Source organism: Roseibium aquae, from assembly GCF_008711285.1.
GTDB lineage: Bacteria > Pseudomonadota > Alphaproteobacteria > Rhizobiales > Stappiaceae > Roseibium > Roseibium aquae.
The window spans coordinates 169,461-397,333 of the sequence record NZ_VXDC01000002.1 but is presented as its reverse complement, the minus strand read 5'-3'; the positions used below and the strand labels follow the sequence as shown (position 1 = coordinate 397,333).

At 60.9% G+C, this 227,873-nt stretch carries 216 protein-coding genes, 3 tRNA genes and 1 pseudogene (2 of these 220 cut by a window edge); 104 read left to right on the top strand and 116 right to left on the bottom strand.

The genetic code is table 11. The features are described from left to right. Nucleotides 1-961: the 3' portion of an aspartate-semialdehyde dehydrogenase gene (locus F0184_RS05570; RefSeq protein ID WP_150495156.1), read on the top strand. It extends 74 nt beyond the left edge of the window; only the last 961 of its 1,035 coding nucleotides appear in the window; the start codon falls outside the window, past its left edge; it ends in the stop codon at nt 959-961. Nucleotides 962-1,136: 175 nt separating this feature from the next. Beyond that, entirely contained in the window at nt 1,137-2,030 is an 894-nt protein-coding gene (locus F0184_RS05565; protein ID WP_150495155.1) for a DMT family transporter, read from the top strand. 177 nt (nt 2,031-2,207) lie between these two features. On the opposite strand, the gene F0184_RS05560 is transcribed toward F0184_RS05565, so the two are convergent. The 7 genes from F0184_RS05560 to F0184_RS05530 form a co-directional block, all read right to left on the bottom strand. Then, the gene (locus tag F0184_RS05560; RefSeq protein WP_150495154.1) at nt 2,208-2,519 is read right to left on the bottom strand and encodes a DUF190 domain-containing protein; all 312 of its coding nucleotides are present in this window, start codon (nt 2,517-2,519) and stop codon (nt 2,208-2,210) included. A 4-nt stretch (nt 2,520-2,523) separates the two neighbouring features. Beyond that, nucleotides 2,524-3,510 (bottom strand): sodium-dependent bicarbonate transport family permease, encoded by a 987-nt coding sequence (locus F0184_RS05555; protein ID WP_244298973.1) that lies wholly within the window; start codon nt 3,508-3,510, stop codon nt 2,524-2,526. Nucleotides 3,511-3,638: 128 nt separating this feature from the next. Continuing rightward, on the bottom strand, nt 3,639-4,067 hold the full coding sequence (locus tag F0184_RS05550; protein WP_150495152.1) for a hypothetical protein: 429 nt from the start codon (nt 4,065-4,067) through the stop codon (nt 3,639-3,641). Nucleotides 4,068-4,342: 275 nt separating this feature from the next. Beyond that, nucleotides 4,343-5,695 carry a signal recognition particle-docking protein FtsY gene (ftsY, locus tag F0184_RS05545; protein ID WP_150495151.1) on the bottom strand — a complete coding sequence of 451 codons (1,353 nt, stop codon included), beginning with the start codon at nt 5,693-5,695 and terminating at the stop codon, nt 4,343-4,345. A 38-nt stretch (nt 5,696-5,733) separates the two neighbouring features. After that, nucleotides 5,734-7,002: a tRNA (N(6)-L-threonylcarbamoyladenosine(37)-C(2))-methylthiotransferase MtaB gene (mtaB, locus tag F0184_RS05540; RefSeq protein ID WP_150495150.1), complete on the bottom strand. Its 1,269-nt coding sequence runs from the start codon at nt 7,000-7,002 to the stop codon at nt 5,734-5,736. Continuing rightward, nucleotides 6,999-7,907, bottom strand: a complete 909-nt coding sequence (gene dapF, locus F0184_RS05535; protein WP_150495149.1) for a diaminopimelate epimerase — start codon at nt 7,905-7,907, stop codon at nt 6,999-7,001. Before dapF ends, mtaB begins: the two co-directional genes overlap by 4 nt. A gap of 179 nt (nt 7,908-8,086) precedes the next feature. Beyond that, on the bottom strand, nt 8,087-8,611 hold the full coding sequence (locus tag F0184_RS05530) for a L,D-transpeptidase family protein (protein ID WP_150495148.1): 525 nt from the start codon (nt 8,609-8,611) through the stop codon (nt 8,087-8,089). A gap of 210 nt (nt 8,612-8,821) precedes the next feature. Between F0184_RS05530 and F0184_RS05525 the strand changes: the two genes are divergently transcribed. Together F0184_RS05525 and F0184_RS05520 are read left to right on the top strand one after the other, a co-directional pair. Then, a complete protein-coding gene (locus F0184_RS05525) occupies nt 8,822-9,505 on the top strand; it encodes a response regulator transcription factor (RefSeq protein WP_150495147.1) in 684 nt (227 codons plus the stop codon). A 24-nt stretch (nt 9,506-9,529) separates the two neighbouring features. Further along, nucleotides 9,530-10,033, top strand: coding sequence for a Crp/Fnr family transcriptional regulator (locus F0184_RS05520; protein ID WP_150495146.1), 504 nt, complete (start codon nt 9,530-9,532; stop codon nt 10,031-10,033). Nucleotides 10,034-10,042: 9 nt separating this feature from the next. Here the strand turns inward: F0184_RS05520 and leuD are convergent, their stop codons facing one another. From leuD to F0184_RS05505, 3 genes are all read right to left on the bottom strand, one after another. Next, complete coding sequence (gene leuD, locus F0184_RS05515) at nt 10,043-10,648, bottom strand: 3-isopropylmalate dehydratase small subunit (RefSeq protein ID WP_150495145.1); 606 nt, start codon at nt 10,646-10,648, stop codon at nt 10,043-10,045. Between the two features lie 36 nt (nt 10,649-10,684). Further along, nucleotides 10,685-11,635: an N-acetyl-gamma-glutamyl-phosphate reductase gene (gene argC, locus F0184_RS05510; protein ID WP_150495144.1), complete on the bottom strand. Its 951-nt coding sequence runs from the start codon at nt 11,633-11,635 to the stop codon at nt 10,685-10,687. Nucleotides 11,636-11,733: 98 nt separating this feature from the next. Further along, entirely contained in the window at nt 11,734-12,300 is a 567-nt protein-coding gene (locus F0184_RS05505) for a peroxidase-related enzyme (protein WP_150495143.1), read from the bottom strand. Between the two features lie 125 nt (nt 12,301-12,425). Between F0184_RS05505 and F0184_RS05500 the strand changes: the two genes are divergently transcribed. Both F0184_RS05500 and F0184_RS05495 read left to right on the top strand, forming a co-directional pair. Continuing rightward, nucleotides 12,426-17,231 (top strand): NAD-glutamate dehydrogenase, encoded by a 4,806-nt coding sequence (locus F0184_RS05500; RefSeq protein ID WP_150495142.1) that lies wholly within the window; start codon nt 12,426-12,428, stop codon nt 17,229-17,231. Between the two features lie 177 nt (nt 17,232-17,408). Beyond that, complete coding sequence (locus tag F0184_RS05495) at nt 17,409-18,782, top strand: MFS transporter (protein ID WP_206668302.1); 1,374 nt, start codon at nt 17,409-17,411, stop codon at nt 18,780-18,782. A gap of 54 nt (nt 18,783-18,836) precedes the next feature. On the opposite strand, the gene F0184_RS05490 is transcribed toward F0184_RS05495, so the two are convergent. Further along, the gene (locus F0184_RS05490) at nt 18,837-20,942 is read right to left on the bottom strand and encodes a methyl-accepting chemotaxis protein (RefSeq protein WP_150495140.1); all 2,106 of its coding nucleotides are present in this window, start codon (nt 20,940-20,942) and stop codon (nt 18,837-18,839) included. A gap of 503 nt (nt 20,943-21,445) precedes the next feature. Between F0184_RS05490 and F0184_RS05485 the strand changes: the two genes are divergently transcribed. The 6 genes from F0184_RS05485 (at nt 21,446) to F0184_RS05460 (ending at nt 29,888) form a co-directional block, all read left to right on the top strand. Further along, complete coding sequence (locus tag F0184_RS05485; protein ID WP_150495139.1) at nt 21,446-22,402, top strand: metal ABC transporter solute-binding protein, Zn/Mn family; 957 nt, start codon at nt 21,446-21,448, stop codon at nt 22,400-22,402. Nucleotides 22,403-22,413: 11 nt separating this feature from the next. Continuing rightward, nucleotides 22,414-23,238, top strand: coding sequence for a metal ABC transporter ATP-binding protein (locus F0184_RS05480; protein ID WP_280176928.1), 825 nt, complete (start codon nt 22,414-22,416; stop codon nt 23,236-23,238). Further along, nucleotides 23,238-24,452: a metal ABC transporter permease gene (locus F0184_RS05475; RefSeq protein WP_150495138.1), complete on the top strand. Its 1,215-nt coding sequence runs from the start codon at nt 23,238-23,240 to the stop codon at nt 24,450-24,452. Before F0184_RS05480 ends, F0184_RS05475 begins: the two co-directional genes overlap by 1 nt. Further along, nucleotides 24,452-25,384 (top strand): metal ABC transporter permease, encoded by a 933-nt coding sequence (locus F0184_RS05470; RefSeq protein ID WP_150495137.1) that lies wholly within the window; start codon nt 24,452-24,454, stop codon nt 25,382-25,384. The genes F0184_RS05475 and F0184_RS05470 overlap by 1 nt, the downstream gene beginning before the upstream one ends. A gap of 387 nt (nt 25,385-25,771) precedes the next feature. Then, nucleotides 25,772-28,747 carry a cation-translocating P-type ATPase gene (locus tag F0184_RS05465; RefSeq protein WP_172971995.1) on the top strand — a complete coding sequence of 992 codons (2,976 nt, stop codon included), beginning with the start codon at nt 25,772-25,774 and terminating at the stop codon, nt 28,745-28,747. Beyond that, nucleotides 28,740-29,888, top strand: a complete 1,149-nt coding sequence (locus tag F0184_RS05460) for a methionine adenosyltransferase domain-containing protein (protein ID WP_150495135.1) — start codon at nt 28,740-28,742, stop codon at nt 29,886-29,888. Before F0184_RS05465 ends, F0184_RS05460 begins: the two co-directional genes overlap by 8 nt. Here F0184_RS05460 and F0184_RS05455 read toward each other — a convergent pair. Both F0184_RS05455 and F0184_RS05450 read right to left on the bottom strand, forming a co-directional pair. Further along, nucleotides 29,885-30,379, bottom strand: a complete 495-nt coding sequence (locus F0184_RS05455) for a hypothetical protein (protein WP_150495134.1) — start codon at nt 30,377-30,379, stop codon at nt 29,885-29,887. The two genes, F0184_RS05460 and F0184_RS05455, sit on opposite strands and share 4 nt — an antisense overlap. Further along, nucleotides 30,372-30,659, bottom strand: a complete 288-nt coding sequence (locus F0184_RS05450) for a DUF5132 domain-containing protein (protein ID WP_150495133.1) — start codon at nt 30,657-30,659, stop codon at nt 30,372-30,374. Before F0184_RS05450 ends, F0184_RS05455 begins: the two co-directional genes overlap by 8 nt. 240 nt (nt 30,660-30,899) lie before the next feature. On the opposite strand from F0184_RS05450, the gene nagA reads away from it, so the two are divergent. Continuing rightward, nucleotides 30,900-32,045 carry an N-acetylglucosamine-6-phosphate deacetylase gene (nagA, locus tag F0184_RS05445; RefSeq protein ID WP_150495132.1) on the top strand — a complete coding sequence of 382 codons (1,146 nt, stop codon included), beginning with the start codon at nt 30,900-30,902 and terminating at the stop codon, nt 32,043-32,045. Between the two features lie 24 nt (nt 32,046-32,069). On the opposite strand, the gene F0184_RS05440 is transcribed toward nagA, so the two are convergent. Together F0184_RS05440 and F0184_RS05435 are read right to left on the bottom strand one after the other, a co-directional pair. Then, nucleotides 32,070-33,632, bottom strand: coding sequence for a CYTH and CHAD domain-containing protein (locus tag F0184_RS05440; protein WP_150495131.1), 1,563 nt, complete (start codon nt 33,630-33,632; stop codon nt 32,070-32,072). 82 nt (nt 33,633-33,714) lie between these two features. Next, on the bottom strand, nt 33,715-34,227 hold the full coding sequence (locus tag F0184_RS05435) for a cupin domain-containing protein (RefSeq protein WP_150495130.1): 513 nt from the start codon (nt 34,225-34,227) through the stop codon (nt 33,715-33,717). A 214-nt stretch (nt 34,228-34,441) separates the two neighbouring features. Between F0184_RS05435 and F0184_RS05430 the strand changes: the two genes are divergently transcribed. From F0184_RS05430 to F0184_RS05405, 6 genes are all read left to right on the top strand, one after another. After that, nucleotides 34,442-34,526 (top strand) — tRNA-Leu (locus F0184_RS05430). 363 nt (nt 34,527-34,889) lie between these two features. Continuing rightward, a complete protein-coding gene (locus tag F0184_RS05425) occupies nt 34,890-35,933 on the top strand; it encodes a nucleotidyltransferase family protein (protein WP_150495129.1) in 1,044 nt (347 codons plus the stop codon). Between the two features lie 251 nt (nt 35,934-36,184). Then, entirely contained in the window at nt 36,185-36,763 is a 579-nt protein-coding gene (locus tag F0184_RS05420; RefSeq protein WP_150495128.1) for a YqaA family protein, read from the top strand. 31 nt (nt 36,764-36,794) lie between these two features. Then, complete coding sequence (locus F0184_RS05415; protein WP_150495127.1) at nt 36,795-37,325, top strand: disulfide bond formation protein B; 531 nt, start codon at nt 36,795-36,797, stop codon at nt 37,323-37,325. Then, on the top strand, nt 37,322-37,579 hold the full coding sequence (locus F0184_RS05410; protein WP_150495126.1) for a hypothetical protein: 258 nt from the start codon (nt 37,322-37,324) through the stop codon (nt 37,577-37,579). The genes F0184_RS05415 and F0184_RS05410 overlap by 4 nt, the downstream gene beginning before the upstream one ends. Nucleotides 37,580-37,603: 24 nt before the next feature. After that, the gene (locus F0184_RS05405; protein ID WP_150495125.1) at nt 37,604-38,038 is read left to right on the top strand and encodes a metallopeptidase family protein; all 435 of its coding nucleotides are present in this window, start codon (nt 37,604-37,606) and stop codon (nt 38,036-38,038) included. 67 nt (nt 38,039-38,105) lie between these two features. Here the strand turns inward: F0184_RS05405 and ppa are convergent, their stop codons facing one another. Further along, entirely contained in the window at nt 38,106-38,642 is a 537-nt protein-coding gene (ppa, locus tag F0184_RS05400; RefSeq protein WP_150495124.1) for an inorganic diphosphatase, read from the bottom strand. 156 nt (nt 38,643-38,798) lie between these two features. On the opposite strand from ppa, the gene F0184_RS05395 reads away from it, so the two are divergent. Further along, complete coding sequence (locus F0184_RS05395) at nt 38,799-39,362, top strand: hypothetical protein (protein ID WP_150495123.1); 564 nt, start codon at nt 38,799-38,801, stop codon at nt 39,360-39,362. Nucleotides 39,363-39,428: 66 nt separating this feature from the next. On the opposite strand, the gene F0184_RS05390 is transcribed toward F0184_RS05395, so the two are convergent. The 3 genes from F0184_RS05390 to typA form a co-directional block, all read right to left on the bottom strand. After that, nucleotides 39,429-39,971: a GNAT family N-acetyltransferase gene (locus F0184_RS05390; protein WP_150495122.1), complete on the bottom strand. Its 543-nt coding sequence runs from the start codon at nt 39,969-39,971 to the stop codon at nt 39,429-39,431. A gap of 489 nt (nt 39,972-40,460) precedes the next feature. After that, nucleotides 40,461-40,805: a hypothetical protein gene (locus F0184_RS05385; RefSeq protein WP_150495121.1), complete on the bottom strand. Its 345-nt coding sequence runs from the start codon at nt 40,803-40,805 to the stop codon at nt 40,461-40,463. A 231-nt stretch (nt 40,806-41,036) separates the two neighbouring features. After that, entirely contained in the window at nt 41,037-42,860 is a 1,824-nt protein-coding gene (typA, locus tag F0184_RS05380) for a translational GTPase TypA (RefSeq protein ID WP_150495120.1), read from the bottom strand. 217 nt (nt 42,861-43,077) lie between these two features. Between typA and F0184_RS05375 the strand changes: the two genes are divergently transcribed. The 4 genes from F0184_RS05375 (at nt 43,078) to folK (ending at nt 46,190) form a co-directional block, all read left to right on the top strand. Next, on the top strand, nt 43,078-43,545 hold the full coding sequence (locus F0184_RS05375) for a MarR family winged helix-turn-helix transcriptional regulator (RefSeq protein WP_150495119.1): 468 nt from the start codon (nt 43,078-43,080) through the stop codon (nt 43,543-43,545). Then, complete coding sequence (locus F0184_RS05370) at nt 43,542-44,759, top strand: multidrug effflux MFS transporter (protein WP_150495118.1); 1,218 nt, start codon at nt 43,542-43,544, stop codon at nt 44,757-44,759. The genes F0184_RS05375 and F0184_RS05370 overlap by 4 nt, the downstream gene beginning before the upstream one ends. A 76-nt stretch (nt 44,760-44,835) precedes the next feature. Next, entirely contained in the window at nt 44,836-45,684 is an 849-nt protein-coding gene (gene folP, locus F0184_RS05365; protein WP_172971994.1) for a dihydropteroate synthase, read from the top strand. Next, nucleotides 45,684-46,190 (top strand): 2-amino-4-hydroxy-6-hydroxymethyldihydropteridine diphosphokinase, encoded by a 507-nt coding sequence (folK, locus tag F0184_RS05360; protein WP_150495117.1) that lies wholly within the window; start codon nt 45,684-45,686, stop codon nt 46,188-46,190. The genes folP and folK overlap by 1 nt, the downstream gene beginning before the upstream one ends. A gap of 47 nt (nt 46,191-46,237) precedes the next feature. Here folK and F0184_RS05355 read toward each other — a convergent pair whose 3' ends face one another. From F0184_RS05355 to F0184_RS05340, 4 genes are all read right to left on the bottom strand, one after another. Continuing rightward, nucleotides 46,238-46,690 (bottom strand): TspO/MBR family protein, encoded by a 453-nt coding sequence (locus tag F0184_RS05355; protein WP_150495116.1) that lies wholly within the window; start codon nt 46,688-46,690, stop codon nt 46,238-46,240. A gap of 30 nt (nt 46,691-46,720) precedes the next feature. After that, nucleotides 46,721-47,407, bottom strand: coding sequence for a hypothetical protein (locus F0184_RS05350; RefSeq protein WP_150495115.1), 687 nt, complete (start codon nt 47,405-47,407; stop codon nt 46,721-46,723). Next, nucleotides 47,404-48,630 carry an argininosuccinate synthase gene (locus tag F0184_RS05345; RefSeq protein ID WP_150495114.1) on the bottom strand — a complete coding sequence of 409 codons (1,227 nt, stop codon included), beginning with the start codon at nt 48,628-48,630 and terminating at the stop codon, nt 47,404-47,406. Before F0184_RS05345 ends, F0184_RS05350 begins: the two co-directional genes overlap by 4 nt. Nucleotides 48,631-48,782: 152 nt before the next feature. After that, nucleotides 48,783-49,391 (bottom strand): TetR/AcrR family transcriptional regulator, encoded by a 609-nt coding sequence (locus F0184_RS05340; protein WP_150495113.1) that lies wholly within the window; start codon nt 49,389-49,391, stop codon nt 48,783-48,785. A 153-nt stretch (nt 49,392-49,544) separates the two neighbouring features. Between F0184_RS05340 and F0184_RS05335 the strand changes: the two genes are divergently transcribed. Both F0184_RS05335 and F0184_RS05330 read left to right on the top strand, forming a co-directional pair. Beyond that, nucleotides 49,545-50,006 carry a (2Fe-2S)-binding protein gene (locus F0184_RS05335; RefSeq protein ID WP_150495112.1) on the top strand — a complete coding sequence of 154 codons (462 nt, stop codon included), beginning with the start codon at nt 49,545-49,547 and terminating at the stop codon, nt 50,004-50,006. A 3-nt stretch (nt 50,007-50,009) separates the two neighbouring features. After that, nucleotides 50,010-52,199, top strand: a complete 2,190-nt coding sequence (locus tag F0184_RS05330; protein ID WP_150495111.1) for a xanthine dehydrogenase family protein molybdopterin-binding subunit — start codon at nt 50,010-50,012, stop codon at nt 52,197-52,199. A 354-nt stretch (nt 52,200-52,553) separates the two neighbouring features. Here the strand turns inward: F0184_RS05330 and rlmN are convergent, their stop codons facing one another. Next, nucleotides 52,554-53,807 carry a dual-specificity RNA methyltransferase RlmN gene (gene rlmN / locus F0184_RS05325; RefSeq protein WP_150495110.1) on the bottom strand — a complete coding sequence of 418 codons (1,254 nt, stop codon included), beginning with the start codon at nt 53,805-53,807 and terminating at the stop codon, nt 52,554-52,556. A 194-nt stretch (nt 53,808-54,001) separates the two neighbouring features. After that, complete coding sequence (locus F0184_RS05320) at nt 54,002-54,511, bottom strand: invasion associated locus B family protein (RefSeq protein WP_208998331.1); 510 nt, start codon at nt 54,509-54,511, stop codon at nt 54,002-54,004. A 274-nt stretch (nt 54,512-54,785) separates the two neighbouring features. Between F0184_RS05320 and F0184_RS05315 the strand changes: the two genes are divergently transcribed. Continuing rightward, nucleotides 54,786-55,352: a sigma-70 family RNA polymerase sigma factor gene (locus F0184_RS05315; protein WP_150495109.1), complete on the top strand. Its 567-nt coding sequence runs from the start codon at nt 54,786-54,788 to the stop codon at nt 55,350-55,352. 100 nt (nt 55,353-55,452) lie between these two features. Here the strand turns inward: F0184_RS05315 and F0184_RS05310 are convergent, their stop codons facing one another. Further along, entirely contained in the window at nt 55,453-56,013 is a 561-nt protein-coding gene (locus F0184_RS05310) for an RNA methyltransferase (protein WP_150495108.1), read from the bottom strand. Between the two features lie 168 nt (nt 56,014-56,181). Between F0184_RS05310 and F0184_RS05305 the strand changes: the two genes are divergently transcribed. Beyond that, nucleotides 56,182-57,156 carry an NADPH:quinone oxidoreductase family protein gene (locus F0184_RS05305; RefSeq protein ID WP_150495107.1) on the top strand — a complete coding sequence of 325 codons (975 nt, stop codon included), beginning with the start codon at nt 56,182-56,184 and terminating at the stop codon, nt 57,154-57,156. Nucleotides 57,157-57,174: 18 nt separating this feature from the next. Here F0184_RS05305 and xth read toward each other — a convergent pair whose 3' ends face one another. Together xth and F0184_RS05295 are read right to left on the bottom strand one after the other, a co-directional pair. Beyond that, the gene (xth, locus tag F0184_RS05300; protein WP_150495106.1) at nt 57,175-57,984 is read right to left on the bottom strand and encodes an exodeoxyribonuclease III; all 810 of its coding nucleotides are present in this window, start codon (nt 57,982-57,984) and stop codon (nt 57,175-57,177) included. Nucleotides 57,985-58,067: 83 nt separating this feature from the next. Beyond that, nucleotides 58,068-59,234, bottom strand: coding sequence for a cation:proton antiporter (locus F0184_RS05295; RefSeq protein ID WP_150495105.1), 1,167 nt, complete (start codon nt 59,232-59,234; stop codon nt 58,068-58,070). Between the two features lie 171 nt (nt 59,235-59,405). On the opposite strand from F0184_RS05295, the gene F0184_RS05290 reads away from it, so the two are divergent. Both F0184_RS05290 and F0184_RS05285 read left to right on the top strand, forming a co-directional pair. Continuing rightward, on the top strand, nt 59,406-60,128 hold the full coding sequence (locus tag F0184_RS05290) for a glycoside hydrolase family 25 protein (protein WP_150495104.1): 723 nt from the start codon (nt 59,406-59,408) through the stop codon (nt 60,126-60,128). A 129-nt stretch (nt 60,129-60,257) separates the two neighbouring features. Continuing rightward, nucleotides 60,258-60,665 carry an SH3 domain-containing protein gene (locus F0184_RS05285; protein ID WP_150495103.1) on the top strand — a complete coding sequence of 136 codons (408 nt, stop codon included), beginning with the start codon at nt 60,258-60,260 and terminating at the stop codon, nt 60,663-60,665. Between the two features lie 25 nt (nt 60,666-60,690). Here F0184_RS05285 and F0184_RS05280 read toward each other — a convergent pair whose 3' ends face one another. Further along, nucleotides 60,691-61,275, bottom strand: coding sequence for a CAP domain-containing protein (locus F0184_RS05280; protein WP_308809949.1), 585 nt, complete (start codon nt 61,273-61,275; stop codon nt 60,691-60,693). Nucleotides 61,276-61,458: 183 nt separating this feature from the next. Here F0184_RS05280 and F0184_RS05275 point away from each other — a divergent pair, with 183 nt between their 5' ends. Further along, complete coding sequence (locus tag F0184_RS05275) at nt 61,459-62,259, top strand: response regulator (RefSeq protein ID WP_150495102.1); 801 nt, start codon at nt 61,459-61,461, stop codon at nt 62,257-62,259. Between the two features lie 77 nt (nt 62,260-62,336). On the opposite strand, the gene ccrA is transcribed toward F0184_RS05275, so the two are convergent. Then, the gene (gene ccrA, locus F0184_RS05270; RefSeq protein ID WP_150495101.1) at nt 62,337-63,632 is read right to left on the bottom strand and encodes a crotonyl-CoA carboxylase/reductase; all 1,296 of its coding nucleotides are present in this window, start codon (nt 63,630-63,632) and stop codon (nt 62,337-62,339) included. A 300-nt stretch (nt 63,633-63,932) separates the two neighbouring features. On the opposite strand from ccrA, the gene F0184_RS05265 reads away from it, so the two are divergent. Then, the gene (locus F0184_RS05265) at nt 63,933-65,924 is read left to right on the top strand and encodes a protein meaA (protein ID WP_150495100.1); all 1,992 of its coding nucleotides are present in this window, start codon (nt 63,933-63,935) and stop codon (nt 65,922-65,924) included. A 90-nt stretch (nt 65,925-66,014) separates the two neighbouring features. Beyond that, nucleotides 66,015-67,067 (top strand): MaoC family dehydratase, encoded by a 1,053-nt coding sequence (locus F0184_RS05260; protein WP_150495099.1) that lies wholly within the window; start codon nt 66,015-66,017, stop codon nt 67,065-67,067. A gap of 266 nt (nt 67,068-67,333) precedes the next feature. On the opposite strand, the gene F0184_RS05255 is transcribed toward F0184_RS05260, so the two are convergent. The 3 genes from F0184_RS05255 to F0184_RS05245 form a co-directional block, all read right to left on the bottom strand. Further along, nucleotides 67,334-68,602, bottom strand: coding sequence for a L,D-transpeptidase family protein (locus tag F0184_RS05255; protein WP_188656266.1), 1,269 nt, complete (start codon nt 68,600-68,602; stop codon nt 67,334-67,336). Between the two features lie 290 nt (nt 68,603-68,892). Continuing rightward, nucleotides 68,893-69,849, bottom strand: a complete 957-nt coding sequence (locus F0184_RS05250; RefSeq protein WP_150495198.1) for an acetyl-CoA carboxylase carboxyltransferase subunit alpha — start codon at nt 69,847-69,849, stop codon at nt 68,893-68,895. 176 nt (nt 69,850-70,025) lie between these two features. Continuing rightward, a complete protein-coding gene (locus tag F0184_RS05245; RefSeq protein ID WP_150495098.1) occupies nt 70,026-70,856 on the bottom strand; it encodes a DUF3108 domain-containing protein in 831 nt (276 codons plus the stop codon). A gap of 360 nt (nt 70,857-71,216) precedes the next feature. Between F0184_RS05245 and rpmB the strand changes: the two genes are divergently transcribed. Both rpmB and F0184_RS05235 read left to right on the top strand, forming a co-directional pair. Beyond that, on the top strand, nt 71,217-71,513 hold the full coding sequence (gene rpmB / locus F0184_RS05240) for a 50S ribosomal protein L28 (protein ID WP_150495097.1): 297 nt from the start codon (nt 71,217-71,219) through the stop codon (nt 71,511-71,513). A 19-nt stretch (nt 71,514-71,532) separates the two neighbouring features. Next, a complete protein-coding gene (locus F0184_RS05235; protein WP_150495096.1) occupies nt 71,533-72,192 on the top strand; it encodes a VUT family protein in 660 nt (219 codons plus the stop codon). A 165-nt stretch (nt 72,193-72,357) separates the two neighbouring features. Here the strand turns inward: F0184_RS05235 and F0184_RS05230 are convergent, their stop codons facing one another. From F0184_RS05230 to F0184_RS05210, 5 genes are all read right to left on the bottom strand, one after another. Next, a complete protein-coding gene (locus tag F0184_RS05230; RefSeq protein WP_150495095.1) occupies nt 72,358-72,987 on the bottom strand; it encodes a LysE family translocator in 630 nt (209 codons plus the stop codon). Nucleotides 72,988-73,161: 174 nt separating this feature from the next. After that, on the bottom strand, nt 73,162-74,220 hold the full coding sequence (locus F0184_RS05225; RefSeq protein ID WP_208998330.1) for an esterase-like activity of phytase family protein: 1,059 nt from the start codon (nt 74,218-74,220) through the stop codon (nt 73,162-73,164). Beyond that, a complete protein-coding gene (cobT, locus tag F0184_RS05220) occupies nt 74,217-76,130 on the bottom strand; it encodes a cobaltochelatase subunit CobT (RefSeq protein ID WP_150495094.1) in 1,914 nt (637 codons plus the stop codon). Before cobT ends, F0184_RS05225 begins: the two co-directional genes overlap by 4 nt. Before the next feature lie 7 nt (nt 76,131-76,137). Continuing rightward, nucleotides 76,138-77,124 carry a cobaltochelatase subunit CobS gene (cobS, locus tag F0184_RS05215; RefSeq protein ID WP_150495093.1) on the bottom strand — a complete coding sequence of 329 codons (987 nt, stop codon included), beginning with the start codon at nt 77,122-77,124 and terminating at the stop codon, nt 76,138-76,140. Between the two features lie 70 nt (nt 77,125-77,194). After that, on the bottom strand, nt 77,195-77,785 hold the full coding sequence (locus F0184_RS05210) for a J domain-containing protein (protein WP_150495092.1): 591 nt from the start codon (nt 77,783-77,785) through the stop codon (nt 77,195-77,197). 228 nt (nt 77,786-78,013) lie between these two features. Between F0184_RS05210 and F0184_RS05205 the strand changes: the two genes are divergently transcribed. Next, complete coding sequence (locus F0184_RS05205) at nt 78,014-78,310, top strand: BolA family protein (RefSeq protein ID WP_150495091.1); 297 nt, start codon at nt 78,014-78,016, stop codon at nt 78,308-78,310. A gap of 16 nt (nt 78,311-78,326) precedes the next feature. Here the strand turns inward: F0184_RS05205 and F0184_RS05200 are convergent, their stop codons facing one another. The 3 genes from F0184_RS05200 to F0184_RS05190 are packed head-to-tail and all read right to left on the bottom strand — an operon-like array spanning nt 78,327 to nt 81,449. Continuing rightward, a complete protein-coding gene (locus F0184_RS05200; RefSeq protein ID WP_150495090.1) occupies nt 78,327-79,661 on the bottom strand; it encodes an HlyC/CorC family transporter in 1,335 nt (444 codons plus the stop codon). Continuing rightward, nucleotides 79,658-80,803 (bottom strand): 3-dehydroquinate synthase, encoded by a 1,146-nt coding sequence (gene aroB, locus F0184_RS05195; protein ID WP_150495089.1) that lies wholly within the window; start codon nt 80,801-80,803, stop codon nt 79,658-79,660. Before aroB ends, F0184_RS05200 begins: the two co-directional genes overlap by 4 nt. A gap of 31 nt (nt 80,804-80,834) precedes the next feature. Further along, the gene (locus F0184_RS05190; protein ID WP_150495088.1) at nt 80,835-81,449 is read right to left on the bottom strand and encodes a shikimate kinase; all 615 of its coding nucleotides are present in this window, start codon (nt 81,447-81,449) and stop codon (nt 80,835-80,837) included. 144 nt (nt 81,450-81,593) lie between these two features. On the opposite strand from F0184_RS05190, the gene F0184_RS20485 reads away from it, so the two are divergent. Together F0184_RS20485 and F0184_RS05185 are read left to right on the top strand one after the other, a co-directional pair. After that, nucleotides 81,594-81,737 (top strand): hypothetical protein, encoded by a 144-nt coding sequence (locus F0184_RS20485; RefSeq protein ID WP_172971993.1) that lies wholly within the window; start codon nt 81,594-81,596, stop codon nt 81,735-81,737. Between the two features lie 16 nt (nt 81,738-81,753). Continuing rightward, nucleotides 81,754-82,680 carry a site-specific tyrosine recombinase XerD gene (locus F0184_RS05185; protein WP_150495087.1) on the top strand — a complete coding sequence of 309 codons (927 nt, stop codon included), beginning with the start codon at nt 81,754-81,756 and terminating at the stop codon, nt 82,678-82,680. A 1-nt stretch (nt 82,681) separates the two neighbouring features. Here the strand turns inward: F0184_RS05185 and F0184_RS05180 are convergent, their stop codons facing one another. The 3 genes from F0184_RS05180 to ispG are packed head-to-tail and all read right to left on the bottom strand — an operon-like array spanning nt 82,682 to nt 85,576. Then, nucleotides 82,682-83,419 (bottom strand): DUF429 domain-containing protein, encoded by a 738-nt coding sequence (locus tag F0184_RS05180; RefSeq protein WP_150495086.1) that lies wholly within the window; start codon nt 83,417-83,419, stop codon nt 82,682-82,684. Next, a complete protein-coding gene (pdxY, locus tag F0184_RS05175; RefSeq protein ID WP_150495085.1) occupies nt 83,412-84,299 on the bottom strand; it encodes a pyridoxal kinase in 888 nt (295 codons plus the stop codon). The genes F0184_RS05180 and pdxY overlap by 8 nt, the downstream gene beginning before the upstream one ends. A 17-nt stretch (nt 84,300-84,316) precedes the next feature. Continuing rightward, the gene (gene ispG / locus F0184_RS05170) at nt 84,317-85,576 is read right to left on the bottom strand and encodes a flavodoxin-dependent (E)-4-hydroxy-3-methylbut-2-enyl-diphosphate synthase (protein ID WP_150495084.1); all 1,260 of its coding nucleotides are present in this window, start codon (nt 85,574-85,576) and stop codon (nt 84,317-84,319) included. 409 nt (nt 85,577-85,985) lie between these two features. Here ispG and F0184_RS05165 point away from each other — a divergent pair, with 409 nt between their 5' ends. The 4 genes from F0184_RS05165 to F0184_RS05150 all read left to right on the top strand — a co-directional run bounded on the left by F0184_RS05165 (nt 85,986) and on the right by F0184_RS05150 (nt 90,017). Then, entirely contained in the window at nt 85,986-86,870 is an 885-nt protein-coding gene (locus F0184_RS05165; RefSeq protein WP_150495083.1) for a 4-hydroxy-3-methylbut-2-en-1-yl diphosphate synthase, read from the top strand. 104 nt (nt 86,871-86,974) lie between these two features. Further along, on the top strand, nt 86,975-87,757 hold the full coding sequence (locus F0184_RS05160) for a 3-hydroxybutyrate dehydrogenase (protein WP_150495082.1): 783 nt from the start codon (nt 86,975-86,977) through the stop codon (nt 87,755-87,757). A 29-nt stretch (nt 87,758-87,786) separates the two neighbouring features. Then, nucleotides 87,787-88,800, top strand: a complete 1,014-nt coding sequence (locus F0184_RS05155) for a patatin-like phospholipase family protein (RefSeq protein ID WP_150495081.1) — start codon at nt 87,787-87,789, stop codon at nt 88,798-88,800. A gap of 392 nt (nt 88,801-89,192) precedes the next feature. Beyond that, complete coding sequence (locus F0184_RS05150) at nt 89,193-90,017, top strand: pentapeptide repeat-containing protein (protein ID WP_150495080.1); 825 nt, start codon at nt 89,193-89,195, stop codon at nt 90,015-90,017. Between the two features lie 93 nt (nt 90,018-90,110). On the opposite strand, the gene F0184_RS05145 is transcribed toward F0184_RS05150, so the two are convergent. Then, a complete protein-coding gene (locus F0184_RS05145) occupies nt 90,111-90,917 on the bottom strand; it encodes a MipA/OmpV family protein (protein ID WP_150495079.1) in 807 nt (268 codons plus the stop codon). Between the two features lie 213 nt (nt 90,918-91,130). On the opposite strand from F0184_RS05145, the gene F0184_RS05140 reads away from it, so the two are divergent. Together F0184_RS05140 and F0184_RS05135 are read left to right on the top strand one after the other, a co-directional pair. Then, the gene (locus F0184_RS05140) at nt 91,131-91,421 is read left to right on the top strand and encodes a YggT family protein (RefSeq protein WP_150495078.1); all 291 of its coding nucleotides are present in this window, start codon (nt 91,131-91,133) and stop codon (nt 91,419-91,421) included. Nucleotides 91,422-91,580: 159 nt separating this feature from the next. Continuing rightward, the gene (locus tag F0184_RS05135) at nt 91,581-92,243 is read left to right on the top strand and encodes a L,D-transpeptidase (RefSeq protein ID WP_150495077.1); all 663 of its coding nucleotides are present in this window, start codon (nt 91,581-91,583) and stop codon (nt 92,241-92,243) included. A 141-nt stretch (nt 92,244-92,384) separates the two neighbouring features. Here F0184_RS05135 and queF read toward each other — a convergent pair whose 3' ends face one another. Genes queF through queC form a run of 4 tightly spaced genes read right to left on the bottom strand, consistent with a single transcriptional unit; the run spans nt 92,385 to nt 94,648 of the window. Continuing rightward, nucleotides 92,385-92,852: a preQ(1) synthase gene (queF, locus tag F0184_RS05130; protein ID WP_150495076.1), complete on the bottom strand. Its 468-nt coding sequence runs from the start codon at nt 92,850-92,852 to the stop codon at nt 92,385-92,387. 5 nt (nt 92,853-92,857) lie between these two features. Then, nucleotides 92,858-93,586, bottom strand: coding sequence for a 7-carboxy-7-deazaguanine synthase QueE (gene queE / locus F0184_RS05125; RefSeq protein WP_150495075.1), 729 nt, complete (start codon nt 93,584-93,586; stop codon nt 92,858-92,860). Further along, complete coding sequence (gene queD / locus F0184_RS05120; RefSeq protein ID WP_150495074.1) at nt 93,583-93,966, bottom strand: 6-carboxytetrahydropterin synthase QueD; 384 nt, start codon at nt 93,964-93,966, stop codon at nt 93,583-93,585. The genes queE and queD overlap by 4 nt, the downstream gene beginning before the upstream one ends. Beyond that, complete coding sequence (gene queC / locus F0184_RS05115; protein ID WP_150495073.1) at nt 93,959-94,648, bottom strand: 7-cyano-7-deazaguanine synthase QueC; 690 nt, start codon at nt 94,646-94,648, stop codon at nt 93,959-93,961. Before queC ends, queD begins: the two co-directional genes overlap by 8 nt. Nucleotides 94,649-94,827: 179 nt before the next feature. On the opposite strand from queC, the gene F0184_RS05110 reads away from it, so the two are divergent. Next, the gene (locus F0184_RS05110; protein ID WP_150495072.1) at nt 94,828-96,474 is read left to right on the top strand and encodes an AMP-binding protein; all 1,647 of its coding nucleotides are present in this window, start codon (nt 94,828-94,830) and stop codon (nt 96,472-96,474) included. Here F0184_RS05110 and F0184_RS05105 read toward each other — a convergent pair. Beyond that, complete coding sequence (locus F0184_RS05105; RefSeq protein WP_150495071.1) at nt 96,458-97,597, bottom strand: GNAT family N-acetyltransferase; 1,140 nt, start codon at nt 97,595-97,597, stop codon at nt 96,458-96,460. The two genes, F0184_RS05110 and F0184_RS05105, sit on opposite strands and share 17 nt — an antisense overlap. Then, nucleotides 97,594-99,009, bottom strand: a complete 1,416-nt coding sequence (locus F0184_RS05100; RefSeq protein ID WP_150495070.1) for a lipopolysaccharide biosynthesis protein — start codon at nt 99,007-99,009, stop codon at nt 97,594-97,596. The genes F0184_RS05105 and F0184_RS05100 overlap by 4 nt, the downstream gene beginning before the upstream one ends. 517 nt (nt 99,010-99,526) lie before the next feature. Here F0184_RS05100 and F0184_RS05095 point away from each other — a divergent pair. From F0184_RS05095 to F0184_RS05085, 3 genes are read left to right on the top strand one after another with little or no spacing between them, the layout of a single operon-like run. Continuing rightward, nucleotides 99,527-100,264, top strand: coding sequence for an ImuA family protein (locus tag F0184_RS05095; protein ID WP_150495069.1), 738 nt, complete (start codon nt 99,527-99,529; stop codon nt 100,262-100,264). Then, the gene (locus tag F0184_RS05090; protein ID WP_150495196.1) at nt 100,236-101,870 is read left to right on the top strand and encodes a DUF6504 family protein; all 1,635 of its coding nucleotides are present in this window, start codon (nt 100,236-100,238) and stop codon (nt 101,868-101,870) included. The genes F0184_RS05095 and F0184_RS05090 overlap by 29 nt, the downstream gene beginning before the upstream one ends. Continuing rightward, nucleotides 101,867-105,244 (top strand): error-prone DNA polymerase, encoded by a 3,378-nt coding sequence (locus F0184_RS05085; RefSeq protein ID WP_150495068.1) that lies wholly within the window; start codon nt 101,867-101,869, stop codon nt 105,242-105,244. The genes F0184_RS05090 and F0184_RS05085 overlap by 4 nt, the downstream gene beginning before the upstream one ends. 129 nt (nt 105,245-105,373) lie before the next feature. On the opposite strand, the gene F0184_RS05080 is transcribed toward F0184_RS05085, so the two are convergent. Then, on the bottom strand, nt 105,374-105,775 hold the full coding sequence (locus F0184_RS05080; protein WP_208998329.1) for a YchJ family protein: 402 nt from the start codon (nt 105,773-105,775) through the stop codon (nt 105,374-105,376). A gap of 220 nt (nt 105,776-105,995) precedes the next feature. On the opposite strand from F0184_RS05080, the gene F0184_RS05075 reads away from it, so the two are divergent. Further along, a complete protein-coding gene (locus tag F0184_RS05075) occupies nt 105,996-106,994 on the top strand; it encodes an endonuclease/exonuclease/phosphatase family protein (protein WP_150495066.1) in 999 nt (332 codons plus the stop codon). A gap of 37 nt (nt 106,995-107,031) precedes the next feature. Here the strand turns inward: F0184_RS05075 and F0184_RS05070 are convergent, their stop codons facing one another. After that, nucleotides 107,032-107,361 carry a c-type cytochrome gene (locus tag F0184_RS05070; protein ID WP_208998328.1) on the bottom strand — a complete coding sequence of 110 codons (330 nt, stop codon included), beginning with the start codon at nt 107,359-107,361 and terminating at the stop codon, nt 107,032-107,034. Nucleotides 107,362-107,536: 175 nt separating this feature from the next. Here F0184_RS05070 and ggt (F0184_RS05065) point away from each other — a divergent pair, with 175 nt between their 5' ends. Next, entirely contained in the window at nt 107,537-109,285 is a 1,749-nt protein-coding gene (gene ggt / locus F0184_RS05065; protein WP_150495065.1) for a gamma-glutamyltransferase, read from the top strand. Nucleotides 109,286-109,401: 116 nt separating this feature from the next. Here the strand turns inward: ggt (F0184_RS05065) and F0184_RS05060 are convergent. Then, nucleotides 109,402-109,476, bottom strand: a tRNA-Gly gene (locus F0184_RS05060). Between the two features lie 246 nt (nt 109,477-109,722). Here F0184_RS05060 and F0184_RS05055 point away from each other — a divergent pair. From F0184_RS05055 to F0184_RS05030, 6 genes are all read left to right on the top strand, one after another. After that, nucleotides 109,723-110,250 (top strand): prolyl-tRNA synthetase associated domain-containing protein, encoded by a 528-nt coding sequence (locus tag F0184_RS05055; RefSeq protein WP_150495194.1) that lies wholly within the window; start codon nt 109,723-109,725, stop codon nt 110,248-110,250. 99 nt (nt 110,251-110,349) lie between these two features. Beyond that, a complete protein-coding gene (gene trxA, locus F0184_RS05050; protein ID WP_150495064.1) occupies nt 110,350-111,321 on the top strand; it encodes a thioredoxin in 972 nt (323 codons plus the stop codon). 70 nt (nt 111,322-111,391) lie between these two features. Continuing rightward, complete coding sequence (locus tag F0184_RS05045) at nt 111,392-112,072, top strand: LON peptidase substrate-binding domain-containing protein (RefSeq protein WP_150495063.1); 681 nt, start codon at nt 111,392-111,394, stop codon at nt 112,070-112,072. Then, nucleotides 112,069-112,302, top strand: a complete 234-nt coding sequence (locus F0184_RS05040; RefSeq protein ID WP_150495062.1) for a Trm112 family protein — start codon at nt 112,069-112,071, stop codon at nt 112,300-112,302. The genes F0184_RS05045 and F0184_RS05040 overlap by 4 nt, the downstream gene beginning before the upstream one ends. Before the next feature lie 164 nt (nt 112,303-112,466). After that, entirely contained in the window at nt 112,467-112,898 is a 432-nt protein-coding gene (locus F0184_RS05035) for a VOC family protein (RefSeq protein ID WP_150495061.1), read from the top strand. Nucleotides 112,899-113,185: 287 nt separating this feature from the next. Next, nucleotides 113,186-113,578, top strand: a complete 393-nt coding sequence (locus tag F0184_RS05030) for a DUF2794 domain-containing protein (protein WP_150495060.1) — start codon at nt 113,186-113,188, stop codon at nt 113,576-113,578. Between the two features lie 86 nt (nt 113,579-113,664). Here the strand turns inward: F0184_RS05030 and F0184_RS05025 are convergent, their stop codons facing one another. The 4 genes from F0184_RS05025 to F0184_RS05010 all read right to left on the bottom strand — a co-directional run bounded on the left by F0184_RS05025 (nt 113,665) and on the right by F0184_RS05010 (nt 118,741). After that, nucleotides 113,665-114,447: a Bax inhibitor-1/YccA family protein gene (locus F0184_RS05025; RefSeq protein ID WP_150495059.1), complete on the bottom strand. Its 783-nt coding sequence runs from the start codon at nt 114,445-114,447 to the stop codon at nt 113,665-113,667. A 166-nt stretch (nt 114,448-114,613) separates the two neighbouring features. Beyond that, nucleotides 114,614-115,372 carry a hypothetical protein gene (locus F0184_RS05020; RefSeq protein ID WP_208998327.1) on the bottom strand — a complete coding sequence of 253 codons (759 nt, stop codon included), beginning with the start codon at nt 115,370-115,372 and terminating at the stop codon, nt 114,614-114,616. Nucleotides 115,373-115,457: 85 nt separating this feature from the next. Then, nucleotides 115,458-118,028, bottom strand: coding sequence for an ABC transporter permease (locus F0184_RS05015; protein ID WP_150495058.1), 2,571 nt, complete (start codon nt 118,026-118,028; stop codon nt 115,458-115,460). Beyond that, the gene (locus F0184_RS05010; protein WP_150495057.1) at nt 118,025-118,741 is read right to left on the bottom strand and encodes an ABC transporter ATP-binding protein; all 717 of its coding nucleotides are present in this window, start codon (nt 118,739-118,741) and stop codon (nt 118,025-118,027) included. The genes F0184_RS05015 and F0184_RS05010 overlap by 4 nt, the downstream gene beginning before the upstream one ends. 123 nt (nt 118,742-118,864) lie before the next feature. On the opposite strand from F0184_RS05010, the gene F0184_RS05005 reads away from it, so the two are divergent. The 4 genes from F0184_RS05005 to F0184_RS04990 all read left to right on the top strand — a co-directional run bounded on the left by F0184_RS05005 (nt 118,865) and on the right by F0184_RS04990 (nt 123,638). Continuing rightward, nucleotides 118,865-119,506 (top strand): arylesterase, encoded by a 642-nt coding sequence (locus F0184_RS05005; RefSeq protein ID WP_150495193.1) that lies wholly within the window; start codon nt 118,865-118,867, stop codon nt 119,504-119,506. Nucleotides 119,507-119,553: 47 nt separating this feature from the next. Then, nucleotides 119,554-120,606, top strand: coding sequence for an aldo/keto reductase (locus tag F0184_RS05000; protein ID WP_150495056.1), 1,053 nt, complete (start codon nt 119,554-119,556; stop codon nt 120,604-120,606). A gap of 293 nt (nt 120,607-120,899) precedes the next feature. Further along, entirely contained in the window at nt 120,900-121,436 is a 537-nt protein-coding gene (gene thpR / locus F0184_RS04995) for an RNA 2',3'-cyclic phosphodiesterase (protein ID WP_150495055.1), read from the top strand. A 237-nt stretch (nt 121,437-121,673) separates the two neighbouring features. Further along, nucleotides 121,674-123,638 (top strand): methyl-accepting chemotaxis protein, encoded by a 1,965-nt coding sequence (locus tag F0184_RS04990; protein ID WP_150495192.1) that lies wholly within the window; start codon nt 121,674-121,676, stop codon nt 123,636-123,638. Between the two features lie 3 nt (nt 123,639-123,641). Here the strand turns inward: F0184_RS04990 and F0184_RS04985 are convergent, their stop codons facing one another. Continuing rightward, nucleotides 123,642-124,841, bottom strand: coding sequence for a glycosyltransferase family 4 protein (locus F0184_RS04985; RefSeq protein WP_208998325.1), 1,200 nt, complete (start codon nt 124,839-124,841; stop codon nt 123,642-123,644). A gap of 70 nt (nt 124,842-124,911) precedes the next feature. Between F0184_RS04985 and F0184_RS04980 the strand changes: the two genes are divergently transcribed. After that, nucleotides 124,912-125,685, top strand: coding sequence for an alpha/beta hydrolase (locus F0184_RS04980; protein ID WP_150495054.1), 774 nt, complete (start codon nt 124,912-124,914; stop codon nt 125,683-125,685). On the opposite strand, the gene F0184_RS04975 is transcribed toward F0184_RS04980, so the two are convergent. Then, nucleotides 125,682-126,323 (bottom strand): DNA-3-methyladenine glycosylase family protein, encoded by a 642-nt coding sequence (locus tag F0184_RS04975; protein WP_150495190.1) that lies wholly within the window; start codon nt 126,321-126,323, stop codon nt 125,682-125,684. The genes F0184_RS04980 and F0184_RS04975 overlap by 4 nt on opposite strands. A gap of 91 nt (nt 126,324-126,414) precedes the next feature. On the opposite strand from F0184_RS04975, the gene gluQRS reads away from it, so the two are divergent. Next, the gene (gluQRS, locus tag F0184_RS04970) at nt 126,415-127,308 is read left to right on the top strand and encodes a tRNA glutamyl-Q(34) synthetase GluQRS (protein WP_150495053.1); all 894 of its coding nucleotides are present in this window, start codon (nt 126,415-126,417) and stop codon (nt 127,306-127,308) included. Nucleotides 127,309-127,318: 10 nt separating this feature from the next. Here gluQRS and F0184_RS04965 read toward each other — a convergent pair whose 3' ends face one another. After that, on the bottom strand, nt 127,319-128,287 hold the full coding sequence (locus tag F0184_RS04965) for an AEC family transporter (protein WP_150495052.1): 969 nt from the start codon (nt 128,285-128,287) through the stop codon (nt 127,319-127,321). Nucleotides 128,288-128,506: 219 nt separating this feature from the next. Here F0184_RS04965 and F0184_RS04960 point away from each other — a divergent pair, with 219 nt between their 5' ends. Together F0184_RS04960 and F0184_RS04955 are read left to right on the top strand one after the other, a co-directional pair. Then, nucleotides 128,507-129,658 (top strand): hybrid sensor histidine kinase/response regulator, encoded by a 1,152-nt coding sequence (locus tag F0184_RS04960; RefSeq protein ID WP_172971992.1) that lies wholly within the window; start codon nt 128,507-128,509, stop codon nt 129,656-129,658. 59 nt (nt 129,659-129,717) lie between these two features. After that, nucleotides 129,718-130,575 carry a phosphatase PAP2 family protein gene (locus tag F0184_RS04955; RefSeq protein WP_150495050.1) on the top strand — a complete coding sequence of 286 codons (858 nt, stop codon included), beginning with the start codon at nt 129,718-129,720 and terminating at the stop codon, nt 130,573-130,575. Between the two features lie 22 nt (nt 130,576-130,597). Here F0184_RS04955 and F0184_RS04950 read toward each other — a convergent pair whose 3' ends face one another. Continuing rightward, nucleotides 130,598-130,906: a hypothetical protein gene (locus F0184_RS04950; protein ID WP_150495049.1), complete on the bottom strand. Its 309-nt coding sequence runs from the start codon at nt 130,904-130,906 to the stop codon at nt 130,598-130,600. A 70-nt stretch (nt 130,907-130,976) separates the two neighbouring features. After that, nucleotides 130,977-131,438, bottom strand: coding sequence for a low molecular weight protein-tyrosine-phosphatase (locus F0184_RS04945; RefSeq protein WP_150495048.1), 462 nt, complete (start codon nt 131,436-131,438; stop codon nt 130,977-130,979). Between the two features lie 74 nt (nt 131,439-131,512). Here F0184_RS04945 and F0184_RS04940 point away from each other — a divergent pair, with 74 nt between their 5' ends. Then, nucleotides 131,513-131,827 carry a 4a-hydroxytetrahydrobiopterin dehydratase gene (locus F0184_RS04940; RefSeq protein WP_280176927.1) on the top strand — a complete coding sequence of 105 codons (315 nt, stop codon included), beginning with the start codon at nt 131,513-131,515 and terminating at the stop codon, nt 131,825-131,827. 23 nt (nt 131,828-131,850) lie between these two features. Here F0184_RS04940 and F0184_RS04935 read toward each other — a convergent pair whose 3' ends face one another. Next, nucleotides 131,851-132,081 carry a sulfurtransferase TusA family protein gene (locus F0184_RS04935; RefSeq protein WP_150495046.1) on the bottom strand — a complete coding sequence of 77 codons (231 nt, stop codon included), beginning with the start codon at nt 132,079-132,081 and terminating at the stop codon, nt 131,851-131,853. Nucleotides 132,082-132,270: 189 nt separating this feature from the next. On the opposite strand from F0184_RS04935, the gene F0184_RS04930 reads away from it, so the two are divergent. The 3 genes from F0184_RS04930 to F0184_RS04920 all read left to right on the top strand — a co-directional run bounded on the left by F0184_RS04930 (nt 132,271) and on the right by F0184_RS04920 (nt 134,959). Continuing rightward, on the top strand, nt 132,271-132,819 hold the full coding sequence (locus F0184_RS04930; RefSeq protein WP_150495045.1) for a DUF924 family protein: 549 nt from the start codon (nt 132,271-132,273) through the stop codon (nt 132,817-132,819). Nucleotides 132,820-133,270: 451 nt separating this feature from the next. Continuing rightward, nucleotides 133,271-133,609, top strand: a complete 339-nt coding sequence (locus F0184_RS04925) for a P-II family nitrogen regulator (RefSeq protein ID WP_172971991.1) — start codon at nt 133,271-133,273, stop codon at nt 133,607-133,609. A 21-nt stretch (nt 133,610-133,630) separates the two neighbouring features. Then, on the top strand, nt 133,631-134,959 hold the full coding sequence (locus tag F0184_RS04920) for an ammonium transporter (RefSeq protein WP_150495043.1): 1,329 nt from the start codon (nt 133,631-133,633) through the stop codon (nt 134,957-134,959). 193 nt (nt 134,960-135,152) lie between these two features. On the opposite strand, the gene F0184_RS04915 is transcribed toward F0184_RS04920, so the two are convergent. The 11 genes from F0184_RS04915 to F0184_RS04865 all read right to left on the bottom strand — a co-directional run bounded on the left by F0184_RS04915 (nt 135,153) and on the right by F0184_RS04865 (nt 146,471). Next, on the bottom strand, nt 135,153-135,824 hold the full coding sequence (locus F0184_RS04915) for an HAD family hydrolase (protein ID WP_150495042.1): 672 nt from the start codon (nt 135,822-135,824) through the stop codon (nt 135,153-135,155). 13 nt (nt 135,825-135,837) lie between these two features. Beyond that, nucleotides 135,838-136,665: an ABC transporter permease subunit gene (locus F0184_RS04910; protein WP_150495041.1), complete on the bottom strand. Its 828-nt coding sequence runs from the start codon at nt 136,663-136,665 to the stop codon at nt 135,838-135,840. A 4-nt stretch (nt 136,666-136,669) separates the two neighbouring features. Beyond that, nucleotides 136,670-137,557 (bottom strand): cation diffusion facilitator family transporter, encoded by an 888-nt coding sequence (locus F0184_RS04905; protein WP_150495040.1) that lies wholly within the window; start codon nt 137,555-137,557, stop codon nt 136,670-136,672. A 165-nt stretch (nt 137,558-137,722) separates the two neighbouring features. Further along, nucleotides 137,723-138,478 (bottom strand): DUF1223 domain-containing protein, encoded by a 756-nt coding sequence (locus tag F0184_RS04900; RefSeq protein ID WP_150495039.1) that lies wholly within the window; start codon nt 138,476-138,478, stop codon nt 137,723-137,725. A 112-nt stretch (nt 138,479-138,590) separates the two neighbouring features. After that, a complete protein-coding gene (locus F0184_RS04895) occupies nt 138,591-139,226 on the bottom strand; it encodes a DsbE family thiol:disulfide interchange protein (protein WP_150495038.1) in 636 nt (211 codons plus the stop codon). Continuing rightward, nucleotides 139,223-139,405: a heme exporter protein CcmD gene (gene ccmD / locus F0184_RS04890; RefSeq protein ID WP_150495037.1), complete on the bottom strand. Its 183-nt coding sequence runs from the start codon at nt 139,403-139,405 to the stop codon at nt 139,223-139,225. Before ccmD ends, F0184_RS04895 begins: the two co-directional genes overlap by 4 nt. Nucleotides 139,406-139,408: 3 nt before the next feature. Continuing rightward, nucleotides 139,409-140,176, bottom strand: a complete 768-nt coding sequence (locus tag F0184_RS04885) for a heme ABC transporter permease (protein ID WP_150495036.1) — start codon at nt 140,174-140,176, stop codon at nt 139,409-139,411. Nucleotides 140,177-140,270: 94 nt separating this feature from the next. Then, nucleotides 140,271-140,930 (bottom strand): heme exporter protein CcmB, encoded by a 660-nt coding sequence (gene ccmB, locus F0184_RS04880; RefSeq protein WP_172972000.1) that lies wholly within the window; start codon nt 140,928-140,930, stop codon nt 140,271-140,273. An 8-nt stretch (nt 140,931-140,938) separates the two neighbouring features. Then, a complete protein-coding gene (gene ccmA, locus F0184_RS04875) occupies nt 140,939-141,607 on the bottom strand; it encodes a heme ABC exporter ATP-binding protein CcmA (protein ID WP_150495189.1) in 669 nt (222 codons plus the stop codon). A 135-nt stretch (nt 141,608-141,742) separates the two neighbouring features. Beyond that, the gene (locus F0184_RS04870; protein ID WP_208998322.1) at nt 141,743-143,422 is read right to left on the bottom strand and encodes a methyl-accepting chemotaxis protein; all 1,680 of its coding nucleotides are present in this window, start codon (nt 143,420-143,422) and stop codon (nt 141,743-141,745) included. A gap of 256 nt (nt 143,423-143,678) precedes the next feature. After that, nucleotides 143,679-146,471, bottom strand: a complete 2,793-nt coding sequence (locus tag F0184_RS04865; RefSeq protein ID WP_150495033.1) for a bifunctional aconitate hydratase 2/2-methylisocitrate dehydratase — start codon at nt 146,469-146,471, stop codon at nt 143,679-143,681. A 464-nt stretch (nt 146,472-146,935) separates the two neighbouring features. Between F0184_RS04865 and acnA the strand changes: the two genes are divergently transcribed. Further along, on the top strand, nt 146,936-149,680 hold the full coding sequence (gene acnA / locus F0184_RS04860) for an aconitate hydratase AcnA (RefSeq protein WP_150495032.1): 2,745 nt from the start codon (nt 146,936-146,938) through the stop codon (nt 149,678-149,680). A gap of 411 nt (nt 149,681-150,091) precedes the next feature. On the opposite strand, the gene F0184_RS04855 is transcribed toward acnA, so the two are convergent. Next, a tRNA-Arg gene (locus tag F0184_RS04855) sits at nt 150,092-150,168 on the bottom strand. A 419-nt stretch (nt 150,169-150,587) separates the two neighbouring features. Here F0184_RS04855 and F0184_RS04850 point away from each other — a divergent pair. Together F0184_RS04850 and F0184_RS04845 are read left to right on the top strand one after the other, a co-directional pair. Next, nucleotides 150,588-151,355: a hypothetical protein gene (locus F0184_RS04850; protein WP_150495031.1), complete on the top strand. Its 768-nt coding sequence runs from the start codon at nt 150,588-150,590 to the stop codon at nt 151,353-151,355. 89 nt (nt 151,356-151,444) lie between these two features. After that, nucleotides 151,445-152,860 (top strand): M48 family metalloprotease, encoded by a 1,416-nt coding sequence (locus F0184_RS04845; protein ID WP_150495188.1) that lies wholly within the window; start codon nt 151,445-151,447, stop codon nt 152,858-152,860. A gap of 353 nt (nt 152,861-153,213) precedes the next feature. Here F0184_RS04845 and F0184_RS04840 read toward each other — a convergent pair whose 3' ends face one another. The 6 genes and pseudogenes from F0184_RS04840 to F0184_RS04820 all read right to left on the bottom strand — a co-directional run bounded on the left by F0184_RS04840 (nt 153,214) and on the right by F0184_RS04820 (nt 159,472). After that, complete coding sequence (locus tag F0184_RS04840; protein WP_150495030.1) at nt 153,214-154,083, bottom strand: RNA polymerase factor sigma-32; 870 nt, start codon at nt 154,081-154,083, stop codon at nt 153,214-153,216. 281 nt (nt 154,084-154,364) lie between these two features. Next, nucleotides 154,365-154,949: a CarD family transcriptional regulator gene (locus F0184_RS04835; RefSeq protein WP_150495029.1), complete on the bottom strand. Its 585-nt coding sequence runs from the start codon at nt 154,947-154,949 to the stop codon at nt 154,365-154,367. 439 nt (nt 154,950-155,388) lie between these two features. After that, nucleotides 155,389-155,721, bottom strand: a complete 333-nt coding sequence (gene fdxA / locus F0184_RS04830; protein WP_150495028.1) for a ferredoxin FdxA — start codon at nt 155,719-155,721, stop codon at nt 155,389-155,391. Between the two features lie 197 nt (nt 155,722-155,918). Beyond that, complete coding sequence (locus F0184_RS21115) at nt 155,919-156,143, bottom strand: RNA-binding protein (protein WP_371871052.1); 225 nt, start codon at nt 156,141-156,143, stop codon at nt 155,919-155,921. 9 nt (nt 156,144-156,152) lie between these two features. After that, a pseudogene (locus F0184_RS21110) lies at nt 156,153-156,293 on the bottom strand (S4 domain-containing protein); the annotation flags it as partial. Between the two features lie 35 nt (nt 156,294-156,328). Further along, entirely contained in the window at nt 156,329-159,472 is a 3,144-nt protein-coding gene (locus tag F0184_RS04820) for a helicase-related protein (RefSeq protein ID WP_150495026.1), read from the bottom strand. A 618-nt stretch (nt 159,473-160,090) separates the two neighbouring features. Here F0184_RS04820 and F0184_RS04815 point away from each other — a divergent pair. The 3 genes from F0184_RS04815 to F0184_RS04805 all read left to right on the top strand — a co-directional run bounded on the left by F0184_RS04815 (nt 160,091) and on the right by F0184_RS04805 (nt 164,945). Beyond that, on the top strand, nt 160,091-160,789 hold the full coding sequence (locus F0184_RS04815) for a LuxR family transcriptional regulator (protein WP_172971989.1): 699 nt from the start codon (nt 160,091-160,093) through the stop codon (nt 160,787-160,789). Between the two features lie 136 nt (nt 160,790-160,925). Then, a complete protein-coding gene (pyc, locus tag F0184_RS04810) occupies nt 160,926-164,366 on the top strand; it encodes a pyruvate carboxylase (RefSeq protein ID WP_172971988.1) in 3,441 nt (1,146 codons plus the stop codon). 9 nt (nt 164,367-164,375) lie between these two features. Further along, nucleotides 164,376-164,945: an HXXEE domain-containing protein gene (locus F0184_RS04805; protein WP_150495023.1), complete on the top strand. Its 570-nt coding sequence runs from the start codon at nt 164,376-164,378 to the stop codon at nt 164,943-164,945. A gap of 137 nt (nt 164,946-165,082) precedes the next feature. Here F0184_RS04805 and F0184_RS04800 read toward each other — a convergent pair whose 3' ends face one another. The 3 genes from F0184_RS04800 to F0184_RS04790 form a co-directional block, all read right to left on the bottom strand. Then, nucleotides 165,083-165,571, bottom strand: coding sequence for a hypothetical protein (locus tag F0184_RS04800; protein WP_150495022.1), 489 nt, complete (start codon nt 165,569-165,571; stop codon nt 165,083-165,085). A gap of 128 nt (nt 165,572-165,699) precedes the next feature. Continuing rightward, nucleotides 165,700-166,458, bottom strand: coding sequence for a glutamine amidotransferase (locus F0184_RS04795; protein ID WP_150495021.1), 759 nt, complete (start codon nt 166,456-166,458; stop codon nt 165,700-165,702). A 62-nt stretch (nt 166,459-166,520) separates the two neighbouring features. Continuing rightward, nucleotides 166,521-166,997 (bottom strand): tellurite resistance TerB family protein, encoded by a 477-nt coding sequence (locus tag F0184_RS04790; RefSeq protein ID WP_150495020.1) that lies wholly within the window; start codon nt 166,995-166,997, stop codon nt 166,521-166,523. Between the two features lie 271 nt (nt 166,998-167,268). Here F0184_RS04790 and F0184_RS04785 point away from each other — a divergent pair, with 271 nt between their 5' ends. From F0184_RS04785 to F0184_RS04760, 6 genes are all read left to right on the top strand, one after another. Continuing rightward, nucleotides 167,269-167,766 carry a hypothetical protein gene (locus tag F0184_RS04785; protein ID WP_150495019.1) on the top strand — a complete coding sequence of 166 codons (498 nt, stop codon included), beginning with the start codon at nt 167,269-167,271 and terminating at the stop codon, nt 167,764-167,766. A 51-nt stretch (nt 167,767-167,817) separates the two neighbouring features. Beyond that, a complete protein-coding gene (locus F0184_RS04780) occupies nt 167,818-169,077 on the top strand; it encodes an imelysin family protein (RefSeq protein ID WP_150495018.1) in 1,260 nt (419 codons plus the stop codon). Between the two features lie 98 nt (nt 169,078-169,175). Then, on the top strand, nt 169,176-170,696 hold the full coding sequence (locus tag F0184_RS04775; RefSeq protein WP_150495017.1) for a di-heme oxidoreductase family protein: 1,521 nt from the start codon (nt 169,176-169,178) through the stop codon (nt 170,694-170,696). Continuing rightward, the gene (locus F0184_RS04770) at nt 170,696-171,781 is read left to right on the top strand and encodes an imelysin family protein (RefSeq protein WP_150495016.1); all 1,086 of its coding nucleotides are present in this window, start codon (nt 170,696-170,698) and stop codon (nt 171,779-171,781) included. Before F0184_RS04775 ends, F0184_RS04770 begins: the two co-directional genes overlap by 1 nt. Then, entirely contained in the window at nt 171,762-172,916 is a 1,155-nt protein-coding gene (locus F0184_RS04765) for a DUF1513 domain-containing protein (protein WP_150495015.1), read from the top strand. The genes F0184_RS04770 and F0184_RS04765 overlap by 20 nt, the downstream gene beginning before the upstream one ends. Nucleotides 172,917-173,027: 111 nt before the next feature. Beyond that, complete coding sequence (locus F0184_RS04760; RefSeq protein WP_150495014.1) at nt 173,028-175,919, top strand: AsmA family protein; 2,892 nt, start codon at nt 173,028-173,030, stop codon at nt 175,917-175,919. A 13-nt stretch (nt 175,920-175,932) separates the two neighbouring features. On the opposite strand, the gene phnN is transcribed toward F0184_RS04760, so the two are convergent. The 9 genes from phnN to phnG all read right to left on the bottom strand — a co-directional run bounded on the left by phnN (nt 175,933) and on the right by phnG (nt 183,195). Next, nucleotides 175,933-176,553: a phosphonate metabolism protein/1,5-bisphosphokinase (PRPP-forming) PhnN gene (gene phnN, locus F0184_RS04755; RefSeq protein WP_150495013.1), complete on the bottom strand. Its 621-nt coding sequence runs from the start codon at nt 176,551-176,553 to the stop codon at nt 175,933-175,935. Then, complete coding sequence (locus tag F0184_RS04750) at nt 176,553-177,698, bottom strand: alpha-D-ribose 1-methylphosphonate 5-triphosphate diphosphatase (protein WP_150495012.1); 1,146 nt, start codon at nt 177,696-177,698, stop codon at nt 176,553-176,555. The genes phnN and F0184_RS04750 overlap by 1 nt, the downstream gene beginning before the upstream one ends. Continuing rightward, nucleotides 177,695-178,429: a DUF1045 domain-containing protein gene (locus F0184_RS04745; RefSeq protein ID WP_150495011.1), complete on the bottom strand. Its 735-nt coding sequence runs from the start codon at nt 178,427-178,429 to the stop codon at nt 177,695-177,697. Before F0184_RS04745 ends, F0184_RS04750 begins: the two co-directional genes overlap by 4 nt. 114 nt (nt 178,430-178,543) lie before the next feature. After that, on the bottom strand, nt 178,544-179,245 hold the full coding sequence (phnL, locus tag F0184_RS04740; protein ID WP_150495010.1) for a phosphonate C-P lyase system protein PhnL: 702 nt from the start codon (nt 179,243-179,245) through the stop codon (nt 178,544-178,546). 11 nt (nt 179,246-179,256) lie between these two features. After that, nucleotides 179,257-180,045 (bottom strand): phosphonate C-P lyase system protein PhnK, encoded by a 789-nt coding sequence (phnK, locus tag F0184_RS04735; protein WP_150495009.1) that lies wholly within the window; start codon nt 180,043-180,045, stop codon nt 179,257-179,259. Next, the gene (locus F0184_RS04730) at nt 180,042-180,977 is read right to left on the bottom strand and encodes an alpha-D-ribose 1-methylphosphonate 5-phosphate C-P-lyase PhnJ (protein WP_150495008.1); all 936 of its coding nucleotides are present in this window, start codon (nt 180,975-180,977) and stop codon (nt 180,042-180,044) included. Before F0184_RS04730 ends, phnK begins: the two co-directional genes overlap by 4 nt. Beyond that, nucleotides 180,974-182,089: a carbon-phosphorus lyase complex subunit gene (locus F0184_RS04725; protein ID WP_150495007.1), complete on the bottom strand. Its 1,116-nt coding sequence runs from the start codon at nt 182,087-182,089 to the stop codon at nt 180,974-180,976. The genes F0184_RS04730 and F0184_RS04725 overlap by 4 nt, the downstream gene beginning before the upstream one ends. Before the next feature lie 3 nt (nt 182,090-182,092). Further along, on the bottom strand, nt 182,093-182,719 hold the full coding sequence (gene phnH, locus F0184_RS04720) for a phosphonate C-P lyase system protein PhnH (RefSeq protein ID WP_150495006.1): 627 nt from the start codon (nt 182,717-182,719) through the stop codon (nt 182,093-182,095). Then, the gene (gene phnG / locus F0184_RS04715; protein WP_150495005.1) at nt 182,719-183,195 is read right to left on the bottom strand and encodes a phosphonate C-P lyase system protein PhnG; all 477 of its coding nucleotides are present in this window, start codon (nt 183,193-183,195) and stop codon (nt 182,719-182,721) included. Before phnG ends, phnH begins: the two co-directional genes overlap by 1 nt. A gap of 138 nt (nt 183,196-183,333) precedes the next feature. Between phnG and phnF the strand changes: the two genes are divergently transcribed. Next, a complete protein-coding gene (gene phnF / locus F0184_RS04710) occupies nt 183,334-184,068 on the top strand; it encodes a phosphonate metabolism transcriptional regulator PhnF (protein WP_150495004.1) in 735 nt (244 codons plus the stop codon). A gap of 89 nt (nt 184,069-184,157) precedes the next feature. Continuing rightward, nucleotides 184,158-184,844: an HAD family hydrolase gene (locus tag F0184_RS04705; RefSeq protein ID WP_150495003.1), complete on the top strand. Its 687-nt coding sequence runs from the start codon at nt 184,158-184,160 to the stop codon at nt 184,842-184,844. Here the strand turns inward: F0184_RS04705 and F0184_RS04700 are convergent. After that, nucleotides 184,790-185,260, bottom strand: coding sequence for a thiol-disulfide oxidoreductase DCC family protein (locus F0184_RS04700; RefSeq protein ID WP_208998321.1), 471 nt, complete (start codon nt 185,258-185,260; stop codon nt 184,790-184,792). The two genes, F0184_RS04705 and F0184_RS04700, sit on opposite strands and share 55 nt — an antisense overlap. A gap of 244 nt (nt 185,261-185,504) precedes the next feature. Between F0184_RS04700 and F0184_RS04695 the strand changes: the two genes are divergently transcribed. The 5 genes from F0184_RS04695 to F0184_RS04675 all read left to right on the top strand — a co-directional run bounded on the left by F0184_RS04695 (nt 185,505) and on the right by F0184_RS04675 (nt 190,032). After that, on the top strand, nt 185,505-186,497 hold the full coding sequence (locus tag F0184_RS04695; protein ID WP_150495001.1) for an MDR family oxidoreductase: 993 nt from the start codon (nt 185,505-185,507) through the stop codon (nt 186,495-186,497). A 214-nt stretch (nt 186,498-186,711) separates the two neighbouring features. After that, nucleotides 186,712-186,909 (top strand): 50S ribosomal protein L35, encoded by a 198-nt coding sequence (rpmI, locus tag F0184_RS04690; protein ID WP_150495000.1) that lies wholly within the window; start codon nt 186,712-186,714, stop codon nt 186,907-186,909. 26 nt (nt 186,910-186,935) lie between these two features. Then, the gene (gene rplT / locus F0184_RS04685) at nt 186,936-187,292 is read left to right on the top strand and encodes a 50S ribosomal protein L20 (RefSeq protein WP_150494999.1); all 357 of its coding nucleotides are present in this window, start codon (nt 186,936-186,938) and stop codon (nt 187,290-187,292) included. Between the two features lie 147 nt (nt 187,293-187,439). Continuing rightward, the gene (locus tag F0184_RS04680; protein ID WP_172971987.1) at nt 187,440-187,904 is read left to right on the top strand and encodes a PAS domain-containing protein; all 465 of its coding nucleotides are present in this window, start codon (nt 187,440-187,442) and stop codon (nt 187,902-187,904) included. Between the two features lie 136 nt (nt 187,905-188,040). Beyond that, on the top strand, nt 188,041-190,032 hold the full coding sequence (locus tag F0184_RS04675; RefSeq protein ID WP_150494997.1) for a putative bifunctional diguanylate cyclase/phosphodiesterase: 1,992 nt from the start codon (nt 188,041-188,043) through the stop codon (nt 190,030-190,032). A gap of 80 nt (nt 190,033-190,112) precedes the next feature. On the opposite strand, the gene F0184_RS04670 is transcribed toward F0184_RS04675, so the two are convergent. After that, nucleotides 190,113-190,862 (bottom strand): FkbM family methyltransferase, encoded by a 750-nt coding sequence (locus F0184_RS04670; protein ID WP_150494996.1) that lies wholly within the window; start codon nt 190,860-190,862, stop codon nt 190,113-190,115. A gap of 307 nt (nt 190,863-191,169) precedes the next feature. Here F0184_RS04670 and F0184_RS04665 point away from each other — a divergent pair, with 307 nt between their 5' ends. Continuing rightward, nucleotides 191,170-191,466, top strand: coding sequence for a hypothetical protein (locus F0184_RS04665; RefSeq protein ID WP_150494995.1), 297 nt, complete (start codon nt 191,170-191,172; stop codon nt 191,464-191,466). 34 nt (nt 191,467-191,500) lie between these two features. On the opposite strand, the gene ggt (F0184_RS04660) is transcribed toward F0184_RS04665, so the two are convergent. Next, entirely contained in the window at nt 191,501-193,096 is a 1,596-nt protein-coding gene (ggt, locus tag F0184_RS04660) for a gamma-glutamyltransferase (protein WP_150494994.1), read from the bottom strand. 155 nt (nt 193,097-193,251) lie between these two features. On the opposite strand from ggt (F0184_RS04660), the gene F0184_RS04655 reads away from it, so the two are divergent. Next, on the top strand, nt 193,252-193,683 hold the full coding sequence (locus tag F0184_RS04655; RefSeq protein ID WP_150494993.1) for a GlcG/HbpS family heme-binding protein: 432 nt from the start codon (nt 193,252-193,254) through the stop codon (nt 193,681-193,683). A gap of 106 nt (nt 193,684-193,789) precedes the next feature. Here F0184_RS04655 and phaR read toward each other — a convergent pair whose 3' ends face one another. Next, the gene (gene phaR, locus F0184_RS04650) at nt 193,790-194,365 is read right to left on the bottom strand and encodes a polyhydroxyalkanoate synthesis repressor PhaR (RefSeq protein ID WP_150494992.1); all 576 of its coding nucleotides are present in this window, start codon (nt 194,363-194,365) and stop codon (nt 193,790-193,792) included. 307 nt (nt 194,366-194,672) lie between these two features. Here phaR and F0184_RS04645 point away from each other — a divergent pair, with 307 nt between their 5' ends. The 3 genes from F0184_RS04645 to F0184_RS04635 all read left to right on the top strand — a co-directional run bounded on the left by F0184_RS04645 (nt 194,673) and on the right by F0184_RS04635 (nt 197,595). Further along, nucleotides 194,673-195,854, top strand: a complete 1,182-nt coding sequence (locus F0184_RS04645) for an acetyl-CoA C-acetyltransferase (protein WP_150494991.1) — start codon at nt 194,673-194,675, stop codon at nt 195,852-195,854. A gap of 136 nt (nt 195,855-195,990) precedes the next feature. After that, complete coding sequence (phbB, locus tag F0184_RS04640; RefSeq protein ID WP_150494990.1) at nt 195,991-196,719, top strand: acetoacetyl-CoA reductase; 729 nt, start codon at nt 195,991-195,993, stop codon at nt 196,717-196,719. Nucleotides 196,720-196,953: 234 nt separating this feature from the next. After that, nucleotides 196,954-197,595, top strand: a complete 642-nt coding sequence (locus tag F0184_RS04635) for a septation protein A (protein ID WP_150494989.1) — start codon at nt 196,954-196,956, stop codon at nt 197,593-197,595. On the opposite strand, the gene F0184_RS04630 is transcribed toward F0184_RS04635, so the two are convergent. The 5 genes from F0184_RS04630 to F0184_RS04610 form a co-directional block, all read right to left on the bottom strand. Further along, a complete protein-coding gene (locus tag F0184_RS04630) occupies nt 197,589-198,476 on the bottom strand; it encodes an alpha/beta hydrolase family protein (protein WP_150494988.1) in 888 nt (295 codons plus the stop codon). The genes F0184_RS04635 and F0184_RS04630 overlap by 7 nt on opposite strands. 30 nt (nt 198,477-198,506) lie before the next feature. Further along, nucleotides 198,507-198,926, bottom strand: a complete 420-nt coding sequence (locus tag F0184_RS04625; RefSeq protein ID WP_150494987.1) for a hypothetical protein — start codon at nt 198,924-198,926, stop codon at nt 198,507-198,509. 173 nt (nt 198,927-199,099) lie between these two features. Then, entirely contained in the window at nt 199,100-199,285 is a 186-nt protein-coding gene (gene rpmF, locus F0184_RS04620) for a 50S ribosomal protein L32 (RefSeq protein WP_150495187.1), read from the bottom strand. 165 nt (nt 199,286-199,450) lie between these two features. Beyond that, entirely contained in the window at nt 199,451-200,134 is a 684-nt protein-coding gene (gene mtgA / locus F0184_RS04615) for a monofunctional biosynthetic peptidoglycan transglycosylase (RefSeq protein ID WP_208998340.1), read from the bottom strand. 46 nt (nt 200,135-200,180) lie between these two features. Beyond that, nucleotides 200,181-201,401 carry an SAM-dependent methyltransferase gene (locus F0184_RS04610; protein WP_150494985.1) on the bottom strand — a complete coding sequence of 407 codons (1,221 nt, stop codon included), beginning with the start codon at nt 201,399-201,401 and terminating at the stop codon, nt 200,181-200,183. A 162-nt stretch (nt 201,402-201,563) separates the two neighbouring features. Here F0184_RS04610 and F0184_RS04605 point away from each other — a divergent pair, with 162 nt between their 5' ends. Continuing rightward, nucleotides 201,564-202,469 carry a polyprenyl synthetase family protein gene (locus F0184_RS04605; RefSeq protein WP_150494984.1) on the top strand — a complete coding sequence of 302 codons (906 nt, stop codon included), beginning with the start codon at nt 201,564-201,566 and terminating at the stop codon, nt 202,467-202,469. Nucleotides 202,470-202,505: 36 nt separating this feature from the next. On the opposite strand, the gene F0184_RS04600 is transcribed toward F0184_RS04605, so the two are convergent. From F0184_RS04600 to F0184_RS04590, 3 genes are read right to left on the bottom strand one after another with little or no spacing between them, the layout of a single operon-like run. Next, complete coding sequence (locus F0184_RS04600) at nt 202,506-203,441, bottom strand: prephenate/arogenate dehydrogenase family protein (RefSeq protein WP_150494983.1); 936 nt, start codon at nt 203,439-203,441, stop codon at nt 202,506-202,508. 27 nt (nt 203,442-203,468) lie between these two features. Next, nucleotides 203,469-204,593 carry a pyridoxal phosphate-dependent aminotransferase gene (locus F0184_RS04595; protein ID WP_371871047.1) on the bottom strand — a complete coding sequence of 375 codons (1,125 nt, stop codon included), beginning with the start codon at nt 204,591-204,593 and terminating at the stop codon, nt 203,469-203,471. Nucleotides 204,594-204,595: 2 nt separating this feature from the next. Next, nucleotides 204,596-205,474: a chorismate mutase gene (locus F0184_RS04590; protein WP_150494982.1), complete on the bottom strand. Its 879-nt coding sequence runs from the start codon at nt 205,472-205,474 to the stop codon at nt 204,596-204,598. A gap of 192 nt (nt 205,475-205,666) precedes the next feature. On the opposite strand from F0184_RS04590, the gene metX reads away from it, so the two are divergent. Together metX and metW are read left to right on the top strand one after the other, a co-directional pair. Next, nucleotides 205,667-206,866 carry a homoserine O-acetyltransferase MetX gene (gene metX / locus F0184_RS04585; protein ID WP_150494981.1) on the top strand — a complete coding sequence of 400 codons (1,200 nt, stop codon included), beginning with the start codon at nt 205,667-205,669 and terminating at the stop codon, nt 206,864-206,866. Nucleotides 206,867-206,868: 2 nt separating this feature from the next. Beyond that, nucleotides 206,869-207,504, top strand: coding sequence for a methionine biosynthesis protein MetW (metW, locus tag F0184_RS04580; protein WP_150494980.1), 636 nt, complete (start codon nt 206,869-206,871; stop codon nt 207,502-207,504). Nucleotides 207,505-207,521: 17 nt separating this feature from the next. Here the strand turns inward: metW and F0184_RS04575 are convergent, their stop codons facing one another. Further along, on the bottom strand, nt 207,522-208,325 hold the full coding sequence (locus F0184_RS04575; protein ID WP_150494979.1) for a class I SAM-dependent methyltransferase: 804 nt from the start codon (nt 208,323-208,325) through the stop codon (nt 207,522-207,524). Nucleotides 208,326-208,455: 130 nt separating this feature from the next. Here F0184_RS04575 and gloB point away from each other — a divergent pair, with 130 nt between their 5' ends. The 4 genes from gloB (at nt 208,456) to F0184_RS04555 (ending at nt 212,012) form a co-directional block, all read left to right on the top strand. Next, nucleotides 208,456-209,238 (top strand): hydroxyacylglutathione hydrolase, encoded by a 783-nt coding sequence (gene gloB, locus F0184_RS04570; protein ID WP_150494978.1) that lies wholly within the window; start codon nt 208,456-208,458, stop codon nt 209,236-209,238. 38 nt (nt 209,239-209,276) lie between these two features. Next, complete coding sequence (locus F0184_RS04565) at nt 209,277-209,678, top strand: cupin domain-containing protein (RefSeq protein ID WP_150495185.1); 402 nt, start codon at nt 209,277-209,279, stop codon at nt 209,676-209,678. Nucleotides 209,679-210,116: 438 nt separating this feature from the next. Further along, nucleotides 210,117-211,430 (top strand): sulfite oxidase, encoded by a 1,314-nt coding sequence (locus tag F0184_RS04560; RefSeq protein WP_150494977.1) that lies wholly within the window; start codon nt 210,117-210,119, stop codon nt 211,428-211,430. A gap of 129 nt (nt 211,431-211,559) precedes the next feature. Further along, nucleotides 211,560-212,012, top strand: coding sequence for a hypothetical protein (locus F0184_RS04555; protein ID WP_150494976.1), 453 nt, complete (start codon nt 211,560-211,562; stop codon nt 212,010-212,012). 178 nt (nt 212,013-212,190) lie between these two features. On the opposite strand, the gene purH is transcribed toward F0184_RS04555, so the two are convergent. From purH to F0184_RS04525, 6 genes are all read right to left on the bottom strand, one after another. After that, a complete protein-coding gene (purH, locus tag F0184_RS04550; RefSeq protein WP_150494975.1) occupies nt 212,191-213,807 on the bottom strand; it encodes a bifunctional phosphoribosylaminoimidazolecarboxamide formyltransferase/IMP cyclohydrolase in 1,617 nt (538 codons plus the stop codon). Between the two features lie 97 nt (nt 213,808-213,904). After that, complete coding sequence (locus F0184_RS04545) at nt 213,905-214,870, bottom strand: hypothetical protein (RefSeq protein ID WP_172971986.1); 966 nt, start codon at nt 214,868-214,870, stop codon at nt 213,905-213,907. A 16-nt stretch (nt 214,871-214,886) separates the two neighbouring features. Further along, the gene (locus tag F0184_RS04540) at nt 214,887-215,528 is read right to left on the bottom strand and encodes an outer-membrane lipoprotein carrier protein LolA (protein ID WP_150494973.1); all 642 of its coding nucleotides are present in this window, start codon (nt 215,526-215,528) and stop codon (nt 214,887-214,889) included. A 92-nt stretch (nt 215,529-215,620) separates the two neighbouring features. Further along, on the bottom strand, nt 215,621-218,425 hold the full coding sequence (locus tag F0184_RS04535; protein WP_150494972.1) for a DNA translocase FtsK: 2,805 nt from the start codon (nt 218,423-218,425) through the stop codon (nt 215,621-215,623). Next, on the bottom strand, nt 218,422-219,645 hold the full coding sequence (locus F0184_RS04530) for an aminotransferase class I/II-fold pyridoxal phosphate-dependent enzyme (protein WP_150494971.1): 1,224 nt from the start codon (nt 219,643-219,645) through the stop codon (nt 218,422-218,424). The genes F0184_RS04535 and F0184_RS04530 overlap by 4 nt, the downstream gene beginning before the upstream one ends. Nucleotides 219,646-219,862: 217 nt before the next feature. Then, nucleotides 219,863-220,087: a DUF1674 domain-containing protein gene (locus F0184_RS04525; protein WP_150495184.1), complete on the bottom strand. Its 225-nt coding sequence runs from the start codon at nt 220,085-220,087 to the stop codon at nt 219,863-219,865. Between the two features lie 170 nt (nt 220,088-220,257). Here F0184_RS04525 and htpX point away from each other — a divergent pair, with 170 nt between their 5' ends. From htpX to F0184_RS04510, 3 genes are all read left to right on the top strand, one after another. Then, entirely contained in the window at nt 220,258-221,262 is a 1,005-nt protein-coding gene (gene htpX / locus F0184_RS04520; protein WP_150494970.1) for a zinc metalloprotease HtpX, read from the top strand. Between the two features lie 172 nt (nt 221,263-221,434). Continuing rightward, nucleotides 221,435-222,769: a 16S rRNA (cytosine(967)-C(5))-methyltransferase RsmB gene (rsmB, locus tag F0184_RS04515; protein ID WP_208998320.1), complete on the top strand. Its 1,335-nt coding sequence runs from the start codon at nt 221,435-221,437 to the stop codon at nt 222,767-222,769. Between the two features lie 129 nt (nt 222,770-222,898). Further along, nucleotides 222,899-224,647 (top strand): heparinase II/III family protein, encoded by a 1,749-nt coding sequence (locus F0184_RS04510; RefSeq protein ID WP_208998319.1) that lies wholly within the window; start codon nt 222,899-222,901, stop codon nt 224,645-224,647. A gap of 11 nt (nt 224,648-224,658) precedes the next feature. On the opposite strand, the gene F0184_RS04505 is transcribed toward F0184_RS04510, so the two are convergent. Together F0184_RS04505 and F0184_RS04500 are read right to left on the bottom strand one after the other, a co-directional pair. Then, entirely contained in the window at nt 224,659-224,862 is a 204-nt protein-coding gene (locus tag F0184_RS04505) for a DUF1737 domain-containing protein (protein WP_150494968.1), read from the bottom strand. A 23-nt stretch (nt 224,863-224,885) separates the two neighbouring features. Continuing rightward, entirely contained in the window at nt 224,886-225,770 is an 885-nt protein-coding gene (locus F0184_RS04500; protein ID WP_150494967.1) for an HpcH/HpaI aldolase/citrate lyase family protein, read from the bottom strand. 206 nt (nt 225,771-225,976) lie between these two features. On the opposite strand from F0184_RS04500, the gene F0184_RS04495 reads away from it, so the two are divergent. Then, nucleotides 225,977-226,438 carry a GNAT family N-acetyltransferase gene (locus tag F0184_RS04495; RefSeq protein ID WP_150494966.1) on the top strand — a complete coding sequence of 154 codons (462 nt, stop codon included), beginning with the start codon at nt 225,977-225,979 and terminating at the stop codon, nt 226,436-226,438. 4 nt (nt 226,439-226,442) lie between these two features. Here the strand turns inward: F0184_RS04495 and F0184_RS04490 are convergent, their stop codons facing one another. After that, entirely contained in the window at nt 226,443-227,495 is a 1,053-nt protein-coding gene (locus tag F0184_RS04490) for a DUF2125 domain-containing protein (protein WP_150494965.1), read from the bottom strand. A gap of 116 nt (nt 227,496-227,611) precedes the next feature. Between F0184_RS04490 and F0184_RS04485 the strand changes: the two genes are divergently transcribed. Further along, nucleotides 227,612-227,873: the beginning of a gamma-glutamylcyclotransferase gene (locus tag F0184_RS04485; protein WP_150495182.1), read on the top strand. 269 nt of this gene lie beyond the right edge of the window; 262 of the gene's 531 nt are visible here — the first part of the coding sequence; its start codon is at nt 227,612-227,614; the stop codon falls past the right edge of the window.

Below are 227,873 nucleotides of genomic sequence, written 5' to 3'. Positions count from 1 at the left end.
CGGTTTTCCCGCTGACGAAGTCGTGGCACTTGCCTCGCGCCGCTCGCAGGGCACCGACGTCTCTTTTGGAGACAAGACCCTGAAAGTGCAGGCGATGGAAAACTATGATTTTTCCGATACCGATATTTGCCTGATGTCCGCAGGCGGCACCGTGTCGAAGGATTGGTCTCCAAGGATCGCCGCAAAAGGCTGTGTCGTGATCGACAATTCGTCCGCCTGGCGTTACGACGCGGACGTCCCGCTGATAGTGCCGGAAGTGAACGCCGACGCCATCAAGGGCTTTTCAAAGAAGAACATCATTGCCAACCCGAACTGCTCCACAGCCCAACTGGTTGTTGCCCTGAAGCCTCTGCATGATGTGGCCAGGATCAAGCGTGTGGTCGTTTCGACCTATCAGTCCGTGTCCGGCGGCGGCAAGGAAGCCATGGAAGAGCTGTTCAACCAGACCCGTGCCGTATTCGTGAACGACCCCATCGAACCGAGCAAATTCACCAAGCGGATCGCTTTCAACCTGATCCCGCACATCGACAGTTTTATGGAAGACGGCTACACCAAGGAAGAGTGGAAAGTCCTAGCCGAAACCAAGAAGATACTCGATCCCAAGATCAAGGTCACCTGCACGGCTGTCCGCGTCCCCGTGTTCATCGGCCATTCGGAGAGCGTGAACATCGAGTTCGAAAAGCCGATCACGGCGGACCAGGCCCGGGACATTCTGCGCGAAGCACCGGGGTGCCTGGTGATCGACAAGCATGAAGATGGCGGCTACATCACACCCTATGAAAGCGCCGGTGAGGATGCGACCTACATCTCCCGCATCCGCGAAGACGCAACCGTTGAAAACGGTCTTAACATGTGGGTGGTCTCCGACAACTTGCGCAAGGGCGCGGCGCTCAACACGGTTCAGATCGCCGAGGTTTTGGTGAACCGGGGCCTGATCCAGCCGAAGAAACAGGCTGCCTGACGGTCGGGATCAGCGGGCGGCAAGCCGGCAACGGCTTGCGCCGTAAGCCCATGGCCGTTGGAACACATTTGCCGGCTCCAAGTGGTCGGAAGCGCCCGAAAAAGCTTGCCAGGAGATGCGCGCCGACACGCGCGTCCCCCCTTCTCCTCCTGTCCGGTGACCGCCGGGATGCACCATGATGCTTTATGAAGCCGCAGCGCTGGGCGCCGCAACATGCTGGGCACTCACCGGACTGATTTCGGCCGGACCCTCCGCCGCGCTCGGCGCGCTGGCCTTCAACCGCCTGCGCATGAGCCTCGTGTTCATTGTGCTTGCGCTCTACGTCGCAACGGTCACCGGTTTGGATGCGCTTCCACGGGACATCGCCCTGCCCCTTGCCCTGTCCGGGCTGATTGGAATTTTCCTGGGCGATACGGCGTTGTTTCTGACGCTGAACCGGCTCGGCCCCCGCCGAACAGCTATGGTGTTTTCACTGAACGCACCGATATCCGCCATTCTCGGTTTCGTGTTTCTGCGGGAAACCCTAACCCCCCTCCAGATCGCGGGTATTCTTGTCACCTTTGCGGGAGTGATCCTCGCCATCCGGTTCGGCAAGCGCAAATCCCAGTTGCACCAGTGGGAGAACGTCAAAGGACCGCTATGGATCGGAATTGCCATCGGTCTGATCGCGGCCCTGTCCCAGTCGGCCGGTTCGCTGATTGCCCGCCCGGTCATGGAAACGGGAACCGACCCGATCGCCGCCTCCGCAATTCGGGTTGGTACAGCCGCCCTCTGCCTCTGGCTCTTGTTTCTGGTGCCGCACAGGCAGTTCAAACCTGCGGGTCCCGTAACGCTCAAGCTTGCCGGTATCGTGGGCCTGTCCGGTTTTTTGGGCATGGGCGTGGGCATGACGCTCTTGTTGTTCGCCTTGTCCGGAGGCGAAGTTGGTGTTGTCGCCACGCTTTCAGCGACTACGCCCGCCATTTTGCTGCCACTCATCTGGTGGCGCACGAAGGAGATGCCGGCCCCTGGCGCCTGGGTCGGTGCCGGGCTTGTTCTTGTTGGCAGTGCCTTGCTGTTCGCCGTCTGAGAATTCTCGACACGATTCATTGCAGCGCCAGAACCGCGGCGAAACAGAACCGGCCCTGACGCGCGCACGACAGGGGTTCGGAAACCTCGCGGAACGAGCGTCCAGAGCAAGTTCCGGTCAGGTTGAAACGGTAGCCTCCAGCCTCACCGGCAAAAACAGCTCCAAGCCTGCGCCGGATTAAAACCGCTCAGCTCTGAGAACTTGACAGTCGGTGACGCTGACGACCCCGATATGGTTTTTCACCACCTTGAACGCCGCTTCCAACAAGTCGTGAAGCCGTTCCTCGCGAATGATGCAGATAACGGCGACCATGCCTCCCGCCCGCGAGACCTGCCCTTCCCGGCTCCAACGGCCCGAGCGCCCGGTTCCTCCCAGGACCGGCAGGACTGTGAAACCCTTGACACCGGCCCTTTCCAGCGCGCTGGTCAGGCGCTCTTCCATCGGCGCCTCGATGATAATTTCAACCCGTTTGGCCGTGTTGGTTTCCATGGCATCAATTCCCAAAAAACGAGGCCAGGCTCAAATAGAGCGGTATGCCGAGCGTGAGGTTGAAGGGAAAGGTCACGCCCAGCGACATGGTGAGATAAACGGAAGGGTTGGCCTGCGGCAAGGCGACCCGCATGGCCGCGGGAACGGCAATGTAGGAGGCGGAGGCCGAAAGGGTCATCAATAGCATGACACCGCCGGTGGAAAGCCCGACCAGCAGGCCGGCAGCAAGGCCAAGCAAGCTGCTGAGGACAGGCATCACGATGCCGAACGAGATGAGACCCGCCGTCAACGTGCCCCGGCTATTCCGCAACCCCCGACCGGCCACCAGTCCCATATCCAGCAGGAACAGGCAAAGAACACCCTTGAAGGGCGCGACAATGAAGCTCTCGATTTCGGCGAGCCCCTCCTTGCCGGTCACCAGACCGATCAGAAAGGAACCGACCAAAAGAACAATGGAACCGTTGAGCAGGATTTCACGCAACAGCCCCTCCCGCTCGGAGCTGTCGGCGACATTTCCCCCGCCGCGGGAGGCGAGCCAGAGCGCGGACAAGATCGCCGGCGCTTCCATTGCGGCGGCAACGGCCACCATGTACCCCTCGCTCAAGATCCCCTGACTCTTCAGGATTGAGGTCGCGGCGACAAAGGTAACGATGGAAATCGACCCGTAGTGGCCCGCAACCGCGGCGGCATCCGTCCTGTTCAAGCGGGTCATCACGCCCAAAAGCGCGAAGGCAATGAGGGGAAGGACGAAGGACAGCACGATCCCGGCGGTCAAGGTCATGAGCAAGGTTGCGTCGATCCCGTGATCGCTCACGGCGACACCACCCTTGTAGCCGATTGCAAACAACAGATAGATCGACAGGCCCTTGGCGATGGCTTCCGGCACACTCAGGTCCGACCGCAACATGGCCGCGGCAAGGCCGAGCACGAAAAACAGGATGATCGGCGACAGCAAATTGTCGGCCGCAAGGCCAAGAATGGTCTCGAGCACGGAACAGACCCCTTCCCCTGGCCGGGGCAACATTGCAAGGGCCAGAGCCCAACCGGCATTCAGTTCCGTTCGTGTTTCGGCCCATATTCGCCGCCCGTCAAGTGCCAAGCCGGTTCATGGCTGAGGCGTCAGGTGGCCATATTCACTTGGTGCGGCGGCTCCGGCTCGTGATCTTCATAAGCATGGCGGATCGTTTCTGGCACAATGCGCCCGCGGCCTTGGGGCCCCGGGTCCAACAGACCCGGACCATAGACTGCCCGGTGTACCGGGACAGGATGGGCGTCAGCGCTCGCATGGGCTGCCTTGTCCAATGCATGATGCGCGGCTGCCTGGTAGGCGCTTACCCCATCCAGAACGTGAGATTCGTAATGATGGGTGTCGACGACGACCGCGGGATCCTGTTCCTGCGGATCGCCGGCCTCCGGCCGCGATGATGTCTCGGATTCGCTGTTTTGCCGCCGATGATCGTCCCGTTCACGGTTTTCGCGATCCGCCGGATACTCTGTCGCGTGCGCCACCAAACTGGCCGCGGGTGGCCGTTCAATAGTGGATGACATTTGGCCCTCCTGGCCTTGGTGTCCAAAGCCGCCTTCTGGCAGCCTATCGAAACAGGTTTGCGAGGAAAAGTTAACAAAGCTTTACGTAAGGTTAATTCCCGTCCCGCTATGACATGACAATGGTCACGGGGGCGCAGTGATCGAGATTGATCGCGCATCATTCGATTGACGGGTGTTTGACGGCGGCATGGCGGTTAAGACATACGCTCATGCGGCAATCCCGCAGTCACGTGCCGGATAGTGTCGCCAAGTGGCCCGGCTCAGAGGTGGAACCGTCAAGCCAGGCCGGCGATTGCATTGGCAAAATCCTTGGCGGAGAAAGGTTCCAGGTCGCCGACCCCCTCGCCGACGCCAATGAAATGCACGGGAAGTCCGTATTTCGCGGCAATGGCCACCAGAATACCGCCGCGAGCCGTACCATCGAGCTTGGTCATCACAAGGCCTGTCACCCCCGCCACATTGCCGAAGATCTCGACCTGATTCAGCGCATTCTGGCCTGTGGTGGCGTCGAGCGTGAGGAGCACGTCATGGGGTGCGTCCGGATCATGCTTTTTGATGACGCGAATGACCTTTTTCAGCTCCTCCATCAACTCCGCCTTGTTCTGAAGACGGCCCGCTGTGTCGATCAACAGGACATCGACGCCCTTCTCTGTGGCTTCCTTCATGGCATCGAAGGCAAGGCCGGCGGCATCGGCCCCAGTGTCCCGGGCAATCACCTCCGCGCCTGTGCGCTCGCCCCAGATCCTCAGCTGCTCCACCGCGGCCGCGCGGAACGTGTCGCCCGCCGCCAGCATGACGGTCTTGCCCTCCGCGCTCAGTTTCTGGCTGAGCTTGCCGATGGTCGTCGTCTTGCCCGTGCCATTCACGCCGACCATCAGAACCACGTGGGGCTTCTTGCCCCGATCCAGATTGAGCGGCTCCGCGACGGGCGTTAGAACCTTCTCGACTTCCTCGGACAAAACGGCCCGGACTTCTTCCGGCGAAATTTCCTTGTTGTAGCGCCCGTCGGACAGGCGGTCCGTGATCGCCATGGCCGTGTCGACGCCCAGGTCGGCCTGGATCAGTATATCCTCCAGCTCTTCGAGCATTGAGGCGTCCAACTTTCGCTTGGTGAAGATCGACGTAATGCCGTCGGTCAGCGCGGAGGACGAGCGAGACAGGCCCCGCTTCAGCTTCTGGAACCAGGAGACCTTTTCACCCACCGGATCTTCGGCAGCGGCAGCGGCTGGAGATGGAGATAGAGATGGGGATGGGATTGAGGCAGGCGCCAGGTCCGCCGGTGCGGGGTCTTCCGGTTCTGCAACCGGTTCAAAGGTCTCGGCTCCGGCCGAATCCTGAAGCACGGGCGCAGGCGCTGCGTCTGCGTCGGCAGGCTCGTTGTCAAAGCGCCGGTTTTCGGGCTCGGTTACTTCGGCTCCAACGGCTTCAGCGGCGGCAACATCATCAGCAACACGGGCAGGATCAGCCTCACCGTTAGGGCGTGGTTCAAGCGTATCAGCTTTGTCTTCCCGCTGAAGCTCTTCATCCGGCCGGGTGAGCGTTTCGTCCGCGCGCGCGTCCTCTTCCTCCGGTCCGCTCTCCTTTCCGCCGAAGAGACGCCCGAAAAACCCGCGCTTTTTTTCGCTCATGAACCTGCCCTGATTCTGCCGGTGGTCTTGGGGCGACCTTACGCCGCCTTGGAAAGAATGTCGCCCATCAGATGGCGCCCGGTATGCCCGGAAATACGCGTTTCCGCAATCTGGCCGGCCACCCCGCCGGACACTTCAACCTGCGTGAACTGCTCGGTCCGGCCGAGGCCTTCCTTCTCGATGAGGACCGCGCGCGTATGACCGATCTCGCCCTGAAGGTGTTTGACGAGCACTTCCTCGCCCTTGGCCCGAAGCCTCGCACCCCGTTCCTTGACAAGGGCCCGGTCGAGCAGGGGCATGCGCGCCGCCGGAGTGCCCGGGCGCGGTGAGAAGGGAAACACATGAAGATGCGTCAGGCCGCACTCATCGACGATGTTCAATGAGTTCAGGAACATCTCCTCCGTTTCGGTCGGAAACCCGGCGATAATGTCGGCGCCGAACACCACATCGGGCCGCAAGCGGCGGACATCCTCGCAAAACTGAATGGTGTCCGCGCGCAGGTGACGGCGTTTCATCCGCTTGAGGATCATGTCGTCCCCAGCCTGCAGCGACAGGTGGAAATGCGGCATCAACCGCTCGTCCTCGGCGATGACCCGCATCAGATCCCCGTCCGCTTCGATGGAATCGATGGAGGACAGACGCAGGCGCTTGAGATCGGGCACGAGCTTAAGGATCTTTGCGGTCAGCGTGCCAAGCCGGGGCGTACCGGGCAGATCGGCACCATACGAGGTGATATCGACGCCGGTCAGCACGATTTCATTGTAGCCGTTTGCGACCAGCCGGGTGATCTGGTCGATCACGACGCCCATGGGCACGGACCTGGAGTTTCCCCGGCCATAAGGAATGATGCAGAAGGTGCAGCGGTGATCGCAGCCGTTTTGCACCTGAACGAAAGCCCGTGCCCGGCCCTCAAGGCCATCGATCAGATGGCCGGCGGTCTCGGTCACACTCATGATGTCGTTGACGCGGACCTTTTCGGTCTCGTCTATGCCGAAGGCCGCCACCTCCTGATAAGCCTTGCGCTGAAGCTTTTCCGTGTTGCCAAGAACCAGATCCACTTCGTCCATGGTGGAAAAGGTCTCGGCCTCCGTCTGGGCTGCGCAGCCAGTCACGATCACCTTGGCGTTCGGGTTGTCACGCTTGGCCTTGCGCACGGCCTGGCGCGCCTGACGGACGGCCTCATTGGTGACAGCGCAGGTGTTGATCAGGATCGCATCCTTCAGGCCACCGGCCTCCGCTTCCCGCTTCATGACTTCCGACTCATAGGCATTGAGCCGGCAGCCGAAAGTGATAACTTCAATGCTCATTCGGCAGCTCCCGCGATTGACGCGTCGCCTGCCTGCGTCTTTTCCCAGGTCAACGTGTCCAGATCGACCTCGCCTTCGAACTCGATTTCCGTAAGGCCCGTCATCAGAACGTGATCGTCCTTTTCCCGCCATTCGATGGTCAACGCCCCGCCCGGAAGATGGATGGTGGACGTCCGCCCGGCCTTTCTGTCACGGGCCGCCGCGACCGCGACGGCGCAGGCTGCGGTGCCGCAGGCCCGCGTCACACCGGCGCCGCGCTCCCAGACCTTCACCCGGATTTCGTTCGGCGCGAAGACATGAGCCAGAGAAATGTTGGCGCCTTCGGGAAACACGGGATGATGCTCCAGAAGCGGCCCGATCGTGCCCAGATCATAGGCCTCGACATCCTTCACCCAGAAGATCGCATGCGGATTGCCCATGGAGACGGCCGCCGGCGTATGCAGGCAAGGCGCGTCAATCGGGCCGATCTGCAACTCGATGGCGCGGGTGTCATGAAATTCTTCCGCCAACGGGATCTGGTCCCAGGCAAGCCGAGGCTTGCCCATGTCCACGGTGATCGTCTGGGGCGCGCCGGTCCGGAAGGCATGCAAGAGGCCGGCCCGCGTCTCGATGGTTGCCGCTTCGAGGCCGTTTTCTTCCATGAGCAAACGGCCGACGCAGCGCGTGGCATTGCCGCACGCATCCACCTGGCTGCCGTCGCGATTGTGAATGCGCATGAAGGCATCTGCGCCAACACCGGAGCGTTCGACGGTGATCATCTGATCGAAACCGATACCGGTATTCCGGTCGCCCAAAGACGCGATCTGCTCGACAGGCAAGGTCAGCGGCACGTCCCGCGCATCCCACACGACGAAATCGTTGCCAAGGCCATTCATCTTCAAAAAGGGTCTGCGCGCGGTGCTCATGTCGTTATATCAATAGGTTTTGAGGTTCTGAGGCGCACGCCGACAGCGATGTGCGATCGTGGTCTTCGTCACCGCTCCACGGCGGGAAGGGCGCCCGACCGGCCCTATATGGCGGAAACCTCGCCAAAATACCAGAGTACGGTGCCAGAGCGCTCCTTCAGAACAGCCATGCGCCCACGTCAAGACGCGCCTATTCGCATGACCGCGCCCGGCCGGACAGCTTCCAGGACAAGCCGCATGTGGGCGGGCGCAACGGCCACGCAGCCCTCCGTCGGCTGATAACCTTCGCGCGCGATGTGAAAGAAGATGGCGCTGCCGCGTCCTTTGACAGCGGGCGCATAATTGCAGCCGAGCACCACCACGATGTCGTAGAGACGATCTTCCCGCCACATGACCTCGTGACTCGCCGGGAAGGGAAGTCGGACCAGACGATTGTAACGCGGATGGCCAGGATCGTCGCACCAGCCGTCGTCGGACTGGATCGGATCGATGGGCAGGCGGGTCCGAGGATGAGGCCCGCGGTCGGCGCGGTAAAAAACGGACAGGAGCGGAAAACTCCCGGCCGGCGTCGCGCCGTCGCCCTCGCGCTTGAACCGGGTGATACCGGACCGGCCCAGCGCACACGGGAACGTGATCGGCCCCACGCCTACGACCCCCCGGGTTCGGCGCCCGGAAAGAGCGCGAACCTCTATCAAATCAGTCATCTTTGCTTTACCTGCGTTTGCCGTGAGCCACCTATATGACGGGCCACGGAACCCATTGATAAACCGCCGCTAACTCCCGCGTGAAGCAGAATTGACGTTGTGCCGCTTGTATGGCGAAAATTTCCCTCGCACACAGACGTGATAGGCCCCATGTGTATTCAGTCCGCTCCGGCGGCTGTTGCAAGAAGTGATTTGGCGAGGACACCTGGCATGACCGCCCGCACCATCCTGATTGTTGATGATGACAATGAACTGCGCGAAGCGCTGGTTGAACAGCTTTCGCTCTACGATGAATTCGAGACCATGCAGGCGGATTCGGCGGCCAATGGCATCAGCATGGCCAAGGACGAACATGTCGATGTGCTGCTCATGGATGTCGGCCTTCCAGACATTGACGGGCGCGAGGCCGTGAAACTGTTGCGCAAGAACGGTTTCAAGGCCCCGATCATCATGCTGACCGGCCATGACGGCGACAGCGACACCATTCTTGGCCTTGAAGCGGGCGCGAACGACTATGTGACAAAGCCGTTCAAATTCGCCGTGCTGCTGGCCCGGATCCGGGCACATCTGCGACAGCACGAGCAAAGCGAAGACGCGACCTTTGCCATTGGCCGCTACTCATTCCGCCCGGCCGCCAAGGTGATGCAGGACGACAAGGGCGGCAAGATCCGCTTGACGGAAAAGGAAACGTCAATTCTGAAGTTCCTGTATCGCGCAGGCGAGAGGCCCGTCACACGGGATATCCTCCTGCACGAGGTTTGGGGTTACAACTCCGGAGTGACGACCCACACGCTGGAAACCCACATCTATCGCCTCCGGCAAAAAATCGAACGCGATCCCTCGAACGCGGAGCTTCTTGTCACAGAAGCCGGTGGATACAAGCTTGTGCCGTAAGCCCAAATAGGCGACATCTTGGACATGAGCCTTGTCCAGGATATCGCGATTCTCAAGAACATCCCCATGCTGGCCGACTTCCAGGACGACCAGCTTCGCCTTCTTGCGTTCAGCGCGGAAAGCCTGGACTACACCGGTGGGCAGACGCTGTTTGACGAAGGCGAGCGTGCCGACGGCGGCTTGGTCGTCGCCGAAGGCACCGTATCCTTGCAAAAGCGCACCGGCGGCGGCTTCGAAGAAGTCGATATCGCGGCGCCAGGGACACTGCTCGGCGAAACCGCGATGCTCGTGGACACCCGGCGCCCCTGCCGCGCTATCGCGCAAACGGATGTGCGGATCATTCGGATCCGGCGCGCGCTCTTCAAGCGAATGATCCAGGAATATCCCGATCTGGCCCGACGCCTGTTCGATGTTCAGGCCCAGCGCTATCAGACGACCGTTCGCGCGCTGGAACCCATTGGCCGGAAAATGGCCGAACTGGAAAAGATCGCGACCCTGAAGGGGCTCCGAGGATCGCAGGACAACTGAGGCGGAGCCTCAGGACCAGGGGCGCTCGTTCGCAAGCTTGGCCTCAAACCCGTCGATCTGGTCTGCTTTGTGCAAGGTCAGGCCGATGTCGTCGAGACCGTTCAGCAGGCAATGCTTGCGGAACGGATCGATGTCGAACCTGATCTCGCCGCCATCCGGTCCCTTGATCACCTGGCTCTCGAGGTCAACCGTCAACGTGGCGTTCGAGCCGCGCTCGGCGTCCTCCATCAGTTTCTCAAGTTCCTCCTCGCTGACCTTGATCGGCAAAATCCCGTTCTTGAAACAGTTATTGTAGAAAATATCGGCGAAACTCGTGGAGATGACGCACCGGATCCCATAGTCCAGCAAGGCCCAAGGTGCATGTTCGCGCGAGGATCCACAGCCGAAATTGTCACCGGCCACCAGGATGTTGGCGTTCCGGTAGGCGGGTTTGTTCAAAACGAACTCGGAATTCTCGGACCCGTCGTCATTGAAGCGCATCTCGAAAAACAGCGAAGCCCCAAGCCCAGTCCGCTTGATGGTTTTCAAAAACTGCTTGGGGATGATCATGTCCGTGTCGATGTTGATGATCGGCATCGGAGCTGCGACCCCGGTGAGCGTCGTGAATTTTTCCATGGCGATTGGTGATCCTCGTTCTTGTTGTTGTGTGCGTCAGGCGGCCAGGCTTTTGGTCTGATCGACGCCCAGCATCAGATTGAGATTTTGAACGGCCGCTCCGGAGGCGCCCTTTCCCAGATTGTCGTAAATGGCGATCAACAGGGCCTGAGCGCGGGCGTCATTGGCAAACACATGCAACCGCAAGCGGTTGGTGCCGTTCAAGGCCTGCGGGTTCAAGTCGTCGCTGCGCTCGATTGCACCAAGCGGCGCGACCTCGACAAACCCGTTGCGCTGTCCGGCGAAGTGGTCCGCGATCGCGGCATGCAATTGGGCGCCGGTGGGAACCTCCGTCAGGCGGTCGAGGCGGAGCGGCACGGCCGTCAGCATGCCCTTGTAGTAATTTCCGACCGCCGGCGCGAACAAGGGCGCTGCAGCGAGCCCGGTATAGGCCGTCATCTCCGGCAAGTGCTTGTGATTGAACCCGAGCGCGTAGGGCGCGAACATATTCGCGGCAGGCCCTTGGCTTTCATAGTCCGCGATCATTCCCTTGCCGCCGCCGGAATAGCCGGAAACGCCGTTCACCGTCACGGGAAAGTCCGCCGGCAGCAGGCCACCGGAAATCAGCGGGCGCAAGCACGCAATCACCCCTTGCGGCCAGCAGCCCGGATTGGACACGCGCTTGGCTTCGGCAATTGTCGCGGCCTGAGAACCGTCCATTTCGGCAAATCCGTAGGCCCAGCCCTCGGCGACCCGATAGGCCGATGACGCGTCGATCACCCGCGTGGTCGCGTTTTCGATGAGCGAGACGCTCTCCCGGGCCGCCTCATCCGGCAAGCAAAGGATCGCGACATCAGCCGCATTCAATAGATCCGCGCGCGCCTTCAGATCCTTTCGCCTGTCTTCCGCAATGGAGAGAAGCTCAATATCGGAACGGCTGGCAAGGCGGTCACGGATCTGCAAACCCGTCGTTCCAGCTTCGCCGTCGATAAATACGCGCGCGACCATGGCCCGCTCCCTCTCCGCTTGTCGGCCTCAGACATGTTCAGGCGCTGGATTTACACCCAAACGGGCGGACTGTCATCGTTTCCTGCCGCGCCTTAAGCTCAACGGGCCATTGAGTGATACTCATCATTGGGGCGCATGTCGACGGCACTGGCCACCCGGTTGGTCATGTTGAAAAAGGCCGCAACCGACGCGATGTCCCAAATATCCCGGTCCGTAAAGCCTTGAACGCGCAGTGCCGCGCGGTCGGCTTCTTCCATGGCTTGCGGGTCCTCGGTGAGCTTGACCGCAAAGTCCAGCATCGCGCGCTGGCGGGGCGGCAGGTCCGCGACCCGATAGTTCATGACCAGCATTTCGCCCAGTTGCGGATCGCCGGACAGCTCACGCACGGCGGCGCCGTGGGCCGTCAAGCAATAAAAGCAACGATTCACGGCAGAAACGGCAACGGCGATCATTTCGCGTTCAAGTTTACTCAGACCAGTTTCCGAAAGCATCAGGTCATTGTACATGTCAGTGAAAGCGCGCAGTTTCGTTTCATCGAAGGCGTAGGCCATGAGCACATTTGGCACCAAACCGAGTTTTTCCTCACACAGCGCGAAATAGGCCTCGGCCTTGTCGCTGAGCGGTTGGCGCCGCTCAAGGTTCAGTGCTGTTGGTTGTTTGCTCATCCCCGGTCCTTCCGTCATGAAAAATCGTGTTTTTCAGGTGATATTATCAGTCTCGCGCGTACTCTCACACCGCATACAGACTTCAGCCGCATTCAAAGGCCAAACAAGGCAAAAAGGGGACGGAAATGCCGGACAAGCACGCACCACAAAAGCACAAGCTGATTGCGGATGTGATTTCGATGTTCGACACCAGCAAGACTGCGGTCCGGGATTTTGCCGAAACGCTCTATGAACGCGGCGCGGCCGAAGACCTCGTCACCTACAGCGCGGAAGAGCTGGCCGAACTTGCGGACCTTGCCTTCGAGGATTTTCAGTCCCGCACGCCCGGCATCCACCGCATTCGTGTTTTCAATCCGCAGCTGAAAGCCAAGGGCGGCAAAGGCGGCAATCTCACGGTTATCGAAATCGTGAACGACAACATGCCGTTCCTGGTTGATTCGGTCATGGATGAACTCCAAGTGCGGAAACTGGACGTCCACCTTGTGCTCCACCCCATTTTTGTCGTCGAGCGCGACGCGAACGGAACGCTGCTGTCCGCCGTAAAGCGTAAAAAAACCGTCAAGCGCACCGACCAGCAGGAAAGTCTCATTCATATCCACGTCGGATGCTTGGACGCGGAAAAGGATCGGGCCGCGTTGCGCGACAGTCTCGATACGGTCTTGAAGGATGTGCGGGCAGCCGTCGAGGACTTCAAACCGATGCGCGAACGCATGGCAGAAGCGATCGATGCCTACAAGACCGCGGAAATCGACCACGGCAATGATGAGCTTTGGGAAGCCATTCATTTTCTGGAGTGGATGGAAAATGACAATTTCATCTTCCTCGGCATGCGCGAGTACAAGTTCGAGGGGGATGTTGAGGACGGTGAGTTGGAGCCGCATGAAGGCACCGGGCTGGGTCTGTTGAGCGACCCGAGCGTCCGGGTCCTGCGCCGGGGCAACGAGTTCGTGCAGATCACACCGGAAGTCCGTGAATTCCTGAAAAAGCCGGAACCCTTGATCATTGCCAAAGCCAATGTGAAAAGCCGCGTTCACCGCCGTGTTCACATGGATTACATCGGCGCCAAGATTTTCGACGACGACGGGCGCATGGTCGGTGAATTGCGGATCGTCGGCCTGTTCGCCTCGACCGCCTACACCGAGCCAACCAGCAAGATCCCGTTCCTGCGCCGCAAGGTCGCCAGTGTCATGGCCCGTTCCGGCTACGATACGGAAAGCCATTCGGGGCGGGCGCTTGCGAACGTCATGGAAGCCTTTCCCCGCGATGAGCTGTTCCAGATCGACCGTGACACCTTGTATTCCTTCGCGATCACCATCCTTCAACTGGACGAGCGCCCGCGGATCCGGGTCCTGCACCGGGCCGACAAGTTCGATCGCTATGTCTCGATCCTGTGTTTCGTGCCCCGCGACCGCTACACCACCGAGGTACGCCTGAACATCGGAACCTATCTGGCAAATGTGTTCGATGGACGGCTTTCGGCCTGGTATGTCACCTATCTCGAGGGGCCGCTGGCCCGAGTGCACTACATCGTCGGCCGGGACAAGGGCAAGACGCCGGTCGCGGATCAGGACGAACTCGAGCGCGCGGTTTCGGATATGGTTCGGACCTGGCCGGACAGCTTGCGCGATGCGTTGAAGGACCGGTTCGATCCGGTCGCCGCACGGGAACTGGCCGACAGGTATGCACTGTCCTTTCATGGCGGCTACAAGGAGGTGTACACGGCCGAGACGGCGCTTTCGGACGTCATGAAGATCGAGACCCTGTCGGAACAGCGGCAAACGGCGATCACGTTCTTCCGCGCGCCGGGCGCCAAGGATACGCGCCTGTCACTCAAGGTGTACAACCGCGGCGCGCCGATTCCCTTGTCTGCGCGGGTGCCGCTCCTGGAAAACATGGGATTCCGGGTCATAAACGAACGGACCTACCGCATCACGCCCACCGACTTTCCGTTGAGCTACCTCCACGAAATGACGTTGGAAGACCGGAACGGGAACGTGATCGATTTCGATGACGCGGTGAAGGAGCGTCTGGAGGGCTTGTTCATGGCCGTTTGGCTCGGCCATGCGGAAAATGACGGCTACAACGGCCTGGTGATGACGGCAGGCCTGGCGTGGCGCGACATCGCAGCGATCCGCGCGCTCTCCAAATATCTGCGTCAGGCCGGGATCCGCTTTTCCGAGGATTACATGTGGTCGACGCTCGGCAACTACCCGCAGATCACCGCAAAACTGGCGGAGCTGTTCCATTTGCGGTTCGATCCGTCCATGTCCCAAGCTGATCGGGACCTCGGGACCGCGCGTCTGGAAAATGAGTTGCAGAGCGCGCTGGAAGAGGTGGCAAGCCTCGACGATGACCGGATCCTGCGCCGGTTTCAGAACACCATCGATTGCATACTAAGGACCAACTTCTTCCAACTCGACGGGACGGGTCACCCCAAACCGACATTCGCCTTCAAGATCGAATCCCGCAAAATCGAGGATCTCCCGGACCCCAAACCTTTCCGGGAAATCTTTGTCTACAGCCCGCGCGTGGAAGGCGTTCACTTGCGCTTCGGCATGGTCGCGCGGGGCGGGTTGCGGTGGTCAGACAGGCCCCAGGACTTCCGGACGGAGGTTCTGGGACTGGTCAAAGCCCAGCAAGTGAAAAACGCGGTGATCGTTCCGGTCGGGGCGAAGGGTGGTTTCGTGCCCAAACGCCTGCCGGATATCAGCAATCGCGAAGCCTGGTTCCAGGAAGGCACGGAAAGCTACAAGGTGTTCATCAACGCTCTGCTGGATGTGACCGACAACCTGGAAGAAGACACTGTCGTCCCGCCACCTGCCGTTCAGCGCTACGACGGCGACGATCCGTATCTTGTGGTCGCCGCCGACAAGGGAACGGCCACCTTTTCCGACACGGCGAACGGCATTTCCGAGGGTCGCGGCTTCTGGCTGGGCGATGCCTTCGCCTCGGGCGGATCAGCCGGGTACGACCACAAGAAGATGGGGATCACCGCGCGCGGTGGCTGGGAGGCGGTAAAACGCCATTTCAGGGAAATGAACCGGGACATTCAAACGCAACCGTTCACGGCAGCCGGTGTCGGCGATATGTCCGGCGATGTCTTCGGCAACGGCATGCTTTTGTCCAAGGCCACAAAACTCGTTGCCGCGTTCGATCACCGGGACATTTTCATTGATCCGGATCCCGATCCGGCGAAATCCTGGGTGGAACGCAAGCGCCTGTTCGAGATGGGCCGCTCGTCCTGGAAGGACTACGACGCCAGCCTGATTTCAGAAGGCGGCGGGGTTTTCTCCAGGGCCGCGAAGTCCATCCCCGTATCGCCGCAAATGCAGGCGCTGCTCGGGCTCACCAGGAAAAGCGCGACCCCGCAGGAACTGATGATGGCGATCCTTCGCATGAAGGTGGACCTGCTCTGGTTCGGCGGAATCGGCACCTATATCCGGGCCACCAGTGAAACGGATGCGGAAGCGGGCGACCGCGCCAACGACCCGATCCGCATCACGGCTCCGGAAGTCGGCGCCAAGGTGATCGGCGAAGGCGCCAACCTGGGGCTCACGCAACTTGCCCGGATCGAGTTCCACAGGCACGGCGGGCGCTGCAATTCCGATGCGATCGACAATTCCGCGGGCGTGAACTCCTCCGACATGGAAGTGAACATCAAGATCGCGCTCGGCGCGGCGACCAAGTCCGGTAAGCTGGATCTTGACGCCCGCAATGCCTTGCTGGCCGAAATGACCGACGAGGTCGCCGATCTCGTGCTGCGCAACAACTACCTGCAAACCTTGGCTCTTTCGATGACAGAACGCTGCGGGATGGAGGATTTTGGCTTCCAGGTCCGAATGATGCGCCAGCTGGAGGCAGCCGGTCTCCTGGACCGCAAGGTCGAGCAGCTTCCCTCCGAAGCGGCCCTGACGGACATGCGCAAGGCGGGACAGTTGCTGAGCCGTGCGGAACTCGGCGTTCTGCTTGCCTATGCCAAGATCACGCTCTACGACGCCCTCCTGGCGAGCACGGTTCCGGATGATACCTATCTCGGCCGCGAACTGTTCCGGTATTTCCCGGACCAGATGGCGGAAACCTATCGCGACGAAATCGAAGGGCACCGTCTGCGCAGGGAAATCATCGCGACGATGCTGGCCAATTCCATGATTAACCGCGGCGGACCAACCTTCCTCACGCGTCTGTTGGATCAGACCGGAGCAACGACAACGGACATCGCCCAGTGTTTCGTCGCCGTGCGCAACAGCTTCGACCTGACCGACCTGAATGGCGAGATCGACCTTCTGGATACGAAGATCGACGGAGCACTTCAGCTCGAGCTCTATTGCCGGGTTCAGGACCTGTTGTTGCAGCGCGTGGTCTGGTTCAAGCGAAATGTCTCTTTCGAACAGGGGATTGCGTCCGTCGTCGATCGATTCCGGGGCGGGATCATCAATTTGCGGGATCACCTGTCCGATGCCATGAACCCTGACCAAACCGGAGAACTTGTTCAGGTGCGCGACCGGTATGTCGAGGCCGGTGTCCCAGAAGCCTTGGCGCACCGGCTGGCGTGGCTGCCGGCGGAGACCGCGATCCCGGACATCATCATGGTTGCCGAGGAAACCCAAGCCGACCTTCTGAAGACCGCGCAGGCCTTTTTCGAAGTCGCGGCGTTTTTCAGCATTGATTCCATGCATCAACTCGCCGAGCGCTTCGAGATCCGGGACTACTATGACGGATTGGCGCTTGACCGGGCCAAGGCAACCCTTGTCGCGGCTCACCGGGATGTCTGTTCGCAGGCGATCAAAGCGGGCGGTTTCGAGCGCTGGCTGGCGGCCCATGAGCGGACAGTTGAGCGCACCACCCGAACCGTGAAGGAAATCCTCGACGGAGATCTCAGCGTCTCGAAATTTTCGGTTGCCGCAAGCCTGCTGGCCGAAGCGACCCGCTGAAACGGACAGGACGCCGGGCCCGAGCACCGGGCCCGGAACACCCGGCTCCACACACCGGGTCATGGCACTGCGGGGCGGGCACCGTCCTGACACGGACCTGCCCATGCTGCTTGGCCCGGCTCAGCAAGCGGTCTAGAGTTTTGGGCGACCTCGCTCAATCCTATGTCCGGGACCTTCATGACCACTTCATCAACCACTGACTCTCGTGCCGCCGGGCGGCCCGCGCTCGCGGCCTGGGCACTTTTCGATTGGGCCGCGCAACCCTTTTTCACACTGGTCACTACCTTTGTGTTCGCGCCCTATTTCGCGTCGGCGCTTGCGGCAACACCGGCAGAAGGGCAGGCCCTATGGGGATATGCAACCGCAGCGGCCGGCCTGACCATCGCCTTTCTGGCCCCGGTACTGGGCTCCATTGCGGATGCGACAGGTCACCGCAAACCCTGGATTTTCGGCTTCTCCATTCCATTCGTGCTCGCCTGTTGGGGTCTTTGGTATGCCGCACCGGACGCACCGAATGGCATCCTGATCGCCCTGGTCGCCTTTGCGGTCGGCACGCTTGCCATCGAGTTCGCGACCGTTTTCAACAACGCCATGATGCCGGATCTCGTGCCACCGGCGCGGATTGGCCGGTTGTCCGGCGCGGGTTGGGCGGTTGGCTATGCGGGCGGTCTGGTGAGCCTGGTCCTCGCGTTGGGGTTCATGGCCGCCGACCCGGAGACCGGGCGCACCCTTCTTGGGTTCGAACCGCTTTTCGGCCTTGATCCGAGCATGCGGGAAGGCGACAGGGCCGCTGGCCCGTTTTCCGCGCTTTGGTACCTGCTATTCGTTTTGCCACTGTTTCTATTGGTGCCAGATGCGCCGAAAAAGGCGCGTCTTGGCCCAGCCACCCGCCAAGGCATTCGGAGCCTGGCGGATAACCTCCGGCACGCCCGAAGGAACCGGCAGGTGTTTGTCTTTCTGCTGGCGAACATGGCCTATAAAGACGGTTTGGTAGCGCTGTTCGCGTTCGGCGGGATTTATGCGGCCGGCCAACTGGGCTGGGGTTCCGTCCAGATCGGGACCTTCGGCATACTTCTTACCATCACAGGCACGGCGGGCGCCATCCTTGGCGGCTGGATGGATGACCGGTTCGGGCCGAAGCTCGTCCTGCTTGCCGCTCTCAGTCTCTTGATCATCTGCGGGATCGGACTGGTGTCCGTCGACCGGGATACAATCCTTTTCGTTCTGGCCGTGCCCCCCTCCGAAGGAGGGATGTTTTCTTCCCTGCCCGAGCAAATGTTTCTGGTTTTGGGCGGTTTGATCGGGGTCGCAGCCGGACCGCTTCAATCCGCCTCCCGGAGTCTACTTGTGCGCCTCGCGCCAAAGGAGCGAATGACGCAGTTTTTCGGCCTTCTGGCTCTTTCGGGCAAGGTTACAAGCTTTCTCGCTCCGCTGACCGTGGGTTTGGTCACCGCACTGACAAACAGCCAGGCGGCGGGCATGTCCGCCATCCTGGCTTTTTTCATTGTTGGCGCTGTGCTGCTGACCCGCGTCCGGCAACCCCAGATCTAGCGAAATACTAGCTTGCCAAGCATCTTCGGGCGTTTCTGACAAAGGCCACGAAGGCTATGCGACTTCACGGACATTCGTGAGGAAGTTGTCGACCTCCCCTTTCAGTCGATCGGCTTCACTCTGGAGAACCTCCGCCGAGCTGTTTACCTGACGCGCGGTCCGACCTGTTTCATCTGCTGAGGATGCCACCTTGACAATGTTTTGGGCAACTTCCTGCGTGCCGTTGGACGCTTCTTGAATGTTTCGAGCGATCTCTTCAGTCGCCAGACCTTGCTGCTCGACTGAATTTTGGATGCTGGATGCAATGTCGTTCATCTTTTCGATGGTCGCCGAAATACCCCTGATGGCGTCGACCGCACCAGCGGTTTCATGCTGAACCGACTGGATCTGCGTGGCGATTTCCTCTGTCGCCTTGGCGGTCTGGTTGGCCAGTTCCTTGACCTCGGCTGCGACCACGGCAAAGCCTTTTCCGGCTTCACCAGCGCGGGCGGCCTCAATCGTCGCATTCAGCGCCAACAAGTTGGTCTGTTCGGCAACAGCGGTGATGAGTTTAACAACTTCGCTGATACGGTTTGTCGCATCCGCAAGGCCTTCGATCTTCACGTTGGTTGACTGTGCCTGCTCGACAGCGTGGCTTGCGATTTCGGCCGACAAAGACATTTGTCGGCGGATTTCTTCCACGGACGCCATCAGTTCCTCCGCCGCGGATGCCACCGTTTCGACGTTGGACGAAGCTTCCTCCGATGCAGCAGCCACGGCTGTACTCTTGTCGCTCGTATCGTCGGCACCGGCGGTCAGAACGGATGCAGCCCGGTTCAAATCCTCTGCTTGGGACATGACCGTATTTGTGAGGGCAGAAATCTTTGCATCGAAGTCTTGTGATAGCTCGCGAAGCCGCTCTGCCCGGGCAAGCTGCAGACGCTGCTGCTCAAGCTGATCGTCCGACAGTTTGTCGGCTTCCGCCGCCTTATCGCGGAATACCACCAATGCCTTGTTGATTTCTCCGATTTCATCGGACCGCTGGGTATCGGGAATGGTGATGTCATACCTGCGGTCGATCAGGGCTTGGATCACCGAAACGGACCGCTCTAGCGGACGGCGTACCAGGGAGGTGCCGAAGAAATAAAGTGTTCCAGCCATGACCATAAGCAGCGCGGCGCCAACTCCAATCACAAGGATCAGGATTTGGCGGGATGCGGCAGTCAAGGTGCTGCTGGGAACATTGACGATCACCGACATGCTCGCATCGGTGTCAGCGATCTTCACCGGCACGACGATCCGTTTCACGTCCGTGCCAAGAGTGTGCGAATATCCATCATAGGAGTACGGTTGGCCGGTCCGTACAGCCGCAAGCAAAGCGTCCTGATGCGCCAAATCCGCTTCGGACCGGCCTTCGGCCCACTCCTTGCCAAGCAACGCGCTATCCGGGTGCGCGACCCACTTGCCTTCTCGAGACAGGAGGTGAACGGACCCCGTGCCGAGCGGCTGTTGTTGTGCCAAGGCATTGGAAAGCGGAGTGAGCATGATGTCGGCGCCCACAACACCGATCGTTTCCGCGCCATCTTTGATCGGCACGCCAAACGACACGCCCGACACGGTTTGTCCATCAACATCCCAACTGTAGGGCTCTGTAACATGGGGTTTACCGGATGCGAAGGGGATATTGAACCACAGGCTCTCGCCCGGTTCACCAACGGCTAAATCGCCAAGCGTGCGGTAGCCCAATTTTCCATCAGGCAGCCGGAAGTAATATGGTCGCCAGATGCCACTCTCATCATGCTGGTCGGCTCCCGCAAACTCCGTGTCCCGCCCGTCAAGCTGGTCGTCGACCACCGCGCCCCATGTTCCGGAAAGCTCGGAGTTTTCCTGTGTCACCGTTTCAACCACGTTGAACCACTGCGCTCGATCCCGAGTGTCGCTTTTGTGTAGCCCGTTCAGCGCAAAGGCGAGTGTTTCGGCGGCTGTCAGGCCATTTTCCATCGTACGGCGGACAAATTCGGCTTGTTCGCGCGCTTCTGCCTCTGCTTCGGCGATAGCCCGCTTTTGCGTTGTGGTTGAAGCCTGCCAGCCAATGAACCCGATACCGACAGCCAACGCGAGTGCAAGCGTCGAGACGCTTACTCCGATCAGTTTCGTCGTAACCTTCGCGCTATTGAACACTGATAAGCCCCCGCCATTGTGTTTCCGGGTATGTTACAAGCCGTCTACCGCAAGAAAACTAACTTTGATGCTTTAACAACCCGTTGCCGGTTGCCCCATTTCCGGCCCGATTGTGCTTTGAATTTGCAAACTGTTTCGGCTCCGACAGAATGCTTGGGTGCGGCTTGTGATCCTTTCGATGGGCGGAGGGTGTTTATCGCCAGAATTCTGTCTACTTCCGGAAAGAGAAGCCCGCCATCGCTAGGACAACCGAACAATGGTTTTCGTCCAAGCAAAGACCGCCTTGGGGGACTTGGCAAGGTCTGGGAAGCGCGAACAACCGCTTCGGCAACCGGTTCCTTTGGCACCGCGGCATGGCGCCATAATCCGGTGTCAGACCTCATCTGAAGTGGCCCGGCAATCCCCTCTTGCAAATCGCTCGCAATTGCATTGACTTTGCGATTGCTTCGCAATATGAATTGAGCCGCCGCTCCAGCGCGGCAAAAGTTTTCGGGAGCCAAAGCATGAACCTGACGAAAAGAACCTTCCTCGCAGCCGCAACCGCGATCGCCCTGGCGTTGCCCGCGGGCTGGGCCACGGCGCAGGACCGGCTTAGTGTGGTTGCAACGACCGGCATGATCGCAGACGCGGTGACGAATGTGGGCGGTGACATTGTTGAGGTGAAAGCGCTGATGGGTGCCGGTGTGGATCCCCATGCCTACCGCCAAACCCGCAGCGACATCGTTGCCATGGCGAATGCCGATCTGGTCCTATGGAACGGTCTCTACCTCGAGGCGCAGATGGAAGAGTTCCTGCTCAGCCTGGCCGAAAGCGGCAATGTGGTCGCCGTGGCCGAAGCCGTGCCGGGGAACCTGCTGCTCGGCTCCGAAGACTACGAAGGCCGGTTCGACCCGCACCTTTGGATGAACCCGAACCTGTGGGCGCGGGTTGTCGTCAATATCCGCGACGCGCTCATTGGGGTGCACCCGGAGGGAGAGGAAACCTTCAGGGCCAATGCGGAGACTTACCTTACCCAGTTGAACGATCTGGCCCGGTATACAAACGAAGTCCTGTCGACGGTCCCGGTTGAAAGCCGCGTCGTTTTGTCCTCTCATGACGCCTTCAATTATTTCGGGAACGCTTACGGGTTCGAGGTGGTCGGCATTCAAGGTATTTCGACCGAGTCGGAAGCCGGTCTTCAGCGGATCGGCGAGCTGGTGGACATGCTCGTTGCACGCAATATCGGTGCGGTTTTCGTCGAGACCTCCGTGTCGGACCGTAATATCCAGGCGCTGATCGAGGGCGCCGCGGCGCGGGGCCACGACGTTATCATCGGCGGTGAGCTTTTTTCGGACGCGATGGGAGATCCAGGCACCTATGAAGGCACCTATATCGGTATGATTGATCACAATGCCACGACCATCACCTCCGCGCTTGGCGGACAGGCACCCGAAAGCGGAATGCAAGGTATGCTCAATTGAGACCTCCCCGAATGACGAAGCTCCAGCAGCCGGCAATGGCTGCGGAAGACGGCCGGGCCACGCGCCCGGCCGCCGTTCCCGCGGAAGCGCCTCTTGCCGTGCGCGGCCTCACCGTTTCGTATGGCGAGAAGCCCGCCGTATTTTCGGTCGATGCGACCTTCCCAGCCAGGGCTATGTCGGCCATCATCGGGCCGAACGGCGCTGGCAAATCGACGTTGCTCAAGGCGTCGCTTGGCGTGATCCCGCGTCTTTCGGGCGAGGTCTTCATTTTCGGTCAACCCATCACCAAAGCGCGCAACCGGATCGCCTACGTGCCTCAGCGCGCCAGCGTCGACTGGGACTTCCCGACCACTGTGATCGACGTCGTGCAAATGGGGCTTTATCGCAAGGTCGGATTGCTCGGACGCCTTTCCGGCCAAATGACAATCCGGGCGCTGGACTGTCTCGGCCGTGTCGGGATGGCCGACTTTGCGCATCGCCAGATCGGGCAATTGTCCGGCGGCCAGCAACAACGGGTGTTCCTCGCGCGGGCCCTGGCCCAGGATGCGGATCTTTACCTGTTGGATGAACCCTTCGCGGGCGTGGACGCTGCGACCGAGCGGGCCATCATCGATGTTCTGAAGCTATTGAAATCGGAAGGCAAGGCCGTAGTCGCCGTGCATCACGACCTTTCCACCGTGCGGGACTATTTCGACCATGTGTTCCTGATTAATGTCCGGCCCATCGCTGAGGGGCCGGTTTCGAGCGCCTTCACGACCGCGAACCTGCAGGCGGCATATGGCGGACGTTTGGCAGCGACCCATCTCGACGAACTGGCGATGGTCGAAGGCCGATAATGCAGCAATTCCTGGAAGCGCTGTTTCTGCAGGCAGGCTACAACGCGGCGCTGGTCGCGATTGGCGCGGCGCTCCTGGGATTCGCGGCGGGGTCGTCCGGAACATTCCTGTTTCTGCGCAAACGCGCCCTCGTCTCGGATGCGGTGGCGCATGCGACCCTTCCGGGCATCGCCATCGCTTTCATGGTGATGGTGGCGTTCGGCGGGGATGGACGAAACTTGGCCGGCCTGCTCGCGGGCTCGGCACTCACTGCCTGGGCAGGCCTCTTGATTATAGAGTGGATCCCGCGCCGAACCCGGCTGGCCGAGGACGCGGCCATCGGAGCGGTACTGGGTGTTTCTTTCGGCATTGGCGTCGTGCTGTTGACCGTCGTCCAAACCATGAGCGCGGGACGGCAGGCCGGTCTGGAAAGCTTTCTTCTCGGCTCCACTGCGGGCATGCTGTTTCAAGATGCGGTAATCATCAGCATTGGCGGATCTCTTGCGGTGTTCTGCACATGGCTGATGCGCCGGCCGATGACCCTGGTCGCCTTCGACAGCACGTACGCGGCGGCCATGGGCTACAATGTCCGGCGGATCGATCTCTTGATGATGGGCCTGGTTCTGGCTGTGACGGTGATCGGGCTGAAGCTGGTGGGCCTCATCCTGATCGTTGCCATGTTGATCATTCCCGCGGTCACCGCGCGTTTCTGGACCGAGCGGGCGCAACATGTCATTTGGATCGCCGGCGGGATCGGCGCCGCCTCTGGCTATCTGGGGGCCGTCCTGTCGGCCTCAGCCCCCGGCCTGCCCACGGGCCCGATCATTGTCCTGATGGCAGCTGGATTTTTCGTTTTTTCACTCTTCTTCGCCCCGGTGCGCGGCGTGCTGTCGTCCGTGATCCGCCACCGCCGCTTCCAGGTGCGCGTCCACCGCCGGCAGGGTCTGCTGGCCCTTGCCGCACAGCATCCCATCCGCGAGCCCTACACCCTCCGCCTTCTGGCACAGGAAGGGCTGGTGCGTCCCGACGGCGTTCCGACGGATGCCGGGCGGGCGCAGGCAGCCAAGATCGCCCGGGACGAACGCCGCTGGGACATCGCCCGCGAAATCCATCAGGATGCCGGTCTCACCGGCCGCTACGACGGGCTCACCCCCATTGAGGACGTTTTCACTGCCGACGAAATCGCGGAATTCGACCTCCGGCTTGGTTCACCCGTCAGTGTGAGAGGTGCGTGATGGGAGCCGAATTCGTCCAGTTCTCGCTTACGCCGATCCTGATCGGCATCTTTTCCGCCATCGCCTGCGCGCTTCCTGGAAACTTTCTCATCCTCCGGCGCCAGGCTCTGATTGGAGACGCGATCAGCCATGTGGTTTTGCCCGGAATAATCGTGGCCTTTCTGATCACCGGGGTGACCGCCGCGATCCCGATGTTGCTTGGTGCGGCCGGAGCCGCGATTGTTGCTGTCATCCTGATCGAGGCAATCAAACGCCTCGGCAACATCGAGCCCGGGGCCGCGATGGGCGTGGTTTTCACCGCCATGTTCGCCCTCGGTGTTCTGATCCTGGAACAAACCGACACGAGCCGGGTCCATCTGGATGTTGAACACGCCCTGATGGGCAATCTCGAGAGCCTAATCTGGTTCCAAGCCGAAGGTTGGCACTCGCTCGTCGATCCTGTTGCGCTCGCGAAACTGCCGGATGAACTGATCCGCATCGCGGTTGTCTGCGCGTTCATCGCAGGTCTGACGCTGGTTTTCTGGCGCTGGCTCAAGATCGCGACCTTCGACGAAGGCTTTGCCCAGGCGCTTGGCATTCCCGCAGCAGCACTCGGCTTCGGGCTTGTCGTGACCGCGGCCGTGGCCGCTGTCGCAGCCTTCGACGCGGTCGGTTCGATCATTGTCATAGCGATGTTCGTTTGCCCACCGGCAGCCGCCCGCCTGATGACCAACCGGCTAGAACACCAGATCTGGTGGTCGGTGTTTCTCGCCACGCTTTCCGCAGTTCTTGGCTACGTCCTGGCCGGCTATGGCCCTTTGTGGTTCGGCGGCCAGAACGCGGTTAGTGCCGCCGGAATGATCGCGGCCGTCTCTGGCGTCATCCTGGGTCTGGCCTGCCTCTACGGACCGCACCGCAGCCGGGAGGGTGTTGGAAGGCAGGACATCGCGTGAACCGCATCCCAAGGCCGGACCTGCGCGGTTGCACCTTGCAAGGAGGACCGGCAGCTTCATGGAATTGATCGCGCCTGCATCATGTTGCCGATCCGAATAAAAGACCAAATGCCAGCGTCTTGATCCCAGGTCGACCATGGAATGGTGCACGGCCAGATTGATCGCGACACGATCCATTCTTGTCAGGAGAGGCTCTCTGACACGGGTCCGTGGCAACCGCTGCGGTCTACGCGTTTTTTCCGACTTGGGTTGCTTTCGCATTGGCGTTTATCGTTCTGCTTCGTCTGACGGATGGCGCCCGGACAGGCAACGAGGCGTGGCCATGAACCGCTCCGTCTCATCGGTTGGTCCAGCCGCGCGGTTTCCCAGTTGTGGAGTCCTGTAAGCATGACGAGCGGTGCCATCTCCCTTCCCCAGATTCGGCATAGTGCCGTGCCTGGACGCTTGAGGCTGATGGTCCCGGAAATCATCGACCGGCCGGAGCATGCAGCGGCGCTGGAACACGTACTGTCCGCTGCTCCGGGAATCCGCCGGATAAAGGCGCGCAGCGTGACCGGCAGCATCATTCTAGATGCCGACCCGGTGATGGACATCGACACGTTGCGATCAGCGGTGGCCAGGGCGGTTTCAGACCAGAAAAGCCACAACTCCGGCGCTGCCGGGAAACCCCGATATGCCCAAGCCCGGCGATCGGATCCGCGGGACAACAACGGCCGGCTGGCTCCAGACGGTCCGGTCTGGCACGCACTGAGTGTGGACGAAGCCATCGCAGGGACAGAAACACAGGCAGCTCATGGCCTGACGCGCGAAGAGGCAGACCGCAGGCTGCGGTCGCATGGGCCCAATGTACTGCCGCACGAATCCAGTCCGACAAACCTGGAATTGCTGCTCAAGCAATTCCAGGGTCTGCCGGTGATGATGCTGGTGGGTTCGTCCGTTGTCTCCTTGGCGACCGGCGGGATCGCGGATGCGGTGGCCACCCTCTCGGTCGTGGCTGCGAACGGCGTCCTGGGTTTTGTGACGGAAGGACAGGCCGAACGGACCATCCATGCATTGACGGACCAGAGCGACCAGCAGGTTCATGTCCTGCGCGGCGGGCGGACGGTCAGCATTCCCGCAAGCCAACTGGTGTTCGGCGACATTCTGACCCTCAAGGCCGGTGTCCGAGTTCCGGCCGACGGGCGCCTTCTTGCGGCCGAAGATTTGATGGTCGATGAATCCGCCCTGACGGGCGAAAGCATGCCGGTTGCCAAATCCGATGCGGTGAAACTCTCGGCGGAAACACCCATCGTCGAACGCAAGACCATGGTCTATGCCGGAACCATCATTGCCGAAGGCACGGGGCAGGCTGTCGTGGTGGCCACGGGCAGACGGACGGAAGCGGCGAAACTTCAATATTTATCGGATACCGCCGAGCGTCCCAAGGCTCCGGTTGAGGCGGAACTCGACCGGCTCGGCTCGCGACTGGCAATGGCCAGCCTTGCCGCCTGCGGTGTTTTCGCCGGCGTCGGCATTCTGCGGGGCTATTCGCTGGCGGTGATGTTGAAGGACGCGCTGGCGCTGGCCGTCGCAGCCGTTCCCGAGGGACTGCCGATGGTCGCCACCTCCACCTTGTCGGTCGGCCTGCGCAAGATGGAGCGAAAAGGCATTTTGATCCGCCAGCTCAGCGCGGTGGAAAGCATGGGTGCCCTGCAGGTGCTGTGCCTCGACAAGACCGGGACATTGACCCAGAACCGAATGGCGGTGGTTGAGGCCGTCGCCGGCCTGTCTCATGTGCCGCTGGAGCGCACCGCAGCCTTCACGGTACTGGCCGAGGTGGCCGCCCTGAACAATGACAGCCAACTGGAGAATGGCCGGCCGGCCGGGTCTTCTCAAACCGAGCAGGCTCTGCTCGATTTCGTCTTGTCGCAGGGGATAGATCCCGAGGATCTGCGGGCGCGCCACAGCCGGCTCAAAACGCTGGACCGAAAAGCCGGCCAACCCTTCATGGGGACCTGTCACCAGAGCAAAACCGGCTCATTTTGGACACTCAAGGGGTCGCCGGAGGCCGTACTTCGCCGCTGTAGCCATGTTCTCGACGACGGGCAGACACGCCCGCTCACCGAAGAGGACCGGAACCGGGTCATGGCATTGAACGACGACCTGGCCGGCCGGCCCTCCCGGGTGCTGGCATTCGCGCGGGCCGAGACCGGAGACCTCAGCGGCGACCCAGGCAATATGACCTTCACCGGTCTTTTGGCCATGGTCGATCCGGTTCGCCCCAGCGCCGCCACGCTGATCGCCCGGATCAGGCAAGCGGGCATTCAACCGGTTCTGATCACCGGCGATCAGGCGCCAACGGCGGCTGCGGTGGCGCGGGAGGTCGGCTTGACCGGCGGCGGGCCTGTCCGGGTGATCGATTCGACCGAATTTGCGCATCTGCCGCCCGAACTTCTCGCCGGGCTTGCGCGCGAAACGCATGTCTTCGCGCGGGTCGCAAGCCATCAGAAATTGGCCATCGTCAAGGCGCTCCAGGCATCCGGGCGGGTTGTTGCCATGACCGGAGACGGTGTCAACGACGCACCGGCCCTGGCGGCGGCCGATGTGGGGATTGCGATGGGCGAAAGCGGAACGGAGCTGGCGCGCGATGTCGCCAACGTCGTGATCCGCGACGACAATCTGGCAACGCTTGTCGAGGCGATTGCCGAGGGGCGGGCCATCCACCGCAATATCCGCCGGTCGCTGGAGTATCTTGTCACCACCAACATGTCGGAGATTGCCGTCTCGATCCTGGAGGCCCTGCACGGTCCGGGCGAGTTGGAAACGCCGATGGAGCTGCTGTGGATCAATCTGGTGACGGATGTGTTGCCCGGGCTGGGACTGGCGCTTGCCGAACCGGATCCCGACATCATGGAACAACCGCCGCGGGAGGCGGGCGAAAACATCATACCGGCCCGGGACTTCAAGCGCATGGCCACCGACAGCGGCGTCATAGCGGCGTCCGCCATGGCGGCCCATCTCGTGGGCCTCGCCCGCTACGGCCCGGGCCCCGAAACGCGCGGCATGACCTTTCTGGCCCTGTCCCAGGCACAACTTCTCTACACACTGGTCTGCCAGCGCACGGATCCACGCAAGCTGAAACCCGGTGCCCTTTTGGAAAACCGGACGCTTGATCTGGCGCTTCTGGTGTCGTCCGCGCTTGGAGCGTTGCCGTTCTTCTCACCGGGTTTGCGCCGTCTTCTGGGCATTGCCCCGCTCGCGAAAGGCGATGTCGCCGTTGCATTGTCGGCAGCCGCGGTGCCGCTTGCCAGCGTGCTTGTGCGGCGAAGCCTCAAGATCGAACTGTTTCCAGGCGTTATCGTGAAAGAGGTCGGAAATGCGTGATTTCGTATTGAGTTCGCAGGCGGTCACCTCGGCGCATCCCGACAAGATGTCGGACCAGGTCTGCGACGCGATGGTCGACGCCTTTTTAACCGCCCCGGCGCCGGCGGCCTGTGTCGCAGAATGCGCGCTGGCAAGCGGCATTGTGTTTTTGTCGCTGCGCTACGGCGGGCCTTTAAGTTTCGATCCCGCAGCGCTCGCCCGCCAAGTGATCGCCAAGGAAGGTTATGGCGGGGAAACCGGGGGCAGCCAACCGACGGTGATGCTGGATCTCACCGAAATGCCGGAACTGGTTGGCCTGCCGGAGCGGGTGATCAGCCTGGCCGATCGCATGACCACGGCGTTTGGTTATGCCTGCGACCATACGCCGGAACGCATGCCGCTTCCCATTCGGGACGCGCACCGTGTCTGCATGGCGATTGAAGACGCTATCCGGGACCGCAGGCTCATGGGAATAGCGCGGGACGCCCAGGCCCAGATCGCCGTTCGGTTTGCAGGACGCAGACCAGTGGACGTCACCGGGATTGCAGTGGGCGTGTTCGCACCCGGACACTCAAAGCCGGATGCTCTGGAAGAGATGATCCGGGCCGAGGCGATCAAGCCGGCCCTTGCCGGATCTGAATGCCCGATCACGACCGCCACCCGGATCAGCGTGACCAGTGTCGATTCTCCCGGCGGCCCCTCGGTTCATGCCGGTTTGACCGGCCGCAAGAGTTCCGCAGACGGCTATGGCGGCTTTTGCAGGGAAACAAGCTCCGCCTTTAGCGGGAAACATCCGGCCCGCATCGACCGGGTGGCCGCCTATGCCGCCCGTCAGGCCGCCGTGAGCGTTGTCGCAGCCGGTTTGGCACGGGAATGCGAAGTGCAGTTGTCCTATGTTCCCGGGGATAGTGAGGCGGCCAGTCTGGAGGTCGACTGCTTCGAAACCGCGCTCCTTCCCGAAAGCGAGATATCGGAAACGCTCCGGCAGCGCATCGACTTCAGCATTGGCGGGATCATCGAGCGGCTGAACCTTTGGGCCTTGCCGCGAGCCCGTGGCGGCCAGTTTTATGCGCCCCTGGCGCGCCGCAGCCACTTCGGCCGGACCGATATGGATCTGCCCTGGGATCAACCGATCCCGCTTAGTGGAAGCGTAGGATACTAGCGCCGGTTCGGGCCGCCGTTCTCCAGCAGTGACAGGGCATTGACCAGAAGCGTTGCCGCGGGGCCGACGATGCGTCCGCGGGCGAGCTGGACAATCGACAAGACCAAAAGAAGGGCACCAAGCGCCGTGTGCAGATTGAGCTGCCCGCCGCTTCGCTGGGTGATGGCTTGATCGGCGCGGAGCAGGCCGAACTGGAGGGACGCCCCAAGCGGCGGGGACGGCATCTTGGGCACGATCTTGATCGCGGAACATGCCGCCAGCAAATCGGCCAGCGCGTTTTTCTTCAGATCGGCTTCAACGATCAAACTGCCCGTGTTGGGCCTGGCCAGGCTGCGGGTCACGCCGGGCATGCGCGCCAGGGCTTCACACACATCTTCGAGCCGGGCGCGCGTGACGGGACGCACAAGTCTCAGGCGGGCGCGGCCATCGGTCGAATGGACCAGATGGACCTTTATCGGCTTGGAAGCTGGATCGCCCTCGGTCTCAGTCATCCCGCCTTTCTCCGGTTTCACTGTCATGGGACGGTTCATCGTCATGAGGCGGCGGGGCACCGGGGGTCATTTCCGCCCGGACTTCCGCGGCCATGTCCTCGAAATGCTCATAAGCCTCCGCACCGGCCCGGCGGACCTCATGGTAGGCGGAAGCGCCGGATTTCATGGCGGAGCGCATCGCCGGACGTCCCGCTCTGGCCACCGCGGCGGCAACGCCCGGCACCAGCATCAATCCGGCCGTGGCAACCGAAGCTCCCAGCAGAAACAATCGCACGGACATTCGACCTCACCTCCGTCAGATTTTTAAAATCCATCAGTCTCGACCGCATGTTTTGTCGACATGGATCCACTTGGCAACCACTTGTTCTCACCTTTTCATGCGGGTATGCCGTTGGAAAGACAAGGCGGCCCCTTTTGTCGGTCATTTTCCTCGCGGCGGCTCTCACCGGGGTTTGCCTCTGGCGGTCAGGATGGATATCCGGACAGGGTCCGTCACTCGCCGCAGCATCGGAACCATCTCATGACAGCCTGCACGATCCTGACAGCTGACCGCATCTTCGACGGCGACATGTTTCACGAAGAGACGGCCCTGGTCTTGGCGGAAGGCCGCATTGTTGCGCTCACGGCACTTGGTGACCTGCCAAGCGGTGCGTCCGTCACGCATACGGGAGCAGCCGTTCTGTGTCCCGGGTTCGTGGACTGGCAAGTCAACGGCGGCGGGGGCGTTTTGTTCAACGAAACGCCGACGGCAGATGGTGCGGCGGCAATGGCGCGCGCGCATCTGGCTTTCGGCACAACAGCGCTGCTGCCGACGATCATTACCGACCACGAGGCGGTGACCGAGGCAGCGGCCGAGGCGATTTCAAACGCGCTTCGAACGGGCCATCCCGGGATCGTTGGGATCCATTTCGAGGGACCGCATCTGTCGGTGGAAAAATGCGGGGTTCACGATCCCGGTCTTTTCCGGCCGCTGTGCCCCGCCGATATGCGCCGCTACACGCGCCGGGATCTGGGTAAAGTGGTGGTCACGCTGGCCCCGGAAAACGCCTCCCACGCGGATATCGAAACGCTCGCGGCTCACGATGTGATTGTGAGCCTCGGGCATACGAATGCGGATTACGAAACGGCACACGCCGCTTTCAGGGCCGGAGCCAGCGCTGTCACCCATGTGTTCAACGCGATGGCGTCACTGCACCACCGGAAACCCGGACTGATCGGTGCGGCGATGGAACGGGCCGACATCTGGTGCGGCCTGATCGCGGACGGCCACCATGTGCATGCCGCCGTCTTGAAAATGCTGATGGCCGCAGGGCCGGTTGACCGGATGACCCTCGTGACGGACGCCATGTCCACGGTCGGGGTATCCGCCGATACGTTCAGTCTGAATGGCCGGACCGTGACACGGGCGAACGGCCGGTTGACGGTCGCCGGCGGCACACTGGCCGGCTCGGATCTGGACATGATGTCGGCGGTACGTTTCACTGTCCACCATTGTGGCCAGCCGCTCGAGCGCGCATTGCAAATGGCATCGCGAAACCCGGCCAGGATGCTCGGGCTGACCGACAGGGGCCGATTCGCCCCCGGCGCGCGGGCCGACATTCTGGCTTTGGACAGTGCCCTCAACCTGACAGGCATCTGGCTCGGCGGCGAACCGGTCGCGCCTTAGGCGGCGGCGGATCGCGCGAAAGCCCTAATTCCAGAACTTCGGCGACTTCTTGGTCTCGCGCCAATAGCCCTTCGCATGCGGCCAAGTGGCCGCCGATTGCGCCTCATGCCAGCCGATGGCGAACCCGACAGCCTGAGCGCGGTCGACGGCGCCTTCGCCTTCCCTATCGTTGATCAGCGCCAGCTTCTCGGCCATGGCAACATCGTTGAGATAACCGAAAATGTCCTGCAGACGTTTCATGCGCTTCAGGAAGGGTTTGACGGTATCGCCTGGATAAAGACTGTCGAAAAACTCGATGCCATAACGCAGCTTTTTCAAAGCCTTGCGCATGTCATGCCGTTCCTCGATCGAGAGATCGTCGATCCGCGCGCCAAACTTTGAGACCTTTCGCCACTGCCGGTCGAGCGCGGCCCGCGCAAAGTCACTGATTGTGCCGGCCAGTTTCGTCGTCTGATCGAAATTGTCCGGATCCAGCCACCCCCGTCCTTCCGTGTAGGTCGCAAGGTCGAGAATGAAGTGATTGATGTCTTCCTGGCCCAAATGGGTCTTGAGCTTCACGCGGGCGGCTTCCCGCCGCGCTTCCAGATAGGTAACGAGTGTTTCCACATTCACGCCCGCGGGCGCATTTTCCTTCAACGGCCGGACGATCTCATCGGTCAGGACATCCAGATCGCGGACCTCTCCGGCCTCTCCGGCCAGCGTTCTCGCTGCCACGTCGAGCGGCACGAAACTCGCTGGGTGGATGACCGGCTTGAACAGCCGGAATGCGCTGCGCAGCCGCCGCAGGCCGACCCGCAATTGATGCGGACCTTCGGGCGCATCGCTTTGAAGCACAACAAGCCGGTTATGCGTGATCTGATCGAGGCAGGAGCGCAGGATCTCGCGAAAGGCGCGCTCGGCGGTTTCTTCCGGGTCGAGGACAACGCGTTCGGCGAGTTTTGGCGCCGCAAGGCCGTTGTCCCGCCCCTCCGCCAGCCGGTAACCCCGCTCCGCCTTTGAGCAGGGCGAGAACCGGAACGGCGTCGCCCCGATCACGCCCCGGGCGGCCTTGAACAGGGCCTCGGCGCTTCCCGACTTGAGTTCGAATTCCACCTCGGACAAAGGCTCGGTCCGTCCGCCTGACGTGACTTGGCCGGTGTCGAACGCCACTTCAATCTCGCTGCCGTCCTGGTCGGCGGTCAGGATGCGGGTGGTTCGCTTCATCACGGTCTCGAAGCACGGCGCGAGCGCCTGGCCCGCGATTGTTTCGTGCAGGATGGCGACAATCTTGTCGTCGCCGATTGCAGCGAGATCAACCGAACCGCCGCTGACGCGGGTCTCGACTTCGATGGCCGACGAAACGCCGGCGGCCACACCCGTTCCGATCTTGACCGTTTGCACCCAGCTCCGGCCCACTTTTCGCACCCGCAAGGAGATCTTCGCCTTGCGCAAGGCCTGGTCGGGTGTGTCGACATAGACCGAATGCAGGGTCCGGGTGGTCGTGCGGCTGGAACTGAAACCTTCCACGGCCCCGGTCCGCCTCAGATGCGCCTGGGCCTCTTCGGGCACTTCGAGCTTCAGCTCGATTTCTCTTGCAGTTTTTGACATGGCCTACATCTAGCCATTTCGCGGATTTGTGTCCAGAAAAAGTGCACTCGTTGCACCCTACTGGTTCGTCACTCGGGACACGTCAGGACAAGCCCCCCTTGGCGGAGCGCCGTTGGAACACGGCAAGCGCCTTGTCGACAAGCCGGACCGCATAATGGGCCGGTTTGGGGATCGGCCGGTCGTTGAAGGCAAGTTTGCGGATATAGTGCGGGACATGCCAGGTTGCGCTTGTGCCCGCCGGAAAGAACAGCGCCACACCGGGCACCCCGTGATAGGTCTCGCCCCGTTCATCCGTGATGAACACCTCGCCCTCCAGGAACAGGACGCTTTCATCCCAGCCATAGTGCCAGCGGAACCTGCCGGCCGTGCAGGACCAATGATCGGTGGTTGCCCAGCCCCGGGTACCGACCGACAGGTTCTTGCAACGGGCCTCCGGCGCCCCCTCCAGGATCCAGTGCGGCCGGATGGGAGCGGGTTCGAGCTGGCTCGGGTCGAGCATGTGGGCAGGAAAAACGCCCGATGCCGGCAAGCCCGTCGCCTTTTCCGTGTCCGCGACTGCCGGTTCTGCTGGAAATCTACCCTGTGCCCCGGTCATGCATCCCCCTGCTGTCTTGATGCGGAAACATCACGTCGCTCCTCATGACTGCTGCCGATACACGCGAAAGATTGCGATTGTGCAAAGACAGGCAAGACGACAGGAGACAACCCGTTGACGGCGCGGGCTCCCGCGATCTTTTTTGGGTTTGGGGCGCTCTTCCGGCTTGCGCCTTTCAAGAAGACCATGATAAGCACCCGATCCGGTGTCAGTTGCCCCTCTGGCGGAACTGGTAGACGCGCGGGATTCAAAATCCCGTTCCTTCGGGAGTGCCGGTTCGATTCCGGCGGGGGGCACCATTTTTATTTTTTAGTTAATTAATTTCAATAACTTACCTGTCTTCACAGTCCTGCCTCGGAGGACGTTTCAAGAAGGTAGGGTGATCGATCATTATTAAGCTAGCACCTCAATAGTTTGAGTTCCGAGAAAGCAAGGTAGCCGCAGCGGTCTTGCGAAGCCCATGGACCGAAAGGCCAGTCAGCCCGGCTTCATCCCACATTTGGTGCAAGTTATTAGCTTTTGCATGTGTGCCGCGAAGTTGTTGATTTGTTTTGGATAACTCATGATTCCCACGTGAAAATAGAAAGCGCTTCTCGGGCTAAGATTTTGACTAAAAATACTTTTGCCAATAAAATGCAAAAAATTCTATTGAGTTGGCAAAAATGTTTGAAATCAGTCAGTTGGATGGAGATAGCATCCGTGATGCTATCGATGCTCGGGATCGCTATGATTTGCTGCGCTCAGCACAGGCTGACGGACGGCATAGCTATGGCGGATCAATGAAATTCGAATCCAGAGGTGACGCAGAATACCTCATTCGAAGGCCGCATGGTAGTTCAACCCGGAAGTCCTACGGTCGGCGCAGCCCTGAGACAGAGCAAACACTTGAGCATTTCGTGGCAGGCAAGGCACGTGTTGAGGAGCGGGTTGCCGGGCTGAGGAAACAGCTCGAGGACCGTGCTCCGGTTCTCAGAGCCAGGGGATTGGGCCGGGTGCCTTTGCTGACAGCGAGGGTTATACGAAAGCTGGATGACTTGGGTTGGCTCGGAACGTCGCTGATCGTTTTAGGGACGAATGCTCTTTATGCGTTTGAGGCACAGGCAGCGGTCCGGATCGACGCAAGCATGGTCGCCACAGGAGATGTAGATATCCTGTTTGATGCCAGACGGCGGTTGGTCATGACTGGTGAGGTGAGTGAGAAGGGCTTGATCGGCGCTCTCCAAACGGTTGACCGGTCGTTTGAGCGTGCGAAGAGCAAGACATACACAGCCGCCAACAAAGAAGGCTACATGGTCGATCTCCTGGAACCTCAGGACCATGACAGGATCATGAGGGAGGGGCATAGACGCCTATCCGATCATCCAGAAGACCTGATTGCCACAACAACACACAGCAGCAAATGGCTCCTGAATGCGCCCAAGTTCACGGCGACGGCTTTTGACGAGCGTGGGCTGCCTGTAAGGATCGTGACCATTGATCCAAGGGCCTATGCTCTGCAAAAGCAGTGGATCGTAGAAAATGATGCCACCCGGGATCCGGCGAAACGCGTCCGTGATGAGCAACAGGCTCGCATAGTCGCCGAGATCGCAACCAAATATCTTCGCCTGAGTTTCGACGACCCAGTCTTGTCCGGATTGCCAAAGTCATTCCGCGATCTGGCCGATAAACTTGTGCGAACCGCTGCCACGCGATCTCATGAGTGGTAGCCATATCGTAGTCGAATAACGCCTCTATGGCCGGGTAAAATCGCCGGGACAGTGATCCGGGAAAATTGCAGAGACGGTGGGACGATTTCCTGTCTCGCTCTTGGCGAAGCTCCAGTTCTTACTCAATGCGCTTAGTCCGGGCCGCGGATCGCGTTCCCGTTCGCTCTGGCGACAGGACAGGACATGCGCAACATGCTCCCCGCAGGCCGATTTCTGATGACTTTTACCGGTCCGCGGGCTAAGCAGCGCGCATGATCAGACGCCTTTATGACTGGACCCTCTCCCTTGCCGCCGGGCCGCGCGCCCCGGCCGCTCTCGGCACAGTGTCCTTTGTGGAAAGCTCCGTTTTTCCGATTCCGCCCGACTTGTTGTTGATCCCCATGGTGATCGCAAAACGGGAGAAAGCCTGGTGGTTTGCGACCCTCTGTACGCTCACCTCGGTCGCCGGGGGCGTTCTGGGGTATTTTCTTGGCATGTTCTTGTTCGAGCAGGTCGCCCAACCGGTTCTTAGCTTCTACGGAAAGATGCACTGGCTGAGTGAGTTCAGCGTGGTCTTCAACGAATGGGGCTGGTGGTTCGTTTTCATCGCCGGTCTGACGCCGTTTCCCTACAAGGTGATCACGATTGCATCCGGGGTGGCCGGACTGAGCCTGCCGATCTTCATTGCCGCCAGCCTCGTGTCGCGCGGGCTGCGCTTCTTCGTGGTCGCGGCGCTTCTTTATTTTTTCGGCCCTCCGATCCGCGACTTTATCGAAAAGCGCCTCGGCCTTATGTTCACTTTGTTCGTGATCTTGCTGGTGGGCGGCTTTGCCGCTTTACGGTTCATATGATTACTGCCGCGAAAGCGAAGAAGGATATTCCATGCCTGCCGATGTGCGCCTTGCCCAAATCGCCCTTGGTCTGCTGCTGATCAGTGGGACCGCCGTTTTGGCCACCGCCTGGGGTTTTGAGCTGATCGGCGGATATGTGCCCTGCGCCTTGTGCCTGGAACAACGCGTACCGTACTACATCGGCCTTCCCCTGACTTTGGCGGCCCTGGCGTTGCTCTGGAAAGGCAGGGCGGTGTTGAGCCTTGTCATCCTGTCAGGTGTTGCCCTGACCTTCGCCTACGGGGCAGGATTGGGGATCTATCAGGCTGGCGCGGAATGGGCCTTCTGGCCGGGACCGACCGATTGCGGGGGTGGCGCCGCTGGGCCAAACAGCGCGGCGGATATGCTGAGCGTCTTGCAATCGACACGGATCGTGAGTTGCACCGAAGCAAGCTGGCGCATGCTTGGCCTGTCCTTTGCCGGATGGAACGCGGTCGCCTCGGCAGCGCTGTGCATTTTGGCGGTCATTGCCGCAATCTGCGTGTTCCGGATCAGGAACTCCAAAACAGCGGAGGCTTCATGAGCGGGAAACCCATTGATCCGCACAAGGAAAAAACCCGGCAGGCGCTGGACGACATCAAACGGGTCCAGGCTGAGAGCGAAACGGTGCTTGGGTCGACTTTCACGCGGATGGCCGACCGGGCGCAGAAACACATGTCGGCTGCCGACAAGGACGCCAACGACCCCATCGAAGTCCTGGGGACGCGCATCGGCCGTTCGGCGGCCCTCGTTTTCTTCATCGGCCTCATCATCTATCTGGCGGCGACCTATCTGTAAGGACAATGGCTTAGGACGAACGATTTGGCCTCCCAATACCCCCCGAAACGCAGCGATTGGACGGAACGGAAAGCGCCCGGTCTGGACGCATTCGAGGCCATCGCGACAGAAGCGCTTGCCAGCTTGCCAGCTGACTTCCTCGCGCTTTGCGGCAATCTTCAGATCAGCGTGTCAGACCTGCCGACCGACGACATGTTGCGGGCGCTTGAGATTGACGATCCCTACGAACTGCTGGGCCTGTTCGAAGGCAATGGCCTGGCCGAAGGCGGCGGAGAGGCGTTCACCGGCCAGATGCCCAACCGGATCTGGCTGTTCCGCCGACCGATACTGGATTACTGGGCCTGCTACGACGAGACATTGGGCGATGTCGTGGCGCATGTCCTGATCCACGAAATCGGCCATCATTTCGGCCTCTCCGATGCGGACATGGAAGCCGTGGAGGCGGCGGCCGACGCATGAACCTGGCGCCGGCTGGCTCATCCAGCGTGTATAGAGAAAAACGGCGGCCAAGGCCGCCGTCATCGGTTTACTTGGCTGCCGCCTTTGCGCGCTCAATCGACTCCACGATGAGTTTCTTCGCGGTTTCAACACCCTCCACACCGGTCACTTTCACCCATTTCCCGGGTTCCAGGTCCTTATAGTGCTCGAAGAAGTGCTTGACCTGAGCCACGGTGATTTCCGGCAGATCCGAAACATCGTTCACGTTGTCATACCGCTTGGTCAGCTTGCGAGTCGGAACGGCCAGGATTTTCTCGTCGACACCCGATTCATCTTCCATGATCAGCACACCGATGGGCCGGCAGCTCATGATCGCACCCGGAACGATGGGGCGCTGGTTGACGACCACCACATCGATCGGATCGCCATCGCCGCAAAGCGTGTGCGGCACGAAACCGTAGTTCCCCGGATAGCGCATCGGTGTGTAGAGGAAGCGGTCGACATACATCGCACCGGCTTCTTTATCCATCTCGTATTTGATGGGCTCCCCGCCCACCGAAACCTCGATAATGACATTGATGTCTTCCGGCGGGTTCTTGCCGATCGGCACAGCGTCGATACGCATGGGTATGATTTCTCCTTGGTGGATGTTGACGCGTCTATTGCAGTCCAGCGGTTCAAGTGCAAGCCCTAAGGGGTGTCTTGCAACGAAAGACCGAGCGACCTATCGTCCAATCCGTTTTGCACGTGATCGGCGCCAGCGCGCCGGGGAGACGTTCGCATGATCCGGTTCGGCATCACTACGGGATTTTTGGCAGTCCTCAGCTTGGCAGCGTTGCTCCGGCCCGCGGTGGCGGAGCCAGTCAGCCAGTACACAAAAATCGATCTTTCCAAGTGCACGATCGTAGAGCCTGCCTCCTCTGAGGGCGTGTTTGGCGGGTCATGGTCCTGCCAAGGATATCGCGGCATACCCGTCTTTGTCGCCGAGGGCGATTTACGCATGTTCGTGTCGTTCGGGGAGAACGCGGCGCGGGAATCCGCAGCTTCGCAAACACTTGGCGGTTTCAATACGATCAACGACACCCTCGAATGGCGCATCCGGAACGACCGGCCTTTCGCAACGATCCTGCGGTGGTCCATGGACACGCCCGACGGGACAGGAAAGGTCCAGGTGCTCGTCGTGACACAACTGAAAGCCGGATCGGTCTGTCACGTGGCCTACGTCAATGCGACTGCAAACCCGAATGCAAACATCCTCGCGCGGCAGGCAGCCGACGAGTTGGCAGGTGCCCACATGTGCGAACGCGGTGCCAGGGTCATTGGGAAGGCTGGTCGCTTGGGGTGACCAAACTTCGGTTGCCGAAGAATCGCCCCAGACTCTGGCATCCCAAAAGCGATTGACTTTGGACGTTCAACCGGGCTGGCTTCGATGCCCGTTGCTCTCGAGCACGGACCACACGTAGATGACGAGCTCGAGGCGTTTTTCGGCGCTCTGATAGAAAGTCTTGGCTGCGAGCTGGCCGCCCAGCGCCCGGTAAAAGGCTCTCGCCGGCGCATTGTCGCTCAACACTTGCACAGCGAGACCCTCAAGCCCGCGCCCGTCCAGTTCGGCCCGCACATCCTCAAAGAGCCTCCGGCCAAAACCGAGTCCCTGATACTCGGGCCTGAGATACAGCTCGTAGATTTCACCCTGTGCCCGAACGGATTTCAAACGACAACTGCCGAAGGTCGCGTAACCGACAGGCTCATCAGCAACGTTCAAAAGCCGGATATCGACGCCGCGGGCCAGCGCCCCACGCCACCAGCCTGCATTCCGCCGGGTGACCATTCTTTGCAGCTCGACCCCGTCCAGCAAACCACGGTAGGCCCCAAGCCAGGCTTCGCTATGTATGCTGGCCAACGCTTCGCAGTCCGTCCGCTGGGCGACGCGCAGATCGATGAGGTTCGCAGTCATGAGCCGGAGGATACAATAGCTTTGCCGCGAAAGAAGCGGAAAAACAAAGCAGGCCGCCCCAAGGGCAGCCGGCTTTATAATTGGGTCGTTGGGTACGAAACCGAAAAGGGCCGGCTTTGCGCCGGCCCTTCAGTTGCCCTGATGTCTGACATATACGCGTCGGTCTTCCAAAACGCTACAGCGGGGGGCTGGGGGGCTAATGCGTTCCGCTGCAATCGTTAAGTCGACCCATCAGGGTATGAATTGAATATGAGATGCGTTTTTGACCTGCGAAGGGCTGGATTGCGGCGAAATAGTGATTTTTTTTCTCGGATCATGAGCCTCGCGCCAAGCCGGCCGACTGCCCATTGGCCTTGCGGCCGCTGGCCAAAATCGAGCAAAAACACCGTCCGGCGCGCTCGTGTTGCCGCCCGGAGGGATTTTATCTGGGAAAAGGGGCTTGCGCCCGTTTGCCGGATGGACGGCCTCTGTTGTCTTCCCGCGCATCAATCAATCGACGACGCGGAAACGAACCCCTTCGGAGCTGATAAAGCGATCATCGCCCAGACGTTTGAAACTGACGCAACTTGTCCCCTTGGCCGGGCCACTGGGAAAGGTTGAGCAGATCTCGTTCCCTCGGGCCCGCCAAGTGCCGTCCATCGACCCGATCAAAGCCCGGGCGGTAACGACACCACCGGGCAGATAGCGCATGGTCACCCGCATCCCAAACCGGTGTGTGACGATGGTTTTGTTCAGCATCTCGGCCTGGATTTCCCGCGCCGTTAGGGTGTTGGCCTGTGCGGGCATTGGCACCGACACAACAGCCATCAACAGGACGAAAAAGAAGCCCTTCATTCTCCGCACTCCGTTCCGTTTCAAACACGCGGCCGCGCCGGAATTGATCCTAACCCTTTTTTGATCGGGCGGCAGGGCAGGCCTGAAATCTGAAATAGCGCGCGGTTTCGGGCCTTCAACATCGAAATAGGACCCAGTTCTGGGCAACAGCGGCATGGATGGGGCGGACACAAGAAACCCGGATCCTTCGACCCGGGTTTGTCTCACTCTCCGGCGAAAACACCCTCTGCGTCAGGCGCTTTCTTTCTTGAGGGCGCGCTCCTTGCGCTTGCGCTCATGCGGATCCAGTTCCGCTTTGCGCAGGCGGATCGATTTCGGAGTGACTTCCACCAGCTCGTCGTCGGCGATGTAGGAAAGAGCGGCTTCCAGCGTCAGGCGGATCGGGGTCGTCAGCTTGACGGCATCGTCCTTGCCGGAGGCCCGAACGTTGGTCAGTTGCTTGCCCTTCAGAACGTTCACCTCCAGGTCGTTGCCACGGGTGTGTTCACCGATGATCATCCCGGGATACACCTTCGTACCCGGATCGATCATCATCGGGCCCCGGTCTTCCAGGTTGAACAAGGCGTAGGCCACAGCCTCGCCCATGCCATTCGACAAAAGCACGCCCGTATGACGTCCCTGGATCGGCCCCTTGTAGGGTTGGTAGCTATGGAACAAGCGGTTAAAGATTGCCGAACCGCGTGTGTCGGACATCAGCTCAGCTTGATAACCGATCAGGCCCCGGGTCGGCGCATTGAAGACCAGCCTTGTCCGGCCACCGCCCGATGGTTTCATTTCCAGAAGATCGGCCTTGCGCTCCTGCAGCTTTTGCACAACCGCGCCGGAATACTCCTCGTCAACGTCGATGATGACTTCTTCAATGGGTTCGAGGCGCCCGCCCTTTTCGTCCTGCTGATAGACAACGCGCGGACGCCCCACGCCCAGCTCGAAGCCTTCGCGGCGCATGTTTTCGATCAGAATCGCCAGAAGCAATTCGCCCCGTCCGGACACGATAAAGGCATCGGGCTCGTCCGTGTCTTCCACCTTCAGCGCGACATTTCCCTCGGCCTCTTTCATCAACCGCTCACGGATGACCCGCGACTGGACCTTGGAGCCCTCGGTCCCGGCCAGCGGGCTGTCATTGACACGGAAGGTCATGGACAGCGTCGGCGGATCGATCGGCTGGGCCTGCAACGGCTCGGCGATATCGGGCGCGCAAAGCGTGTCGGCGACGGTTGCCTTGGTCAGACCGGCTATCGCAACGATATCCCCGGCTTCCCCCTGGTCGATGGGCTGGCGTTCGAGACCGCGGAAAGCGAGGATCTTGGAAATCCGGCCTGTCTCGACCACCGACCCATCCCGGGCCAATGCCTTGATCGGCATGTTGGGGAGCGCGGTTCCCGAGACAATCCGCCCGGTCAAGATCCGGCCCAGGAACGGATCGGATTCGATCGTTGTCGCCAGCATCTTGAACGATCCGGCCTCCGATGCGGGAGGGGCGACTTTTTCGAGCACCATGTCGAACAAGGGCCCCATGCCTTCCTGCGGACCAGAGGGCTCCAGAGCCATCCATTCCTGCTTGGCGGACCCGTAGAGCACCGGAAAATCGAGCTGCTCCTCGTTTGCGTCGAGGGAGGCAAACAGATCGAACACTTCGTCCAGCACTTCCTCGGCGCGCTGCTCCGGCTTGTCGATCTTGTTGATCGCAACGATCGGCTTGAGGCCGAGTTTCAAGGCTTTGCCGAGCACGAACTTGGTCTGCGGCATGGGACCTTCTGCGGCGTCCACCAGCAGGATGACGCCGTCAACCATATGCAGGATACGCTCGACCTCGCCGCCGAAATCGGCGTGACCCGGGGTATCGACGATATTGATCCGCGCGTCCTTCCACACCAGCGAGGTGACCTTGGCCAGGATCGTGATCCCGCGCTCACGCTCGATATCGTTGGAATCCATCATCCGCTCTTCGGTGCGCTGGTTGTCCCGGAACACCCCGGACTGTTTCAGCAACACATCGATGAGCGTGGTCTTGCCATGATCGACGTGCGCGATGATGGCGATATTGCGCATATTCATAAGGGTAGAGCTCCGCAAAACGGGCCGGCCCTGGTCCGCATTGCCGCAACAGCCGCCGGTCTTGCCTGTAAATGTCAGGATTTCCGCCGCTTCCGGCGAATTCGGGCCTTGTATAGCTGCAAGCGCCTCCTTGTGCAACGCGGCAAAGCTCACAGGCTTGACTCAGCATCGCATGCGCCTCATTACTAAGGTAACCTTATCAATAGAGTCTGCAGCAATGAGCCCCTCAGCCCCGAGCGGCGGGGCAAACTGGATGATCGTGGATATCGCACGGTTGCTCCGCCGCCGCTTTGAGACAGCCCTGGCCGACGTTGAAACCGGCCTCACCGTTGCCGAAGCGCGGGCCCTCGCCTTTGTTTGGCGCAACCCGGGATTGAGACAGGCCACACTTGCCGAGAGAATGGGCGTCGAACCCATGACACTGGTCGGCTATCTCGACGCGCTGGAAAAAGCGGCACTGGTCCGCCGGGAAAGCGACCCGACGGACCGCAGAGCCAAGCTGGTACGCTTGACCCGCAAGGCGGATCCGATCCTCGAACGGATCGAAACCGTCATGGACAGGGTGCGTTCGGACGCCCTTGGAAACTTGAGCGAGTGCGAACACGCGACCTTGGAAAGACTGCTCGCCACCATCAAAACCTCCCTGTGCGAGAAAGACAAAAAAGAACCGGAGACCCGGGTATGAACGCCGATCATCCAGTCATGAGCGCCCGGCGCACGTCGCTTCTCGGCGCAGGATTGGTTGCCATCGGGCCAGTGTCCATGGCTCTCTACACCCCGGCCATGCCTGCCTTAGCGGAAGCCTTCGGCACCACCGACTCGGTTATCAAGCTGACGCTCACAGCCTATTTTGTCGGCTTCGCCGTGACGCAGCTGATCTGCGGACCGCTGACCGATGCCTTTGGCCGCAAACCGGTGACACTGGCCTTCCTGTCGCTGTACCTTCTCTCCTCGGTCATGGCGACCTTCGCGCCGGATATCACCTGGATGCTGATTGCCCGGACACTTCAGGGCGTTGGCGCCGCAGTTGGCATCGCGGTTTCGCGCGCGATCGTGCGGGATCAGTTCACCGGCCAGAACTCCGCCCGGATCATGAACACCATCGCCATGATGCTTGCCCTGGGACCGGCCATTTCGCCGACCATTGGCGGCTTCGTACTGGAGTTCTTCGGATGGCGGGAAGTGTTCTGGTGCATGATCGTCTACGGCGTGGTGCTGATGGCCGCTGTTGCGCTGTACCAGCGCGAATCCAACGCCTTCAAGGGCCGGCACCATCTCAATCCCCGCCAGCTTGGCATCAATTACGCCACGCTTTTGAGGGATAGGCGGTTTCTCGCGCCCAGCCTGCTCGTCGGCTTCAGCCTCGGCAACCTGTATGCGCTCACCACGGTTTTGCCCTTCATCCTGATTTACGAGGTCGGCCTCAGTCCATCACAATTCGGCCTGACCATGATGCTTCAGTCCGGGTCGTTCATCTGCGGTACGATCGTCACTGGCAGAGTGCTGAAACGCACCGATGCGATCCACCTTCTGCCCTATGGCATGGCGGGCCTGGTCGCGGCTTCGTCCGCGATGGTCGGGTCCATGGTGCTCCTGTCCCCGACCCTGCTGAGCGTAATGGTGCCGGTGATGATGTTCGCCTTCTCACTGGCTTTCGTCCTGCCCGCCAGCTTCACGCAGGCCATGCAAGGCTTTCCCCAGATTGCCGGCGCAGCCTCTTCGGTCATGGGGTTCCTGCAGTTTGGCGGCGGCATTGTCGGCAGTTTGATCGTCGCAGCGCTCGGCGATCCGCTTCTGGGCATGGCCACCGTGATTGCCGGCATGCCGGTTGCCGGTGTTGCCGCCTATCTGCTCCTGACCCGTGGTGCCAAAAAAACCGAAGCGCAACCGGCCGAATAGCGACATTGCCCTAAGCACCCCTTGACCCCGCCTTGAGGAGGGGCCAAACACGCGCCGGACGAACCCGGGACACAGCATGCGCGACGCGCCATCCTACACTTTGCCGGACCTTGGGGCAGGTTGCCTCCCCCATGTCATGGGCATTTTGAACATTACGCCCGACTCCTTTTCTGACGGCGGCAGGTTCAATGCGGCCGGCGCCGCGCTCGAACACGCCCAAGCCATGATCGCCCAAGGGGCCGATATTCTGGATATCGGGGCGGAAAGCACGCGTCCGGGGGCGGCGGCGATAAGCGCGGAGGACGAATGGGGCCGGCTTGAACCGGTGCTTTCCGCCGTTTGCGATCTTGGCGCGCCCGTGTCCATCGATACCTACAAGGCGAGCATCGCGGCAAAGGCGTGTGACGCCGGCGCCGTGATCATCAATGATGTGTGGGGTTTGCAGAAAGATCCGGCGATGCCGGAAACAGCCGCGGCGGCCAAGGCCCATGTGATCATGATGCATAACCGGCCCAAGGCGGATCCTGCGATCGACATACTGGACGATATAGACCGCTGGTTCGAACGATCGATGGAACTGGCCGACAGGGCCGGAATTCCAAGGAACAAGCAAATCCTCGATCCCGGCTTTGGATTCGGCAAGACCGTCGACCAGAACTTCCAGATCCTGAACCGTTTCGAGAGCCTGCTGAAACACGGGCTGCCGGTGCTGGCCGGCGCGTCGCGCAAACGGATGATCGGCGCGGTTTTGAACGTGGAATCGGACGACCGTCTGTTCGGCTCGCTGGCGGTCCACATGATTGCCCTGCAAAAAGGGGCGTCGATCATCCGTGTTCATGATGTCCACCCTCACGCCGACGCCGTGCGGCTTTTTGCCGCCACGCGGCGGGAGCGAGCAGCCCCTCATCTCCCGGGAGCGACCTGATGGTCACGAACGCCCGTGTGCGCGCGGCACTCGGTCTCGGCTCGAATGTCGGAGACACGCGCGAAAACCTGGATCGGGCGGTGGCGCTTTTGTCGGCGGTCGACGGCATCACGCTGGTTGCCCGCTCCTCCGACTACCGCACGCCGCCTTGGGGACCCGTCCCGCAGGATGACTACCGCAATATCTGCCTGACCGTAGACACCACGCTCGGTGCCCGCGCGCTTCTTGACACCTGCCTGGGTATCGAGGCGAGAATGGGCCGGACCCGCGACATACGCTGGGGACCGCGTCTGATCGACATCGACATCCTTATCTTTGGTCCAGACCAAATCCAGGAGGACGGACTCCAGGTCCCCCATCCCCGCATGGCCGAACGGGCCTTTGTGCTGGTGCCTTTGGCGGAAATCTGGCCCGCCGCCCCCGTTTCCCCCACTCAAACGGCCACGGAGGCACTCAAGACCTGCCCCGATGTCAGCCAGGTGGTGAAACTAAAGCCCCGCGCTTAGAGAGCAGCTTTGGATTTTGCCGCGTTTTCGATCAAGCACCCGCTGGTCTAGTTCAGCAGATAAAGACCAGCATTCAGATAGCCGGCGAAGGCTACCCATGCGGCATAGGGAACGAAACAGGCCGCTGCCAAGGGATCCCGCCGCCGCGCGGCGAACACGAAGATCAGAATGGTCGTCAGCATCGCGAAAAGAATGACAAGGCCCAGTCCAAGATTGTTGATGACAAAAACAACCGGGCTCCACGCGAAGTTCAGGCCCAGTTGCAAGACCCAGAGCGAAAACAGCGCTGACAGGCCCTCGCGTTCCCACACCCGCCAGCCGGCAATCGCGATCAGGACATAAAGAGCCGCCCAGACGGGTCCGAACAACCAATCCGGCGGATTGAGCGGCGGCTTGGCAAGCTCCGCGTACCACGGACCCGGGATCGTGCTCGCCCCGATCAAGAGGCCGAGGCCGGTGACGGCGAAGAGAAAAACAAACAAGCTGAACCAGCGGCCCATATCGTCTCCTTAAACTTTTGGCTGCCCGTGTCAAAGGCCGAAGAAACCGTTCATGTGAAATCGGCCCTGGCCGGGATCGTGAGCAAAGCTCGCACCGACCGGGCAGGCGCGGCGGGCAGCGCATCCAGCCCGGCAGGAATCCTGGGGACGGCCAGCCAGGTGATCGCGGCACCGCTGCACGTTATAGCCGGTCTCCACGCTGAGGGCACCGGCCGGGCATCTGACCACACACGGTTTTCCGGCGCAGGCCGGGCACGGACCATCCGCGCTCCGGTCATCTGGCAGATCAAGTCTTTCGCCTGAGACAAAGGCCCCGCGAAGCCCGAGCCAGGGACCGTAAACATGATGGGTCAGCAAGCCGATCGGGCTTGGTGAAAACCCGCCGCAACGCTGGGCCCAGCGCTGGAACGGATGATAGGGCGGGCCTTCGAACGGATAGATGGCGGCCAAACCGTGGTCGGCTGCAATCCGACCGAGGTTACGGCGTGTAAACCGATCCATGGGATCAGGATGCCCGTCCGCGGCCTCTGGCGAAGCTTGAAAGACTTGCCAGAACGATGGTCCGGCGCTGCCGATCATCAAAACGGTTTTCGCGGGCCCGCCTGCGGATGGCAGGCCCGGCACAGCGTCTTCGGGATTGGCGTGAAACCCGCCAATCCCAACAAATCCGGCCGCGCTCAACTGATCGAATACAGATGGCGCCGCCGCGCAGGTCATGAGCGATCGAGCTGGTTGCGCTTGGCGAGCGTGCGCAAACGAAGCGCATTCAGCTTGATGAAGCCGGCTGCATCCTTTTGATCGTAAGCGCCCTCATCATCTTCAAAAGTCACCAGTTCCTCGGCATAAAGCGAGAATGGCGAAGCCCGGCCGACGACCATCACGTTGCCCTTGTAGAGCTTGAGACGCACGGTTCCGGAGACATGCTCCTGACTCTTGTCGATCAGGGCCTGAAGCATCTCACGCTCGGGCGAGAACCAGAAACCGTTATAGATGAGTGACGCATAACGCGGCATCAGCTCGTCCTTCAAATGCCCTGCCCCACGGTCCAGCGTGAGGGATTCCATCGCGCGGTGTGCGGTCAACAGGATCGTTCCGCCCGGCGTTTCATAAATCCCCCGGCTTTTCATGCCGACAAAACGGTTCTCGACCATGTCGAGGCGGCCGATGCCATTGTCCCGGCCATAGTCGTTGAGCTTCGCGAAAAGGGTTGCCGGCGACATCCGTTCGCCGTTGATCGAGACCGGATCGCCTTTCTCGAAGCCGATTTCGATTTCGGTCACCGTGTCCGGCGCTTCCGTTGGATCGACGGTCCGCTGGTAGACATAATGCGGCGCTTCCTCGTTCGGGTCTTCCAGCACTTTGCCCTCGGACGAGGAGTGTAGCATGTTGGCGTCAACCGAGAACGGAGCTTCGCCGCGCTTGTCCTTGGGCACCGGGATCTGGTGCTGTTCGGCAAATTCGATCAGATCCGTCCGGGATTTGAATGCCCAATCGCGCCACGGGGCGATCACCTTGATATCGGGATTGAGTGCGTAGCAGGACAGTTCGAACCGGACTTGGTCGTTGCCCTTGCCGGTTGCACCATGGGCCACGGCATCCGCGCCGGTTTCCTCGGCGATCTCGATCAGCCGCTTGGAGATCAGCGGGCGTGCGATGGAGGTTCCGAGCAGATAAACGCCCTCATAGACCGCATTGGCACGGAACATCGGGAAGACGAAGTCCCGAATGAACTCCTCGCGCAGGTCGTCGATGTGAATTTCCTTGATGCCCAGCATCTCGGCCTTGCGGCGCGCCGGCTCCAGCTCCTCGCCCTGGCCCAGATCCGCCGTGAAGGTCACCACTTCGCAGCCATACTCGGTCTGCAGCCATTTCAGGATGATGGAGGTGTCGAGGCCGCCGGAATAAGCGAGCACGACTTTCTTGATGTCACCATGCGCCATTTAAAAAGTCAGTCCAGTTTAGAGGATGAGGCGGCCAGAGCGGCCGGGAGTTCCGCGCAATTTAGCCGGTACCGCGCCGAGCGCAAGGCCCTCGGATCATTGGAGCTGAGGGATTTGGGGCGGCCGGTTCCCGGCGGCCCCTGATCCGCGCATCAATGGCCCGATTGGCTGCCTGAGCCGTATCGCGCAAGGATCATGTCGACGCTGTCTTTGATGATCCTATCCACTTCGGCACGGTCCGGCACCCGGGCGGCATACATGTTCGGAAAGAAGGCTCGGGACTTGATAAGGCCGAGAAACTGCTGCGCCATGAGGTCTGGATCGCCGCCCGCCAGCTTTCCTTCGTCGATGGCGCGGGCCATGTATTGCTCGAAGACGCTGAGCTTGGTCATCCGGGCTTCCAGATCCGCTGCCATTTCCGGATCGCGGATGGTCTCGCCCATGATCATGCGGGCCAAACTCATAAAGCACGGATTGACCAGCAGCTCTCCCTCAGCCCAGCCCAGGCGGATCAACGCATCGGCGATCGGCTGGTCCGGATCGTACGGAATTTCCAAAGCGGCGTTAAGCTGATCGATGAGGCACTGGGTGATGTCGCGGAACAAGACATCCTTGCTTTCAAAGTGATTGTACACCGTGCGCTTGGAGACGCTAGCCCGCTCCGAAATACGGTCCATGCTCGCGCCGGCGAAGCCTTTTTCCTGAAATTCCGCGATGGCCGCTTCGATGATTTGTTTCTTTTTCTGGTCTGTCACAGACATGTCTTGCTTCGCTCTGCCGCTGGGGCCTGTCATCCCAAATTTTCCACCATATGTAAACTAGGCCGTTTACAGACACCGAAACACAGACTAAACTACACTGTATAGTTTACATTTCTCTAGCCAGTTTGACCAGCCAGGGAGGCTTTCCAAAGCATGTCTGTCACCCTTACAATCAACGGGGAACCGCGCACGATCGACGCTGATCCCGACACGCCGCTTCTCTGGGTTCTGCGCGACGAACTCAAGATGACCGGAACGAAATTCGGCTGCGGAATCGCCTCTTGCGGCGCCTGCACCGTTCATTGGGACGGAATGCCCATCCGCTCTTGCCAGACGTATCTGGCAGATCTGGAAGGCGCCAACTTGACCACAATCGAAGGCGTCAACGGAAAGGCGGCGGAAGCCGTTCAGGCCGCCTGGGTCGAGCTCGATGTGCCGCAATGCGGCTACTGCCAATCCGGCCAGGTTCTTGCCGCGACAGCTCTGCTCGCCGAAACGCCCAAACCAACCGACGACGACATCGACGCCGCCATGGATGGCAATGTGTGCCGCTGCGCCACCTACGCCCGCATCCGCAAGGCCATTCACCTGGCCGCCGAGAAGATGGAGGCCTGACCCATGTTGCACCTTCTTCAAAATGCGCTCAAAGCGGCCCAGCCGTCCCGCCGAACCTTTCTCAAGATGTCGGCCGGGACCGTCGGCGGCCTGATCATCGCGGCGAAACTGCCGAATACCGCGCAAGCCGCAGCCCAGGATGGAGACTTCATCCAGCCGTTCGTTCACATCCGCCCAGACAACACAGTCGTTGTCCTGTCGAAGCACCTCGACAAGGGGCAAGGTGTCAATACCGGCCTTGCAACACTCGTTGCCGATGAGCTGGATGCCTCCTGGGATCAAGTCACGACCGAATTCGCCCCCTCCAATCCGCAAGTCTATGCCAACACCTTGTTCGGGGTTCAAGGCACGGGGGGCTCGACCGCCATTCCAAACTCTTTCATGCAATACCGTCAGGCGGGAGCTGCCGCAAAGGCCATGCTTGTGGCCGCTGCCGCGCAGCAATGGGGCGTGGCCGCGGATAGCATTTCGGTAAGCCAGGGCATCGTGTCCGACAATGCGGGCCATTCGGCGACCCTCGGGGAGTTGGCCGGACTTGCCGCGCAGCAGGACATTCCGTCCGAGCCGGTTCTGAAAACCCCGGACCAGTGGGTCTATATCGGCAAGTCCTTCCCGCGCGTCGACACCAAAAACAAGTCCACCGGGGCACCGAACACTTACACCATGGATGTCCACAAGGACGGCATGCTGGTGGCTGTCCTTGCACGCCCGCCGCGCTTTGGCGGAAAGCCGGTGTCTTTTGACGACACGGCCACACGCCAGGTTGCGGGCGTTGTCGATGTGATCCAGGTGCCGACCGGGGTCGCCGTTCTGGCCACTTCAACCTGGCCGGCCATCCAGGGGGCCCAGACTTTGAGCGTCGAATGGGACGACAGCACTGCGGAAATGCGGTCGACGACCGAAATCATGGCCGAAATGCAGGACATGGTCACCAAGTCGGGCGTCAATGTCCGCCGCGATGGTGATCCTGAGGCAGCCCTGGCATCTGCGGACCGGGTCATCGAGGTCGATTACGAATTCCCGTTCCTGGCCCATGGCGCAATGGAACCGCTCGACATCGTCATGACCTTCGATGGCGAAAAAGCGGAAATCTGGACAGCCTCCCAGATCCAGACCATCGACCACAACGTGGCCTCTGCCACCCTTGGCATTCCGTTCGAGAACGTGTCGATCAACACGCTTTGGGCCGGCGGGTCCTTCGGCCGCCGGGCGCAGGGTGACGCGCACCCGGTCGCCGAAGCGGCGCTGATCACCAAAGCCCTGCACGAAAAAGGTCAATCCGGCGTGCCGGTCAAGGTGGTCTGGACCCGGGAGCACGATACGGCCGGTGGTTACTACCGACCGATGTCGGCCCACAAGGTCCGGGTCGGTCTGGACGCAGACGGAAACGTCACCGCCTGGTCCCATCGCATGGCGGCCAAGTCAATCGTCAAGGGCACGCCGTTCGAGGCGTTCCTCATGAAAGACGGCGTCGACCACAACATGACCGAGGGCGCGCATGACACGACCTATGCCTTCCCGGTCTTCGAGATGGACCAGCATTTCGCCGAAACCCCGGTTCCGGTCTTGTGGTGGCGCTCAGTCGGTCACACACATTCGGCCTATGTGGTGGAAACCATGGTGGACCGGATTGCCAGGGAAACCGGCAAGGACCCCGTTGCCTATCGGCTCGAGCTCCTCAAGGACGATCCGCGCAAGGCCAATGTTCTGAAGCTTGCGGCCGAAAAGGCCGGGTGGGATCAGCCCGTGGCCGAAGGCCGGCATCGAGGTGTCGCCGTTCACAAGTCGTTCGGTTCGTACGTTGCGGAAATCGCCGAAATCTCCATGCGCGATGACGGCACGATCAAGGTCGAGAAGGTCACTTGCGCGGTCGATTGCGGCATCCCGATCAATCCGGACAACATCAAGGCCCAGATCGAGGGGGGAATCGGCTATGGTCTCGGGGCGGTTCTGCGCAACGAGATCACCTTGACCGACGGCATCGTCGACCAGCAGAACTTCGATACCTACGCGCCCCTGCGCATGTCGGACATGCCGGAGATCGATATCCACATCGTGCCGTCGACCGAGGCGCCGATGGGGATCGGTGAACCGGGCACGCCGCCGATTGGCCCGGCTGTGGCGAATGCCATAGCCGCCGCCCGCAAGGAGTGGATCACGGTTCTGCCGATGACCCGTCACGGCCTGGTCTGATAGACATCAAAAGAAAAAAGGCCGCGCCAGGCTTGGCGCGGCCTTTTTTCTTATTGAAGGCCAGACAATGCCAGTTTGCAGCCCCAGAACAAGCCAAGCGTTCCGTGATCGGGGCGATCGCCTTCCTCACGGCAAAGGTCCAGGTCCCAGCGGGCAGACCTGCCATTTCATAAATGGCAGACAGCCAAAGGCGCACGCCCGAACATGGCTCCAGCCAAGGGCAGGGGAGCTGAACCGGAAACATCCGCGAGACAGGGCGGGAGAACAGACGCTTGCCGAGCGAATCGGCGATCAGACCGGTTATCACGAGGATGGTTTGAGCCCAGAAACGTGAGCTGATATCGAAGCTCGACTTTACCCAGCGGCGACCTGCGCGGCCGCGTCCCGATCCTTCTTGCGCATCCGCTCCGAGGCGGATTTCAGCTGCCCGCAGGCGGCGAAAATGTCACGGCCGCGCGGCGTGCGGATCGGTGAGGCATAGCCCGCCCTGTTCACGATATCGGCGAATTCCTCGATCCGCTCCCAATCCGAGCATTCATACTCGGATCCGGGCCAGGGATTGAACGGGATGAGGTTGATCTTGGCGGGGATGCCCCTGAGCAGCCGCACAAGCTCGCGCGCGTCGGCATCGCTGTCATTCACGCCCTTCAGCATCACATATTCGAAAGTGATCCGCTTGGCGTTGGACAAGCCCGGATAGGCCCGGCAAGCATCGAGCAAGGCCTTGATGTTCCACTTCTTGTTGATCGGCACCAGAATGTCGCGCAGGTCGTCGCGCACGGCATGGAGCGATATGGCCAGCATGCAGCCGATCTCGTCGCCGGTGCGCGCGATTTCCGGAACAACCCCGGAGGTCGACAGCGTGATCCGGCGCTTGGAAAGCGACAGGCCGTCGCCGTCGGACGCGATCAACAAGGCCGTCTTGACGTTCTCGAAATTATAGAGCGGCTCGCCCATGCCCATCATGACGATGTTCGAGACCAGCCGGCCTTCGGAGGGCACGGCGGCGCCCTGCGGCGTTTCCGCATCGGGAAAGTCACCCAGCCTGTCCCTTGCCATCAGAATCTGGGAAAGAATCTCTTCCGACGTGAGGTTCCGGACAAGCTTCTGGGTGCCCGTATGGCAGAACGTGCAGGTCAACGTGCAGCCGACCTGAGACGAGACACACAACGTGCCACGGCCTTCCTCAGGAATGTAGACGGTTTCAACCTCGACCGGGCGGCCGGCGCCGCGCGGGGGAAACTGGAACAGCCACTTCCGGGTGCCGTCGACGGACACCTGCTCGGAGATGATCTGCGGACGAGCGATCAGGAAATGCTCGGCCAAAAGCCCGCGAAGATCCTTCGCAATGTTCGTCATGGCGGCGAAATCCGAGACACCGCGCACATAAAGCCAATGCCAAAGCTGCGCGACGCGCATGCGCAGCTGTTTTTGCGGAACACCGATGCCTGACAGCGCAGCCGCCATGTCTTCCCTTGTCAGCCCGATCAGGGTCGGTTTTTCCGGCTCTGCTACCGACTCTGCCACGGGAGCGGGACGCAAGCCCTGGGTTCCGGGAAGGGTTGCCGCGTTGGGATTGCCCCGCGCGATGTCCAGCGTGGTCGCCATGTCCTGATCCATCACCTATTGGCCCCGCGGGGCCGGTACGAAGATACCTGCGACCGGGAGCGCACGTAGCCTTCGCCCAATGAGAAGGCGGCCTCGACCGTTCACAAGCAAAATTGCCCGGCAAGGCCGGGCAATTCATTCAACAATGGATACCACAAACCGACGGAAAAGCAAAGGTTCCGGTCAATCCGGGATCAATTGCAGGCTTGTTGCGCTGTGTTGATGGCGGCGGTCACGCCGGACAACGAGAACCGGTAGGTCGTCTTCGTGCCCCGGCTGGATTCACCGTTGACGCGCATTTCGCGACCGGCCTTCATGGCCGCCACAAGTTGTGCTTCCGTGGCCGCATTGTCGACCCACGCCCCGTCATTGTTGGTAAACATGGTGAAATTCGTTCCATCTACAGTCGCCGTAACGGAAGAATTGTCCCGGAAGGGGTAGCCGACAAGCAGGCTAGGCTCACCTTGGACGCCCTCCGCCGGACGGGTCGTGACGAAGAAGAAAACGTCGCCGTGATTCCGGTCCCCGGGCAACATTTCCGTCGGCTTCGTCAACGCGTAACATACTTTTCCACTGCCGCCGGTCAGCGCATAGGCGGCCCAATCATTGTGCTGCTTGAGCAATGTCGGGCTCTGTGCGAAAGCGGCGGCTGCACTCATGACGAGGCCGGCAATGGCCAAACCCAGCGATTTTGCTTTCATCATCTCCACACCGTTGCTTGCGATAGGTCGATCACATTCTATTCAAATGCCTAGTGTCATATAAACCTTGCTTTAATGATAACTTAAAGCAGGTTACGAAAGGGTTGAGAGCAGAGCATGCTCCAAATCGCGACGTCGTGTCGCTGATCCGACTGCTTGTTTTCAAGTCCACGCTGTTGGGATAAATCGGGCGACAGTATGACACTGTCACATCAGCCCTTTTGAAACAGGCAGAACCTGATACAAAAGCCGGGCTTGGCAGGGAGTAAGGTGTCCGTTGGGTCAACTACAGTACTATTCCGACCTTATCATCAAGGTCGCAAATGACCGGGACCGGGCCGCGTTCGCCGAATTGTTCGATCACTTCGGGCCACGGTTGAAAGGCTACCTGATGCAACAGGGCTCCGATGCGAATGTCGCCGAGGAAATAGCCCAGGACGTCATGGTGACGCTTTGGCGGAAAGCCGATCTTTTCGACCCAGCAAAGTCTTCGGCAAGCACCTGGTTGTTCCGGATCGCCCGGAATCGCCGGATCGACAGGTTGCGCCGGCAAAAAACGGCAACGCTCGACCCGGAGGATCCCTCGTTGCAACCGGCTCCACCGGTCGACGTGGCAAACGAAATGGACGCAAGGCTCCGGGACGAGCGGGTCCGGCGTGCGCTCGAATCGCTCCCGGAGGAGCAAAGAGAAGTTGTGCGCCAGGCCTTTTTTGTCGGGCTGTCGCACAGCGAGATCGCGGAGCAGACCGGGCTGCCGCTGGGCACTGTCAAATCCCGTATTCGGCTCGCCTTCGGCCGATTGCGGCAGACGATCGAGGCCGATGACGCCGTGGATGTCGATTAGATCAACGGGCGTCTGGTCGGAAGCGATTGCACGCCCGAAGCGGATCGCGTCTTGAGTGGCCGCGCATCCTTAAGGCGTTTCAAGCAAAACGCGCGATGCGCTAGGCCCCGGAGTTTTGAGTGCCAGGAACGATCCGGCCGCGCCGCATGATGGGGCCGCCATGCACATGGCCGGGTCTGTCCGACTGCGGTCCGCCGGCGGTCAAAGACCTGTCCGCGTACCGGCCCATCGCCCGGTGCCGGTCATACATGACCACCGCCCCGGCCATGGCCACATTGATGCAGAACTTCGTCGGGATTTTCACCACATGGTCGCACCGGGCCAGCATTTTTTCCGATAGCGATCCCCGCTCCGGGCCAAGAACATAGGCCGCTTGCAGGGGATGGCCGAAACTGGGGAGATCGATCGCTTCGTCCGTCAATTCGACACCGACCACCTGGCAGCCGCGCGGAAGATCCATCGTCTCCACGCTGTCCCAGGAAAAAAGTGGCAGATGGCCGGGGCTTTTTGATGTGTCGGTCGGCGGCGCCTTGCGGATCTTTTCGGCCGCATCCACTGTGAAAAAGAAACTGGCTCCGAACGCATGTGCCGAGCGCATCAGCGTGCCCAGATTCATCCGTTTCGACAGGCCCTCCGCACCGATGGCGAAATATCCGCGCATTGCATGTCCTTTTCTTGTCGTGTCGAGCGGCCTTATAGGCCGAAACGCCGAAAAACGGAAAGAAGCGGCGCCAGGCAGGCGGCATACCCGTCGAAGAGCGGGTTTCCCACCAGGCATGGCACATGCTAGGCAAACTTAGGACGGGACCGGACAGGGGAGGCGACCGGCGTGAAAGCGTGTTTGTGCAAGGCATATGGGCCGCCGTCCAGCCTGGTGGTGGAAGATCTGCCGGAGCCCGAACCGGGGCCGGGACAAGTCGTCGTGTCGGTCAAAGCCTGCGCGCTGAACTTCTTCGACACGCTGATTATTCAGGGCAAATACCAGTACAAGCCCGGCATGCCTTTTTCCCCGAGCGCGGAATTCGCGGGCACGGTCGATGCAATGGGGCCCGGCGTTTCAGGGTTTTCGCCCGGCGAGCGGGTCATGGGCTACATGAAATGGGGCGCGGCGCGAGAAAAGGTGGTTGTCTCGCCAGACATGCTCGTGCCTTTGCCCGATGCGATTTCGTTTGAAGCCACCGCCGGCTTGTCCGTCACCTACGGGACGACCCTTCATGCGTTCCGCGACCGGGGCGATCTGAAGGCCGGAGAAACCGTCGCTGTTCTCGGCGCGTCCGGTGGCGTCGGCCAGGCCGCGGTGGAAATCGCCAAGCTCATGGGGGCGACAGTTATCGCCTGCGCATCCTCTGCGGAAAAGCTGGCCTTCGCCAAAAGCCTCGGCGCGGACCATTTGCTCGACTATTCCACCGAACCGCTCAAGGAGCGCTTGAAGGAACTGACGGATGGGCGCGGTGTCGATGTGGTCTACGATCCCGTCGGCGGCAACCTCTCGGAGCAGGCCCTCAGAGCGACCGGTTGGGAAGGGCGATTTCTGGTGATCGGCTTCGCGGCGGGCGAGATTCCGAAAATTCCTTTGAATCTCCTGCTCCTTAAGGGATGCGATATCCGCGGCGTGTTTTGGGGCGAGTCTCTTGTCCGCGATCCGCAAGGCCACGGCGAGAATATGGTTCAGCTTCTGGACTGGGTTGCGGCCGGGCGGCTCAAGCCGCATATCCATGCCACCTACCCGCTGGACGGCATCCCGCAGGCCCTGGAGGACATCGCGGCCCGCAAGGTGCTCGGCAAGGTGATCATCACTCCCTAGCGATGGCGAGAATCGGCCTCAACACTCGAAAACGGCGACAACCGGCGCATGATCCGACGGCTTCTCCCAGCCGCGCGCTTCGCGCAGGACTTGGGCCGACCGCACCGCACCGGCCAGAGGCTGGGACACCCAGATATGATCGAGGCGGCGGCCCTTGTCCGCCTTCGACCAGTCCTTGGCCCGGTAACTCCACCATGTGTAGAGTTTTTCCTCCATTGGCGTGAAATGGCGCATGGCATCCAGCCAGCCGCCGCGTTCGCGAACCTTCTCAAAAAGCTCAGTTTCAACCTGGGTGTGCGAAACCACCTTCAAAAGCTGCTTGTGCGACCACACGTCATGTTCATAGGGGGCTACATTCAGATCGCCGACAAGAACGGCCGGGCGGCTGGTTTCCGAGCCGTTGAGCCAGTCCTGCATTTCGCTCATGAAATCCAGCTTGTGGCCGAATTTGGGATTCACCTCCCGGTCCGGCTCGTCACCGCCGGCCGGCACATAGAAATTATGCAGCCGCAAGACCGCACCGTTGAACGGAACATTCACCGCCACGTGGCGCGCGTCGCCCATGGCGCAAAATTCGCGTTTTTCGATTTCGCCAAGCGGCCGCCGGGAAACGGTTGCGACACCGTGATATCCTTTCTGCCCATGGATCGCCATGTGTTCATATCCCGCGGCCCGAAAGGCTTTTTCGGGGAAATTCGCATCCGGACATTTTGTCTCCTGCAGGCACAAGACGTCCGGCTGCAGTTCGGCGAGCAGTTTTTCAACAATCGGCATCCGCAAGCGGACGGAATTGATGTTCCAGGTCACGATGGTCAAACGGTCGGCCATGATATTCCTTTGAGGCGGACAGAAAACGAGGCCCAGTCATACGCAGTTCATCAATACGCTGCCAGCCGAAAGCGCAAACAAAATCAGGACCGCGCATCGCCGACCCGGCGCAGGGCCAATTGGGTGAGAGGCGGGCCGAGCAGCTCGAATATCACGGTGGAACCGATGGCGATCGTCAGGATCTCGTTGCGGTACTGGGGCAAGACCTCCGATCCGACCAGCGCCATGCCCAGCGCGACACCGGCCTGGGGCACGAGCGTGAATCCCATCCAGAACCGCTCTTTCGGCGGTAATCCGGCCAACCGGCCCCCGGCCAACCCGCCCAGCACCCGCGCAGCCAAGCGCAGCGCCACATAAACCGCTCCAATCAGGCCCAGGTCCAAGAGGGCATCCACTTCCAGCAACGCTCCGGCCAGAAAGAAGAACAAAATCATGAACGGCCACTCGATGTGTTCGATCTCGTGAAACGGACGATGGTGATGCCTGGCGAAGTTGACCACAACCCCACCACACACGATCCCGGCCAGGAGAAACGAAACGTTCAACCAGATCGCCAAGCCTGCGATCAGGAACACCACGCCGAGCGCTTCGGCGAGAGTTGGGTCTCCAGACCGGATTCGACCGGTTAGATAGGCGGCCGGGACACCGATTGCGCACCCTAGCCCGATCGCTCCGAAAATCTCCCAGGCCGCATGAAACCAGACGCCAGTATCCGCCATGGACGCCGTCAACTGCGCCCAAACGAGGCAAAGTGCGAACACCACAAGGCCCCATGCATCATCGAGCGCGACAACACCGAACAGCACGTCGGTAAAATGCCCTCTTGCGTTTGCTTGCCGGATGACATCCTGGGTCGCGGCCGGCGCCGTCGCGGTTGCCATCGCGCCCAGCACAAGCGCGATCTCGAGTGGCATGCCCGCCAGAGCCAGCCCGCCTGCCACAACCACTGCGGTGATCAAAACCGCTGTCAGGGACACGATGACGATAGATCGGCCACTGTTTCGCAGGTTGATGCGCGACAATTTGCCGCCCAAGAGAAACGCAACCATGGACAGGGCGATGACCGCGAGAAGATCGTAAAGATCGGTGAGGTTGCCCGGCAGGGCGTCAAACCCGGCCGGGCCCGCGACAAGTCCGCATAAAATCAGCAATGTGACACGTGGCAATCGGGTGCGATGACCGATTTCATCGGCCAGCATTCCAACAAGAAGCAACAGTCCCAAACTGATGAGCGTGATCGCATGATCCATGGGAAGAAGGATTGCAGCGATTTTCCGGTTCGGCCTTGATCAGACGCAAAAAGCCGTTGGGTCGGCAAATTCCCGGCACAAGCGCACCAATTCCGAAGCTTATTAGGAAAACGGCAGCATTTTACCGGTTAGATTCACCAAGCATTAACCGGACGGATCGCTGTGCGCTTCATGATCAAGACGATTTACGCCCTGGCCGGCGCTTTCCTGCTCGCCGCCTGTTCGGCCTACGATTTCCCCGACCCGACGCCGGAGGACTATCCGGTTCACGGAATTGACGTCTCCCATTGGCAGGGCGAAATCGACTGGCACGCCGTCAAGCGCGCCGGGACGGAATTCGCCTGGATCAAGTCCACCGAAGGCGGAGACCACGCCGACCGGCGGTTTCTCGACAACTGGACCGGCGCGCGCGAAGCCGGGGTTCCGCGCGGGGCCTATCATTTCTACTATTTCTGCCGTCCGGTTGAGGAACAGGTCGACTGGGTCAAGCAGATCGTACCGGTGGACCCGACGGCCCTGCCACTCGTTCTCGATATGGAATGGAACGGGCATTCAAGATCCTGCCAGATCCGCCCGCCACGGGATGAAATCCTGCGGGACATGATCTACTTCCTCGATGAGATGGAACGGCACTACGGCAAACGGCCGGTCATTTATGCGACCGTCGACTTCCACCGTGACCGGCTCGTCGGAGCATTCAAGGACGAGCAGTTCTGGATCAGATCCGTCGCGGCCTTCCCGAACCGGATCTATGAAGGGCGTGATGACTGGTTCTTCTGGCAATATACGGCGGAGGGCCGCGTCGACGGCGTCAAGGGGAATGTGGACCGGAATGCGTTTTACGGAACGCGCTCGCAGTTCCGCAAGTGGCTGAACGGCGAGTTGCAGCGGTAGCTTTCGACACCGCCCGGCCGCTATCGGCCGGCGGCGTGCGGTTTCCCACGTCTTTCAGGGCAGCGTTATTGTTTCGCCACGATCACTCGCGATGATCCGGGCATCTGCCATTGAACCCTGGAGCCGACCATGGCCGTCATGCGTCTTGCATTTGCTTGTGTTGTTTTGACCCTGTTCGCGGTGCCTGCCTTGGCGCAAACGCGTCCGGCCATCGCCTACACGACCGCGGACCTCAACATGCGTGCCGGTCCGGGCACAAACTACCCTGTGTTGACGACATTGCCGCGCGGCGCGGGGGTCACGATTTTCGGCTGCACAGCAGACTACGGATGGTGCGATGCCGCATTCACGACCGCAAGGGGATGGGTCTCCGGCCGGTACCTCTCCTATGCCGCGGAAGGTCCGTATTACGGTAGCCCGATTCCGAATGCCGGCGGGTATATTGGCGTGCGCCGCTACCATCGGAACTATCCGGTCTACCGCCAGCCGCCAGTGGTGGTAAGGCCAGGCCCGATCTACCCCGCGCCGCGCTGGTAGGGCCCGCGCGCCGTTTGCCGGAGAACTACTGCACCGGCGCGGCGGGGCCGGCCATGATCAGGGCCCAGAATACTCGGTGCTTCGAACCTGGCGCATAGGCCGTGGCAATGCCGAGCCGCGTCGCCTCGGCATTCAACATGACTTTGTTATGCTGCGGGGACTCCCGCCACCCCGAAAAGGCCTCCGCAATCGTATGATAGCCAGCGCTGACATTCTCAACGGCGGGCACATTCGCCTGCCCGATCTCCGCCATCCGGCGGTTCAATTGCCTTTCACTTGCCAAAGATGTGCGGACCGTGCCAGCTCGGGCCATGGCAACCGCTTGCTCCCGCGCAAGACGTGACAGCACCGGGTCCGCCGTGACCGGCGGCAGGCCGTTGTTCGACCGGTAGTGCGAAATCATCTGGGCTGCCGTCGCCGCGTCAACTTCGGCATCGACACGTGCCATGGATTGATAAAAGGGCGGCGTGATATCTTGGTCCGCCGCACACGAAGCCACGGCAAGCACACAGGCCAGCAACCAGACGAGCCTAGGGAAACGGAAGGACGGCATGATCGGCAAGGATCCCTTTTCGAAATGCGAGCGTAGCAAATATAAGGGGGCGCCCACCAGATTTCTCCTATGCCCTGAATGGGCAACAATCACAAGCAGGTCATAGACTCTGGTGTATGACGGTACTGTATTCTAACAATTGGTAAAGAACCTCCATGTTACTGTAAGGTTCAGGAAGTCCCAGTCGTTGGGTAGAGGTGACAAACCAACCGGCTGAGGCTGGACAAGCGATCCGAAAGTATGGATTGGCCGAACGATAAGAACATCAAGGTCATCATCGCAGATGACTCCGTGACGGTTTGCAAGTTCGTGGCGCGGGCCCTTGAGGCAACCGGCCGGAAATTCGATATCACCTTGACCCATAACGGTCAGGATACGGTGCAGCACCTCACCAAGTCTGCCTATGACATCGCCTTTCTCGACATCAACATGCCTCAGTTGAGCGGTGTCGAGGTCATGGCGGCCATTCATGTGATGGGCGCGAAAACCTTCGCGATATCCATGTCGGATCGTCTGTCGGAATCGGCTGAGGAAAAACTCAAATCCTTCGGGGCTTATGATTTCCTGTCGAAGCCTTTCAACAACGGACAAGTGCGCCAGGTTATCGAGACCTACGAGGCGATTCAGCTGGAATATCAGGTTCTTGTCGTCGATGATTCGGCAACGGTCCGCCGGATCGTCCGCAAGGTTCTGGACAAGAGCATCTTCGACTTGAAGATTGAGGAAGCCGAGGATGGCGAAACCGCCGTGAAAATGGTGCGGGACAAGCCCTACAGGATCATTTTCACCGATTTCAACATGCCGAACATGAACGGGATCGAACTGGCGGAAAAGCTTGCCGCCTATACCCGGGGAACGGATGTGATCCTCATGTCCACGGAAATGAACGAAACGCTAGACAAAGCGGCCGAGCGTGTCGGTGCCCGCGCCTTTCTGCGCAAGCCCTTTTACCCAGCAGATGTCGATTCCATCCTTCACCACGTATTTGGCCTGCGGCATTCGCATTTTTCCAAGCAGGTCAGGGTGTTCGCCATGACCTAAAAAAGCGGCCCGCAAAAAGCGGGCCGCAGGCAGGGCTGCTCACCAGGGTGAGCGGGGAGATCAAGGCGGGAGATCGATCAGCGGGTCGCCGCGTCCATTGCATCTTCAAGGGTTCGAAGGCCTGTCGTCGGCGCGCTGACAAGAACCGCCATGTTGCCGGGAGCATGCTCGTTTTTCCACATCTTGGTGTGCGCCTTCGGGATCTGATCCCAAGAGAAGACTTCGGACATGTAAGGATCGATCCGGCGCTCGATCATCAGTCTGTTGGCCGCCGATGCCTGCTTCAGATGAGCGAAATGCGACCCCTGAAGCCGCTTTTGATGCATCCACATGTAGCGCACATCAAAGGTGCAGTTGAAACCGCTTGTCCCGGCGCAAATGACGACCATGCCGCCCTTCTTGCACACGAATGTCGAGACAGGGAACGTGGCCGCGCCTGGGTGCTCGAACACGATATCGACGTTGTTGCCCTTGCCGGTGATGTCCCAAATGGCCTTTCCGAAGCGGCGTGCTTCCTTGAACCACTCGCCATATTCCGGCGACCCGACCGCCGGCAGTTCGCCCCAGCAGTTGAACTCCTTGCGGTTGATCACGCCCTTGGCACCCAGATCGAGAACAAACTGGCGCTTGTCCTCATCGGAAATGATGCCGATGGCATTGGCGCCGGCTGTGTTGATCAGCTGGATCGCGTAGGATCCCAGTCCGCCGGACGCCCCCCAGACAAGAACGTTCTGGCCGGGTTTCAATTCATGGGGATGGTGGCCGAACAGCATCCGATAGGCCGTCGCCAGCGTCAGCGTGTAGCAGGCGCTTTCCTCCCAGGTCAGGTGCTTGGGGCGCGGCATGAGCTGTTGGGCCTGAACGCGGGTGAACTGGGCAAACGAGCCTTCCGGCGTCTCATAGCCCCAGATCCGCTGGCTCGGCGAAAACATGGGATCGCCGCCATTGCATTCCTCGTCATCACCGTCGTCCTGGTTGCAGTGAATGACGACCTCGTCGCCCACCTTCCAGTTTTTCACCTTCTCTCCGACCTTCCAGACGATGCCAGCAGCATCCGAACCGAACACCGCGTAGGGCGCCTTGTGGCCGTCGAAAACCGACACCGGCTGGCCAAGGCAGGCCCAGATGCCGTTGTAATTGACCCCGGCCGCCATCACGAGAACCAGAACCTCGTGACTGTCCGGCTCCCAGGTCGGCAGGACCTCCAGTTGCATCGCCTGTTCCGGCGGACCGTGACGTTCGCGGCGGACCACCCAAGCATACATGTTCTTCGGCACGTGCCCGAGCGGCGGGATTTCTCCGATCTCGTAAAGGTCCTTCACCGGAGTGTCCTCCTTGGTTCGGTTGTCGTTCGCCTCGGCTGTCGCCGTCATGAAACTGTCCTCCAGGCCCAAAACCTTATCTTGAGACCTTACTTCGCACACGCACAGCACCCGGCGAAGCAATCCGCAAAGATGCGCAACTATTGTTCAAAACCGAGCCCCTTTCCATACGACTATTGCTTAACTTGCGTTTGAGACGGCACGCATTTTTGCATTGCAAGGAAAAAGGCTTTGCAGCCGGGAACGGAAACCGGCAAAATTTACGTGAACGGAAGCCGCTGCTTGCCGCATGCGAGACACAGGGGCGCCGGAGGCGATGCCACCGAAGAGGCCCTTTCGAAGGAGAGACCGATGACCCTGCCGGATGTCCCCGAGCGCGACCGCCCCTGGATTTTCCGAACCTATGCCGGCCATTCGACGGCAGCGGAAAGCAACAAGCTGTACCGGACCAATCTCGCCAAGGGGCAGACGGGCCTGTCGGTGGCGTTCGACCTTCCGACACAGACCGGTTACGACCCAGATGATTTGTTGGCCCGCGGCGAGGTCGGGAAAGTCGGCGTGCCTGTCGCGCATCTGGGTGACATGCGCACCTTGTTCCAGGACATTCCCTTGGAGCGCATGAACACATCGATGACGATCAACGCGACCGCGCCCTGGCTGCTGTCTCTTTATATCGCCGCGGCCGATGAACAAGGCGCGGACCGTTCGCTTTTGTCCGGGACGACCCAAAATGACATCATCAAGGAGTATCTCTCGCGCGGGACTTATGTCTTTCCGCCCGCGCCGTCTCTGCGCCTGACCACGGACGTGATCGCCTGGACCTACTCCAACATGCCAAAATGGAACCCGATGAATGTCTGCTCCTACCATTTGCAGGAAGCAGGGGCGACACCGGTTCAGGAACTGTCCTATGCGCTCGCGACTGCGATCGCCATTCTCGACAATTTGAAAGCCGGCGGCTCCATCCCTGAAAAGGATTTCCCCAAGGCCGTCGGACGGATCTCCTTTTTCGTCAATGCCGGCATGCGTTTCGTCACCGAGCTGTGCAAGATGCGCGCGTTCACGGAGCTGTGGGATGAAATCTGCCGCGAACGCTACGGCATCGAGGACGAGCGCTACCGGCGGTTCCGCTATGGCGTTCAGGTGAACTCACTCGGCCTGACCGAACAGCAGCCGGAGAACAACGTCTACCGCATCCTGATCGAGATGCTGGCCGTGGTTCTGTCCAAGAATGCCCGCGCCCGGGCGGTCCAGCTGCCCGCCTGGAACGAAGCTCTCGGCCTGCCCCGCCCGTTCGATCAGCAATGGTCCTTGCGCATGCAGCAGATCGTTGCCTTCGAGACCGACCTGCTTGAATACGGCGACATCTTCGATGGCTCCAGCGAGATCACCCGCAAGGTGGAAGCCCTGAAGGACGAAGCCCGCGAAGAATTGGCGCGCATCGACGACATGGGCGGCGCGGTGGCGGCGGTTGAATCCAGCTACATGAAGCGCAAGCTTGTCGAAGCCAACACCGCGCGATTGTCCGGGATCGAAACGGGCAACCAGATCGTCGTCGGTGTGAACAAATACATCGAAACCGAGCCCTCGCCCCTCGCCACTGGCGAAGACGGCGGGATCCTCACGGTTCCTGAACACGTCGAAGCTGAGGCAATCGAAAAGATCAAGGCCTGGCGGGACGCGCGTAGTCAGGCAGCTGTTGATCAAGCTCTTGCCGAACTCAAATCCGCGGCAAGCGAAGGGCGCAACATCATGGAACCTTCGATCGCCGCCGCCAAAGCCGGCGTGACCACGGGCGAATGGGGCCGGACACTGCGCGACATCTTTGGAGAGTACCGGGCACCGACCGGGGTCGGGCAATCGGTCCGCGACGATTCGGGCGATCTCGAGGCGGTCCGCAAGGATGTTGATGCGGTCTCCAAGACCCTGGGGCGGCGGCTCAAGTTCCTGGTCGGGAAGCCGGGGCTCGACGGTCATTCCAATGGCGCGGAACAGATTGCCGTACGGGCCCGCGATTGCGGCATGGAAGTGGTCTACGAAGGTATTCGCCTCACCCCGGCCCAGATCGTGAATGCGGCGATTGAAGAAGATGTCCATGTCATTGGCCTGTCGATCCTTTCGGGGTCGCATCTCGCTCTTGTGCGGGATGTGATGGAGCGCCTGCGCGTAGCTGGTGCCGACGACATTCCAGTTATCGTGGGCGGCATCATTCCCGATGAGGACGCGGCCAGCCTGAAGGCCATGGGCGTTGCGGCGGTCTACACACCGAAAAACTTCCAACTGACCGAGATCATGGCCGACATCGTGAAAATCGCAGGGACCGGGTCTCAACAGGCGGCTTGACGGCAACGGACACCGGGGCGATCCCGCCTTCCAAAAAGCGGCGGCGGGACCTTCATCTCTTTCTCATACGACGACAAACGGGGATCAGCCGTGTCCAAAACCAATCCGGGCAACTATTTCGAGGATTTTCAAGTGGGGCAGGTAATCCGCCATGCCACACCGCGCACGGTAACGGAGGGCGATGCCGCACTCTACACTGCTCTCTACGGCCCGCGTTTCGCTGTTCAATCCTCCGATGCTTTCGCCAAAATGCTGGGCTATGACCGGGCACCGGTGGACGATCTCCTGACCTTCCACATTGTCTTCGGCAAAACCGTCCCCGATATTTCCCTGAACGCGGTGGCCAATCTCGGCTATGCGGGCGGCCGTTTTCTTGCCCCGGTCTATCCCGGAGACACACTGTCGGCCGTCTCGGAAGTGATTGGACTGAAGGAAAACTCTAACGGAAAAACCGGGGTCGTTTATGTCCGCTCGACCGGATACACGTCCGATGGCACCGAGGTTCTCGACTATGTCCGCTGGGTCATGGTGCGCAAACGCGATCCGGGAAGCCCGGCGCCCGCCCCGGTGGTCCCGGATCTGCCCGCGGTGATCGATCCCCAGGCACTTGGCAATGCCGTCCCCCTGCTCGATAGCGCCAAATGGGACAATGATCTGTCAGGCTCGCCGTTCCGGTTTGCCGACTATCATGTCGGTGAACGGATCGACCATGTCGACGGCATGACCATTGAGGAAGCCGAGCATCAGATCGCGACCCGGCTCTACCAGAACACGGCCAAGGTCCATTTCAATCAACACACGGAAGCCCATGGCCGGTTCGGCAAGCGCCTGGTCTATGGCGGCCACATCATCAGCTTGGCGCGCGCGCTTTCCTTCAACGGATTGGGCAACGCGTTTCATATCGCCGGGATCAATGGCGGCCGGCATGTCGCCCCGGTCTTTGCTGGCGACACGATTTATGCCTGGAGCGAGGTGCTGGACATGGCGCAGATCGAGGGACGAAGCGATGTTGGCGCGGTTCGGCTGCGCCTCATCGCCAGCCGCAACCAGCCCTGCACCGACCACCCCCACAAGATGCCTGATGGCAGCTACACCGGTGATGTCGTTTTGGATTTCGATTATTGGGCCTTGATGCCCCGCTGAGCTTTGTTGTCAAACCGGCAAGCTTTGGCAAGGTCTTGAAAGGCTTGGCAAGGCCTGCCAAAACCCGCCAGTACCGGAAAGTCCCGCTTTTGCGGAACCGGTCCTGACGGATAGCCGAAAGGGCGTTTTGGCGGCGCCCGATCCGTCAACCGGCGGCGTTTTTGTCCCGGAGACGGGGGTGTTTGAAGGACCTCGCCCGGATTCAACCGACGAAGGATCGATCGGTTTGTCGCCAATAGCCAGTCCCGGGTGTCGGCCCGCCGAACTCAATTCAGCGGTTTTGGAGCGGGAACCACGCCGACCGCATCGCCGGCTACAGCGGCCGCGGCCGCTGTGTCATCGCTGCCGCCAAACGGAATAAGCCGGGAGAAGAAAGAGGTGGTCCGGCTGCCGACCGATTGCGACGGCGCCGCGAAGGCGGTCTCTACGGCAGAACCGGGCCGCTGTTGCGGTTGAGCCGGTTCCAGCGCCTCGGCCACCGCGACCGATGCACCGGCCGGAGCCTGTGCGGGCGTATCCGGACCTGCCGTCTCCTGCTCGGCGCCTCCGCCTATGGTCAGCAGACCTGCGATGGCCTTCTGGCGCTCCTCCCAGCGCTGCTCGCGTTCCTCCCGCGCTTCAATCCGTGCCACGATCTGCTGGAATTCCTCCTGATCGCGGCGCTGTTTGGCGGCGACAAGCTGTTCGACCCGCTCGGGCTTCTTGAATGCCGGACACTGCGCCGTCGCGCGGAATGGCACGCCTTCGACAAGCGGAACGGGATCAAACACGTAACGGCGGTCGCACACTTCGACATTCGGCGGTGTCCGGGTGACCTCGAAGTGATCATAGCCTTCCTTGAGCATCTGCCAGTATTCGAAATGCTCGCTATCCCGGTGCTTGACCATGTTTTCCGGTGTCATGCGGAACGGGAACGCCTGCACCTGAAACGACCTCTGCCCGCCGGCGAAACTGTCCCTTGCCAGGGCGAAGATATCCTGAACCTGGGCATCTGTCATGGCGTAACAGCCGCGCGACGAGCACGCGCCGTGCACCATCAGATGAGATCCGGTGCGCCCGTGTGCCTGATCGAACTTGTTCGGAAATCCGAGATTGAAGGCCAGATGGTAACTGGAATTCGGGTTCATGAGACCCGGCGTGATTTCGTAAAATCCCTCCGGCGCCTGGCGGTCGCCTTCCTTGAACTTCGGTCCCAGTTCTCCGGACCACTTGCAGATCTCGAAACTTTCAAGCAGCTCGAAACGCCCCGTACGGGCCCGTTTCCAGACTTCCAGTTCGTTTTCCTGTTTGAAGATCCGGATCATGATGGGCGAACCGGGGCTCATGTTGAGCTCGGCCATTTTGTGTTTGATCTCCGAACTGACCGGCCGCTTGTGCTTTGGCCCATAGCCCAGCTCGTCCGCCTGACACCCGGCAAGGACACCCGCCGCCAGCAGCGCTACGGCCACTGGCCGGACCCCGCGCCGCAAAATCTGCCTGACGGCGGCACCCATTGCCGTGAAACGCTCCAAACCCGGAAACCGAATAGAGGCCATCGACACATTCCACTCCAGCCGGACCAGTGGTTCACCGATCCTGTTTTAGCAGACACTCGTTACAAACGCCGTCTTGCACTCTGACAGCAAGGGTTACGCACCCATGGTTGACAGGAGGTTACCGCGAATCTCAAGTCGCGGTGAAGACACCAAGTCTGACAAATGTGCGAGCTGTCCCCGGTTGTCATGGAACCGGAATTTGGCCAAATGGCGGCAGGCGCTCGATCCAGGCGTTTGCAGCATGGCCGGGACATGAGGATGCGTCCCTGTGCCTGCCGCTGGCCGGTCCCTCAAGAAAGGGTCCGGCCAATCGCCAGAAACTTCTCTCGCCTTTGATGGCGGATCTCTTCCACGCTCAGGCCGGCCATGGCTTTCAGGTGCGTTTCGATCATATCGCCCGCCTGATTGATGACAGTCTCACGCCCGCGATGGGCTCCCCCGACCGGTTCATCAACGATGCCATCAATGATGCCGAATTGAAGCAGGTCCTGCGCCGTGATTTTCATCGCTGTGGCCGCGTCCTGCGCCCTTGCGCTGTCGCGCCAAAGGATGGAGGCGGCGCCCTCGGGCGATATCACGGAATAGATGGCGTGCTCCAGCATGAGCACCTTGCTCGCGGTCGCGATCGCGATCGCGCCGCCGGAACCACCCTCGCCGATTACCAGCGCGATGGTTGGCACGCCCAAACGCAAGCAGCGGTCTGTGGAACGGGCGATCGCCTCGGCTTGCCCGCGCTCTTCCGCGCCAATCCCCGGATAAGCGCCCGCGGTGTCCACAAAGGACAGAACCGGAAGGGAGAACCGCTCGGCCATGTCCATGATCCGCACGGCCTTGCGATACCCCTCCGGCCGGGCCATACCGAAATTGTGCTTTAGCCGCGCCTGGGTGTCCGAACCCTTTTCCTGGGCCAAAACGGCGACGGCGTCCCCCCGGAACCGGCCGAGCCCCGCGATCAGCGCATGATCTTCGGCAAAGAACCTGTCACCGGCCAGAGGCGTGAAGTCGTCAATCAGACCGCCGATGTAATCCATCGCGTGGGGCCGGTCCGGGTGCCGGGCCACCAGCGTTTTTTGCCAGGGCGTCAGTTTCCCGTAGATGTCTTTCAGTGTGCTTGCCGACTTGGACCGGAGGCGTTCGATTTCGTCATCGACATTCACCGCTTCTCCATCGGCGGCAAGAGCGCGAAGCTCCTGGATCTTGCCCTCGATGTCGGCGACCGGCTTTTCAAATTCCAGGTAGCTGTGCATGTACTCGAACACCATTCACTGCGGCCACCGCAACCGTGACGGCCCATACTTCTTGAGACCGGCCAAGGCAACCGGACACCCCAGTGGGCTTTAGCAACCAAGCAAACCGCTTGCAAGGGGTGCTCGGCGCAGCTGCCATGGAAGCATCGCCTGATCGAATTTTGAACAGGGTGGATTCAGCGCTGCGCCCGGTCGGTCTCACCGCCCTCTATATCGAGTTTCGATGCCTCGACCACAAGACGGCCGGATTTCGTGTCGAGTTGCAGACGATAGGGAATCAAGACGTTGTCCCGCCCGGTCGGAGCCAGCCAAACCTCCATGGCGGCTTTCTCCATGTACTTGACGGACTCCTTGGAAGGCCGATGACCGGCAACCGGGATCCAGCGCGCATTGCACACCACAACCGGTCCGTCATATCCCTTGCCGGAGACTTCCTTGATTTCCCGGTAGCTTAATTGAATGTCGAAGCGGGTCCATCCATCGAAAATCGGCAGCTTCCGTTTGCAGGCTGTGGGGCCCATTGCATCCCCAGCCTGCCGAACAGGCATCAGGGCAGCGCTCAACGGATCGATGGCGTTGCGGTGATGCTTGCGCGTCACCTGGATGCGCTCCTCGTTCGGCCTGAATTGCGGCATGGCCTCGGCCTCGCGGATGTTCCCGGATCCCTGCTTCAAGGCTACATAGAAGTCCCGGTCGGCGGCCCGCGATGCCATCTGGTATTTGGCCGGCACCACCTTCGACCCGACCAGCCAGCCCGAAGCCTCCGCCCCGCCTTTTCCCGTCGAGAACAGGTTGCCGATCCCAGCCGGCCGCAGCCCTACCTTCGCGGAATAAGCCTCACCCTGCATGACCAACGACAAGGTTCCTTCCCCGATCTTGAAACCGGCGACGGAAATCGCATAGCGCCCGCCGACGCTGCTTTTCGATGCATGGGCTGGTCCGGCCAGAACGGCTCCGGCAACCAGAGACGCGGCCAGAATTGAGCCGATCGATTTCAAACCAGACACTCTCGTCCTCCAGATATTCGGGGCCGGCTCTCGGTCCGCTCAAGATATCGCCGGTTAAACGCGCAATATGCCCTGCGCCTGCGCCGGACAGTCTACCACACTCGGGCCGAACCGAGGCTGGATTGTTGGCCGTGAGTGGTAACCTTAGGGTTAATAAACCATGACCGGATGGTGACGGCGATGAATTGACCGCGAAAATGCACAGATCTCTTGACGCTCCCAGCCAAGGCATATATAGCGGGGCAACTTTTTCCGAGACATGCCGGGAATGATGTTAGAGGACTGGAAGGTCCTTGCTATTCCGGTTGATACTGCCGGGTCCCTCGTAACGGGCCGGCCACGAAGACAAAAGGTGATAACATGGCACGCCGTTGCGAACTTTCCGGCAAAGACGTGATGTCAGGCAACAATGTCTCTCACGCCAACAACAAGACCCGCCGCCGGTTCCTGCCGAACCTGGTGAACGTGTCCTTGATCAGCGACACGCTTGGCGAGTCGATCAAACTCCGCATCAGCGCGCATGCGCTTCGCTCGGTCGAGCATCGCGGTGGTCTGGACAATTACCTGATGAAAGCATCTGACGAAGGCCTGTCCGACAAGGCACGCCAGCTGAAGGTTGCCATCAAGCGCAAGCAGGCCGAGGCCGCTGCCGCCTGACTTCCCTTGGGATGATAACATGACCGTTTCGCGGAAATTTTCCGTAGCCGACCTCGCCATCGCGATCACCGCGATGGCGATTGTCGTTGTGGCCTCGAATTTTCTGGTGCAGTTCCCGGTCCAGGCTTCTTTGGGCGGCCTGAATCTGGCTGACCTTCTGACCTGGGGCGCATTCACCTACCCTGCCGCCTTTCTCGTGACGGATCTGACGAACCGGCGGTTCGGCCCCAAAGCCGCGCGAAACGTTGTTCTGGTGGGTTTCGCGCTCGCTGTCGGACTTTCGGTCTGGCTGGCGACGCCACGGATCGCGATTGCGTCGGGAACAGCCTTTTTGGTTGCTCAGCTTCTGGACGTGACGATTTTCGTTCGGCTCCGGCGTGCAAGCTGGTGGAAAGCGCCTTTCGTCTCATCCATGATCGGCTCCGTCATCGACACCATGCTGTTCTTCAGCATTGCTTTTGCAGCGCAATTTGCGTTCATCGACAGCCTCTTTGGTCTCGAGGACAGCTCTCTGGCGTTCCCGGTGCCGTTCCTGAGCGTAGGCGCACAGGTTCCGCTTTGGGTCTCTCTTGCGGCAGGCGATTTTGTCGTCAAAGTGTTGGTCGCCATAGCCATGCTGGCTCCCTACCGTATGATCCTCGGACTATTCCGTCCGGCACCCGGCGAACCCGCCGCCTGAGGCTGGGTTTCCCAGGCTTCATGGCGCAAGGCATCCGCGGCAGCAGGCGGGTGCCTTTTTTGTTTGATCCGCGAGCGCTTCATCGGCACCGGTTGCACGCCCAAAGCTGACCGCTTCTCAAATGCCCGCCTATCTTTGGGTGTTTCAAACAAAGCGCCCGGGGCGCTAACCCAGCCGCGTTGTCAGAATTTTGATGCTCGCCGCTCCGAAAGCGGCTGAGAAGCCAGCGCTGAAAAGCCGGTACATCCGCCGGTACCCCCGAACCATCGCCGGATAGGAGAACAGCACCGAATACAAGATGTTCACCGCAAGACTTTGCATCCAAAGCGCGATGATCAGGATCACCAGTTCGCGGACCGGTGTGTGCGGCGGAACCCCGATCGAATAGAGAGAGCCGAAGAAGAAGATCGCCTTCGGGTTGGTCATATGCAGCACGAACCCGCTCCGGAAAGCCCTGGCCATATCCCCCTTCACCGGCACCGCCGCTGCCGCGAGATCGGGTGGCCGGATCGCAGCCCGCGCCGACTTGTAGGCAAGGTAGAGAAGGTACATCGCGCCCTGATACTTGATTACCTCCAGCATCCATGCGTTCGCCACCATGATTGCGCCCAGACCCATCGCTGCCGACACAGACCAGACGAGCGATCCGGAGGACACCCCCATGGCAAGGGCGAAACCGTTTTTCCGGCCAGCTGTCATGGAGGTTTTCGCGATGGCGAGCGTGGCGGGGCCTGGACTTGCAATGGCAAGCAGCGCCGCTGCCATGATCAGGGGCAGATTGATTGTCTCAAGCATCCATGCACACCTTCTCCCCGCCCGGCCCAATCCCCGATCAGGTTGACGCGGTCCGCTCCAATCTGTCCGATAGAAATTGCTCGCACTTCTGAAGTGTTAGAGCACCTTTTCCTGGCTGATTTCATCGCGAGCCGGTTTAACCTTGTCAGCCGGATTTCCAGGTCAGGCGGTTTTCTAGGGTTCCGATCCCGCGTCCAGTTTGAATCGCAAGAAAATCGTTCTTTGAAGCAGCGAGCGATTGTTGTCCGATAGGAGCGTCAGGATCGTATCTCCCGCGGCAGTCTGATGAACCGCTATCGCCTCCATGTTGTCAATCTGGAAAGTGTATCCCGCTTCGAGCAAGACCGTTCCCTCCAGCCGCGCGCCCGGAACAATCTCGGCGGAGGAAAATTGCCTGAGCCGCATCCCCACGAGATCGCGCAGGTTGAAGCGGCGTTCCAACAACAACAGGTCGCCGTTGGGCAGAAAGACAGCATCTGTGGCGTCGTATCGGCCTGACCGCGCAATCGTGAAGGTCCGCGCGCTGGAACCTGAAATCAAGAACGCCGGCAAATCGTGCGAGTCGCTCATCCCCCGCTCGGCAATAGCAACCAGGGTTCCAGCTAGCGGCGTGTCCGGTGGCCCCATTGCCAGTGCCTCCAGCCCCTTGGAGGCACGCAACTGGTGGATCTCTGGGGGCACCTCGACTTCGTCCAGCATTCGCTCCTTGCCGGTAACAAGCGGCCAAGCAAAACGGTAGATGGCGTTGGCGCGCTCGGCGCTGACGTAAAGCGCGCCCCGTCCGTCAAGCGTCATGGCTTCGGTATCGTGCCGCCAATCGGCACGCAGACCCTTTCCGTCCAGACCGAGGATCTCGGCATGCCGGAGACTGGTAATCCCGAGCGGTGTGCCATCGGGTGCCTGATCAAGCTCGGCGGTGACCCACCGGCCATTGTCGGTCAGGGCGAACAAGGTGTTTCCCCGATCCAATGACAGGAGGGCGGACAGACCGCCAATATCGCGATCGGATGACAGGATCTCCAGTCCCCCGAGAAAGGTCAGCATCCCAAACCGGCTGGTTTCCCGGCCGATCTCGAATGTCTCGATGGGCTTCGTCCGAACGGCCGCCGGCTTTCCTTCGCGAAGGAGATCCAGGGCCGTCGACGGCACCGGCAAGGTGCACGCGAGCAGAAGCGGAACCAGAAACAGCACCCGGCAAGCGCCCCGGATGGCCCGCGCAGCAATGAGCCTCACCGTCCCCGGCCGGCCCGTCTGCGGCCGCGGTGGGCCAGGGCCTGGTCGGCCTCATCGTCGAAAAGGTTGGCGAGCTGGTTCGTCATGGCGCCCGCAAGCTCTTCCGCGTCGACGATCGTAACCGCGCGCCGGTAGTAACGGGTGACATCATGGCCAATGCCAATGGCGATCAGCTCGACCGCCGAGCGGGTTTCGATCTCTTCGATCACTTCGCGCAAATGGCGTTCCAGGTAGTTGCCCGGGTTGACCGACAAGGTGCAATCGTCGACCGGCGCGCCATCGGAGATCATCATCAGGATCCGCCGCTGCTCGGGACGCCCAAGCAGACGGTTGTGCGCCCACAGCAGCGCTTCCCCGTCGATGTTTTCCTTCAAAAGGCCCTCGCGCATCATCAGACCGAGATTCCGGCGCGCCCGTCTCCAGGGGGCGTCTGCGGACTTGTAGATGATGTGCCGCAAATCATTCAGCCGTCCCGGAGCGGGCGGTTTTCCGGCCCCAATCCAAGATTCGCGGGACTGCCCGCCCTTCCAGGCCTTGGTGGTGAAGCCAAGGATCTCGACCTTGACCCCGCACCGTTCAAGCGTCCGGGCCAGGATATCGGCGCAGGTGGCGGCAACCGTGATCGGCCGCCCCCGCATGGAGCCGGAATTGTCCAGAAGCAGGGTGACGACCGTGTCGCGGAAATTCGTGTCCCGCTCCTGCTTGAACGCGAGCGGGCTCATGGGATCGGTCACCGCGCGTGTGAGCCGCGCGGTGTCGAGCAAGCCTTCTTCCAGGTCAAAGTCCCAAGCGCGGCTTTGCTGAGCCATCAGCTTGCGCTGCAAGCGGTTCGCAAGCCGGGCAACCGCCCCTTGAAGGTGCGTAAGCTGCTTGTCAAGAAACCCGCGCAAACGGTCGAGCTCTGCCGAATCGCACAGATCCTCCGCGTGGATCGTCTCGTCGAACTGGGTCGAGAACACGCGATAATCGGACACCGGCGGCTTATTTGAAAACGGGTGATCCTGCCGGTCGCTCTCTCCGGGCTCTTCCGCATCGTCAGCCATATCCTGGTCGGCCAGGTCGTCAAAATCCGCCTCCGCCGCTTCGGTTTCCCCGGCCTCCTGTTCGTCGCCCGACATTTCCATGTCCTGCGGGGCGGCTTCCTGTTCGCCGGTGTCCGGCTGATCCTCCGCGCCAGTTTCGGACTCCTCGTTCTGGCCCTCATCCTCGGTCTGATCCGGGTCGTCTTGCTGATCCTGCTCGCCGAGTTCGTCGGCCATATCGAGCGATCTGAGGATGTCGCGGGTCCCCGCAGCAAAGGTGACTTGATCTTCGACCGTCGCCACGAGCTTGTCGAGGTCGCTGCCCGCTTTCTCCTCGATCCAATCGCGCCACATGTCGACGAGCTTGACCGCACTGTCCGGCGGCGGCGCCCCGGTCAGTCGCTCGCGCACCATCAAGGCCAAGGCATCCTGAAGCGGCGCCTCCTCGCGGCTGTTGATATCCGGAGCGATCGCCTTGCGATACCGTTCGTCCAGCATCACCGAGATATTGTCCGCCACGCCCTGCATCCGCCGGGCACCGACGGCATCGCACCGGGCCTGTTCGATGGCCTCGAAAATCGCGCGCGCGTCGGATCCGACCGGCACGTGCTTGGCGTGGACCTTAGCGTCGTGGCAAGCAAGGCGCAGCGCCATGGAATCCGACAGGCCGCGGGTGATGGCGATTTCCCTTGCCGACACCTTGCGGGATGGGTCCGGCAGTCGGGCGCTCAAACCGGACAGGCCCGGTCGGTCGCCGCTATAGACAACCTCCAGCTCCGGCTCGCCGGAGATCGCCCGCATGCACCCGGCCACCGACTGTTTCAGCGGTTCCGTGCTCGGGGCGGGCTTGTTGCCCGGTATCGAATTGCTGCCCGGCCGTGGCGCCATGGTTCCCTCAGCTCATCACAACATTGACCGCTGATTCCGGCAGTTCAACACCGAAGCAGCGTTGATAGAATTCAGCAACGAGCGACTGTTCCATATCATCGCATTTGTTGAGGAACGTCAGCCGGAACGCGAACCCCACATCTTCGAAGATATCGGCATTTTCCGCCCATGTGATCACGGTCCGCGGGCTCATCACCGTCGACAGATCACCATTGATGAAGGCGTTGCGGGTCATGTCCGCCAGCCGGACCATCTTGGAAACGGTTGCCCGGCCCTCATCGGTCTGGAAATGCTTCGCCTTGGACAGGACGATGTCCACCTCGTTGTCATGCGGCAGGTAGTTCAGCGTGGTCACGATCGACCACCGGTCCATCTGCGCCTGATTGATCTGCTGCGTGCCATGATAGAGACCGGATGTGTCCCCGAGGCCGACCGTATTTGCCGTAGCGAACAAACGGAAAGCGGGATGCGGGCGGATGACGCGGCTCTGGTCCAGAAGCGTCAGGCGGCCGGAGGATTCAAGAATGCGCTGGATCACGAACATCACATCCGGACGGCCGGCATCATACTCATCGAAGACGAGCGCCACATTGTGCTGGTAGGCCCAAGGCAGGATACCGTCCTTGAATTCGGTGACCTGCTGCCCCTCCCTGATCACGATCGCGTCCTTGCCGACCAGGTCGATCCGCGAAATGTGGCTGTCGAGATTCACCCGGATGCATGGCCAGTTGAGGCGCGAGGCGACTTGCTCGATATGGGTCGATTTACCGGTGCCATGGTATCCCGTCACCATGACCCTGCGGTTGTGCGCAAAGCCGGCAAGGATCGCCAGAGTGGTTGCCCGGTCGAAAAGGTAATCGGGATCGGCTTCGGGCACATGCTCTGAGGGTGCCGAGAACGCCGGCACCTTCAGATGTGATTTGAACCCAAAAACGTCCTCAACAGATATTTCGGTATCGGGCATGCTGATGGCCGCGGTCGTCGTCTCAGTCATCGGTCCTCCGCTAACCGGGTGCGGGCCCGGGTCGGGTTGAATGGGGTCATGAGTCGCAAGGACTGCGGCTCTAGCAGAATCCGGCCTTTTTCAAAACCTGATAGGCCTGAATGATTTCCCGCAAGCGGTCCTCCGAGGAGCGATCCCCGCCATTGGCATCCGGATGGTTCAATTTCACAAGCTCTTTATAGCGCGCCTTGATCTGATCGCCACTTGCGTTGTGCGGAAGATTGAGCACATCCAGGGAACGCTTTTCAAGGGCGAGAATTTTTCGTTCCCGCGAGCGGCGGGTCTGACTGGCGCGGCGGTGGGCATAGTCCCGGGCCTGTGCGCGAGGGTCGTATCCGTCCGGGCCATGGGCCGCCTGCTTGTTGACCCCCATTTTCCATGTCGGCCGGTGTCCGGTCAGACTGTCTTTCTGGTAATGCCGCACGTCATCATCCGGCATGCCGGCGAAGTAATTGTAGGACTTGTTGTATTCCCGCACGTGGTCGACACAGAACTGGAAATACTCGCCCTCCCGGTCGCGCCCCTTCGGAGCACGATGGGTCCCCGGACGTTGGCATCCGGGATGCTCACAGACCGGATGGCGGTCCTCTTCCAGCCGCTCCTTGTCCGGTTTGACCCGGATACTGTCGAAGATTTTTGAATCCAGTTTCATTCGGCTGATTATGGGGAGATCGCCATGCTTGAACAAGCCATTCGGCATGTCAATTCACGGGTTGAGAAGATACAGGAATGGCTTGCCAACCGAAGCCGGTTTGATCTGCGGTGTCCAGGCCAGCGGGCCGCGGACGCTCACCAATCTGAAACAGCTTATCAGAAAAAGACGGTAGCGTCTGCCGCGGCCTCTTGACCCAAAGCCGTCCCGGCGGCAACAAATTGGCCCATGACCATGAAATCAAAGATTACCGAAAAGCTGTCGGCCGCCCTGGCTCCCTCTCACCTTGAGGTGATCGATGAGTCCGACCACCACAAGGGGCACATGGGATACCGGGAGGGCGGAGAAACCCATTTCCGGGTTCGCATCGTATCGGAGGCGTTCACAGGGCAGAGCCGTGTTCAACGCCACCGCGCCATCAACGAACTGCTCGCGGAAGAACTGGCTGGGACGGTCCACGCCTTGGCCATCGAAGCCCGCGCCCCCAGTGAGCCGGACCCGAGGGCGGCGCGAGGGGCGGCCTGACCGCCAGCCAGGACACTCACCCCGCAGCGTTTTTGGGGACCGTTGGCGTGGCACCTGGGATGTTGGTTTTCAGCCCAGCTGTTTGAGTGAGCGGCATGATCCGCAGGCGGGTGATACGGTTCTTTTCCCGGCGCAGCACGGTGAACCTGAAGCCGTGGAACGTGAAGATCTGCCGTTCTTCGGGGATCATCCGCGCCTCATGAATGACGAGGCCTGCGATGGTTGTTGCCTCATCATCGGGCAAATGCCAGTCGGAGGCGCGGTTGAGGTCCCGGATCGGCACGGAGCCGTCCACAATCACCGAGCCGTCCGCCTGCGGCCGCACCCCTTCCAGTTCCACATCGTGTTCGTCCGCGATCTCGCCAACGATTTCTTCCAGAATGTCTTCCAGCGTGACCAGGCCCATGACTTCACCATATTCGTCAACGACGAGCGCGAAGTGGACTTTGTGTTTGAGGAAGGCATTGAGCTGATCCTGAAGGGACGTGGTATCCGGCACAAACCATGGCGGCGTCGCTATGTTCAGGATATCGATCTTGTCCGTGTCCCCTCCGGCGGCGTGCAGCGCGCGCAGAAGATCCTTCGCATGAAGCACGCCGACAAAATTGTCGGTTTCCCCGCGCCACAAAGGCAGCCTGGTATGCGGCGATGACAGCGCCTGTTCGACCAGTTTGTGCAAATCCTCGTCCGCGTTGAGCGCGACCATATTGGTCCGGTGAACCATCACGTCGGACACTTCGAGTTCGGCAAGATCCAGCAAACCTCCAAGCCGGTCACGTTCCCCTTTCTCGAGCCCTCCTTCGATGTGCTGAAGATCGACCGCGCCGCGCAGTTCGTCGTAAGCGGACAGGATCGATGTATCGGCCCCCACATTGACGCCAACAAGGCGCAGCAGGACCCGCACGATCGCCTCCACCCCGACAACGACGGGGCCGAACACGCCAACCACGATGCGCACGAGCGGCGAGACGGCAAGAGCAAAGCGTTCGGGGTTGGATATGGCCCAGGTTTTCGGAAGAACTTCAGCGAACACCAGGACGAGCGCGGTCATGACCAGGGTTGCCAGCGCAACCCCGGCTTCGCCAAACAGGGTCAGGAAAACGGTGGTCGCCAAGGCCGACGCCAGAATGTTGACGAGATTGTTGCCAAGCAGCAGCGCGCCAATCAGCCGCTCGCGCGAGGCAATCAACCGGCTGACGATCGCGGCGCGCCGGTCCCCGGTTTTTTCGACCTGATGAATCCGCGCCTTGGATGCTGCCGTCAGTGCGGTCTCCGAGCCGGAAAAGAACCCCGAAAGAAACAGCAGAAAAATTACGGCGCTACCGGCCAGCCAAAGGGTTGTCTCTGTCATTGTGTCAGCTTCTCTTCAAGAAAGGCGCGAACGGCCGCCGGATCGACCCCGCGCTCGACAAAAGCTTGTCCGATTCCCCGCACAAGAATAAAGGTCAGTTCGCCGCGCGAGACCTTTTTGTCCTGGGCGATACTGTCCATTAAGACGTCAACCGGCGGCAATTGCCCCGGAATATCCGAAAGCCGGGTCGGCAGACCCGCCCCGGTCAAATGGTGTTTCACGCGTCCGACGTCCAGATCCGGCAGAAGGCCAAGCCGTGCCGAAAACTCGAACGCGAGCATTATTCCGATCGCTACACCCTCGCCATGGACCAGCCTTTCCGTATGGTAATCGACGGCGGCCTCGAGGGCATGGCCAAACGTATGCCCGAGATTGAGCAGCGCCCGGCGGCCGCCCTCCAATTCATCTGCGGCCACGACATCGGCCTTGGCCTGGCAAGAGCGGGCCACGGCCTCGTCCCGCTCGGCCCCGCCCCGGAAGACGCCCTGACGGTTCACTTCCAGCCACTCGAAGAACGCCGCATCTCCCAGCAGCCCATACTTGACGACCTCGGCATAACCCGCACGGAAATCCCGGTCTGGCAAGGTGTCGAGGAGGGCGGTATCCGCAAGGACCAGTGCCGGTTGATGGAACGCGCCGATCAGATTCTTTCCCTGCGGCGCGTTGATGCCCGTCTTGCCGCCAACGGAACTGTCCACCTGGGCGAGCAAGGTGGTTGGCACTTGGATGAAACTCATGCCCCTTCGGACGGAGGCTGCCACAAAGCCCGCGAGATCGCCGACAACACCACCACCGAAGGCCAGAATGGCGTCCCCACGCTCCAAACGGGCATCCAGAACCTGTTCGCACAGGCTTTGAAAAACCGGAAAGCTCTTGGAGCGTTCCCCCGCCGGAACCGGGAGACACACATGGCCGATTCCAGCGGCATCAAGACCATCGCGGAACCGCTCCAGATGAAGCCGGGCCACCGTCTCATCGGTAATGATAGCCAGCCGTGCCTTGGGCAGACGCGCGGAGATGGTTCTACCGGCGCCATGCATCACACCGCGGCCAATCAAAATGTCGTAACTCCTGGCGCCCAGTTGAACCTTCACGGTTGTCGCCTCCTTGGGAGGCAAGGGCAAAGCAGCACTTTCACTCATCGCGGATACTCGGATTTGAGGGGATTGGAGCTCAGACAGAGCCGGCGCCGCCCAGCAGATGCAGGCGCAAGGTTTCGATGATCTCGTCGACCACGGAATCGTGCGGCACATCGCGGGAGTGGACGGTGAGGTCAGCCAGAGCATAAACCGGTTCACGCTTGTCCATCAGCGCCCGCATGGTCCCTTCTGGATCGCTGTTCTGCAAAAGAGGCCGCGTCGCACGCCTGCGCACACGGGACATCACCACATCCAGATCCGCCTTGAGCCAGATAGACAGGCCTTCCTGCGCGATTTCCGACCGGGTGGCTTCCGACATGAAAGCCCCGCCGCCGGTCGCAAGGACCTGAGGCCCTTCTTTCAGGAGCCGGGCGATGACCCGTTCCTCGCCGCTTCGGAAATAGGATTCGCCATGTTCGGCGAATATCTCGGCAACCGTCATGTTGGCCGCGCGTTCGATCTCCGAATCAGCATCGACAAAATCGAGATGAAGCCGTTGGGCCAGGCGCCGCCCGACGGTCGACTTGCCGCAGCCCATGATACCGACGAGCACGATCGAACGGCCGCCCAGCGCATCGACGATGGCAGTCTCCAGTGCCGCGCGGGAGCGGTTGTGCGGCTCATCGATATGGTCACGAATGTGTTTCATGAGGCGGTTTTACCATATTCGTTCAAAAAGGCAGCGCCACCTGACATAAAACACGTCCGCTGCTTCCCGTTTTCCCGGTTGCACCTGTTCGCTCGACTGGGACAGACTCCCACAAACGATTCCCTCCTTGGAGACCGGTTCGCCTTGCCCACCCTCACACGGCTGATCCTCGTTCTGCTTACAATTGGCGGCCTTGGCTATGGCGCGCTGTTTGCTCTCGCCAATTTCGTCGAACCCCGCGAACGGGAAATCACGATCAGGGTGGAAAAGGACGGATTCGGCAGATAGGCCCGGCAGATATCCGATGACATCCGACTTCCAAATTGAAGCCTTTCTGGAAATGCTGGCGGCCGAACGCGGCGCGGCACAGAATACGCTCGACAGCTATCGCCGGGATCTTGAGGATTTCGCCGCATTTGTTGCTCCCGCCAAGGCAGGCGCCGCCGAGAAGGAACAAATCTCGGCCTATCTGCGGGGGCTGGCCGTGCGCGGCTTCGCCGAAACCTCGCAAGCCCGGCGCCTGTCGGCCCTCAAACAATTTTTCAAGTTCCTTTACGGCGACAATATCCGGCCGGACGATCCAACACGCACGCTGACAGCACCCAAAAAACGCCAGAGCCTGCCGAAGGTCCTCAGCCATGACGAGGTGGACCGGTTGATTGGCGCAGCGCAGGACGAGGCCGCGGCCGAACACAAAAGCCCGGCCGCCGCGCTCCGCGCCCACCGGATCTACACGCTGCTTGAGGTGCTCTACGCGACCGGTCTTCGGGTTTCCGAGCTGGTCGCGCTCCCGGTGTCAGCGGCCTTGCGGGATCAGCGCCTGATCGAGATTGCCGGCAAGGGCGGCAAGGAACGGCTGGTGCCGCTGTCACCGACAGCCCAACGCGCGATGCGGGATTATGTTTCCTTGCGCAAGAAAAGCGGGGCGTTTGCGAACAGCCCCTGGCTTTTTCCCTCCCATGGCGCCAGCGGTCACGTGACACGCCAGGCTTTCGCGCGGGACCTTAAGGATCTTGCCGTGTCGATCGGGCTGGATCCAGCCAAGGTGTCCCCGCATGTGCTGCGTCATGCCTTTGCCTCGCATCTTCTGCAGAACGGGGCGGACCTGCGAGTTGTGCAACAGCTCCTTGGACACGCCGACATTTCCACGACCCAGATATACACGCATGTCCTCGATGAGCGGTTGACCGCGCTGGTTGAAAGGGCGCACCCGCTGGCCAAACGATCATGAGTCACGCCCAGATCGCCGCCCTCAGGCCTTTTGCATCGCGCTGAAACTCCCGTGGAAACGGCACGGCCAAACCCTGCACGATCCGTTCGGCGATCAAGGCGTTTGCTGCAGCATCCAGCAGATCATCCCGCCCGGCGCCACGCGGGGGAGCCATGTCGAGAACGGCCTTGGGCAAACCGTGTTGAACCAGCAGGTCGCGCCGCTGATCGAGGCCGTCCGGATTTGCCCGGCTCTTGATCTTTTTCGGCAGGCTCATTTCGCATTCGCCATTGAGCCGCCAGAAGGCGAGTTCGGGATGAACCTCATAAACACGCTGCTCCAGCGCCGGGGTCATCAAACGATCGATTTCCCGGATTTTCGGGAAAAGATAGAAGCATTGCTTGGACACCTTGCGCGGCGGATCGGAAGTCTGAAGGGCGGTCAGGCAGGCCGCCTGATAGTCGTCCTGGTAGACGGCGGCGCGCGCGGGAACCGTGAAAACCGATGATTGGCGCTGCCCCAATTTCTGCCGGGCCGCCTGCTCCGGGCCGCGCCCGCTGCCTTCAAGGCGGTCTGGCAGGCCAATCGGCATGTCGACGGCCAGAACGGAGAGGGCCGGTGCGAGCGCCAGCAGATCCGTGAACCGTTCAACGATTTTGACTGTCAGATCCGTTTTGCGGCCAAGTGGAAACAGCGCGGCAATCCAGCCGGACTTGCAGCCGTCAACGCCGGCAACCCATCTCCCGTCCGGATCAGGCACGCGCGACGCTTTCAATCACCCGGCGTTGAGAAACCAGGGCCATGGGCCGGAGCAGGCTTTGCTGCTCCTCAGCAATGAGCAGTTCGTCCTCCCCCTTTCTCACCGTCCGCGCGATCAGTTCAAACGTTGAGGCGGCGGCCCGAACAAGCGCTTCCTCATCGGAAAAACCCGTAAGCCAGCGCGACAGAAACAGCCCGGCGAGAATGTCCCCGGTCCCATGCGGCGGGTTCGGGACGGCGGCGTGTTCGGCCGCCAGGGTTGAGGTCGGGCCGACCAGAAGATTGGAGATCGCGTTTCGGCGCAGAGCCGGGGCGGAGGTGACCAGCACGCGGTCCCGTCCAAGGGAGCGCGCCGCGGCCAGTGCCTCCAGTTCGCTCTCGACGGAAAACCCGGACAACCAAGACAGTTCGAAACGGTTTGGTGTGACAATATCCGCAAGCGGCAGCAATTGGTCGCGGATCGCCTCGGCCGTCGCTTCGGGCACATAGAGCCCGCCATGGTCCCCGATCACCGGGTCGCACAGATAGGGCGCCGCCGGATTTCTCGCACGAACGGCCGATACAAGTTCTGCGATCGGGCCTGCCTGGTGAGCGGCCCCCAGATAACCGGTGATGATCCCGCCGATCTCGGCGAGCTGAGCAGATCCGGCCAGATCGGCGATCAAGGCCGCGAATTGGTCCTCCGGCGGAACGATCCGGGTCGCAAGACCATGGCCGGGGTGCCAGGGCAAAAGGATCGTGGGCACGAACCAGACCGGATGGCCGAGGCGCTGAAGGGCAAACACCAGACCGCGCCCGCTGATGCCCCCGCGCACGACCTGGGATGTAATGACGAGAAGAGGGGCTTTGTCGGGCTGCGAGCCGTCAGGTAAAGTGACCATGGATACCGGGTCTTTCTTTAGGCCGCATCCGTCGAGGATGAAGCGCCCCCTCCGTACCGCTTTTCGATGTAATCCAGAACCATCTTCTTGAAATCGTCGGCAATGCCTTCGCCGCGCAAGGTCGCGACCTTTTCACCATCGACGAAAACCGGAGCCGACGGCGTTTCGCCCGTTCCGGGAAGGGAGATCCCAATATCGGCGTGCTTGGATTCGCCGGGCCCATTCACGATGCAGCCCATTACCGCGATATTGAGGGTTTCAACGCCCGGATATTGTTCCCGCCAGCCGGGCATGGACTCCCGGATATGGTCCTGAATGTCCTTGGCCAGTTCCTGAAAAACCGTGGAGGTCGTGCGTCCGCAGCCCGGACATGCGGCGACGATTGGAACAAAAGAGCGGAAGCCCATGACTTGCAGAAGTTCTTGCGCCACCTGAACTTCGCGTGTCCTGTCGCCGCCCGGTTCCGGTGTCAGGGAGACGCGGATCGTATCGCCAATGCCCTGCTGGAGCAAAATGCCCATCGAGGCGGCCGAAGACACGATGCCCTTGGTCCCCATGCCCGCTTCCGTCAGCCCCAGATGAAGCGCGTAATCGCACCGCTGAGCCAGATCCGCGTAAACGGCAATCAAGTCCTGAACCTGGCTCACCTTGGCGGACAACAGGATCTTGTTACGGGCCATGCCGAGCTCTTCAGCCCGTTCGGCAGACAAAAGCGCGGACTGGATGATCGCCTCCCGCATGACAGCCGCCGCTGAAACCGGGGTAGCACTGACCGCGTTTTCGTCCATGAGCCTTGTCAGGAGCTCCTGATCGAGAGACCCCCAGTTGACCCCGATCCGCACGGGCTTGTCGTATTTTTGAGCGATATCGATGATTTCGGAAAACTGGGTATCGCGCTTCGCCTTGAAGCCGACATTGCCCGGATTGATCCGGTATTTGGCGAGCGCTTCCGCGCAATCCGGATAGTCCGCCAGAAGCTTGTGACCGATATAATGAAAATCGCCGACCAGCGGAACGTCCACCCCGATGCGCTCCAGACGGTCGCGGATGCGCGCCACTTGAGCGGCCGCTTCCGGACGGTCCACGGTGATGCGTACAACCTCCGATCCCGCCCGGGCGAGGTCAGCCACCTGCTTGACGGTGGCATCGGCGTCGGCGGTGTCCGTATTGGTCATTGACTGGACCACAATCGGGGCGTCCCCGCCCACCGTGACCTTGCCGACTTTGACAGGCACGGATTTGCGGCGTGGCTTCTGGGTTGCGAAATTGTCGATCATCGGATCAGCACCGTCGCTTGAAGGTCTTGGTGGCGGATCGCCGCCATCGTCTTGTTGAGCCTTGATTAGTGTGCCAGAAGCCAAAGGGCAATGGCAGGGGTCAGTTGAAAGCCTGTAAACCGCTTGTCGCATGACCTTCCCTGCTCGCGGGACAGGCCAAAGAACGCGAGGCCCGCGTCCATTCCGGTCCCGCGTTGGCAGCCATTCGCACCCTCCATCGGCATCGATACCCGGGACCTGACGCTTTCGGCACTGTTTTGCTGGTTGTGGCCAAATCCGGTTTTCCGTCTTTGCAAAATGTCACCCATGAGGAGACTAACGGGATCGGAACAATGCAGCTGCGGGCTGACCCGGCAGCAAAGCCGGGCTATGATCCGGCCGCGCATGATCCGCGACCCGGGAGCCTGATTTGTTCACCACTGTTTTGAGCCGCGCCGTCATTCTTGGCCAGCATCATATCGGCACCCTGTTCAGCACGGGCTGGGCCTACATCCTTTTGCTTTTGGCGCTGAACTTCGCCATCGGATCGACGCTGACGCCGGTCGGCGGGTTTACCACCGTATCCTATATGACGGAACCGGTAGCCAGCGTGGACCAGGGCGGCGTGAGGGCGCTGGCCGCCCTTGCGAACATCTTGATAGGTTTCTCGATCGCCATCGCCTATGTGCGGCGGATTCTTATCGATGCGCGAGATTTTCCGATCATCTTCGGCGCGCGGACGGTCAGGGTCATTGTCAATCAACTGCTGTTGTCGCTCATCGGCATCGCGTCCCTCATTCCGCTCATTATTGTGTCCGCAATCCTGGCCGCCGTGACGGGCGGGCTCGGCGCGCTGCTGATGCTGGCCGCTCCGTTCATCGCCTTGATGGTGGTACAGCGGTTTTCCGTTGTCCTGCCGGCCGCTGCCGTCGATGACGCCTTGACCTTGAAGGAGAGTTGGCATCTGACCAGCGGGCTCGGCTGGGCCATGGCGTTCGCGGCTTTCATCATGAGCTTGCTGGCCGGGTGTCTGGTCGGCATTTGGGCACTGATGCTGTGGGGCGTGGGCGGGCTTCTGCCGGCCGACCCGATCTGGCAGCAGATGCGCTCAGCGGCGTTTCCCATGGGCACAATGCTGATCAGCGTGTGGGTTTTTGCCAGCCTGCATGCAACCTTCTACGGCCTTATCCGCGAGCGCTATGCCGAACGGCTTGGTCTGGACCGGGAACTGATGGAAGATGTCGAAGCCCACCGCGAAGCCGCACGGAACAAGGCCCAACGCGCATTGGACAATGTCAATCGGATGAAGCGCTGAACGCGATTGCCCCATGGCGTCGCAAAGTCTTCAAAATTCGCGTGTTGCAGTGCGAATGAAAACGGTCAACAGTCTTCCCGAATTTCGACGTCAAGGAGACATTCATGCTTGCCAATAAAACCGCAGTGGTCACTGGTTCAACCTCGGGCATAGGGCTGGGCTGCGCGCGCGCATTTGCACAACAAGGGGCCAACGTTGTGATCAACGGTCTGGGCGATGCCGATGAGATCGAGGCAACCCGCAAGGCGATCGAGAGCGATTTCGGTGTCAAGGCGGTCTACTCTGCCGCGAACATGCTGAACCCGGACGAGATCACCGACATGATCGGCACAGCGGAAAAGGAATTCGGCTCGGTCGACATTCTCGTCAACAACGCAGGCATTCAGCATGTCGCGCCGGTGGAGGACTTCCCGCCCGAGAAATGGGACGCGATCCTGGCCATCAATCTGTCTTCCGCGTTTCACGGCATCCGCGCGGTTGTGCCCGGCATGAAGAAGCGCGGCTGGGGACGGATCATCAACACGGCCTCGGCCCATGCGCTTGTCGCCTCTCCCTTCAAGTCCGCCTATGTGGCCGCCAAACACGGCATTGCAGGGCTGACAAAGACGGTTGCCCTGGAGGTCGCCGAAAGCGGCATCACCGTGAACGCCATTTGTCCGGGTTATGTTTGGACGCCGCTGGTGGAGGCTCAAATCCCCGATACGATGAAAGCGCGCAACATGACCGAAGAGCAGGTCAAGCGTGACGTGCTGCTGGCCGCCCAGCCGACCAAAGAGTTTGTCACCGTTGATCAGGTGGCCGGGCTCGCCGTTTTCCTCTGTTCCGACCATGCTTCCTCAATGACAGGATCGATCCTGCCAATGGATGGCGGCTGGACCGCGCACTGAGGATCGGGCGAAACCAGGGCGAGCACATAATGACCAACAAGAAACGGATCAACCTTGCCCTGCAGGGGGGCGGGGCCCACGGTGCGTTTACATGGGGCGTTCTCGATTGGCTGCTGGAAGACAGCCGCTTTCAGATCGACGGGATCACTGGCACCTCGGCGGGCGCCATGAACGCCGTTGCCCTGGCCAGTGGTTTCCAGTCCGGCGGTGAGGATGGCGCGCGCGAAAGCCTCGACACATTTTGGCGGAAGGTCAGCGAAATGGCCTTTCTCAATCCGATCAAGCGCTCTCCGATAGAAGTGGCCATGGGCCAATGGAGCCTCGATTTCTCGCCCAGCTATCTGGCCTTTGATGTCATCTCGCGGTTTTCATCTCCTTATGAATTCAATCCGCTCAACTTCAACCCGCTTCGGGATGTGGTGGCGGATGTGGTGGATTTCGAGCGGGTTCACCAGTGCCAGGGCATCAAGCTCTACATCGCGGCAACCAATGTCTTCACCGGCAAGATACGGGTCTTCAATGCCGAAGAAGTTACGCTGGATGCCGTAATGGCCTCCGCGTGTCTGCCGCATTTGTTTCAGGCGGTGGAAATTGACGGCGAGCCCTATTGGGACGGGGGATTTATGGGAAATCCCCCGCTCTATCCGCTGTTCTACGACACTCAAACGCCGGATATCGTGCTGGTCCAGATCAACCCGGTCGAGCGCCGGCAGACACCGAGAACAGCCCGGGAAATCCTCAATCGGCTCAATGAAATCACATTCAATTCGACGCTCCTGCGCGAACTGAGAGCAGTCGACTTCGTGACCCGCCTGATCGAAGACGGCAAACTCTCGCGGCAGAATTACATGAAGATCAACATGCACCGGATAACGGCCGATGGCCTGATGTCGCTACAGGCGTCTTCGAAACTGAATGCGGAATGGGCCTTCCTGAGCGAACTGAAAAAAGTGGGGCGGGAGGCCGCGGCGGCTTGGATCGACCAGAATTTCGATGCGCTCGGTCAGCGCTCGACGATCGACCTGCGCACGGAATTCGCCTGACCGCCCCGGCAAGCAAACGTTAACCTCCTGTCGCGGCCCGCGTTGCAATTTGCGTCGCAGACGTCGTGAACAGACGCTTAACCTATTCCAGATGCGGTAGACCGGCCAGGGATTGGCACAACATCTGGACGCGGCGCCTCAAAATCAAAACTGGCAAGGCCCTTGCGATGCCTGTGGCATGCTGATTGTCAGGTTGTGCGTCGTCAGCAACAGTGGACGGGAGAAACAGGCACCCGCGACCCCGCCTGTTTCTCCCTTCCGCCCTTTTCCGGCAAATTCCAGATCGCTGCAAGCTGTTGCCAGAAGTGGTATTTCGGTGAGCTTTTCCCTTTATGGTGGGGGTAGGCTTACCTAGCTAGTAGTCATGGTCCCTCTTACGAGCCGAGAACGACATGTTGCCTTCAAGAAAACGCCGCACCCGCTCTCTCGCCGCTCTTTGCGCCGCCTTGATCGGTCTTGTGCCCCTGCCTGCCCTTGCCGCGGGTCCGCAGGACCTGATCGACAACAAGGGCTGTCCAAACTGCGATCTCAGGCTGCAAGAACTGCGTGAGCTGACGATTCAGGCACCGAATTTTGAACGGACAATCCTGCGCGAAGCAGACCTCAAGGAAGCCAATCTGATCGAAGGGAACTTCCGGAACGCGGATTTGCGGCGGGCGGAGCTCGAACGCGCCAAACTCCACTATGGCGATTTTTCCCGGGCCTCGATGCGCGGCGTCGACATGGAAAAGGCCGTGCTGACCGGCGCCAATTTCACCGGCGCGGATCTGCGCGACGCTGACCTCAATGAAACCGAATTGTCCGGCGCCGATTTTACCCGCGCTGACCTTCGGCATGCCTCGTTCATCCGGGCAATCGCACCGAACGCAATCTTCAAGGACGCCAAGATGGACAATGTGGATCTTGAGCGTGTTGACCTTAGCGGAGCCGATTTCAGCGGTGCCCGGCTGCCCAACTCCGATCTGGACCGAGTGTTTGCCCGCGGTTCAAACTTCGAAAGCGCGGATTTGAGCGGCGTTCGCCTGTCCAGTGCAGATCTGACCGGCGCCAACTTGCGCAACGCAAATCTTGACGGGGCCTTGCTCCGGTACACGCGGCTTGCCGGCGCCGACCTGACGGATGCAAAAGGGTTGGATCCGAAACGGATCATGGGCGCCTGCCGGGACGCGGACACCAAGCTGCCTGCGGGAATCACATTGGAAACATGCGGGCAGTAAGCTCACAAAAAAGCGCGGACAGGCCGCGCTTTTTCAATCGTCGCCTTGTCAGAAGGCGTCTTGAAGATGGGGCATCGCCCTGCAATTCAGACGTTACCGGAAAAGATCGAACGAGAACCGGTAACTCACGCCAGCGCCGATAAAGAACTGGTTTTCGTCCCCCACCTTCGCGATCGGGCTATCCGCGGCGTCGCCAATGAGGCGGTCATACCCACCTTGCAGATGGAATCTAGCCCGGTCAGTCAGGTCGTAACTGGCACGCGCCGAAAGACCGAGGCTCGTGAAGCCGGAGTCCGGATCGTATTGAGCCAATCTTCCACCGGAAGCAGCCGCCTCGGCCGCCGTTACCCCAAAATAGGTATCCATGTAGTCGCCGAAGGCAAAGCCGGCCCGCGGGCCCGCGCTGAACTCGATCCGGTCGGTGGGATAGAAGATGGCATCGAACCCGAGTTGTCCCACCTGGCCTGTGTGCCCGTTGATGCCTTGGCGCAGCTCGCCGAACACCCGCCAGTTTTCGGTTCGGTACCCGGCACCCAGGCCAAGTTCCAGCGCCCAGTCGACGTCCCTTGTACCGGTCAGATCGCGATCGTCAGATGCCGAGCGTTCACCCACGAAGCCGAAGGACGGGAAGAAAAAGACACCCTGACGCTTGCGCCCATCTGCCACCTGACCCAGTCCGGGCACGAAAAAACGGCCCACATTGATGATCGGGAACGGGGTGAGGATGTAGGAGTCGGATGCGGCATATCGCGGCTGCATCACCGCCCCGAGACCGATATCGATGTCGTATTGCCGTTGGGGCTCGGCAACCGTTTGAAGGCCGGCGTCCTGGGCGAACGACGGCGCGGAAATTGCGAGGGCGGAAACCGTTGCCAACGCGAAGCAGATCGAATTTCTCATGATGAACCCGGAACAGACGCTGAAATTGGGGTGACAGTACCATGTCTTGGTTGTCAGGTGGTCACCTGCCGCCGATTGTCCAGCCCTGTTGCATTTTCGCACCGCACCGCCGTCCAGACGATGCGGGCGGCCTGGAGATCAAGCGCGCCTTGCGGCAGGGCTTCATGGCCGCTACATGGAAGGCAAACTCACATGTATCCTGGATGGTGAACTATGCGCGCTATACTCGACGTCCTTTTGCTGGTCCTCAATCTTTACGTTTATGTCATCATCGCGAGCGCCATCCTGTCCTGGCTGTTTGCCTTCAACATCGTCAATTCGGGTAATCAGATCATCAATTCGATTGCCCAGGTGCTCTACAATCTGACCGAACCAGTCTTGCGGCCAATCCGCAACAGAATGCCCTATATCGGCGGGATCGATCTTTCCCCGATCGTGTTGTTGCTCGGGATCTTCCTGCTGCAGAACATCATTATCCGGTATGTTTATCCGAACGTGTTTTAAGCGATCGCGGGATCGTCGGGGCAACGGCCGGTCCAGGCCCCGGCGGATCGCCGCAGGCAATTTACCTTGCGTTAACCATAATCTTGTTGCTTAGGGTATCCGAATTGGGCAGATGCGGCCGCCTTTGGCCGTTTCTTGCCCGCACGCAAGGACACCACCATGGCTTACAGCCGCCGCTTATTCGTGTTCGGGATGGCTGCGTTCCTCGCCGCGTGCCAAAGCCGGAGCCAGAAACAGGCCGCCCTTGATGCGGGCCTGACGCTGGATCCGGATGGCACTCCGGACTACGCGCTCGCCTACGCCGCCCGCCGTGACGGCGGCTTCAACCTGCCAGCCATCGATTATCTGGCAACCGATCCGCAATACTGGCGGCAGACTGTGCGATATCCGACCCGTCACGAGCCTGGCACCATCGTCGTCGATCCCAGCAACAAGTTTCTCTATTTCGTTCTCGAGGGCGGCCGCGCGGTGCGGTATGGCATCGGTGTCGGCCGGGCCGGTTTTGCCTGGAACGGCGAAGCCGTGATCCGGTTCAAGCGGGAATGGCCGAAATGGTTCCCGCCCGACGAAATGATCGAACGCGAACCGCATCTGGAGAAATACCGCGACGGACAGGAAGGCGGCCTGAACAACCCGATCGGCGCGCGTGGCCTGTATCTGTGGCAAGGCAATGTGGACACGCTCTACCGCATCCACGGCACCAACCAGCCGCAAAGCATCGGCACCAACGCCTCGAGTGGCTGCATCCGGATGTGGCAGCAGGACATCATCGACCTCTATGACCGCGTCGAACTTGGGGCCAAGGTGGTCGTTCTGGGTTAGGTATCTCCTGACCAGATTGAACCGGTTCGGGATCAATCAAATCAGGAAAAGATCCTCCAGCACTTTAAGACAGCGAGCGATTTTCCCGGTTCGACTGCACTGGACCGCTTCAACCTGACCGGGAATCCGTCTCTGTTGCCTCTATCCCCGCCCGCGGTAAGACTGAACGCCCTGCTCTGGAATCCATACCCCGTCCGGGGCCGGGCCGGTCTGGTAGAACACGTCGATGGGAATGCCGCCGCGCGGATACCAGTAGCCGCCGATTCGCAGCCATTGCGGCTCAAGAAGATCCACCAGGCGCTTGCCGATCGACACTGTACAATCCTCGTGAAAGGCCCCGTGATTGCGGAACGAGCCCAGAAACAGTTTCAGGGACTTGGATTCCACCAGAAACCCGTCCGGGACATAGTCGATCACCAGATGGGCGAAATCGGGCGCACCGGTCAACGGGCAGAGCGAGGTGAATTCGGGCGCCACGAACCGGACCATGTAGGGTGTTCCCGCTTGCGGATTCTGGACCTTTTCGAGCACAGCCTCCTCGGGGGACTTTGGCAGTTCCGTCGCGGCGCCGAGCTGGGTGAGGTTGTGGTAGATCGATGTGTCACTCATCTTGCTCAAACTCCTTTGAGATTGCCCCAGATCAGGGTGTGTAGCTGGGGCAGGACCGTGGCCTCATACCAGCGGTCTTCCGCCACCTTGCCGATCAGCCAGCGCATCCGGTCCATGATGCCCTCCATGTCAATGGCCGTGTCGTCCCCATCCGGGGGCGGCGGCGTGTGGTTGCCGGGCTGGAGATAGATTGGAAGCGACGGATAACGATCCGCCACGTCCCTGGCGTAGCCATAGTCAGCGTTATCGAAGACCACGACCTTCAGCACGGTTTGCGGTCCGGAACCGGCCGCATCCACACACTCGGCGAGTTTTTGCCAGTCGGTTTCCATGCCGCTTGAAGGCGGCTTGGGACTGAGGGTCAGGATATCGAGATCGGCAAACCAGTCCTTGGCGAGACTGCCCTGCGTTTCAAGCGCAAATCGGTAACCGGCGCGTTGTCCGAGATCGATCAACGGCCCAAGGGGCTGGATTGCCGGATTGCCGCCGGACAGCGAGATGGTCAGCGGCCGGGTACCCGACAGCCGGTCGACTTGCTTCAGGATGGCTTCCGGGGTCATCGGCGCCCACTCGGACCGGAATGTCGTGTCGACCGCGTGCAGCGTATCGCACCAGGCGCAGCGGTAATCGCAGCCGCCGGTGCGCACGAACACCGTCGGCTGTCCGATCATGGCGCCTTCCCCCTGGATGGTCGGCCCGAAGATCTCACTGACCCGGATCGTCCGGCCGCTCATGCGGCGTGTACGCCCGCGAACCCGGCCGGCCGGTATTCGGCGCAGGTTTTCGGCGTTTCCTTGACCCGCACGGCCGAGGTTTCCGGCCAGCGTTGCTTGCACCAATTGTAGAAATGCCGCGCCATGGTCTCGGCGGTCACGCACTCATCTCCAAGCACGTCATTCAGATGGCGATGGTCCAGCCGGTCATCGACATAGGTCTTGAAAGCCGACAGCTCCCGGTAATCCCGAACGAACCCGACACTGTCGAGCGTGTCCGACATCAGTTCGACCTCGACCACGTAGTTGTGGCCATGCAACCGCGCGCAAGGGTGATCCTCAGGCAGGCCGTGAATCTGATGGGAAGCGGAAAAATGGAATTCCTTGGTGATCCTAAACAAGGCAGGCCTCCTGCCAGAAAGCCGGATCGGCATAGACCGTCGGATCATCGACTTTCGCCAGATGAAAGGCCTCCCGCCGCTCCACGCAGGTGCCGCAGCGTCCGCAGTGGATTTCGCCGCCCTTGTAACAAGACCATGTCTGGGTGTGATCGACCCCCAGTGCCACGCCTTCGGCGGCGATATCCGCCTTGGTCCCGTGGACATAGGGTGTCAGCAGCTTGATCTCGCCGATGCCATCGAGGGCATGGCGCTGCATGGTTTCGAAACTGTCGGTGAACGCGGGACGGCAGTCGGGATAGATGAAGTGATCGCCGCCATGGACCGCGGTTGCCACCGCCTCTGCGCCACGGGCGGCCGCGATGCCGTAGGCGATTGTCAGCATGATGGCATTGCGGTTCGGCACCACGGTGATCTTCATGGTGTCTTCGGCGTAGTGCCCATCCGGCACGTCGATCGTGTCGGTCAATGCGGAGCCGGTCAGCTGACGGCCAATGTTGGTGATATCGATCAGGATATGTTCGACGCCGAGAGTGCCGGCGCAGCTTTTCGCAAAGCCAAGCTCTTTCTTGTGACGCTGGCCGTAGTCGAAGGAGATGAGCCCGATCAGCTCATGTTCCCGCGCGATCTTGTGCGCAAGAGTGACGGAATCCATTCCGCCGGAACAGATGACAAGTGTTTTCACAATGGGACCCTTGTTTTGATTGGCACCGGGTAGGCTGCGACCGGTGATCCGCACCTTGCGGATGGCGGGCTTTTAACAGGTTTTGACCGAAAGGAAAGACCGCCGCCAAGGTTCTATTGCACTGCAAAAAAGACGGCGTTACCTTAGCCTGCTCAAAACTTCATCGCGAAAGCTCAAATATGCTGCAGCCCGCCGGCGATCTCGACACGCTTGTCCATCGGTTTTCTTGGAACCTGCCTGCCCGGTACAACATTGCCGCGAGCACCAGCGACCGCTGGGCGCGAACCGACCCCGGCCGGCTTGCCATCCGCCATGTTTATGGGGACGGAACGAGTGAGAATTGGACACACCGGTGTTTGAACCAGGCCGCCAACCGGTTTGCAAACGCCCTCGCCGCGAAAGGCGTTTGCGCGGGTGAGCGGGTTGCGATTCTTCTGCCGCAAGGACCGGCTGTCGCCATTGCCCATCTGGGGATTTACAAATGCGGTGCCGTTGCCGTGCCGCTGGCAAGCCTGTTCGGGCTGGAAGCCTTGAAATATCGCCTGGTGGATTCGGGTGCTTGCGCCCTCGTCACGGACACATCGGGTCTGGCCAAGCTCGGAGAGATCCGGCAGGCCGTTCCAGCGCTCAATCTGGTTGTGTCGGTGGACGGCGGGGAAACGGATGTCGAGGGCTTTGCGGACCTGCTTGAGCGCGCCTCGGACAGTTTCGAAACAAAACCGACCGCGCCGGGTGATCCGGCCCTGATGATCTACACATCCGGAACCACCGGCCAGCCAAAGGGCGTGCTCCACGGCCATCGGGTCCTGCCGGGCCATCTTCCGGGCATCGAAATGTCGCAAAATTTTCTGGGCCAGCCGGGAGACAGGCTTTGGACCCCGGCCGACTGGGCGTGGGCGGGGGGACTTTTGAATGCGCTCTTCCCGGCCCTGCATCTCGGCGTGCCGGTGGTTTCTTTCGCCTTCAAGAAATTCGACCCGGAACAGGCCTTCGCTCTGATGGCGCGCGAACAGGTGCGCAACGCCTTCATTCCACCGACTGCGCTCAAGATGCTGCGCATGGTCGAGCGGCCGGTGGAAAGATACGCGCTGGACCTGCGTTCGGTCGGATCGGCCGGCGAGAGCCTCGGGCGGGAGGCCTATGACTGGTTCGCGTGCGAGTTCGGGTTTCCGGTCAACGAGTTTTATGGGCAAACGGAGTGCAACGCGATCCTGGGGTCCTGTGCGGCCGCCGGCGTTTCCAAATCCGGGGCGATCGGGAAGGCCATTCCAGGACACGAAGTTGCCATCCTGGATCCATCGGGGGCGGTTCTGCCACCCGAGGAGCCCGGGCAGATTGCTGTCCGCTGCCCGGATCCCGTCATGTTTCTGCGTTATTGGAACAAACCGGAGGCCACTTTGGAGAAATTCGCCGGCGACTGGATGATCACCGGAGACCAGGGCGTCATGGATGATGAGGGCTACGTTCATTTCGTCGGGCGGGACGACGATATCATCACCTCTGCCAGCTACCGGATCGGCCCGGGTGAGATCGAGGACTGCCTGTTGATGCATCCGGCTGTCGCCCTGTCTGCGGCGATCGGCAAGCCCGACCCTGTGCGGACCGAGGTGGTGAAGGCCTATATTGTGCTGAAGGACGGCCAGGCCGCCGGAGACAACCTGAAGCTGGATATCCAGGATTTTGTGCGGGCCCGCCTTTCGGCCCATGAGTACCCGCGGGAGATCGAGTTCGTGACGGAGTTGCCGATGACGACCTCAGGCAAGGTGATCCGCCGGACCTTGAGGGAAAAGGCGCGCGCGGAAGTGGAATTCAGTCCTTCCGCTTGAGCCATCTGCGTGCGGCAGCCCGCGCCGATTTTTCCAGGTCGACGTCCATCTGGCCGGCCTTCATCAGGAAATGCCCGCTGCGGGACTTCGACAACAGAAGGGTCGCCGTGGGCAACCGGCCCCGCCAGAGCGGTTCGATCATGTGGTGCCCGGGCACAGCAAGAGAATCGGCGCCTGTCAGTTCATCGTCCCGCAGGTTCTTCTCCATCGCATAGAGCGCGATCTGCGTTCCAGGCGAATATTTGGAAAAAGCCTCGTCATAAGCGATCTTCCAGGAAAATATCCGGGAACCTTCGCGCAGCAGCACCAGCATGGCAATCGGGCGCCCGTCGAGCAGCAACTGATCGATCCGGATGCCGCCGTGGGCCGCGCGGGTCGCGATCATCTGGCGGGCGAAATCTTCGGTTTCCCGTCTCATCTTGAGGGCCGTGCCGGACCGGCCTTTCCAGCCCCGCGCTTCCAACTCCAGAAAACATTCGAACGCGGGCACGCCCGCCTTGCCTTGCGTGCTGGACAGTTCGATTTCGCCCAAGTCGGCAAGACGGCGCATCTGGCGCATCAATTCCTTGCGCTTCTTGCCGCTGAAAGCCTCCGCGAACTGGGCTTCCCCGTGCGCTCCGGCCGAATGCGCGGCCCGGCTGGCTTCGTGAGCCAAGCTCCAGCGCCAGGTGAGGTCCGTGGTCAGCAGGCGGGCAGCGGTTGAACTGTCGAGCGGTAGATAGGGAAAGGCGACCAGAGGACTACCCGCAGCTTCGCTCATTGTGTCGAGCAGCAGGCCAACCACCTGGTTGTTGGTATCCCGGTGAATCAGGGGCGAGCCGAGCGGCGAGTATTCCGTCGCCCAGCTTGTCGCAGCCGGAACCGCCAAGCCGAGACGGCGGCGGCCAACGGGCGCAGCGGCAAGCCAAGTGCCGGTTGATGCATTGCGCACGACGGCCAGCCTCACCGGAGGCTGCCGCATGTTTTCCAGGAATGGCATCAGGAAGTCTGGCCCGAAAAACGGGTTGGGATCCGTGCTGTTTGTTGTCAAGGCTCGCCATGCCGGCACGTCTCCCGCCGCAGACAACGGCGAGACAATGGCCGCTTCGAGCGGCGGGGCGAGTGCCGGTACAACCCGGTTCATGAACGCTCCTTTTTCAGCCTGCGGATCGGAACCACGAATAGTTGCACATTAAGACGGCGATGGGCGAGAATCGCCAGACACGCAGCTTCAAAAATGATTGCGAGGCTTGTGGCGAGCGCGGCACCTGGGAGCCCGAGCCAGGGAATCAAAACCACGTTCAAGCCGATATTGACCAGAAACGTCGCGCCATAGACCAGGGCTGACAGACGTTGATGACCACTCATGCTCAGCAGCGCATCGGCCGGCCCGACGGAAGCCCGCGCCAGAACGCCGATCATCAAAATGGCGATCAACGGATAACCGTCCGTGAAATCAGCCCCGAACAGGCGCAGAAGCAAGGGGGCCAGTGCGAGCAGCCCGAGACCCGCCACGAGGGAGGGCCAGAAGGTCCACCAGGTCGCCATGCGGGCATAGGCGGCCAGGGCTTCGGGGTCTTTGGCCTGAACAAGGGCCGAAAACCTGTGCGCCGAAGCGGATCGCACGGCAAAGAAGACAAAATGAACCAGGGCCAGGGTCTTGGAGGCCGCGAAATAGACCGCGACGTCCTCCGGCGAATGCCACAGGCTGACCATCAGGACATCCGCGCTCGTGAGCAGTTGCATGAAGCCGTCGACCATCAGCATTGGCAGGGATACGGCCAGCCACGTCTTCATTTCCGTTTCGCGCGGACCTGCGGGGATGGTTTTGCGCAAACGGGCATGCAAGTGCAGGCTTTGATAGACAAGAATTGCCAGGGTCGCGGCCAGGGCAGCCATGACGGCCGTCTGAGCTGTGGCGGGCTGACCGGCCAGAACGAGGCCCCCGAGCAGGATCAGGACGGCCAAGGGGCGCCAGATGAATGTCGGCAATACGGCCAGAACAGGCCAGTCATGGCTTCGGGCTATCCCATCCTGCACGCCACTGAGCGCCAGAAAGGGCAGGGCAACCAGACTGAGGGCAAGCGGGCCGACATAATGCGGCTCGATCAGACCCTTGAAGGCGGAGAGGAGCAGACCGGCCAGAACCGCAACCGTCAACGCGAAGGCAAAAACGATCATTCGGCTTGCGACAAGAAATCCGCGCAGCTTTTGAAGGGATCCGCGATGGCGATACTCGGGGATGAACCGGCCGGGAGAGCTTGAAAACCCGGCACACGCCATGGCCCCAAGTACGATGATCAAGGTCCAGACAACCGAATAGATCCCGTAGTCGAAAGCCCCCATCCAGCGGGCCAGGATAATCTGTGAAAGATAGGCAAGCGCAGCACCGGCGACCCGAATGGAAAAAGTGGACACGGCAATGCGCCCGGCTCCGGAAGAGACTGCGCCCTTTTGTCCCGGGCCCGCCCCAATCCGGGCGGCAAAACGCTCGAGCGCGGGAATGGCCAGCACCCGATGCAAACGTTCAGTCCAGAAGCTGTTGGTGAAACGCAAATTCTTCGGATCCGGTTTTCAGGGTCTTTGGCGTGAAATCCGTGGGTCTTCTCGGTACTTATGACACGCACGCCTTAAGATTCTGTCGCCGCGCTTCAATTTGACATTGGCGCGGACAATGTCCTCCAGGAAACCGCTTGACTCTCAGGCCTGGCTCCGGAATCTATAAGAACAAATAAAGAACAAACTGCAGACCCAATGAATTGGAGCGACCGTGGACCGCGCTGCTGCCCCAAAACCGCCCGGACGAACAATCCGGACGAGTGACCGGGATCTCGGCTCTGACGGGCAGACCCGGTCCCGAAACAGTCTTGCCGAACTGCGCCGCCGTGTGGCGGAGCTGGAAGGTCGCCTCCCCTCCAGCACGCAGTTTGGTCCGGCCCCTGCTTTCCCCGCCAGGAAGCTGGGGCCGGCCGGTTCTCCAGCGGTGCAAACACCAAACGAAGAAGGGACTGACGGCGCCGGGCGGCAAAAACTAAGAACAAAAGAAGAACGAATACAAAGGTTGGCCTTCGGCGTGCCGGAGCTTGACCGATTGTTCGCCGATGGGAGCCTGAGGCTTGCCAGCCTGCATGAAGTCGTGGGGATGCAAAGCCGGGATTCGGGAGCCGTCAGTGGATTTGTCATGGCGCTCTTGAAGCGGATTGCGAATTTGCGGCCTGGCCCGGTGTTGTGGGTCGCGGCTCCGGACGCAACCCGCGAGGCAGGAGTTGTCCACGGACCGGGGCTGGTCCGCTTCGGTCTGGATGCACAAAGGGTCATGGCAGTTTTTCCGCACCGCCTGGAAGAGGCGCTTTGGGTGCTTGAGGAGGGGGCAAGCTGTCCGGCATTGGCGGCGGTCTGGGGCGATATCCAGGGCCGGCACCGGGCACTCGACCTCACGGCGACCCGCCGACTGCTCTTGCGCGCGCAGGCAAGCGGCGTGCCGGTGCTTCTGGCGCGCCATGGAACGGTGGATGAGCCGACAGCCGCCCTGACACGGTTTTGCATCGCGCCGAAACCGTCTCTCCCTCCGGGCCTTCTGGCCCACGGGCCCCATGACGGTTTGGGACGGGCGGGCTGGCAGGTGGATGTAACGCGAAACCGGGACGGACGTCCGGGACAGGCAGACGTGGAGTGGGATCATGCGACGGGACAATTTGTTGCGCCAGCGCGTTCTATCGCTCTGGTTTCCAGACCTGCCGGCGGACCGGATCCTGCGGCGGCTGAACGCCGCCGGCCCGCGCATGCATGGCCGCAGGGAACGGGACGTTGAGCCGCCCTTTGCCGTTGTCGCCAAAACAGGCAATACCCAGCGCCTGATATCGCTGAACGCCACCGCCCGGAGCATGGGCCTGGCGAAAGGTGAACGTCTCGCCGATGCCCGGGCCCGCGTGCCGCATCTTCTCATCGAAGAGGCCGCCCCGGACAAGGACGCCGCTCTTTTGGAGCGGCTGGCCGACTGGTGCGACCGCTACACGCCCCTGGTCGCCATCGATGGCACTGATGGCCTGATGCTCGACATCACAGGCTGCGCGCACCTGTTCGGTGGAGAGGAGGCGATGCGCGCCGACGTGCTGGCGCGGCTGGACCGTCAGGGCTTTGCCCTTAAAGCGGCCGTGGCTGACACACCGGGCGCCGCCTGGGCAGCGGCCCGGTATGGAGCCTGCGGCTGCGTGGCTTCCGGCCAGGAGCATCAGGCTCTCACCGATTTGCCGGTCGCCGCCCTGCGCATCGGCCCCGGCATCGTGGAAGGACTGGAGCGCGTTGGCCTGACCACCATCGGCGCGCTGTACGACCGCCCCCGCGCACCGCTGGTCAACCGCTTCGGCCCCGGGCTGATCCAGCGTCTGGACCAGGCATTGGGCCGCTCCAGGGAAGTCATTTCGCCCCGGTTTGCCGCACCACTCGTGCTCGCCGAGCGCCGGTTCTTCGAGCCGATCGGACGCCAGGAGGATGTGGAAACCGTCATTCTCTCCCTTGCCCGACAGATCTGCGAAGCCCTGGAACGGCGGGTCGAAGGGGGAAGGGCTTTCGAGCTTGCGCTTTTCCGGGTCGATGGCGCGGTTCAACGGGTGGTCGTCGGCGCAAGCCGTCCGCTGCGCGCAGCCCGCCGGATTCTGGCGCTGTTTTCTGAAAAGCTGAAAACCGACGAGGCTGTGCTCGATGCGGGCTACGGCTATGACCTGATCCGCATCGCCGTTCTGGAAGCCGAGCCGGCAGCACCGGACCAATTGACGCTCACCCGGGAAGCCGGCCCCGGAGACCCGGCGGAGCTGGACGCCCTCCTTGACCGCCTCGGCGCGCGCCTCGGGATCGACCGCATCACCCGCCTTCTGCCCGTCGACCGCCACTTGCCCGAACGCCAGACCGGGTTTGTGCCTGCCGCCCACGTCAAGGAGCAAAGCCTCTCCTGGGCCGGCTTCGGCTGCGCGGATCTCGGCCTGGGCAGCGGGCCGGCTTGTCCGGCGGACCGGCGGGACACCCCGTTCCCGGAAGAAGCCGGCGGCACCTGTGCGGCCGGGGCATATTGGCAGGAGTTGCCGCTGGAAATCCCGGATCACACACCATTGGACCGCCCCGTGCGTCTGATCGATCCGGCAGAGCCGGTCGAGGCCGTGGCCATGGTGCCGGAAGGTCCTCCTCTTCGATTCCGCTGGCGGCGGGTGCTTTACCGGGTCATGCGCTCCGAAGGTCCGGAGCGGATCGCGCCGCCCTGGTGGGCCGGCGCCCCGGACGCCCAGCCGGAACGCCGCGCGGTCACCCGTGATTATTTCCGGATCGAAGACGAGGAGGGCCGCCGCTTCTGGCTCTACCGCGAGGGGCTTTATGAGCGCGAGACCGCGACACCGCGCTGGTTCTTGCAAGGCATTTTTGCATGAGATCCGGATCCGAAAGACTGGGCGGGGCATCGGAGCCTGCCTTTGCCGAACTGTGCGCGGCCAGCAATTTTTCCTTTCTCCAGGCTGCATCGCATCCGGAAGAACTGGCCATGACCGCTGCGGCACTCGGCCTGTCCGCCCTGTCGGTTTGCGATCGCAACTCCATGGCCGGCGCCGTGCGCGCGCACATGGCCGCCAGGGAAACCGGTTTGCGGTTCGTGCCAGGCTGCCGGCTTGTCTTTCTGGATGGAACACCGGATCTGCTCGTGTGGCCGAGGGACAGGGCCGCCTATGGCCGCTTGACCCGCCTCCTGACGGTCGGCAACCGCCGCGCCGGCAAGGGGCAATGCCATCTTGTGATAGCCGATCTGGAGCATCTGGGTCCCGATCATGCGGTTGCGCTGGTGCTGCCCGACGGCTTGCCGGATGCAGCGCCGATCATCCCGGTTCTGGGTGATTTGAAAAAAAGGTTCGGCCGACGCGTCCGCCTGGCGGTGTCCTTGCACAAAGGGGCTGCCGACCGGCGGCGGCTCGACCTTGCCTATCGGCTGGGCACCTATGCGGACATCCCGCTCCTGGCCACCAATGACGTGCTGTATCACGTCCCCGGCCGCCGGCCCTTGCAAGATGTCCTGACTTGCATCCATCTACACGAAAAACTGGAGACAGCGGGCCGGAAACTGCAAAAAAATGCGGAACGCCATCTCAAGGACGCGGCAGCAATGGCGGCCTTGTTCGCCCCCGTCCCGGAAGCCTTGCGCGAAAGCCTGAGGGTCGTGGAGGAGGTGTCCTTTTCCCTCGACGACCTGGCCTATGAGTATCCCAATGAGCCGTATGGGCAGAGCGCTACGCCGCAGCAAGAGCTGGAGCGTCTTGTGCGGGACGGGGCCCAGAGCCGCTATCCCGGCGGAGTTCCGGACAAGGTGAAGGCAGCGCTTGAGCACGAGTTGCCGCTGATCGCGCATCTCGACTATGCCCCCTACTTCCTGACCGTCCACGACGTGGTCCGGTTTGCCAGGGACCGGGGCATCTTGTGCCAGGGGCGCGGCTCGGCGGCCAATTCGGCCGTTTGCTTCTGCCTTGGCATTACCGAGGTGGATCCGGCACGGTCCGATCTCCTGTTCGAACGTTTCATCTCTCCCGAACGGCGCGAACCACCGGATATCGATGTCGATTTCGAGCATGAACGGCGCGAAGAAGTCATCCAGTATATCTACGGGAAATACGGCCGCGAACGGGCCGGGCTCGCGGCCACCGTCATCACCTATCGCACACGCTCCGCGCTGCGCGATGTCGGCAAGGTGTTTGGCCTTTCGGAAGATGTGATCGGGGCTCTCAACGGCACCATTTGGGGGCACTCCTCATCCCGGCCGCAAAATACGCGGATCGATGAGGCGGGACTGGACCCCGCCGACCCGATGCTGACACAGATGATGGATCTGGTGCAAACGCTGATCGGCTTTCCCCGTCACCTGTCCCAGCATGTCGGCGGTTTCGTCATCACCCGAGGCCGGCTGGATGAGGTTGTCCCGATCCAGAATGCGGCGATGGAGGGGCGCACCGTGATCGAATGGGACAAGGACGACCTGGATTCCCTAGGCATCCTGAAGATCGACATTCTCGCCCTTGGCATGCTGTCGGCCATCCACAAGGCACTGGACATGCTGCGCGATGAATATGACATCGATTACAGCCTTTCGACCATCCCGGCGGAAGAGCCGGAGGTCTATGACATGCTTTGCCGGGCCGACAGCGTCGGCGTCTTTCAGGTGGAAAGCCGGGCGCAAATGACGATGCTGCCCCGCCTGCGCCCGCGCGCCTTTTATGATCTTGTGATCGAAGTCGCGATCGTGCGCCCCGGGCCGATCCAAGGAGACATGGTGCACCCATATCTGCGGCGGCGCCAGGGGCTGGAAGAAGTCACCTATCCCAGCAAGGAGCTTGAGGCCGTGCTTGGCAAGACCATGGGCGTTCCGCTCTTTCAGGAACAGGCGATGAAGATCGCCATTGTCGCGGCCGGCTTCACCCCGGCGGAAGCCGACAAGCTGCGCCGGGCCATGGCCACGTTCCGGCGCGTGGGCACCATCGGCACGTTCCAGAAAAAGATGATCGAGGGCATGGCCCGGAACGGCTACGACGCCGCTTTTGCCGAACGCTGCTTCAAGCAGATCGAAGGATTTGGCGAGTATGGTTTTCCCGAGAGCCATGCCGCCAGTTTCGCACTGCTGGTCTATGCCTCCTCGTGGATCAAGGCGCGTTATCCGGACGTGTTTTGCGCCGCGCTTTTGAATGCCCAGCCCATGGGCTTTTATGCGCCTGCCCAGTTGGTCCGCGATGCCCGCGAACATGGCGTGGAGGTTCGGGAGGCGGACATCAACCTCTCCGCCTGGCATAACACGCTTGAACCCGGGGTGGCGGCCGGCCGGCGCCTGCACGGCAAACATCAGGAAATGGCCAGTGTCATCCGCGCCGAACGGGCGGTTCGTCTGGGGTTTCGCATGATCAAGGGCCTGCGCCAGGAGGACATGGAGCGCCTCATCGCCTCGCGCGGCGACGGTTATGATTCTGTCCGCGATCTCTGGCTGCGCACAGGCCTGAGCCGATCCGTCATTCTGCGGCTTGCGGAGGCCGACGCTTTCCGCTCTTTGGGGCTCGACCGGCGGGCGGCCGTCTGGGCCGCGCAGGGGTTGGAGCGCGCCGGTGTGAAGGACCGGCTGCCGCTGTTCGATACCGCGGCTCATGGCGATCTGCGCCCCGAACCGGACGCCGGTCTGCCGCCCATGCTGCCAGGAGCGCATGTGATGGCCGACTATCAAACATTGAGCCTGTCCCTCAAAGCCCATCCGGTCGCCTTCGTGCGTGAGAGACTGCAGACGCAGCAGGTCGTGCCCTGCGCGCATCTGGACGGGATCCGCAATGGCCGGACCGTGACCGTGGCGGGGCTCGTTCTGGTTCGCCAGCGGCCCGGCTCGGCCAAGGGCGTGATTTTCATGACACTTGAGGATGAGGGTGGAACCGCCAATGTGATTGTCTGGCCAACAGTATTCGAGAAATACCGGTCTTTGGTCTTGGGGCCGCGTTTTCTGAAAGTGCGCGGACGCCTCCAGATGGAGACGGGTGTGATCCATGTCGTCGCGGAGCATCTGGAGGATGCGACCCCAATGCTGGCCGGTTTGTCCGCGATGGGCCTGAACACGGCCGCGCTCGCACGCGCCGATGAAGTCAAACGGCCGGTGATCGAACTCTCAGAGAAGGTGAGGCCGGCCAGCCGACTGGCCCAACTCGTGCGCGACGTGCCGGAATTGCGCCAGGATGTGGCAGACCTCAAGCCGGAAAAACTCAAAGCCCTGCCATCTGGCCGGAATTTTCACTGACATCCCAGGAGACCCGACCCATTTCACCACCGGAACATGCAAGACCCGGCACAGACCAAGACCTCCAGCGGGTCCCGGCCTCCAAAACTGTCAGGCTTCCCTCAATGCCCGCCGCGCCCTGTGGGCCGGTCAGGTTTCCCGGATCGCCTCGACATAGTACCAGCGCCCGCCCTTCTTCCGGAACAGGCTGAGCTCCCGGTGGGTATGTAAGCGCCCGCCCGCAAGGTAGCGCGCCAGGAAAAGAACCGTGCCTTCGCGGTCCCCGGAACCGCCTTTATCGGCCGACACCACCGTCAATCCGGTCCAATGGTTTTCCCTCGCCCAGCGGGCGGTGCCTTCGGCATCGAAACCCGGTTGGAACTTGGGCCAAAGCGTATCCTTCAGATAGGCGATGTCGCCAAGAACATAGGCCGTATAGCGTGAGCGCATCAGGGCCTCGGCCGTGGGCGGCAAGCACTCGCCGGCCACGAGCGGCCCGCAACACCGGTCGAAGGAGTTTGCGGACTGGCAGGGGCAAGGATTTTCAACCACGATCGCTCTCCACTAAGGACCGCACCCGGCTCGCCATCGGTCTCACAAGACGTTCTCGACCAGAAGGCGTCAATCGGGCATTGTTATGGAAGTTCATTCGGATGTTCCGGGAAGGGTTGAAGCGGGGCAACTCCAGTCTCCTCGCAAAGCCCTGAATGGGCAAGCTGTTGAAAAATTACATCTAGGCTTCGATGGCCCTGGCGCACAAATGAGGCCTGACTTGCGTATTGCCACGTTCAATCTGGAATCCTTCGGCGACAACCGTTTCGACCGGGATCGGCTGGCACCGCGGATCGCGGTGTTCCGGCCGCATCTCCTGGACTTGAACGCCGACATCCTCTGCCTGCAGGAGGTCAACGCCCAAAAGAAACCCGGTCAACGCGTGCGATGCTTCGCGGCTCTCGACGCGCTGCTCGAGCAGACACCCTACGCGTCGTTTCACCGCGCCCACTCGACCCGGCCCGGTGAGAGCATCCCGGCGGACCGGCACAACCTGATCATTCTGTCACGCTATCCGATCCTGGAGCGCCGCGTGCTCCACAGCACCCATGTGCATCCACCGCACTGGCAAATGCGGCATGGGCATCCGGCTCCGGAGACCGTCCAACCGGTCCTGTTCGACAGGCCTTTGCTCTACGCCAAACTGGACGCGGGCCTCGCCAAGCCACTGCATGTCTTTTGCGTGCACCTGCGCGCGCCAATCGCAGCTCCGATCCCCGGAGGCAAGGTCTCCGCGTTCGTCTGGAGATCGGCTGAAGCCTGGGCCGAGGGCTACTTTCTGGCGTCGTTGAAGCATACGGCGCAGTCGCTGGACCTGCGGCTGGCGATCGACACGATCTTTTCCGAAGACCCACAGGCCCTGATCCTTGCCGCCGGTGATTTCAACGCGGGCGGTGAGACAAATGCCCTGCGCCTGGTGCGGGCACCCGTGGAAGATACGGGAAACCCGGAGTTGGCTTCCCGGGAGCTTCTCCAGCTTGATGCCCGCATTCCCAGGCAGGAACGCCAAACCGTCATTCACGACGGCCGGGGTCAAACGCTGGATCATATTCTGGCAAGCCGCGCACTGGAGGCGCATGTCCGGTCCATCCGGATTTTCAATGCAGGCCTGGCCGATGAAGTGCGCGATGCCGGAAGCATTGCCGAAACCGGCTCATTTCATGCCGCTGTCGAGGCCGAGTTCGACTTTGCACCCAGGAGCAATCCCCGGTCAGGTTGATCGCGAAGCGATCCGGTCTTCTCACCGGATGCTGGCCTTAAGGTTGGAGACTGTCGATATAGCGGGCGATGTCGGCCGTTTCCCGGGGGGTAAGCGCCATGTCCGGCATTTTCGGGTGAGGATCCGCGAGAAACGTCTTCAGCGAAGCCTCATCCCAACTGCGGTCGGCGGCGAGATCATAAAATGTCGGCTGGCTGTCGCTCGTGCCGACCTGCTGATCATTGGACACCAGATGGCAGCTCGCGCACCATTGCAATGACAACTGCTTGCCATTGTCCGCGTCGGCTGCCCGAAGCGGCTGTACGGGAACCAGCATGGCTATGGCTGTCAGGCATATGGCCGGCCATTGACTTGCACGTGTCAACACGGGTCTGATGTCCTCCCCCTTCGGACCGGGCCGCGCGACCGGCCCCGCCATAGAACCTAAGCCAAGGACAGGCCCCGAACCAAGCCAAAAGCGGCGCGTGCGTAGTTGTCAGGACATGCCTTTCGCGCGAAGGTCGACCCAAGGACGGCCCGCGATCGGCGACAGGGAGACCATCATGCTTCATTTCGACCTGAAGAGACTCATTACACCGGTTTTCTGTGGGGTCATGATCGGCCTGACATCCGGCCTGCCCGCCAGTGCCCAGATGGCGCCGATCCTTTCCGGGACAGACCGGTTCCATCCGGTTGTCGCCCAGAACGGGATGGTGGCAAGCCAGGAGGCGGTGGCAACGGGCGTTGGCGTTTCGATCCTAGAAAGGGGCGGCAACGCGGTCGACGCCGCCATTGCGACGGGCTTTGCCCTCGCGGTGACGCTGCCGCGCGCCGGAAACCTCGGCGGAGGTGGCTTCATGATGATTCATATGGCTGACAAAGGGGTCACGAAAGCGCTGGACTACCGGGAAGAGGCTCCGGCTGGAGCGGACCGGGACATGTTCCTGGATGAGGAGGGAAACGCGGACAGCGACAAGTCCCGTTATTCGGGACTGGCGATTGGAGTGCCGGGGACGGTGGCCGGTTTCGCCGAAGCTTACCAGCGTCATGGCAGCGGAGCGCTCACCTGGGCCGAATTGGTCGCCCCGGCGATTGCATTGGCCGAGGAGGGTGTCGTCGTCACCCCGGATCTGTCCTCCTCCCTTCTGGCGCGGATGTCACGCCTGGCCAGCGATCCGGCGGCGGCGGACATCTTCTACAAGCCTGGCCCGGTACCCTATCTGCCCGGCGAGGTGCTGAAGCAAACGGATCTTGCCGGAACCTTGCGCAAGATCGCCCAGGAGGGTCCGGCCGGTTTTTACACTGGCGATGTCGCCGAGCGGATCGCCGCGAAGGTGCAGGCCGCGGGCGGCAGCATGACAGCCGCGGACCTGGCCGGTTACAGCGCGGTCTGGCGGGAGCCCGTGCGCGGCACCTATCGCGGCTATGAAATCGCCTCCATGCCGCCCCCCTCTTCCGGCGGCACCCACATCGTCCAGATCCTCAACATGCTGGAAGCCTATGACCTGCGCGGGATGGGGCCGAATTCGGCCGCCACGATCCACATCATGGCCGAAGCGATGCGCCGGGCCTATGCTGACCGGTCCAAGTATCTGGGCGATCCGGATTTCGTTGACGTTCCGGTCACGGGTCTGACGGACAAGACCTATGCGGCCAGCTTGCTGGACAGCATCTCCCTGGAACGGGCCACGCCGTCCACTGAGATCGGACCCGCCGATCCGCTTCCTTATGAAAGCAATGAGACCACCCATTTCTCGGTGATGGACAAGCATGGCAACGCGGTCTCCAACACCTATACGCTCAACTTCTCCTACGGGGTCGGGATGGTTGCCGATGGAACGGGTGTCCTGCTCAACAACGAACTGGACGACTTTTCCGCAAAGCCGGGCGTTCCCAACGCCTATGGCCTGATCGGCGGGGACGCCAACGCGGTCGAGCCCGGCAAGCGCCCCCTGTCGTCCATGACACCGACGCTGGTCCTGGAAAATGGTGCGGTTCTCTTGGCGACCGGCTCGCCGGGCGGCAGCCGGATCATCACCACGACTCTGCAGATCATCTTGAACGTGATCGATCACGGCATGAACATTGCGGAAGCCACGGCGGCCCCGCGAGTTCACCATCAATGGTATCCGGATGAATTGAGGATCGAGGAAGGTCTTTCTCCCGATACGATCCGGCTTCTGGAAGAACTTGGCCACACGGTCACGCTGAAAAACGTCATGGGGTCGACGCAGTCGATCCTGAAAATCGGCGGCCAGCTGACTGGATCGTCCGACCCCCGCCACGACGGGGCCCTGACGGCCGGATATTGACCACAATAGGGACCAACTGCGCCGGCCCCGTGGCCGGCGAAGGGAGCGCTGTGCGGACAAACGAAAAACCGGCGGCCGCAAGACCTCCGGTTTATTTGGATCCATACGGATCTAAATGGAGCGGGCGATGGGATTCGAACCCACGACCCCAACCTTGGCAAGGTTGTGCTCTACCCCTGAGCTACACCCGCATATGTATCCCGCCCCGGCGCCTTACGGCCCCGCTGTCGGCGGTGGCGCAGTATATGGACTAAGCCGCCGAAGAATGCAACAGGCAAAATTCAGATAATGTCACGCTTCCGGAGAACGGCAACGGATGTGGAAAACCATTCGCCCGACAGCGCTCTTCCGCACGTAAAACCATAAGAATTTCCTTGAGGTAAGCTGACTTTTCACGCTACAGACCGACCAGCTGAATTTGGGGAAAAGGGATGGATATGCCGGCAACGCGCGACGATCTGATGGCCTTTCTGGACGGTTTGGGGATCCGGACAACGACAGTCGACCATGCCCCGGTCTTCACCGTTGCGGAGTCTGGCGATCTGCACGAGCGAATTTCCGGCGGGCACACCAAGAACCTGTTCTTGAAGGACAAGAAGGGGCGCCTTTTCCTGGTTGTCGCCCTGCATGATGCGACCATCGATCTGAAAAAGATCCATCAGGTAATCGGAGCCCAAGGGCGCGTTTCATTTGGAAACGCGGACCTGTTGATGGAGGTTCTGGGCGTGATGCCAGGCTCCGTGACGCCCTTCGCCCTGATCAATGACCGGGACGCTCGGCGGATCACGCCCATCTTCGACGCGGCGCTCATGGACCACGCCGTTTTGAACTTTCATCCCCTTTCAAACGATGCGACGACATCCGTCGCCGCTGAGGACCTTATGGCCTTTGCCAGGGCCTGCGGCCACGATGCCCGGATCATCCGGGTCAGCGAGGAGGCGCAGGCGACGGACCCGGGTTTGTAAAACCGCCAGAGCGGGTCCATGTTAGGAAAAACGCACAGACGGGCCTTCCGGCGTGAGGCCCGGTGCATTCAATTGGCGCCTTAACGAACGGGGCAATCGATGAGCACAAGCAGTTATTCAATGGGTGGATCCGTCAGCGGCGGCTTTGGCGGAAATGGCAGCTATGGAGGCAATGGCGGGGCGGCAGGCGCGAGCGGAGCAAACGGCCTGATCTTCGACGTCACGACCCAGTCCTTCATGCAGGACGTGATGGAAGCGTCGCGCCAGCAAACAATCCTGGTCGACTTCTGGGCGCCCTGGTGTGGTCCGTGCAAGCAGCTGACACCTGTTTTGGAGGCGGCCGTCGCCGCGGCACGCGGGGCGGTCAAACTGGCCAAGATGAACATTGACGATCATCCCGAAATCGCCGGACAACTGGGCATTCAGTCCATTCCCGCGGTGATTGCGTTCAAGGACGGCCAGCCGATCGACGGCTTCATGGGCGTTCAGCCAGAAAGCCAGATTAAGAGTTTCATCGAGCGCGTGGGCGGCGCGGCACCGGCCAATCCGGCCGATGAGTATCTGGACCAGGCCGACACCCTGCTCGCCGAAAAGGACTTTGGCGGCGCGGCGCAGCTGTTCGGGGCGGTGATGCAGGCTGAACCGGACAATGTGCGCGCGATTTCCGGCCTTGCCCAGTGTTATCTCGGCAGCGGCGAGAAGGAACGGGCGGCGCAGGCGCTGGATCTGGTGCCCGAAGACAAACGGACGGACCCATCGTATACCGCCGCCAAGGCGGCGCTCGGTCTTGCCGAACAAGCGGAAGACCTTGGGGACCTCACCGACCTTCAGGATCGGATCGACCGGGATCCGCTGGACCTGCAGGCCCGGTTTGATCTCGCCCTCGGCCTGAACGGGCGGGGCGACAAGGAAGGGGCCGTCGACCAGCTGATCGAAATTGTGCGCCGGGACCGCGAATGGAACGAGGACGGGGCCCGCAAGCAGTTGCTTCAGTTCTTCGAAGCCTGGGGTTTCAAGGATCCGGCCAGCGCCTATGGACGTCGCAGGCTTTCCGCGGTTCTGTTTTCTTGACCTACCGCCGGCCACGCCACACATAATCCGGATAGCGGGACGGGACCGAGAGCACGAAGGACAGAAAGACATGCAGGCAGGCAATGCCATCTACGAGACCATCGCGGATTTGCCTCCGGTCTTGCCGGTCTTCCCCTTGTCGGGTGCGCTGCTTTTGCCGCGGACCCAGCTTCCGCTCAACATCTTCGAGCCGCGTTATATCGACATGATCGACTCGGCCCTGTCCGGCAACCGCCTTATCGGCATGGTGCAACCGTCCCCGGATATCGCACAGGGCGATGCCGACAAGCCTGTGCTCGCCCATGTGGGCTGCGCGGGACGGCTGACGAGCTTTCAGGAAACCGGCGATGGCCGTTACCTGATCACGCTTCAGGGCGTGACACGCTTCGCCATTCAGCGCGAGCTGGACACGATAACCGCGTTCCGTCAGGTCGAATGTGACTTCGCGCCGTTTTCTGCCGATCTGAAATGCGGCGATGGCGAGGAAGACGTCGACCGCGACGGTCTGCTGCGAACCTTGCGGAACTACCTTGACGTCAATAATCTGGAGGCCGACTGGAAAAGCGTTTCGGAAGCCGACACCGAGGTGCTGGTGAACGCGCTTTGCATGATGTGCCCCTACGGCGCTCAGGAAAAACAGGCGCTTCTGGAAGCGCAAAGCCTGAAAACCCGGGCCGAAACCTTGATCGCCATCACCGAGATGGATATTGCCCGCAGCCAGAACGGGGACGGGGGAACCATCCTGCAATGACCACGGATCAGACATCGCCGGAAGCCCCTGAACAGGCGCCTGCCGGAACGACGGAACGCAAGGTGGACCGGAAACTTCTGGAACTCTTGGTCTGCCCGGTCACCAAAACAACGCTCGAGTACAATTCCGAAGCGCAGGAATTGGTGTCCCGAGCGGCAAAGCTCGCCTATCCCATCCGCAACGGGATTCCCATCATGCTGCCCGAAGAAGCCCGCCCGCTCGACGATTGAGCCGCCCTGGGCCGTGCGGCGCGAAAGACCAAGCGCGTGGTGGTCCTTGCGGGGAACCGGCTTCAACGGCTCAACGGTCGGCCCGCCAAAGCCAACGGGACCGACGGGGCCGCTCCGGCCTGGCCATGATGTCACATTTTCGAGACCAGGGAGCGCAGCGCGCGATGAAGCTTGAATTTCACCATATCAATTTCGTGTCTGAAAACGTTGACCGCCTGCATGAATTCTACACCCAAGTGCTCGGCCTCGATGACATCCCGCAAGCCAATTTTCCCCGCACGGAGGCAACCGGAAACCAGGGCTATGGCGGCAAGATCCGCTTTGCCACCGATGGCGGCATGCAGATGCATCTGGCCGAGCGCGCGCTGGACGTCGCCTTCAAAAACGGACAGGTGATCAATCCGGTTGCCCGCGGCCACATCGCCTTCCGGACCGACGACCTCCCCGCCTTTTTGAAAGTCCTGGAGGAGCGCGGTATTCCCTATTCGGATTACGGAACAGCCTTTGCCAAGGAATGGCATCAGGTGTTTTTTCACGACCCCGAAGGCAATGTGATCGAGGTGCATCAACAGGTTGCCTCCAACCGGTCCAAATGAAGGTATCGCTCGCGCACGCGGACCGGAAAAGACGACTGGTTCGGTCTGACACAGGACCTTTTTGACCCGCCTCGCTGGACGCCGCTTGTTGGGACCGTCTCGCTGTCCGCGTTGGAAATCCGGCCCAACGGGCCCGCGGCAGCCGGGTTTCCTCTTCAAGCTGCCAAGATCCGCCGAAGCATCCGGCAAATCCGAGATTTTTTTGCCACCCCCTTGTCACCAAGGGCCGCAACGGCCCATGATGAGAAAGATGACACAGCTAAGAACCGGGCCATGAAGGGGGCAGGATGAGCGATACCGATGAAATATCGGCGCCGCCGACATGGGCTGGTGGACAAGCCGCCAGCGGATCGGCATCCAGGATCGCTTCTCCTTCGGTTGTTACCTTTCATAGACGCGAACTGGACGTCATTTTGCGGCTCTACGGGCGCATGGTCGCTGACGGTGAATGGCGCGATTATGCCATTGACCACATGAAGGACCGGGCGGTGTTTTCCGTTTTCCGCCGGGCCTCGGAAATGCCGCTCTACCGGATCGAAAAGAATCCGAAGTTCACCCGCCGGCAGGGGGCTTATTCCGTGGTGGCGGCCGGCGGTGTGGTGCTCAAGCGCGGCCATGACCTGACCCAGGTGATCAAAGTGCTCGAAAAGAAGCGGCACTTGCGGGTCGTCGGCGGCTAGGACCGATCAATCCAACTGTTTTCGTCCAACCCATACAAAAAGCCCGGCTCGAGGCCGGGCTTTCGGGGTGTTTCATGATGCGCCGGTTATTCGCGGTTGCCGAACAGTTGCAGCAGCATCAGGAACAGGTTGATGAAGTCGAGGTAAAGCCGCAGGGCGCCCATGATCGACTTCTTGGTCGCAACTTCATGGCCGTCACCTTCGTAGTACATTTCCTTGATCTGCTGGGTATCGTAGGCCGTCAGACCAGCGAACACCAGAACACCGATCACGGATACTGCGAACTGCAGTGCGGACGAACCGATGAAAATGTTGACGATCGACGCGATCACGATGCCGATCAGACCCATGAAGAGGAACGATGCCCAGCCGGACAGATCCTTCTTGGTGGTGTAACCGAAGAGGCTCAGCGCACCGAAAGCCGCAGCGGTGATGAAGAAGACCCGGGCGATCGATCCGCCGGTATAAACCAGGAAGATCGAGGACAAGGACACGCCCATCACGGCCGCATACACGAGGAACATGACCTGCGCGGTCGACGCGCTCATGGATTGGATCCGGAAGGACAGCCACAAGACCATGCCGAGCGGAGCCAGCATGACCACCCACTTCAGCGGGCTGCCGTAAAGAGCCGCACCCAGGCTGGTCAACATCATGCCGTTGCCGAACTGCGCGGCGGCCGCAGACGGATCCTGGGTAGTCGCCATCATGAATGTGCCAAGCGCGAACAGGCCGGTCAGCGCGAGGCCGTAAGTCATGTAGTTGTAAACGCCCAGCATATAGGCGCGCAGGCCCTCATCGATGCCGGCCTCGGCACGTGTGCCGGCAAGCGAGTAAGCTGCCTGTTGATTGCGATCAAAGGTCGACATTGGTTTTCTGTGTCCCTCTCAGTTTCGGTTCGGTGTGGCCAAAAATAATCCGTCCGCCACACGTTGCTTTCAATATGGGAAAGCCTGAGCATCGGCACAAGCTGCAGAACCTGAAAAATATGTAATGTTAGCGAGAATCAGGTTCGAAACAGGACGTCCGCCCGCCCTACTTCATGGCCTTGAGGCGCGAGGCGATCTGCCGGTCACAGGTACCCTGCGGCCAGCGCAAGATCTCTTCCGCCTTGAAATCCAGGATTTCCCGTTTCGTATCGCGCATTTGGTCCAGGGTCACCCCATCATTGAACCACTGCAGGACCGCATAGTCTCCACCGGCATCCGTCAGAAATGCGATCGGTTTACCATTTTGGGCGATTCCGGCGCGGCCCACGCGAACCTGTTCGGCGGTGACATCGGTCTTCACGCCGTCAACCGTCAGAGAGGAGGCCGTCAGGCGCAGGCCTTTCACCGAGGATGCCTCGGTGCCGACCCATGCGCCGAACAATCTGTCCCCCTTATTTTCAACTGAGAGGCAGGAGTTTTTGTAATTGGGAATGGAGAGCCGCTGGCCGGACACCTCGATGGGGTCCTTGCCCTTTTCAGCCAGGGTGTATTTCATCGTGTGCTCGCCGGTCCGGTAAACCCGGATCCCGACGGGGGTGTACCTGTTGTCGCCAATCGTACGGGTGAAAAAGTCGAACTGGTTTTCGTCGTTGGTGCCCGCACGGCGGTAAAGCCACCGCTTCGGCAAACCCTCTTCGAACACCAGCCAGTCGCTGACCACAAGACCACGAGGCCCTTCGGCGGTGTCGAGTTGCCATACCCCGGTATGGAATGGACTCTCAGCTTGGGCGCCGGCGAGACCGGCAAGTGTTGTCGCAATGGCAAGCGCGCCGGCTGCCAAGTGTTTCAAACCGCGTGACCGCATAATCCTTCCCCCCAGTTGGCGTACCTATCCCCGATACCTAACAAGGGGTCAAAGCGCAAGGCTGAGAGCCTGGCACCGGGCTCGGTCAGAGATTTCGCAGCACAGGAGCAGGCTTCTCCCCCAGCACGCGCCAGGTTCCAATCAGGCCGAAGCCAACGGTCAACATGAGGGCGATCAGGGCGGATCCGACGGCGGTCGCCGGAAGCAGAACAAACTCACCTCCCATGATCCGGGTGATGACGAACCATGCAGCCAGCCCGCCCGCCGCGAGAGCGAACAAAGCGGTCGCCAAACCGAGCATGGCATATTCCAGCCCGTAGGCGAGGATCAACCGTCCGCGGGTCGCGCCCAGCGTTTTGAGGATTACCGCATCGTAGATCCTGTTGCGGTGCCCTGCGGCCAGGGCGCCGGCCAGAACAAGGACGCTGGCGATCAGCGTGACCGACGACGCGCCCCGGATGGCCCAGGACAGCTGCGCCACCAGGCTGTCCACCTGTTCGATGGCGTCTTTGACCCGAACCGTGGTGACAGTGGGAAAGGCCGTCGACACCGTTCGCAGCAGACCCAATTCCTCTTCCGGGCCAACCGGTTCATCCCAGCCAAGCGTGCTGAGATGGGCGTGCGGCGCGCCTGCGAATGTGTTCGGAGAGAAGATCATCACGAAGTTGATGGCCAAAGATTGCCATTGGATGTCGCGGGTATTGGCGATCTCCGCGGTTATCTCACGGCCAAGCACGTTCACGGTGACTTCATCGCCCAGCTGCAGGCCCAGCTCCTGCACCGCCTCTTCTTCGAAGGAAACAAGAGGCTTGCCCGCATAATCCTCGGGCCACCATTCGCCCTGAACGATCTGCGCATTGTCCGGAATGACATCGGAATAGGTGATGCCGCGATCCCCGCGCAAGATCCAACCGGATCCGCCGGAGGTATCGTATTCATTGGCCGGAATGCCGCGCAAGGAGACGATCCGCCCCCGAAGCATGGGAACCGTTTCAATGGTCGCTCCGCTGGTCTCCTCTTCGAGAAGACCATTGAACGCCTCAAGTTCGTGGCTCTGGATGTCGACAAAGAAAAAGCTCGGCGCCTCTTCGGCGATGTTGGAAGTCAGTTCACGCCTGAGGTTTCCGTCGATGAGAGCAAGAGCGACGAGCAGCGTCAGCCCCAGTCCGAGCGACAGCACGACTGAGGGCGTCAGCGCGCCCGGACGATGAATGTTGGACACCGCCAGACGCAATTCGGTGGAACGCAATTGCGGCGCGCGTTTCGCCAGCCACATCACGCCCCGGGCGACCAGCGCAAGCAGCAGGAAGGCCGCCGCCGACGCTCCGATGTAAATGGCGGCAAGTTCCTTGTCGCGGGACAGGAGGATGGCAATGCCGGCCAAAATGACCACCATGCCCGATGTGGCGAGAACATAGCGCGCCCGCGGAATGCGGGTACCGCCCGCGACAATATCCCGGAAAAGGGCTGTTGGCGGAACATCATGCGCCCGGCCAAGCGGCCAGATTGCGAACGCAAGCGCCGTCAGAAGACCATAAAGAAGACCCAGGCCGAGTTCGCCCGGATAAATATCGGGAGCGAGTTGAACCGGCAGGACCGAAGACAGAGCGGCGCCTGCCCCAAAGGGAATGGCCGCTCCCAAAAGAAGGCCGATCGCAATCCCGATCGCCGCCAGCATCAGCATTTGCAGAAGGTAGATCTGGAAAGCAAATCCCCCCGTCGCGCCGAGGCACTTGAAGCTGGCGATCACTTCACGCTTGGTTTCGAGATAGGATCGGATGGCATTGGCAACGCCGACGCCCCCGACCACCAGTGCCGTCAGGCCAACAAGCGTCAGGAATTGCGAGAATTGCACTATGCTGCGTTGCAGACCCGGCGCCGCATTTGCGCGCGACCGAATCCGCCATCCCGCATCCGCCTGCGTTTCTTCGGCTTTCTCAAGAACTCCGGCAAGAGCAGCTTCCGATGCGCCGCCTGGAAGACGCACGCGATAGTGCCAGCGGATGAGGCTGCCAGGCTGCACGAGCCCCGTGGCGCCAAGCGCGTCTTGAGCGATCATCAGGCGGGGTCCAAACTCCACACCCGCGGCGAGACGGTCCGGCTCGTTCTCAATCACATCCGTGATACGCACCGACGTGCGGCCAACCGTCAGCACATCGCCTACCGTCAGATCAAGGCGGGCCATCAGCTGGGGATCGGCGACCGCGCTCCAGGGCGCGCCCGGCCCGGCCAGCGCGTCCGTCAGGGTCTGGCCGCTGCGCAAGTCAACGCTTCCGTAGAGCGGATAAGGCGCGTCGACCGCCTTGAGCTCCACCAGGGCCTGATCCGTCCCATCGGGCAAGCGGCCCATCGCACGGAGGGTCGCGATTTCAGACACCGCGCCCAGACCATCGAGAAAAGCGGCTTCGGGGTCGCTGGCCTGACGATGGATGAGCGAAAAGGAAATATCGCCGCCGAGGATCGACTGTCCTTCCTTTGAAATGCCTTCCGTCAGAGCGCGTGACAGAGAAGACACGCCGGAAATGGCGGCAACGCCGAGGGCAATGCAGGCGATGAAGATGTAAAAGCCCCTCAGGCCGCTGCGCAATTCACGAAGGGCAAATCGCATCGCAAGCGCCAATCCCGGCCCGCTGGCCGATGGCACAAATCCGCTCATGCCCGCAGCCCTTCCGGCTGGGCCGACGGGCGGCTGGTCTCGGCTTCGATTTCGCCGGACCGCAGTCGGATGGTTCGGTCACAAAGATCGGCAAGCGAAGGATCGTGGGTGACAAGCACAAGCGTCGTCTTGCGCTTTTTCTGGGCTGAGAACATCAGATCGACGATCTGGGCGCCCGTCCTTTCGTCCAGGTTTCCGGTCGGTTCGTCGGCAATCAGGATTTCAGGCTCCACCACGAGGGCCCGCGCGACGGCCACCCGCTGCTGTTCGCCACCTGACATCTGGGCGGGATAGTGGTGCAATCGGTGCCCCAGGCCCACGGCCTCAAGCTCAGCCTCCGCCTTTTGAAAAGCCGCGCTATCGCCGGACAACTCGAGGGGGACAGCGACATTCTCCAAAGCCGTCATGTTGGGCACAAGGTGAAAGGACTGGAAAATGATTCCGACATTGCGTCCGCGGAACCGGGCGAGGTCGTCTTCAGAGAGCGGTCCGAGTTCCGACCCCGCGACTTTCACCTGACCGCTGTCGGATCGCTCCAGACCGGCCATAACCATCAAGAGGGTCGATTTGCCCGACCCGGATGGTCCCACAAGGCCAACGGACGTGCCGGATTCGATTTCCAGATCGATGCCCTTGAGAATATGAACCCGGCCGGCGCCCTCACCGAGACTCAATTGAACGTCTTTCAGGACAATTGCTGGTCCGTTCGCCATGTTTGAACCTATATATGTTGTCAATCGGATGGATGTACGCTTTCGCCGGGGAAAAGGATCGGCAGAAAAACCGCCATGTCCGACGATCATATGGTGTTGAAGAAAAGGCATTCCAGTCATCTCATGAGTTTTCGCAAGCTCCATTTTGTCGCCGCAGTCTTGTCTCTGCTTGCACTGATGCCGGTTTTGCCGGCCAAATCCACCGACCCGTTGACCCTCGTCGTGTTCGGCGACAGCCTGGTAGCCGGATACCAGCTCGCCCCCGATGAGGCGTTTCCGGCGCAACTGGAGCAGGCGCTGCAAGCGCGCGGCCATAATGTGAAAGTGATCAACGCGGGGGTTTCCGGCGACACTTCGTCCGCCGGTCTGTCACGTCTGGATTGGTCTATCGGACCGGACGCAGATGCGGTTCTCCTGGAACTGGGCGCCAACGACGCGCTGCGCGGAATTCCCCCGGCAAACACCCGCCAGAATATTGACGAGATGGTCCGCAGGCTAAGCGAGCGGGGCGTCCCCGTATTGGTTGCAGGCATGCTGGCACCGCCCAATCTGGGGCCGGAATATGCCGAGGACTTCAATCCTATCTTCCAGTATGTCGCCGAAAAATACGGCGCCTTGCTCTATCCTTTTTTTCTCGAAGGCGTGGCGCTGGACCCGGACCTCAACCTGGATGACGGAATGCATCCCAATGCGAGGGGCGTTTCCGTCATCGTCGGGAATGTGTTACCGAGCGTCGAAGAGTTGCTGGCCCGCGCCGGTTCTTGAATCCGGCCATTCCACCGGACCCCAACCCGAAATCGAAGGACAAGCCGATGGACTTCCGTCGCCTCGGACGCACCGACATTGATGTTAGCGCCATTTGCCTGGGCACCATGACCTGGGGTGAACAAAACACGGAAAAGGAAGGCCACACCCAGATGGATCTGGCGGTCGACCGCGGCGTGAACTTTTTCGACACGGCCGAGCTCTACCCGATCCCGCCCAATCGGGAGACGCAAGGACGGACCGAGCGGATCATCGGCTCCTGGTTCAAGGCGCGAGGAAACCGGGACAAGATCGTGCTGGCGACCAAGGTCGTCGGGCGCACCCAGATGAACTGGTTCCGGGAAAACGGCGAACTGGGCGCCTTGACACGGCAGCAGATCGAGTTTGCCATCGACCGCAGCCTGAAGAACCTTCAGACAGACTATATCGATCTTTATCAGATCCACTGGCCCGACCGGAATGTCACAGGGTTCGGATCCAATCCAACACGATGGGCCGCACCCGACCCGGCGCCGGACGAAAACAGCATCGAAAGCACGCTTGAAGTCCTGAACGATCTTGTGAAAGCGGGCAAGATCCGCCAAATCGGTCTGTCCAATGAAAGCGCATGGGGCACGATGCGGTATGTGACCGCATCTGAACGGTTCGGATATCCGCGGGTCGCCTCGATCCAAAATGCATACTCGCTGGTGAACCGGACTTTCGAAGTGAACCTTGCGGAAGTCGCGCATCGGGAAAATGTCGGCTTGCTCGCCTATTCCGCGCTCGCGCAGGGCTATCTGACCGGAAAGTACCGGGGCGGAGCCACGCCGAAAGGCGCCAGGAGAACCCTTTTCGATCGTCTTCAGCGCTACGAAAAGCCGGGGGCCGAAAATGCGATCAATGCCTATCTTGATCTGGCGCACGAGCATGGACTTGATCCGTCGCAAATGGCCATCGCCTTTGCACTGTCGCGCAGTTTCATGACTTCCGTCATCATCGGCGCGACGACGCTGGAACAGCTGACGACAAATCTGGATGCGGAAAACCTGGCCCTGCATCCGGAATTGATCGATCGGATCGATGCCATCCACCAATTGCACGGCAATCCGTCGCCCTGACCCGCTCCCTGGCTAGCCACTCCGTTGGACTGGACGGCCATGAGCTGAATATGAAGGGTCGGATGCACAGCTCCGCGTGACCGGCGAGGCTTCGTGCAGTCGATTGGTTTGATCCTTTGCCGGGAGAGAATCAGTAGGAGTGTCAATTGGGTCAGCCTGACTGTCTGGCCGGTCAGGCCTGCCCGATCAAAGACTTGAATATTTCATATATATTAGATGTTTACGGTTTTCGCTTGCGCTTTCATCCTCCTTGATTCCTCATGAGACGGTCAGCGACAGCGGAGGGACACCCCATGCCGCGATTGTTTACAGGTCTGGAGATCCCGGCGCAGACCGGTCTCATGCTTTCGATGCTGCGGGGCGGCCTGCGCGGCGCCAGGTGGATCGATCCGGAAAACTATCACATCACCCTCAGGTTCATTGGCGACATTGACGACCGGACAGCCGACGAAGTGGCCAATGCGCTGGACAAGATCCGCCGCAGCCCCATCGAGATTCGGTTAAAGGGTCTTGGCCAGTTCAGCAATGGCAAGCCCCATGCGGTCTGGGCACGTGTCGAACCGAGCCGGGATCTGAATGACCTTCAGGCCGAACAAGAACGCCTTTTTCAGCGTTTGCAGCTGGCGCCGGAGCGGCGCAAATACACCCCTCACGTCACGCTCGCGCGATGCCGGACCTCCACAAACGACGATGTCGCGAAATGGCTGGCCGAAAGGGGCGACTTCCAGGCGCCTTCCTTTATTGCCGGACGTTTCGTTCTCTTTTCCGCCAAGGCCAGTGTGGGCGGGGGGCCTTATCTGGTTGAAGAGGCCTATCCCCTGGCGGCGTGACCGGGACATTCTGGTTCGGCATGACATGAGAGTAGGGCGGTCAGAAATTGCGCGCTTGAATTTACGCAATCTATAGTCGAGAACCGGCTATCACACGACACAGCAAGGAGAAAGAGGCTTCAAGATCGCTGTTTCCCGCTGGGGAAATTAAGCAACTTGAAAGCCTTGATTGATATTTTTTCTTTGAAAATTGGCGAAATACGCGCCGGTCATTTTAAAGAGCGAATATCAGCCGTGATGAATTTTTTCCTCAGCCTGTCGATCACCACCCGGATCGGCGCCCTCTCGGGACTCTCCATGATCGCAATCGCGATCTTGGGCACGACCTTTTTCCTCAGCTCCCAGGCGATTGACCGGGAGAACCAGAACCTTGCGCTTTATTCCAACATGGATTGGCGGCAAAGCCAGGTAAAGGCGCATGCTTTGGAAATGCGTCAGCTGGCCCGCGAGTTTTCCTTGTCGAACGATCCGGCCCTTCTCGAGCCCTATGTGAAGGCGTTTGAATCGGCGGAAACGCAATTCGGCGAACTGTCAAATGCGGCATATAGCGCGTCGATCGCGGATAATCTCGACCGGTTGAAAGCAGGTGTCACAGACCACCGGGCAAAGTTCGATCTTCTCACCAGCGACTATCAAGCCATGGGCCTGACCGAGAATGACGGGTTGCGGGGAGAACTCCGCGCAGCCGTTCACGCGGTGGAAGAGAAGCTGAATGAGGCTAATCTGGATGCATTGACGGTCAAGATGCTGATGATGCGCCGCCATGAGAAGGATTTCATGTTGCGGGGCGGGGAAAAATACATCGAGCGCATCGACGCCCGCCGGTCAGAATTTGACCCGCTGCTTGCCGAAACGGCATTGTCCGATGCCGACAAGGCTGAAATCATGACCTCGATGGACCGGTATCAGGCCGGTTTCAAGGCCTATGCAGTGATGGCAAAGGAGATCGAGGAAGACATTGCTGCCCTGGATCAGACCTACGCGGCGATGGTTCCGGATTTTGACGCCCTGTCCGAAGCAGCCTATCAGGGTAAGGTCGCGGCTCAAAAAGCGCTGGAAGCGACACAAGCTTCAGCGCAGACCGTTTTCTACTCCGCAGCCGGAGGCGCTTTGGCGATCGCCATTGTTCTTGCGTTTCTGATCGGACGCAGCATCACCCGGCCTGTCCAGGCTTTGACCGGTACGATGAAGAACCTTGCCGAGGGCAATATCGATGTTTCCGTGCCGTTCGCCGAAACAGGCAGCGAGATCGGCGACATGGCGCGGGCCGTGGAGGTTTTCCAACGCAACGCCTTGCGCACCCGCGAGTTGGAAGAGGAGCAAAAACAGCAGGCCGAACAAGCCGAACTCGACAAGCGCGCCATGATGGACAATCTCGCCGACCAGTTTGACAGTGCAATCGGCGGAATCGTCGCGCGCGTATCGAACGCGGTGACGAATTTGAGCGAAACGGCCCGAACCATGTCGAGTGTCTCTGAAGACACGAGCGGGCGGGCCGAGGCAGCCTCCTCGGCCTCCCAGACCACCAGCGAAAACGTGCAAATGGTGGCATCGGCTGCCGAAGAAATGACCGCTTCGATCAACGAAATCAATCAACAGGTGATCCGCGCCTCGACATCGTCGCAAAAGGCCGCCAGCGATGTGGAGGTCACGGCCCGGCAAATGAACAATCTTGCTGCCATGGTCGACAAGATCGGCGAAGTGGTCTCCATGATTTCCGAAATCGCCGAGCAAACAAATCTGCTCGCGCTGAATGCGACGATCGAATCGGCCCGCGTGGGCGAGGCCGGCAAGGGCTTTGCCGTTGTGGCCGGCGAAGTGAAGGCGCTTGCCAACGAAACGGCGAAGGCGACCGAAAGCATCTCCGACCTGATTTCCAAGATCCAGGCGGAAACCAAGACCGCTGTTGGCTCAATCGATCAGATCGGCCAGGTGATCCGGGATCTGGAAAACACCTCTGGCGCCATTGCCGCCGCCATGGAAGAGCAAGGCGTGACCACGCAAAGCGTGGCCCGGAATGTGTCGGACGCCGCGACCGGTACTCGGGATGTGTCTGACAGCATTGCCGTGGTGCGCTCCGCCTCGGAGGAAGCCCGCGCGGCATCGGCGCAAGTGATGGCCTCGGCAGAGGATCTCGCCCAACAATCGGGCTTGATGAAAAACGAGGTGGAACGCTTCCTCGCACAGATCCGGGCAGCCTGATTCTTACCGCCGCCTGACCCTCGCAATGCAGTCGCGGTAGACGGCAAGCGTCGCCTGGGTCATGGCGTCCACAGAAAAGTGCCGGGTAACGTGGGCACGGGCGCATTGCGTGACACCTGCCCGCGCGGCCGGGTCCATGTCCAAAGCCATGGAGATGGCCCCGGCGAGTGCCTGAGCATCGTTTGGCGCCACCCGCCATCCGGTCCGCGCACCGTCGTCGACCTCCGGCGGCGCGAGCACGGTTTCCGGCACCGCGCCGAGATCCGTCACCACAACCGGAACCCCGGCCGCCTGAGCCTCCACCGCCGCCCGCCCGAAAGCCTCCGGCTCGATGGAGGCAACAACCGCAAGGTCCGACAGAGCCAAGGCCGCTGGAACATCTGCGCAATGGCCCACTATTCTGACCTGGTCGTCCAGACCATGGTCCGAAACGAGTCGCCTGAGGCTGCTCAGATAGCCGTCCCGCCCCTGGGCGTCCCCAGCCAGGACCGCAACCGGAGCAGTGCGGCCGGCTGCCTTGAGCACAGCCATGGCCTCGATCAGGACCCGCTGCCCCTTCCAGGCCGTCAACCGGGCAAGATTAAGGATCACCGGTCGGTTGGGGGGCAAGTTCCAACTGCGCGAAAGGGCCGATGCGCGCTCCGCGTCAACGGCGCCCGGTGCAAGGCCGGTCAGATCCGACCCCCGGTAAATCGTCTTTATATGGGCCTCGGCAAAGGGGTGACGTTCCGCGATCAACCGCGCGGTGTAGCGGGAATTGGCGATCACCGCATCACCGCGTGCCATGACCGAGTTATACAGTGCTTTCAGTGTCGATTTTTGGCTGTAAATCCCGTGATAGGTGGTCACGAACGGAATCCCCTCGCGCCGCGCCGCGATCAGCGCGGACCATGCGGGCGCGCGGCTGCGGGCATGGATCAGCGCGACCTTGTGATTGCGGATGACACTCTGCAAACGGGCGGCATTGCGCCAAATCGTAACCGGGTTCTTGGACTTGAGCGGCAGCACGATGTGCCGTGCACCCGCATTGTCGAGTTCGCGCACCATTTTCCCGCCCTGGCTGGCAACGAGCGCGGTTCCTCCGGCGACCACCACGGCATCGGCCACATCGATCGTTGTTCGTTCCGCCCCTCCTGTTTCCAGGTCCGGAATCACTTGCAGGACAGTATGGGGAAACGCGGTTGCGGCAGGGTCGCGGGTCAAGAGCGGTCTTCTTTTTGAAAGCGCGGTGTGCGAAGGACCAAACAAACGGAAATCAGATGAGAGGCATAATATGAGCCAATCGGAACTGCAATTCTTGGATGTCGGGTCCGGCCCATCCGCGCGTTCGATTGCGGTACGCCATGAGGCCGGGTCAAGTCCTGGCGTTCTCTGGCTTTCCGGCTTCAAATCAGACATGTCCGGCAGCAAGGCGGAGGAAGTGGCACGCCACGCAAGGGACCAAGGGCAGAGGGTCACGCGGTTTGACTATTCCGGTCATGGCCGCTCCGGCGGCGACTTCGAGCAGGCCTGCCTGTCCGACTGGCTCGAGGAAACACTTGCTGTGTTCGACCTGTTTTGCACCCAGCCAACCCTTGTCGTGGGCTCTTCCATGGGCGGGTGGCTGGCGATGCTCCTCGCCCTTGCCCGAAAAGAAACGGGGCGGATTGATGGGCTCGTCCTGATCGCCCCGGCATTGGACTTCACCGAGGAGCTCATGTGGAAACAGCGCTTTACCCCGGGAATCAGGGAGATAGTCCTGCGGGATGGCCGTTTCGAGCAGCCCTCCGCCTATTCTGGCGAGCCCTATGTCATCACCAAAAAACTGATCGAGGATGGCCGAAACCACCTTCTGCTGGGCACGTCCTTGCACACCGGCTGTCCGGTCACCATCCTGCAAGGGATTCAGGATCCGGATGTGCCATGGCAGCATGCCCAGCGCCTTGTCGCGGCCTTGCCGCAGGACGATGTTGTTTTCACTCTTGTTCCCGACGGTGACCACCGGCTGTCTCGCCCGCAGGACATCGACCTTTTGCTGAAGGCCATCGACAGGCTGAGGGCTTCTTAAAGCGGCAGGGACTCCTGCCCGTTCCTGTAAGCCCGATACCAAGCCCAGAAAAGGCGGGCCGCAACACTGCGCCATGGCGACCAATCGAGCGCAATCTGATCGAGTTGCCTGGCTGTTGGCCTTGCTTCGAGTTCAAGCGCTTTTTCCACGGCGATCTGCAAGGCAAGATCGCCGCTTGGAAACACATCCGGGTGACCGGCGCAGAACAACAGGAAGATATCCGCCGTCCACGGACCGATGCCCTTGATGGCGCAAAGGGTTGCGTGCGCCTCCCCGGGAGAGCGGGTCGCCAGATGCGCGAGATCCAGCCCATCCAGGCAGGCCCGGGAGGCGGCGCGAAGAGCCCGAATTTTCGGCCGGGACAAACCAGCCGACTTCAGGGTTTCGTCGGGCGTAGCCCAAAGCGTGGAAGGATCGAGCGGAACGACCATGCCGCTCAGCCGGGCGAAAATGGCGGCCGCGCTTGCCGTTGAAACCTGCTGCCCCGTGATGATCTGGGCCAGTCCAGCGAAATCGGCTTCACGCCGCCGCAAGGGAATGTCGCCAGCCACTTCCCCGATCGAGCAAAGGCGCGGATCGATCCGGCAAAGGTCTGTCAAACCGGCTTGGAGCACTGCAAGGCTATCGACGGGTGTCACGGGTTCGGCGATCGGTCTGTGGACGGCAAGGGCGCAGCCCGAAACTCGGCCATTGCAGGCAAACGCGCAAGCGCGTATCGGAAGGCTCACCATGTCAGAACGCATTTTCCGGTTCGCACCGTCGCCCAACGGACACTTGCATCTCGGGCACGCCCTGTCCGCCCTGCTGAACCGCCAGGCGGCCGATCGGTTTGGAGGGCGGCTTTTGTTGCGCCTTGAAGATATCGATCAAACCCGGTGCACGCCCGACCTCGAACGCGAGATGCTGGAGGACCTTTCCTGGCTTGGGATCACGTTTGACGGGCCGGTCTGGCGCCAGTCCGAACGTTTCGCGGCCTATGGAACCGCACTTGATCGCCTGCAATCCATAGGGCTGGTGTATCGCGGATATCTGACCCGCGCCGAGATAAAAGCGCATGTGGCGCGGCTTGAATCCGAAACGGGTCGAGCCTGGCCACGGGACCCGGACGGCGCGCCGCATTATCCCGGAGACGCCTCGGTTCTTCCACCAGATGAAATCAACTCGCGCTGGACCAATGCCGCACCTTTTGCGCTGCGGCTCGACATGAAGGCGGCGCTTGACCAGATTTCTGGGCCTCTGGTCTGGATGGAAGCTAGTGCGGAAGGCGCCGATCTCGCCAACACGCGGCCTGCTCCGATCGCCGCAGACCCGTCGATCTGGGGCGATGTCGTGCTGGCGCGCAAGGACACGCCCACCAGCTATCATCTATCCGTGGTGGTCGATGACGCGGCCCAGCAGATCACCGATGTGGTGCGGGGCCGCGACTTGTACGCCGCAACCTCCGTTCACCGGCTGCTGCAGGACTTGCTTGGTTATCCGGCACCGGTCTACTGCCATCACCGTCTGATCCTAGGGCCTGACGGCACCAAGCTGTCCAAGTCGGCCGGGGACACCAGCCTTCGGGCGCTTCGCGCTGCCGGCATGAACTTGTCCGGCCTCATGCGCCGGATTGGCCTGGCCTGACCCGGCAAACTCATACACCTGCACGCCACAAATCGAGAAAATACACCCACGCGGCACAGGTGAAAACGGCGGCCATGGTTGTAACGGTGATCGCGTTGGTCGACATGGCATGGCCGGTTCCGTAACGGTTGGCGAAAATGTAGGCATTCACCCCGGTCGGACAGGCCGCGGTCAAGGTCGCCGCGCAGACCCAAAGCGGTGGGAGCTGAACGACATAGGCGCTCATAATGAAAACGACCAGGGGCATGACAAGGACCTTGACCAGGCTGAGGCACAGACCGGGCAGAAGGTTGCCGCGCACACCGTACATCACCATGCTCATGCCCAACGACAGAAGCGCAACGGGCAAAGCGGTTCCCGCAATCCGATCGAGGATGTCTTCGAAGATCCCGGTGATCGGGATTCCGGTCATCCGCCAGGCCACGGAACTGGCGATCGCGATGGCAAGCGGGTTGGTCAACAGGCTGCGCCCCACTTTCGCAAGCAATGTGGACAATTGGACAGGGCCACTGATCCCATCGAGCGTTGCCGCGCGTTCCATGAGCACCGCGGTCACCATCGTCATGACCGGAAGATGGATCGAGATGATCACCATGAGCGCGACGAGACCGCGTTCGCCGTAGACCTGATCGACCAAGGGCAGCCCCACCATCACCGTGTTGGCGAAACCGGCAGAGATACCGCCGATCACGCCGGCCCGGGCCTCCCGCCCGAAGCCCTTGCGGATGATCAGCGTCCCGAGCGTCCAGGCGCACGCAATGCCGGTAAAGTAGGCGGCCCATAGACCCCAGGGCGTCTGCCCGCCAAGATCAACTTCAGCGAGTGTCTTGAAGATCAGGACCGGGATGGCAATCACATAGACGAATTGCCCCAAGGCATCGCCGGCGGTTTCGGGCAAAAGTCTGGCGCGCGCGGTCCCGTAGCCAATGGCGATCAACAGAAAAACAGGCAGGACAATTGCGAAAACGTTGGTCAGCATGCGACGGAAACAGCCTTGTAGACGTGGATTGTGCGGACCTGGACCCGATCCGAATAAGGAAAAGCGCGGGCGTCATTGTTTTATTTACTTGGCTATGCGCTGATACGCCAAGAGTGGGGTTGTGAGCTGGTCTATTCGCTATTGCCAGTCCGATCAGTTTGGGGACCGACGTGAATCCAGGGAATGACCGCCAGCGCATCGAACAGAGGACAGCTCTTCATGCCTGATCCATCTGACACTGGCAATCGTCTCGCGCTTTTGGCGCACGATATGCGGACACCGCTTGCAGCCATGCGCCTGACGGCCGAATTGATCGCCAAGGAACCGTTGAGCGATACTCAACGAACCCGGCTCGAAATCCTGGTTCGGGCTATCGACAATCTGACGGGAATGACCTCGAGCCTTGTCTACGCAGGCGCCTCCGGTGGCCCGCCCCAGGCCGAACCGGCCGGAGTTCACAATCTGCTTGAAGACACCGCCAACCTTTTTCGTCTGGCGGCCAATGCCAACGGTCTGGTGCTGACAACAAACTTCGACCCCACGTTGGAGGGCAGCGTAACCCTGTATCCCGGTCATCTGACCCGAACAGTGGCGACGCTGCTCGACAATGCGATCAAGTATACCGGAAACGGAATGGTGCACCTGTCCGCCTGTTGCCGGATCCGGGATCCGGCTTCCAGCGGCGGGATCGTGCTCGAGGTGACCGTCACGGATACCGGGCCCGGCCTCAAGGAAGCGGACATCGACAGCGTGTTCAAACCCTATGTGCGCGGGACCGCGGCGAGGCATGCGGCCGGCGGCGGCGCCGGGCTCGGCCTTTGGGGCGCCTCGGAATTGCTGAAGGAAGTCGGCGGCACCATGGAGGTATCGTCGCCGGAGCAGGGCGGATGCCAGTTCGTCATTTCGTTTCCCGTGACGGCAGGGGAAGCGGCGCATGCTGCGGCCTTCGCAGAAATGCCGGCCAAGCCGACCTTCGATGGTCCTTTGAATGGCCATTTTCTGGTCGTCGATGACAATGGCACAAACCGGCGTCTGCTCGCGGCTTTGCTCGAATCGTTCGGCGCAAGCCTTCAGGAAGCCGGCAATGGCCGCGAAGCTCTGGATGCCGCGGCAAACAACAGCTTCGACGCCATTTTGCTGGATCTTCACATGCCGGGCATGAGCGGCATCGACGTTGCGCGGCACCTGAACGAAACGGCAAACGGAAGCCGGCCCGCCGTGATTGCGGTCACGGCCGCGCACGAGTCAGCCGATCCAGAGACGCTGCGGGAAACCGGCATCGATACCGTCATCGCCAAACCGATTTCGCCGGCGGCGCTTTACGGCACCCTGTCCGAAGCCCTGTGCAGAGCGCGCCAAGCCCGGTCCTGAAAACCGGCCGGCTCCGGTTTCCGTTGGCCCGGCGTCCGTGATGGGGTAAAGAGCCGCTCATGACCAAGAGCACTCACCCGCCCCACGGGAACACAACGGCCTTTCGGCGTGCCATGGCCCTCTGCGCCCGGCGTCCCCTCGTCCTTCTTGCCCTGTATGTGGCCGCAGTTTCGCTTGTTTTTCTAATCTTTCCGTCGCTGGACCTTTGGGCAAGTGGCATGTTCTACAACGAGCGGGCCGGGTTTTGGGCCCAGCACGAACCGTTTCTCAGTCAGGTGCGGCATTTGGGACCACATCTGGTGATGTGGGTTGCGGTAACGATGGTCGCCGTTGTTTTGCTGAAACTCATACTGCCGGACCGCCCCCCGGTTTTGCCCCTTCGGATTCCGGTCTTCTTGACCAGCACCCTCATCCTCGGTCCCGGAATCCTGGTCAACGCGATCCTGAAGGACAATTGGGGACGGCCGCGGCCACGCTCTGTGGAGGATTTCGGCGGGGATCTTCCGCATCAGCTCGTTTGGATCCCAACCGATTATTGCGAAAGCAACTGCTCTTTCGTCTCTGGCGAAGCCTCTGCCGGCATTTGGCTGACGGCCCTTGCCTTCATCGTACCGGCAGCGTGGCGGATCGGCGTGCTCGCATTCGTTCTACCACTCTGCCTCGTTCTGTCGGTTAATCGCGTCGCGTTTGGGGGACACTTCCTTTCCGATACGATGATTTCGTGGGGATTGACCTTGATGGTGATCGTCGGCGTCTACAAGTTACTTTACACGAGCCGGTTCCAACCGACGGATGAAGCACTCGATCGCGCTTTGAGCGCAGCCGGCCTCGCCGTTCGAAAGCCCGTTGTCCGGGCTCTGACGTCTGGCAGGCGCGCGGCCGGACGGTTCTGGAAAATGTTTTCCGATCCGGCCTGACGAACAGCAATTGGTCTGGAGATCAATTGGGAAGCGTGGTCTGGTCCTCGGCAGGGGCAACAACCTGCTCCACTCCCTTGCGCGGCCGGGTACGCCGGAGGATCCGGGAAAAGCGCCTGGGTGCGCGGTCTTCAATCCATAGAAAAGCGCGGTTCAGCCGAGAGCCTTTCTGGCGGCGCTTACGCAAATGCCGCGCCGCTGCCCGGTTGGTCGCGACAATCAGGATGAGCCCGGCCGCCATCAGGGGCACTCCGGTTGGAATGGGAAGCCAGACTGTCGCGAAACCAAGCACTAGCAGAATGGATGCCAGGATCAACCAAAAAAACTTCATGCACCAACGCCACTGTCAACTGTTGCGGTCTATAGCCGGATAGGAAGACGTTCGTGTGAATGTCTAATCTTTACGTCCGAAACGGATGGAGCCCGTCAAGCAGCTTGAACGCGCCGGCCGCGACCATTCGGTAGACGTGTTCGAAGCCGTCAGGGCCTCCGAAATAGGGATCGGGGACATCCTGAAGCGGATCTCGCAAGAACAGCCGCAATTCAGCCGTTGCGGAAACCGGCGCACGATCCTGCAAGGTCGTCAGGTTTGTCCGGTCCATGGCACAAATCAGATCGAACCGGTGAAAATCCTCGGTTTGCACCTGCCGGGCCCGCTGACCGCCAATGTCGAGCCCGTATTTGCGGGCAATGTCAACCGAGCGCGGATCGGGTGGATCGCCGATATGCCAATCTCCGGTGCCGGCGGAAGCGATCTCGAAACACGCGGCCAGTCCGGCGGTCTCGACCGCATGCCGGAAAAGACCTTCGGCCAGGGGCGAACGGCAGATGTTGCCAAGACACACGAACAAAACGGACGGCATGCGAACTCGCGAAATTGGCAGCGCTTGGGTCGACCTTGCCGGAACATTCGCTATGTTTCCAGAGCTAGTATCAAGTGAAACATCGGAGATGTGACATGGCATCTAAACTCACCGCGGAAGAACGCAGCGCCGGGCTAAAGGCCCTTTCAGGATGGAAATCCGTCGAAGGCCGCGACGCCATCGCCAAAACCTATCAGTTTTCCGACTTCAATGAGGCGTTCGGGTTCATGACGCGCGTTGCCCTGATTGCCGAAAAAATGGACCATCACCCGGAATGGTTTAACGTTTACAAGACCGTGGAAGTGACGCTGTCGACCCATGATGCGGGTGGCCTGAGCATGCTGGACCTAAAACTTGCAGCGCAGATGGACCGCATCGCCGGGGTTTGAGCAGCACCAGGCCTTTCCCTGGATCAGCTCGCCGCTTTCTCGATCACAAACCGTCCGTTGTCCCCTTCGCGGTTGGCTTCGACAAGCGTGTGGCCGGCCTCATTGCAGAAATGCGGAATATCAATCGACGCCATTGGATCGGTCGTAAGCACCGTGATCCGCGCCCCCGGAGCCAGGGTTTTCATGGCCTTTCGTGTTTTCAGAACCGGAAGCGGGCACTTGAGCCCCTTGAGGTCGAGAATGGTGTCGGTCACGGCTGAAGCGTCTCCTTTGAAGTCGCGCGCCCGGAACAAGCCCAAGCTTCACGGGTGTCTTAGGATTGCGTGACAGATCATTCAACCGGCATCTTGAACCGTTCATCTGTGGACGACCATTGCGGGCGGGTTACTGTCGAGCGGGCCTGTGCTCTGTTGCCAAGACCCTCGATCAAAAGGCAGGTGTTCATGACGTCTCTCCCCTCGGATATCGATGTACTCGATTTTTGGTGGCGCGCAGGTTCTGCAAAATGGTTTCAACAAGACGATGCGTTCGATGACCTGTGCCGTGAGAGGTTCGGTCCGGCGGTTGACGCCGCCCTGGAGGGAAAACTCGATCATTGGACGCAAAGCCCAAGCGGTGCACTGGCGCTCATTCTCCTGCTCGATCAGCTGACGCGCAATATCCATAGGGGCACGCCGGACGCCTTCGCCGGGGACGCACTGGCCCTCAAGATTGCCGATCAGGCGATTGCGGCCGGATATGATCGCGCGTTCCCGCCTGATGTCCGGGTGTTTTTCTACCTCCCCTTCGAACACGCCGAGGACATGGCTGCGCAGGAGCGGGCCGTGGATCTGTGCCGTGCCCTCGATCACACTCAATATTACCACTTCGCGCTGGTCCATATGGATGTCATCCGGCGGTTTGGCCGGTTTCCGCATCGCAACAAGGTGCTGGGCCGCACGCCAACCCCAGCCGAGGAAGCGTATCTGGCGGATAACGGCTTCTCAGCATAAAGCCGATCGACTGCGGCCGGCATCTGCGGCCAGACCCGCGTTTTCAGGGAATGGTGGGCCTTTCCGGACCCACCTACCAGGTCGCAGTGCCTGTTTGTTAGGCTGCGACCAAGCAACCCCTCAGAATTGTATATTTTTTATGCATATTTGAAATTTTGCATGATTTTTAATCACGTCTATCAGCTGATGGATCCTGCTTTTTGCGCCAGTTCATCTCCTCCATGGCCAAGACGGCGGGCAAAATTCCCGCGATTCCAACAGGAACGATCATTTCTCCACAGGTTGGCATGGTCCTTGAAAAGAAAGCCGCGATACCGGCCCGGTGTCATGCGTATGCGGGCGCTTGAAGTGCTGCAGGTCTGCAGGGGTTCCAATGGGGGGAACCGGTCGGGGCGGTCGACCGAGCCTCTTCAGCGGGAAGAGGCGGCAAGGAAAGGGAATGGAACGAGCAATGAAGATAGTGATGGCCATCATCAAGCCGTTCAAGCTCGACGAAGTGCGGGATGCCTTGACCGGCATCGGCATCCAGGGCCTGACGGTGACCGAAGTCAAAGGGTATGGCCGGCAGAAGGGCCATACCGAAATCTACCGGGGCACCGAGTATGCCGTCAGCTTTCTGCCGAAACTGAAGATCGAAGTCGCCGTCGATGGCGCCTCCGTGGACAAGGTCGTCGAGGTCATCTCCGGCGCGGCCAAAACAGGCCAGATCGGAGACGGAAAAATCTTCGTCTACGCCATCGATCAGGTCGTTCGCATCCGCACCGGCGAAACCGACGCCGAAGCACTCTGAATTTAGGTAAGGACTTGTAACATGAAGAAACTCCTCGTGAAGGGCGGGATGACGGTGGCTCTGCTGAGCCTCTCGGCCCTGCCAGTTCTGGCTCAGGACGGTGAAGCGGCCCCGGCTGTGACCCCCGAAGTCGCCTACATCTTCAACACGCTTCTGTTCCTGATCGGTGGCTTCCTCGTCATGTGGATGGCGGCTGGATTCGCGATGCTCGAAGCCGGTCTCGTTCGTTCAAAGAACGTGTCGATGCAGTGCCTGAAGAACATTTCGCTCTATTCCATCGCCGGACTGATGTACTGGATCACTGGTTACAACCTGATGTACACCGGCGTTGACGGTGGGTTCATCGGGTCCTTCGGTCCTTATGCCTTCGATCCTGTTGGCGGAGACGCCCTCGACACAGGCTATTCGACCGCCTCTGACTGGTTCTTCCAGATGGTGTTCGTCGCAACCGCCGCGTCAATCGTTTCCGGCACGGTGGCGGAGCGCATCAAGCTGTGGCCCTTCCTGTTGTTCGTTGTGGTTCTGAGCGGCTTCATCTACCCGATCGCAGGCTCCTGGCAGTGGGGTGCTGGCTGGCTGTCCGAGATGGGCTTCTCCGACTTCGCCGGCTCCACTCTGGTTCACTCCGTCGGTGGCTGGGCGGCCTTGACCGGTGCGATCATCCTGGGCGCGCGTAAAGGCAAGTATGGCGCGGACGGCAGCGTGCATCCGCTTCCCGGCTCCTCCATGCCGCTGGCAACCCTCGGCACCTTCATCCTGTGGCTCGGCTGGTTCGGCTTCAACGGCGCCTCCCAGCTTGCCATGGGCTCGATCGGAGACGTCAGCGACATTTCCCGGATTTTCGCCAACACGAACATGGCGGCTGCGTCCGGTGTGGTTGCCGCCGTTGTCCTGACCCAGATCATGTACAAGAAGGTCGATGTGACCATGGCGCTCAACGGCGCTCTAGCGGGCCTCGTGTCCATCACAGCCGAGCCGCTGGCTCCGAGCGTCTGGCAGACCGTGTTTATCGGTGCGGTCGGTGGCGCGATCGTGGTGTTCACTGTGCCGCTGCTCGACAAACTCAAGATCGACGACGTGGTTGGTGCGATCCCGGTCCACCTGATCGCCGGCATCTGGGGAACCCTGATTGTGCCGCTCTCAAATGACGGTGCCTCCTATGGCGTCCAAATCACCGGTATTGTCGCCTACGGCGTCTTTACGGTGGTTGCATCCGCAATCGTGTGGTTCGCGCTCAAGTCGACCATCGGTCTCCGGGTCTCGGAAGAAGAAGAAGCGCTGGGGCTCGACAAAGTCGAGATCGGCGTCGAGGCCTATCCGGAATTCGGAATGGGTTCACAGCGGATGTAATCCGCACCTGACAAAGTCTCCCAAAGCGGTCTCGTTGGCTCGGACCGCCAAACTTGAAGCCCCGGTTCCGCCGGGGCTTTTTTTCTGCCGGGCTGGCTTAGCGCATCGGGCGTTTTGTTTGTAACACCCAAAGATGCGCGGCGACGGAAGACGCGATCAGCTTAGGAGTCTGTTCCGGTTAACCGCCCGCTGATCAGCCCCCATTCAAGCGAGCGGCCAATTCGCCGTGGTCGGCGATGACCAAATCGGCCCCGGCAGCGCGCAATTTCCGCCCGTGGCCAGCCTGGCAATGTCCTCCACCGGTGAACCCCCAAACGGTCATGCCCGCTGCCAGACCGGCTATGACGCCATTGGAACTGTCCTCGATCACAAGGCATCTCTCCGGAGCAATGCCGAGCTTGCCGGCGGCAAACAAGAAGAGATCCGGAGCCGGTTTGCCGTTTTCGACCTGTTCCCCCGAATAGATGTGGGGCTCGAAGTAGCGGGAAAGGCCCGTATGACCGAGTTTGCGGATCAACGCGGGCAAGCTGGACGAGGACGCGACCGCCCGAGGACCGGTATGGGCTTCAAGCAGGGGCTTGATCCCGCGGATGTCGACCAGTTCCGCATCCATCCGGAGCTTGGTCGCCGCATCAAGGTCTGGCCAGAAACTTTCCGGGAGCGGACCCTTCCCCAAGGCCCGATAATCCGCATCAAGCGCTGAATGGAAATCATTGGCCCCAAGCCCCTGAAAGCGGGCCATATAATCATCGAGCTCAAAATTCAGTCCAATCCGCGACAGGTGGTCCCGCTCGACATCGACATAGATCCTTTCGGAATCGACCAGAACGCCATCGCAATCGAACAGGATCGCTTCAAAATCCATCGCAAAGCTTCTTTCAATGGGAGCCGTCAAACAGACCCTTAACCACGTGGCGTTGAAACAAGATGACAAGCAGCGCCGGCGGCAGAAGAGCGGCCACGGCGAGCATCGCGCCCGTGAGACTTGCGCTCCCGAAGAACTGAAGCCCTCTGACAACGGTGAAGCCGGCTTCGTCGGATGTCACCATGACCGGCCACAGGTATTGGTTCCACCCATTGACGAACAACACCAGAAACAGGGCCGCAGCCGTTGGGCCCGAGAGAGGAACCAGAATATCCTTCAAAAAGCGGAACGGGCCCGCCGCATCCAGCTTTGCCGATTCCAGCAGGGCATCCGGAACAGTCAGAAGGAACTGGCGAAAGAACAGGGTTCCCAATCCGGACGCTACCAGTGGCAGGATGAGCCCGCCATGCGTGTTGACGAGCCCCAATTGGGCGACAACGGTGAAGGTTGCCAGGAACCGCGATTCCAGGGGCAGCATCAAGGTGAAGATCAGAATCCAGAAGATCAGGCTGGCGAAACGAACTCGAAAGTAGACAAGACAGTAGGCGGCCAGGAGGGCCAGCACCACTTTCAAGCCGGCAAAGCCCGCCCCCAGAACAAACGAATTCCACAGCATGGTGACGGCGGTTATATCTCCGGAAAAACCGGCGCTGCCAACGATAAAGTTCCCATAGTTTTCAAATCCGCTGCCACCGGGATCAAGCCGCATCCTGATGCCTGACCCGGCTGGATGGGTCGTTGCGGCAAACAGCCCGTAAACCGGCAGGCACATCGCCAGAGTCCCTAGGACCAGAATTGCGTGGTCGAAAATCCGCGAGCCTAGACGGCGATTGTTCAGCATGTCTTCACAGAACCACTATCCCCGAATGCTTCGCTTTGTGATCGGGCTCGACGTGAATCGTGACACGCGCGCCAGGCATACCGTCGGCAATCGCCTCCTCGATCCGGTCGCAGATGTCATGGGCGGTTTCGACTGTCATTTTCCCCGGCACTACAAGATGAAATTCAATGAAGGTCGCAGACCCGGCTTGCCGCGTCCGCAAATCATGGGCTTCCAGCGCGCCTTCCCCATGATCGGAGATCATGGCCCGGATCTTGGTCAACGTATCTTCGGAAGCGGATTCATCCATCAACCCGCTGACAGACTCCTTCATCACATGCCAGCCGGACCAGAGCACCAGGATCCCGACAAGGGCCGCCAGAATCGAATCGAGCGGCTCCCACCCCGTTATGAACACCAGCCCGACGCCCCCGAGGACCCCCAGTGATGTGCCAACATCGGTCATCAGATGCTTCCCGTCCGCTGTGAGAGCGGGAGAGGAATTGCGCCGGCCAAATCGGATGAGATGCCGCGCCCAGGCCAGGTTGATCAGGGCTGCAAGGGCGTTGATGCCAAGACCGGTCAGGGAATAGGTCAGCGGGCGGTCGTCGGTTAGTCCCTCCCAGGCCGCATAGAAGATGGATATCGCGGCAAGAACAATCATGACACCGACAAGAACGGCCGCGAAGTATTCGGCTTTGTCATGCCCGTAGGGGTGATTGGAATCAGCGGGTTTGGAGGCGAACCAGACCGCGATCACGGTTGCCAGCGCTGACGCGACATTCACGATCGTTTCAAGCGCGTCGGACAGCAGCGCGGCCGATCCGGTGAGCCAGTAGGCCGCGACCTTCAGCCCCAAAACGACAACACCGATACCGATGCTGCCAAGGGCGATTCGCAGGCGAAGGGTCATGGCCCCGATCTCCGTCAGTCGGCGTTAGCTCGGCGCCGCGAAAGCGGCGACCGCAAAGCCGTAGCAGCTTCGCCTGCCGAGGCAAGGTCCTGTTCTCGAAAAGTCATGGATATATGATCGAAACTGCGGCACTGGCGGGTAGGGCCGGTCAATGCAAGCCCGCGGTCACTTGGTCCAGTTCAAGACATCGGCGCCAATGATCGCACCTGAACCGTTCTCGTCCTCAAGCTGAATGAGAACGGCGCAGTAGTCATCGCCCGATTTTGCAAGTTCGGACTTCGGCATGTGGAATTTGGCGGGACCGCCCATCCACATTCCAATCGGATGCATCGCGCGGACAACGTTGCTGTAGGTCATGGTTTTCCCGGCGTTTTCGCCACGCGAAATTTCGACCTGCTCGCTTTCGCTGATCCTCACGAACAAAACCTTGGCCATGTCCGCGCCTTCGGGAAGCTGCCCATCTACGCTGGCCTCAACAACCATCCCGGTCACCTTGAGAGACACGGATGCCGAGAACGGTTCGGCGCGATTGATCGCAGCCCGGACTTCCTGTTCATGACTACCGATAACGTGCTCTTCACCGTTTATTACCATTTGAGGAGTGTAGACCGACCGGTCGCCCCGGCGGGCGGCATAGGCCCGCTGGCGTTCGGAGTATTCGGTCTTGGCCAGCGTATCCGGCCAGCCAAGGTAATCCCAGTAGTCGACATTCAGGGTCAGGGCCAGCACCCGGCCATCCTCGCTCAGGTCTCTGAGCAGGGCATCTGCTGGAGGACAGGAAGAGCATCCTTGACTGGAAAACAGTTCGGCAACCGCCTGCGGAGACTGCGCGAATGCCCCGCTGGCAGGAAACGGCAGGGACAGGAGCAACATGAGTAGACCAAGGGCCGCTCCGCGGTCCCGAGCGCGTCGGATATCCATAGGACAGGGTTTTCCTCTTACGGTTCCATCTCTACCTAGGCCAATCCGGCATAACCGGCGAATCACGAGCGGGTGACAGCCGGCGAACACATAAGTCTGACCCAGCCGCCGCTCAGCTGGTGGGGCCATTCGGGGTGGCAAGCACCTTGTCGAGTTCCGGAAGAAAAACACCCCTGTAACGTTCCGGATCGAGCGGCCCGATGAATTTGTAGCGGATAATCCCCGAGGCATCGACAATGAACGTCTCCGGCACACCGTAAACGCCCCAGTCGATCGCGGCCCGGCCGCGATCGTCCGCCCCAACCAGGTCATAGGGATTTCCCAAACTGCCGAGAAAACGGCGGGCGTTTTCAGGTTTGTCCTTGTAGTTGATGCCGATCATCTGGAAGCCGTCGCGGGTTGCCAGGTCCTCCAGAAGCGGGTGCTCCTGCCGGCACGGCGCGCACCAGGAAGCGAACACATTGACAACTGTGACCTGCCCGAGCAGATCCTCACGGGAAAAACCTGGGACAGGTGCGCCAGCCTTCACCAGTCCCTCGACGGGCGGCAATTGGGTTTCAGGCACCGGTTCGTTGATCAGGGCCGAAGGGATTTCGCTTGGATCGTTGCCCATGGTGAGCTGAAACAGGAAAAGACCTGCAAGCGCCAGGAAGACGACCAGCGGCAGAAGCACCAGAACCGGAACGCGGCGCTTGCCGGTTTCGGCGTTCCGCTCGGCACCGTCGTCCTGTGTTGTGTTGCCCGTCATGATTTGTCCCGCCGCGCGGAGGCCCGCGCAATGCCTTGCTCTTCCAATTCCTTCAAGGCCGCCAGTTGCCTGGCGCGGTCGACCAGCACCCATACAATCAAAGCGGCCATCGTGCCGAAGGTCACGATGTAGGATGCGACAATGAAGCCTGCATGGGGCCCCAGATCAAAAGGATCCATGGTTTACTCCGCAGGTTGCGCTGTTGCCCGGGCGGTGGCCGGGGCTGCCACCGAAGCCGCCCGCATGCGCATGGCCCGGACCCGCCTGCGCAGCACTTCATTGCGCATCGCCATGAGATGCAGAACAAAAAACAGGAGCGTGAATGCCAGCGCCATCACCAGAAGCGGCACCAGCATATCCGGATGAATGGTCGGTCCGTCCAATCGGATCACGCTTGCCGGCTGGTGCAAGGTATTCCACCAATCCACCGAAAACTTGATGATCGGCAAGTTGAGCGCACCAACAAGGGTAAGGATGGCCGCGGCTTTTCCGGCCTTGATCGGGTCTTCCATCGTGCGCCAGAGGGCCATGAGACCCAGATACATGATGAACAGCACCAGAACCGAGGTCAGGCGGGCGTCCCAAACCCAATAGGTCCCCCACATCGGCTTGCCCCACAGGGCGCCGGTGACCAGACAGGTGAACGTCAGGGCCGCGCCGATCGGCGCCGCGGCCTTGGCGGACACATCGGCAAGCGGATGTTTCCAGACCAGCGTTCCAAGCGAGGAAATCGCCATGATCGAGTAGCACATCATCGCGAGCCATGCGGCCGGCACATGAATGAACATGATCCTGACCGTGTCGCCCTGCTGATAATCCTCGGGCGCCATGAAGAAGCTCTTGTACAGCCCAACCGCGAAAGCAGCCGCGCACGCAGCGATGAGCCAGGGAAGAATGATCTCCACAAGGCGCAGGAAACGGGTTGGATTTGCGTAGTCCCAGATGGCCATGGAATTGTTCTAATTCGAAGGTGAGCCCCATTCAATGACAATCGGTGCCGCACCCGCATTGCGCCGGATCAAAACCATGTCAGGGGACGGAGTTTCAATCCGACGAGAACCGGAGCGCCATGGCGGAGGCGATCGGGCCCACCACCGCTGAAATCAACGTCAGCGCGCACAGGATCAGGAATGGCGTCAGGAACGGCACAGGATCGGTCACCGCCGCATCCGCCGCGCTCACGCCAAAAATCAGGATTGGAATGGTGAGCGGGATGACCAGAACGGCCATCAGCAGGCCACCCCGGCGCAAAGTGACGGTCAGCGATGCACCAATCGCGCCGATCAGGGTCAGGGCTGGTGTGCCGACGAGCAAGGTCAGCGTAACGGCGCCAATCGCGGTGGGCGACAGGTTCAAAAAGATCGCGAGCACCGGCGCGGCAACCACCAACGGCAGTCCCGTCGCCATCCAGTGGGCCAGGCATTTGACCAGCACCACCAATTCGAGCGGCCGTCCAGCCATCAAGAGTAGATCCAGTGCCCCGTCATCCCGGTCGGCCTGAAACAACCGGTCCAACCCCAAAAGCGTGGCGAGCAGAGCTCCGATCCACAAAAAGGCGGGTCCGATCCTGGCCAGCAGGTTGAGATCCGGCCCAACGCCAAAGGGAATCACCGACACCACGGCCAGAAAGAACAGAACACCGATCATGCCGCTGCCGCCGACCCGCACAGCGATCCGCAGTTCGCGGGCAAACAGGGATCCCACCCAGCCAGTCATGCGTCACGCTCCTGCGAGAGGGGGGCCATGGGTTCCGGTGCCGTCTCAAGGTGCAGCCGGACGATGGTGGACAGGTTCAAGGGGCTATGGGTCGCGGCGATGATGATGCCGCCGCCCGAGAGGTGATTGTTCATCAGATCGAGTAGCCGGGCCTCCGACGCGGTATCAAGCGCCGATGTCGGCTCATCCATCAACCAGAGCGGCCGGGGTGTGATGAGCAAACGGGCCAGCGAGAGCCTGCGGCGTTGACCGGCAGACAGATAGGCCGCGGGCAGACGCGCCGTGTGACCGATGCCCAAGAACTCCAAGGCCTGAACCGGCTTCATCACGGCAGATTTGAAGCCCGGCGAGGGGGCCGGCGCGGAAAAGGATTGCCAGAACGTGAGATTTTCCAAGGCGGTCAAAGCCGGCTTCAGCGCGTCCTGATGACCGAAATAATGGGCGTGTTCATGCACGGCCATGTCGGGCTGGCTTGCGCCTTCCAGGTTCAAATCCCCTTCCGCGGGCGCGACAAGACCGGCCAGGGTGCGCAGGAGCGAGGATTTGCCAACGCCATTCGGACCCGTGACAATCAGCGCCGTTCCGGCGGAAACCGAGAAGGTCAGTCCGGCAAAGACGCGCCGCCCGCCCCGGTCCACGGCCAGATTGTCAGCTAGAAGTTTCAGGGAAAAGACTCCGGGTTGTTTGACCAGTTGTCTTGTTAGGGGGCATGGACGCGAAAATGCAAGCCTGAAAAAAGCCCCAAACGAAAACACCCCGGTGTCGATGCCGGGGTGTTCGAGCCCATGTTGCGCGCAAGGTTAAGCTGCCCGGACTGTGGAGAGAAACTTATCCAGTTCCGAACGCAGGAACTCGGCTTGCGCGGCAAGATCACCGGAGGCCTTCAGAACCTGATTGGCCGTCGCGCTGGACTGTTCCGCGGCCTCGGTCACGGTCGCGATTGACCGCGACACTTCTGTTGTGCCCGCGGCAGCCTGCTGAATGTTGGACGCGATTTCCTGGGTTGCCGCTGCCTGTTGCTCGACGGACGCCGCGACCGCGGTGCTGATTTCCTTGACCCGGCTGATTGTTTCGGCAACGCCATTGATCGCGGTAGCCGATTCATTCGTCGAGGACTGAATGCCGGCAATCTGCGCGGAAATCTCTTCCGTTGCCTTGGCGGTTTGGGTTGCCAGTTCCTTGACCTCGGCGGCCACGACCGCGAAGCCCTTGCCCGCCTCTCCGGCGCGGGCCGCCTCGATGGTCGCGTTCAGCGCAAGCAGGTTGGTCTGTTCGGCAATGCCAGAGATCAGTTCGACGATATCGCCGATTTTCTGCGCGGCACTCGACAGCCCCTGAACCTTGACGGCAGCAGAATCCGCATCGCGGGCCGCCTCCTCGGAGATCTGGTTCGAGCGTTCGACCTGGCCGGAAATTTCCTGAACCGAGGCGGTCAGTTCTTCCGTTGCCGACGCGACAGTCTCGACATTGTGCGACGCTTCTTCGGACGTCGTTGCCACGGTCACCGACCGGTCCGACGTCAGGCTTGCCGTGTCTGCCATCTCGCGGGAGAACCCTTCCAGTTGGCTGGCCGCCGCCGAAACGGACTGAACAATGGCGCCAACGGCGTCTTCGAACTGGCTGGCAATCTCGGCCAGCTGACGCGACCTTTCTGCTTCCGCACGGGCCTGTTGCTGCTCGGCTTCCGCCGTCAAACGGGCGCTTTTTTCAGACTGTTCCTTGAAGAAATCCGCGGTTTTGGCCAGATCGCCAATTTCATCCGCGCGATCGGTCCCTTCAATGGCGACATCAAGATTACCTGTCGCCATTTCCTGAAAGGTGTGAACGATCTTCGAGATGGGTTTGGAAATCCCATAGCGCGAGATCCAGACGCCCAGAATGGTGCAAATCGCGATTGCGAACGCCGCCGTCAAGACCAGATCCATCGCTGCGGACTGCGCCGCCGCGCTGGCGCGCGCGCGCTCGTCCGCCATGGTCTGCGCCGAATACTGGCTGTAAACCTTGACGGTATCGGTAACATTCTTCTGACCGGCGAGGGCAACATCGAGGGCTTTGGCAATCGCGGCGGCATCATCCGGCGCTTGCTCGGCAATCTGGATCATTTTCTCGATATCCGAGAAATAAGCCGTCAAAGCGGCTTCGATCGCTGTCAACTGCCTCTTCTGCTCGTTGTCGGCGGCAGCTTCGAGTTTCGGCAGGCGGCCGAGCATCTCTTCACTGCGGCGTTTGTTCTGGGCGCGGTATTCGGAAGCGTTGCCGGTATCCAGCGCCAATTGATAGGTCATCCGGCTGATCGCGACAATGTCGATCCGGAGGTCCATCGCCTCTCGAGCGGCTTCCTCTGATTGGCCAACCTGGTTGAAGGCCGTGGTCACCGCGTCGAGCTGAGTATAGGCGAACCAGGTCGTACCGGCGGCCGCAATGCTCAAAAAGGTGATGACGCCAAGCATCTTCTTGACGATCGAAATGTTCTTCAACACCGCAATTAACTCCGCTAACGGTCGAACCACCGGTGACCGGGTGAAATTCCACGACCAATGGTTTGCGGGAACAGTCTTTCCGAATGGTTTACCGAAGAGCCCAAGTGGGTCCTTTTGGGTCGAAAACGTCATCAAAACCGGTTTGCTTGCAAAGCCCGGCACCAAACAACAACGGCCGCGCCACCATCGCCCCGACCGGATGTCCTCCGTTCCAGACAATGGCGGCGCGGCCGCAAGTCGAATTCCCGGCCGGATCTTAAAAATGAACCGACTTCGCATCGAGCGGCTTTTGCCGCGGCGGGGCGAATTTGGTCAGATCGATGCCTTTCACCGCCTCCTTGTACTCGTCGATGCTCGGCGTCCGGCCAAGGATCGCCGACAGGACGACCACCGGGGTCGACGCCAGCAGCGATTCACCCTTCTTCTCATCCGAATCTTCCACGACCCGGCCCTTAAAGAGGCGCGTGGAGGTGGCCAGAACCGTGTCGCCCTTTGCGGCCTTTTCCTGATTGCCCATGCACAGGTTGCAGCCCGGACGCTCCAGATAGAGAATGTTCTCGTATTCGGTCCGCGCGGTTGACTTCGGCGCCGCATCGTCGAACTCGAAGCCGGAGTATTTCTGCAAGACGTCCCAGTCGCCCTCTTCCTTCAGCTCATCGATGATGTTGTAGGTCGGCGCGGCGACCACAAGCGGGGCCTTGAACTCGACCTTGCCTTGCGCCTTTTCGAGATTCTTGAGCATGCCCGCGACGATCTTCATGTCGCCCTTGTGGACCATGCAGGAGCCGACGAAGCCCAGATCCACCTTCTTCTCGCCGCGGTAATAGGAGACCGGGCGAATGGTATCGTGAGTGTAACGCCGGGAGACATCTTCATTGTTGACGTCCGGATCGGCGATCATCGGCTCATTGATTTCATCCAGATCGACGACGACCTCAGCAAAGTACTTGGCATCCGGATCCGGAGTGAGGGCGGGTTTCTCACCCGACTTGATTTGGGCAATGCGCTTGTCCGCCTTGTCGATCAGGCCCTGCAGAACCTTATTCCCGTTGTCCATGCCCTTGTCGATCATGGTCTGGATGCGAGACTTCGCCAGCTCCAGAGACCCGATCAGCGTCTCGTCGTTCGAGATGCAGATCGAGGCTTTGGCCTTCATTTCCGCAGTCCAGTCGGTGAAGGTAAACGCCTGGTCGGCCAGCAGCGTGCCGATATGCACCTCGATGATGCGGCCCTGGAAGACGTTGTCGCCATGCTGTTTCAGCATTTGCGCCTGTGTCGCGTGCACCACATCGCGGAAGTCCATGTGATCGGCCATGGTGCCCTTGAAAGTGACTTTCACGCTTTCGGGGATCGGCATGGTGGCTTCACCGGTCGCAAGCGCCAGCGCCACGGTGCCGCTATCCGCGCCGAAGGCCACGCCCTTGGACATGCGGGTGTGGCTGTCGCCTCCGATGATGATGTCCCAATCGTCGACGGTCAGATCGTTCAGCACCTTGTGGATCACGTCGGTCATAGCGTGGTATTCGCCCTTCGGGTCGCGGGCGGTGATCAGACCGAAATTGTTCATGAACTTCATGAGTTTCGGAATGTTGGCCTGGGCTTTCAGATCCCAGACGGAGGCTGTGTGACAGCCCGACTGGTAAGCGCCGTCCACGGTCGGCGAAATGACGGTGGCCGCCATCGCTTCCAGTTCCTGCGCGGTCATCAGGCCGGTCGTGTCCTGCGACCCGACGATGTTCACCTTCACCCGCACATCCGATCCGGCATGCAGCGTCTTGCCCGGTGTGGAGCCGACGGCGTTCCGGTTGAAGATTTTCTCAACGGCGGTCAGGCCCTGGCCTTCGTGGGACACTTCCTTGGACGGGGCAAACACCTGCGGGGCTTCGACCCCAAGGGTCTCGGCCGCGAATGTCTGCAGCTTCTTGCCGAAAACGATGGCATAGGAGCTGCCCGCCTTCATGAACTCGACTTTTTGCGGTGTGAACGCGGAGGACAGGTCCGCATGCTCTTCGCTGCCATCTTCGCTCAAGAGTTTTTTCGTCTTGGTGTTGATCTTGAACACCGTGCCCGTCTCGACCGAGTATTTCTGCTCCAGAACCGGGCTGTCGTCGTTGTTGAGGATCGGCTTGCCGTCCGGCCCGAGCTTCTTGACCCAATTCTTGAGGTCGATACCGATGCCGCCAGTGACGCCGACGGTGGTCAAAAAGATCGGCGAGATGCCGTTGGTGCCGGCAACAACGGGCGCGTAGTTGACGAAGGGCACATAAGGGCTGGCCGGTTTGCCGGTCCAAAGCGCCACGTTGTTGACGCCCGACATACGGGACGAGCCCACGCCCATGGTGCCTTTTTCGGCCACCAGCATCACGCGCTTGTCCGGGTGCTGCAGCTTCAGCGCCTCAATTTCCCTCTGGGCTTGTTCGGAAATCATGCACTTGCCGTGAAGTTCACGGTCGGAGCGGGAGTGCGCCTGATTGCCCGGCGATAGAAGGTCGGTGGAAATGTCACCCTCGGCGGCAACATAGCTGACGACCTTTATTTCCTCTTCGATGTCCGGAAGCTTGGTGAAGAACTCGGCCTGAACGTAGCTTTCCAGAATGTCCCTGACGATCTCGTTGCCTGCCTCATAGGCGGCCTTCAGCCGGTCCGTGTCGGCTTCATAGAGGAACACCTGGGTCTTCAGAACGTCGGCGGCTTGTTTGGCGATCGACTTGTCATCGCCAAGCGCCAGGTCCAGCAGCACTTCGATGGACGGCCCGCCTTTCATGTGAGACAGCAGCTCAAAGGCAAAGGCCGGCGTGATTTCTGGAACCTCTGCTTCGCCCAGAATGATCTCCTTCAGGAATTTCGCTTTTTCCCCCGCCGCGCTCGTCGTCCCCGGAAGAGTGTTGTAGATGAAGAACTTGAGCGAGTCGGCACGGTGTGCGTTGCCGGTGTCCCTGATCTGCGCGATCAGCTCGGCCACCAGCGCGCCATCTTCGATCGGCTTGGGGTGGAGCCCCTGATCTTTGCGGGATTCGATTTCTTTGAGGTAGTCTGTGTAAAGGCTCATGGGACCCTCGGCATCTTTCATGATAGAAAGAGCTTCCGCGCCGGACCGCACAGGACTTGGCTTGCCGGGGAAGCTCGCTGCAACCTTGATAGTTCAGTATACAATGGTATGCAATCTTTTTTGCAAGACATGTCTGCCGCAACGGCACCTTCCGGCGGCGCCCTCTGAGCCTATGCCGCGCGTCAGCCGATGCTCCCAGCGCAGGTGTACAACGTGTCGATGATCCCCATATGCGGGGAGCCGGCACCGCAAGACGGTCTCTCGGGAGATAAGAGGGATTGTTCTGTATAGGATGAACCGGTTTCAGGAGGGCGGAACTGAGGGAGAGGCTCTGTTTGCGTCCACCATCGCCGCCTCATCAGGTGATTGCGGGCCTGGCCGCGCGAAAGCCTGGAAGAGTGTAGACTGGCGGCCGGCCCGGACGCGGCCGGATCGCCTGGACAAGGATAAGGAGACCGCACGCCGTGACCCAGTCCCTCGACAGCTTCAACTGTAAGACAACGCTCCAGGTTGGTGACAAGACCTACACCTACTTCTCCATTCCCCAGGCCGAAAAGAACGGTCTTGAAGGCGTCGCCAAACTGCCATTTTCGCTAAAGGTGGTTCTGGAAAACCTGTTGCGCTTTGAAGACGGGCGCACGGTGACCAAAGAGGATATTCTGGCCTGCGCCGAATGGTTGAAGGACCGGAAATCCACCCAGGAAATCTCCTATCGCCCGGCCCGCGTCCTCATGCAGGACTTCACCGGTGTTCCGGCGGTTGTCGATCTCGCAGCCATGCGCGATGCGGCGGTGAAACTGGGCGGCGACCCAAAGAAGGTCAATCCGCAGGTCCCGGTCGACCTGGTCATCGACCATTCGGTCATGGTCGACTATTTCGGTACCGGCGATGCGTTCAAGAAAAACGTCGAACTGGAATATGAACGCAATGGCGAGCGCTATGAGTTCCTGCGCTGGGGCCAGTCGGCCTTCGACAATTTCCGCGCCGTGCCGCCAGGCACCGGCATCTGCCATCAGGTGAACCTCGAATATCTTGCCCAAACCGTCTGGACGAAGGACGAGGACGGCGAGACCGTCGCCTATCCCGACACGCTGGTCGGCACGGACAGCCACACCACAATGGTCAATGGCCTTGCGGTTCTCGGTTGGGGTGTTGGCGGCATCGAGGCGGAAGCGGCCATGCTCGGCCAGCCGATCTCCATGTTGATCCCGGAAGTCATCGGCTTCAAGCTGACCGGCAAGCTGAACGAGGGCATCACCGCGACCGACCTGGTCCTGACCGTCGTGCAGATGCTGCGCCAGAAGGGCGTGGTCGGCAAGTTCGTGGAATTCTACGGCCCCGGTCTCAACAATCTTTCGCTCGAGGACGCGGCGACCATCGCCAACATGGCTCCGGAATATGGTGCGACCTGCGGCTTCTTCCCCGTCGACAATGACACCTTGAAATATCTTTTGGCCACAGGGCGCGACAAGCACCGCGTCGCGCTGGTGGAAGCCTATGCCAAGGCGCAGGGCATGTTCCGCGAAGGCGATGAGGAACCGGCCTTCACCGATACCTTGGAGCTCGACATTTCGACCGTCGTGCCCTCGCTGGCCGGTCCCAAACGCCCCCAGGACCGGGTCACCCTATCCGATGCGGCGCCGGAATTCGCCAAGGCCTTGAGAGAGATCAAGGGCACGGCCGGGGCGGGGGCCGTGCCGGAGACGGTGCAGGAATCCCGGTTTGTCGATGAGGGCGCGACCGGCGTTCTCGACCAGGTGCACCAGCGCTACGCGGTTGATGGCCGCGACCATGGTCTGGCCGATGGCGACGTGGTGATCGCCGCGATCACCTCCTGCACCAACACGTCCAACCCGTCTGTCCTGATCGCTGCGGGCCTTGTCGCCCGAAAGGCGCTGGAGAAGGGCCTCAAGGTCAAGCCCTGGGTCAAGACATCGCTCGCGCCCGGTTCGCAAGTTGTCACCGATTACCTCGAAAAGGCCGACGTCCAGAAGGACCTCGACGCCCTGGGCTTCAACCTCACAGGCTATGGCTGCACCACCTGCATCGGCAATTCCGGTCCGCTCGATCCCGCGATTTCCAAGACCATCAACGACAATGATCTGGTCGCCTGTTCGGTCCTGTCGGGCAACCGCAACTTCGAGGGCCGGGTCAATCCGGATGTGCGCGCCAATTATCTCGCCTCACCGCCGCTGGTGGTCGCCTATGCGCTTGCCGGGTCCATGCACATCAATGTCGCGGAGGATCCGCTGGGCGAGGACCGCAACGGCAACCCGGTCTATCTGAAGGACCTGTGGCCGGCGACGGAAGAAATCACCGCCCTGATCCGCTCGTCCATCACCGAGGAGATGTTCCGCAGCCGCTATTCCGACGTCTTCAAGGGCGATGAGCACTGGCGCGCGATCAAGGTGGAAGGCGGCATGACCTACTCCTGGCCGGCCGGCTCCACCTATGTCCAGAACCCGCCCTATTTCGAGGGTATGACCATGGAACCGGCCCCGCTCGAGGACATCGAGGACGCCGCCGTGATGGGTCTGTTTCTCGATTCAATCACCACAGACCACATTTCGCCGGCAGGCAGCATCAAGGAAAACAGCCCGGCCGGGCAGTATCTCGCCGAGCATCAGGTGGCCCGCAAGGACTTCAACTCCTACGGCTCGCGGCGCGGCAACCACGAGGTCATGATGCGCGGCACCTTCGCCAACATCCGCATCAAGAACCAGATGGTGCCGGGCGTGGAAGGCGGCCTCACCATGAAGGATGGGACCCAGAAGTGGATCTACGATGCCTGTATGGAATATCAGGAGGCCGGCACACCGCTCGTGGTCTTTGCGGGCAAGGAATATGGCACCGGATCCTCTCGGGATTGGGCGGCAAAGGGCACCAAGCTCCTGGGGGTGCGCGCCGTGATCGCAGAATCCTTCGAGCGCATTCACCGGTCGAACCTCGTCGGCATGGGCGTCATTCCGCTCACCTTCAAGGAGGGGGAGAGCTGGCAATCGCATGGCATCACCGGCACGGAACGGGTGACCATCAAGGGCATCGCGGATATCCAGCCGCGCCAGATGATGGATGTTGAGGTCACGTTCGAGGACGGCTCCACCAAGACCATCGAATGCCTGTGCCGCGTCGATACCGAGGACGAACTGGAATACATCAAGGCCGGCGGCATCCTGCACTATGTGCTGCGCAACCTCGTGACGGGCTGATTCAGGAATGTGCAACCCGGAGCGGCCCAAGGGCCGCTTTGGGGTTTGGGTTCTGGCGCTCCACAACCCTCCCTTGGCCTGACCTCGGCCCTCTGGGGAGATCCATTGCCCAATCGCTCCTCAGTCGACACTGATCGCTTGGACGCGGAACGGTGTGGATCCCGGATCTGCGCGGTGCTTGTCCGGGATGACGGTCCGGCAGTGGAATGGTCTTTTCCCTTGTCCGGCGTTCATCCGCACGGCTTGGTCCTTGCGGGCGGGGTCCGGGACAGGTCTTCAATTTTCCAAGGGACAGGGACGAAGATGAGAGCCGGAGAAGCGGTTTTTGCCCGCATCCGGCCAAACCCGCATTCAAGAGTGCAACCGTCGGCCGGACGTCTCACCCTGACAATTCCTGACCTTTGAAAGGATTGGTGACCCCGACGCGATTCGAACGCGTGACCCTCAGATTAGGAATCTGATGCTCTATCCTGCTGAGCTACGGGGCCATCGCCGAAGCTCTTATCACGGTTCGCGCGGGCTTTCGAGCCCTTTGACCGCAAACGCCAGGGGACAGGGAGGTTGCATCGATGGTGGGTTTCGTCTTGCCCTTGCCGCATTTCCACACTTTGATCAGCCTAGTGAGGCGTCAATCCCGGACACAATTGATTTGCAGCTTGGCCACGACAATCTGGGAAGACCCGTGGGACGTCCCGGATTTCCGGCCAAACACCGCCCGCCGCGAGGCTTGCGGCAGCGCGGAACCGATCATTTCGGCGCCTTTTCGGCTGATACCGGGCGGTCTCCAAGCCGGCTCCGCGGGACCAGAGCAGACCACCCGGGGGGCCGCTGTCTCCTGAGGGGCCGCTGTCCCACGAGCGCCGCCCCATGGACCGGCCGGGCGTTCAGGCGCCTGTCCCAAGCCGCCGTGCTGACCGGCCTCGTCTGGCCATTCCTCGCGGACCATAGCCTTGCCGCCGATGGCCATATCCCTCACCCCTGCCTGGCAGCCGCTGCGGGGCCGGCCGTGGCGCTGACGCCCGCCGGCGGGCCGGGCATGGAGTTCGCCGGTGCCGATGGCGCCCGGTACCGCGCAACGGACATTGCCGGTCAACACGCTGTGCCCGCAACACCAGGCCGGCGCTATTTCGCCCGCCCGGCCGGACCCGCGGACCGATGGGGCACAGTGCCTGCCTGGATCGAGGCGAAAACGGCCGACGGCACGCGCACGCTGTGGCAGGAAGACCTGATCAAGGCGGCAGAAGCTGTCTTCGCGCCCGAAACCGCCAGCATGGAATGCGCCGACCGGCTCCATGGCGCCCGGGCCAAAGCCGGGACCTCGCAAGACGGCACCGCCCCGGCAAGCCCGTTGCCGGCATCCAGGCCGGACCTGCTCGCGGCGCATGCCGGCGGCTATGTTATCGCGCGTGGACGCCTGGTCTCCCTTGGAAAGACCGAGCGAACCCGCTATCTCAATTTTGGGAGGGACTGGTCCAGCGACCTCACGGCAACCATATCCTCAAAGGACGCCGGACGCTTCGAGGCCTGGCTCGCCCGGCAGGGGGCCAATTGGGACAGCCTCGACGGCCAACGTCTGGAAGTCCGCGGTTTTGTGACACTTGACCGGGGCCCATCGATCAATTTGACGCACCCGGCTCAGATCCGGGTACTGACAAAGGAAACGGCAGACCCTTGAACGGCTTGGCGGCAGGACAGGACAGGCGGCAGACCGGCGCGGGACCCGGGCGGCGGAACCGGGCCGGACTATGGCGCAAGACCGCCGCGCTGGTGCTTGCCCTTACGCTGGCCGGGTGCCAGCTGCTGGGCGACGGCGCAACGGTCGGAACGCTTGCGCCCGGCACCTTGCGCCCCAATCTCGCGGCCGATATCGGCGCAAGAGAGCACCCGCGCGTGGTCGCGACCTATGGCGGTGTCTACAAGGATCCGGGTGCCGAACGGGCCGTGGCCAGCGTGGTTGGCCGCCTTGTCGAGGCCTCCGACAATCCGTCGCAAACCTACCGCATCACCATCTTGAATTCGCCGGCGATCAACGCGTTTGCTCTGCCCGGCGGTTATTTGTATGTGACCCGGGGGCTTCTGGCCCTTGCCAACGACACGTCCGAATTGGCCGCCGTTCTGGCCCACGAGATGGCCCATGTCACGGCCAACCATGCCATCGAACGCCAACAAAGAGCCGAGGCGCGGGCCCTGGCCGACCGGATCCTGACAAATGTGGTTCAGGATTCGGAAGCCGCCCGGCAAGCCATCATTTCCTCCCAGCTATCCTTTGCGCGCTTCTCGCAGGTCCAGGAACTGGAAGCAGACGCGATTGGCGTCAAGACTCTCGCCAAGGCCGGGTTCGACCCGTTCGCCGCCGCACGTTTCCTGGAATCCATGGCCCGCTATCAGGCCTACCAATCGGCTCAAAAGGAAACGCCAAGCGCGCCCGACTTTTTGTCCTCGCATCCTTCAACGCCCGAACGCCTGTCGATCGCCGTTCTTGCCGCCCGCCAAGTTGGCGCGCCAGGCGTTGGGGAACGGGATCGGGATCGCTACCTGAGCCAGATCGACGGTATGCTGTTCGGTGACGATCCGCTTGAGGGATTTGTGCGCGGGCGCTCATTCCTCCACAAGGCGCTCGGCATCGGCTTTACCGTACCGCGCGGATACACCCTGGAAAACTCGCCCGAAGCGGTGCTGGCCAGCAATGGCGCGGGCACGGCCATGCGCTTCGACGGCGCCGACCTATCCGGCTACAACAGTCTGACCGAATATATGTCATCCGGCTGGATCAACGGTCTCTTGCCGCAAAGCGTCCGCGAAACCACGATCAACGGACTTCCCGCGGTCACCGGGTCCGCCGTGACCCAGGGCTGGTCGTTTAGGATCGCTGTGATCCGGCTGGGGCGGACCGGCTACCGGTTTATTTTCGCAGACCGCGATCCATCAGACGCCTATGAAACCCAGTTCAGGGAAACTGTTGCCAGTTTCAAGCAACTGACACCAACGGAAAGGGCCCGTCTCCAATCGCTCCGGCTTAAAGTGGTCACGGCCCAGGCCGGCGACACGCCACAAACGCTTGCCCGGGGCATGACCGGCGTGGAGGCGAGCCGGCGGCTGGAATTCTTTGCCGTTTTGAACGGCCTGGACATGAATAAACCGATCCCGGCAGGAAAGCCGGTGAAACTGGTGGTGGATTGACACCGGCTTTAGCGTGGCAGGGAGGATGGGACATTTGATAAGAAACGCCCCATGCCCGGCACCTCAAGAAACGCCCAGCTTTGGGTGCCGAACCGGAACGGATAGACGACCCGCTGATCTGAAGTGGCAACAGCCAAAAAAATGCCCGGCGATCCAAGACGGATGCGCCGGGCAAGGTGGTTGGGGCATGGACGTTTCCGGTTCGGGGTGAACCGGAAACGGATTTCGATGGTGGGGTTTCGACGCTGGCTCTCCGCGAAGTACGCTCAAAACAGAAAGGGATACGGTCCTGTACCGTCCGTGATCGGTGGCCGCCCGGTAGCTTTTACGCCCAACCCCTCGATAATCTAAAGCTACATGGAATAGGCGCTGGCATCTGGCTGGCGGTCAAGAAGCGCGGTCTTGAGCTTCTCCATCGCCCGGCTCTCGATCTGGCGCACCCGCTCCTTGGAGATGCCGAGTTGCTCTCCCAGCGATTCCAGGGTCGCGCCGTCTTCGGACAGGCGCCGCTCTTTCACAATGCGCAACTCCCGGTCGGTGAGCACGTCCAGAGCGGAAGCGAGCCAACGGCGGCGCCGTTCCATGTCAATGTTTTCCGAAACGATTTCATCCGGTTGGGGCGAATCCGAAACCAGAAAATCCTGTCTGTCCGCACTTGAACCCTCAGAGTCGGTCATGGGTGCGTTCAATGACGTATCCGGACCGGACAGGCGAGCATTCATGGTCGCCACATCCTTCGGCTTCACACCGATCGCATCGGCAATTTTCTGGTGAAGCTCGGAGTCGGTCAACGACTGCTGCTGCCCGGACAACTTCGCCCGCAGTCGGCGCAGATTGAAGAACAACGCCTTTTGGGAGGAGGATGTTCCCCCCCGCACAATAGACCAATTCCGGAGGATGTAGTCTTGGATCGAGGCTCTGATCCACCAGGTGGCGTAGGTTGAAAACCGCACCTCACGGTCGGGCTCGAACCGGGCAGCGGCTTCAAGCAGGCCAACATGGCCCTCCTGGATCAGATCTCCCAGCGGAAGACCGAAGTTTCGAAAACGCGAAGCGACCGCGATCACGAGGCGCATGTGGGAGAGTGACAGTTTTTCGAGGGCTTTCTCGTCCTTGTTGTCCCGCCAACGGACCGCGAGCGCGTGTTCCTCTTCACGCGTCAAGTACGGCGCTTTCATCGCGGTACGCATCAACTGCCGCCGCTCACCCATCGAGTTAGACATCAGCACAGCTCCTCATTTGTTGAAAAGCTTACGTCTTTGACTCTGGGTCAGATCATGAATGTCCGGGCGCGCTGCCGCCCGAGCCGTGCACATAATTGTGAACACAGGGACGTTCAATCGGTGACCGATCCGGAATTTTGAGAACGTCCGGAAGATGATCAACCCAAAGAGCAAAGGCTCGCGTTCTGGCAAACCCCTTCTCGAGCTGTTGTTCCATCCGGTCCAAACGAAAAAAGGCCCGAAGATCGGGCCTTTTACGCACTCTGCCATTTTCTGGGATATCAGGCCGCTTCTTCCTGATCGTCTTCCTCGGCTGCCGCAGCTTCCGCCGCCGCCTTCAACCGGGAGGGCGCCTTCGCAAGGTTCTGCTCGATCAGCCTGACGGCTTCGGTGTCGGAACATTTGTTCACTGCGGCGATTTCGCGCGCCAGGCGATCCAGGGCCGCTTCATAGAGTTGGCGTTCGGAATAGGACTGTTCCGGCTGATTTTCCGAGCGATACAGATCGCGCACAACTTCGGAAATGGCCTGCAGATCCCCTGAATTGATTTTCGCTTCGTATTCCTGAGCCCGGCGGCTCCACATCGTACGCTTCACCCGCGGACGGCCCCGCAGGGTTTCCAGCGCCTTTTTGACGGCCGCTGCATCGCCAAGCTTTCGCATTCCAACAGATGCGATCTTTGCGACCGGTACGCGAAGGGTCATCTTGTCTTTTTCAAAAAGGATGACCAGAAGCTCTAGAGTATGTCCGGCAACGCTTTGTTCTTCGATGGCAGTGATCTGACCAACGCCATGTGCCGGATAGACGATGAACTCGCCTGTTTTAAATCCCTGACGCTGCGCGGTCTTTTTCGTATTGCTTGCCATTCTCGTCACTTCTCCTGCGCAGTGGTCGGCCACCGATGGCCGACGAAACCGCGATGCGGTTCAAGTTTATGGTTCAGCACACGCGGTCGACTTGCGATCCCTGAGGCGGAACGCCTGTTGATATCGGGCGTGTTTGGGTAGTCAGCCGTCGTGATCCACTTTAAAACTCGGAGCAAGGTGAAAAATTGACACTTCGTCCATGTCTGCCAGACAGGTCAGGCACGCTTTGGTTTCAACCTCCGCTCCAGGAAAGAGGGCGTTCGGGTGGACAGCTATCTTCTACCAATAACACAGCTTTGAAAAAAATTAAAGCACCGTGCGGTGCAACACGACATTCGTTTGTCCGCAACCTCAATAAAATATGGGTTTGGCGTCGCAGCAGGCATCAAACGGGACCGATCGGATCCGCAGTTCGCGGCACTTATGACGCCATCCAGGGTCAAGCTGGCCCATTGGGCGAAAAGAACTCCTCCAACTTGTTCTCCTTGCCGTCGAACGCCTCGGCTTCAGGCAACGGGTCTTTCTTTTCCGTGATGTTCGGCCATTTGACCGAGTATTCAGCGTTCAACTCGATCCACTTTTCAAGCCCGGGTTCCGTATCGGGCAGGATAGCCTCGGCCGGGCATTCGGGTTCGCACACACCGCAGTCGATGCACTCATCCGGATGGATGACGAGCATGTTCTCACCCTCGTAGAAGCAATCCACAGGACACACTTCCACACAGTCGGTGTACTTACACTTGATGCAGTTATCGGTGACGACGTAGGTCATCGGCTTCCTCGACAGGCGTGTTGACTAGACTGCGATCCATCGACCGAGACCCATCCGGACCAAGGCGCTCCGCCCGCAGATCATTTTCAAATGGTTGGGTAGCCCGTTTGCTAAATCCGTGCAAGCGTTGCCAAAGCCGCGCATCGGACACTGCTGAAAAACAAGCCTCCCTTTTGGTCAAAAGAGAGCAAACTGTTTCAGTCCGGTTCCCGCAAACTGTCAATCTTCCGCCTCTCACGCTTGGTTGGCCGTCCACTGCCCCGCGCCCGTTTGGCAACATCGGACTGGGTGGGATCGGACTTCGGCGGCTCTGGCGAACTGAGATCCTCATAAAGCTGGCACGCTTCGGTGAAGGGCCCGCGGCGGGTTCCAAGCTGTTGCACCTCGAGCACCAGCACTTTGCGCTCCAACGCAATCGTCAAAACATCACCGACGCGCACAGTCTTGCTGGCCGACGATATCTTTTCCTTGTTCAGCCTGACATGCCCACCCGTGGTAAGTTTTTGAGCAAGCGAACGCGATTTCGTGACCCGGGCGTACCAGAGCCACTTGTCAACGCGCAGGCCGGGCAACTGGCCGGTTGCACCGCGTTTTTCTTCGCTTTCGCTCAGCTCTTGTCCTTCGTTGTCATGTTTTCCTTCAACGCCAAAAGGGCCGCGAAGGGGGAATTGGGATCAATCGGCTTTTCCCGCTGGGCCGGCTTGTCACGGCCCGACTGGCCGCCACCGGCAGAGGCCTTGCCTCTGTGCTGCTTGCCGCCTTTGGCCGGCTTGTCACGGCCCGGACGTTTATCGTCGCGGGCCTCACCGCCTTTGCGCGCATCGCCGCGCCGGTTGTCGTGTCCGGGCTTCTGCCTTGGGCGGCGATCCGGACGGCCCGGACGCCAGACCAGAATGCTCACGGTCTCCAGCTCCAGAGCTCCGTCCGGGTTGTCGCCGCCGGTTTCCAGACCAGCTTCCGCAACAGCGCCAACGGCCGCGTCCGGTTCCGCAACCGGGATTCCTTCCCCGTTGTCGGATGAGGCGACGGAAACATCGCCGCCAGCATCACCCGGCACCTCAGACAGGGTCGTCACACCTTCAAGCTCAATGGCGGCCTGTGAAGCGGCATCATCGCCACCACCCTCGGGCTTGACCTCGGCGGGTGCCGGAATTTCTGGTGCCTGCTCATCGGTTTTATCAGTTGTCAGCGCGTCCTGGACAGCAGCCTCGGTTCCTGCGCCTTCGTCACGCTGAGACGAATGACCGGCATCGGGTTCCGGCTTGCGTGCGACCGGCCGCTGCACATCGCGAACCTCGAACCGGTAGCCCAGTGACTTCAGGACTTCGGTGAAATCGTCCCCGGCGCATCCCAGGAGCGAGGTCATTGCAACCGTCACCGTGAAGCCGCCACCTTCGCGAATTGCGCCCTCCGGCGGGTCCACGTCCTTGTCCAATGGCTTCCAGGAAATCAGCGGCCGGATCAAATCCGCCAAACGCTCCAGAATGTCGACCCGCACCGCCCTCGGTCCGCAAACCCGGAAGCCAACAACTTTATACAAGGGTTTGGAAATGGTTTCATCGACCGGAATGGAAGTCCGGCCGGACGCGGACAGTTGCGGCAATTCGGCCAGGCCCGCCATATCAAGCGAACCGTGCTTCAATGCCCAGAGCTGCGCCAGAAGCTGGCTCGGCGCCGGCTTCAACAGCGCCGGGACAAAAATCGTATAGGCTCCAAACCGCACGCCGTGCTTGCGCAGAGAAGCCCGCATATCCTGATCGAGCTGGCGGATTTCGTCGGCAGCCGCCTGCCGCTCCAGGATACCTTGTCCTTCGACAATCCGGAAAGCGACGCCCCGCGCGAGCCCTTCGAGGTCGGCCGCCGCCTGCAGATCAAACAGCGGCTTCAGGAGTGTTTCGAGATGGGCCTTGACCCAAAGGTCAATACGACCCTGGACCTTGTCGCGGATGGGTCCGGAAAGATGCTCATCCGCGAGAAGCAAAACCGACGGGTTCAGGACTTGCTCGCCCGGAACAAGTTTGGCGACCGCTTCACCGCGCCAGCGGATCGTGGCATCGGACGTGAGAATGAAATCGCCATTTTCGGAGCGGGACAGCTTTTCGGCGCGGTTTTCGATCTCGGTGGCAAGCACCTTCTGGGCGGCGGCCCGCACGGCCTTGCCGTCCGGCCCTTCCGCGCCGGCATCGGGCGCAAACCGGAAGCCAAGCAGGTTTCCGATGTGCTGACCTTCCACGAGCACATCACCGCTCGATGTAATTTCCGCTTCCAGCATTGCGTTCTCTCTCAAACGTCGCATCAAAACACTTGTTCGCCGATCCACAAACCGCTGGGTCAGACGATCATGGAGGGCATCGGACAGCTTGTCTTCTATGCCGCGCGTCACCTCTTGCCAATGACCGGGATCAGCCAGCCAGTCCGGGCGGTTTGCGACAAACGTCCAGGTCCGGATATGGGCAATCCGGTTTGCCAATGTGTCGATATCACCATCCGTCCGATCTGCGAAGGCCAATTGACGCAAGAACCAGTCTTCTTCGATGTGGCCGTCGCGGATCAGGTGGGTATAGATCGAATTCAGGATTTCCGCATGGTTCGCCGGAGCGATTTTCCGATAATCGGGCACCTGGCACACATCCCAAAGAAGCTGAACATCCTTGCGTGTGCGCACAAGATCGGAAATGGCAGGATCCCGGGTCAGCAGCTCGAGCGCGGTCATATCCTCACCGGTCGGCGCGCGGGCCAGCCCGTCCTCACGCGGCGCGACCTCGAGCGTCCTCTTGAGGGCGGCGATCGAGGAAAAATCAAGCACACTGTTGCGCCATTGCAGCACCTTGAGATTAACGAAATGATGATTTTCGATCCGCTCGATAATCTCGTCATCCAGGGGATCGACACGGCTTGTCACCCCGAATGTACCGTCGCGCATATGCCGGCCGGCACGCCCAGCGATCTGGCCCATCTCCGCCGCGGTCAATTGGCGGTACTGATAGCCGTCATACTTGCGCGTTCCGGCAAACGCGATGTGATCGACATCGAGATTGAGCCCCATTCCAATGGCATCGGTAGCGACCATGTGATCGACATCGCCGTTTTGAAACAACTCGACCTGGGCGTTGCGGGTGCGCGGGCTGAGAGATCCGAGCACGACAGCCGCACCGCCCCGCTGGCGGCGTATCAGTTCGGCGATGCCATACACCTCATCGGAAGAAAACGCGACGATCGCCGAGCGGGGCGGCAGGCGCGACACCTTTTTCGACCCGGCATAGGTCAGGATCGACATCCGCGGCCGGGTGATCACATTGAGGCCGGGTATGAGCTTTTCGAGAAGCGGCCGGACGGTTGCCGCACCGAGGAGAAGGGTCTCTGATTGGCCGCGCAAATTGAGCAGGCGGTCGGTGAAAACGTGTCCCCGATCGAGATTGCCGGCCAGCTGGACCTCGTCGATGGCGACGAAATCTGTCTTCAGATCGAGCGGCATCGCCTCGACGGTGGACACCCAATAACGGGGCGCGTCGGGAATGATCTTTTCTTCGCCCGTGATCAGCGCGACCTTCGCCGCGCCCGCACGCTCGACTAGCCGGCCATATACCTCGCGCGCCAGCAACCGGAGCGGCAAGCCGATCAACCCGGATTCATGGCCCAGCATGCGCTCGATAGCCAGATGGGTCTTCCCGGTATTCGTGGGCCCGAGGACCGCGGTTACGGTGCGCGATCGGGCCGCTCTTGGCAAAGGCAGAGTAGGGGAAAGGGACATGCGCTGGTTCGGCGGAGGTTATCGTCAGGTGTGCGCGTTCAGATCGTACGCGGCGCTGTCTAGCACAGACTTGAACGCTGTGTCCCCCACTGATTTGCGCCGCGCACGCCCGCGATCGGGCAAACGACGACGCCAAAAGAACGACTCTCGAACAAATGTGGGGCGAATCGATGACTCAAAGAGATTCCGGTTTCGTTCACCACCAGATATCCGCACCCGTCCTTTCCGGCACACCAAATCCTGAATCAATTGAGTCGCTTAGCCGGTACGCAAGACTTCCTGCCGCAAAGCCTGGCAACGGCTGTCAAGCTTAAAATTCCCTTAATCTTGAGGGGTTGATTTTTTCATAGCGCCAGTAACGAATGCACGGAAAGTGAACAGAGCCTGCACGAATCGGTTGTATTGAGGTGTTTTCGATCTGTTCCAACAATATTTTGTGAGAATCCGTGGCCCCCTCACAAGATATTGGCTTTGGCAAGATCCGCATTCCGGCAAGCGGTCAAAACCTGTGTTTCAAATTGAGCCACTAAATCGTTTCGCATTCAGGACTTGGCATCAGCAGCCATATCCAACCAGGGTGATATGATGTCACAAAACCGCATCTTGAGCGCGTTCGAAATGACAGACTCGATCACGGCGGAGACGGACCTTGACGCCCTTGGCGACAGCCTGTCCGCTCTTGCTTCCTCCTTCGGGTTCGCGGCCTTTGTGCTTGCCTCCTTCCGGGGCAACGGCTCACCCACCAATCCGCATATCATGACAACCACCTGGAACGAGGAATGGAAGGCCCGGTACCTGTCCAAGAGTTACATCTTGAATGATCCGGTTGTGGCCTTTGGAGCGACGACCCGCCGCCCGTTTTTGTGGTCGGAATGCCTGGCTCAACCCGGGGTCACCGCCGAGGGGCTTCGCATTCTGCATGAGGCCGAAACCTTCAATATGGCGGATGGTGTGTTCGTTCCAATCTACGGGCCGACCGGATTTGAGGGAACTGTGACATTCGCCGGCCTGACCGAAACGCTTGGCCCGCATGATCTCAAGGCCCTCCATTTGACCAGCATCTATGCCTACGGGCAGGCCATCCGCCTGACCGCCACCAGCGACGAGACACCGGGAGCCGGCACAAATCTCACCCGGCGGGAAAGAGAATGCTTGAAATGGTCGGCAGCCGGGCAAACAAGCAGCGATATTGCGGACAAGCTTGGGATCTCCCGGCATACGGCGGACTGGTATCTGAAAGAGGCGACGCGAAAACTCGGAGCCCTGAACCGCACCCATGCGGTTGCGCTTGCCTATCAACAGGGTGTCATCTCCTAGCGACGGCACCTTGAGCCTCCGGTGGTTGCGCTTGTAACAAAAATCGCCGGATTTTTGTTCTTTTCTTCCGCAACTTGCGCACGTAAGACTTCCGCGATCGTTTGTGCCGCGCACACAAGCCTTGGGGGGCATACATTTGGCAATACGGAAGATTCTCGTCGCAAACCGCTCTGAAATCGCCATCCGGGTGTTCCGGGCTGCAAACGAATTGGGTCTGAAAACCGTTGCGATTTTCGCGGAGCAGGACAAGCTGGCCCTGCACCGTTTCAAGGCCGACGAAGCCTATCAGGTCGGCAAGGGCCTCGGTCCGATCGAGGCCTACCTTGCGATTGACGAAATCTTGCGGGTTGCCAAATCGTGCGGGGCCGATGCAATCCACCCGGGCTACGGACTTCTGTCCGAAAGCCCGGAATTCGTCGAGGCCTGCGATGCGGCGGGCATTACCTTCATTGGTCCGCGCGCCGAAACCATGCGCCGTCTCGGCAACAAGGTGGCAGCCCGAAATCTGGCGATCGAAGCCGGCGTTCCCGTGATGCCGGCGACCGATCCGCTGCCCGAAGACCTTGAGGAAATCAAACGGCAAGCAGCGGAGATCGGCTACCCCGTCATGTTGAAAGCGTCCTGGGGAGGCGGTGGCCGCGGCATGCGCGTCATTCCTGACGAGGCGACGCTTCAGAAGGAAGTCCTGGCGGCCAAGCGGGAAGCCAAGGCGGCATTCGGCAAAGACGAAATCTACTTGGAAAAGCTGGTCCAGCGCGCGCGCCATGTCGAGGTTCAGATCCTCGGCGACGGCGAGACCGTCGTGCATCTGTTTGAGCGCGACTGCTCAATTCAGCGCCGGCACCAGAAGGTCGTGGAACGCGCGCCAGCTCCGTATCTTGACGAGGCCAAGCGGGCTGAGCTGTGCGAGTACGGCCTGAAAATCGGCCGCGCCGTGAACTATCGCGGCGCAGGGACCGTCGAGTTCCTGATGGATGCCGATACCGGCGCCATCTATTTCATCGAGGTCAATCCCCGCGTTCAGGTGGAGCACACCGTGACCGAAGAGGTCACGGGTATCGATATCGTTCAGGCACAGATCCACATCGCGGACGGTCATCGGATCGGAACCTCGGACAGCGGCGTTCCCGATCAGGATCAGATCCGGCTGAACGGCCATGCGTTGCAATGCAGGATCACAACCGAAGACCCCGAGCAGAATTTCATCCCCGATTACGGCCGCATCACCGCCTATCGCGGGGCAACAGGCTTTGGCATCCGGCTGGATGGCGGTACCGCCTATTCCGGGGCTGTGATTACCCGCTTCTACGATCCGCTGCTTGAGAAAGTGACAGCATGGGCGCCGACAGCCGAAGACGCCCGCAAGCGGATGGACCGGGCGCTCCGGGAATTCCGGATACGCGGCGTGGCGACAAATCTCGTGTTTCTGGAGAACATCATTGGGCATCCGGATTTCCGGGCAAACAGCTACACAACCCGGTTCATTGACGAGACGCCCGCGCTATTCGCGCAGACCAAGCGCCAGGACCGGGCCACCAAGCTCCTGACCTATATCGCGGATGTTTCAGTGAACGGGCACCCGGAAACCCGGGACCGGGCACGCCCGGCGGCTGACGCGCCGCGTCCTGCCGTCCCGGATTTCGGCGACGTAAAGCTGGCCGGTACCCGGCAACTGCTCGACGAGTTGGGTCCAAAGGGCTTTGCAGCCTGGATGAAAAGCCAGAAGCGCGTTCTGGTCACCGACACGACCATGCGGGACGGCCACCAATCCCTGCTCGCCACCCGCATGCGGACCCATGATATTACGGGCATCGCCGATGCCTACGCGGCTGGACTCCCGCAGTTGCTCTCGCTCGAGTGCTGGGGCGGCGCGACCTTCGACGTCTCGATGCGCTTTTTGACAGAAAGCCCCTGGGAACGCTTGCATCTCATTCGCGAGAAAGCGCCTAACATTCTGCTTCAGATGCTCCTGCGCGGCTCGAATGGTGTCGGCTACACCAATTACCCGGACAATGTGGTCGAATTCTTCGTTGCCCAAGCCGCCGCGAACGGCATCGATCTGTTCCGGGTCTTCGACTGCCTGAACTGGGTGGAGAACATGCGGGTGTCGATCGATGCCGTGCAAGCATCCGGCAAACTGTGCGAGGCCGTCTTCTGCTACACCGGCGATATGCTGGACAGCGCCCGGCCGAAATATGATCTCAAGTATTACGTCAACCTGGCCAAAGAGCTGGAAGCAGCCGGCGCTCATATCCTGGGCATCAAGGACATGGCCGGGCTGTTGAAGCCGGAGGCCGCCCGCATCCTGGTCAGAGCGCTGAAAGACGAGATCAGCCTTCCGATCCACTTCCATACCCACGACACGTCCGGCATTGCGGCAGCCACCGTGCTTGCCGCGGTCGAAGCCGGGGCCGATGCGGTGGACGCGGCAATGGATGCTCTGTCCGGCCTGACCTCGCAGCCATGCCTCGGGTCCATTGTTGAGGCCCTGCGGGGCAGCGAGAGGGACACGGGCCTCGATGCCGGAAAAATCCGCGAGATCTCGTTTTATTGGGAAGCGGTCCGGATGCAATACCGCGCATTCGAAAGCGATCTGCGGTCAGGCGCCTCCGAAGTCTATCTGCATGAAATGCCGGGCGGCCAGTTCACGAACCTGAAGGAGCAGGCGCGCTCCCTCGGCCTGGAGACACGCTGGCACGAAGTCGCGCAGGCCTATGCCGATGCCAACATGATGTTCGGCGATATCGTGAAGGTGACCCCCTCGTCCAAGGTGGTGGGTGACATGGCGCTGATGATGGTTAGCCAGGGCCTCTCGGTGGAGGATGTTCAAGACCCCGGAAAGGATGTGGCTTTCCCCGAAAGTGTGGTGAGCATGCTTCGCGGCGATTTGGGCCAATCGCCCGGCGGCTGGCCCAAGGCACTGCAAGAGAAGGTCCTGAAATCATCGGAACCGATCACGGTGCGCCCTGGATCGCTCTTGGAACCGGCGGACCTTGAGGCCGAGCGAACAAGGGCAACCGATGCCACGGGCAGGGACATCAACGACACGGACCTGGCCGCCTACCTGATGTACCCGAAGGTCTTCACCGATTTCGACAAGGCCCATCAGAAATACGGCCCGACTTCCGTGTTGCCCACCCCGGTCTATTTCTACGGCCTGGGCGAAGGCGAAGAGGTGCTTGTCGATCTTGAGCCCGGCAAGACGCTGGTCATTCGTTGCCAGACCATGGGCGAGACCGATGAGAAGGGAGAAAAAAAGGTCTTCTTCGAGCTGAACGGCCAGCCACGGATCATCAAGGTGCCGGACCGGATCCACGGCGCGGCAAGCGCTGTCACCTTGCGCAAGGCCGAAGACGGCAATCCCTTGCACGTTGGCGCGCCCATGCCCGGTGTGATCTCGACGGTCGCTGTTCAAGGCGGGCAACAGGTCAAGCCGGGAGATGTTCTGGTATCCATCGAAGCCATGAAGATGGAAACCGCACTTCATTCCGACAAGGACGGGACCATAAAGGAGGTTCTGGTCACACCGGGGGCGCAAATTGACGCCAAGGATCTGCTGGTGGTGTTCGAGGGATAGGAGGACCGCATGTTCGATCGTCTCGTGAATGATTGGCTCTCCGGGGGAACGATCACATTGGTCTTTCTGCTGCTTCTGGCGCCGTTCTTTTGGGGCGCCGTCAGTGCTGCTGTATGGACGGTCTATCTGATGCTGCCGGTCTACATGGTGCATCAGCTCGAGGAACACGCCGGCGACCGTTTCCGCAGCTTCGTCAACAACCGGATTGGCAAGGGCAGGCAGGTGCTGACGCCCTTCGCGACGATGGTCATCAACGTCGTCGGCGTCTGGATGCTGTTGCTGGCCGTGCTTTATCTCGCGGCCTGGGTCGATCCGGATCTGGGGCTGATCGGCAGTTATCTGCTAATCGTCAACGCGATCACACATATCGCGGTTGCCGTTGCCCTGCGGTGTTATAATCCGGGTCTGATCACCGCCGTTGTTTTGTTCCTGCCTGTCGGTGTGTGGAGCCTTGGCGTCTTCACCGCCGTTTCAAACAGTCCCGTCACCGCTCACCTTACCGGTCTTGCCGCCGCTCTCCTGCTGCACGCCGTTATTGTGATGCATGTGCGCGCAAAGGCTGCCGCGGCACCACGCTGACGGTTTGTTCAGCGGCAATCCGACCAAGGAACAAAGCCGGCAAAAGATCAAGCCGGGAGATGTTCTGGTGTCCATCGAAGCCAAGGATTTGACCGCCGCACCCAAAGCCTGACGGGCGGTCAGAAACCGGCGAAAACTCAGGAACCGGGCGCCGCTCCGGCAGGGGACGCCTGCTCACACCCGGCCAACCCGAGAAGGCTGTCCGTCACGGTTTGCCCGGCTTGGCGTATGGCCGCCTGAGTCACCTCGGGCTGGACAACTGCAAGTGCCCGGGCGGTGTCGGCAACCTGCTGAAGCATGGCCGTCAACTCGGAAAGCTCACGGCGCAGATCTGCCGCATTTTGCTGTTCCGGGTCTTGAAGCTTTGTCGAAATCGCGCTCAAACGTGCCTCGATCCGGTCAAGCCGGGCCTGAAAGGTCTCCGATGTCATGTCGAGCCGTGCCAGGGCCGCACCGGCCGCCGCATCGGCGAGCGAAGCTCCAGCCGTTTCGATCCGGCCCAGCGTCATCAGCACAAGCACGCAAGCGACGATCACGAGGATCGCGCTGGCATTGATCAGTGCCAGAAGAAACTGTCCCGGTAACGCGAGAATGCGCCCACCTAACGTTCGGTCGCGAGTTGACATGCTGGAACCCCTTTTCCGGCAGGCAGCCCCTCAGCGTGGCCGCTCATACGCTTTGGAAGCATCATGCCAACACCTCAAGTGATGTAAAATGCCGGACAGCGGGATATCACCGCCGACCTGCCCCCAACCTATTCTGCCGCCTTCATGGGCTGAGCTTGAACCGGAGTTTCAGCCGTCCCGATCCAGCGGTCGAGAAACCCGTCCAACCAGCTCTTGACAGCCCGGTCATAGACAAAACGGCCAGCAAAATGGTCGCGGCGCTGCTTGGCACCGGGAAGGAGCATGCGCTCCGCGGCCTTGGTCGTCCAGCGCACCATCATCTGGTAGGTCAATTCCGGATGGAACTGTATCCCGTAGGCCGAAGGTCCATAGCGGATCGCCTGGTTCGGATAGACATGCGTCCCCTTGGCCAGGAGCTCGCAGCCCGACGGCAGACTGAACCCTTCCCGGTGCCATTGGTACACCTTGTCAGGCCAAGCCATCAGGTCTTCACCGGCCGTGGTCGCATTCAAGGGGTAGTAGCCGATTTCGACCAGACCGTCCTTATGGCCTGACACGGTGCCCCCCAGATGCTTGACCATCATCTGGGCTCCGAGACAAATGCCAAGAAACGGCTTGTTTTCAGCCAAGGGAACGCGGATCCAGTCGGTTTCCTTCTTGACGAACGCATCCGGATCATTCGCGCTCATCGGACCGCCAAAGATCACGGCTCCGGCATGGTCTTCCATCGTCGCCGGCAAACTGTCGCCAAAGCGCGGCTTTCGGATGTCGAGGCAGAAGCCTCTGCGCGCCAGTTCCTGCCCGACCCGGCCGGGCGTGGATGTTTCCTGGTGCAACACGATGAGAACGCGCGGACGTGCGGGGGGAGACGGCGATTTCTGAAGCATGCCGCCACTATGCGGGAAACTACGCAATTAATCGACCCCCTGCCCTACTGGCATTCCTTCAATCAGGGATTATCCGGTTCTTCCGGCTGTTCGCGAGCAACTTTCTGGCGCAACAACATCCGATCCCGCGTCGAGATCCCGAGCAGTTCGGCGACACGCCAGATCGTGTTGTCCTCAAATTCATGCACATGACCATCGGCATAGACGATTTCCCACATCATCTCGACGATCGCCAGCCGCTCCTGTTCGTCCGCCGTGCGTTTGAGAACCGATGTGAAGCCATAAAGATCGACAGCCTCGCTGTCCTTCTGTTTGGCTGTCTTGATCAGTTCGTTCGTCTCCGCGTCCGTCAGGCTAAAATGCGCTTTCAGGATGTCACGAAGCTTTCGGCTCTCGTTTTCGTCAACCACGCCATCGATATCGACGAGATGAAAAAGCAGTGCCGCCGCAGCCAGACGCTTGTCGTCCTCGGCGAATTTGACCTTTTCACTTTCGCCAAAGGTCAGCTCTTGAAGAAAATGTTTGAGCGCTGTGAACATGAGGCCGGATCCCGTGTGAGGTTGGCATCTACGGTAAGCCGCCGGGCGCTGCATCGCAACAGGGATCCTGCAGCTCCGGGGCAATCCGCCAGAACAAGCATGAACTTAGACATCCCCGGTCGCCGGTTCCGTTGCGGATGCTACGTATAAAGCCTGACCAAATTTCAGATTTGACTAATTCTAAACTACTGAAAATATTTGTATTTTTTCTTGACTCTCACACTCCGAAAATGATTGTTGTGTCTGAAACTCATGTTTTTCACTGGTCGCGATGCAGAACGCCGCTCCCACAATCGATGTATCCCGCAAAGCCGAGCGGCTGGTCGTGGAAGGCATACGCCGGTCCATGGCCGCGCATGCAACGGGCGATTATGCCTGTTTCGATCTTGCCCTGAAGCTTTACGAAGCGGAGTTGGGGCCGCGTGATGCGCGGCGAACGCTCTCCGATCTGTGTTTCTATGCGAGGGCCCTGGCCCTTTATGGAAACCGGTCCTTTTGCCTTTTTCCCTATGAATGCCCGCGGCTGTGTCAGGACGAGTGCCTGGTGGCAGCACTCATTGCCGCGGAGCAATCGGGCAACAGTTCCATTTCCCGGAAAATCGCCGAAGCGCTTGTTACGTCCGAGGGGCAAAGCGCAACCCTCTACGCCGCATCATCCTTCGCCAACGCCTTGAGCGATTGCGCCTTGCACCTGTCACCGATCGACTTCACCAGCCTGCGGATCGAGGCGTGCCCGTTGCGGCGGGCAGGCCTTGGTCCGCGTCATTGACCTGCGGAAGGAAACAACATTCCTTTCCGCTCAACCAAAGGACGGAAGCCAATGGCATCCTTGAAACTCACCCTGTTGACCGCAGCCGCGATGATCGCGACACCTGCGCTTTCCCATTCAGCCGATGACGTCCTGAAGACTTACGGCGATATCGCCCAGGCCGGTTATGCGGACTCGCTTGCAACGGCGAAGACCTTGAAGCTTGCCATCGACACGCTGATTGCCGAGCCGACCGAAGAGAACCTGACCGCGGCGCGACAAGCCTGGATCGCGGCCCGCGATCCTTACCAGCAGACGGAAGTCTACCGCTTCGGCAACGCGATCGTCGACGGCTGGGAAGGCAAGGTGAATGCCTGGCCGCTCGATGAAGGTCTGATCGACTACGTTGATGCGTCATACGGATCGGATTCCGAGACAAACGTCTTTTACACAGCCAATATCATCGCCAACCCGACGCTTAAGGTCGCAGGTGAGACCATCGACGCAGCGGTGATCAATGCCAGTCTGCTGGAAAGCCTGCAGGAAGCCGGGGAAGTCGAAGCCAATGTGACGACCGGCTACCACGCCATCGAGTTCCTGCTTTGGGGGCAGGATCTGAACGGCACCGGACCGGGTGCCGGGACCCGGCCCGCCACCGACTTTGACACTGCGAACTGCACCAACGGAAATTGCGAACGCCGGACCGGTTATCTGAAAGCCGCCACCGACCTTCTGATCTCGGATCTAGAGGAAATGGCTGCCGCCTGGGCGCCCGGAGGGGAGGCCCGCAAGGAATTGGCGGACAAGGGAAGTGACGGGGGTCTGGCCACCATCCTGACTGGCATGGGATCCTTGTCCTACGGAGAACTGGCGGGTGAGCGGATGAAACTGGGCCTCATGCTGCATGATCCGGAAGAAGAGCACGACTGCTTCTCCGACAACACCCACATGTCCCATTACAACGACGTCGTCGGTATCCGGAATGTCTGGTTCGGAATGTATGACAGCCCGCTTGGGAACGATGTCTCAGGTCCGTCGCTTGCTGAAATGGTTGCAGAGCGGGATGCGGCCCTGGCCGGTGAAATGACCGCCAAGCTCGACGCAACCCTGGCTGCATTCGAAGCCATGAAAACCCGCGCGCAAACCATTGAGGCCTATGACCAGATGATCGGCGAAGGCAACACCGAGGGCAACGCGGTTGTTCAGGCGGCGATCGACGCTCTGGTCGATCAGACAGCCACCATCGAACGGGTTGTCAAAACGCTGGGCCTGCAGGACATCGCGTTCGAAGGGTCAGACAGCCTCGACAACCCGACGGCCGTCTTCCAGTAAGGCAGTTGACCGGCGGCGCGGCGGCCGCCGGTCTTTTCGTCCGTTTCCGGCACGAGGGGGCCGCGGCGGACCAGGATGCGAACAAACGGTTTGTGACAATGAAGATATCTGGTCTGGGCGCATGGGCTCTTGCCGCCACGCTCGCTGTCTCGTCTGCAGGGGCCGCGGACGGTCCGCTCCCCCATCGGGACGACCTGACAGCCGAGGATCGCGCCCGCGTCTCCAAGGTCCTCGCGCCTCCCACCGACTTCACCAGACCGAACCCGTTCGAACTCATGCAGGGGGGTGCCGGCACCTCCCGCAAACGGATCAACCGGGATGCGTACTCCCATGCCAATGCCAATCTGACATTCGAGGAAGAGCAGGAGTTCAAGGTTGGAAACGGGCTGTTCAAGAAAATGTGGGCATCGTCCCCTTCTTCGACACTCGCATCCGACGGCCTTGGCCCGCTCTACAATGCCCGCTCGTGTCAGGGCTGCCATTTGAAAGATGGCCGGGGACGTCCGCCCCGGCCCGGCGATGACGCTGTGTCCCTGTTCCTGCGCCTCTCGATCCCGCCTCAGACGGAAGAACATCGTCAAGCCCTGGCCTCCAAGGCACTTCTGCGGATACCCGAACCCACCTATGGCGGCCAGTTCCAGACCTTCGCCGTTCCGGGCCTGCCGGGCGAAGGGCGGTTCGACATTACCCTGGAGGAGATCGAAGTCCCGTTGAACGGCGAGGAACCGGCCATTCTGCAGAAACCGGTCTACACAATCCGGGATCTCGGCTATGGGGCGATGCACCCGGATACGCTCATCTCTCCGCGCGTGGCCCCGCCGATGATCGGCATGGGCCTGCTGCAGGCCATCCACCCCGGGGACATCCTCGCCCAGGCCGATCCGGAGGACGCCGACGGCAACGGTATTTCCGGACGAGTCAGTTATGTCCGCGATCCGAAGACCGGCAACATCACGATTGGCCGGTTCGGCTGGAAAGCGTCCAACCCGACCATCCGGGCGCAAACGGCCAGCGCTTTCGCAGGGGATATCGGCATCGGCTCTCCGGACCAGCCCGCGCCCTGGGGGGATTGCACAGAGAACCAGCAGGCCTGCCGCGACATGCCCCACGGCGAACAGGCCGCACTCGGCGACACCGAGGCGCCGGATCCGGTTCTGGATCTGGTAACGTTTTATTCCGAAAACCTTGCCGTTCCGGCACGGCGGAATGTTGAGGATCCCATCGTTCTGCGGGGCAAGGAACTGTTTCACCAGACAGGTTGCGCGGATTGCCACCGGCCCGCCTTCGTCACAAGCCGGAACGCGCAAAATCCGGCCCACCAATTCCAGCTCATCTGGCCTTATACCGACCTTTTGCTGCATGACATGGGCGACGGACTGGCGGATGGGCGCCCGGTTGGCGGTGCGTCGGGCCGGGAATGGCGAACAGCCCCGCTATGGGGAATCGGGTTGACGGAAACCGTCAACAATCATACCCGGTTCCTGCATGACGGGCGCGCCCGGAACCTGCTGGAGGCCGTGTTGTGGCATGGCGGCGAAGCTCAAGCCGCTCGCGATCAGGTCGTTGCCATGGAACCGGAAGACCGCGCCGCCCTAATCGCCTTTCTGGAGTCTCTTTGATGCGCCTTCTGACCGCCCTGTCACTTTTTCTCCCCCTTGCCGTGCCGCTTCCGGGCATCGCGCAGGATATCGATTATTCGACCCGGATTGAAAATGCGATCGAAGGCTACATCCGTCCGGCGGTCGACGGGTTCGCCGAGGAGGCCCTGGACTTTCCGCAAGCGGTCGCCTCTGTCTGCGACCACCCGTCGGCCAATAGCCGCGCGGCTTTTGATGCCGAATTTGACCGGATCATTGATCGGTTCGCCGAAATCAGTTTCCTGCGCTTCGGGCCGCTTGTCGAAGACAACCGCCTCAATCGTCTCGCCTTTCTGCCCGATCCGCGCGGTGTTGCCCAGCGCCAGATCCGCAAGCTTCGGTCCGATAGCGACCTGCTGTCCCTGACCCGTGAAGACCTTCAGCAGAAGAGTGTCGCGCTTCAGGGCATCACGGCCATGGAACTGATCGCCTATGACACCTCCGCCAATGTCACACTGGGCACCGATACGCCAGAAGGCCGGGCGGACTGCGCCTATGCGATGGCAATCGCTGAAAACATTGCGGAAATCGGCGAGGAATTGTCGGACGCCTGGCATGATCCGAAGGGATATAGCGCAGACCTTCTGGACCCAGGCCCTGATCACCCGACCTTCCGAACATCCGCGGAAGTCATGGAAACGGTGTTCAACGCACTGCCAGTCGCCATTGTCATCCTGAAGGACCAGCATGTGTTGCCCGTGACGGGCGGGGGGCCGGAGAAGGCCAAACCCGCCGCGCTGCCCTTCTCGCGATCGGGCCATGGCATCACCTACCTTGCCAGCAGTATCGCGGCCATCGACGATATGATCCACGCCATGGATCTGGTGCCCCTGCTGTCCGGTCCGGACAAGCGTTTGCCGGGCGGCATCTCCTTTGAAACCCGCAATGGTTTGTCCGTTCTCGACCGGATCGAAACCCCGGTCCGCACGCGCTTCGAGGAAACTGGCGGCTATCAGGATCTATCCGTGTTCGTCTTCACTTTGAATTCGATGCAAAACATCCTCGCCGGACAACTCGCCCCCGCGCTGTCCCTGGCCGGAGGCTTCAATGCCCTTGACGGCGACTGAACGCCTTCGGATCAGCCGCCGGGCTTTTCTGGCCGCATTGGGAGGTGCGTCCCTGCTGGCCAACCCGGCGAGCTCAACGCAGGCATTCGCTGAGCATCTGGCATGGATGGATCGGGCGGATGCCCCGCTCTTTGCCAGCGCCCGCAAGCAGCCCGATGGCAGCTTTGCCATAGCGGTTTTCGACGACAGCGGGAGGGAACTGGCACGCGTGCCACTGCCGGACCGCGGGCACGGCCTGGCCCTCTCCCCTGATCGCCAGGTCATGGTCGCCTTCGCGCGGCGGCCCGGAACCTTTGCCCTGGCCATACGGCCTTTCACAAATGCCTCACCCCGGCTTATCTCGTCCATCCAAGGCCGGCATTTTTACGGTCACGGCTGTTTTTCCGGCGGCGGGCGGTTTCTCTATACGGTGGAAAACGACTACGAAAACGCCCGTGGGGTTCTCGGTGTCTATGACATGACGGACGAAAGCCCGAGACGCCTTGGCGAATTGGACACGTTTGGCACCGGACCTCATGACATCTTGGCTTTGCCGGACGGGAAAACGCTGGTTGTCGCCAACGGCGGCATTCAAACCCATCCGGACCGGCCGCGGGAAAAACTCAATCTCGGCACCATGCGGCCGTCGATCGTGTTTCTGGACGCGGCCACGGGTGATCTACGCGCCAAGCATGAACTGACGGCCGACCTCCACCAGCTTTCGCTCAGACACATGGCGCTCGACGGCGCGGGACGGGTCTGGGTCGGCGGCCAGCATCAGGACAAGACAGCTTCACCGCCACTGGTTGGATTTGTCTCACCCGACCGGGAATTGACGCTATGTCCTTTGCCGGACCGTTTTACCGGCCTGCTCGACAATTATATCGGCTCGGTCACCGCAAACCGAACCGGCGATGTGATCGCCACCTCGGCGCCGCGCGGCAACCGCATTCTCTTTTGGAACGCGGAAACCGGAAACTTCATACCGGATCAGACGGTTCCGGACGGCTGCGGCATCGCGCCCATCGACCGGGACGGCTTTCTGGTTTCCGATGGCCTCGGCGGCCTGACCTATCTGGACGCACCGGACAGCCAACCGCTGGTGCTCTCCCGACCGCCCGGCGTGGCCTGGGACAATCATCTTTTCGCATTGTAGGCGCTCCCGGTCGCACAGCTCATTTTCTGGACACCTTCTGGCGGCACAATTGGCCATCATGAAAGCGCGGCGGTAACATTTGCGCGGTGATTCGGGATTGGGACACTTATCATGCGACGTCTTCTGATCGGGCTGTTCAGTCTGGCTTTCATGCTGGCCACGGCGATTCTGGTGATCCCGTTCTTCCTGCCCAAGGATGCAATCCGCTCAAAGGTGATCGCAGAGATCGACCGGCAATACGGATGGCGGCTGCGGCTTGACGGGCCGGTGAGCTTGTCTCTGTTTCCCGGATTTGCACTGAATGCACGGGATGTGGGGCTATCGGGCGAGGCAGGGGCCGACGGCATCGAGTTCGCACGGGCCGAACGGATCGATGTTCAGCTCGCCTGGGGCGGTCTGATCACCGGCGATATTCGCGTCACAGGCCTTGATCTGGAGAGCCCGGATATTCTTCTGGAAATCGGTCCCGTCGGCCTGACAAGCTGGGCACCGCGCCGCGATCTGGACGCGGCCGGATTGACCGGCGATCAAGCCGACGGCGCCTTGGCTGGCACGGGCGCTTCCGAAAACACGAATGGAGCGGGGACCGCAGATGGAACCCTTCCGGCCATTTTGCAAAGGGTCGGGATTGATCGGCTCTCGATATCCGATGGCCGGCTTCGCTACGCCGATCTGCGCACCCAACAGCGCCTGGAAATCGCCGGGCTCGATCTGGTTCTGACAGCGCCGAGCCTCACCGGAACGGTCGATCTGGACAGCAGTTTTACCTTTCAGGGCGCCCCGTTCGACATATCCGGCTCCATGGACAATCCGATCGCCTTCGCCGAAGGGAAAATGCAACCGGTGAACCTGTCGCTTGCAAGCGGCGAAACGGAGCTTCTCATCACCGGTTCAGCCGGAGCCTCGCCGCTCGCCATGGACCTTGCCATTTCAGCCGGCGGCCCCTCGCTTCGATCAGCCGCGGAATTGGCCGGATTGCAACTCGCAACCGATCCGGGCCGCTTTTCGATCGAAGCCAGTGTTTCGGGCGACGATCGGCAAATTTCCGTCGCGAACCTGTCTGCCGCACTTGCCGCCGTTGAGGTCAGCGGCTCGCTCGACGCCGATCTGACCGGAAGCGCGCCTCGCTTGACCGGCCGGCTGATGGCGAACGATGCGCCTTTGGCCGACATCGTGGCTTTGGCCGGGCAGAACCGGCCCGCTGGCGGCACCGTCGGTGTCGATGTCAGTTTCGAAACCGGCGGAGCCAACATGCCGGCCCTGCTCGCCTCCTTGTCCCTGAGCGGCTCCGTCGCCGTGGAAAACGGCGAAGTTGGGGGCCTTGACCTTGCTCCGGCCTTTGATGGCGATGAAACCGCCAACAGTATCCGCGATATCGATCTGATGGTTCAAATCGCGGGCGTGACCCAGCCGATCACCCTGTCCGGGGCCCTCGGATGGCGGGACGAACGCTTTACCCTCACCGGCACGGCGGGCATAGCCCCGTTGCTCGCCGGGCTGGCTGCTCCCGTTGAGGTCAACGTGAAGGGGCAACGCCTGTCGGCGGGTTTCAAAGGTGAGGCCGCTGCATCCGGTGCGCTCAATGGGGCGGTCAGTGTGGAAACGGCAAACCTGCGCGAGCTGCTTGCCTGGGCCGGGCAACCGATTGGCGCCGGGGCGGGCCTTCGGCAGTTCAAGGCCTCAGGTCTGTTTTCCATTGAAGAAAATGCTATCGCATTCGACGAAACGCAATTCGTTCTGGACGAAACGTCCGGCAAAGCAAGCGGCCGGATCCAGACCGCCGGCAAGCCGAACATCACCGCCGACCTGGTGCTGAACGAGATCGTACTCGACCCTTATTTGTCCCAGGCGGGAGCGGACAGCGGCGCTGGCGCACCGCCCCCAAGCGGACAAGGTGGCGCGCGGCAGGCAGCGCGCGGCTGGAGCACCGATGCGATCGATTTCTCGGGCCTCAATGCTGCCAATGCGGCCTTTTCCATCTCGACCAATGCCATCCGGTGGGAGGCGATTACCGTCGGCAGAAGCCGCCTGACCGCCAACATCCAGAACGGTGTGCTGACGGCAAACCTTGCCGAGATGCAGCTCTATGAAGGCAACGGCACCGGACAGGTCGTACTCAATGGCGCGGCCGGGTTGCCTCAGGTTCAGGCCGCTTTCGCATTGAAAAACCTCAATGCTTATCCGGCGTTGCGCGATGCCGCCGATTTCGAATGGATCGAAGGCCGGGCTGAACTTTCCCTCGAGATCTCGGCCCAGGGCGGATCGCAGCGCGAACTTGTCCAAGGCCTGAACGGAACAGCCGCCTTCACTTTCCTTGACGGCGCGATCCGCGGCCTGAACATCCCGCGCATGGTCCGCGGACTGTCGGTCGAAACCTTGCTTGGATGGCAGGAAAATCCGGCCGAAAAGACCGACTTTAACTCCTTGGGTGCAAACTTCTCGATTGCGAACGGCATCGCGTCCTCTTCGGATCTGGCGATGATCGGCCCCCTCGTGCGCGTCAATGGCACCGGGCGTACCGACATGCCGCAGCAGCAGTTGGACTGGCGCATTGAGCCACGCATCGTACCGTCCCTGGAGGGCCAGGCCCCGGCGCCGAGACCGAAAGGGGCCGACAAGACACTTGCAGGCCTGGGCGTTCCCGTCATCGTCCGCGGGTCCTGGGACCAGCCGCAGATCTATCCGGACATCTCGGGCATCCTGGAAAACCCGGAAGCTGCCTATCGGCAATTGCAATCCATGGGCGGCGAGCTGTTCAAATCCATTCAGGACGCCCCGGCCGAGGTTCTTGCAGATCAAGCCAACGAGGTCATCCGCCGCGTAACCGGGGGCAACACCCAGATCGACGTGCAGAAAGTGATCGACGGCGATGTGAACGATGAAGACGTGTTGAAAGCCGTCGAGGAGGGGTTCGGCCTTCCACCCGGACTTCTGGGCTCATTCGGCGCACCATTTCTGGGAAACAGCGGCAACAACAACCCGCAGCCGCAGCCCAACCAGTGACGGCAAACCGGGCTCAAACTGTGCCCAGCGCATCAATAATCTGCCCGACGGCAGCTTCGATTGTCCCGGTGTTTTCAATACGGGTGACATTGGGAACATCGTGGACATCGAGATCCGCCTGGGCAAGGCGGGCGCGGATCTCGGTTTCCCCCTCCCGCCCGCGGGCGGCGAGACGGGCCGCCAGAACATCCACCGGGGCGGTGACCAGGATCACCTGAAACCGCGCGTATTTCGCATTGGCTTCCCCCAATATCCGGCGGGCTCCATTCGCGATAACAGTCCGGCCCTGTTCAATCGCGGTGTCGCAGGCCTTGGGCAAACAATATCCCAGCCCATGGGCCCGCCAGCTCAAGGCCAATTCGCCAGAGGCGGCCAGATGGTCAAACTCGGCCATCGTCAGCGTGTCGTGATCTTCGCTCGCCGCGTCCGGGCTACGGGTGATGAGGCGCCGGGCAAAGACCAGGTCATCCCGCCCCATGCATCGCTCTTTCAGGGCCGAAATCAACGTGTCCTTGCCGCTTCCGCTCGGGCCGACCACGAGAACCATCTTGCCCGGACCAACCTTGCCGGCTGGCACGGGCAGATCGGGATCTCGAACGGGCGCGGGCCTGCCAGACCCTTTCGCAGCCTCCATCAAGCGACCCGGCGGCCTTCGCGCCAGACCCCCCGAACGATCGGGATCTGGCCCACAAGACGAACCTGAACCAGATCGGCCCGGCGGCCCGGTTCCAGACGCCCGCGATCAGACAGGCCAATCGCATCGGCAGGTTTGGCTGTCACCATCGCAACCGCATCGGGCAGCGTGATCGCGTCGACCTCTTCCGCAAGTTGAAACGCCGCCTGAAGCAGGGAAACAGGCACGTAATCCGAGGACAAAACGTCCAGCCAGCCGTTCTCCGCCAATTCCCTTGCAGACACATTTCCCGAATGGGACCCGCCGCGCACCACATTCGGCGCGCCCATCAAAACGGCCATCCCGGCATCCTGCGACGCCTTTGCCGCTTCGGTGGTCGTCGGGAATTCTGCGATTCTGGTGTTCAAGGAGATGGCCTCCTCGACATGGTCGATCGTGGCATCATCATGACTGGCAATCGCGATCCCGCGCGCTCCGGCAAACGCGGAGATCATCTGGCGGTTCTGCGGCGCATTCTTGTCGGCCCGGGCCTTCCGCTCTTCGATAAATGCATCCATCTGGGCGTCGTTGAACCCCTTTTTTCCCATGTAGTAGGCGCGGAAGGAGTGCAAGGAGACGAATTGGCGCTGGCCGGGAGTATGATCCATCAGCGAGATCAACCGGACCCTCGGGTCATTCTCGAAAACGGAAAACGCCTCCATGACGTCCGGCGCGGAGACTTCGCAGCGCAGGTGGATGAAGTGGTCTGCGCGCAAACGGTCTTCCGCCTGTCCGGTCTCGATCGCATCGGCCAGCGCCCGCATGTCTGAATAGCGCAGGTCCGCATCTTCATCCATGCCGACACGGAGCGCGTCGAAAACGGTGGTGATACCGGCGCAGGCGATCTGGGCGTCATGCGCCTGAACCGCCGAAACCGGGTTCCAATGCACTTTTGGCCGGGGAGCATAGTGCACTTCCAGATGATCGGTGTGCAGTTCGACAAGTCCGGGCAACAGGTAGTCGCCTTCGCAGTCATGCCCGGATGCTGTGCTTTGGCCGCCGATGTCCGCGATGCGGCCATCCGCCCCGACACTCAGGCTCCCTTCACGAACTTCACCGCTTAAGACGAGATGGGCATTCTTGAAAGCGGGAGAAATACTGCTCATTGAACCTCCTTCAGCCGGGCCGCCGCTTCACTTGGGCGCGTCTCTCCGGTCAAATCGAACATGGAATGGACCTCGAATGGCGCGCCGCGCTCGGGCTCGACATAAAGGCCGAAAGCCGTGCACGTTATCGGCCGGCCGGTCATTTCCTGAAAATGGGATTGTGCGGCCCGCTCCAGATAAAGGGCTTCGTTGTCATCCACCAGCTTGTTGGTGAGCGTCATGTGGAAGCGGAAATCCCCGAACACATACGGGTATCCCCAGTGCACCAAATTGTTGTCCTGAACCCGGGTCAGCCCCGCGGCGCGGCGGCGCGCCAGATCGCTTTCCGGCAGCGGCGCCCGGAAGGGTTCGAAAGTCTTCACGCACAGCGCCGCAAGGGCCGGCAACTCCGGCGCCTCCTCGCTTGGCGTCAGGGCCAGAAATCGCCCTAGGCGGGTGACCTCAAGACCCGGGATGCCGAAGGGGGCGACGTGCGACCCGAACCGCGCGCATTCAGCCAGGAGATCGTCCTCCAAAACGCCCTGTTTCAACGAAAAGGGCGCCTTCAGCGTGCCGTGAAATCCGTAGCGGCGCGGATCGGCGGTCAATTCGGCCAACCGCTGGGCGCTGACACCCGGTACATGGGGCTGGATCACCGGCAGCCCGGTAAAGGGGTCCCGGCCCAGCCACAAGGATCCAAGCTCCATCAGCGGATCGTTGGCGGGCGCCGCAAAATAGATTGCATACCGCATCAGCGTATTTCTCTTCTCTATTCAAAGAAGGCCGCCGGGGTTCCGGCGAAAGATCTCATGCACCTACGTGTCCACCGTGTCGATCCTGTGACGGTCCTGCCGGATCTGCCGGCTTTAGGCAGCTGTGACCTGAAAGTCCGTCACGTCGATGATCCGATCGGCAATGCGCTCGCGGACATCGAGATCGTGCAGTATTCCGAGCATCGCAACGCCCTGTTTTTTCTTTTCATCCACCAGCGAGACCACGACCGCCCGGTTGGCGGCATCGAGCGAAGCAGTCGGTTCGTCCAGGAGCAGAAGCGCGTAGTCCGCGATGAAGCCACGAGCGATATTGACCCGTTGCTGCTCGCCGCCCGAAAAGGTCGCCGGCGGCAAGGACCAAAGACGCTCCGGCACGTTCAGTCGGGCCAGCAGGTCCTTCGCCTTGCCGGCCGCCTGCGCCGCATCCGCGCCTTGCGCGATCAACGGTTCAGCGACCACGTCCACGGCGCTCACCCGCGGGATGACCCTCAGAAACTGGCTGACATAGCCAATAGTATCGCGGCGGAGAGACAGAATTCGCCTCGGCTCCGCCCCCGCAATGTTGATGATCCTGTCCCCCACCGTCACGAGAATCTGACCTTCCTCGCAGCGATAGTTGCCGTAGACCATCTTCAGGATCGAACTTTTGCCCGCGCCGGAAGGCCCGCCAAGAACCGCGCATTCCCCCGCGGCGACTGAAAAATCGACATTCGATACCACGGGGATCCTGATCCCGTTTTGCAGGTGCATGGTGAACGTCTTGGCGACCCCATTTAGATATAGGCGTACGGTCATGGGCGGCCTCATCAAACTTGCAAGATGGAAGAAACAAGAAGCTGGGTATAGGGTTCGCGCGGATCGTCGAGGACCTGATCCGTCAGGCCGCTTTCGATGACGAGCCCGTCCTTCATCACCATGATCCGGTGCGACAGGAGCCGGGCAACCGCGAGATCGTGGGTAACGATGATGACGGCCAGACCCATGTCGGCCACAAGCTGGCGCAGAAGATCCAAAAGACGCGCCTGAACCGAAACATCCAGCCCCCCGGTCGGCTCGTCCATGAAAACCAGCCGCGGCTTGGTCACCAGATTGCGGGCAATCTGCAGGCGTTGGCGCATGCCGCCGGAAAAGGACCGCGGATCGTCATCGATCCGGTCTTCGGAGATTTCCACCCGTCCGAGCCAATCTGCCGCCGTCGCGCGGATCTTGCCGTAGTGCCTGTCCCCGACTGCCATCAGCCGTTCTCCGACATTGGCGCCCGCGGACACGGTCATGCGCAGGCCGTCGGCGGCATGCTGGTGTACAAAGCCCCAGTCGGTCCGCATCAGGAAGCGGCGTTCGGCTTCGCTCAACTGATACAGATTGCGCATCGACCCGTCCCGCATGCGGTACTCGATGACACCTGTACTGGGCGGCAAGCGGGTCGACAGGCAATTGAGCAAGGTTGTCTTGCCCGATCCGCTTTCCCCGACAATGGCCAGGACTTCGCCCGGCCACAACTGAAACACGACATCCTGGCAGCCGATGCGGCCGCCATAATATTTCGTGAGTCCGCTCACGTTCAAAAGCGGCTCGTCATTGAGTGTCACGCTCATTGAACGGTGTCCTCTGCATCCGATGATCCTTTTGAAAGCTGGCTCGCCGCCGGGTCGGCGGCCATCGGCCCGGTATGGCCGGCCGCCCGCCGCTCCTCGCAGTGATCGGTGTCGGAACAGACGAACAGCCGGCCGCCCTCGTCATCGAGGATGACTTCATCGAGATAAACACCTTCAGCACCGCAGAGGCCGCAAGGCTTGTCGAAGCTCTGGATTTCGAACGGGTGATCCTCGAAGTCGAGGCTTCTGACGCCGGTGTAGGGCGGGACCGCGTAAATGCGCTTTTCCCGTCCCGCGCCATAAAGCTGAAGCGCGGCCATCCGGTCAATTTTTGGATTGTCGAATTTGGGCGTCGGCGAGGGATCCATCAGATACCGTCCGGCCACCTTGACCGGATAGGCATAGGTGGTCGCGATCCGTCCGTTCTTCGCGATGTCCTCATAGAGTTTCACATGCATGAGTCCGTAATCCTCGAGCGCATGCATCTTGCGGGTCTCGGTCTCGCGGGGTTCAAGGAACCTGAGCGGCTCCGGGATCGGCACCTGAAAAACGATGATCTGGTCTTCGCGAAGCGGCGTCTCGGGAATGCGGTGCCGGGTCTGGATGATGCTCGCCTCCTGGGTCTTGAAGGTCGTCGCCACACCGGCAGTCTTTTCAAAGAACCCGCGCAAGGACACCGCGTTGGTGGTGTCGTCGGAGCCTTGGTCGATCATCTTCAGGCAATCGGCCTTGCCCAGAATGGCTGCCGTGACCTGAACACCGCCCGTGCCCCAGCCGTAGGGCATCGGCATTTCCCGTGAGGCGAATGGCACCTGATAACCGGGAATGGCGATCGCCTTCAAAATGGCGCGGCGGATCATCCGTTTGGTCTGTTCGTCCAGATAGGCGAAATTGTATTCCTGCTCGAGGTTTGAGGTGGTCTCGACGCTCATTCCGCGGCCTCCTGCGTTCCGGTTTTCGCGCCATCCCGGGCGGCGAACCATTCCGCCCGGAGTTTGCGCACGAGATCGAGTTCGGCCTGAAAATCCACATAGTGCGGCAGCTTCAGGTGTTCGACGAAACCGGTTGCCTGAATGTTGTCGGAATGGGAGAGGACGAATTCCTCATCCTGGACAGGGGCGGTCTGTTCTTCGCCCAGTTCCTGCCAGCGCAGAGCCCGGTCAACCATCGCCATGGCCATGGCCTTGCGTTCCACCTGCCCGAAAACAAGCCCGTAGCCGCGGGTGAAGGCGGGTGGGGCCTTGGCCGACCCGGAGAACTGGTTGACCATCTGGCATTCGGTGACCTTGATGGTTCCCAGTGGCACTTCGAAGCCCAACTCTTCCGCATAGAATTCAACTTCGACCGCGCCGTATCGGATCTCGCCGGTAAAAGGATGGGTTCGCGCATAACCGCGCTGGGAGGAATAGGCGAGCGCCAAGAGAAAGCCCTCGTCTCCACGTGCAAGATTTTGCAAGCGCAGGTCGCGGTCGGCCGGAAACGCCAGAGGCTCACGGGTCAAATCGCCCACCGCAGCACCCGGATCTCCGGCGGGGTCCGGTTCGATCAAACCTTCCGTACCCAGCAGATCGGTGACCCGGGGCATGGGCGCATCCGTGTGACACGCCCGATCCGGCTCCGGCAGATCACCTTCTTCTTCCGCGGCAAGGGCAAAATCCAGAAGCCGGTGGCTGTAGTCGAAGGTTGGTCCGAGCACCTGCCCGCCTGGCAAATCCTTGTAGGTTGCCGAGATCCGGCGTTCGACCCGCATCGCGCCGGTATCGACGGGCGTGCTGTAACCAAACCTCGGCAGGGTGGTGCGATAGGCCCGCAGGAGAAATGTGGCTTCGATCAGGTCCCCACGGGCTTGCTTGATTGCAAGCGCTGCCAGACCTTCGTCATAAAGCGAGCCTTCTCCCATAACCCGCGCGACCGACAACGCCAGTTGTTCGGCAATCTGGTCGAGTGTGAGCGAGGGAACCGATCTATCGCCCCGCCGGCGGTTCGCGAGCAGTTTGTGCGCATTGCGGATTGCCTTTTCACCGCCCTTGACAGCCACATACATGAATCAGGCCTCCATTGGGGTAATGGTCGTGGACCGGGGCAAAGCGGCGACTTCAGTGGCTCCGGCGAAAATGACATCCACACCGCGCGGGAACTGGGTGTTGTTGTCGGCTGCCTGCCGCCAGAATGCCGGGGGCAGCAGGCCTGCCGAAAAGCGTTTGGGTTCTTTCAGGCCGGGCCCCGCCAGAAGTGCAGCATCGCCCTGACCAAAAACGGTGCGGCACAAGATCAATGTCGCGGCGCGGTCAGGATATTCGAGCGAGCCCTGATCAAAACTGCAGAGCGGCATGAGGCCGCGCGGATCGTTGATCAGCGCGAATTGCGCGTCGACCGGCTCACTGACGATGCGCGCGCCTGTATGAAAGGTCAGAAACGCGGAAACATCAGGCGACTTCCGCAAGGATCCGTCCAGCCAGACCGGCGTGTCATAGTCGAACAGTGTCAGCGCCAAGGCCGCGCCCATCGGCGACAACGGCTGCGGGGGCGCGAGACTGCCCGGATCAAAGGATTTCAGAGTTCCGGGCTGGGCCATGGCCATCATGACAGCGCGAAAGCATCTCTGGGCATCATGCACCGGATCGGCAAATCCGGGTGCCAGGACCGGGGCTGAAAGCGGCTTTTGATCGGGCATCAATCGTCTCCCCGAACCATCGTGAAAAAATCGACCTTCGTTGCGGCGGTTTCCGCAGCCAGCCTTGCGGCTTCTGCCTCCTGCCGGGTCTTGAGCGGCTGAAGCACACTCGCCATCACCAGTGGACGGGAGGTCTCGCATTGCCAGAGTGCGTCGCAGACCGCGGCATGAACCGCCTTTGTCTTGTGACGGCCCAAAACGTAAGCGTGGCCGGTCTGTCCGCCGGCCAGCCGGACAACGCAGCGGGTGACAGTTGCCTCGCCAAGATTGAACGGCTGACCCGACCCGCCAGTCCGGCCCCGAACCATGACCAGGCCGGTTTCAGGCGGACGGACAAAGTCATAGTCCGGTGCAACAGGCAGGCTGGAATAGGCTTTTGCGAGATCTTCCGGCCTCGTCTGCGCAAGAACGGCCATCGCCGCCTTTCGGTCCATGTCGGTGGAAGACCGGGATTCGGAAGCCGCCGGGCTTGTCATGGGAGTCGCCTTTCCGCATGGCTTTTTGGCATCTGGGTGGATCACCCTTTCAGAACCGGGGAGATAACCGATATTTGTATATTTGTCTATACAAATATTATGTTTGACACAGTCATACCGAGCTCCGATGACACACGCATGACGACACGCATTTCCATAGACCGCGGCGCGGGGATTGCCGTCTGGCGGCAGATCGGCGAATGGCTAAAAGGCGAAATCGCCAGCGGCACCTTCAAACAGGGCACGCGCCTGCCGACAGAATCCGACATTGCAGCTCAATTCGGGGTCAACCGGCACACGGTTCGCCGGGCCATTGCCGCACTCGCATCCGAGGGAATCGTAAGGGCCGACCAGGGCCGCGGGACCTATGTCGCGGCCGCCCCGCTGTCCTATCCGATCGGCCCCCGCACCCGTTTTTCCGAGATCGTCTCGGGTCAGGCAAAGGCGCCAAGCGGCCGGCTGATCGGCTCGCGGACCGAGGCGGCCAACGCCTTTCTCGCCGCCAAACTGGACGTTCCGGTCGGGACGCTTCTGATCCGGCTCGAGGCCCTCCGGGTGGCCGATGGTATCCCGATCATTGTCGCCACGAGCTGGTTCGAACAGGCGCGGATGCCGAACCTCGTCACTGATTATGCGGAAACCGGTTCCATTACCGCTGCCCTGACAGCGGCGGGCATCACCGACTATCAGCGAAAAGGCAATCAAATCACCGCTGAACTTGTCGATCCGCAAGACGCCCGGCATCTCAATGTGCCCATTGGCCAACCGGTTCTGGTGGTTGAAAGCGTCAATATCGACAAGAAGGGGCAACCCGTTCAATTCACACAGGCGAGAATGGCGGCAGACCGTATCCAGCTCATTGTAGAAACCTGACAGCGGGATAGCCCACATACCAGGCTGGAGGGCAATCCGTGGATGGTTGGCAAGCGTACACGCCACACCCAACCCGAAGCGGTGCCTCGATGACAAAAACAAAAGTGATCCTGTTCGGTTCCATCGGGACCCTCGCTGAAACCTCGGAATGGCAGCGTGAGGCCTTTAACCGCGCCTTTGGACAAGCCGGCCTGGAGTGGGCCTGGGATCTGACCACCTATCGCGCGCTGCTCAGGACACCGGGCGGGCAGAACAGGATCGCCCACTATGGCAGAAGTCTTGGGCAAAGCGTCGATGCGGCCCAGATCCATGCGCTCAAGACGCAGAACTTCCATGACATGCTGGCCACGCGCGCGCTCCAGCCCCGTGCCGGTGTGCTTCCTGTTCTTGACTGGGCAAGCAAGCACGGCATCAAAATCGGCCTGGCGTCAACCACCAGCCGCGCCAATATCGATGCGCTTCTCAACGCCATGCGAACGACCATTTCACGCGATCAGTTCATCTATGTTGGCGACGCGAGCCGGGCTGCACGGACCAAACCGGCGCCAGATATCTATATGGACGCGCTGGACGAGACCGGCTTCGCCGCAGCCGACGCGATCGCGATCGAGAACACGGCCGAGAGCCTGACGGCGGCACTGCGCGCCGGGGTCGCGGCCATTGCCTTTCCGGGCGAGAACGCGTGGGATCACGATTTCACCGGCGCTGTGCGAACCGTGAATTACTTGTCGCCCGAGCTTTTTGAAGATGTGCTCAAGATCACTCCCGTGGCGTGACCGCTTAATTGGGATCTTAGCGGCGCCAGGAGTTCTTCTGCCGCCTTGCCCTCCGCTTCCGCCGCCACACGGCAATGAGCATGTCCTTCGAAGCGCCGCCGGGCGAAATACCGGTACAGTCGGCGGCTGACCGGAGCGATGACCGGCAAGGACACGAATTTCGCAAGCAGGCTCCAGCCGCGATACTGGCTCCACAGGAGCACGAAGGCCTCCACACCGAGGTGGATCCTCCCGGTATTGTCTTCCACATGCATGAGCATCAAGGCTTCGGCCTGGGTGATGTTCCGGCCCTCTAGGGCGGCCGGGTCGCGGGCGATATCGCGGAACAACACGCTGTGGCGCGGTGTGCGGCGCTTGAAGAACTCGATCTCGCGGGTGCATAGCCCGCATTTCCCATCGTAAAATACTGTAATCACGGCCGCGCTCCTTGTTGAGACGTCTACGCGCATCGCATCCCGGAGGATTACCGGACCGTTTTCTTCACGCGGCCCCGGATTTCATCGGCGCCCGGTTGGAATTTTAAATATTTGACTGAAATCGCGATTTCGACCAGCTTCGGGGCAACCGCATGTTCGGTTCGCTGCTGCGGGGAGCGGTATCTTTCCCGACCAGACATTGGACGAACGGCTGCTGACAACAGGTTGCGAGGGGGAACACCACATGACATTCAAGGCTCTGCTGGTCGACAAAACAGAAGACGGCACGACCCATGCCAGTGTCGAGGAAATTGGAGAAGACCGGCTGCCGGACGGTAACGTGACCGTGTCGGTCGAGTATTCGACCTTGAACTACAAGGATGGTCTGTGCCTCGGTCCGGGCGGTGGCCTGGTCAAGACGTATCCTCATGTGCCCGGCATCGATTTCGCCGGCACGGTCGATGAATCCTCGGACGATTGGTACAAGCCGGGCGACAAGGTTGTTCTCACGGGCTGGCGCGTGGGTGAGGTCTGGTGGGGCGGCTATGCCCAGAAGGCTTGCGTGAAAGGCGAGTGGCTGGTGCCGCTTCCCGATGGGTTGACCACTCGGGATGCCATGGCGGTCGGAACCGCCGGGTTCACCGCGATGCTTGCGGTCATGGCGCTTGAAGATCACGGCCTGACACCGGACAAGGGCCCGGTTCTCGTGACCGGTGCCGCGGGCGGCGTTGGCTCGGTCGCGGTCGCGATCCTCGCCCATCTCGGCTACGAAGTCGCCGCTGTGACCGGCAGGGAAAGCACGTGGGACTATCTCAAGGCGCTGGGGGCCAGCCGGATCGTTCCGCGCGACGACGTCGCCGAAACCGTGAAGCGGCCGCTGGAAACCGAAACCTGGGCCGGCTGCATCGATGCGGTTGGGGGCCCGATGCTGGCGCGGATCCTGGGTCAGATGAAATATGGATGCTCGGTTGCCACGATCGGCCTTGCCGGTGGAGCAAACCTTCCGGCCAGCGTCATTCCGTTTATCCTTCGCGGCGTCAATCTGCTCGGCATCGACAGTGTCATGCGTCCCTATGACGACAGGATCAGAGCGTGGGAGCGCATTGCCAGGGATCTTCCAATGGACAAACTCAATGCGATGGTTCACCTCGCGACGCTGGCGGATCTGCCGTCGCTGGGAGCCGATATCCTGAAAGGTCAGGTCAAGGGACGGGTGGTGGTCGACGTGAACGCGTGACAACGGATCGCTTGTCCGTCCCGGATTCCTGTTGCGTCACCCGCAAACCTCTTCTATAAGCCCCCGGTCCAGAGTCGTCCGGCTCTCCGTGGACAGGACTTTTGCGTTCTCGCGAATCGTCCCCTCCCGGAAACCAAGGGCATGCCGTGTCGGCTCTGAATGCACCAACAAAAGCGTATCCGGTGTTCCGGATACACCAAAGAAAGGATGCAAAATGCCCAAGCTGAAGACAAAATCGGGTGCCAAGAAGCGATTCAAGGTCACCGCGACCGGCAAGGTGAAAACCGCGCAGGCCGGCAAGCGCCACGGCATGATCAAGCGCACGAACAAGTTCATCCGCAAAGCACGTGGAACAACCACGCTGAGCGAACAGGATGCACGGATCGTGAAGCAGTACTTGCCCTACGCTTAATCCGCAGCCTCAAGGAGATCATCTGAATGTCACGCGTAAAACGGGGCGTTACCGCCCACGCCCGTCACAAAAAAGTTTTGAAGGCTGCCAAGGGCTACTATGGCCGCCGCAAGAACACCATCCGCGTCGCCAAGCAGGCCGTTGAAAAGGCCGGCCAGTACGCTTATCGCGACCGGAAAGCCAAGAAGCGGAATTTCCGCTCGCTCTGGATCCAGCGCATCAATGCCGCCACACGCGAACATGGCCTGACCTATGGCCGGTTCATCGACGGCCTGAACAAGGCAGGTGTGGACGTGGACCGCAAGGTTCTTTCCGACCTCGCGATCCATCAACCCGACGCTTTCAAGGCGTTGGTCGACAAGGCGCAAGGCGCCCTGGCCTAAGCCTTTTCGAAGACACGACTTACGAATTGGGGCGTCATCCGCAAGGTGGCGCCCCTTTTATTTAGGGGTTCGACGCTTCCGGTTTCTGGTGTATGCACAAATTGGCGTTCGGATTGGTCCCGCGCTGAACCCACAGGAGACCCGCCAGTGTTGAAGGAGGTGATCGATCGGGGAAACCTGCCCGACCGGATCCTGCCGATTTATGATCACTGGACCGGTCTGATCCGAAACGGACAGTTACCTGAAATCGGCGATTTTTCTGCCAGGGCGCTCAAGCAGGCCATGGCACATTCCGTGCTCACAGAGGTGGTGCACGGCGAAGATGACTCCGTGCAGGATTTTGTTTTCCGGCTCATCGGCAGCTTCATCGCCGAACGGATGCCTCAGGTATATGTGGGCGAGCACCTGTCCAGCCTGCCGGGAAAAGGCCCCGGCTCGCAGATCTGGTCGGCATACGAAGCCACCGCCACATCGGGGCTACCGCGTCTCGTCACCCTGCCATATGTCTCGAGCATCGGCGGTCACTCCCGGTCGGACGAGGTATTCCTACCTCTTGCCAAAACCGGCGAGGCAAGAGTTGGTTATATTCTGGTCGGCATTTCCCTTGATTGACCGCGCCGCGAAGGTCCCATTTCTCATGGGTCCGAATATCCGCAATTTTTCAGATTGCGGTTATTGGATCTTAAACGGGTTGCACCAATGATTGAGGCCACCTACGCACCCAAACCGCGAGCAACAGGGTTTTGGAATGGGCGGAACACCCCTGACTGACCAATTCGAAACGCAATTGGACACCGACAGGTGTGACAAGCGGGGCGAAAGGTATATCAGCGGAGCAACCCTTGCGATTGCCGCAGCGCTGTTTGTGTACGTTCAGGCCCCCCCCGGGGAGCCGGCCCAAGACCATCGGCTTGTGATCGGCGGTCTTCTTCTCGCCCTGTTTACAAGCGGCGCTGTCCGGTTTTTTTGGGCCGGACAAGCCGTCGCGGGAACCAGACGTTTCTGCGCCTTGTCCATCCTGGATGTTGGGTTGGTATTCGCGATCCTGGGCCTCCACGCGCTGCAGATGGGAGGCGCGATCTCCGGCATTCTTGGGCCCTTCCCGTTTGCCGTTCTGATGGCCCTGATTGCCCTGCGTGTCATGCGCTTCACCCTGCCACCGGTCCTTGTCGTCTCGGGCAGCGTTGCCGTCGGTTGGGGGGCTGTCTTGACCCTGACGCTTTGGGATCACCTCCCCCCGTTTTCCGGCACGACACCCGGCGATCTCCTGGCTGCTTTCCGCGCCACCGGGGTGTCTCCCGGTGGCGAAGCCGCCAAGCTTTTGGTGTTTCTGTTTGTTTCGACAATCGCGGTCCTCGCGGTCACCCGGGCACGGCGGCTCATCACGCGGGCTCTGACCCTGGCCAAGGCTTTGCAGACTTCCCACATCGAAACCGAACAACTGGCCTTGCACGATCCTTTGACCGGTTTGCCCAACCGGCGATTTCTAGATCGGATAATCGCGCAGTTGATCCGGGATGCGGATCTGGAACGTTCCGTCGGCCTGATCCATGTCGATCTGGACCGGTTCAAGCCGATCAACGACACTTATGGGCACCGGACAGGAGACATGGTGCTGCGCCGGGTCGCGGACATATTGCGAAGCTGCAGCCAGGACGGCGATCTCGTCGCGCGGATCGGCGGGGATGAATTTGTTGTGCTGCGCGACAACATTTCCGGAACGTCCGGGCTGGAAGACCTGGCCAGGACCCTCGTCTCGAAAATCGCCGCGCCGATCGATGTGGAAGGGCGCAAATGCCGGTTGTCGGCCAGCCTTGGATATGCGGCCACGACCGCCGGTCTCGCCGACACTCTCATCGTCAATGCGGACCTTGCCACTTATCAGGCCAAACAGATGGGCCGGAATTGCGCCCGGGCCTATTCGAGCCAGTTTCATCAAGAGTTTCAACAAAACAGTTTGCGGGGTGAGGAGGTTCTGAACGCTTTGGAAGAGGGCGAGTTCCTTCCTTATTTCCAGCCCGCTTTCAACGCCAGGACCGGAATCCTTTCAAGCATCGAAGTCCTGGCCCGTTGGAAACATCCGGAAAAAGGAGCGATCGGCCCGCATTTCTTTTTGTCGACGGCACGCGAACTGAGAGTTCTTGATCGCCTTGACCGTGAAATGGTGGAGAAGGGCTTACTTGCCGCCCATGAACTGGCTACGGCCGGCCTTACGATTCCTGAGCTTTCCTTCAACATCAGCCAACCCGGCCTGGAGGACCTGGATTGGTTCATGGAAAAATGCCAGGGCAGCCAAAAGATTGTCTATGAACTCTCGGATGCCAATCTGTCCGGGCAGAAGGCCGATGAGGCGCTCTGGCTGGTGACTGCATTGCGCGACAAGGGGGCAAAGATCGCTCTCGACGGCTTCGGCGGTGTCAACGGATCGATCACAAGTCTGCTGACCATCCGGCCCGACAAGATCAAGCTCGATCCCAAGATCATCCGGCCCATGCCGCATTCGGAGGCTGCACGCAAACTGGTCAAGTCATTGATCGATATCGCGACCTCATACAAGGCGGACATCGTTGCTGTCGGCGTGGAGACAGCGGTCCATGCCGGCTTGTTGAAGGAAACCAATTGTGCGGAGTTACAAGGCCACCACTTCGCCCGGCCCATGAGCCAGAGCGAATTGCTTGAGGCCTGGAAGAACGGCAAGTTGAACGCCACAACGGCCACCCTGAAGCAAACCGGAAGCTGAAGACCTTCCCGGTCAGGTTGGAGCGGCACGATCCAACCTGGGAATGCGATGCTCCAGGAACCCGGACTTGTCGCAACCGCTCACGCCGCAGCCGGCGCCCAGGCATAAACATCGCCGGAATTGGCGCTTGCCGGCAGGGACATCACAGCATCCAGAAGCACCGCGCTGGAAACGGCCCGCTCGAACGCGAGACGGTGACTTTCACCGAGCGCATAGTTGAACCGGTCAAAACCCAGGGCCGTCAGTCTTTCGAGGCAGGATGGCACAAGATCGATCTGGATCAAGGTGAACTCGAAGGAGAGGGCCGGAACAGGTCGCGACAACCCAGCCAGAACCTTCGGTTCATATCCTTCCACGTCGATTTTGATGAACGCGGGAGATCCAAAGCGTTCAATCAGGCTATCCAGGCAGACCAATGGGACCGTCACGGACCGGTCCCAGGTCTGGCCTTCCCAACCGGCGGCGCCGCTCGCGGCTTGCGTGAAGGCCGGCGACGCGGTCGAGACGGTCGGGTTGGCGGAGTTCACAAAGAGTTCCACCTCGCCATACGCTTCGCCGCAGGCGGCCTGCACCAGGCGCACCTTCCGGTCTCGGCCATGGATCAGGCGCAGCGCCCGATAGGGCATCGGTTGGGGCTCGACCGCCACCACCTGCGCTCCCAGTAACCTCATGGCCGACACCCGATCTCCGACATGAGATCCGATGTCGAAGGCCAGATCGCCCGGACGGAGAAACCGGGCATAGAGCGCTTCCATCGCACTGCGGCGGCCCGCGTCCCGATAATAGACATCAAAGGAGCGGAAAAGCCCGGAAAGCCCAGTCGACGGCATCCCACACCTCTTTTCCGGTTTGCCTGAATCACCACGGCGCACAGCCTACGCGGTCCAATCCGGCTTCGCAAAGCGATCCAAGACCTATTTGTCCCCGCAATGCCCGCAATCTGCCCCCAACGGCGTCCCCGGGTTAACCAACACTTCACAATCCGGTGCGTTCCGCAGACAAAAGGTTAACAAAAGGTTAACATTGGCATGAGCTTTGCGAAGGACATGGCAGGCACGCGCCAGACGTGCCGTTCTGGGACAGGTGAAGGCAATCGCCGTGCGAATAGAACGGATTTCCGCCCTCGGGCGTTTCACAATGAACCTCGGCCATGGCAACAACCATGAAGGCCGGGACCACGACCGGCACGCCGAGATCGACCGCCGGGTTCCCGCCATTGTGGCCGTGCAGGATCCCGGCGACCATCCACCGCTGCCTGCCAGGTATCGACCCAACGCTGTTTTCCTCGCGCATCTGATCGCGATGAAGGAAGACTTCCCGCAAACCCGGACCTATCGCCGGGAAACGCCGGATGTCGGCACAAGGGCCTATCGGACCACCTCGGCCCTGCCGCGGCGGCGGGAGTGCGGACGGCTTGTGTCGACCGTCCGATGATTTGCGCGCGGGACCGCTGGTCGGCCCGGCCGGGTCAAAGACCGGCCGCATGCCCGTCCTTGCGCGGATCCGATCCAGCCGTCAGAACCCCCCGCTCCCGATCGATCATGATCGCCTGCGCTCCGCCAATCGCCGTGGTGGCGATGGATGCCTCGTGACCCCGATACCTCAGACTGTCGACGGTTCGCGCCGGAACGGTGCTCTCGATATTCAGGGCATGCGTTTCAACATCGAAGAACATGCGTGGCGCATCGATCGCAGCTTGAACGTCCATCCCATAATCGATGATGTTGGTCAGAAGATGCGCATGACCGCACGCCTGATAGTGGCCGCCCATGACCCCAAACGAGAGCCACGGCGCCCCATCCTTTAGGGCCATGGCCGGGATAATCGTGTGCAGCGGGCGCTTGCCGCCGGAAATCGACTGCGCCTTTCCGGGTTCGGGCGTGAAGACATATCCGCGATTGTGGAGCAGGATCCCGGACTTGGGCGTCGTGATCCCACTGCCGAATTCGTTGAACAGCGAGTTGATGAACGAAACCGAAAGCCCGTCCTTGTCCACCACGGTCAGATACACCGTATCGGTTTGCGGCGGCAAACTGCTGCCTGGAATGTCGGCGAGCCTGCGGTCGATGGCAATCATGCCCGCCAGCCGGTCGATATACGCGTCCGTAACCAGGGACGTATGGCAAATGTCCATGAACCCGGGATCGGTTACGAATTGATCCCGGACGGTGTAGGCGATGCGGGCGGCCTCCATTTCCAGGTGAAACCGTTCAGGTCCCAGGGGATCGAGCGTTTCAAGCTCGAAACGCTCCAGAATACCCAGGATCAGAAGCGCGATGACGCCTTGTCCGTTCGGTGGCAACTCCGCGATTGTATGCCCCTTGTAATCCCGCAGAATTGGCGAAACGGCGGTCGTGTGGCAGGCCGCCAGATCATCGGCTGTCATGAGCCCGCCGAGCTTTGCAAGCGTGCTTGCAATCTCTTCGCCAATCGGCCCTGAGTAAAACGCGTCGGCTCCCCCTTCCGCAATTGCGCTGAGCGTGTCCGCCAGGAGCGGATATTTCAACACCGTGCCGGCAGCGGGTGGGGCTCCGTTCAAAAGGTAACACGCGCGGGTATGGTCATGAACCGACAGTTTTTCGACATTGTTCGCCCAGTCGTGGGCCACGCGCGGCGCAACTGTAAATCCATCGCGGGCATAGCCGATCGCCCGCTTCAACAGCCGGTCGAAACCGCGTGTTCCATGCGCCTTCAACAGCGTTTCCCAGGCGCGGACGGCGCCGGGTACCGTCACAGTATGCGCAGATGTTGGTTCGAACCGGGACACGCCGAGATCCGCGAACGTTTCCGGCATGGCCGCTTTGGGCGCGCCGCCGGATCCGTTGAATCCGATCATCCGACCGTCCGGTTCCGTGACAATGACGAAGCAATCCCCGCCAATCCCCGTCATGTGCGGCTCGACAACACCTTGGACCGCGACCGCCGCGATCGCGGCATCGACGGCATTGCCACCTTCGAGAAGGATTTCGAGCGCGGCGCTTGTGGCCAACGGATGCGATGTGGCAACTGCGGCTTCCCGGGCATGCACGGGGGACCGTCCGGGTAATTGAAAATCGCGTGTCAAACTCTTCCTCCAGACACTCGAAAGGCGCACCTTGTGGCCGTGCTTTTTCCCGCGCGGAGCAAATGCTACTCCACTTCGGTTGCTGGCTCTAAGGGAACTGGTTTGATAGCCCTTCGAAAGATTCAAGCGCCAGACCCTAGCGGAGAACACCCCCGATGCGCAAACTCACACTTGTAACCGCACAGACCATCATTTCTGCCGCATTCGAAAAAGCGGAAAGCTTGCAGTTGAAACCGTTGACCGTCGCCGTACTGGACGCGGGCGGACACACCATCGCTCTGGCCCGCCAGGATGGCGCATCGATCATGCGCCCTCAAATCGCGACCGGAAAGGCCGTCGGTGCGTTGGCTGTCGGTGTGGGAAGCCGGTGGCTCAATGCCAACGCAGAAACCCGGCCGCATTTCGTCCAGGCGTTGAATGGCGTATCGGGAGGGGCGATTGTTCCTGTCCCGGGCGGCGTTCTGGCGAAAACCGAAGACGGTGAAATTCTCGGCGCCGTCGGGATCACGGGCGACACCTCCGACAACGACGAAGCGGCCGCCGTGGCCGGGATCGAGGCAGTTGGCCTCGTGGCCGATTGCGGCTGACCGTCGAACCCGCGGCACAAGGGCGGCGTGACCGGTGTCATGAAGACTTCATGGCACCGGAGTTGCGTGGACAACCCGCCAGCGGACCTGCCCGAAGGGACAGACGTCAGGTCTTGTCCGTGAGCTGATTGATTTTCTGCTGCATCTCGGCGAGCTGTTTTTTCATCTCGTTGAGATCGGCGCCTTCATTCCGGGAGCCGGTGTCCGGCTTGTCCGCGGCCGGCATTTCTCCGGTCGAGAACGGCATGAACATCTTCATGGCCCGCTCGAACATTTCGGTGTTTCGCTTCACCTGGTCCTCGATGGCCTCCAGCGCCGTTGCCCCGAAGGCTTCGCTCATCTGGGCGCGGATCTTTTCCTGCTCGCGTGTCAGCGAAGTCATCGAATATTCCAGATAGCTGGGCACAAGACCCTGCATGCTATCGCCGTAGAACCGGATTAACTGGCGCAGGAACGTCACAGGCAACAGGTTCTGTCCCTTGCCTTCCTGTTCAAAAATGATCTGTGTCAGCACAGAACGCGTAATGTCGTCCCCAGTCTTTGCGTCGTAAACGATGAAGTCTTCCTCTCCCTTCACCATCACCGCAAGGTCTTCCAGCGTCACGTAAGTACTGGTACCCGTATTGTACAGGCGCCGGTTCGCATATTTCTTGATGATTGTTGGCTTGCTGGTCTTCGCCATCTGCTCTTCCGCATGAGTGTATCAGATCGGAAACTTTCCGTTTGACGACAAGGCGTTCCTGGGCCGTACCGTCTCCTCCTTTCTGCACACTAAGCCAATCGGACAAGATGTGACCAGCATTTTATCATAATGGCGAAAATGCAGGCGGAATCCCCGCGAAAACTGGACCGGTCTACGTGGCATTGCTGTTGACTCGCATGCGGCAACCGGTCTCTAGTCCCGTTCATCAGAACCGGTCCGGATCCCCGATCGGGCGATCGCCCGGCCCACCCCGGTTCGCCCAGGTCCTTTTACCGGAGACACATGCATGAGCTCTTCCACAGATGTCGTGATCGTAAGCGCCACCCGGACACCGGTTGGTTCCTTCAGCGGGTCTTTTGCGACCACCCCGGCCCACGAACTGGGCGCCCATGCCATCAAAGCCGCCCTTGAGAAGGCCGGTGTCGATGGCGCGGATGTGGATGAAGTCGTCTTCGGCCAGGTGTTGACCGCGGGCTCCGGCCAGAATACGGCCCGCCAGGCCGCCATCGCGGCGGGCCTTCCGGCCAGTTCCACCGCCTGGGCCCTCAATCAGGTCTGCGGCTCCGGCCTGCGCACGGTGGCCATTGCCGCTCAGCAGATCCAGACGGGCGATGCGACGATCATGATCGCTGGCGGTCAAGAGAACATGACCTTGTCGCCACACTGCGCGCCCATGCGCGCCGGTTACAAGATGGGCGATTACAAGATGATCGACACCATGATCAAGGACGGCCTGTGGGACGCCTTCAATGGCTATCATATGGGCCAAACCGCTGAGAACGTCGCCGAAAAGTGGCAGATCACGCGTGAACAGCAGGACGAATTCGCCGTCGCATCCCAGAACAAGGCTGAAGCGGCCCAGAAGGCCGGCAAGTTCAAGGACGAGATCACCCCGTTCACGGTGAAGGGCCGCAAGGGCGATACGGTCGTCGAAGACGACGAGTACATCCGCCACGGGGCAACCCTGGAAAGCGTTGCCAAGCTGCGCCCCGCCTTCACCAAAGATGGAACGGTGACAGCCGCCAACGCGTCGGGCATCAATGACGGTGCCGCCGCCCTTCTGGTGATGAGCGCGGCGGAAGCCGAAAGGCGGGGCCTGACGCCACTGGCGCGCATCACCTCCTGGGCAACGGCGGGCGTCGACCCGACCATTATGGGCACCGGCCCGATTCCGGCCTCCCGCAAAGCGCTTGAAAAAGCCGGCTGGTCCGTGGACGACCTGGACCTGGTCGAAGCCAACGAGGCGTTTGCCGCCCAGGCTTGCGCCGTGAACAAGGACATGGGCTGGAACCCCGACATCGTGAACGTCAATGGCGGGGCTATCGCCATCGGCCATCCGATCGGCGCATCCGGGGCACGCATTCTCTGCACGCTCCTGCACGAAATGAACCGCCGCGACGCAAAGAAGGGCCTTGCCACGCTCTGCATCGGCGGTGGCATGGGCGTTGCCATGTGCCTGGAGCGTTAAGCTCCTCAAAATTTTTGATCTTTGTCATGGCAGTGACATCCGGTCGCTGCCATGACAGATTTTGCATTGACAGGATTTGAAAACCGAATGCGCTGGTAAACAAGCGGATCATGATCACCCAGGAGGAGGGGACGGAATGAGCAAGGTTGCATTGGTCACGGGCGGCACGCGCGGCATTGGCGAGGCAATTTCACGGGGTTTGAAAGCGGCCGGATATACAGTTGCCGCCACCTATGCCGGCAACACCGAAAAGGCCGAAGCCTTCAAGGCGGAAACCGGCATTCACGTCTACAAATGGGATGTGTCCGACGCTCAAGCCTGCGCCGACGGCATCGCCAAGGTTGAAGCGGAACTGGGTCCGGTCGAAGTGCTCGTGAACAACGCCGGCATCACCCGGGACGGCATGTTCCACAAGATGACCTTCGAGCAATGGCGCGAAGTGATGTCGACGAACCTTGATTCCATGTTCACGATGACCCATCCGGTGATCAATGGCATGCGCAGCCGCGGCTCGGGCCGCATCATCAACATCTCCTCCATCAACGGCCAGAAGGGCCAGATGGGCCAGACGAACTATTCGGCCGCAAAAGCGGGCGTGATCGGTTTCACCAAGGCGCTGGCACAGGAAAACGCGTTCAAGGGGATCACGGTCAACGCGGTCTGCCCCGGCTACATCAACACCGATATGGTCGCCGCCATGCCTGAAAAGGTGCTGGAATCGATCGTCGCCGGCATCCCTGTCGGGCGCCTGGGCCATCCGGAAGAAATCGCCCAAACCGTGGTTTATCTTGCTTCCGACGCCGCGGGCTTCATGACCGGTGCCGTCATGACGATCAATGGCGGTCAGTATATCGCCAACGGCTGATCCGCCGGACTTCCGCTTGGCCCTCCCGGCCGGACCCTGTGCGATCCCGGATCTCTGGTGCGCTGCATCCGGGATCATGAAAGCAAACTTCCTTATCAAGCCAAGGCGCCCAAGCGGGCGCCTTTTCAATGTCGGCAGCGCATGAAAGCCGAAACAGATCCGCTTTTCCTTGACCCTTGCGGGCTCCGGTCCCTATCTGTGTGCGATATGCCCAACGCAAACCGAAAGAGCCCCATGGAACTCGAACACGCCCCGAACGATCCGACCCGCAAGGAATTGCCACCGCTTTTGAAGCTGGCGCTGGAACTGGGGCCCTTGGGGATCTTCTTTCTGTTCAACTCCCGGGGCGAGCAAATCGCAGCGGCATTTCCGGTGCTGCAAGCCGTTGGCGAGCCGATCTTCCTCGCAACGGCGGCCTTCATGGTGGCGATTTCGATTTCGCTTTCGGTGTCGCTTGCCCTGACCCGGCGGCTGCCGATCATGCCCCTCGTGTCCGGCGTCGTGGTGCTCGTGTTCGGTGCCCTGACCCTTTGGCTCAACGACGAGCTGTTCATCAAATTGAAGCCCACCATCGTGAACTGCCTCTTCGGCGCGGTGCTGCTGGGCGGCCTTGCGTTCGGCAAATCCCTGCTCGGCTACGTCTTCGACAGCGCCTTCAAGCTCACGGACGAAGGCTGGCGGGTTCTGACCTGGCGTTGGGGCCTGTTTTTCTTCTTTCTCGCCGCTCTCAACGAGGTCATCTGGCGAACCTTCTCGACCGACTTCTGGGTCAGCTTCAAGGTTTTCGGCGTCATGCCAATCACTCTGGTCTTCACCCTCGCCCAGCTGCCCCTGATCCAGAAGCATGCGCTTGAGAGCGAGAACGACGCTCACTGAGACGAAACCCGGCGATACCAGTCCATCAAAGCCTGACGGGATTCCGGCGTTTCATGGTGTCCGGCGCTTGCGTCCCGCAAGGCGGTGAGAGTGTCAGGGGAAGACGAGTAGGCGTGTTCCAGACGCCGGACAGCCGGCAGATAGGCATCGTCCGGCGTCAGTGGATCTTGGCCTCCAGTGAACACGAACTGCGGCCGGGGTGCGGCTATGGCGGCAATATCGCTCATGTCATGGCCGGGCAGAAGACCTGGAATGGTCATGTACATCCCATGGAGATCGTGACCGCCGGCCTTGATGAGCGGCGCGATATCGGAAAAGACGCAAAGGTGCGCGCACGCGGCGATGCGGTCGCTCAAGGCTGCCGTCAAGTAGGCCAGCGTGCCGCCCATGGAAATCCCGATCGATGTCGTGTGACGCGGCCTTGCAAGGCATTGCAGCACCTCCAGCGCAAGAAGCAGATCGCTCGCCATCTGCCCCATCAAGGATCCACCCCGCCAGAGGGCTGCTTTGGCAAGCGCCGATTCCGTGCCTTCCTTCTGACGGCCTCCAAATCCCGCAAGATCAGGACAGATGACCGTGGCACCGAGCCGGACGAATTCGATCGCGAGCGGCGGATCCCGCAGCGCCGGACGTCCAGCGACAGCTTCCAGCCGGCCGATGTCGTACCTGTTGCCATGCGCATGGCCGTAAAGGATCGCGTTCGGCGTATGCTCCGCCCCTTCCGGGGACAAGCATAGTGCCGGAATACCCAGCGGCCCGAGGCGAAGATCCCGGATGCGAACGCCATCTTCCGCCCGGTCCGTTTCGACTGTGAAGCTTGCCGCGGCTCGCTGAGGCACGCCAAGCAGCTTGGTCAAACCCTCCGGTGTGAGCGGCCTCACGTTCTGCCTCCAGCCCTCCGGCTGACCGGACTAATGCCCTTCGCCCGGCCCAACGGAAAAATCCCTGCGGGCGCCGGAAATGGTGATTGAAAAGCCCGCGATCACATCAATCAATGTCACGACCGTCAGAATGAAGAACACCGAGGTCGCGGCGGCGCCCACCACCAGAAACTCGACGAGATAAACGACAAAGACCAGCATGGAAAGGATGTGATCGGTGAGCGCCACCGTCCCCGTGCGCGTTGCCTTCAACACCTCGACAAACAGCACCAGCAGCGCACCGGTGATCAAAAGGTCGCCCAGAACCATGGTAAAGCGCGCGCCGGAAACCATGGAGACCGACAGGATCTGCGCCTGAAACGGGTCGTTGGTCGCACCACCGGAAAACACAATCAGATTATAGGCGAGCAACGGCAGAACGGTGAGCGGCAGGGAGGTAAGAAATCTCATTTGGCAGGTCTCCGGAACGCTGGCAGGAGGCGGGTGAGCCCATCGGACCCGGTATCGGGTTTTTCCTACGCCATACCAGACGGTAAAGCGAATATGTGGCACGAAAACGAAAAAGGCCGGTCCTTGCGGGCCGGCCTTGATCGATCAGTACCGCCTTTCGGCGATCCGAACCCTTAGACGTCGTCTTTCGGGGTCAGGATCTGACGGCCCCGGTACATGCCGGTCTTCAGATCAACGTGATGCGGACGGCGAAGTTCGCCCGAATCCTTGTCCTCGACGTAAGTCGGCTGTTTCAGGGCGTCCGCAGAACGGCGAAAACCGCGCTTCGAGCGCGACGTTTTTCTCTTCGGAACGGCCATGTTGTTCTTCTCCGTGGTCCATAATCGCGCGGCCCGGACCGGGTTAGCCCGGGGCGTGGGTTCACGCAGCGTGTTGGAATGCGCGGGGTTATACAGGCAATGCAATGGTTTTGCCACCCCGTCGGCGAAATTTTCTTGACCCCCTGTCGCACCGGCCAAAACCCGTTATCCCGACGGAAGAACGCAGCCGAAGAGCGGACCCGCGGCCGCGACACGCTGAAGGTTTGTGGCAGCCAGGCGGCTGTGACCCGCCGAAGGACTGGCCGGGTTCCGCGCGCGGGGATTGGGCAGAGCGGTCGCAAGCCGGGCCGCCTCGACACGGGTCAGCTGCGAAGCCGGTTTTCCGAACCACGCCTGGGCCGCCGCCTCCGCGCCGAATATGCCTTCTCCCCACTCAGCAATATTCAGATAGATTTCAAGAACACGCTTCTTGGTCAAGATCGCGTCGAGCATCAGCGCCAGCGGCAGTTCCAAACCTTTCCGGACATAGGACCGGTCGCCCCAGAGGAAGAGATTCTTGGCCGTCTGCATGGTCAAGGTGCTTGCGCCGCGCGGGGTCTCTCCCTCCTGCAGGATCGCGATCTGCTGCTCCAGGGCCGCCCAGTCGATACCGTCGTTGGAGCAAAACGTGCTGTCCTCTGAGGTAATGACGGAGCGCACGAGATGAGGCGAGATCTGATCCAGCGGCTGCCATTGCCGATCGACCCAGAGCCCTTGCGCATACCGGGCAAGCATCAAGGTGCTGACCGGCGGCACAACAGAATACAGGACAGTCAAGACAACAGGCAGCGCCGCGGCTAGAACGAGCAGGCGGATCAGCCATCGAGTGACCCTGCGCCGATACGTCATCCGCGCGACTGCCTTCCGGCGGGACCGCACCTGAGCCTCCTGCACGCTAGTTTCCGGCATTCAGGGCGCGCTCATTGTCAAACATGAAATCTCTCAGGATCGGCACCGCGTCGCGCTCGGTCGACAGAAGCAGCTGAAACACCATATTGGATCCGTGAAGAAAGCCGAGCTCCACGGCACTCAGATAGAATTCCCACATCCGGCAGAAGCGCTCGTCATAGAGCTCGGCCGCCTTGTCCCTGTTTGCGGCAAAACGCCGGCGCCAGTCCCGAATGGTGTAATAGTAGTGCAGCCGCAAGACCTCCATATCACAGACCCATAGGCCATGCCTTTCGATCGGCTCAAAAACCTCTGAAAGAGCGGGAACGTAGCCGCCGGGAAAGATGTACTTCTGAATGAAGGGCCCCGTGGTACCGGGCGGGGTCATTCTCCCGATCGAATGCACGAGGGCAAAGCCCCGGTCCTTCAGACACGCGCGAACCTTGCCGAAATAGGTTCCCAGATTCCCGATGCCAACATGCTCCATCATGCCGACCGAAACGACCCGGTCGAACCGCCCCTGAAATTCACGATAGTCCTTCAGGACGAATGTGACCCGGTCTTCCACCCCGGCGTCCTTCACCCTTTTTTCGGCAATCTTCATCTGTTCGGGCGACACATTCAAAGACGTGACACGGGCACCGGCCTCAGCCATGCGGATCGCTAGCGACCCCCAGCCGCCGCCAATTTCCAGCACCTCCATGTCCGGCTCCAGATCGAGCTTGGCGACAAGATGGGTCAGTTTCGCGTTCTGGGCGTCTTCAAGGCTGTCGTCCGGCGTGCGATAATAGGCGCAACTGTAGTTCAGGCCCTCATCGAGAAAGAGCCGGTAGAGATCGGTCGACAGATCATAGTGATGACGGGCCTGGCGTTTGGCCCGTGTCACGTCATTGCGCTGTTGCCGGCGCTTCAAGAATCTCCAGATGCGCTTTTGAAGGCTCTGCACCGGATGCGCCCCGAACGGCTCCCGATTGACCGAAAACAGCATCAGCAGATCATGGGCGGTCGAGCCGTCTTCCATGGTCAGCGTTCCGTCCATGTAAGCCTCGGCAGCGACGAGCTCCGGATTGAAGAACAACCGCCGCTCCAGACCTTTTTCATGCAGGCGGATTGTTACGCTCGGCCCGTTCACCCCGGTTCCGAAGTGATGGGAATTCCCACGCGGATCAATGACAGTCATTTCGCCCTTCTGGACAAATGTTTTGAGAAGATGTGAAAGCAGCCGCATTCTTTACTCCCCCGCGCTCTTTCGGAGTGGAAAGGCCTGGGCCACTGCACTCCCGACAAGGACCAGGCCGTCCGCAGCTCTTGACGATACAGACAAATCGGGAGAGGGAAACCGGTGTTGTCAAAATTTCCGGACCGCGCACGGCCCGGAGCCGGAGCCGATATGCCATTCGAACTCTCTTCCCATTTGTCTGCCCAGGCCACCCGCGTCGAAACGGTCCTAGACCACCTGCTTGATGAAAACAGGACGGAAGGTGAAATCGAACGGCCGCAGCGTCTTCTCAAAGCCATGCGCCATGCGGTCCTCGGGGGAGGAAAGCGTCTCAGACCGGTTCTCATGATGGAAACGGCCGCTCTTTTCGGCCGGACAGATGACGGCGTGGTTGTTGCCGGAGCGGCCCTGGAATGCATTCATTGCTATTCGCTGGTGCATGACGATTTGCCGGCCATGGACGACGACGATCTGCGGCGCGGGCAGCCCACCGTTCACAAGGCGTTCGACGAAGCCACCGCGATCCTGGCCGGCGACGCCCTGCTGACCCTGGCTTTTGATGTGATCGGCGATGAGCGGGTGCACCGGGATGCCGGCAAGCGGCTCGCGCTGTCCCGCGAGCTGTCGAGAGCCTCGGGTATTGGCGGCATGGCGGGCGGCCAGATGCTGGATCTGGAATCGGAACACCGCACACGGTCCGAACCGGAGATCCGGACCCTGCAGGCCATGAAAACGGGAGCGCTTTTGCGCTACGCCTGCAGGGCAGGAGCCGTTCTGGGCGATGCTCCGGACGCTGATGTGGACCGCTTGACCCGTTTTGGCGAAGTCATCGGTCTTGCCTTTCAGCTGGCCGACGATCTCCTGGACGTCGAAGCGGACCCGGCGGCCATGGGCAAAGCGACAGGCAAGGATGCAGCTGCTGGAAAGGCGACCCTCGTCGGACTTATGGGGGCGGAAAACACACGACAGGAGCTTGACCGGCTTTTGTCGGAAGCCAATGACCTGCTCGTACCCTATGCCGAGCGGGCCGGGATCCTGATCGCACTCGCCCGCTTCATCGTCCAGCGTAAGAATTGACGGCGCGGTCTCAAGAATTTTGAAAACGCCAGATCGCTAGGATCTCGACTGGGGTTCCGTCTTGATCCGCCCGAAGTCCGGTGCGTCCGTTTCCTGACCGGCCTCGATAATCGATCTCCGGACACCGCGTGTGCGGGTGAACAAGTCGAACAGCTTGTCGCCATCACCCCAACGGATGGCCCGTTGCAAGGACGCCAGATCTTCCGAAAAACGCGATAGCATTTCCAGGATCGCTTCCTTGTTGTTGAGGCAGACGTCCCGCCACATGGTCGGATCCGATGCCGCAAGGCGGGTAAAGTCACGGAACCCGGAAGCGGAATACTTGATGACTTCGGACTTTGTGACCGTCTCCAGATCATCGGCCGTTCCGACGATGTTGTAGGCGATGATATGAGGCAGATGGGACACGATCGCCAGAACCCGGTCATGGTGGTCCGGCTCCATCGTGTCCACATCGGACCCGCATGCCCGCCAGAAGGCGGACAGCTTTTCAAGCGCCAGAGGATCAGTCCCCTCGACCGGCGTCAGGATGCACCAGCGGTTTTGAAACAAGGCCGGGAATCCGGCATCGGGGCCGGATTGCTCCGTTCCGGCAATCGGATGACCCGGGATGAAATGCACCCCCTTCGGGACATGGGGCATCACCGCCTCGACAACCGATCCCTTCGTGGACCCGGCGTCGGTCAGGATGGCCCCCGGCTTGAGAACGGGCTGAATCCATTTTGCAACCGATTCATAGGCGCCGACCGGCACGCACAGTATGACCAGATCGGCCCCATCCACCGCCTCCGCGGCATCCAGCGCATAGCTGTCGCCAAGGCCGAGTTCTTCTGCCCGGGCAAGGGTGGCTTCCGAACGGGTGGAGACGGAAATGTGACCGGCCAGGCCTTCCTGACGGATAACCTGGGCCAGCGATGAACCGATCAGACCGATGCCGATCAGGGCGATCCGGTCAAACATTGGAGAGGTCATGGATCTCTTGGGGGTTCTTCTTGTTTTTTAACTCTGCATGAACTCAGCAACGGCTGCGACAACCATCCGGTTGGCCGCTTCCGAACCGATCGACATCCGCAAACTGTTCGGCAGGCCGTAATTGCCGACAAGGCGCAACACGCATCCTCGTGCCGACAGATAGGCGTCCGCGTCGACGGCCCGCTTGCCTTCCCGGTCGGGGAAGTGGATCAGAACGAAGTTGCCTACGCTCGGCGTGACATCAAGCCCGATCTTGCGCAGTTCCTCGCTCACCCATGGCATCCAGACATCATTGTGTTCAACGGCCGTTTCGATGAAGGCGCGGTCGCGGACCGCCGCGATGCCGGCGGCGATGGCGGCACCGGAGACATTGAACGGTCCTCGGATCCGGTTGAGCGCATCGATCACATGGACCGGACCGAAGCCCCACCCCAGGCGGAGGTTTGCGAGCCCGTAGATCTTGGAGAACGTGCGGGTCATGACAACATTCTCGGAGGTTGCGGCCAGTTCGATCCCACTCTCGTAGTCATTTCGGCGGACATACTCGGCATAAGCCGCGTCCAGCACAAGAAGCACATTGGCCGGCAACCCGGCATGCAGGCGCCGGATGTCCGAAAAGGGCAGATAGGTTCCCGTCGGGTTGTTCGGATTGGCGAGGAACACCATTCTTGTCCGGTCGGTGATCCGCGCAAGGATCGCGTCGACATCCGCCGTCAAGTCCTGCTCGGGCGCAACCACGGGCGTTGCGCCGGCCGCGCGAATGGCGATGTCATACACCAGAAACCCATGCTCGCTGTAGATCGCCTCATCTCCGGGGCCGAGATAGGCATAGGCAAGAAGGCTGAGGATCTCATCGGACCCGGCCCCGCACACGATCCGGTCCGGATTGATGCCATAAACCTCGCCGATCGCGGCACGCAACTCCGCCGCGCTGCCATCCGGATACAATTCCAGATGCGCCGAAACATCTTCAAGCGCGGCACGGGCGGCCGGGCTTGCCCCCAGCGGCGTCTCGTTGGACGACAGCTTGAAGAGCGTGCGGCCGTTGGCCGCTTTCGATTTTCCCGGAACATAGGGCGCGATCCCAAGCACGCCGGGCCTTGGCACCGGACGCATGGGGGTGGTTTCAAGAGGCGTCATCGTTTCGCTCATGGTCACAATCCTTCGGATGCCGTTTGAGCAGTCTCATCGAACTCCTCGTCGGCCTCTCCCTCTACATCAATCGGCGCAGCATAGCCGCCCACGCGCCGCAATACATCTGGTTCCGCTCCGGCCAGTTCGCATAGTTCGAACACGGCCGTATCAGGCAGTTCGGCGGAGACGGCGAGCAGCGCATCAACACCCTGATGGGAGCGATGAAAGCTCAATACCTCGATACCCTGGTCCATCAGCCGGCCCGGCAGGGCGCCAGCCCAGCGGGCATCATAGACATGGGTCTCCAGCACTGTCTCGACTGGAACAGGCCGGCCGATCACAAGCGCCGGCAAATCGGCGGGCCGGTCCTCCATCATGAGATAGGGCACGCGCGCGATAATCCGCGCGCCTGTTTCGGTCAAGCCGCGCCACCACGGCAAGTCGGCACGGTCAGTCAGGGCGATCAAGCCCAGATCATTAGGCGATGCAGCGACGATGCCGACCACATCCGCCTGGTCGCCGGCCACCTCCAGACCGGTTGAGAAGCCGAAATAAAACCGCGCGACATCCAGAAGGCCCAGCAGATCGGCACTCCCGTCCAGATGGACGGTGAAGGGCGCCTGAAGTCCGGTGCAGCTCGTGATGATTTCGCGCCACAGGTGTTCAATCGTCAGGATGGGCAGGTCGCTGTCATGGCGCTCGACCAGCTGGCGCATCATGTCCGCCTCACGGTCGGGGCGGAAGACAGGGCCCGCCGCGCCGCTCGCCCGTTTCGCCGCGACGATCCCTTCGATCACCCGCGCGCGTTCCATCAACAGCGTATGGAGCTCGGCATCGAGCGCATCGATCCGCTGGCGCAGGGCCGCCAGAGAGGCGCCTCCTTCGGGGAACTGAGTCATGGGATCATACCTTCGGAACACTTTTAGCGGGCGATAGTCATAGGCATGCCGCGTGCCGAACGCAAAAGAAAACGTTGACACCTTCCATAGGCGCACCTACGTCGAAAGGCCTCCGGCGAACGAAAGGCGTTGCTTTTCCCGCCGACAAACCCTGTCGTACCTTGTCCGCCAACGTGTGAGAGCATCCTGCCGATGTCCGGCGACAGCCAATCCACCACCATTGCAGACGCCGCCCGCCGGGAAACGGACGCACCCAGCAGCAAGCTGGCGAAGTTCGACGCCCGAGCCCCGCTCACCCTGGATTCCGGTGCAACCCTCGGCCCCTGGCAGATCGCCTATGAGACCTATGGCACACTGAATGCCGGAAAGACCAACGCCGTTCTGGTTTGCCACGCGCTGACCGGGGACCAATATGTCGCCTCCACCAATCCGCTGACCGGCAAGCCCGGATGGTGGAGCAAGATGGTCGGGCCCGGGCGGCCCATCGACACAGACGTCTATTTCGTCATATGCGCCAATGTGCTGGGCGGCTGCCTTGGCACCACGGGGCCGGCCACGACCAATCCAGAGACCGGCATGCCCTACGGGCTCTCCCTGCCGGTCATCACCATTCGCGACATGGTGCGCGCTCAGGCGCGTTTGGTGGATCATCTGGGTATCGACACACTCTTCGCCGTCGCCGGCGGATCCATGGGCGGGATGCAGGTGTTGCAATGGGCAGCGAGTTTTCCAGAGCGCGTTTTCTCCGCGATTCCGATCGCGACCAGCGCACGGCACTCCTCGCAGAATATCGCCTTTCACGAAGTCGGCCGTCAGGCGATCATGGCCGATCCCAACTGGGCTGGCGGGGCGTATCTGACGAAAGACCTTCGTCCGACCAAAGGCCTCGCGGTTGCCCGCATGGCGGCCCACATCACCTATATGTCGGATGAGTCCCTGCACCAGAAATTCGGCCGCAACCTGCAGGACCGGGAAGACCTGACTTTCGGTTTCGATGCGGATTTTCAGATCGAGAGCTATCTGCGCCACCAGGGCATGACCTTCGTTGATCGGTTCGACGCCAATTCCTACCTTTATGTCACGAGGGCGATGGACTATTTCGATCTTGCGGGCGAGTTTGACGGTCAGCTTGCGCGGGCCTTTCAGGGCACGAAGACCCGGTTCTGCATCATGTCCTTCACCTCGGACTGGCTGTTCCCGACGGCCGAAAGCCGCGCCGTCGTGAAGGCGCTAAATGCAGCGGCTGCAAATGTCTCCTTCGTCGAAGTGGACTCCGACCGTGGGCATGACGCGTTTCTCCTTGATGTGCCAGAGATGTTCCGCACCGTCCGCGGCTTCGTGACCGGGGCTGCCAAGGCCAGAGGCATTCCCGCACCAGGGGGGCGCGATTGACCATGAACGGATATCCTGTCAAAGCGGACGAGAACGGGGTTCGCGGTGACCACAAAGTAATTGCCAGCCTCGTCCCGGACGGGGCGCGGGTTTTGGACATTGGCTCGGCCGACGGCGCGCTGCTCCGCCTCCTGACACGGATCCATGACGTCGACGGCCGCGGGATCGAACTGTCTCAGGACGGCGTGAACAGATGCGTCGCCGACGGTCTTTCCGTCATCCAGGGCGACGCGGATACTGACCTTGTTGATTATCCCGACCGCGCCTTCGATGTGGTGATCCTGTCGCAAACCCTGCAAGCCACCCGAGATCCCAAGGGCGTCATGCGCGAGCTCTTGCGCATCGGCGATCAAGTGATCGTCTCCATCCCGAATTTCGCGTTTTGGCGCAACAGGGTGCAGTTGCTCGTGCGGGGCAGGATGCCGGTCACGAAGTATCTGCCCTACGAGTGGTACGACACCCCGAACATCCATTTTTGCTCGCTGACCGACTTCGCGGCCATGTCCAAGGATCTGGGCGCGGCCATTGAAAAGACGGTGGCCTTGAGCGCGACGGGCCGGAGAATTCCGGTCCCCGCCCCATTGGGAGCGTGGAACTTCCTCGCCGAACAGGCTGTTTTTCTGCTGCGCCGCACCTGACCGCGGGCCTGGACCGGTCAGGCCCCGGGTAGTCCCGTGATCGGTGCGTTTCGTAAATGCGACGCGTCGGTACAGCGGACCGGCTTCAAACCGGCCGGCGCCCCATCGGGGATAAAAACCGGCTTCAGGACCCGCAAGGCGCTTTTGTTGCCATTGTTGGGAATGGTCCGGAACACCTGCTTTTCCCCTTCCATGATCAGCACGCCGCCAAAAGCCGGCCAAACCTTTCGGCCGATCTTTTCCCAACTGCGGGCCGCGCGCAGAATGAACTGCGCTCTTGTCGGCGGCATGAACAGGGCTTCTTCATCGCCCATGACCTCAAACTGGCAATTGCGCATCAACTCCTTCAACTGGCCGCGCGAATAGGGCCGTCCATAGCCGAAGGGGGAAAGTTCCGACTGCGCCCAGAGACCCCGCCGGTTCGGCACGATCGCGATCAGCCGGCCACCCGGCGCCAGCACCCGCCAGGCCTCGCGGAGAATCTCGCTTGGATCGCTTGAATGGTCCAACGCATGGACGACCAGCGCCCGGTCGAAAGTGGCATCGGGGAACGGCAGACAATTGTCCAGAACAAGACTGGAAGCGGTTTCCGCTTCACTAGGCCATGGGACCGCGCCCTGCTGGGCCGGCATCGCGGCCACGCAGCGTTCGGCTGTTTCCAGATAGGGCCGCATGAACGGCCCGGCATAGCCGATGCCGATCAGGCTTTTCGCCTTGAGATCGGGCCAGAACCGGCGCATGTGCCCGCCAATCAGGCCCCGCAACAAATGGCCCATGGGCAAATCGTAAAAGGTGCGGAGATCGGCAACGTCAAGATACATGAAAGACCCGTCTTCAATCGCAGCGATTGAACCTTGATCCTTGGCCGGAGGCAAGGCCACCCTTGTTCATTCGCGCTGCCTTTGCCACATTCGGCCCATCACCCTGCCACGCGATTGGAGACTTGTCCCCATGGCTTTGCCAGATACCGTCGAAATCCGCCAGATCCCATGCCTTTCAGACAATCTCGGCCTTTTGATCCATGACAGCGAGAGCAACACGACCATCGCGATTGATGTGCCGGACGCCCGAGCCTATCTGGATGTCCTGGACATCGAGGGTTGGACGCTGACACATATCCTCATCACCCATCACCACTGGGACCATACGCAAGGTCTCGACGAGCTGAAGACCAAGACCGATGCAACGGTGATAGGGCCCGACCACTCCCGGTCAAAGATCCCAGGCATGACCAATGGCGTTGAAGACGGCGACGACATCTTGTGCGGACCCATTGAGGTCAAGGCAATCGGGACGCCGGGTCACACGCTTGATCAGATATCCTGGTATTTCCCCTCCCTGAAGATCGCCCATACCGGGGACACCCTGTTTTCGCTCGGTTGCGGCCGGGTCTTCGAAGGCGACATGGAGATGATGTGGGCCTCGCTTGCCAAGCTCAAACGGCTCTTGCCCGCTGACACGACGATCTATTGCGGCCACGAATACACTCAGGCCAACGGACGGTTCGCATTGACGATCGAGCCGGACAATCCGCGGCTCCTGGCCCGGGTCGAGGACGTCGATCTGTTGCGCTCGGAAGGACGGTCCACCTTGCCGACGACCATGGCGCAGGAATTGGCCACCAATCCGTTCCTCAGGGCAAGCGAGGCGAGCGTAAAAGACGCGCTTGGGATGGTAGACAAGGCCGATGCGGACGTGTTCGCCGAAATCCGCGCCAGAAAGGACAAGGCGTGACGTGCCAAAACCAGCTCACCGCCAGCCAAATCATCGAAATGCTGCGGATGCGGCCGCATCCCGAGGGCGGATATTTCGCCGAGACATTCCGGGACCCTGAGACCGATGCAACAGGCCGCGCGGCATCGACGCTGATCTACTTTCTTTTGCCTGAGGGCGTCTTGTCCCGCTGGCACAAGGTGGACGCGGCGGAGATCTGGCACTTCTATGCCGGAAGCCCGCTGGAATTGTCGATATCCACGGACACACGGGAAAAACGGGTTCTGATCCTCGGCACCGACCTCACAAGCGGCCAGCGGCCGCAGGGAATTGTGCCGCGTGATGCCTGGCAACAGGCCCGTTCTCTCGGGGCCTGGACCCTTGTCGGGTGCACTGTCGCGCCGGGTTTTCAGTTCGAAGGCTTCGAGATTGCCCCGGATGGCTGGGAGCCCGGGACATAGACCGCCCGGGTCTCGAACGGGCTTTCGAACCACCACACGCCCGGCACGAGGATGACCCGCCTTTTGACTGACTGCGATGTCCGGCCTCCTCCCCGCCAATCTGCCCGGCCGGACCCTTGATTGGGGGCCTGCGGGACGGCTTGGGCGGCACAGGGCGGGCGGATCGGGCCACGCCGATCATAGAGGACCAAGGCACCCCTGACTTGGACGTCGGAAACGCCTGTCTGCCGTCCGCAAAGCCCGTTCGGGCATTCTTCAAAGCCGGTCTAACACCCTGAACAACGCGGATTTTCAAAAGTCGCCGGCCAATCAGTTCCGAAAAAGAATTGATAAATTCATATATCTTAGATTTAATAAGTGACATTGCGTAAGGGAGTTTACCTGTGGCCGCCGGATAAGACAGGCAAGCCGCAAAAGCGCATGTGGAGGAGGAAAAACATGGACTATCGCAACGAAGATCAGCCTTCCGGGGCCGCACCGAACGAAATCGACGGCTTGTCGATCGTGTCGGAGGAAGATGGCGCGCAGGTCGAAGACGCGGGCCGCCGAACATTCTTGAAGGCAACGGGGATCGCCGCTCTCGGTTCAGCTTTGGCCGTCCCCTTTGCGCGGTTCTTTCCCGAAGGCCTGAGCCCTGTCGGCATCGCGCAGGCGCAAGATATGGATGCCTATGCATTCAAGGACCAGTTGACTCTGCTCAACGATCGACCGGTGAACGCGGAAACCGCCGCGCATCTGTTGGATGACAAGATCACGCCAGCCAACCGGCTGTTCATCCGCAACAATGGCATGGTGCCCGATCATGCCTTGGCCATGGACGCAACCGGCTGGACGCTCACGGTTGACGGGGAAGTCGACAACCCGCTCGAACTCACGTTGGACCAGCTCAAGTCGGACTTCGAGGTTGTCACCCGGCAGCTTGTTCTCGAATGCGGCGGCAATGGCCGTGCATTCTTCGTCCCCGGCGCATCCGGCAACCAGTGGACGACAGGTGCGGTGGGCTGCCCTGAATGGACCGGTGTCCGGATGCGGGACGTTTTGAATGCCGCAGGGGTCAAGCCGACAGCCGTTTATACGGGCCACTATGGAAACGACCCGCACCTGTCGGGCGATCCCGACAAGGTGTCGATTTCACGCGGGATTCCCATCGAAAAGGCACTGGAAGAAGATTCGCTGATCGTTTGGGCAATGAACGGCGAAGATCTGCCGGCCATTCACGGTTTCCCCCTGCGCACAATCGTGCCGGGATATCCCGGATCCACCGCTCAGAAATGGCTCAATCGGATTTGGGTCCGCGATGTCGTCCATGATGGCCCGAAAATGGGCGGTTATTCCTATCGGATGCCTGCTTACCCAGTCGCCCCTGGGACAGAGGTACCGGAAGAGGACATGGTCATCATGACCACCATGCCGGTGAAGTCGCTGATCACCAGCCCTGCGACCGGCACCAACTCCGTCGGGCGGAGCCTTGACGTTCGAGGTCATGCCTGGGCGGACGGCGATGTCACCTCTGTGCATGTCTCCCACGATTTCGGCCAGACCTGGCAGGAGGCAAATCTCGAGAAACCGCGCAACAAGTATTGCTGGCAGCATTTCAATGCGACCATCGAACTCCCCCAGGCCGGTTACTACGAGATTTGGGCCAGGGCGACGGACACGAACGGGTACACGCAGCCGGTGACAACCCCGGGCTGGAATCCGCGTGGATACGGCAACAACATGGTGCACCGCATCGCCGTGATCGCAAGCTAGGACGGGTACCTTGTCGCGACCCGGATCCCCAACAATCCGGGTCGCGATCCACGCCGCGCCGCAGCATCCGGCATCGCGCCAAGATCCCGAAACAAAAACCGCCAGACCACCAGAAAAGATCGAGTTTTGATGAAACGGTCCTATTCCTCCTTCATCCTGACATGCGTCTTTGCCATCGGAGTTGCCGCTCTCGCTCGCAGCGACAATGCTTTGGCCGAGAGCGCCACCCTCAATCCGATGAAAACGCCAAATCCGATGATGCCGAATCCCGGCATGCCCATGAGCCCCATGAGTGTGGCGCCCATGCAGCCTCTGGGAGGACTGGCCGGGCAACCGGAAACCGGCGTTGCACGCGATCCCGAGCATGGGAATCTGCCGATTTCCGCCGGGATGGAAGAAACCTATTATTCCTGCACAGCCTGCCATTCCGCACAGACTTTCGCGCAAATGCGCCTGACGGATGAACGTTGGGAATATCTGTGGGACTGGATGATCAAGGAGCAGGGCATGGCCGACTATGGCGAGGAAGCGCGTACGGTCATCCTTGGGTATTTGAAGGAACACTTCTCATCCGAACGGTGATCTGACGCGCCGGTCCGCGGGAGCCGGTTCCGCACCGCCATTGGCGCCATGGCAATCAATCTTGCGTTCGTTACCATGGCGCATGCCGGTCACCCGGCCCGTCTTGCCGCATGCGCACCGCTTTGACCGGGCGGCTTCGGACACCAACCAAAGCCGTTTCTGTTTTTCAGACCCCCGGTCAGTGGCGGAAGTGCCGCATTCCGGTCAGTACCATCGCGAGCCCGGCATCATCTGCCGCGGCGATCACTTCGTCGTCGCGCATTGATCCCCCGGGCTGAATGACCGCCGTTGCGCCGGCTTCAGCTGCGGATAACAGACCATCGGCGAACGGAAAGAACGCATCGGATGCCACCACGCAGCCCTTCGTCAGGGCTTCGGAGATCCCGGCTGCCTCGGTCGCATCCAACGCCTTTCTTGCGGCAATCCTGGCGGAATCAACCCGGCTCATCTGGCCCGCCCCGACGCCAACAGTGGCGCCGTCCCTGGCGTAGACAATCGCATTCGATTTCACGTGCTTGGCGACGCGGAAAGCGAATTTTAGATCGGCCATCTCGCGGGCGCTGGGGGCGCGTTTGGTGACCACCTTGAGATCAAGATCGTCGACAACGCCATTGTCCCGGGATTGGACCAGCAAACCGCCGGCAACCGATTTCACAAACAAGCCCTTCGCTCTCGGGTCTGCCAGCCCTCCCGTCAGCAGGAGGCGCAAGTTCTTTTTCGCCGCAATGATCTCCTGTGCGGCTTCGTCGGCATCCGGCGCGATGATCACTTCCGTGAAGACCTTGACGATCTCCTCGGCCGTGGCGGCATCCAGCGTCCGGTTCAGCGCCACGATCCCGCCGAAAGCCGATACCGGATCGCAGCGCAGTGCCAGCTTGTAGGCATCGGTCAGACTGTCCGCTTCCGCAACCCCGCACGGGTTGGCGTGTTTGATGATGGCCACAGCGGATGTGCGGCCCGGATCGAATTCGGAGACCAGCTCGAACGCGGCATCCGTGTCGTTGATATTGTTGTAGGAAAGGGTTTTGCCTTGGACCTGCCGAGCCGTCGCCACGCCCGGCCGGCTTTCGCCGGTCTTGTAAAATCCGGCTGTCTGGTGGGGGTTTTCGCCGTAGCGCATCACTTCCGCCAACTGACCGCCAATGGCGCGATGAGCCGGGTTGTCTTCTTGCAGTTGCTCGGCCAGCCAGTTGGACACGGCCGCGTCATAGGCTGCCGTTCGCGCAAAGGCCTTCAAAGCCAGTTTCTTCCGCAAGCTGAGCGGCGCCTGACCGTTGTTTACGTCAAGTTCTCCGATCACGGCATCATAATCAGCCGGATCCGTGACAACAGTGACATAGGCATGGTTCTTCGCCGCTGCACGCGTCATCGCCGGGCCGCCGATATCGATGTTCTCAATGCCCAGCGCATAGTCGGCCCCAGAGGCGACCACATCTTCAAACGGATAAAGATTGCCGCAGAACAGATCGATCCCTGTAATACCGTGCTCGGTCATCGCCGCCCGATGATCCGCATCGTCCCGGATGGAGAGCAGCCCGCCGTGAACCGCCGGATGCAGCGTTTTTACCCGGCCGTCCATGATTTCGGGAAAACCCGTGACCTCGGAGATATCAAGCACTGACAGGCCGGCGTCCTTCAAAGCCTTGTAAGACCCGCCGGTTGAGACCAGTTCCACGCCGCGCTTCGCCAGCGCCCCGGCAAAATCGACCAGACCGGTTTTGTCATACACCGACAGCAGCGCGCGTTTCACGGGGACGAGATCGGGAATGGGAACCGCTTTTGTGGAAATGGCCATTGGCGCTACCTTGTTTCACTGAAGGGAAGGTTGGCGCACGCCCTAGCATGAACCGGCAGGATTCTGAAGTCAGCTTCCCACAATCTCGACATCTGTTTTAACCGGACACCAAAGTGTCAAACACGGCCCGGTAGACGGCTGCCACAGCGCTTTGTTCCGCAGCGCCCTGGGCCGCCAGACAGGACAGGCCGGGCGCTGCGTTGATCTCCAGCAGCGTGAACCTTTCCGCGTCCGTTCCAGGGCAACAGACGATGAAATCGACACCAGCATACCGCAGGCCGGAAGCCCGCGCGGCCTTCGTTGCAGCGTCTTTCAAAGCCCCGGACACCCCGTCCGTCACGATCTTGCCAGTGCCGCCCGCGGACAGATTGGCGTTGGGCAACACTGCAAGAGCCCGCCCCTCTTCAAGCACTGTCCCGAGGTCCACCCCCTGTTGGCCGATATGTTGCGCAACACGGGGATCTCCTGCGGATACCTGCGCCTTTCGAGCGATCAGATCCGAAAGCTGGGTTCGTCCATCGCCCTTCACCGCGGGCGGCTCGCGCAAGACGGCAAGGACAACCCTGCCGTCCAGCACGACGAGCCGGAAGTCTTCCCCCGCAATTTCTTCCTGAAGAAGCAAAAGACGGTGCTTCGCGGCAAGAAGGGCGACATGGTCTTGAAGCGCATCAGGTCCGCAGATCCGGAAAACGTCCTCGCCCTCTTGCCCCTCATTGGGTTTCAGGAAAAGCGGATAGCCTTGGTCTCTTGCGAAATCCTGGGCCTGCCGCACGCGCTCGTCCGACGGGCCATGGAGAAGGCAACCGGCAGGGACCGGCAAGCCCTCGGCCGCGAGCAAAGCCAAGGACTGTCCCTTGTCATCCGCGATTTCCGAGGCACCAAGCGGATTGAGATCGAAGTGCGTTCCACGAAAAAACCGCCGATCGCCATCCGGCAGGAAAACAACCCCGCCGTGCCCGTACTCATCCAGCTGCCGCAAGCCGTACCCACGGGCCGCGCAATAGTCCGAAAGCAATGTCCAGACGAGGGACCCGCACGGTGGTGCCTCTGTCCGGCTGGTCACGCGCGCCGAATGCCGGTCAGTTTTCGGTCCGCTCGCGGACATTGGCCAGATAGTCGATTTTGAAGAGATCGGGATTCGTGGGTCCGTTTGACGTGACATTGTACACTGCGACCGACGTATCGTAGCCCTGGGCGTCGGTGACCGTCCATTGCTTCAGTTCATAGCTCTTGGCATCGAAAATCAGTGTCAGAATGCCAGAGTTGAATGTGGTCTGGTCGGTAAGAACGACTGTGATCAGATCGGGCTCGACCAGAACATCGGTCACCTGGGCTTCGGTTTGCAGATTGATGTTTTCAGCCAGGAGAAACCGCAGCGGCGTCTGGTTCAGAGGCCAGATGTCCTGGGTTGCGAGTTTCCGGTCCTTCACCGAAACCGATTTGCCGTCGGCGATGATATCGAGGCGGGCAGGCGGATTGTAATAGAAGCGCACCTTCCCGGGCCGGGCGAGGTAGAACTTGCCTTCCAACTGGCTCCCGTCTGGACCGAACTGAACGAAATCGCCATGCATGGTCTTCACGGAATTGAAATAGGCGTTGACGTCCTGGAGCGTGGCCTGTTCCTCGACGGTCAAGGCCGCCGCCGGAACCAGCATGGCGATAAGGAACCCGCAGGCGGCGGCGAATAAACGTCTGGATCTGGCGAGGCTGCGGATCAGCATGGTGTGCCCTCGTCTCCGTCTTGGTGAAGTCCGTTGATACGTGGAAGAGCCGATACACACATGTTGTGGCAAAGCTTTGGCATGCGCGCAGTCTAAAACTCTTCTTCCACGCCGTTTTGCACCAGGATTTCCCGTTTGCCCGCATGATTGGCCCGGCTGATCAATCCCTCCTGCTCCATGCGTTCGATCAGAGAGGCCGCCCGGTTGTAGCCGATGGACAAACGCCGCTGGACATAGGAGGTCGACGCCTTTTTGTCCCGCAAGACGATGGCCACAGCCTTGTCATACAGATCGTTGCCTTCGTCATCACCGCCAGAACCGCCCGCATCGTAGGGGTCGTCTGCGACCTCGTCCTCATCGGTGACCGCCTCAAGATACTGCGGTGTGCCCTGAAGCTTCAGGTGATTGACGATATCTTCCACCTCATTGTCCGAGACGAAAGGACCGTGCACGCGCTGGGTGCGGCCGCCGCCGGCCATGAACAACATGTCCCCCATGCCAAGCAGCTGCTCGGCTCCCATCTCCCCGAGAATGGTGCGGCTGTCGATCTTCGACGTCACCTGGAACGAAATCCGGGTCGGGAAGTTGGCCTTGATCGTACCGGTGATCACGTCCACCGACGGGCGCTGGGTGGCCATGATCAGGTGAATGCCCGCGGCGCGCGCCATCTGGGCCAAACGCTGGATCGCGCCTTCAATATCCTTTCCTGCCACCATCATCAAATCGGCCATCTCATCGACGATCACGACAATATAGGGCAACTTGTCGAGCGGCAGGTCCTCCTCCTCGTAGATCGGCTCGCCGGTATGGCGGTCAAACCCCGTCTGAACGGTCCGGGTGAAGCTCTCGCCCTTTTCCAGCGCTTGGGCGATTCGCGTGTTGAACCCATCAATGTTCCGAACGCCCATCTTGGACATCTTCTTGTAGCGCTCTTCCATCTCCCGGACGGTCCACTTCAAGGCGACAACGGCCTTTTTCGGATCCGTTACGACAGGGGTCAGAAGATGCGGAATCCCGTCATAGATCGACAATTCCAGCATTTTGGGGTCGATCATGATCATCTTGCACTGTTGCGGATCGAGCCGGTAGAGCAGCGACAAGATCATGGTGTTGATCGACACGGACTTGCCCGAGCCGGTCGTTCCGGCAACCAGCAGGTGAGGCATGCGCGCAAGATCCGAGACCACGCCTTCCCCATTGATCGTCTTGCCAAGCGCAAGCGGCAGTTTCGCCTTCGATTTCTCGAAATCCTGGGCGGCCAGCAGTTCGCGCAGATAAACTGTTTCGCGTCTTGAATTGGGCAGTTCGATGCCGATCGCGTTCTTGCCGGGCACCACGGCAACCCGGGCCGAAATCGCGCTCATGGAACGGGCGATATCGTCCGCGAGCCCGATGACGCGGGACGATTTGATTCCGGGCGCGGGTTCAAGTTCGTAGAGCGTGACAACAGGACCCGGCCGAACTTCGATGATTTCGCCGCGCACGCCGAAATCCTCCAGAACCCCCTCCAGAATGCGCGCATTCTGCTCAAGGGCATCCGCCGACAAGCTGGGCTGTTTTGCTCCGGTTCGCGGTTCGCTCAACAGGCGCAGAGGAGGGAATTCGTATTCTTCCGGCGCTCCCAGGAACGAAGGCTGGGCTTCCTGAACCACCCGTTTGCCCGGTTTGGGCCGGGGCGCCGGGGGAATGACCCGCCCCTGAACGGGTGCGGCCGCCGCGCTTGTCGCCGGGCCAGGACCGGCAATCCCTACCGGCACGGCAGGTCCACCCTGGACGGGGCCTTTCTCGATCAGCAGATCATCGGGAGCGAAGGTTTCCCCATCGTCCTGGAAAATATCGTCCAATCCATCCCGATCATCGTGGTAACCATCGTCCCGCTCGCCAGGCATGCGGCCTTGCCGGGGGGCTTCATAGAATCCCTCGAGGCCGTCCTCTTCCTTGGGCATGAGGCGATCGGCAAGCCGGCGGCGCAGGGCCGTAAAACGGCCTACACGCCGATGCGGTTCCTGTTCCTCCAGATGATACTCGTCTTGGTCATCATCATCGTCGCCGTCCAGGTATTCGCTCTCGTAGACGTCTTCCGCGTCATGCGCACGGCGGCGCGGAGACCAGCCAACCAACCTGCGCAGTAGCGCGACAGTCAAAAGGGCCCAATGGCTGGCATGGCCCATGGCTGATTGAGCAAACAGGGACAAACGCGATTCGCTCTCGTCGTCTTCCCCGTCGAACTCGAAATCGTCCTCAGCGCGCCCGGCGTGCCGCGAACGCTCCAGGCGCGGGTCGCCGGAAGGCTGGACCGTGGACCTACGGCCCAAAACACCCGACGCGCTGACCAGCATGAGGCCGGCCGGCAAACCTAGGCCCAGAACCCCGATGATGGTTGCGGCGCCCTCGGTCAAATTGGAGGTCACCATCGCCGGTACCGAGTGAACCGCGTCGCCAAAAAACCCGCCCAGTCCGGTCGGCAATGGCCAGCCTGCGGGGATCGGCAAAGCCGCCAGGGCGCCGGCGCCAAGCACGGTGCCGGCAAACCAGGCCATCAGACGTTTACGCCCAATGCCCAGCGCCTGACCCGACAGAAGACGCCAGCCCCAAAGCACCACCGGGACCAGAAAGACCGCGGTCGCCAGGCCTATGGTTTGCATGAGAAGGTCGGCGACAATCGCACCGGGGGTGCCCAAAGCGTTCTGGACCGGCTGACTGGTGGCATGATTGAGGCTCGGATCATTGACAGACCAAGTGGCCAGCGCGGCCGCCAGAGCCGCAGTCAGAGCAATGACCGACAGGCCCGCTGCGCCAACGAGGTTCCGCATCAGGAACCGTTTGACAGGGTTTTCAGTATCGAGAAGGTCGGCATTCCCCCTGCGGCCGGCTCTTACGGTACCCGCGCGTTTCATTTTTCACCTCCCAGCCAGTCTGAAAGACGTTCCAAAGCCGTTTGGGTATGGCCGAGCGGCGCCACAAGGCCGACACGGATATACGCCCGGCCGGGATTGCTGCCATCGGCCTGATCAGACGCCAAATAGTCTCCGGGCAGAACCTTGAGCCCGACATCTCTCCACAGGGCTTGCGTAACCTCGGTCGCCCGCCCCCATCTTGAAATGTCCAACCAGAGAAAAAAACCGGCCTCCGGCGTTACTGGACCCAGGATCGGTCCGAGATAATGCTCGGCCGCCTCGAATTTTTCGTTGTAAAGACGCCGGTTTTCTTCGACATGCGCCTCGTCGTGATACGCGCGCACGGCAACGGCCTGATGCGGAATGGGCACCTGGGGCGCGGCAAGGCCGCGGAATTTCGCCCAGCGGCTCAGGAACTCCGGATCGCCGGCGGCGAATCCGCACCGCAGTCCGGCGAGATTGGACCGTTTGGACAAGGAATTGAGCACGACGATCTTGTCGAAGCCGCCGCCCATCGTTTTCGCGGCCTCCAGAATCCCCGGCGGCGGCGTAGACCGGTAAATCTCCGAATAACACTCATCAGCAAAGATCATGAACCGGTGCTTGCGGGCCAGTGCGATCAATTGCTGCCAGTAACCGATGGACGCGACCGATCCTTCCGGATTGGTCGGCGAAGCCACGTAAAAGGCGACACACCGGTCCAGCACCTCCGGATCCAGGGTTTCCAGATCAGGCAGAAAGTTGCGGCCGGGCCGGGCATCCAGAAGCACCGCCTGCGCATCGGCGACATGAGCGGCGGCCGCATAGGTCTGGTAGAACGGATTCGGCAGGATGACCACGGGATGATCGAAATCCTTGGCCAGTTGATCCCGCGCGGCAATCGCCCCAAAAGACAAGCCTTCCCTCGAGCCGTTCAACGGAAGGACCCCGCGTTCGGCGTCGATCATGCCGTCGAGGCCATAACGCTTGTCCAACCATGCCGCGATTGCTGCCCGGAACTCCCCCGTTCCATTGATCGGTGGATACCGGCGGAAATCGGGAAGATTTTCGGCAAGCACCGGCCCCAGAAATTCTGGCATGGCATGTTGTGGTTCACCGATTGTCAGGGCGATCGGAGGCAGACCGGGGCGGTCATCATCAAGAAGCTCGGCAAGCCGTTGAAACGGGTTGGAACTGGGAAGGGCCACACCGCGTCGGTAGGCAGTCAAAGTTGGGTCCATCGATCGATCGCTACTCAATACAGACAGGGATTTGCCCCAACAATAGCGACCCTTTGGTTAAACCCCCTTTAACCATGCAGGACTGGTTCACACAGATTTCGTGGATTTGGAACGCGGCACCCGATGGTACCGCTCCCCGCGACCAATGCAGAGAATACACATAGGCCGGTGGATCCTGCTCTTGCCGGAACAGGGACCAGGCAACCCCGGGATTCTTTTAGAAATCGACGGTCAGCCCCTTGATTTCCCAGTCATCGTAGCGGGTTGGTTCGAGACCGCCACGCCCGTCGATCTCGCGGGGCATCGCGTTGTGCTTGGCATCGATCGCTTTACGCCGCTCCGCCGCCTCCTGCAGGGCGCGCTGCGCCGCGGGCGGCAAGTCCTTAAAGGCTTTTTTGGGTTGGACGGCGACATCCGAGGCGAGAGAGGGGGCGTCCGGCATTGGAGTGTCCGACGCTGGAAAGTCTTTTTCGTCCACCTTCTCACCTCCTGTCCGGTGCCGCTGCGGAACCGCCAAGCTTGCGGACACGACGCGCTGTCACCATCTCTGCATTTGTCCGCCCTATATAGAGCGGTGGCGTGCGGGACAACACAGGACAAACGGATACGTCAATGAATTACGTTCGGACAGGCATGCTTCTGGCTGCCATGACGGCCTTGTTCATGGGACTGGGCTACATGCTCGGCGGAACGGGCGGCATGATGATCGCATTCGCCGTGGCCGCCGCCATGAATGTGTTCAGCTACTGGAATTCGGACAAGATGGTCTTGCGCATGCACCATGCGCAGGAAGTCGATGAGCGGACCGCACCGGATCTCCATAGAATGGTGCGGCAGCTCGCGCACAACGCCGATCTGCCCATGCCCAAGGTCTACATCATCAACAACCCCCAGCCGAACGCCTTCGCCACCGGGCGCAATCCGCAAAACGCGGCCGTGGCCGCGACCACGGGACTACTGGACATGCTCAGCCCGGAAGAGGTGGCCGGCGTGATGGCCCATGAACTGGCGCATATCAAGAACCATGACACACTGATCATGACGATCACCGCCACGATTGCCGGTGCAATCTCCATGCTGGCGAATTTCGCGCTGTTTTTTGGGAACAACCGGAACAATCCGCTCGGCATTGTCGGCGTCATTCTCATGATGATCGTTGCCCCGCTGGCAGCCTCCATCGTGCAGATGGCTATTTCGCGCACGCGGGAATATGCGGCCGACCGGATGGGCGCGCAGATCTGCGGCGAGCCGATGTGGCTGGCCTCCGCCCTCTCCAAGATTGCCGGCGGCGTCAAGCGCGTGCACAATCAGGACGCGGAGAACAACCCAGCCACAGCGCACATGTTCATCATCAACCCTCTTTCGGGCGAACGGATGGACAACCTCTTCTCCACCCACCCCAACACCGAAAACCGGATTGCGGAATTGAAGAAACTCACGAGCGGATCGAATGGCGGGTTCGGAATGGCCCAGCCGGAACGCAATGCCGGGTATCAGGATCCGGCCGCCGGCGGGCCATGGGGCGGCGTTTCCGGCAACAGCGTTCGCGAACCGCGCGGCCGGGGACCTTCGGTTCCGCCAGCAGGCTCCAGCCGGCCGAAAGGGCCCTGGGGCTGAGCGCGGGTTGTCCTTCACGCCCGTTCGCGGGTAAAGAGCGGCACAACCGGAAACATGGCCGCGCGCGGGCGACCCGCTCGCGGCCATTTCCCTTTCCCGAGCACGAACGGACCCCAACGTGGCAGACAACAGAAAATCAGGCCCAAAACGCCAGCCGCCGGCGGACGCGGACATGCGCCACTCACCGATGATGGAAAAGCCGGGCTTTGCCGCACGCAAGATTGCCGCGGACCTGCTTGGAAACGTTGTCCACAAGCACCGTGCACTCGACGCTGAACTGGACCTGGCCTCCGGACATTCCGGGTTTCGGGCCTTGCCGCACCAAGACCGCGCCCTGGTTCGCGCGATCGTTGGGGCGTGCTTGCGCCGGCGCGGAGAGATTGCGGAAATCCTGAACCGTCTGCTTGACCGGGATATTCCCGAAAAAACCGGCCGGGTGCAGGACATTTTGCATGTCGCCATCGCACAGATGATTTATCTCGACGTTCCGGACCGGGCCGCGGTGTCGCTGGCGGTCGACCACGCCTCGATCGACCGGCGCGCAAAGCCCTACAAGGGGCTTGTCAATGGCGTGCTCCGCCGGCTTGGACGGGAAAAGGATGCGATCACGAATGATCTCGATGCCGACCGCCTGAATACGCCCAACTGGCTTTTCGAGAACTGGACCGCTGCCTATGGCGAGGAAACGGCAAGGCGTATCTCCGCCGCCCACAGAAACGCCGCGCCACTCGATCTCACAGTCAAGCAGGATCCGGACGGATGGGCCGAGCGCCTCGATGGTCTGGCCCTATCCGGTCCGACCGTGCGGCTCCGGGACCGGGCCACCGTCACCGCGCTGGAGGGGTATGAAGAGGGGGCTTGGTGGGTCCAGGATCTCGCGGCCTCACTGCCGGCCCGCCTTCTCGGCGATGTTGCCGGCCTGCGGATCGCCGACCTGTGCGCCGCTCCGGGGGGCAAGACAGCGCAACTCGCCAATGCAGGCGCGCATGTTACGGCCGTCGACATATCCGCCGGCCGTTTGAAGCGGCTTCGGGAGAACATGACCCGCCTCGGATTCTCCGTGGAAACCGTCGCCGCCGACTTGAGGGACTACGAACCGGAAGCCCCGTTCGACGCGATCCTGCTGGATGCCCCGTGCAGTGCGACCGGCACGATCCGCCGTCATCCGGACGTTGCTTATATCAAACGGCCGCGTGACATTGAAAAACTTGCCGAAATTCAAGCAGAGCTGCTCGGCCGCGTTGCGAACTGGGTGCGGCCCGGCGGGCAGCTCGTTTATTGCACCTGTTCGCTCGAACCGGCGGAAGGCGAGGAACAAGTGAGCGCCTTTTTGAACCGCAATCCCGGGTTCGAACTGCAGCCCGTTTTGCCGGGAGAACTGAACGGTCTGGACAACTCCATCACCGAGCAGGGTTTTTTGCGGACATTGCCCTGCCATGCCGGCCCAGATGAAGGGACCTGGGAAGGCATGGACGGATTTTTCGCGGCCCGTTTGCGTCGCCTTTAACGCCCCGTAAACCGTGTATGGCACCATAGTCGAGGTAAGGGCGTTAACCGTGATCATGGTTAACGAAGTGTTAGAGGGTCGACCGATTAGTGAACTGGGGTCATTCCGTGCCGGTTTGGTGCCATGACGATGAGTGCGGTGTCTGAACAGAGCCGCATCTGGCGTCTGCTGGCGAATCATTTCTGGCAACACACGCTGAGGTGGGTGCATGGCGGACCGTTGTTCCGGCTGCGTCCCGCCTCGTCGACGCCTGCCCGCTTGTTGATTGCCCCGCAGGACCTTCGAACCGCCGACGCCATGAACGCCGCCGACATCTATGGCGGCCGCTTCCTGTTTTCAGGACACCTCGTCGAAACTCAGGGAAACTCGCCGTTCGAGGTCCGGACCGGCCACAAGGACTGGCTGAGAGAACTCCACAGTTTTGGCTGGTTGCGCGACCTTCGGGCCTCCGAAAGCCGGGTGGCCCAGCAAAATGCCCGCGCGCTGGTCGACGACTGGATCAGGCTGTGCGGAAACCGGCATTCGGTCGGCTGGGAAACCCCGGTTGTGACGCGCCGGGTCATGGCGTGGTTGTCGCACTCCCCGTTTGTCCTCGAAGAGGGCGACCACGACTTCTACCGCCGGTTCCTGCGCTCGCTTGCCCGGCAGGTCCGCTTCCTCAGACGCACGATCAACGAGACCCAGGATGGGGTCGAACGGCTGCAGGCGGCTATCGCGATTGCCGCGGCATGCGTTTCCATGGCCGGCCAGGGCCGGTTTGCACGGCAGAGCCTGCGGCGCCTCAACCAGGAACTGTCCCGCCAAATCCTTGCTGATGGCGGCCATATCTCCCGCAATCCCCGCGCCCTGATCGATGTTCTGGCGGACCTGCTTCCAGTCAGGCAGGCTTTTGTCGCTCAAGGGTTGGAGGTGCCTCAAGCCATGCTCCAATCCGTTGACCGGATGATGCCCATGATGCGGTTTTTCCGGCACGGCGACGGGAAATTCGCCCACTTCAACGGCATGGGCTCAACGCCCAATGATTTGGTCGCCACCATCATGGCGTATGACGACGCGCGCGGATCGGCCCCGGTGAACGCGCCGCATTCCGGCTACCAGCGTCTCGTCTGTGGCCAAACGGTTGTCCTGATCGAAACCGGCCCACCGCCCGATGCAGGCGTCTCGCTCGAAGCGCATGCGGGGACGTTGTCTTTCGAGATGTCGGCCGGAGCCCATCGGCTGATTGTCAATTGCGGGGTTTCCGGCCTGTCCAACGCCGCCTGGCGACAGGTGAGCCGGTCGACCGCCGCACACTCGACGGCAACGCTCGACGACACCTCGTCGTGCCGTTTCCTGGCCGAAAAGCCTTTTGGCAAATGGCTTGGAGCGCCGGTCATCTCGGGTCCGGTTGATGTCCCGGTCAACCGCTCCGATGATGACACCGGCACGCGGGTAACCGCTTCCCACGACGGGTATTTGCAGAGCTTTGGGATTGTGCATGAACGGGACATGCGGCTCGCCGGTGACGGCACCGTGCTGGATGGGATGGATACGTTCAGGGCCACCGGTGCCGCGCGCTCTCGCGACTACGCGCTGAGGTTTCACCTCCATCCGCAAGTCAAGAGCAGCCTCCTGCGCGGGGATACCGCCGTTCTGCTCGTCTGTCCGGACGGCGAAGCATGGGAATTTGATGCGCTTGGCCGTGCGATTGCCCTGGAAGAATCGATCTATCTTTCGGACGTCTACGGCCATCGCCGGACCTTCCAGATCGTCTTGTATGGCTCGACGGAGACCGATTCCTCGGTGACTTGGCAGTTTCGCCGGACGGCTGTGGCCCGTCTCAGCCGCCGAGGCTCCACCAAGTTCGACGAAACCGAACTGCCGCTCGATGATGAGTGAGCCGCCGGTTCCTACTGCTCTCCAAGTTTGAGATCGCGTGTGTAGTCACCGTCCTTGATTTTCACCACGGCTTGGCCACACATCGTCTGGCCTTTTACCGCGTCGAAGGAAAGGCAGGGCGATCCATGGAGTTCCCAGCCATTGTTGAGCGCCTGGGTGACCCGATGGCAGAACTCGCTGTCGTCGACACCGGTGATAAAACGATACAGTTTCATAAAATCTTCTCGCAAGGGTGGGATTAGCCGCGGGCGGCGATGGCATCGGAAATCGCGATCACCCGCCGGCCCATCTCCGCATGTAGGCGCTCGACCATCTTTCCGTCCACCTGGATCACACCTTTTCCCGCGTTTTCGGGATCATCGAAAGCCGCATTGATCCGGCGCGCCCAACCGACTTCGTCTTCGGAAGGGGAAAAGGCGGCATGGCAGGCCTCGATCTGTTTTGGATGAATGAGCGTCTTGCCATCCATTCCCATATCCGCGCCCTGGCGGCATTCGGCGGCGAACCCGTCCATGTCGTCCAGGCCGTTGAATACCCCATCCAGAATATCAATGTCCCCGGCCCGAGCCGCGGCGACACAGGTCATGAGCCAGGGCAGCATGACCCTGCGTCCAGGCACCAGCCGGGCGCGGGTTTCCTTGGCAAGATCGTTGGTGCCCATGACGAAGCAGGTCAGACCAACGCCGCTATCGAGCCCGCAGGCGCCGATTGCCGCGGCATTCAGCATCGCTTGCGGCGTTTCCATCATCGCCCAAAGCTTGGGCGGCTGGCCCGGCTTGAGCACCTTCAAACGGATTGCGACCCGCTCCAGATCGGCCGGGCTGTTCACCTTGGGCACGAGGATCGCGTCCGGGCCGGCCTCGACCGCCGCTTTCAAGTCTTCCTCGGCATGGTCGGTATCGAGCCCGTTGATCCGGATGACAAGTTCACGCTGGCCATAGCCCCCGCCCTTCACGGCTTCAACGACCTGGCTGCGCGCTTCCGCTTTTGCATCCGGAGCCACCGCATCCTCAAGATCGAGGATCAGGCAATCGACATCGAGGGACTTTGCCTTTTCAAGCGCACGTGCATTGGAACCGGGCATGTAAAGGGCAGAGCGCCGGGGACGCAGGGTGAGGGTCATGATAAGTCCTGAAGCCGTTTCTAGGATGGATCGCCATAGCCTATCGGAAGAGACAGGCGGGCGAAATCATCCGAAGGGCGGAACGGGACAGGTGGGCGGGCTTTGGCCGGGAGATCGGCACCGTCCGGCAAAACACTGCCTTGATCCGGGCAAGGGTTTTGGGACATCTTGCACATTCACACCTGACCGACCGTTTCGGAGACCTCATGAACAAACCCGAGATCCGGGCCCTTGGCCTCGATGACGCCCACCAGCTTGCACCGCTGATCGCTGAAAACGCGCAAGCCCTGAAAAGAGGCGCGCCCCGCCGGCCGGATGAGTTTTACGCCGAGCGGATCCTCGGCGACACGGCAGCGGAAGTGCTCGGCGCGTTCCACGGCGAAACACTGATCGGTTTTGCCGTGTATTTCGATCTGCCCGAACTGATCACCGGCCTCCGGCTTGGTCAGCTTGACGACATCTACGTTCATCCCGAGCATCGCCGACAGGGCATTGCGCGGCGGATGATCGAGATGCTGGTGGACGAAGGCCACAAACGCGGCTGGCTCCACTTGCGTTGGCTGGTGCCGGGCAAGAACGTGCCCGCTGTCACCCTTTATGAAAAAATCGCCGAGCCCGATCACCGGAAAAGCTATGTGATCCCGATCGACCGGATCGCAGGAGATTGACCGGTCAATAACCGGCCGGAAAAACAGGCGGGATCTGGCCCAGCGGCAGGAATCCCGCCCGGACCGACCCATTGCTGATCACGACCGGCAACTCGACCTCTCCGACATCCGGATCGCTCGCCCGTGCGGCCTGGGCAAGGGACCTGGCTATGCTGTCCAGCGTCCGGGGCAAGGCCGAGTCCGGCGGCAGGAACAATCCGGCATACCGGGCAAGCGCTTCGATTTCCCGCACCTTGACAGTCAAAGTCCCCGACAGATGCCCGTCGGGCTGGAGAATCAGCGCGCCGCTGATCTCGAGCCGCGATGGCTCTGCATCCAGAGAGGCCAGGACAAGCTCGACCGGCAAGCCCCCGTCCGCGTTCCGCAGCAGGTCCACGAAGGGCTGGCCAGCCATCAATCCAGCACCATCCGGGATCCGCAGGTGCAGCCGGAAACCTGCCGGCGGCAGACCCTCGGGGCTTTCCCCCGATGTCACGGCATCCGCCGACAGGAAGATTTCCGCGTCACCGGGACTCGTTTCGACTATCCGGGTGTGGAGGCCCAGTTTTTCCGCCTTGACCGAAAGCTCGCGGGCCGGGCTGGCCAACGCAAGTTCAGGCCCCTCAATGATCGCGTCGATCTGGTCGACGCTGTTGTCTGAAAATTTGACGCTGCTGCGCGCAAGCTGCCATTGACCCGTGAGGGATTCACCGGTCAGTGGTGATCGGAGATCAGCCGGCCCCATGCTTTCGAAGATGATATGCCTGGGATTGTAGACCAAAGCGACTGCCTGGACCGTGCCAAGCTCGGCGGTCGCGCCCAGCGGGGTGGCGGCGCTCAACCGGGAACACCTCACTTCATAGCGGAATGGAAAACCCGAGATCGCCTGATCGGCGCACTGGATATGCAAGCCGCCATCCGCCAGGTGGCCGATCTGCGCTTCGAGTTCGCCGGCCAGAACCGTTCGGCCATACGCCCATGCGCCCGACCAGCCGGCAATTCCCAACACAACAGCCCCCATCAGCCCGAAGTACCGGATTTTCAGATTTTTTTTCGGTTCGGAGGAATTTGCGGCCATCGAAATCCTGTCCCAGGAACGCTTCACGATCCTTACGGATCAAAATTCGCGGCAACATTGCACACAGGATGACAGATTGCTATCTCCGCCGGGCAGTCTGAAGCAAGCGGTCAATGATGAGCGATTTTTGGGTCTTTGGTTACGGGTCCTTGATGTGGAATCCAGGTTTTCAGCATATGCATGCCCTCCCGGGCGTGCTGCACGGCGCGCACCGCTCGCTTTGCGTCTACTCCTGGGTTCATCGGGGCACACAGGAACGACCCGGCCTGGTATTTGGCCTGGACCGGGGGGGCGCCTGCCGTGGCATGGCCTATCATGTGCATCAGACCAACCGCGACGAAACCATTGCCTACTTGCGCGCGCGGGAGCAGGTCACCA

What these genes read in the sequence shown, in the direction of transcription:
- F0184_RS05565 (WP_150495155.1), top strand. Translation starts at nt 1,137, where the DNA reads ATGATGCTTTATGAAGCCGCAGCGCTGGGCGCCGCAACATGCTGGGCA.
- F0184_RS05560 (WP_150495154.1), bottom strand. Translation starts at nt 2,519, where the DNA reads ATGGAAACCAACACGGCCAAACGGGTTGAAATTATCATCGAGGCGCCG.
- F0184_RS05550 (WP_150495152.1), bottom strand. Translation starts at nt 4,067, where the DNA reads ATGTCATCCACTATTGAACGGCCACCCGCGGCCAGTTTGGTGGCGCAC.
- ftsY (WP_150495151.1), bottom strand. Translation starts at nt 5,695, where the DNA reads ATGAGCGAAAAAAAGCGCGGGTTTTTCGGGCGTCTCTTCGGCGGAAAG.
- mtaB (WP_150495150.1), bottom strand. Translation starts at nt 7,002, where the DNA reads ATGAGCATTGAAGTTATCACTTTCGGCTGCCGGCTCAATGCCTATGAG.
- dapF (WP_150495149.1), bottom strand. Translation starts at nt 7,907, where the DNA reads ATGAGCACCGCGCGCAGACCCTTTTTGAAGATGAATGGCCTTGGCAAC.
- F0184_RS05530 (WP_150495148.1), bottom strand. Translation starts at nt 8,611, where the DNA reads ATGACTGATTTGATAGAGGTTCGCGCTCTTTCCGGGCGCCGAACCCGG.
- F0184_RS05525 (WP_150495147.1), top strand. Translation starts at nt 8,822, where the DNA reads ATGACCGCCCGCACCATCCTGATTGTTGATGATGACAATGAACTGCGC.
- F0184_RS05520 (WP_150495146.1), top strand. Translation starts at nt 9,530, where the DNA reads ATGAGCCTTGTCCAGGATATCGCGATTCTCAAGAACATCCCCATGCTG.
- leuD (WP_150495145.1), bottom strand. Translation starts at nt 10,648, where the DNA reads ATGGAAAAATTCACGACGCTCACCGGGGTCGCAGCTCCGATGCCGATC.
- argC (WP_150495144.1), bottom strand. Translation starts at nt 11,635, where the DNA reads ATGGTCGCGCGCGTATTTATCGACGGCGAAGCTGGAACGACGGGTTTG.
- F0184_RS05505 (WP_150495143.1), bottom strand. Translation starts at nt 12,300, where the DNA reads ATGAGCAAACAACCAACAGCACTGAACCTTGAGCGGCGCCAACCGCTC.
- F0184_RS05500 (WP_150495142.1), top strand. Translation starts at nt 12,426, where the DNA reads ATGCCGGACAAGCACGCACCACAAAAGCACAAGCTGATTGCGGATGTG.
- F0184_RS05495 (WP_206668302.1), top strand. Translation starts at nt 17,409, where the DNA reads ATGACCACTTCATCAACCACTGACTCTCGTGCCGCCGGGCGGCCCGCG.
- F0184_RS05485 (WP_150495139.1), top strand. Translation starts at nt 21,446, where the DNA reads ATGAACCTGACGAAAAGAACCTTCCTCGCAGCCGCAACCGCGATCGCC.
- F0184_RS05480 (WP_280176928.1), top strand. Translation starts at nt 22,414, where the DNA reads ATGACGAAGCTCCAGCAGCCGGCAATGGCTGCGGAAGACGGCCGGGCC.
- F0184_RS05475 (WP_150495138.1), top strand. Translation starts at nt 23,238, where the DNA reads ATGCAGCAATTCCTGGAAGCGCTGTTTCTGCAGGCAGGCTACAACGCG.
- F0184_RS05470 (WP_150495137.1), top strand. Translation starts at nt 24,452, where the DNA reads ATGGGAGCCGAATTCGTCCAGTTCTCGCTTACGCCGATCCTGATCGGC.
- F0184_RS05465 (WP_172971995.1), top strand. Translation starts at nt 25,772, where the DNA reads ATGACGAGCGGTGCCATCTCCCTTCCCCAGATTCGGCATAGTGCCGTG.
- F0184_RS05460 (WP_150495135.1), top strand. Translation starts at nt 28,740, where the DNA reads ATGCGTGATTTCGTATTGAGTTCGCAGGCGGTCACCTCGGCGCATCCC.
- F0184_RS05455 (WP_150495134.1), bottom strand. Translation starts at nt 30,379, where the DNA reads ATGACTGAGACCGAGGGCGATCCAGCTTCCAAGCCGATAAAGGTCCAT.
- F0184_RS05450 (WP_150495133.1), bottom strand. Translation starts at nt 30,659, where the DNA reads ATGTCCGTGCGATTGTTTCTGCTGGGAGCTTCGGTTGCCACGGCCGGA.
- nagA (WP_150495132.1), top strand. Translation starts at nt 30,900, where the DNA reads ATGACAGCCTGCACGATCCTGACAGCTGACCGCATCTTCGACGGCGAC.
- F0184_RS05440 (WP_150495131.1), bottom strand. Translation starts at nt 33,632, where the DNA reads ATGTCAAAAACTGCAAGAGAAATCGAGCTGAAGCTCGAAGTGCCCGAA.
- F0184_RS05435 (WP_150495130.1), bottom strand. Translation starts at nt 34,227, where the DNA reads ATGACCGGGGCACAGGGTAGATTTCCAGCAGAACCGGCAGTCGCGGAC.
- F0184_RS05425 (WP_150495129.1), top strand. Translation starts at nt 34,890, where the DNA reads ATGTTTGAAATCAGTCAGTTGGATGGAGATAGCATCCGTGATGCTATC.
- F0184_RS05420 (WP_150495128.1), top strand. Translation starts at nt 36,185, where the DNA reads ATGATCAGACGCCTTTATGACTGGACCCTCTCCCTTGCCGCCGGGCCG.
- F0184_RS05415 (WP_150495127.1), top strand. Translation starts at nt 36,795, where the DNA reads ATGCCTGCCGATGTGCGCCTTGCCCAAATCGCCCTTGGTCTGCTGCTG.
- F0184_RS05410 (WP_150495126.1), top strand. Translation starts at nt 37,322, where the DNA reads ATGAGCGGGAAACCCATTGATCCGCACAAGGAAAAAACCCGGCAGGCG.
- ppa (WP_150495124.1), bottom strand. Translation starts at nt 38,642, where the DNA reads ATGCGTATCGACGCTGTGCCGATCGGCAAGAACCCGCCGGAAGACATC.
- F0184_RS05395 (WP_150495123.1), top strand. Translation starts at nt 38,799, where the DNA reads ATGATCCGGTTCGGCATCACTACGGGATTTTTGGCAGTCCTCAGCTTG.
- F0184_RS05390 (WP_150495122.1), bottom strand. Translation starts at nt 39,971, where the DNA reads ATGACTGCGAACCTCATCGATCTGCGCGTCGCCCAGCGGACGGACTGC.
- F0184_RS05385 (WP_150495121.1), bottom strand. Translation starts at nt 40,805, where the DNA reads ATGAAGGGCTTCTTTTTCGTCCTGTTGATGGCTGTTGTGTCGGTGCCA.
- typA (WP_150495120.1), bottom strand. Translation starts at nt 42,860, where the DNA reads ATGAATATGCGCAATATCGCCATCATCGCGCACGTCGATCATGGCAAG.
- F0184_RS05375 (WP_150495119.1), top strand. Translation starts at nt 43,078, where the DNA reads ATGAGCCCCTCAGCCCCGAGCGGCGGGGCAAACTGGATGATCGTGGAT.
- F0184_RS05370 (WP_150495118.1), top strand. Translation starts at nt 43,542, where the DNA reads ATGAACGCCGATCATCCAGTCATGAGCGCCCGGCGCACGTCGCTTCTC.
- folP (WP_172971994.1), top strand. Translation starts at nt 44,836, where the DNA reads ATGCGCGACGCGCCATCCTACACTTTGCCGGACCTTGGGGCAGGTTGC.
- folK (WP_150495117.1), top strand. Translation starts at nt 45,684, where the DNA reads ATGGTCACGAACGCCCGTGTGCGCGCGGCACTCGGTCTCGGCTCGAAT.
- F0184_RS05355 (WP_150495116.1), bottom strand. Translation starts at nt 46,690, where the DNA reads ATGGGCCGCTGGTTCAGCTTGTTTGTTTTTCTCTTCGCCGTCACCGGC.
- F0184_RS05350 (WP_150495115.1), bottom strand. Translation starts at nt 47,407, where the DNA reads ATGACCTGCGCGGCGGCGCCATCTGTATTCGATCAGTTGAGCGCGGCC.
- F0184_RS05345 (WP_150495114.1), bottom strand. Translation starts at nt 48,630, where the DNA reads ATGGCGCATGGTGACATCAAGAAAGTCGTGCTCGCTTATTCCGGCGGC.
- F0184_RS05340 (WP_150495113.1), bottom strand. Translation starts at nt 49,391, where the DNA reads ATGTCTGTGACAGACCAGAAAAAGAAACAAATCATCGAAGCGGCCATC.
- F0184_RS05335 (WP_150495112.1), top strand. Translation starts at nt 49,545, where the DNA reads ATGTCTGTCACCCTTACAATCAACGGGGAACCGCGCACGATCGACGCT.
- F0184_RS05330 (WP_150495111.1), top strand. Translation starts at nt 50,010, where the DNA reads ATGTTGCACCTTCTTCAAAATGCGCTCAAAGCGGCCCAGCCGTCCCGC.
- rlmN (WP_150495110.1), bottom strand. Translation starts at nt 53,807, where the DNA reads ATGGCGACCACGCTGGACATCGCGCGGGGCAATCCCAACGCGGCAACC.
- F0184_RS05320 (WP_208998331.1), bottom strand. Translation starts at nt 54,511, where the DNA reads ATGATGAAAGCAAAATCGCTGGGTTTGGCCATTGCCGGCCTCGTCATG.
- F0184_RS05310 (WP_150495108.1), bottom strand. Translation starts at nt 56,013, where the DNA reads ATGCGCGGATATTTCGCCATCGGTGCGGAGGGCCTGTCGAAACGGATG.
- xth (WP_150495106.1), bottom strand. Translation starts at nt 57,984, where the DNA reads ATGGCCGACCGTTTGACCATCGTGACCTGGAACATCAATTCCGTCCGC.
- F0184_RS05295 (WP_150495105.1), bottom strand. Translation starts at nt 59,234, where the DNA reads ATGGATCATGCGATCACGCTCATCAGTTTGGGACTGTTGCTTCTTGTT.
- F0184_RS05290 (WP_150495104.1), top strand. Translation starts at nt 59,406, where the DNA reads ATGATCAAGACGATTTACGCCCTGGCCGGCGCTTTCCTGCTCGCCGCC.
- F0184_RS05285 (WP_150495103.1), top strand. Translation starts at nt 60,258, where the DNA reads ATGGCCGTCATGCGTCTTGCATTTGCTTGTGTTGTTTTGACCCTGTTC.
- F0184_RS05275 (WP_150495102.1), top strand. Translation starts at nt 61,459, where the DNA reads ATGGATTGGCCGAACGATAAGAACATCAAGGTCATCATCGCAGATGAC.
- ccrA (WP_150495101.1), bottom strand. Translation starts at nt 63,632, where the DNA reads ATGACGGCGACAGCCGAGGCGAACGACAACCGAACCAAGGAGGACACT.
- F0184_RS05265 (WP_150495100.1), top strand. Translation starts at nt 63,933, where the DNA reads ATGACCCTGCCGGATGTCCCCGAGCGCGACCGCCCCTGGATTTTCCGA.
- F0184_RS05255 (WP_188656266.1), bottom strand. Translation starts at nt 68,602, where the DNA reads ATGGCCTCTATTCGGTTTCCGGGTTTGGAGCGTTTCACGGCAATGGGT.
- F0184_RS05250 (WP_150495198.1), bottom strand. Translation starts at nt 69,849, where the DNA reads ATGCACAGCTACCTGGAATTTGAAAAGCCGGTCGCCGACATCGAGGGC.
- rpmB (WP_150495097.1), top strand. Translation starts at nt 71,217, where the DNA reads ATGGCACGCCGTTGCGAACTTTCCGGCAAAGACGTGATGTCAGGCAAC.
- F0184_RS05235 (WP_150495096.1), top strand. Translation starts at nt 71,533, where the DNA reads ATGACCGTTTCGCGGAAATTTTCCGTAGCCGACCTCGCCATCGCGATC.
- F0184_RS05230 (WP_150495095.1), bottom strand. Translation starts at nt 72,987, where the DNA reads ATGCTTGAGACAATCAATCTGCCCCTGATCATGGCAGCGGCGCTGCTT.
- cobT (WP_150495094.1), bottom strand. Translation starts at nt 76,130, where the DNA reads ATGGCGCCACGGCCGGGCAGCAATTCGATACCGGGCAACAAGCCCGCC.
- cobS (WP_150495093.1), bottom strand. Translation starts at nt 77,124, where the DNA reads ATGACTGAGACGACGACCGCGGCCATCAGCATGCCCGATACCGAAATA.
- F0184_RS05210 (WP_150495092.1), bottom strand. Translation starts at nt 77,785, where the DNA reads ATGAAACTGGATTCAAAAATCTTCGACAGTATCCGGGTCAAACCGGAC.
- F0184_RS05205 (WP_150495091.1), top strand. Translation starts at nt 78,014, where the DNA reads ATGACCATGAAATCAAAGATTACCGAAAAGCTGTCGGCCGCCCTGGCT.
- F0184_RS05200 (WP_150495090.1), bottom strand. Translation starts at nt 79,661, where the DNA reads ATGACAGAGACAACCCTTTGGCTGGCCGGTAGCGCCGTAATTTTTCTG.
- aroB (WP_150495089.1), bottom strand. Translation starts at nt 80,803, where the DNA reads ATGAGTGAAAGTGCTGCTTTGCCCTTGCCTCCCAAGGAGGCGACAACC.
- F0184_RS05190 (WP_150495088.1), bottom strand. Translation starts at nt 81,449, where the DNA reads ATGAAACACATTCGTGACCATATCGATGAGCCGCACAACCGCTCCCGC.
- F0184_RS05185 (WP_150495087.1), top strand. Translation starts at nt 81,754, where the DNA reads ATGACATCCGACTTCCAAATTGAAGCCTTTCTGGAAATGCTGGCGGCC.
- pdxY (WP_150495085.1), bottom strand. Translation starts at nt 84,299, where the DNA reads ATGGTCACTTTACCTGACGGCTCGCAGCCCGACAAAGCCCCTCTTCTC.
- ispG (WP_150495084.1), bottom strand. Translation starts at nt 85,576, where the DNA reads ATGATCGACAATTTCGCAACCCAGAAGCCACGCCGCAAATCCGTGCCT.
- F0184_RS05160 (WP_150495082.1), top strand. Translation starts at nt 86,975, where the DNA reads ATGCTTGCCAATAAAACCGCAGTGGTCACTGGTTCAACCTCGGGCATA.
- F0184_RS05155 (WP_150495081.1), top strand. Translation starts at nt 87,787, where the DNA reads ATGACCAACAAGAAACGGATCAACCTTGCCCTGCAGGGGGGCGGGGCC.
- F0184_RS05150 (WP_150495080.1), top strand. Translation starts at nt 89,193, where the DNA reads ATGTTGCCTTCAAGAAAACGCCGCACCCGCTCTCTCGCCGCTCTTTGC.
- F0184_RS05145 (WP_150495079.1), bottom strand. Translation starts at nt 90,917, where the DNA reads ATGAGAAATTCGATCTGCTTCGCGTTGGCAACGGTTTCCGCCCTCGCA.
- F0184_RS05140 (WP_150495078.1), top strand. Translation starts at nt 91,131, where the DNA reads ATGCGCGCTATACTCGACGTCCTTTTGCTGGTCCTCAATCTTTACGTT.
- F0184_RS05135 (WP_150495077.1), top strand. Translation starts at nt 91,581, where the DNA reads ATGGCTTACAGCCGCCGCTTATTCGTGTTCGGGATGGCTGCGTTCCTC.
- queF (WP_150495076.1), bottom strand. Translation starts at nt 92,852, where the DNA reads ATGAGTGACACATCGATCTACCACAACCTCACCCAGCTCGGCGCCGCG.
- queE (WP_150495075.1), bottom strand. Translation starts at nt 93,586, where the DNA reads ATGAGCGGCCGGACGATCCGGGTCAGTGAGATCTTCGGGCCGACCATC.
- F0184_RS05110 (WP_150495072.1), top strand. Translation starts at nt 94,828, where the DNA reads ATGCTGCAGCCCGCCGGCGATCTCGACACGCTTGTCCATCGGTTTTCT.
- F0184_RS05105 (WP_150495071.1), bottom strand. Translation starts at nt 97,597, where the DNA reads ATGAACCGGGTTGTACCGGCACTCGCCCCGCCGCTCGAAGCGGCCATT.
- F0184_RS05090 (WP_150495196.1), top strand. Translation starts at nt 100,236, where the DNA reads ATGCATGGCCGCAGGGAACGGGACGTTGAGCCGCCCTTTGCCGTTGTC.
- F0184_RS05085 (WP_150495068.1), top strand. Translation starts at nt 101,867, where the DNA reads ATGAGATCCGGATCCGAAAGACTGGGCGGGGCATCGGAGCCTGCCTTT.
- ggt (WP_150495065.1), top strand. Translation starts at nt 107,537, where the DNA reads ATGCTTCATTTCGACCTGAAGAGACTCATTACACCGGTTTTCTGTGGG.
- F0184_RS05055 (WP_150495194.1), top strand. Translation starts at nt 109,723, where the DNA reads ATGCCGGCAACGCGCGACGATCTGATGGCCTTTCTGGACGGTTTGGGG.
- trxA (WP_150495064.1), top strand. Translation starts at nt 110,350, where the DNA reads ATGAGCACAAGCAGTTATTCAATGGGTGGATCCGTCAGCGGCGGCTTT.
- F0184_RS05045 (WP_150495063.1), top strand. Translation starts at nt 111,392, where the DNA reads ATGCAGGCAGGCAATGCCATCTACGAGACCATCGCGGATTTGCCTCCG.
- F0184_RS05040 (WP_150495062.1), top strand. Translation starts at nt 112,069, where the DNA reads ATGACCACGGATCAGACATCGCCGGAAGCCCCTGAACAGGCGCCTGCC.
- F0184_RS05035 (WP_150495061.1), top strand. Translation starts at nt 112,467, where the DNA reads ATGAAGCTTGAATTTCACCATATCAATTTCGTGTCTGAAAACGTTGAC.
- F0184_RS05030 (WP_150495060.1), top strand. Translation starts at nt 113,186, where the DNA reads ATGAGCGATACCGATGAAATATCGGCGCCGCCGACATGGGCTGGTGGA.
- F0184_RS05025 (WP_150495059.1), bottom strand. Translation starts at nt 114,447, where the DNA reads ATGTCGACCTTTGATCGCAATCAACAGGCAGCTTACTCGCTTGCCGGC.
- F0184_RS05020 (WP_208998327.1), bottom strand. Translation starts at nt 115,372, where the DNA reads ATGCGGTCACGCGGTTTGAAACACTTGGCAGCCGGCGCGCTTGCCATT.
- F0184_RS05015 (WP_150495058.1), bottom strand. Translation starts at nt 118,028, where the DNA reads ATGAGCGGATTTGTGCCATCGGCCAGCGGGCCGGGATTGGCGCTTGCG.
- F0184_RS05010 (WP_150495057.1), bottom strand. Translation starts at nt 118,741, where the DNA reads ATGGCGAACGGACCAGCAATTGTCCTGAAAGACGTTCAATTGAGTCTC.
- F0184_RS05005 (WP_150495193.1), top strand. Translation starts at nt 118,865, where the DNA reads ATGAGTTTTCGCAAGCTCCATTTTGTCGCCGCAGTCTTGTCTCTGCTT.
- F0184_RS05000 (WP_150495056.1), top strand. Translation starts at nt 119,554, where the DNA reads ATGGACTTCCGTCGCCTCGGACGCACCGACATTGATGTTAGCGCCATT.
- thpR (WP_150495055.1), top strand. Translation starts at nt 120,900, where the DNA reads ATGCCGCGATTGTTTACAGGTCTGGAGATCCCGGCGCAGACCGGTCTC.
- F0184_RS04990 (WP_150495192.1), top strand. Translation starts at nt 121,674, where the DNA reads ATGAATTTTTTCCTCAGCCTGTCGATCACCACCCGGATCGGCGCCCTC.
- F0184_RS04980 (WP_150495054.1), top strand. Translation starts at nt 124,912, where the DNA reads ATGAGCCAATCGGAACTGCAATTCTTGGATGTCGGGTCCGGCCCATCC.
- gluQRS (WP_150495053.1), top strand. Translation starts at nt 126,415, where the DNA reads ATGTCAGAACGCATTTTCCGGTTCGCACCGTCGCCCAACGGACACTTG.
- F0184_RS04965 (WP_150495052.1), bottom strand. Translation starts at nt 128,287, where the DNA reads ATGCTGACCAACGTTTTCGCAATTGTCCTGCCTGTTTTTCTGTTGATC.
- F0184_RS04960 (WP_172971992.1), top strand. Translation starts at nt 128,507, where the DNA reads ATGCCTGATCCATCTGACACTGGCAATCGTCTCGCGCTTTTGGCGCAC.
- F0184_RS04955 (WP_150495050.1), top strand. Translation starts at nt 129,718, where the DNA reads ATGACCAAGAGCACTCACCCGCCCCACGGGAACACAACGGCCTTTCGG.
- F0184_RS04950 (WP_150495049.1), bottom strand. Translation starts at nt 130,906, where the DNA reads ATGAAGTTTTTTTGGTTGATCCTGGCATCCATTCTGCTAGTGCTTGGT.
- F0184_RS04945 (WP_150495048.1), bottom strand. Translation starts at nt 131,438, where the DNA reads ATGCCGTCCGTTTTGTTCGTGTGTCTTGGCAACATCTGCCGTTCGCCC.
- F0184_RS04930 (WP_150495045.1), top strand. Translation starts at nt 132,271, where the DNA reads ATGACGTCTCTCCCCTCGGATATCGATGTACTCGATTTTTGGTGGCGC.
- F0184_RS04925 (WP_172971991.1), top strand. Translation starts at nt 133,271, where the DNA reads ATGAAGATAGTGATGGCCATCATCAAGCCGTTCAAGCTCGACGAAGTG.
- F0184_RS04920 (WP_150495043.1), top strand. Translation starts at nt 133,631, where the DNA reads ATGAAGAAACTCCTCGTGAAGGGCGGGATGACGGTGGCTCTGCTGAGC.
- F0184_RS04915 (WP_150495042.1), bottom strand. Translation starts at nt 135,824, where the DNA reads ATGGATTTTGAAGCGATCCTGTTCGATTGCGATGGCGTTCTGGTCGAT.
- F0184_RS04910 (WP_150495041.1), bottom strand. Translation starts at nt 136,665, where the DNA reads ATGCTGAACAATCGCCGTCTAGGCTCGCGGATTTTCGACCACGCAATT.
- F0184_RS04905 (WP_150495040.1), bottom strand. Translation starts at nt 137,557, where the DNA reads ATGACCCTTCGCCTGCGAATCGCCCTTGGCAGCATCGGTATCGGTGTT.
- F0184_RS04900 (WP_150495039.1), bottom strand. Translation starts at nt 138,478, where the DNA reads ATGGATATCCGACGCGCTCGGGACCGCGGAGCGGCCCTTGGTCTACTC.
- F0184_RS04895 (WP_150495038.1), bottom strand. Translation starts at nt 139,226, where the DNA reads ATGACGGGCAACACAACACAGGACGACGGTGCCGAGCGGAACGCCGAA.
- ccmD (WP_150495037.1), bottom strand. Translation starts at nt 139,405, where the DNA reads ATGGATCCTTTTGATCTGGGGCCCCATGCAGGCTTCATTGTCGCATCC.
- F0184_RS04885 (WP_150495036.1), bottom strand. Translation starts at nt 140,176, where the DNA reads ATGGCCATCTGGGACTACGCAAATCCAACCCGTTTCCTGCGCCTTGTG.
- F0184_RS04865 (WP_150495033.1), bottom strand. Translation starts at nt 146,471, where the DNA reads ATGAGCCTTTACACAGACTACCTCAAAGAAATCGAATCCCGCAAAGAT.
- F0184_RS04840 (WP_150495030.1), bottom strand. Translation starts at nt 154,083, where the DNA reads ATGTCTAACTCGATGGGTGAGCGGCGGCAGTTGATGCGTACCGCGATG.
- F0184_RS04835 (WP_150495029.1), bottom strand. Translation starts at nt 154,949, where the DNA reads ATGGCAAGCAATACGAAAAAGACCGCGCAGCGTCAGGGATTTAAAACA.
- fdxA (WP_150495028.1), bottom strand. Translation starts at nt 155,721, where the DNA reads ATGACCTACGTCGTCACCGATAACTGCATCAAGTGTAAGTACACCGAC.
- F0184_RS04820 (WP_150495026.1), bottom strand. Translation starts at nt 159,472, where the DNA reads ATGTCCCTTTCCCCTACTCTGCCTTTGCCAAGAGCGGCCCGATCGCGC.
- F0184_RS04815 (WP_172971989.1), top strand. Translation starts at nt 160,091, where the DNA reads ATGACAGACTCGATCACGGCGGAGACGGACCTTGACGCCCTTGGCGAC.
- F0184_RS04805 (WP_150495023.1), top strand. Translation starts at nt 164,376, where the DNA reads ATGTTCGATCGTCTCGTGAATGATTGGCTCTCCGGGGGAACGATCACA.
- F0184_RS04800 (WP_150495022.1), bottom strand. Translation starts at nt 165,571, where the DNA reads ATGTCAACTCGCGACCGAACGTTAGGTGGGCGCATTCTCGCGTTACCG.
- F0184_RS04795 (WP_150495021.1), bottom strand. Translation starts at nt 166,458, where the DNA reads ATGCTTCAGAAATCGCCGTCTCCCCCCGCACGTCCGCGCGTTCTCATC.
- F0184_RS04790 (WP_150495020.1), bottom strand. Translation starts at nt 166,997, where the DNA reads ATGTTCACAGCGCTCAAACATTTTCTTCAAGAGCTGACCTTTGGCGAA.
- F0184_RS04785 (WP_150495019.1), top strand. Translation starts at nt 167,269, where the DNA reads ATGCAGAACGCCGCTCCCACAATCGATGTATCCCGCAAAGCCGAGCGG.
- F0184_RS04780 (WP_150495018.1), top strand. Translation starts at nt 167,818, where the DNA reads ATGGCATCCTTGAAACTCACCCTGTTGACCGCAGCCGCGATGATCGCG.
- F0184_RS04775 (WP_150495017.1), top strand. Translation starts at nt 169,176, where the DNA reads ATGAAGATATCTGGTCTGGGCGCATGGGCTCTTGCCGCCACGCTCGCT.
- F0184_RS04770 (WP_150495016.1), top strand. Translation starts at nt 170,696, where the DNA reads ATGCGCCTTCTGACCGCCCTGTCACTTTTTCTCCCCCTTGCCGTGCCG.
- F0184_RS04765 (WP_150495015.1), top strand. Translation starts at nt 171,762, where the DNA reads ATGCCCTTGACGGCGACTGAACGCCTTCGGATCAGCCGCCGGGCTTTT.
- F0184_RS04760 (WP_150495014.1), top strand. Translation starts at nt 173,028, where the DNA reads ATGCGACGTCTTCTGATCGGGCTGTTCAGTCTGGCTTTCATGCTGGCC.
- phnN (WP_150495013.1), bottom strand. Translation starts at nt 176,553, where the DNA reads ATGGAGGCTGCGAAAGGGTCTGGCAGGCCCGCGCCCGTTCGAGATCCC.
- F0184_RS04750 (WP_150495012.1), bottom strand. Translation starts at nt 177,698, where the DNA reads ATGAGCAGTATTTCTCCCGCTTTCAAGAATGCCCATCTCGTCTTAAGC.
- F0184_RS04745 (WP_150495011.1), bottom strand. Translation starts at nt 178,429, where the DNA reads ATGCGGTATGCAATCTATTTTGCGGCGCCCGCCAACGATCCGCTGATG.
- phnL (WP_150495010.1), bottom strand. Translation starts at nt 179,245, where the DNA reads ATGACCGTACGCCTATATCTAAATGGGGTCGCCAAGACGTTCACCATG.
- phnK (WP_150495009.1), bottom strand. Translation starts at nt 180,045, where the DNA reads ATGAGCGTGACACTCAATGACGAGCCGCTTTTGAACGTGAGCGGACTC.
- F0184_RS04730 (WP_150495008.1), bottom strand. Translation starts at nt 180,977, where the DNA reads ATGAGCGTCGAGACCACCTCAAACCTCGAGCAGGAATACAATTTCGCC.
- F0184_RS04725 (WP_150495007.1), bottom strand. Translation starts at nt 182,089, where the DNA reads ATGTATGTGGCTGTCAAGGGCGGTGAAAAGGCAATCCGCAATGCGCAC.
- phnH (WP_150495006.1), bottom strand. Translation starts at nt 182,719, where the DNA reads ATGCCCGATCAAAAGCCGCTTTCAGCCCCGGTCCTGGCACCCGGATTT.
- phnG (WP_150495005.1), bottom strand. Translation starts at nt 183,195, where the DNA reads ATGACAAGCCCGGCGGCTTCCGAATCCCGGTCTTCCACCGACATGGAC.
- phnF (WP_150495004.1), top strand. Translation starts at nt 183,334, where the DNA reads ATGACGACACGCATTTCCATAGACCGCGGCGCGGGGATTGCCGTCTGG.
- F0184_RS04705 (WP_150495003.1), top strand. Translation starts at nt 184,158, where the DNA reads ATGACAAAAACAAAAGTGATCCTGTTCGGTTCCATCGGGACCCTCGCT.
- F0184_RS04695 (WP_150495001.1), top strand. Translation starts at nt 185,505, where the DNA reads ATGACATTCAAGGCTCTGCTGGTCGACAAAACAGAAGACGGCACGACC.
- rpmI (WP_150495000.1), top strand. Translation starts at nt 186,712, where the DNA reads ATGCCCAAGCTGAAGACAAAATCGGGTGCCAAGAAGCGATTCAAGGTC.
- rplT (WP_150494999.1), top strand. Translation starts at nt 186,936, where the DNA reads ATGTCACGCGTAAAACGGGGCGTTACCGCCCACGCCCGTCACAAAAAA.
- F0184_RS04675 (WP_150494997.1), top strand. Translation starts at nt 188,041, where the DNA reads ATGGGCGGAACACCCCTGACTGACCAATTCGAAACGCAATTGGACACC.
- F0184_RS04670 (WP_150494996.1), bottom strand. Translation starts at nt 190,862, where the DNA reads ATGCCGTCGACTGGGCTTTCCGGGCTTTTCCGCTCCTTTGATGTCTAT.
- F0184_RS04665 (WP_150494995.1), top strand. Translation starts at nt 191,170, where the DNA reads ATGAACCTCGGCCATGGCAACAACCATGAAGGCCGGGACCACGACCGG.
- F0184_RS04655 (WP_150494993.1), top strand. Translation starts at nt 193,252, where the DNA reads ATGCGCAAACTCACACTTGTAACCGCACAGACCATCATTTCTGCCGCA.
- phaR (WP_150494992.1), bottom strand. Translation starts at nt 194,365, where the DNA reads ATGGCGAAGACCAGCAAGCCAACAATCATCAAGAAATATGCGAACCGG.
- F0184_RS04645 (WP_150494991.1), top strand. Translation starts at nt 194,673, where the DNA reads ATGAGCTCTTCCACAGATGTCGTGATCGTAAGCGCCACCCGGACACCG.
- phbB (WP_150494990.1), top strand. Translation starts at nt 195,991, where the DNA reads ATGAGCAAGGTTGCATTGGTCACGGGCGGCACGCGCGGCATTGGCGAG.
- F0184_RS04635 (WP_150494989.1), top strand. Translation starts at nt 196,954, where the DNA reads ATGGAACTCGAACACGCCCCGAACGATCCGACCCGCAAGGAATTGCCA.
- F0184_RS04625 (WP_150494987.1), bottom strand. Translation starts at nt 198,926, where the DNA reads ATGAGATTTCTTACCTCCCTGCCGCTCACCGTTCTGCCGTTGCTCGCC.
- rpmF (WP_150495187.1), bottom strand. Translation starts at nt 199,285, where the DNA reads ATGGCCGTTCCGAAGAGAAAAACGTCGCGCTCGAAGCGCGGTTTTCGC.
- mtgA (WP_208998340.1), bottom strand. Translation starts at nt 200,134, where the DNA reads ATGACGTATCGGCGCAGGGTCACTCGATGGCTGATCCGCCTGCTCGTT.
- F0184_RS04610 (WP_150494985.1), bottom strand. Translation starts at nt 201,401, where the DNA reads ATGCGGCTGCTTTCACATCTTCTCAAAACATTTGTCCAGAAGGGCGAA.
- F0184_RS04605 (WP_150494984.1), top strand. Translation starts at nt 201,564, where the DNA reads ATGCCATTCGAACTCTCTTCCCATTTGTCTGCCCAGGCCACCCGCGTC.
- F0184_RS04600 (WP_150494983.1), bottom strand. Translation starts at nt 203,441, where the DNA reads ATGACCTCTCCAATGTTTGACCGGATCGCCCTGATCGGCATCGGTCTG.
- F0184_RS04595 (WP_371871047.1), bottom strand. Translation starts at nt 204,593, where the DNA reads ATGAGCGAAACGATGACGCCTCTTGAAACCACCCCCATGCGTCCGGTG.
- F0184_RS04590 (WP_150494982.1), bottom strand. Translation starts at nt 205,474, where the DNA reads ATGACTCAGTTCCCCGAAGGAGGCGCCTCTCTGGCGGCCCTGCGCCAG.
- metX (WP_150494981.1), top strand. Translation starts at nt 205,667, where the DNA reads ATGTCCGGCGACAGCCAATCCACCACCATTGCAGACGCCGCCCGCCGG.
- metW (WP_150494980.1), top strand. Translation starts at nt 206,869, where the DNA reads ATGAACGGATATCCTGTCAAAGCGGACGAGAACGGGGTTCGCGGTGAC.
- F0184_RS04575 (WP_150494979.1), bottom strand. Translation starts at nt 208,325, where the DNA reads ATGTATCTTGACGTTGCCGATCTCCGCACCTTTTACGATTTGCCCATG.
- gloB (WP_150494978.1), top strand. Translation starts at nt 208,456, where the DNA reads ATGGCTTTGCCAGATACCGTCGAAATCCGCCAGATCCCATGCCTTTCA.
- F0184_RS04565 (WP_150495185.1), top strand. Translation starts at nt 209,277, where the DNA reads ATGCTGCGGATGCGGCCGCATCCCGAGGGCGGATATTTCGCCGAGACA.
- F0184_RS04560 (WP_150494977.1), top strand. Translation starts at nt 210,117, where the DNA reads ATGGACTATCGCAACGAAGATCAGCCTTCCGGGGCCGCACCGAACGAA.
- F0184_RS04555 (WP_150494976.1), top strand. Translation starts at nt 211,560, where the DNA reads ATGAAACGGTCCTATTCCTCCTTCATCCTGACATGCGTCTTTGCCATC.
- purH (WP_150494975.1), bottom strand. Translation starts at nt 213,807, where the DNA reads ATGGCCATTTCCACAAAAGCGGTTCCCATTCCCGATCTCGTCCCCGTG.
- F0184_RS04540 (WP_150494973.1), bottom strand. Translation starts at nt 215,528, where the DNA reads ATGCTGATCCGCAGCCTCGCCAGATCCAGACGTTTATTCGCCGCCGCC.
- F0184_RS04535 (WP_150494972.1), bottom strand. Translation starts at nt 218,425, where the DNA reads ATGAAACGCGCGGGTACCGTAAGAGCCGGCCGCAGGGGGAATGCCGAC.
- F0184_RS04530 (WP_150494971.1), bottom strand. Translation starts at nt 219,645, where the DNA reads ATGGACCCAACTTTGACTGCCTACCGACGCGGTGTGGCCCTTCCCAGT.
- F0184_RS04525 (WP_150495184.1), bottom strand. Translation starts at nt 220,087, where the DNA reads ATGCCGGACGCCCCCTCTCTCGCCTCGGATGTCGCCGTCCAACCCAAA.
- htpX (WP_150494970.1), top strand. Translation starts at nt 220,258, where the DNA reads ATGAATTACGTTCGGACAGGCATGCTTCTGGCTGCCATGACGGCCTTG.
- rsmB (WP_208998320.1), top strand. Translation starts at nt 221,435, where the DNA reads ATGCGCCACTCACCGATGATGGAAAAGCCGGGCTTTGCCGCACGCAAG.
- F0184_RS04510 (WP_208998319.1), top strand. Translation starts at nt 222,899, where the DNA reads ATGAGTGCGGTGTCTGAACAGAGCCGCATCTGGCGTCTGCTGGCGAAT.
- F0184_RS04505 (WP_150494968.1), bottom strand. Translation starts at nt 224,862, where the DNA reads ATGAAACTGTATCGTTTTATCACCGGTGTCGACGACAGCGAGTTCTGC.
- F0184_RS04500 (WP_150494967.1), bottom strand. Translation starts at nt 225,770, where the DNA reads ATGACCCTCACCCTGCGTCCCCGGCGCTCTGCCCTTTACATGCCCGGT.
- F0184_RS04495 (WP_150494966.1), top strand. Translation starts at nt 225,977, where the DNA reads ATGAACAAACCCGAGATCCGGGCCCTTGGCCTCGATGACGCCCACCAG.
- F0184_RS04490 (WP_150494965.1), bottom strand. Translation starts at nt 227,495, where the DNA reads ATGGCCGCAAATTCCTCCGAACCGAAAAAAAATCTGAAAATCCGGTAC.